Source organism: Microbacterium horticulturae (genome assembly GCF_029094505.1).
Lineage (GTDB): Bacteria > Actinomycetota > Actinomycetes > Actinomycetales > Microbacteriaceae > Microbacterium > Microbacterium horticulturae.
This window is the reverse complement of record NZ_CP119108.1, coordinates 1,654,758-1,881,505: the sequence shown is the minus strand read 5'-3', so window position 1 is coordinate 1,881,505 and position 226,748 is coordinate 1,654,758. Positions and strand designations below refer to the sequence as shown.

Sequence of the window (226,748 nt, the reverse complement as noted above, 5' to 3'; positions counted from 1 at the left end):
ATCGAGGATGCCGGGCGCCCCGGCCATGCGGCGCTGGGCGTTTCAGCATCCGGCGCGGCGGACCGCGTGGCACTGCGCGACGCGAACCGCGCCGTCGGCAATCCGTTCGGTGCGGCCGCTTTGGAGATCGTCGGCGCGGCCATCCTCCGCTTCGGCGGCGACGGGGTCGCCGCGGTCACCGGCGCGTACGGCGACCTCGCACTGGTGGACGCAGACGGGTTCGAGCGGCCGGCCGCGCACAGCGCGCCGTTCGCCACCTTCGACGGCGACGAGCTGCACCTCGGGCATCCGACCGCCGGGCTGCGCCGGGTCGTGGCGGTCCGGGGCGGGATCGATGTCGCACCCACCCTGGGCAGCCGCTCGACCGACACGCTCGCCGGGCTCGGGCCCGACCCGCTCCGTGCGGGATCGATCGTCGGCGTGGGGGATGGGTCACGCGGCGCGGTCGACCCGTACCCCGCCTCTCGCGTCCTCCCTGCGCCCGGCGCACTCGTCGAACTCGCGGTCGTGCTCGGCCCGCGCGACGACTGGTTCACGGCATCCGCCCTCTCCGTTCTCGCCGGTCAGGAGTGGGAGGTCACATCGCAGTCCGATCGAGTGGGGATCCGCCTGCACGGCGAGCTCCCTCTCGAGCGGGTGATCGTTCGAGAACTGCCCAGCGAGGGCGCCGTCACCGGCGCCGTTCAGGTACCACCCGACGGGCAGCCGGTGATCTTCCTCCCCGACCACCCGCTCACCGCCGGTTACCCGATCATCGCCGCGCTCACCGACGACGCTCTGAGCCTCGCCGCGCAGACGCCCCCAGGTTGCCGCATCCGCTTCCGCATCATCGAAACGAGATCGAGCGGCATTCTGCGGTGACGACGGCCGGGGGGCCGCCGGAGACAGCGTCAGACCGGATCATCCGGCGCAGACGTCTCGTCGCGACGCACGGTCTCGCCGCTGCGCGGATCCACAGACGTCCGGCTCGTGGCCACAGTGCGGCGGCGCCGGAGCATGAAGACCAGCCCGATGATGAAAACGATGACGCCCGCACCCATGAGGATGTAGCCGACAAGGTCGAGATCGACCCATCCCACATCGATGTTCAGGGCGAATGCGAGGATCGCACCGATCACGAACAGCACGATACCGAGGCCCATGCTCATGTCTCCTCCTGACTTCGTCGGACTCGACCAGGATGGGCCGGAATCGGCGGCCGGCACAGGTGGTTGAACGCACGCGGCAGGAGTGCTAGCCGATGCTGAGCTCTTCGACGAGGCGAACAAGAGCATCCATCGCCGCACCGGTGGGCACCAGGGTGTCAGAGCGATCTTCGAGCATGTTGTTGAAGTACAGACCGTCGGAGACGAGCAGCACGAGATCCAGAGCGGCGTCGTCGCGCACGTGCGGGCGGACCGCCTCCGCCCAGCGTTGGCGCATCTCTTTGAGGGCAGTGCTCGCGGGGGCGCTTCCGCCCTGGGCGAGGCGCGAGACCGCGAGCATGGCACGGTCGAGCGGGTCCCCGACGAGGACGGAGGTGCGCAGGTAGTGGGCGACAGCGCCTTCTTCCGCGGTCGTGATCGCCACGACGTCCTCGTCGACGAGATCGTTCAACCGACCGATGAGGCCGGCCTCGAGGGCTTCCTTCGACGCGAAGTGATAGAGCAGGCCGCCTTTCGACACGCCCGCAGCACGGGCCGCGGCATCCATCGTCGCCGCACGCTCGCCGCCGGCGATCAGGATCTCTTCGTAGGCGTCGAGGACGAGGTCTCGGGCACGCGGAGGTCGGCTCATCCCACCCATGATACTATACCGGCTGGCTGGTACAGTTATAGCTCGGCCGGAGGAAGAGATGACGACTCGGCACATCACCGCGCCCGCACACGATGAGCGCTCGGCGCGTGTGGGCTGGCGCGGGTGGGCTGCGCTCATGGTGCTGACGCTGCCGGTGCTGCTGGTGTCGGTCGACAACACCGTGCTCAGTTTCGCGCTGCCCGAGATAGCGCTCGACCTCGAGCCCACCGGCATCCAGCAGCTGTGGATCATCGACGCGTATCCGCTCGTCCTGGCGGCGCTCCTGGTGACGATGGGCACCCTCGGCGACCGTTTCGGACGGCGGCGGATGCTGCTGATCGGCGCCACCGGGTTCGCCGTCGTCTCAGCGGTGTCGTCGTTCGCGCCGTCGGCCGGCTGGCTCATCGCCGGTCGCGCGAGCATGGCGGTGTTCGGCGCGATGCTGATGCCCTCGACGCTCTCGCTGCTTCGCAGCATCTTCACCGACCGTGACCAGCGCCGGCTCGCGATCGCGGTGTGGGCGGCGATGTTCTCTGCTGGAGCGGCCCTCGGCCCGATCGTGGGCGGCCTCCTCCTCGAGCACTTCGCCTGGGGATCGGTTTTCCTCATGGCGGTGCCGGTGCTGATTCCGCTGCTGATCCTTGCGCCGCTGCTGGTGCCCGAGAGCCGCGACCCGAAACCGGGACGCGTCGACCCGGTGAGCATTCTTCTCTCGGTCGGGATGATGCTGCCCACTGTGTACGCGATCAAGGAGATGGCGGTCGCCGGTCTCGGCGGTGCCGTCGTGCCGCTGCTGATCGCCGGCGGCGTGTTCGGCGTGCTCTTCGTGAGACGGCAGCTGAACGCCGATGAACCCATGCTCGACATGGGTCTCTTCCGGCGGACCGCGTTCACCGGTGCGCTGCTCGTCAACCTGCTCAGCGTGCTCGCCCTTGTCGGATTCCTCTTCTTCGTCGCCCAGCACCTGCAGCTGATCGTAGGGCTGTCGCCGATGGAGGCGGGTCTGGCTCTCGTGCCCTCGCTGGCGGCCATGATCATCGCAGGGCTGCTCGTGGTGCCCGTGGCGTCCCGCGTCTCACCACGGGTCGTGATCCCGGTGGCGCTGGCGTTCTCGGCCGCCGGGTACATCGGCATCGCCCTGACCACCGGACCCGACACGCTGCTGCCGACGATTCTGGCCTCGGTGAGCCTGGGCATCGGTGTGGGTGCCGCCGAGACCGTCTCGAATGAACTCATCCTCTCGGCGGCACCGGCAGACAAGGCGGGTGCCGCCAGCGCCGTGTCGGAGACGGCGTACGAGGCGGGCACCGTTTTGGGCACGTCGATCATCGGCGGTCTGCTCACGGCGGTGTACCGCACGTCGATCGATCTGCCGGCCTCCCTGGCGCCCGCGCTGGCCGATGCTGCGCGCGAGACCCTCGCCGGGGCGATGGCCGTCGCCGGTCAGGTGGGCGGCGCCGTCGGCGATACTGTGCGCGCCGCGGCGGCTGTCGCGTTCGACCAGGGTATGTCGATCGCCGCGGCGATCGGCGCCGTGCTCGTGGTGGCAGCCGCGGTGATCGCCGCGACCATGCTGGGCCGGTCGCGCGGCGACACGCAGTGAAAGCACCCGCCGTGCGCTGGATAGGCTGGGGGAGGCGCACCGCGGCACTGTGACGCGGCGTCGGAAGGAGTGCCATGCCACGTGTCGTGAAGCTCGCCGTCATCCCCGGTGACGGCATCGGTCCCGAGGTGATCGCCGAGGCCGAGAGGGTGTTGGATGCCGCGACCGCCGGCACCGACGTGACCTTCGACAAGACGCGCTTCGCCCTCGGCGCGGCCCGCTACCTCGAGACCGGCGACACACTGACCGACGAGGACCTGGCCGCCATCACATCGCATGACGCGATCCTGCTCGGCGCCGTCGGCGGCATCCCCGGTGACGTGCGCCTGAAGGACGCGAACATCGAGCGCGGGCTGCTGCTGAAGCTCCGGTTCGAGCTCGACCACTACGTGAACCTGCGGCCGTCGAAGCTGTACGAGGGCGCGCCGGGCCCTCTGGCGAGCCCCGGCGACGTCGACTTCGTCGTGGTCCGCGAGGGCACCGAGGGTCCTTACGTCGGCAACGGAGGTGCGATCCGGCGCGGCACGCCGCACGAGGTCGCCAATGAGACGAGCGTGAACACGGCGTTCGGTGTCGAGCGCGTCGTGCGGTACGCGTTCGAACTCGCCGAGCGCCGCAGCAAGCGACTCACCCTCGTGCACAAGACGAACGTGCTGGTCAACGCCGGGTCCCTGTGGAAGCGGATCGTCGACACCGTGGCGGTCGAGCACCCCGGCGTTGACGTAGACTACCTGCACGTCGATGCAGCGACCATCTTCCTGGTCACGAACCCCGGTCGCTTCGACGTGATCGTCACCGACAACCTCTTCGGCGACATCCTCACTGACCTGGCCGGCGCCGTCACCGGTGGCATCGGCCTCGCTGCTTCGGGCAACATCAATCCCGACGGCGTCTTCCCGTCGATGTTCGAGCCCGTGCACGGTTCGGCTCCCGACATCGCGGGTCAGCAGAAGGCCGATCCCACCGCCGCGATCCTGTCGATCGCTCTCATGCTCGACCACCTCGGGCTGAGCGCAGAGTCCGCCCGTGTGGCGCAGGCGGTCGAACAGGACATCGCGGGCCGGGGCACGGCATCCCGCACCACGACGCAGATCGGCGACGACATCGTCGCCCGCGTCCAGGCGTAATCTGAGGGCGGCAGCGTCGCCCGCGCATCGAAGACTGGAATGGACATGACCACTGACACCGCACTCGCCCCGCTCGAGTTCGCCGTGACCCGCAACCCCGCCGCGAAGACCGCAGCAGAGCGCGCCGCACTGCTGGCCGATCCCGTCTTCGGTACGGTCTTCACCGACCACATGGTCCAATTGACCTGGACGGCCGGCGAAGGGTGGCACGACGCGGTGGTGCGTCCCTACGGTGCGCTGTCGCTCGAGCCTGCCGCGGCGGTGCTGCACTACGGCCAGGAGATCTTCGAGGGCATCAAGGCATATCGGCACGCCGACGGCTCGATCCACACCTTCCGCCCCGACCAGAACGGGCACCGTCTGCAGCGCAGCGCGCACCGTCTGGCCCTGCCGCAGCTGCCGGTCGAGCACTTCATCCAGTCGCTGCGCGAGCTCATCGAGGTCGACGGTGCCTGGGTCCCCGGAGGTGACGACCGGAGCCTGTATCTGCGTCCGTTCATGTTCGCGTCCGAGCCGTTCCTCGGGGTACGGCCGGCGAATCAGGTCGAGTTCCTCGTCATCGCCAGCCCCGTGGGCGCCTACTTCAAGGGTGGCGCCAAACCGGTCTCGATCTGGCTGAGCGAAGACTATGCGCGCGCCGGCAAGGGCGGCACAGGTGCGGCCAAGACCGGCGGCAACTACGCGGCCAGCCTCCTGCCGCAGGCCGAGGCCTACGAGCAGGGTTGCGACCAGGTGGTCTTCCTCGATGCGGACGGCAACGTCGAAGAGCTGGGGGGCATGAACATCGTGTTCGTCCGCAAGGACGGCACGCTGGTCACGCCGGACTCCGACTCGATCCTCGAGGGCATCACGCGGCTGTCGCTGCTGCAGCTGGCCAAGGACCGCGGCCACGCCGTCGAGCAGCGCCCGGTGACGCTCGCGGAGTGGCGCGAAGGCGTGGCCTCGGGCGACATCGTCGAGGCGTTCGCCTGCGGCACCGCGGCGGTAGTCGCACCTATCGGCACGCTCAAGGGCCACGACTTCACCGACGCGCAGCCGCTCGGCGAACTCGCGCTGTCGCTGCGCGAAGAACTGACCGACATCCAGTACGGTCGTCGTGAAGACAAGCACGGCTGGCTGGTCCGTCTCGACGCATGAGGCCGAGCGCCCGTAGGCTGGTGCGGTGAGGATCGCACGCTTCAGCCACCGAGACGCCATCCGCTACGGCATCGTCGACGAGACCGACCTGGTCGTACTCGCCGGTGACCCTCTGTTCGCCGGATTCGACACGACGGGCGACCGCGTACCGCTCGCCGACGCCGCGCTGCTGGCCCCCGTGATCCCGCGGTCGAAGGTCGTCGCGATCGCGCGCAACTACCGCGACCACGCGGCCGAGCTGGGCAACGAGGTGAGCGCAGAGCCCATGCTCTTCCTCAAGCCCAACACGTCGGTGATCGGCCCGGGCGACGCCATCGTGCTGCCACCGCAATCGCAGCGCGTCGAGCACGAGGGCGAGCTGGCTGCCGTGATCGGCACTATCGCCAAGAACGTGCCTGCCGAGCGCGCCCTGGAGTACGTGTTCGGCTACACGATCGCCGACGATGTGACCGCACGCGATCTGCAGCGCAGCGACGGCCAGTGGTCGCGGGCCAAGGGCTTTGACACCTTCTGCCCGCTGGGGCCGGCGATCGAGACCGATTTCGACCCGAACGGCGACGCCGTGATCACCACGCGCGTGGACGGCGAGGTACGTCAGCGCGGCTCGATCAGCGACATGGTGCACTCGGTCGCCGAGATCATCGCGTACGCGTCGGTCGCGTTCACACTCCTGCCCGGAGATGTCATCCTCACCGGCACCCCCGCGGGCGTCGGGCCGATCGTGGCGGGTCAAACCGTCGAGGTCGAGATCAGCGGGCTCGGCATGCTGCGCAACACCGTGCGCGCCGCGTGAGCGCTTTGTCGTCGCCGCCGCTGCCCGACGCCACGCGGTTGCGCGCCGTGCAACGGCGCACGATCTGGATCCTCTCGCTCGGTCAGATCCTCGGCGGGCTGGCGTTCGGTGCCACCGTGTCGCTCGGCGCGGTGCTGGCGGCCGACATCTCGGGCGATGAGGCATTCTCCGGCTGGGCGACGGCGTCGGTGACGCTCGGCACGGCGCTGACGGCGGTTCCGCTGGCTGCTCTCGCACGTCGCGGCGGCAGGCGGCCGTCTCTGGCGAGCGGGATGCTGGTGGCCATTGTCGGCGTGCTTCTCGTCGTCGTGGCCACCGGTGCGCGGAGCTTTCCGCTCCTCATCATCGGGTTCGTGCTCGTCGGCGCGGGGCAGGCGGCCAACCTGCAGTCGCGGTTCGCCGCAGCCGACCTCGCCACCGATGCGTCGCGCGGCCGAGATCTGTCGATCGTGGTCTGGGCGACGACGATCGGCGCCGTGCTCGGACCGAATCTCGTCGGCCCGGGCGAGGTGATCGGTGATGCGCTCGGAATGCCGGCGCTGACGGGGCCATATCTGTTCACCATCGTCACCCAGGCGCTCGGCATCGTCCTCTACCTGACGCTGCTGCGACCCGACCCCCTTCTGCTCGCGCTGCGGATCACCGCGCATCACAGCGCGGCCGGGACCCGCGTCGCCCACGCGGACCGGCCTGGCGCCGCTCGCTATGCGATGCTGGCGATCGCCGGCGCGCACGGGGTGATGGTGTCGGTCATGGCGATGACCCCCGTGCACCTCATCCACGCTGGCGCGACCCTCGAGATCATCGGGCTCACCATCAGTCTGCACATCGCCGGAATGTATGCGCTGTCGCCCGTCTTCGGCATCCTGGCCGACCGGATCGGCCGGGTGGCGACGATCCTCATCGGGCAGGCGGTGCTCGTGGCATCCCTTGTCACCGCCGCCCTCGGCCAGCATTCGACCCCCGCCGTCACCGTGGCATTGATCTTGCTGGGGCTGGGCTGGAGCGCGACGACCGTCTCGGGCGCCGCTCTGCTGACCGAGGCGTCGGCGGAAGACCGTCGGACACGCCGACAGGGGCGCAACGACTTCCTGATGAGCATGGTCGGCGCAGTCGGTGCTGTCGTCGCGGGCCTTGTGCTCGCCGGGGTCGGGTACGGCGGTCTCGCGCTGTGCGCGCTCGTGATCGTGGTCGTGGTGGTGGCGCTCGCGCCGCTGGGGCGTGTGCGGGCGCAGGCCGCGGGAGAGCAGCAGTCGGCGTCATAGACTGGAGGGCGTGCCTGCAACGCCCCACCCCTTGACCACGACCGCCTCCGGCTCCGACGTGCGCGTCCGCTTCTGCCCGTCGCCGACCGGCCTGCCGCACGTCGGCATGGTGCGCACGGCGCTGTACAACTGGGCCTACGCGCGGCACACCGGCGGCAAGCTCGTGTTCCGCATCGAAGACACCGACGCCGCGCGCGACAGCGAAGAGAGCTACCAGCAGCTCGTCGACGCGTTGACCTGGCTGCGGATCGACTGGGACGAGGGCGTCGAGAAGGGCGGTCCGCACGGTCCGTACCGCCAGTCGCAGCGCACCGAGATCTACGCCGAGGTGCTGGCCAAGCTCATGGACGCGGGGCTGGTGTACGAGAGCTACTCGACCGCCGAAGAGATCGATGCCCGCAACGAGGCCAACGGCCGCGCGAAGCAGCTCGGGTACGACAACTTCGACCGCGACCTGACCGACGAGCAGAAGACGGCGTTCCGAGCCGAGGGCCGCGAGCCTGCATGGCGCCTTCGCGTGCCGGACGCGGACCTGACCTACGTCGATCTGATTCGCGGAGAGGTCACGTTCCCGGCAGGGTCGTTCCCCGACTTCGTGCTCGTGCGCGCCGGTGGCAAGGCGCTCTACCCTTTCACGAACCCGGTCGACGATGCGCTCATGGGCATCACCCACGTGATCCGCGGTGAAGATCTCATGCCGTCGACGGCGCGTCAGCTCGTGCTCTACGACGCTCTCATCAAGGCGGGCGTGACGACGTTCATGCCGCGGTTCGGCCACATGCCGCTTGTGCTGGGAGAGACCGGCAACAAGAAGCTGTCGAAGCGCGACCCGAAGGCCGACCTCTTCCTGCAGCGTGAGAAGGGATTCATCCACGAAGGCCTGCTCAACTACCTGGCACTGCTGGGCTGGTCGATCGGGCCCGACCGCGACGTGTTCAGCCTCGAGGAGTTCACCGCGGCGTTCGACATCAAGGACGTGAACCCGAACCCGGCCCGCTTCGACCAGAAGAAGGCCGAGGCCATCAACGCGGACCACATCCGGATTCTGGACGGCAAGGACTTCGCCGAGCGGATGATGCCGTACCTGGCTGCCGCCGGGGTGTTCGGCGACGGTGAGCCCACGCACGAGCAGATAGTGCTGGCGTTCCGTGCGGCCCCGCTCGTGCAGGAGCGCGTGCAGTTGCTGGGTGAGGTGCCCGGGATGCTGGGCTTCCTGTTCGTGGACCAGGTCGAGTACTCCGAAGACGGGCTGAAGAGCCTGCCCGAGAACGCGGCCGAGGTGCTGGTCGCCTCCGTGGCGGTGCTCGAAGACGTGCCCGAGGCCGAGTTCACTCCCGACGCCGTACAGGACGCGCTGAAGGCTGCGCTCGTCGAGGGTCTTCAGCTGAAGCCCCGGGTCGCCTACGGTCCGCTGCGGGTCGCGGTGACCGGCCGGCGGGTGTCGCCGCCGCTGTTCGAGTCGATGGAGCTGCTCGGCAAGGCCGAGACCGTGCGTCGCCTCGGCGCGCTGGTGACACACCTCAGCGACTGATCCGCAAGGGGGATGTCGGCGGCGGGCGCCTTCGGTAGCGTGACGGGCCAACAAGGAGGCCCCCATGACAGATGTGCAGGACGTGGACCATCTCGATCTCGCGCGGTACCTGGGGTTGTGGTTCGAGGTGGGGAGGCTTCCCCTCCGCTTCGAAGACGATGAAGCTCGGGACGTCACGGCCGAGTACTCGTTGAACGACGATGGAACGGTGCAGGTCGACAACCGGTGTCTGAATGCCCAGGATGAGCCGACTCAGGCGCTGGGGGAGGCGAAGGCCGACCCCGACCGCCCTGCGCGCCTGGAGGTGTCGTTCCTTCCGAGCGCGTTGCGCTGGATCCCCTTCACACGGGCCGATTATTGGGTGCTCAAGATCGATCCGGAGTACCAGCGGGCGCTCGTCGGAACGCCGGATCACAAGCACTTGTGGCTTCTGTCTCGTGAGCCGCACATCAGCGCCGAGCTCGAAGCCGCGTACCTCGCCGAAGCCGAGCGACAGGGCTTCACTCTCACCGAGTGGATCCGTCCCGCCCAGTCCGGTCGGCGTGTCGAGATCTGACACGCGCGGCGCGCAGTCGTTTTGCCGCATGTCGCGTCTTCGTCTAGACTTGGTGACTGTTGCGGCTTCGGCCGAAATGCCTTGGGGTATGGTGTAATTGGCAACACGGCTGATTCTGGTTCAGTTGTTCTTGGTTCGAGTCCAGGTACCCCAGCAAAAAAGAACCCCCGCTCATGCGGGGGTTTTTGTATTCTGCCGGCATGGTCACAGTCGCTCCTTCAAACGCCGGGCGTCGATGACGGCGTTCCCCGCCTGATCATTGTCGAAGTAGACGAGCACCTCGTGCCGCTCGGTTCTCCAGCGGTCGATGTGCTCGGCCCACTCGTCCAGTTCGGCGTCGGAGTAGCTTCCGACGTAGAGCTGGTCGGGGTCGGGGCCGTGGAGACGCACGTAGACGAGTGGGGCGACGGTACGCAGGCTCAGCGGAAAGCCGGCGCCGTGTGTGATGCACAGCGCCGCGCCGTGCCGCTCCAGCAGCGCGAACACCTCGTCGTCCAGCCACGACTCGTGTCGCACCTCCACGGCGACGGCGCACTCGCGGGGAATGACATCCAACACGCGATCGAGCCGCGCGTCGTCGCGTACGCGGCCGGTGGGTAGCTGCAGAAGGAGCGGCCCGGCGACCGGCCCGAGGGCGGCGAGTGCGGAGCGGATGCGGTCGGTCCACGCGGTGGGATCAGAGCGCGTGCTGTGGCTGAGGCCGCGAGGAGCCTTGACGGCCATGACGAAGTCATCGGCCAGATGCGCGCGCCATGCGGCGAAACGATCCGCACTCGGCCAGTGGTAGAAGCTCGCATCGAGTTCGACCGTGTCGAACTCGGACGCGTAGACCTCCAACCGCCGTCCCGACGATCCAGGGCCGTAGAGCACGCCGCGCCAGTGATCGTAGCTCCAACCCGAGGTGCCGATACGCACGGTGCCGAGTTGCGGCGGGCGCGAAATCACTGGTCGTCGATCAGCTCGAGCAGCGACTTGAGCGCGTCCCGGATCTCGGCGTGGTCGTACTGGCCGGCACGGCTCTCCCCGGAGATCACACCCGACCGCCGCACTGTGCGGAAATCACCGTACGGAAAGCTGTAGGCCTGCTTCGTCTCGCGATTCTCCGACTTGTCGACCCCCAGATGCCAGTGGGCGAACTCCGTCCACCCCTCGCGTTCGATGAAGGAGTTCTCCTCATCGGCCGTCGGCGCAGCCTCGGACCAGTCGTCCCGTTCGTCGCGCGTGACCTTGCCGTCGCGCACGAGGGCGCGTGCCTGGCGCAGCGCAGGTTCGTTCAGTTCGATCGTCATGAACTGCACGATACGACCGTTCCGTGCAGCCGCTGAGGGGCTTGACGTGTCACACCTGCGCCCCCTGTCTCGTCGTACGGGTATGGGAAAGAATCAGATCCTGGTCCTGGGCGGCGGCTACACGGGCATCGTGACCGCCGCACGGCTCGCGCGCATGGTGCGCGCCGACGACGCTTCGGTCACGCTCGTGACCGAGCATGCGACACGCGACGAACGGATGCGCTGGCATCAGCTGGCAGCCGGCGAGGCCTATCCGTTGCTGGAGATCGAGCAGGCGGTGACGGGTACCGGAGTGTCCCTGAAGGTCGCGCACATCGAGCGCATCGACCTCGGCGCCCGCACCGTCGACACCTCCGGCGGCGAGCGGCTTGCATACGATGCGCTGGTCATCGCTCTGGGCAGCGTCATCGATTTCGGCAACGTGCCCGGTGCGCGCGAGAACGCGCAGGGGCTCACCGACGTCACCTCGATCGCAGACACCGCGAAGCGGGTGGATGCTGCGCCCGACGTCGCCCGCATCACCGTGGTGGGCGGCGGCTTAACCGGCATCGAGCTGGCCACCGAGCTCGCCGAGACGCACCCGCGGCTGAGCGTCGCGATGGTCAGCTCGCGCGATCCCGGCGACTGGCTGAGTGAGCCCGCCCGCAGGCACCTCGCGAAGACGTTCGACCGACTTCGGATCGAACGGATCGCAGGACGCGTCGCCCGCATCGACGATGACGCCGTCGCGCTGGCCGATGGCCGCAGCATCCCGTCGTCCGTCACCTTCTGGGCCGGCGGCTTCCGCGCCAACCCGCTCGTCGAGGCCGCCGGGCTCGAGATCGACGAGATCGGCCGCGCCTGGGTCGACGGCGCGTTTCGGGCGGTGTCGCATCCCGAGGTGTGGGTTCTCGGTGACGCCGCACGGGTCGCCGGCCGCGACGGCGAGCCGCTCAAGATGGGCTGTCGCACGGGCGCGTTCATGTCGTTCAGCGCTCCGCAGAAGATAGCTCGCGGGCTGGCCGGCGCGACGTCAACCCCATACGTCGGACGATACTTCGCCGAGTGCATCAGCCTCGGCCGCCGAGACGCCCTCGTACAGTGGCTCACGCCGGAGGGAGCGCCCACCCGCCGCATCACGACCGGCCGCGCCGCGGTTGCGATCAAGGAGTTCATCCACCGTGGCAACCAGCTCGTGCCGCGGCATCCCGGTCCGTACCTTCCGGCGCGGCGCGCGCACGTTCGCGCCACGGCCGGCGGGCAGCGCGAGAAGATCGAGGCATGACCGAGATCGATCCGGCGCTGCGCAGCGTGGCCTTCCGCGCCGCGTATCGCATGCTGGGCTCGATCGCCGACGCCGAAGACGTGGCACAGACGGCGATCGAGCGGATGCTGCGGCTCGGCGCCGACGCCCAGCCCCGCAACGCGCAGGCCTGGCTCACGACCGTGGCCACGCGACTGGCCGTCGACCAGCTGCGCTCGGCGCGCGCACGGCGCGAACAGTATGTGGGCGACTGGCTGCCCGAGCCGCTGGTCGGCAGCACGCTCGAGCCGCCGGACGCCTCGGAGCACGCCGAACTGGCCGAAGAGCTCTCGTTCGCCTTCCTCGTACTCCTGGAGACGCTGACGCCGAGCGAGCGCGCGGCATTCCTGCTGCACGACGTGCTCGACTATCCCTACGAGGAGGTCGCGTCGATTCTCGATCGGCCGACGTCGGGCGCGGTGCGGCAGCTCGTCTCGCGCGCACGGACGCGCGTGGCCGGGCGGGAGCCGCGGTACACGGCATCCTCTTCAGAACAGCAGCAGCTTGTGACACGATTCATGGCTGCGATCGAGTCGGGCGAGGTCGAAGGCTTCGTCGGCCTGCTGACGGAGGATGTCGCCATGGTCGGCGACGGCGGGGGACAGGTGCCTCCCGGCTTCGCCATCAGCCGCTCGGTGCGGGGTGCCGAAGCGGTGGCGAAACTGCTCGCTTCGTTCGGGCGTCGAGCCGTCTTCCCCGCGCACATGGAGCCGTGCACGGTCAACGGCGGACCGGGTGTCGTCGTCATCGCCGATCTGCCGGTGGGTGGCGGGGTGATCGCCGTCATGTCGCTCGACGTGCAGTCCGGACGGATCGCCGCTGTGCACGGCGTGGTCAATCCCGACAAGCTGCGGCACCTGGTGCCCGTGTTCGGGCCGATCGCCAACCTGGAGGTCGTCCGCGACGCGGAGCGCGCGTACGCGAAGGGCCCGCACGGCACCCGGTGACGGTCGTGCCGCCGGTCACAGACCTGCTCGGCTGACGCGGAGTGTGGATGCCGCAGCTGAACGCGTGGTGCGCATAGGCTGAGAGCATGATGAGCGGCCGCATCCGTCCGATTGAAACCCGCGAGGTCACCCTGCAGGCGCCGACCATCGATGAGACGCGCGAGCAGGCGCGCGGCGAGGTGCCGGAGGGCTGGGACCTGACGGATGCCGCGGCCACGATGCCGAAGGCCTCGACGATGATCACGCTCAACGCCAAGATGGCCCGCCGCGACGGCGTTCAGGAGATCGAGGCGGACGATATCGCGTCGCTGCGCGCGAAGGTCCCCGAGGGATGGCAGTTGCTGAACGTCCGTGAGGTGTGAGAGTCACGCGCCGCAGCGATACAGGCCCGACAACGCCGCCTCGTCGCTCGATACTTCCGCACAGTTCGCGGTGACCCACTCCCGGATCTGCGACGACGTCGTCACTGTCGCGCTCGAGCCGAAGAACCCTCCGCGGCCGGTGCCGGACGCAAGCACGTAGGGGATGTCTCCCGCTTCCACCATCGCGGTGAAGGCATCGAGCGTCGGTACGGGGTCGCTGCCGTTGAATCCGCCCACGGGAAGGATCGATCCGCCGTCCGAGGCGATGATGAGTCCGGCTGCGGTCTGCGCGCCGAACACCGCGACGAGGTAGCGAGAGCCCGAAGCGTTCTTCTCGACGTAGTCAAGCAGAGCCGCGTCGTCTGACCCGCCGCCGAAACCGGCCAGAGGGCCGCCGGTTCCGCCCCCGGAGCGTCCCGCACCGCCTCCCGGGCCCGGGAACGATCGTCCCGGTGTCGCGCTGCCGCGGTTCGGACGTCCGCCTGCTCCATCACGCACCCCCACCGTGCCGCCCGGCACCGCGTGGGCGCCACCCAGCGGCTGCTGCCTGCCCGATGCCTGGGCGAACAGACCCGCGCTGCCTCTGCCTGACGAGTCGCTCACACCCCCGGCCACAGGGTTCACGCTGCTCGGGTGGGCGATAGTGACGACCGCCCACGACGTCGGCGTGAGAAGGAGCGCGACCACCGCCAGCGCCGACACGAGTCGGCGTGACGGCTTCGGGTGCCGCCTCTCCCAGACGATGCCGCCCACGGTCATTGCGGCAACGGCGAGCTGCACGATCGCGATCGGAACCGAGTACCCGCCGTACGCCACGGCGATCGAAACCGCGGTGAGGGATGCCACCGACACGAGTGCGATCGGCGGCCACAGCATCCCTCGCCGTCGTGAGAGACCGAAGGCGATGCCGATCAGAAGTCCCATCGGGACCGACAGCGCCGCCGTGTAGAACTGGTGCATTCCCGCGACCGCCGAGAACATGACGAGGAATGTGACGAGCCATCCGCCGACGAACACCCAGACGCGGGCCGGCACGCGCAGTGCGATGAGGATCGCGGCGGCGAGGAGTGCCGCCGGGATCATCCAGCCGACCTGTCCGGCCAGCTGGATGTTGAACAGTCGGAACAGTCCGGCGTTCCCCGAGTACGGGGGAGTGAAGGAGTTGTACGCACTGCTGTCAGCGGTGGTGGCGCCGAAGCGGCCCAGCCCGTTGTAGCCGAACACCATCTCCCACGGGCTGTTGTGCAGAGTGCTGCCGATGTACGGGCGTGCGTCGGCCGGCACCAGCGCGACGACCGCGATCCAGGCCACGGACAGTGCGGCGCTGGTGAGCCCGGCGATCGCGAGATGTGCGATGCGTCGCCGGAGCGGGATGCGCACGCACAGGTATGCCGCGGCCAGCGCCGGCCACACGGCCCAGGCCTCGAGCATGTAGCCCTGGAACCCGAGGGCGATGAAGGCCCCGGCGAGGACAAGCCAGCCGAGGCTCGCGCGCTCGAGCGCTTTGATCGAGGCCCACGCGACGAAGGCGAGAGCGAGGACGAAGAAGGTCTCGGGCTGGTTCGAGCGTGCGACTGCCACGAGAATCGGCGTTGTCGCGGTGACGGCACCGGCCACCACGCCGGCGACGGGGCCGCCGACGCGCTTGGCCGTCACGGCCACGAGGAGAACAGCGGCGACCGCGGCGAGTGCGTTGGGGAGGACGACGGAGAGCGTCGAGAAGCCGAACAGCTTCACGAAGAGAGCGGGCACCCAGAAGGAGCCGGGGATCTTGTCGAGCGTCACGGTGCCGGCCGGGTCCAGCGCTCCGAAGAAGAAGTTCGACCAGCTCTTGCTCATCGACAGGGCGATGGCGGCGTAGTAATCCGAGCGCGACCCGGCCCATGATCCCCACACGGTCAGCACCGCGGTGCCGAGCCCGAGCACGGTCAGCGCCCCGTGCCAGGGTGTCGGCCGGCGGGCGGCGGCTGCGGTGCGCACCGAGAGCGGAGCGGTGGCGAGGACCATGCCGCCCACGCTAAGACGCGCGGGCGAATGTGCTCTCTGCGCGGGGTATGAACTCTCTGTGCCCAGGGATCAGATGTCAGCCGTGTCGCCGGGGTCGAGTTCGAGGAACTCGCCGCCGCCTTGCGCTGTCGCCCAGGTGAGGCGGTCACGACCGTTGCGCAGACCCAGCGCCGAGACCGTCATGTCGTGGGTGCCGAACGCACGACGCGGTGCGACTGCGAGCACGAAGTCCATCGCCTCGCCGATCTTCAGCCAGGGCGCCCCGATGGGCGCTGCCAGTAGTGCGACGTCGTGCCCCTCGGGGACGGCGTACGAGTCGCCGGGGTAGTAGAACTGGTCGTCGACGAGCACTCCGACGTTGTCGACCACCGGAATGGACTCGTGGATGATCGCGTGCCTGCCGCCGAAGAACTCGAGGGTGAAGGGATCGACGGTGATCCGGTCACCCGGTTCGACGACCGTGACGTCGTAGTCGGATACCGCGACGGCGACGCCCGCGGGGCCGTAGATGGGCAGCGGGCCGGTCTGCTTGAGGATGCGGTCGAGATGCTGGGGCGTCCAGTGGTCGGCGTGCTCGTGGGTGATGACGATCGCGACGATGTCGTGCAGATCCGTGAACGGATTCGAGTATGCGCCCGGGTCGATGATGAGACCCTTGCCGTTGGACTCGACCAGGAGAGCGGCGTGTTCGTGCTTGGTGACTCGCATGTGAGCAGTCAACCCCGACGGGCGGAATCGGGCAAGTCGCGGCGTCCCGCCGTCGATTTGGCGACCCTCGCGACGTCATGGCATACTTGAACGGTTGCCTTCGGGGTTCCGGAGGAGAAGGCCCCATCGTATAGCGGCCTAGTACGCCGCCCTCTCACGGCGGTAACGCGGGTTCGAATCCCGCTGGGGTCACCACTGAGAAGAAGCCGGTCCGAAAGGGCCGGCTTCTTTTCGTTTGCGAACGTGGCAGGTGCGGCCGAATCCCGCTGGCGTCACGAACGAGAAGGAGCCGGCCCGAAAGGGCCCGCCCTTTGCTCCTCCTGAGATCAGGTGTTCTCGCGAGATCAGGAGCGTCGGGGGCCGAATTGACCTGATCTGGCGAAAGTGGCTATCCATGTTGGTGCCGTGATTATGCGGCTTGTCGCCAGGGGCGGTCGCGGGGTGTTTCGGTCAGCCCGGTCGGCAGGGTCCGAGCGACCGCTGGTGGCTGTGGACGGTTGCGGGGCTTCGGCTCGGCGACGAGGTCTCGGTAGCGGGTGGGCTGGCTGGCGACCGCGCCTTCCAGGAGCCGTAGGAACAGGAGCCCGCGCTCTCGTGCCGTTCGCCGGTTGAACCGGAACACGAACTCGTCGAGATATGCCTGCAGGTGCGTGACCTGGACCCCGTCTTGCAGGGTCCCTTCCAGCACGCGCTTACTCAGCGAGAACACCCGGTGCACCCCGGGCAGCAGCTCATGCGCGGCAGCGGCAGAACCGGTCACGGCATGCGGTTCATGCGCCAGATGCGCGGCACGGGCCACGGCCGGGTAGGCCACCCACCCGTCGGTGACCAGCACCGATCCGGGAGCGAGCGTCGCCTGAACGAACGCGGCGAGATCCCGTGCGGACGCTGAGGGCAGGAGCCGCATCCGTGCCCGCCCGAGCCGGCGACCGTGGCGTTCTATTGCCGCGGCCACGAGTATCTTTCCGCCCGGCGCACGTCCCCGCTTCCCCGGCGAGAAACCGCCATAGAGTGCTTCGTCGACCTCGACGCGGCCGGTCAGCAGGTCGCGTCCTTCCTGCGACATCGTGGTGCGCAGCTTGTGCAGCATGGCCCACGCGGTCTGATAGCTGCCCAGCCCGGTCACCCGCTGCAGTTCCAGAGCTGACACTCCTTGTTTGGAGGTCATCATCAGCCACGCTGCTTCGAACCACACCGACAACGGTGTCCGAGTGTTGTGGAACACCGTTCCCGACGTCGCCGTGACCCGCCGCCCACAATCACCGCAGCGGTGACCGGCGGTCTGCGGCATCCATTCGGTCACTCCCGCACACCACGGGCAGCAGAACCCGTCTGGCCAGCGCAGCCAGTCCAGATAGTCGGCACAGGTCGCCTCCGACGCGAACCAGCGCCGCATCTCCGGCAAGGAGCCCGGATAATGAACTCCCTCAACAGGACGCTCAATCATGCCGCGAAACTACCCGCCAGCCCCGACATCACGGCAACAACATGGATAGCCACTCTGGCGAAATCACCTGATTTCGAGCGGGCGGCGAGCCCCGAGCGAGCGGTCGGCCCCGCGCCTGCGTTTCCGTGCGGTTGTGGGCTGCTTCCCGAAGGCGGGAGTGAGGCGGGATGCTGTCGGCACAGTGGTCGCGTCGGCTATGCTTGACGCCGCGAGAGGGAGTATCCCGTCCATCGCGTGTTCGTCATCACGGAGTCCGTCGGAGGGCTTCCGGGCACGCACCGCAACAGCGGGGGAGAGACTTTCGACGGAACGTCGACCCCTCGGAAGGGCCCCATGGATTTCGTCATCCCCGCATGGTTCGAGATCACTGCGATGGCCGTGCTCGTCGCGATCTTGGCAGCCGACCTGCTGCTCATTCTGAAGCGGCCGCACATCCCCTCGATGAAAGAGGCGACTCTGTGGGTCGTCTTCTACGTGTGCCTGGCGCTCGTGTTCGCGGTGCTGCTTCTGTGGGCCACCGGCAGCGGAGACGCCGCCGGTGAGTTCGTCGCCGGCTGGCTGACCGAGTACAGCCTGTCCATCGACAATCTCTTCGTCTTCGTGCTGCTGATGACACAGTTCTCGGTTCCTCGCCGCTATCAGCAGGAAGTGCTGATGGTCGGCATCATCATCGCGCTGGTGCTCCGCGGTCTGTTCATCCTGCTGGGCGCCGCCCTCATCGAGAACTTCAGCTGGATCTTCTTCATCTTCGGCGCGTTCCTCGTCTACACGGCGTGGAAGCAGGCCTTCCCGGGCAAGCAGGAGGACGACGCCCACACCGAGACGGCCGTCGTCCGGCTCCTGCGCCGGTTCATCGACATCAGCGACCAGTACGACGGACGCAAGCTTCGCACCGTGGTCAACGGCAAGAAGGTCTTGACGCCGATGCTGCTCGTGTTCGTGGCCATCGGATTCACCGATCTGATCTTCGCCATCGACTCGATCCCCGCGATCTTCGGGATCACGCAGAACGCATTCATCGTGTTTGCGACGAACGTCTTCGCCCTCATGGGGCTGCGCCAGCTGTACTTCCTGCTGGGCGGGCTGCTCGACCGGCTGCGGTACCTGCATTACGGCATCGCGTTCATCCTCGCGTTCATCGGCGTCAAGCTCTTCTTCCACGCGCTGGCCGTCAACGAGCTTCCGTTCATCAACGGTGGTCACCCGGTCGAGTGGGCGCCGGACATCTCGACCTGGGTCTCGCTCGTCGTGATCATCGCGTCGATGGTGGTGGCCGCCGGTGCGAGCGCGATCGCGGCGGCCCGCGAGAAGCGGGCGGTCGCGGCATCCACCGACGATCCGGAGTGACGATCCGTCACACGGCCGGAGGCGGTGTTCGTCGGTGGTAATCTGGCGACGTGCGGATCGCGTGGCTTCTCCTTACGTGCCGCGGCGGGTTCTGATATCAGCCCAGGCTCGTCGCGGAGTTCGTCGTGGGCACACCCCGGTAACTGTGGAGAACGAACAGCAATGAGCCCATCTGTGATTCCTGATCACCCCCGTACCCTGGCCGAGAAGGTCTGGGACGACCACCTGGTGGTCAAAGGCGAGGGCGGCCAGCCCGACCTCATCTACATCGACCTGCACCTGGTGCACGAGGTCACGAGCCCACAGGCCTTCGACGGCCTGCGTGCCGAGGGGCGTCCGGTGCGCCGGCTCGACCTCACCATCGCCACCGAAGACCACAACACGCCCACGCTCGACATCGACAAGCCGATCGCCGACCTCACCAGCCGCACCCAGATCGAGACCCTCCGGCACAACGCCGAAGAGTTCGGCGTGCGCCTGCACTCGCTGGGCGACAAAGAGCAGGGCATCGTCCACGTGGTGGGCCCGCAGCTCGGGCTGACGATGCCGGGCATCACCGTCGTGTGCGGCGACAGCCACACGTCCACGCACGGCGCGTTCGGCGCCATGGCGTTCGGCATCGGCACCAGCGAGGTCGAGCACGTGCTGGCCACGCAGACGCTGTCGCTGAAGCCGTTCAAGACGATGGCGATCACGGTGGAGGGCGCGTTGAAGCCCGGCGTGACCGCGAAAGACGTCATCCTCGCGGTCATCGCGAAGATCGGCACCAACGGCGGCCAGGGTTACGTCCTGGAGTACCGCGGCAGCGCCATCCGGTCGCTGTCGATGGAAGGCCGCATGACGATGTGCAACATGTCGATCGAGGCCGGGGCGCGCGCAGGAATGGTCGCGCCCGACGAGACGACGTTCGCCTATCTGAAGGGCCGTCCCCACGCACCGCAGGGGCAGGACTGGGACGACGCGGTCGACTACTGGCGCACACTCCCGTCCGACGAGGGAGCGGTCTACGACGCCGAGGTGTTCATCGATGCGGCCGAGCTCGAGCCGTTCGTGACCTGGGGCACGAACCCGGGCCAGGGAGTCTCGCTGTCGGGCGCGGTGCCGTCGCCCGACGAGTACACCGACCCGAACGCGAAGGCTGCGGCAGAGCGCGCACTGGCCTACATGGATCTGGCGGCCGGCACCCGCATGAAAGACATTCCGGTGGATGCCGTCTTCATGGGTTCGTGCACGAACAGCCGGATCGAAGACCTGCGTCAATTCGCTTCGATCGTCAAGGGCCGCAAGAAGGCCGACGGTGTGCGCGTTATGGTCGTCCCCGGCTCAGCGCGGGTCCGGCTGGAGGCGGAGGCCGAGGGCCTCGACAAGGTCTTCGAAGACTTCGGCGCCGAGTGGCGGTTCGCCGGGTGCTCCATGTGCCTGGGCATGAACCCCGACCAGCTCGCGCCGGGCGAGCGATGTGCGTCGACGAGCAACCGCAACTTCGAGGGTCGGCAGGGCAAGGGCGGGCGCACCCATCTGGTGTCGCCGCTTGTCGCCGCGGCCACGGCGGTCCGTGGCACGCTCTCGAGCCCGAGCGATCTCGAAGGCGATGACGTCTCGGCTCGCTTCGCTCGCTCAACGGCCGACGTGAAGGGCGCCTGACATGGAGAAGTTCACCACGCACACCGGTGTGGCCGCGCCTCTGCAGCGTTCGGCGGTCGACACCGACCAGATCATTCCCGCCGTCTACCTGAAGCGGGTCACCAAGACCGGATTCGAAGATGCCCTGTTCGCGAATTGGCGCCAAGACCCCGACTTCATCCTGAACCAGGAACCGTACCGGCGCGCATCCGTGCTGGTGGCCGGCCCTGACTTCGGAACGGGATCGAGCCGCGAACACGCCGTGTGGGCGCTGCGCGACTACGGCTTCAAAGCGGTGCTCAGCCCCAAGTTCGCTGACATCTTCCGCGGCAACGCGGGCAAGCAGGGCCTGGTCACGGGTGTGATCTCCGAGGCCGATGCGGAACGCCTGTGGGCGGCGATCGCAGCGTCGCCGGGGGTCGAGATGACCGTCGACCTGCAGACGCGCACAGCGACTCTGGGTGATATCCAGGTGACCTTCGAGATCGACGATTACACTGGGTGGCGGCTTCTGGAGGGTCTCGACGACATCGGGCTGACCCTCCGCAATGAAGACAGAATCGCCGCCTACGAGGCGCGTCGAGCACGCTGGAAGCCGCGCACCCTGCCGGTGCCGTCCCCAGCAGACTGACTGATTCCGACACCTGTGAGGCAGACTGCATGACACTCCTGAACGGCTTGGCATCCACCGACGGTCGCACGGGAGGGTCCGGTGAAGCGCTGGCCATCCGCGGCGGACAGCCGCTGAGCGGTCGCGTCGACGTCAAGGGCGCCAAGAACCTGGTGACCAAAGCGATGGTTGCCGCGATCCTGGGCGAGACGCCCAGCACGCTGCGGGACGTCCCCGACATCAGCGATGTCTCGGTCGTGCGATCGCTCCTCGAGGTGCACGGTGTGCGCGTCACTCCCGGCGATGAAGACGGCTCGTTCGTGTTCGACCCCGCCGACGTCGCCTCGGCCCACATGGAGGAGATCGACGCGCACGCCGGTGCCAGCCGCATCCCGATCCTGTTCTGCGGTCCGCTGCTGCACCAGCTCGGCCAGGCGTTCATCCCCGACCTCGGCGGGTGCCGTATCGGCGACAGACCGATCGACTTCCACCTTGACGCGCTGCGCAAATTCGGCGCCGTCGTGGAGAAGCTGCCCAGCGGCATCCGTCTGTCGGCACCCAACGGCCTGCGCGGCGCGAACATCCATCTGCCTTACCCGAGTGTGGGCGCCACCGAGCAGGTGCTGCTGACGGCGGTGCGCTCCAGCGGCATCACCGAGCTGCGCAACGCAGCCATCGAACCCGAGATCATGGACCTGATCGCGGTGCTGCAGAAGATGGGCGCGATCATCTCCTACGAGCCGAACCGCGTCATCCTCATCGAGGGCGTCGACCGGCTCTCGGGGTACGACCACCGCGCGATCTTCGACCGCAACGAGGCCGCGAGCTGGGCCAGTGCTGCACTCGCCACCGACGGCGAGATCTTCGTCGCCGGGGCCCGGCAGCAGGAGATGCTGACCTTCCTGAACGTGGTGCGCAAGGTCGGGGGCGACTTCAACATCCGCGAGGACGGCATCCTGTTCCGGCGAGCCGGCGACCTGCGTGCCGTGACGGTCGAGACCGACGTGCACCCGGGCTTCATGACCGACTGGCAGCAGCCGCTCATCGTCGCTCTGACCCAGGCCACCGGCACCTCCATCGTGCACGAGACCGTGTATGAGAACCGCTTCGGCTTCACCCAGGCGCTGGTGAAGATGGGGGCCGAGATCGCTGTGCACCCGCACGGGCTGCAGCAGGGGCCGCGGCGAGTTCCGCGTCGAAATCTCGAGCAGGCCGCCGTGATCACCGGGCCGACGCCGCTCACCGGTGCCGACATCACCGTGCCCGACCTGCGCGGCGGCTACAGCCACGTGATCGCGGCGCTGACGGCGACCGGCGAGTCGACCGTGCACAACGTCGGCATCATCAGCCGTGGCTACGAGAAGCTGTACGACAAGCTCGCCGCGCTCGGCGCCGACTTCGACGTTCTGGGGTGACCCGATGAGTGACCGTCGTCGACGGGCCTCGACGGAGAAGACACGACCGAGCGTCTTCTGGCTGCTCGCTGCCATCGTGGTGCCGGTGCTGGGCCTTTTCGCCAAGATCGAGATCAAGGGTGCCGACAAGCTGCCGCAGACCGGAGCTTACGTGCTCGCCGCGAACCACCACAGCGAGATCGACCCCGTGATCGTCGCAGCGGCGGTCTGGCGTCTGGGACGCGCGCCGCGGTTCATGGCGAAGGAGAGCCTGTTCCACGTGCCGATCCTGGGCTGGGCGTTACGCAAAACCGGCATGGTGCCGGTGGCGCGCACAGCGTCTGCAACCGGAGCACGGCAGACGATCGAGACGTCGCGGGACCTGGTCCGGCACGGTCGTGGTGTGATCGTCTACCCGGAGGGAACCCTGACGCGCGACCCCGAGCTGTGGCCCATGCGCGGCAAGTCGGGCGCGGTCCGACTCGCAGCCGCGGGCGATCTGCCCGTCGTCCCGATGGCGCAGTGGGGCGCACAGCAGTTGCTCCCTCGTTACGGCAAGCTGCGCCTGTGGCCGCTACGGCGCCGGATGACGGTGGTCATCGGCGATCCGATCGACCTCGACGACGTGCGGCATGAGCACGCCTCCCCGGCAGAGTTGAACGCTGCGACGACCCGGGTGATGGACCGCATCGCCGAGTTGCTCGGTGAGATCCGCGGCCTGCCGGCGCCCGCGAAACGTTGGAACCCGGCCGAACACGGACAGAAGGAGACCGGCCGCCTTGACTCCTAGACATGAGCCCGCCTCACGCGTGACCGTCATCGGCGCCGGCAGCTGGGGCACGACCTTCGGCAAGATCCTCGCCGACGGCGGAGCGCACGTCACAATGTGGGCGCGCCGCGCGGAATTGGCCCACGAGATCAGCGAGGCCAAGCGCAACAGCCGGTATCTGCCCGGGGTCAACCTACCGCGCACCGTGAACGCCACCACTGATCTCGCCGCTGCCGTCGACGGCGCCGAGCAGATCTACATCTGCGTTCCCAGCCAGACCGCCCGCGAGAACCTCAAGGCGGTGCGACCCCTCGTGGCGCGCACGAGCGTTCCGATCGTGTCGTTGATGAAGGGCATCGAGCGCAAGTCCGGCCTGCGGATGAGCCAGGTGCTCGAGGAGGTTCTGGAGTGCGACCCGGCCCGCATCGCCGTGGCCTCGGGGCCGAACCTCGCTCTGGAGATCGCCCGCGAGCAGCCGACGGCGGCGGTCGTGGCATCCACCAACGAAGCGACGGCCGACGCTGTCGCCCGACGGGCACGCAACAGCTACTTCCGGACGTTCGTGAACACCGATGTCATCGGCACCGAGTTCGGCGGCGTGCTCAAGAACCTCATCGCCGTCGCCATCGGCATCGTCGACGGGGTGGGCTATGGCGAGAACACCAAAGCCTCGATCATCACGCGCGGCCTTGTCGAGATGACCGATTTCGCCGTGGCGCATGGCGCGCAATTCGAGACGCTGCAGGGGCTGGCGGGCCTGGGCGATCTGATCGCCACTTGCCAGTCGCCGCTGAGCCGCAACAACACGGCAGGCCGACTGCTCGGCCAGGGATACAGCTTCCAAGACGTGGTCAAGCAGATGGAGCAGACAGCCGAGGGCCTGGCCTCGGTGACCCCGGTGCTGCAGTTGGCGCGGACCGCGAAGGTCGACATGCCGATCGTCGAGCAGGTCAAGCGCGTGCTCGATGGCACCATGGATCCGCGGCGCATCGCACCGCACCTGACCACCGACGACGAAGCCCCGAAGGGGGAGAGGACGCAGCATGGACAAGGTCGCAGTGGCGGTGCTGTTCGGCGGACGATCAAGCGAGCATTCGATCAGCTCCGCCACGGCCGGGGGAGTGCTGGCGGCGATTGACCGCGAGCGCTTCCGCGTGATTCCGGTCGGGATCACCCGCGACGGCGCCTTCGTCCTGGAGGACGACGATCCCACCAAGTTCGCGCTGGATCCGGCACGCCTTCCCGAGGTGGTCGACAACGGCACCCGCGTGCTCTGGCCCGATTCAGCCCGCAGCCGCGAGCTGCGCGTGGTGGATGCTGCTGGCACCCGCTCGCTCGGCGACGTCGACGTCGTGCTGCCGATCCTGCACGGGCGGTTCGGCGAGGACGGCACGATCCAGGGCTTCCTCGAGCTCCTCGACATCCCCTACGCGGGCGCGGGGCTGCTCATGTCGGCGATCGGCATGGACAAGGACACGACCAAGAACGTGCTGCGCGCGGCCGGTGTGCCGGTCGTGCCGTGGGTGAGCGTGACGCGCCCGGGCCTCGAGCGTGACCGCGAGATGTGGGAGCGTCGTATTCGTGGTCTCGGCCTGCCGGTGTTCGTGAAGCCGGCGCGTGCCGGCTCGAGTGTGGGTGTCTCGCGCGTGGACGCGTGGGAGGAGTTGGATGCCGCGCTGGAGACCGCCTTCGCAGAAGACGGCACGGTGCTGGTCGAACAGGCGGTGAGCGGCCGCGAGCTCGAGTGCGGTGTGCTCGAGGCGCGCGACGGGGGCCTGCCCCGTGTGAGCGTGGCCGGCGAAGTCGTGCTCTCGGGGCGGGAGTTCTATGACTTCGCGGCGAAGTACCTCGGCGCAGACGGTATCGACCTGGTGTGCCCGGCGCCGCTGCGCGACGGCGAGCTCGCCGAGTTGCAGCGGGTCGCCGCCCGCGCGTTCGAGGCGATCGGCGGCCAGGGGCTCTCTCGCGTCGACTGCTTCTTCACCGGCGCCGAGTTCTTCGTGAACGAGGTGAACACGATGCCCGGGTTCACCCCGATATCGATGTTCCCGAAGTGCTGGGTCGCCAGCGGCATGAGCTATCCGGAATTGATCACCGAAGTGATCGACACGGCGTTGACCCGCAGCTGACGCCGGTCATCAGCCGGTGATCGTGTCGGGGTTGGAGCAGGCAGCCGTCTTCGTGGTGTGTGCGCTGACTAGCCGCCCCAGCGTGCTGAGGACGGTGTTCGGGTCGACGCTGGTCGTGTCGCCGTCGATGTACACCTGCACGGCGGGCGTGCGTCCGTAGCTGGTGATGCGGAAGTTGGGCTGCTCCGACTCGTCGACGAGCCAGTCCACGCCGCCCAACGACACGCATTTGAGGGTGCTGGGGCCAGGCGGCGTCATGCCGCAGGCCATGATGACGCGCGTCGGCGACCCCCAGGCCGCAGTCGACTGCGCGTCGGTCCACACTCGCTCCTGCCCGCTGATGTCTTTGGGCAGGCGCACCATGATCTCCGCGCACTTCGGGTTGTTCGCATCCGTGGGCTGGTCCAGCGGAATCGTGGTCGAACAGCCGGTCAGCGCGATCCCTGCGGCGACGAGACAGACAGCGAGGGATCGACGGAGGCGGGTCACGCCTCAAGGCTAACCCGCCGCTACCGTGGAGGGATGACGAACCACGACCAGACCGTCGGCGCACGGGGAGAGGCCGCCGTGCTGGCCGCGATCCTCGAACGGCTGGCGCCGTCGTCGCGCGCGATCATCGGACCCGGTGACGACGCCGCGGTGCTGGATGCGCCGTCGGGGCGCGTCGTGGCGACCGTCGACACCCTGGTGCACGGACCCGACTTCCGCCTGGCATGGAGCAATGGCTACGACCTGGGGTGGAAGTCCGCCGCCGTGAACCTCGCCGACGTGGCGGCGATGGGCGCTCGGCCCATCGCTCTGCTTGTCGCCCTTACCGTGCCGGAGGAGACCCCGCTGAGGCTGCTCACCGACATGGCGGAAGGACTGCGCGACGCCTGCGCCGCGCTCGCCCCCGGGTGCGCGGTGGAAGGCGGCGACCTCGCCGTGTCGCCGACGCTGACGATCGCGGTCACCGCGCTGGGCGTCCTCGATGGGGCGCAACCGGTGCTGCGCAGCGGTGCGCGCCCCGGGGACGTACTCGCCCTGGCCGGCGACGCCGGTCGCGCCGCGGCCGGGTTGCGTGTGCTGTTCGACAGCTTCCGGGATGCCACGGGCACGCCCATCGCGATCGATGAATCCTCGCTCGCGCCCGAGGAACGCTGGGCGCTGGGGGCCCAACTGCGACCCGAGCCGCCCATCTCTCTCGGCGCTGCGGCCGCCCGGGCCGGCGCGACCGCGATGATGGACGTCTCCGACGGCCTGGCCCTGGACGCCTCGCGCATGGCGACCGCGTCGGCGGTCACGCTCGACATCTCGGCGTCCGCACTCGGCGGCGATCCCGCCACGGCGCTGGCCGGAGGCGAGGACCACGCACTGCTGGCGGCTTTCCCCTCCGGCGGCACCCTGCCTGACGGATTCCGCCGCATCGGCACGGTCCGCGAGCGCGGTGAGGTCGCGGTGCTGGTCGACGGGGCGCCGTACACGGGGCGTGGCGGCTGGGATCCGTATCGGGAGTGGGACGCGACTCAGGGCTGAGCGACGACGTCCGCCGTCACCCACCACAGGGCGGTGTCGCCGTACTTCTTGACGCGGTCCACCGTGAGTGCGTCGGGCAGCGGCGGCGCGGGCGAGCGCGCCGCGCGCTCGATCACCACGATGGCATTCTCCGCGAGGTGCGGGAGCAGAGCCGTCAGCACATCGCCGGTCGCGGCATCCGTCACGTCGTACGGCGGGTCGGCGAAGACGAGGTCGTACTGCTCGGCGCCGCGTGCGAGGAACGTGCCCACATCGGCGCGGTGCACGTGGACGGTGGATGCCGCGAGCTCGGCCGCCTTCGCCACCCGGGCGGCGTTCGCCTTCGCTATCTGCGCCGCCTGACCGGCTTTCTCGACGAGGGTCGCCGTCGCCGCGCCGCGGCTGAGCGCCTCGAGGCCGAGGGCGCCCGAGCCTGCGTAGAGGTCGAGCACGCGGGCCCCGCGGAGTGCGTCCGCCGACTCGAGAGAGCCGAACAGCGATTCACGCACCCGATCGCTCGTGGGGCGGGTGCCCGAGCCGGGCACGTCGAGCCGGATGCCGCGGGCGGCCCCTGCGATGATGCGCGTCACCCCTTCAGCCTACAAACCGGTGTCGCAGGTTCTGCCTAGACTCGAATGCATGTCGGATGTCACGCTCGCCTCGCGGCTCGACGCGGCGTTGGGCGGCCGGACAGCCGGCTCGCTTCAGCGTGCCTTCGGCATGCGGACGGTGGGCGACTTGCTTGCGCACTACCCCCGCCGTTACGCGCGTCGCGGCGAGCTCACGCCCATCGACTCGCTCGAGGTCGGCGACCAGGTCACGATCGTCGCCGAGGTCCTCGGTGCGAGCGAACGCAAGATGCGTCAACGGCGCGGGTCGATCGTCGAGGTGATCATCACCGACGGTCACGGCCAGATGAGCCTGACGTTCTTCAACCAGGCCTGGCGTTTGGCGAAGCTGCAGCGAGGCGTGCAAGGCATCTTCTCGGGCAAGGTCGGTGAGTACCGAGACGGCAAGCAGCTCACCCATCCCGACTACGTCCTCTTCGACGACATCGATGCGGCGCGCATGAACGCCGAGGCCTACGCTAACGCGCCGATCCCTATCTACCCGGCGACGGCCAGCGTGCCGAGCTTCACGATCCAGAAGTCCGTGGACTACCTTCTCGACGGCCTCGGCCCCGTCGACGATCCGCTGCCCGAAGACCTCCGCCAGCGGCAGGGACTGCTGTCGGCGCGCGAGGCGCTCGAGCGTATCCATCGGCCCGACTTCGAAGATCAGGTGCCCCCCGCGGTGCGTACGCTGCGCATGCACGAGGCACTCGTGCTGCAGACGGCCCTCTTGCAGCAGCGGCAGTTCGTACGGGCGTTGTCGGCGACCTCGCGCCCCGCGGGATCGCTGCTGACCACGTTCGATGCCGCGCTGCCGTTCCCGCGCACACCCGATCAGGTGGCCGTCGGCGACCAGATCGGCGCCGATCTCGTGGGTGGCTGGCCCATGAACCGGCTCGTGCAGGGCGAGGTCGGGTCGGGAAAGACCCTCGTCGCGCTGCGGGCGATGCTCCAGGTCGCCGAGAGCGGCGGCCAGTCCGCACTCATCGCCCCCACCGAGGTGCTGGCCGCGCAGCACCTGCGGTCGATCACGCGGATGCTGGGGCCCGAGCTGGCTCCGCGGTTGATGCCCACGCTGCTGACCGGGCAGCTCACTGCCGCCGAGCGACGACGCGCGGCGCTGCGCGTCGCGTCGGGGCAGGCACTGATCGTGGTGGGAACGCACGCGCTTCTCAGCGACAGCACGAGCTTCGCCGATCTCGGGCTTGTCGTCGTCGACGAACAGCACCGCTTCGGCGTCGAACAGCGCGAGACCCTGCGCGCGAAGGGCACCAGCCCGCACGCGCTCGTGTTGACGGCCACGCCGATCCCGCGCACGGTCGCGATGACCGTGTTCGGCGATCTCGACGTCTCCACCATCCGGACGATGCCCACCGGGCGCGCGGGCGTGCAGACCTTCGTCGCGCCGGTCGCTGAGAAGCCGGGCTGGTTCGGGCGCGTGTGGGAGCGGGTCGCCGAAGAGGTGGCCGGCGGGCATCAGGCGTTCGTCGTCTGTCCGGCCATCGACGCCGAAGCGACCACCGCCAAGGGCCTGGACGACGCTGACGCTCTCGTCGAGGAGGGCACGTCGACGCGTGTGCGGTGGGGCGTCGTGCAGGCCGAGCAGCTCCTGGCGCAGCATCCCTCGTTCTCGTCCATCCGCGTCGCGACGCTGCACGGGCGGATGCCCGGGGAGGAGAAGGATGCGATCATGCGGGCGTACGCCGCGGGCGAGATCGACGTGCTGGTGGCGACCACGGTGATCGAGGTCGGCGTGGACGTGCCCAATGCCTCGGCGATGATCATCCTCGAGGCCGACCGGTTCGGCGTCTCACAGCTGCACCAGCTGCGCGGGCGCGTGGGCCGTGGCAGCGTTCCCGGCGTCTGCCTGCTCGTGACCGAAGCTGCCCCGGGAACGCCGGCGCGCGAACGCGTGGATGCGGTGGCGGCGACCTCCGACGGGTTCGAGCTGGCAGAGGAAGACCTGCGGCTCCGCGGTGAGGGCGACGTTCTCGGCGACGCGCAGTCCGGTGTGCGCAGTTCGCTGCGCCTGCTGCGCGTCGTGAAGGACGCCGACGTGATCGCGCTCGCGCGTCAGGAGGGCGAGGCGATCCTCGACGAGGATCCCGCGTTGCTGCGGCATCCGGGCCTTGCCGCAGCGATCGAACGGCGCCTCGACACCGTCGAGCGGGCGGCGCTGGCCAAGAACTGAGGCGGCGTTCAGAAAGCTCAAAGTTTCGCCGATAGGCTTGAGGGGTGAGCAACCGGATCGCCGTCGTCCCGGGGTCATTCGACCCACCCACCCTCGGTCATTTGGATGTCATCGAACGTGCGGCCCGGCTGTACGACACGATCCACGTGCTCGTCGTGCACAACCCTGACAAGCAGGCGATGTTGCCGATCGCTCAGCGGCTCTCACTGATCGAGCAGTCGATCGCCGAGGCGGGCATCGAAGGCGACATCGTCGTGGCGTCGTGGAGCATGGGCCTCCTCGTCGACTACGCCACCGACGTCAAGGCCGGCGTGCTCGTCAAGGGCATCCGCTCGCAGGTCGACGTCGCGTACGAGACCCCGATGGCCATCGTGAACCGCCACCTCGCCGACATCGAGACGGTGTTCCTGCTGCCAGACCCCGCGCACGCGCTGGTCTCCAGCTCCCTCGTCCGCCAGGTCGCCGGTCTCGGCGGCGACGTGGCACCGTATGTGCCGGCCCCGGTCGCCCGGTTCCTGGACACGGGCGCCCGCGGCATCTGAACGGTAGAATCATCGGATGAGAACTCCGCGTCCCGGCGCCTTCAGCGTGCTCGTCCGTGACATCGTGCGCCGTCCTGGCGAGATGCGCGAGACGGAGCTGGACGTCCCCCTGCCCGAACGATGGGGCGAAGGTCTGGTCTCGCTCGACGCCGGCGAACACGTGCAGGTCGACGTGCGCCTCGAGTCCGTGCACGAGGGCATTCTGGCCTCCGGAACCGCCTTCTCGAACTACTCGGGGGAGTGCGGGCGATGCCTGCGCCCCGTCGAGGCGCCTGTCGAAGTCGAGTTCCAGGAGCTTTTCGCGTATCCTGGAGACGAAGCGAACGACTTCGAGGTTCAAGACGACCACGTGGATCTTGAAACTCTGGTCAGGGACGCCCTCGTCCTCTCGCTTCCGTTTCAGCCGGTGTGCCGGCCGGACTGCCCGGGGCTCGACCCCGATACAGGTGAACGTCTGGCTGACCTGCCGGACGAAGAATCCAGACAGAGTATCGACCCGAGGTGGGCCGCCCTGGCGCGGTTCTCGTCCGAGCCGGCAGAGGGCACCGATGATGTGTCCGGATCCCAGACGTAGGAAGCAAAGGAAGAACAGCCATGGCAGGTAACCCCCCGAAGCGGAAGGTCTCCCGCTCCAACACCCGTTCGCGTCGCGCGCAGTGGAAGGCCTCGGTCCCCACGCTTGTGAAGACCGTCGAGAACGGCAAGGTCGTCTACAGCCGTCCTCACCAGGCCAAGGTCGTCACCGACTCGCAGGGCACCGAGTTGTTCCTCGAGTACAAGGGCCGCAAGGTCGCCGACGTCTGATTCGCGTCCCATGACGCTCACAGCGGGTACGTCCCAGCTGACCGACAAGCTCGGGGTCGATATCGACCCCGAGCTTCTGTCGCTCGCGCTGACGCATCGCTCGTACGCCTATGAGCACGGTCATCTGCCGCACAACGAGCGCCTCGAGTTTCTCGGTGACTCCGTGCTGGGCCAGGCCGTGACAGTACTGCTGTACACGCGGCATCCCGAGCTCGAAGAGGGATCGCTGGCCAAGCGCCGTGCATCCGTCGTATCGACGGTGGCCCTCGCCGAGGTCGCGCGCGGCATCGGGCTGGGAGAGTACCTCAAGCTCGGCCGCGGCGAAGACCAGACCGGCGGTCGCGACAAGGACTCGATCTTGGCCGACACGATGGAAGCCGTCATCGGCGCCACGTATCTGTCCGCTGGTCCGGATGCCGCAACCGGCCTCGTACATCGGCTCGTGGAGCCGCTGCTGGCCGACCCCGACCGCTACGGGGCGGCGGTCGACCCGAAGACGAGCCTGCAAGAGCTCGCCGCGCGCCTGGGCATGACGCCGCCGGTTTACAGCGTGACGGCATCCGGCCCCGATCACGACCGGCTGTTCACGGCAACCGTGACCGTCGGCGATTCGTCGGCCACGGGTACCGGAACGAGCAAGAAGCACTCCGAGATGGCCGCGGCGCTCCAGCTGTGGCACGCGCTGTCTGAGCGCGACTGAGGTGCCCGAGCTTCCCGAGGTCGAAGTCGTGCGGCAGGGCCTTCAGCCTGCGGTCGCCGGCGCGCACGTCGTCGCGGTCACCGTGCGCGACGAGCGGTCGCTCACGCGGCACCGTGGCGGGGCCACCGACTTCGAAGAGCGACTGACCGGGCAGGCGCTGCGCTCTGCAGTGCGTCGAGGCAAGTTCCTCTGGCTGCCGATCGTCGGCTCCGCCGAGGCGGTGGTGGGACATCTCGGCATGAGCGGGCAGCTGCTGCTCCGCGAGTCAGCGGCCCCTGCCGAGCGCTTCGAGCGCGTCCGGCTCGACCTCCAGCATCCCGTCCACGGCGAACTCGCGGTCGTGTTCGCCGACCAGCGGACCTTCGGCTCACTCGCGATCGACTCGCTGGTGCCCACGCCCGACGGCGCCGCGGGTGGACGAGGGGATGCCGTACCCCTCGTGCCCGTGCAGGTGGCACATATCGCACGCGACGTGCTCGATCCGGCGTTCGACGACGCGCTGTTCCGGTCGCGCCTGACGCGCAAGGACTCGGCGATCAAGCGCGTGCTGCTCGACCAGACCGTGGCCAGCGGCATCGGCAACATCTATGCGGACGAGGCCCTGTGGGCCGCGCGCATCCACCCCGAGACCCCGGCCAAGGCCTTGTCGACGCGCGCGGTGAATCGGCTGCTCGCTGAGGTGCGCGGCGTGCTGGAGAAGGCACTGGCAGAGGGCGGCACGAGCTTCGATGCGCAGTACGTGAATGTCAACGGTGAGGCCGGCTACTTCGCCCACTCGCTCAACGCTTATGGGCGTACTGGCCAACCGTGCCCGCGCTGCGGGCGGCCGATCGTGCGGGTCTCGTTCATGAATCGTTCGAGCCACTTCTGCGCGTCTTGCCAGCGACAGCGCGGGTGACGTTCTGGTGCCCGGGGGCATCAGCCTGATTTGGGGGATACCCCCGACATACGTCGCGGGCGGCCATCGGGCTGATACGTCTGGCGTGTTATGGAGAGCTGCAGCCCTCTGGCGGGTGTATGGGGCCATCTTGGCCGTTGGCCTGGAAGGATGGGCGCATGGGTGTGGATGCGTGTGTGTTCTGTGGGCTGTTGAACGGCAACGACGCTGTGACTTGGGTGGCGAGACGCGAGGACGCATCGGCGTTTCTCCCGCTGAGCGAGGGGCGGCTATCACCCACACACGTTGGTCATCCCTAACGAGCACGTGGTCGGCGTCCAGGATGCGTCACCTCATGCCCTCAAGGCAGTCGTCCTCCTTGCTCAAGAGGTTGCCCGCGCGATGGCGGTCTCCATCGGAGCTCGAGGCGTGAACATCCTCAACGCCAGCGGACCCGAGTCTGATCAGTCTGTGTCGCATCTGCACCTGCATGTGGTTCCTCGATGGGGTGGGGATGGTCTCGATACGTGGCCGTCCACGGTGTCCTCACATGCCCTCGAAGATGACTGGTTGACGTCGGTTCGAGCTGCGCTGGACGTGTGACACATGGCCCAGGCGATCTGCTTGCCTTCCATTTGTGCGGGAAAGAGCAACGCCCGCGTTGCGGGTGGCCGATTGTGCGTGCATCGTTCATGAGCGGCTCCCGACGCTTCTGTCCGCGCCACCGGTGGCGCGGACGGGCGCTGTCGACAGATGTGGCTTAGTGCCCAGTCACGGTTGGATAGAGTCAGCCGGTTTGTGGGTAGAACTTAGAAGGTCTAAACTGGTCACGTGTGGGAAGTCGATCTTGAGCTGATCGAGGAATGGTTGCTGTCTCTCGACGACGCATCGTATGACCAGGTGGTCGCAGCGGTCGAGCTGCTCGAGGAACACGGACCGCATTTGGGACGTCCGCTCGTCGACGCTGTGAGGGCGTCCCGTCATAAGAACATGAAGGAGTTGCGGCCCGGCTCGTCGGGACGATCTGAGTTGCGTGTCCTGTTCGCCTTTGATCCGGACAGGCAAGCGATCCTGTTGGTGGCCGGCGACAAGGCGGGGAATTGGAAGAACTGGTACAAGAAGAACATCCCGGTGGCTGATGATCTCTTCGATGTTCACCTTCGGGATCAGAAGCGGACCAAAGGAGAGTGATGACGATGACTTTGACGCGTGAACAGCTTGTTGCGAAGCGCCCCGTCAACCGTGAGCGCGTCCAAGCACATAAGGAGCGGATGCTCGGCGAGGTCCGCGCGTACCGTCTGCGTGAGCTGCGCGAGGCTCTTGGACTGACACAAGAGGAGCTCGCCGAGCGAATCGGGGTTGGACAACGACAGGTGTCGAAGATCGAGAACGGCGATCTTGACAGTGCGAGGGTGGGCACCATCCGCAAATATCTTGAGGCCGTCGGCGGTGATCTCGTGGTCGAGTACGTTTCCGGCGACCGTCGGCTCCAGGTCGCCTGAGTCCTCGCGCAAACGCAGCATCTCTTCGATCATGGTGACGGTCTCTCGCAATACACTCACGATCGACGGCGACGACCTCGTCATCGTGCCGCGCGGTCTCGACAAACTCTGGGGGTTTCGGCGGCGGATCGTCGTCCCGCTGTCACGCATCGTCGAAGTCCGTGTCGAAGAGCGCCCGCATCACGTGCCGAAGGGATGGCGCGGCCCGGGGCTCGACACGGGGTGGAAGCTGTCGGGGACCTTTCATCCGCATGGCGAACGCCACTACTGGAATTTCTCCGGTATCGGCCCCGCATTGAATATCAAGCTCGACGGCAGCGGTCGCTTTTCGCAGCTCTACCTGTCGGTCGGCGACGCGGAACAGACGCACAAGTGGCTCGCCGGAGCCGCCGCGGCCCATAGAGGGCCTCGCCGTGCCCAGCGCAGAGCGTGATGGCAGACTGAATCGGTGACCGCGATCCTCTTCGACCTCGACGGAACACTCATCGATCAGGAGTCGGCGTCGGCCTCGGCCGTGCGCGCGTGGGGCGCGGAACTGGGGCTGTCGCTCGACGGTATCGCCCAGCGGTGGGCGGCCTCGTCTTCGCGTCACTACGCCCGATATCAGACGCGCGAGATCACCTTCTCGGGACAACGGCGCGAACGCGTGCGTGACCTGGTCGGACGTGACCTCAGCGATGCCGAGGCCGACGAGCTCTTCGCCGGCTATTTGCGTCGGTACGAGTCGGGATGGGCGCTGTTCCCCGACACCGTGCGGTGTCTTGAGCGGCTGCGGGACGCGGGGGTGCCCCTGGGTGTCCTCACGAACGGCGACCGCACGCAGCAGCTGCAGAAGGTCGACCGGTTCGACCTGGCCGGCTACTTCGACGCGATCGTCTGCTCGTCCGACCTTCCCCACGGCAAGCCGTACCCGATCGCGTACACGTCGGCAGTGCGCGCGCTCGGGCAGGAGGCCATGGACGTCATCATGGTCGGCGACAGCCTGGAGCACGATGTGCAGGGGGCACTCGCAGCGGGCCTGCGGGCGGTTCTCCTGGACCGTGCGGGGGAGCACCGAGACGACGACGTCGTGACGATCTCCCGCCTCGATGACCTCGTGGCGGCGACGGCAGAGCTCAGGCTGTGAGCACCTTCTTCCATGCGCCGTTGTACGACACAGGAACAAAGCCGATCGCCTCGTTGATGTCGAGCATCGGCCGGTTCTCTTCCGCGTTGTAGGTGACCACGCGCGGTGACTCCGGCGCGAAGTCGCGCCAATCGTGCAGCGCGCTGCACTTGACGAGCATGCCGAGGCGGTGGCCGCGATGATCGGCGCGCACCAGGGTGTCTTCTTGATGCGTGGTCTCCGTGCGGTCGGCGCCGATGACCAGCTCGTTGAAGGCCACGAGCTCGCCGGACTCGACGTGCTGCGCCGCGGTGACGTGGAGGGTACGACGCGATGCAAGGTAGGGCTTCTCGTGGTCTGCGATGCGAGCGGCATCCCACACCTCCTCGTCGAACTCGATACCGGCGGCCGGTGCGTCGGTGATCATGCGCTCCTTCATCAGCCCGTAGCCGTCGATGTGCTCGGCGGGCGTGGGCGCCGTCCACTGCACGATGCGATAGCCGACGGCTGCTCGCTGAGCCTGAGCGAGCAGCTCGTCGACGCGGGCGTGCGTCTGCGCGTTCAGTTCGAGGGCGCTCTTGCGCTCGATCTGTTCGAGCCGGTAGCCACGCCGTTGCAGAAACCGCGCGGTGTGGTCGAGCGGCACGGTGCCGAAGCCGGTGGGCGGGGTGAGGCGGTCGCCCTCCTCGCCCGTGTGCATGGCCCACGCTTGGAGAACGGTGCGACCGGCATCGGCGGCCGCCTGCTCGAGCAGCGCCGCCGCAGCGGAACCGACGCCGTGGCCCCAGGCATCCCGCATCATCTCGATGTTCACGAACGCGACGCGGGAGCCCTCCTCACCGGGGAGCGTCAAAATGGCGCGGCCGACCACCATGCCATCGCGTAGCAGCAGCCAGAGCAGGTTCTGCTCGTACTTCTGGTCCTGATAGTTGGGCAGGATCTCGTCGGGCGTGTTGGCGTCGTCGTCGTTGCCGTTGATCTCTCGGTAGACGGCATTGCGCACGCGCACCATCTCGACGAAGTCGGCCGCGTCGGCGGCATCCAGCGTCTGCGGGATGACCAGCCGACGCAGCTCGACTCCGTCGGGAACGCGAATCTGGGGCGGCGTGATGGTGTCGGTCATGAGTCGTCTTCCTTCGTCGATGGGTGGATGCCGCGGCTCAGCGGTACTGCATGGTGACGGCGGCGCGCACCAGTGCGCTCTCGCGCTCTGCGGCGGCCCGCAGGCCGCGGTCGAGGGCGCGGCGCACGTGTTCGTCGCGGTCGGGCAGCCGTTGCGCCCGCCGCTCGGCGCGCAGCAGCAGCCACAGTCCGAGCCGGAGCGAGAGCCGGTCGAGTGCCGACACGCGAGTGTCGCGCGTCAGCTCGGTGAGCGTCTCGAGACGATCCTGGTCGTCGGGACGCGTCAGGGACAGCAAGGTGTTCATGAGGGCTCTTTCGGAGTCGTCAGATGATCCCGGGCATGAGAACCCGGCGGTGCCGCACAGCAGGCGGCGAAGAGGTCGCGCGGAGGCGACGGTGAGCCGATACGAGATCGGTGAGGTCGTTCGAAGACGACGCAGAGCGGGCGGCGAAGCGGGGCGCTTCTGACCTGTCAGCCGGCCGCGGCCAGAGTCATCCCGAAGGAGAGAACGACCGCCGGACGGACGACAGCTGCGAACGCAGTGCCTACGCGACGCGACGAGTGTGGCGTGGTGAGAATCATCGGCGGGCCTCCTTTCAGGAATCGAAACGCGAGTTGTGACGTTAGCGCGATCTCTGGGCTCTCGTCAAGCATTTCCCCAGAAATGGCGTTCGACGGGCGTGTCGCGGTGCTGATTGCAGGCCCGGCGGCCGGTCGCAGGGCCGCCGAGCGCAGCATCCGATAGCGTGTTTCGGTGATCGTACGGGGCGGAGGGGCCGTGACATGCACCTGAAGAGCGTGACGCTCAAGGGGTTCAAGTCGTTCGCCCAGCCCACGACCTTCGTCCTCGAGCCCGGCGTGACGGCCATTGTCGGTCCGAACGGCTCGGGCAAGTCGAATGTCGTCGACGCTCTCGCGTGGGTCATGGGCGAGCAGGGGGCCAAGACCCTTCGCGGCGGCAAGATGGAGGACGTCATCTTCGCCGGCACCTCGACCCGCGGCCCGCTGGGGCGTGCGGAGGTGCAGCTCACCATCGACAACGCCGACGGCGCGCTGCCGATCGAATACGCCGAGGTGACGATCAGTCGAACCCTCTTCCGCAACGGTGCCAGCGAGTATGCGATCAACGGCCAGAGCTGCCGGCTGCTCGACGTGCAGGAGCTGCTGAGCGACTCGGGCCTTGGCCGTGAGATGCACGTGATTGTCGGTCAGGGCCGACTCGACACGGTGCTGCAGGCCAGCCCCGAAGACCGTCGCGGCTTCATCGAAGAAGCCGCCGGCATCCTCAAGCACCGGCGCCGCAAAGAGAAGACCGTCCGCAAGCTGCAGGCGATGGAAGCGAATCTCACTCGACTCAACGACCTCGCCGGTGAACTGCGTCGACAGCTCAAGCCACTGGGCCGGCAGGCGGAGATCGCCCGCGAGGCGGCGACGATAGCGGCGGTCGTCCGCGACGCGAAGGCTCGGCTGTTCGCCGATGAACTGGTCGGTCTGCGCACCGAGCTCGCGGCCGCGGCCGCGAGCGAGCAGGAGCGGCATTCGGAGCGTCTCGTGCTGCAAGACCGTGCGGAGACCCTGCACGCCGGCATAGAGCAACGCGAGGCGGACCAGCGCTCCGAGGCCGTGGATCGCGCGCGCAGCGTCGTCTACGCACTCGAGCAGGTGCAGGAGCGCCTGCGCGGGCTCTACACGCTCGCCGGTCAGCGCCTTTCGCTGCTGGCCGAGGACGACGAGGCTCTCGGTCCTCAGCAGACGGTGAGCCAGGCCTCGATCGACGAGGTGCGCGCGGGAATCGACGAGATCGCATCGGGGCTGGATGCCGCGCAGGATGCCGCGGCCGACGCGGCACGCGCGGTGGTGCGGGCGCGCGGAGAGCTGGATGCGCTCGATGCGGACATCGCCGCGCAGAGCGCTCTCGTGTCGGAGCACGACATGAAGATCACGAGCCTGCGCGGCACTGCCGAGGCTGCGGCATCCGCCCTCGCCGCCGTCGAGCAGGCGGTCGCCCGCCAGCAGAACGCGTTGGATGCCGCGCAGACACGGCGCGCCGACACGCAGCGCGCTCTAGACGAGATCGATCCCGAGTCGGTCTCGGACGCCGCCTCGGCCGAGCATGCCGGCGCGTACGAGCGTGCACAGCGCGACGCCACCGACGCGGAGACGGCCGTGGGAGAGCTGCGCGAGAAGCTGCATGCCGCCGAGCGCGAGAAGGAGTCACTGACCGCGCAGACGAGGGCGCTCTCGCGTGCGCTGGACGTGCGCGGCGGTGCCGCGGAGATCGTCGCGCGCGGCGATGCCGGAGTGCGGGGTCTCGTCTCGGACGCGGTCGAGGTCTCCGGCGGATGGGAAGCCGCGATCGCTTCGGTGCTCGGACCGATCGCAGAGGGCGTGCTCGTCGACGACGCGGGTGTGGCGCTCGAGGTCGCCCGGAGCGTGGGAGAGGGCGACGTGGGGGTCGTCGACATCGCCATCGCAGACGGGGCGCGCCTCACAGACACGGCGGCGATCGCGGGTCTCACACCGGCCGCCGAGGTGGTCACAGCACCGGACGGCGTGCGGGGCCTGCTGGCCGGCGTGTACCTCGCTGAGGATCTGGACGCGGCGCGAACGGCTGTGGACGCAGCTGAGAGCCCGATCACCGCCGTCACGCGCTCCGGCGAGCTGGTGACGCCGTTCCGCCTGCGGGCCGGTTCGGGCGAGGGCCGCTCGCGCATCGAACTGCGTGCCGAGCGGGACGCCGCCGCCGACCGGCTCGACGAGGTGACCGTGGTCGTCGACTCACTGCGTGAAGCGCTCGGCGCGGTGCAGGCGCAGCAGGAAGACGCGCGCCGCAAGGCGAAGGCGACGCTGCAGGCTCTGCGCCAGCATGACGCGGACCTTGCCGCCCATGCCGAGAAGGCCAACCGTGCGATGGTCCGCAACGAGGCCGCCGTGGCGGAGTGTGAACGACTGGAGGCGTCACTGCGTCAGGCGGAGGCGGCGGTTGAAGAAGCACGTGTCTCGGCGCGGACCGCGCAGGAGCAGCTGGATACCGCGCTCGAAGCGCCACGGCCGATCCTCGACGCGTCGGCGCGCGACGGTATGCTCGCCGAACTCGAGGCGACCCGCGAGGCAGAGATGACCGCGCGCCTGGAGGTCGAGACGCTCAAGGAGCGCATCCGCGCCGAAGAGATGCGCGCAGACGGTCTTGAGCGCCAGCGCGAGCGGGAGAAAGCGGCAGCGGCCGCGGCCGCGCGGCGCGCCGTGCTCCGTCGTGCACAGCGCGAGGTGGCGGCGGGGGTGGCCGACAGGCTCCCGCCTCTGCTCGACTCGGTGGACCGCTCCGTGAGCGAGGCGCGCGTCGAGCTGGCAGCGGCTGAGTCGGCTCGCACCGCGCTCACGGCGGAGCTGTCGCAGCTGCGTACCGATGAGGCATCCGTCCGCGAGCGGCTGGCGGGACTCACCGAGAACGTCCACGGCCTCGAGCTGCAGATCCACGAGAAGAAGCTCCACGTCACCAGTCTGTTGGAGCGCGTGCGGTCGGAACTCGGGCTTGAAGAAGACATTCTCGTTTCGGAATATGGACCGGACCAGCCCGTTCCCGCGGCTCTGGACGAAGACGAACCGGTCCCGTTCGAGCGGAAGGCGCAAGCGAAGCGCCTGCAGGACGCCGAGCGCAAGCTCGCGCAGCTGGGGCGTGTGAACCCGCTTGCACTGGAAGAGTTCGAGGCGCTTGAGCAGCGGCACAAGTTCCTCACAGAGCAGCTGGGCGACCTGACGCAGACCCGCAAGGACCTGCTCACGATCATCGAGGAACTCGACGAGCGCATGCAGTCGATCTTCCTCGCGGCGTTCGAGGACACCCGGCAGGCGTTCACGGAGGTGTTCCCGATCCTCTTCCCAGGCGGCACCGGCAGCATCTCGCTCACGAACCCCGACGATCCCCTCACGACGGGGATCGAGGTCGCGGTGCGGCCGGTCGGCAAGAAGATCGAGCGGCTCTCGCTGCTCTCCGGCGGCGAGAGGTCGCTGGCGGCGGTCGCCCTCCTGACCGCGATCTTCAAAGCGCGGCCGAGCCCGTTCTACATCCTCGACGAGGTGGAGGCCGCGCTCGACGACGCCAACCTGGGTCGCCTGCTCGGCGTGTTCGAGCAGTTGCGCGCCTCGAGCCAGCTCATCGTCATCACCCATCAGAAGCGCACGATGGAGATCGCCGATGCGCTGTACGGCGTCTCGATGCGTCAGGACGGCGTCTCGGCCGTCGTCGGGCAGCGCGTGGGCGACCGCAAGGTGCGCGAGCAGGAACCCGCCACCGTCTGAGGGTGCGGCTGGCGCGTTGCCGTCCGTTCACCTCCGCGCAGGCTCGCCCGCCGTGCAGAAGGCGCACTCAGGGTGTTGACGTCGCCGCGCGATATCGTCGGGCGCGTGTCCTTCCGCCGTGCTGCTCTGCTTCTGTCCGCCTCACTCGGTGCTCTCGCGCTGTCAGGCTGCAGTGTCATCGCGACCACCGAGCCGACGCCGGGCGCAGCATCCACTGCCACTTCGGCGCCGCCCGTCGTCGTGACCGACGACTATCCGTTCGATGCGGCGTCGGGTCTCGACTCTTCGTCGTCGATCCGCTGGATCGACGCCATGGGCGCCGCCGATGGTTTCACTGTGGCCGTGGCCGATGACGGCGACGGCCGGTGGTCCTACCAGCAGACCTCATCGCAGTGCATCATCGGGTTCTGGCAGGCCGACGTCCGTGACCTCGATCTGACCCAGGATGAGCGCACCCTGTCCGACACCATGCTCGCTGAGGAATACGGGACCACCGACGTGGCGAGTGTGACGAAGTACGCCTACGACGATGCGCTGCCGACGCAGACAACGGGGACGGGCACCGTTCGGGTGCGCAGCGTGGTCAGCACCAACTCGAAGAACGGCGCGTCATCGATCGTGTCGGCGCGCGTGTTCCGGACGGCGAAGGTCGGACTGCTCACCTCGGTCGACTGTCCGGACGGTTTCTCAGCCGCGACCGTGCGCGATGAGTTGGCGCCAAACGGCATTCGCATGGTCATCCGCCCCGGGTCCTGACGAGACGCGGGCCGGAGCCGGAACCGACGCTGGCGAGGAACGCCGTCGCGATCGCCTCGAATGCCGGGAGGTCTTGAGCACGATGTCCGGCGCCGCTGAGCACCCGATGCTCAGCGCCCTCCTCGACGAGCCTTCGTGCAATCGTCTCGTATTCCTCGTTCCATTCGCCGGTGACCACGAGAGTCGGGATGCCGCGCAGCGCGTCGCGGCGGATGCCATGTCCCCAGGGCAGCTCCGCGCGCGCCCACTGCGCGGCGAAGGACTCTTCGGCGCCCCATTTCTCCTCGGCGAAGGGACCGCCGAACATCACGGGACGCACGATCGCCCAGAAGGAACGCAGGTCTCCCTGCTCGGCCTGCGCGCGTGCTTCGGCATGGATGGCGATGTGGCGTTCGATGGCGGACTCGCCGCGGGCGATGTCGTACAGGGCGGGCTCCACGAGGACCAACGCGCGGATGTCGAGGATGCCGCCGTGCGCCGCCAGTGCGACCGGCACCGCACCGATCGAGTGCGCGAAGACCACTACCGGCCTGCCTGCGTGTTCGGCCTGGAGGGTGGCGACGCGCTCCTCGATGGGCGTGTCTTTGTCGAAGGCCACAAAGACCCCGGCGGCATGATCCTGCGCCGGCCACGCGGCCGTTCCGGAGCGGCCGCTGCCATGGACGAACACGCGGAGGGGTCCGTGCGCATCTGCAACCATGAGCCGACGCTATCGCGTTGTCGAGCGAGGTCCGGCTCGTCCGGCGTCGGCGTCGGCGCCCGCGGCGCGCCGCGCGCCTGCCCCCACACGCGCCCCGCACACGAGACGAGGAGATCTCATGGAACGAGGACCGAAGGCGCGTGAAACGTACTCATCTCGTGAGATCTCCTCGTTCCATGAGGGGGCGGTCCGGGTGTGACAGCCGCCGAGCCCCGTAGGCTGGTGGCATGGCGGAGAAGTGGTCACTGGGACGCGCATTGCGCGGCATGTTCGTCAAGCCGACGATCGATGAGACGACGTGGGAAGACCTCGAGACCGCGCTGCTGATAGCCGACTTCGGCCCCGACATCACCGAGCGCATCGTCGACGAGCTGCGCGAGAAGGTCGACCGGTTCCACACGACCGACCCGCGTGATCTGCAGCGGATGCTGAAGGAGACCCTCGAGGAGCACTTCGCCAAGTTCGACACGACACTGAAGCTCACCGAGCGCCCTGCCGTGGTGCTCGTGGTGGGCGTGAACGGTGTCGGCAAGACGACCACGATCGGCAAGTTCGCGAAGTTCCTGCAGCGGTACAACCGCTCGGTCGTGGTCGGCGCCGCCGACACGTTCCGGGCCGCCGCCGTCGACCAGCTCGCGACCTGGGCGGAACGCTCGGGTGCGGCGATCGTGCGCCCGCAGCAGGAGGGGCAGGACCCGGCATCCGTCGCCTTCCAGACCATCGAGTACGCGAATCGCACCGGCACGGAGATCGTGATCGTCGACACGGCCGGCCGCCTGCACACCAAGGGCGGCCTGATGGACGAGCTGACGAAGATCCGGCGTGTGATCGAGAAGCAGGCGCCGATCAGCGAAGTGCTGCTGGTGCTGGATGCCACGACCGGGCAGAACGGCGTGATGCAGGCCGAAGCGTTCCTCGAGCACGCGGGAGTGACGGGTCTGGTCCTGACCAAGCTCGACGGCTCGGCGAAGGGCGGCTTCGTGCTCGCCGTGCAGGAGCGCACGGGGATCCCGGTGAAGCTGCTCGGCCAGGGCGAGGGGATCGGCGATCTCACCGGCTTCACTCCGCACGTGTTCGCCGCGTCGCTGGTCGAATGATGCGCCGGGCTACCGGATCGGCCGCCAGGCTGGTTTCATAAAGGCATGGCGATCGAACACGACTATTTCGGACTTCTCGAATCCGGCCCGGACGGTTCGATCTTCTGGTCCGAGACCATCGAGCTGGGCGATCAGGCGGTGTCGGTGGATCTCACCGCGCCCGACGAGGACGATGTCTCCGCCGCCGCGCTCGACGTCGCCGCGGCGATGATCACGTCGCTGGAAGATGTCGACCGTTCCGCCCGCAGCGCGATGCTGTCAGAGCTCGACGATCGGACCAGCGAGGTCATCGAGTTCATCCTTCAGCAGCAGGAGCAGCTCGGCGACGACCTCGAGGACTTCCTCGTCGATATCTCCGGCGACACGCACGTCGACATCATCCGCTCGCTGCGGTTGATGAGCATGACGATCCTCGCGGACGAGCACGGCGGGACGGACCCGTTCGCCGTGCTCGAGTACGCGCTGGACCCCGACGCCACCGACGACGTGCTGCTGGTCAACCTCAACACCGACGGCGACGTGCAGTCGGTCACCAGCGCCGACTGACTCAGACGGCCTGCGCGAACCCGCGCTCGACGTGCACGTCGGCGGCGATGTGCGCGAGATGCTCGGGGATCTCGCGCCCTTTGGAGATCATCGACTGAGCCCAGAGGCGGCCGGCGCGGTACGACGAGCGCACGAGCGGGCCGGCGAGCACACCCAAGAAGCCGATCCGCTCGGCCTCCTGCTTGTACTCGATGAACTCGTCGGGCTTGACCCACCGGTCGATGGGGTGGTGCCGCGGCGTGGGCCGCAGGTATTGCGTGATGGTGAGGATGTCGCAACCTGCGTCGTGCAGATCCTGCATGGCCTCGACGACCTCGGCGGGCTCTTCGCCCATGCCGAGGATGAGGTTCGATTTGGTGATGAGCCCTGCCTCGCGGCTCTGCGTGAGCACGTTCAGCGACCTCTCGTAGCGGAACGCCGGGCGGATGAGCTTGAACAGCCGCGGGACGGTCTCGAGGTTGTGCGCGAACACCTCGGGTCGTGCATCGAAGATCTGCCCGAGGAACGCGGGGTCGGCGTTGTGCTCGTTGGCCAAGATCTCGACGCCGGTGTGCGGGTTCTTCTCGTGGATCTGCCGGACCGTCTCTGCGTTCAGCCATGCTCCTGTGTCGGGCAGGTCGTCGCGGGCGACGCTGGTGACCGTGGCGTAGCGCAGTCCCATCCGGTTGACGCTCTCGGCCACGCGTCGCGGCTCGTCCACGTCGAACGCGGCCGGCTTGCCGGTGTCGATCTGACAGAACGCGCAACGGCGGGTGCACTGCGAACCGCCGATGAGGAAGGTGGCCTCGCGGTCCTCCCAGCACTCGTAGATGTTCGGACATCCCGCTTCCTGGCAGACCGTGTGCAGGTCTTCGCTGCGCACGAGCTGCTGCAGCTCGGAGTACTGCGGACCCATCTTCGCGCGGGTCTTGATCCACTCCGGCTTGCGCTCGATGGGAGTCTGGGCATTGCGGACCTCGAGGCGCAGCATGCGGCGCCCGTCAGGTGCGGCGCTCATACGGGCACCTCGGCGTACTCGTCGAGGAACACACCGGTCACGGTGTCGAGGATGTCGGCGGGCGCGACATCCCTCCCCACCACCTCACTGACCGTGGTGACACCGGCATCGCTGATGCCGCACGGAATGATGTTGCGGAACCCGGCCAGCGAGTTGTCGCAGTTGATCGCGAAGCCGTGCATCGTCACACCCTTCTCGACGCGCACGCCGATCGCCGCGATCTTGTCCTCGGACAGGGGACGCCGCACCCAGACGCCGCTGCGACCGGCGACCTGGTAGCCGTCGACGCCGTGCTCGGCCAGCGCCGCGATGAGCAGCCGCTCGATGCGGCGCACGTGCGCCACGACGTCGATGGGCTCGACCAGCCGCACGATCGGATAGCCGACCAGCTGCCCTGGACCGTGCCAGGTGATCTTGCCGCCGCGATCGACGTCGATGACCTCGGTACCGTCCTGGGGGCGCTCGTGCATCTCGGTGCGTTTGCCCGCCGTGTACACCGCCTCGTGCTCGAGCACGATCATGGTGTCGGGCCGTGTGCCCGCCGCCACCTCCGCGTGGATGCGGCGTTGCAATGCCCACCCGTCGCGGTATGGCACGTACTCGGGTGCAAGCCCGGCATGGTGGATTTCAAGCACGACATCTCCTCGTGGGTGATATTGGATGCGGTCCAACAATACGCCGTCCCCGAGCAGCACCCGTACGCTGGAGAGCGTGTCCCATCCGTCCACCCGTCCCGGCCGCCCGAAGGCGTCGTCGCACGAGACCCTGGCCGAAGCCGCATGCGAACTGTTCCTCGAGCAGGGGTTCGCGGCGACGTCCGTGGCCGACATCACGCGGCGCGCCGGGGTCAGTCGGTCGAGCTTCTTCAATTACTTCTCCTCGAAGAGCGACATCCTCTGGGCGGCGTTCGATGAGCGGGTGGATGCCGCGGCCCGGGCGCTCTCGCGCGGAGTCGATGTGCGCACAGCGCTCAGTTCGATCGCCGATGGCTTCGCCCCCGACGCCCTCGCGCTGGCGATCGTCAACGCCGAGCAGATGGGCATCGCCGAAGAACTGGAGCGCGAGGCAGCGGTGCGCCGGGCACGCATCGGCGAGCACGTGGCCCGACGGGCCGTGAGCGACGGCATGGACCCGTTGGGCGCCGACGTCGTCGGCGCCGCATGCGGGGGCGCCGTCTGGGCCGCGGTGCGCGCGTGGGCGCATGACGGAGCCGGCCGCGCGCCGCTGTCTCCGGCGATGGATCGGGCGCTCGCGATCGCGCTCATCCTGCTCCCGTAGAATCGGGGGATCATGGCTACCTTCGGCACTCTCTCCGATCGGCTCACCGAGACCTTCCGCAACCTGCGAACCAAGGGCAAGCTCACGCCCGCCGACGTCGACGGCACGGTCCGCGAGATCCGGCGCGCGCTGCTCGACGCGGATGTCGCGCTGACGGTCGTCAAGGATTTCACCGCGAAGGTGCGCGAACGGGCGCTCTCCGACGAGGTCAATCGTGCGCTGAACCCCGCGCAGCAGGTCGTCCAGATCGTCAATGAGGAACTCATCGCGATCCTCGGCGGCGAGCAGCGCCGACTGCAGTTCGCCAAGAACCCGCCGACGGTCATCATGCTCGCCGGCCTCCAGGGATCGGGTAAGACGACCTTCGCGGGCAAGCTCGCCAAGCAGCTGGAGAAGGACGGTCACACACCGCTGCTGATCGCCGCGGACCTGCAGCGGCCGAACGCCGTGAACCAGCTGCAGGTGGTCGCCGAGCAGGCGGGAGCCGCGATCTACGCGCCCGAGCCTGGCAACGGCGTCGGCGACCCGGTGCGCGTCGCGCGCGACGGCGTCGAGCACGCCCGTCGCGCCCAGCACGACACCGTCATCATCGACACGGCCGGTCGCCTGGGTGTCGACGCCGAGCTCATGAAGCAGGCCGCCGACATCCGCACGGCGACCGACCCCGATGAGGTGTTGTTCGTCATCGACGCGATGATCGGCCAGGATGCCGTCAACACCGCGAAGGCGTTCCAAGACGGCGTCGACTTCACCGGCGTCGTGCTGTCGAAGCTCGACGGCGATGCCCGCGGCGGGGCGGCGCTCTCGGTGGCATCCGTCACCGGGCGCCCGATCATCTTCGCGTCGACGGGGGAGGGGCTCGATGACCTCGAGCCGTTCCACCCCGACCGCATGGCCAGCCGCATCCTCGACCTCGGCGACATCCTCACCCTCATCGAACAGGCGCAGCAGGCGTTCGACGAGGATGAAGCCCGGAAGGTCGCTGAGAAGCTCGCGACTGAGCAGTTCACGCTCGAGGACTTCCTCGAGCAGATGCAGCAGATGCGCAAGATGGGCTCGATGAAGAAGATGCTCGGCATGCTGCCGGGCATGGGCCAGATGAAGCAGCAGCTCGACGACTTCGACGAGCGCGAGATCGACCGCACCGAGGCGATCATCCGCTCGATGACCCCCGCGGAGCGACGCAACACCAAGCTGCTGAACGGATCGCGGCGCCTGCGCATCGCGAACGGTGCAGGCATGACCGTCACCGATGTGAACCAGCTCGTGCAGCGGTTCGAGCAGGCGGCGAAGATGATGAAGACGGTCGCCCGCGGAGGCGTTCCCAACATTCCGGGCATGGGCTCGATGGGAAAGCCCGGGGCCACCAGCAAGCGCGGTAAGCAGCAGAAGAAGAAGGGCTCGCGCTCGGGCAACCCCGCCAAGCGCGCCGCCGAGAACGCCGGGCTGGCTACCGAGCCGGCCGAGCAGACCGGCTCGGGCTTCGGGCTCAGCGGCAAGAAGACGCCCACCGCCGACGACATCGCCGAGCTGCAGAAGATGCTCGGCAACCACTGAGGCGCGGCGCGTCGGGTCGTGGCGCCCTGCGTCGGGTCGCGGCATCCCGCGTCGGGTCGTGGCGCGCCTCGTCGGGTCGCGGCATCCCGCGTGTGGTGCGCTCTCCTCCCGAGGTGAGACCCTGTGTGAAATCAGGTGTTCTCGCGAGATCAGGCGATTTCTGCCCTGAATCGTCCTGATCTCGCGAGAACGCCTGATCTGGTCACGGGCAGTCGCGGCAACGCGACGCCGCAGGCTCCATCCGTGGCGATCATCGATTCCTCCACAGAAGCGCGTCCTGACGGCTTTCGAGCAATTTCTCCACAGGACGCCGCGACCGGTGCCGGCTACCGTGCGCGGGACGCGATGCTGACAGGTTATGGAGACTGAACTCGCGCGTCGTCACGACAAGCGGCGCATCGAACTGAACACCTGGCTGGATAGAAAGCACGGCGTCGCCCACACATCCGAGGCTCGCGGCGCCGGCTTCACCACGCACGAGATCGCGGACCTTGTGACCCATGGACTGCCCCTCGGGTCCGGCGCTCCTGGCTGGTGACACCTCAGTGCGACCCCGGTCGCGTGACCGCCGCGGCGCTCGGCGGCCGGGTCACGTGCGTCACCGCGGCGCGGCGGATGGGGTTGATCGTGCCGGAGAACACGGGTACGCACGTGGCGGTGGCGTCGAACGCGTCGCGTCTTCATGCCGAGGGTGTGGTCTTGCATTGGGCACACGGGCCCGCACCGGTGGGGCGGCACCACATCGACGATCCCGTGCTGAACGTGCTGTTCCAGACCGCGCGGTGTCTGGACCGCGCAGATGCACTTGCGCTGTGGGAGTCGGCGCTCCGCAAGGGCAAGGCTGAGGCAGTACTCCTCCGGCGGGTGGGCTGGGGAAGCACCCGGGCGCAGGAACTCGCGTCGGTGGCATCCGACCTATCCGACTCAGGGTTGGAGACGCGATTCTCCGACGGGATGCGCAGCGAGGGCATCGCTGTCAGAAGGCAGGCATGCTTAGACGGCCGCAACGTCGACGGGCTCATCGGCCGATCTCTCGTGATCCAACTCGACGGCTTCGCTTTCCACAGCGACCCCACTGCCCGACGTCGCGACATCGCGGCGGACGCGCGCTTGGTCCTGCGCGGCTACACCGTGTTCCGGTTCGACTTCGTGCAGATCTACTTCCAGTGGGAGACAGTCGTCGAGACGATTCGTGCCGCCGTTGCCCAGCGACTGCACCTGAATGAGATCAGGTAGTTTCGCCAGATCAGGAGGAATTGGACGCGAAGCGGCCTGATTTCGTGAGAACACCTGATTTGGCACCGGGGAGGGGGAGCGGGACGGCTCGGAGACTTGGAACACCGCGGAGGCCGGGCGCACCGCTGGGCACACCGGGGAGACTGGGTACACCGCGGAGGCCGGGCGCACCGCGGTGACTGGGTGCGCCGCGGAGACTAGGCGCACCGGCGGAGACTGCGCGCACCGCGGAGGCGCGGCGCGCCGCGTCGGTTCGCGGCATCGGCCGCGATCTGGCAGAATTGAACGTCGGAGCGACGCCCGACCCTCTATCCGGCGTGCGTCTCCACCTTCGAGCTTCCGCCGGGTGTGCACCCCACGCTCCAGGCGACTGGTTCACCGTTTTCACACACATTCAGGAGAATCGTGGCTGTCAAGATCCGTCTCAAGCGGCTCGGCAAGATCCGTGCCCCGTACTACCGCATCGTCGTTGCCGACTCGCGCACCAAGCGCGACGGTCGTGTCATCGAGGAGATCGGCAAGTACCACCCCACCGAGGAGCCCTCGTTCATCGAGGTCGACTCCGAGCGTGCGCAGTACTGGCTGGGCGTCGGCGCACAGCCGACCGAGCAGGTGCGGGCCATCCTCAAGCTGACCGGCGACTGGGGCAAGTTCAAGGGCGACAAGGACGCTGTCTCGACCGTCAAGGTCAAGGAGCCCAAGCCCGCCTTCGAGGTCGACGCCTCGAAGAAGTCGGTCATCAAGCCCAAGGCCGAGAAGAAGGCTGCGGCCGAAGCGCCCGCCGCCGAGGCCCCCGCGGCCGACGCGGAGTAATCGCAGTGCTGGCCGCCGCGCTCGAGCACGTCGTCAAGGGGATCGTGGATCACCCCGACGACGTGCGTATCGCCGAATCCACGTCCTCCCGGGGCGAAGTGCTCGAAGTGCACGTGCACCCCGAAGATCGCGGTCGTGTCATCGGGCGCGGTGGTCGCACGGCCAAAGCCCTGCGCACCCTCATCTCGGCGCTGGCCGACGGGCGTCGCGTGCGCGTCGACGTCGCGGACGACTGAGATGGACTCAGACTCCGACAAGAAGTCCGGCAGAGAGCATTCGCCCAAGCCTGCCGGCACGCAGCTGCGCGTCGCGCGGCTGCTGAAAGCACATGGCCTCAAGGGCGCGCTCAAACTCGAGCTCTACACCGACGACCCCGACGGGCGGTTCGTGTCCGGGGCGGTGTTCACCCTGCAGGTGCCCGAGTCGTCGCCGTGGCACGGCAAATCAGTCACGGTGCGCGAGTTCAAGTGGATGAACTCCCACCCGGTCGTCTTCCTCGAGGGCATCGAGGACCGCACGGCCGCCGAAGAGCTCGTCAAGGCCATCCTCTGGGTCGAGGCCGATGCCTCGAGCACCCCGGAAGAGGACGCTTGGTACGACCACCAGCTTGTCGGCCTCGATGTCGTCCGTGATGATCAGGTCATCGGCCGCATCGCGCGCGTCGACCATCTTCCGGCTCACGACCTGCTCGTCGTCCCGCAGGGCGACCGCGAGGTGCTGGTGCCGTTCGTGAAGGCACTCGTGCCGGAGGTGGATGTCGCGGCTCGACGCGTGGTCGTGACCCCGCCGGCGGGGCTCTTCGAGGAGCTTCCCGCCGACGACGAGGCCGAAGAGCCGGCGGCGACCGCCGTCGAGGCCACCGAGGACTGAGTCACCGGATCCGCTCGAGCGCGCTCAGGACCAGTCGGGGAAGGACGTCGTCCGTGTTCATGGGCTGCACGACAGGGAGACCGGTTTTCGGCGGTGTGTGATCCATGTTTCGTCTTCGTGACGACCTGGCCACTCCCATTACCCGGGCGATACGCGTCCGTCACATCCGCCCTGGTCGGTGTGTGAGAGACGGCCCTGACTAGGCTCATGACGTGCGTATCGACATCGTGACGATCTTCCCGGACTTCTTCGACGTGCTCGAGGTCTCTCTGCTGGGAAAGGCCCGCAGCAGCGGCCTGCTCGACGTACGCGTGCACGACCTGCGTGACTGGACCCATGACCGGCACCGCACGGTCGACGACACGCCGTACGGCGGGGGAGCGGGCATGGTCATGAAGCCGGAGCCATGGGGCGAGGCCCTCGACGAGATCGCCCGGGATGCGGCATCCCGCCCCACCATCGTCTTCCCGTCACCGGCGGGCGCAGTGTTCACCCAGGCGACAGCGCGCGAATTCAGCGGTCTTGAGCACATCGTGTTCGGCTGCGGACGCTACGAGGGGATCGACGAGCGTGTCTTCGACTACGCGGGCACCTTGGGCGACGTGCGCCTGGTGAGCCTGGGGGACTACGTCTTGAACGGGGGAGAGGTCGCCGTCATGGCCATGGTGGAGGCAGCGGGCCGCTTGATCCCCGGTGTCGTCGGCAACCCCGACAGCCTGGTCGAAGAATCGCACGAAGACGGCCTGCTGGAGTACCCGAGCTTCACGAAGCCGTCGGTCTGGCGCGAGAGGGAGGTCCCCCCGGTGCTCCTCAGCGGAAACCATGGCGCCGTGGCCGCGTGGCGCCGCGAGCAGCAGATCGAACGGACGCGTGCGCGCCGCCCCGACCTCCTCAGCGACCAGGAGGGCCGCGCATGACAGAGCACCACGTCCTGGCGCGCTCGTTCGAGCGCACGGGGCAGGAGTACGACCGCTACCGCCCCTCCTTTCCGCAGGCGGCCGTGGACGTGTTGGTACCGGACCGGGTGACGGCGCTCCTCGATCTGGGCGCCGGCACCGGCAAGCTCACCGAGCTCGTGCATGCCCGCGCCGAGCATGTGTTCGCCGTCGACCCCTCCGAGCGGATGCTCGCCGTCCTGCACGGCAAGCTGCCCGACGTGACGGTACTGACCGGCACGGCAGAGCGCCTCCCGCTGCCCGATCAGAGCGTGGACGCGGTCGTGGTCGCGCAGGCGTTCCACTGGTTCGATCGGGATGCCGCGACCGCCGAGATCGCGCGGGTACTGCGGCCCGGCGGCACGCTGGGGCTCGTCTGGAACAGATCCACGCCGGAGTGCGCCTGGGACTGGGCATGCGGTCGGGTGGCGCACGAGCGCGTGCCCGTTGCAGCCACGCCCGACGCAGACGTGGACCGAGCGTCCGAGCGGCTGCCAGGATTTCACCTGGTCGAAGAACGGCAGATCTCCTGGACCGAGAAGATCCGGCGAATCGACTACATCCGTCGTTGGCACACGGTCAGCGCGTTTCTGACCGCGGAGCCCGTCCGGCACGCGGAGATGACCGCGCGCATCGAAGCTATCCTCGATGCCGATCCCGACACCGCCGGTGAGAGCGTGCTCACGCTGACCAGCGTCTGTGACGTCTTCCTCTACCGGTGCTATCTCGTGTGACCATCAGGGCACGAGCGCGAGCTTGCCGCCGGGGTGGCCCTGCTGCAGGAAGCGTAGAGCCTCCTTCGCGTCCTCCAGTGCAAAGGTGCGCGCAACGGGCACGGTGAGCTCGCCCGCGCCGGCGCGGGCGAGCAGTTCGGCCCGGACGTCATCACGGAAGGCCTTGCTGGCGGGCATCGCACCACCGATCGCGACGAAGCCCGCGGCATCCGTCGCAGCCCCCCGCACGATCGTCACGGCACGCACGGGACTGCGACGGACGGCGAGCGAGACCTGCACCGCCTCGTCCGTTCCCGCGGCGTCGAGGACCGCATCGATCCCGTCGGGCGCGAGATCCCGGACGCGCTGTTCCAGCCCCGGCCCGTATTCGACGGCGATGCCGCCGAACGAGCGCACGCGGTCCGTCCCGGCGTGAGACGCGGTGCCGATGACTCGGGCACCCCGCCACCGCGCCTGCTGGACGGCGCTGATGCCGACCGCACCCGAGGCGGCGTGGATCAGCACGACATCGTGCTGATCGACGGCGGTGACCTCGAGCATCTCTGCCGCGGTCGTGGCGGCGAGCAGCAGATTGGCCGCCTCGGGAAACGAGAGGCCGTCAGGCATCGCGAACACGTCGCGGGCGGGAACAGTCAGCTCGTCGGTGTATCCGCCCTGCACGCGGAAGGCGGCGACCTGATCTCCCGGATGACACGGCCCTGAGGCTATCTGAGTGTCGGGACCCACCGCGGCGAGCACCCCGGCCACCTCGTATCCGATACCGAGCGGGAAGCCGTCGGTCGCCCGTTCGAGATGCTTGTAGTCGGCGGGGTTCATCCCCGCGGCGCGCACCTCGATCGTGACCTCGCCGGGCCCGGGGGCCGGTGTCTCTTCTTCGATGAAATCCAAGACGTCGATGCCGCCGGCATGCGGCGCAATCCACTTTTTCGCCATGTACGCAGTCAACACCCGGCCGGCCGGCGTGGCACCCGTCTTCTGCGGCGCTAGACGGCTCCCAGGAAGGACCGGTCGGTCAAGACGATGGGACCGTCGGCGGTGATGGCGATCGTGTGCTCCGAATGCGCGCCGCGCGAGCCGTCGGCACTGCGGAGCGTCCAGCCGTCGTCAGGATCGGTGATGAGCTCGTCGGTGGTCGCCAGGAACCACGGTTCAATGGCGATGACCAGCCCATCTCGGAGGGGATAGCCGCGACCTGCGCGTCCGTCGTTGGGGATGTGCGGGTCGCCGTGCATGATGCGGCCCACGCCGTGCCCGCCGAAGTCCGTATTGATCGAGTACCCGTCGGCGTGCGCCACCGCGGCGATCGCCGCGGAGATGTCGCCGATCCGGTGGTCGACCGTGGCGGCCGCGATCGCGGCATCCAACGCCCGCTCGGTGGTGTCGATGAGGGCGAGGTCCTCCGCCCGGGGGGTGCCCACCACGAACGAGACGGCCGAGTCGGCGACCCAGCCGTCCAGGGCGACGGCGAAGTCGAGCGAAACCAGATCGCCGTCGCGCAGCACATAATCGTGCGGCATCCCGTGCAGCACGGCGTCGTTCACCGAGGTGCAGATCACCTTGCCGAACGGACCGCTGCCGAACGAGGGCTCGTAGTCGATGTAACACGACTGCGCACCCGCCTTGTGGATCATCTGGTGGGCGCGCTCGTCGATCTGCAGCAGGTTCGTGCCGATCTTCGTCTCTTCCCGCAGCGTCGCCAGGACCTCGGCGACGAAGCGACCGGCCGGTCGCATCTGCTCGATCTCGGCTGGGGTGCGCAGTTCGATCATCGTGTTCCTCTCGTCACCGTTCCATTCTCGTGGATGATGCGCGGTGTTCGCTCTGCGGATGCACAGGGGAAAAGCGCCGCGCGCCGTAGGGCAGCGCGTAGTATCGCCTCATGTGGCTCCGACGCGGCTTCTTCCAGTGGCTCTTCCCGGCCGCCATCGTTCTTCCCGCCTGGTTGCTGATCGGCTGGGCCATCTTCAATGCGAGCGGATGGGCGTTCCTGGGCATCCTCTTCATCGCGGCGCCCGCGGTGCTCGTCGGTGAACTCGTCCTCGCTCTCCTGATCCGAGCTCGCCCGGCGGTACGGGCACAGCGCGCCGTCTCGTGGTGGGACGTTCTCGGGCTGACGGTGTGGCAGGCCCTCGTGGTCCTGTTCGGCTGTTTCATCCAACCGGTGTCGTTCGCCGTGCTCACGGCGGCGATCATCGTCTTCTTGGCGGTCTTCTGGTCGTCGCTTGCTCAGTTGTGGAACGGCGCGCGCGGGTCGCTGCGGCGCATGGCGCCGGGCACTGGCCCCGCCGACCTGCCGTCCGACAATGAGGACATCCGCGAGCGCGCCCGCCAGCATGCCGAGGTCATCGTGGTCCAAGAGGTCGGGCGTCCGGGCGACGGGCGCAACATCCACTAGCCGTTTTGGCCAGGATGGCGCATCCATGGCAGAATTGATCATTGTGCCCGCGCACCGACTCTGCCTCAGGGGAGTCCGCGCGTCATCCTGACAGCGCAGCGTGCACCGACTCACGTATTCCATCCCATTTTCGCGACCGACCTGTGGCGGTCGCAGAGAGACACGATCATGCAGATCCTCGACGCCGTCGATGCGGCATCGCTCCGCTCCGACATCCCCGACTTCCACCCCGGTGACACCGTCAAGGTGCACGTGAACATCACCGAGGGCAGCCGCAGCCGTATCCAGATCTTCCAGGGCGTCGTCATCGGGCGCTCCGGCGACAGCGTGCGCGAGACCTTCACCGTCCGCAAGATCAGCTTCCAGGTGGGCGTCGAGCGCACCTTCCCGGTGCACAGCCCCGTGATCGACCGCATCGAGGTCGTCACCCGCGGTGACGTGCGTCGCGCCAAGCTCTACTACCTGCGCAACCTGCGCGGCAAGAAGGCCAAGATCAAGGAGAAGCGCGACAACTGACGCGCTCTGTTCGACGCCCCGAGGCATCCGCCCCGGGGCGTCGTCGTCTTATCTGCAGAGAATGTGCGACGCTGTAGTGTGCGATCGTCGAAGGGTGTGAATGACTGAGAACTCCGCGGCGGCCGCAGTCGGCAAGCGTTCGTCGAAGCGCCGGGGCGCGCTCACGTTCCTGCGCGACGTCATCGTCATCATCATCGTCGCGCTGCTCGTCTCGTTCCTTGTCAAGACCTTCCTGGTGCGGTCGTTCTACATCCCCTCAGGGTCGATGGAGAACACACTGCAGATCAACGACCGGATCCTCGTCGACGAGATCACGCCGCGGTTCACCGGCTATCACCGAGGCGATGTGGTGGTCTTCCGCGATCCCGGCGGATGGCTGACGGGAGAATCCGCCGCCCAAGCGCCACGTCCATGGATCGTCGAGGCCTTCGACTGGGTGCTCTCGCTCGTGGGTGTGTCGGCGCCCGACAGCGACGATCACCTCATCAAACGCGTCATCGGCCTGCCCGGCGACCATGTGGTCTGCTGCAACGCGATCGGGCAGATCACGGTCAACGGGCAGCCCATCAATGAGAAGCCGTATCTCAAGCTGGCCGCCGGAGAGAGTGAGCCCGAGGTGGTGCCGTTCGACGTGACGGTGCCGGCGGACAAGCTCTGGGTGCTCGGGGACAACCGTGACCGATCTCGCGACTCCCGCTACAACCAAGACCAGCCCGGCAAGGGATTCGTGCCGATGGAGAACGTCGTGGGCCGTGCGTTCGTGATCACCTGGCCGTTCGACCGCTTCGGGCTCATCGACACTCATCACGCGGTCTTCGCGGGGGTGCCGACCCCGACGCCTTCTGGGACCTCGCCGTGACCGTCATCGAGCCGACCCTGACCGTGGAGCGGCGTCTGCTGCGTGAGCGCAGCGTGCTGATCGCCTGCGACGAGGTCGGACGGGGCGCACTCGCAGGACCTGTCGCCGTCGGAGCGGTGGCGATCGACGCACGCGCGTCGCGGCGCCGGGTGCCGGACGGGCTGCGGGACTCGAAGCTCGTTGCCCCGGCACGCCGCCCGGCCGTCGCCGAGCGCGCCGCTTCATGGGTGTGTGCGGACGCCGTCGGCTGGGCCTCGGCTGCCGAGATCGACGAGCACGGGATCATGTGGGCCCTGGGCATGGCGGCCGTGCGCGCGATCGTCGGTCTGCGCGATGCCGGCGTGCTGGTCGACGAGGCGGTGGTCCTGCTCGATGGCAATCACGACTACATCGCTCCCGTCGCGGATTTCACCCCGGAGGTGCGGGTGCAGATCAAGGCCGACCGTGATTGCGCGAGTGCGGCCGCGGCATCCGTCATCGCCAAGGTCGCGCGCGACACGCATATGGTCACGCTGCACGATGAGCATCCGGCGTACGAGTGGGCGCACAACAAGGGGTATGCCAGCGCGGTCCACCGTGCGGCGATCCGCGACCACGGACTGAGTCCTCACCATCGCGCATCGTGGGCGATCGCGGACGCCCCCACCCTCTTCTGACGGCGTGCGAAGGCGTGGCGGCCGACGCCTAGGATGGAGGCATCATGGACGACGACTTCGATGACTACGACCGCGAGCTCGAGCTGGCGCTGTACAAGGAGTACCGAGACGTCGTCTCGCAGTTCGCCTACGTGATCGAGACCGAGCGACGCTTCTACCTCGCGAACGACGTCGATGTGGTCCGGCGCGACACCGAACACGACTTCTATTTCGAGATCACGATGACGGACGTGTGGGTGTGGGACATCTACCGCGCCGATCGCTTCGTGAAGTCCGTGCGGGTGCTCACCTTCAAGGATGTCAACGTCGAAGAGCTGCAGCGGCGGGATCTTCACCTGCCCGAAGAGCTCTCGCTCGACTCCTAGCGTCGCCGCTTCCTCCACAGAAGCGGGTTTTCGGGCGCTCCCGCCCATCGCTCCACAGATCGTCGAATCGTCCCTCGGCGTCGCGCGTGTTCGCGGGAGCATGCCGTTATGGCTGCCAAGGACGAACTGGGACGCGCGGGTGAAAACCGCGCCGTCGCACATCTGACCGCCCGGGGCTTCGACGTTCTCGACCGCAACTGGCGCGCGTCAGACGGTGAAGTCGATGTCGTGGCGCGCGCGGGCCGCGAGCTGGTCTTCGTCGAGGTCAAGACCCGCCGAACGGACCTGTTCGGCGACCCCCTCGAGGCGGTCGGCGCACGCAAGCGCGCCCGCATCTGGCGGCTCGCGCACGCCTGGTCGGCGGCGCATCCCGAGGCGGCGCACGGGTGTCGATGGCGCCTCGACGTCATCGGCATCACCGGTGGCGATCCGGCGAGCGCGCGCCTGGAGCATCTGGAGGACGTGCCATGGGCGTGACCCGCACCTGGGCCGTGGCCCTCTCCGGCCTGGAGGGCACTCTCATCGAGGTGGAGGCGGATCAGACGAAGCAGATCCCCGAGTTCCGGATCATCGGTCTGGGCGACCGGGCGCTCGGCGAAGCGGTGCAGCGCGTCCGTAACGCGAGCGAGAACAGCCGACTCGACCTGCCCAAGCGCCGGTTGACGGTGAACCTCTCACCGGCGAGCCTGCCCAAGCACGGATCGGGTTTCGACGTGGCCATCGCCATCGCCGCGCTGGCCACCGATGGGGGAATGGATGCCGCATCCATCGCCCGCACCGTCCACATCGGCGAACTGGGTCTCGACGGTCGGCTCCGCCCGGTGCCCGGTGTGCTGCCGGCCGTCCGGGCGGCCGTCCGCGGCGGCGTGCATCGTGTCGTCGTGCCGTGGGCGAACAAGGCGGAGGCCCGCCTGGTACCCGGCGCCGAGGTGGTGGGCGCGGCGACGCTGGCAGAGGTCGCGCGGCTGCACGGGGCCGACGTCGATGTGCCGGTGGACGTGGCACCCGTCGCCTCCGCCGAAAATGAGACGACGCAGGGTGAACCACTTGATCTGGGCGATGTGATCGGGCAGGACGATGCCGTCGAGGCTCTGGTGGTCGCAGCTGCCGGCGGGCACCACATGCTCATGGTGGGTCCGCCGGGGGCCGGCAAGACGATGCTCGCGCGCCGCCTGCCCGGCATCCTGCCGGCGCTGGATGACGAGGCCGCGCTGGTGGCGGCATCCATCCGCTCCCTGTCGGGGACGGTCGTGAACACCCTCGACCGCACACCGCCTTTCGAGGCGCCTCATCACAGCGCGAGTATCGCGGCGCTCGTGGGAGGGGGATCGCGGGCGGTTCGGCCGGGGGCGATCGCACGCGCGAGCGAAGGGGTGCTCTTCCTCGATGAAGCGGGAGAGCACGCGACCGGCGTTCTGGACGCCCTGCGCCAGCCTCTGGAGACCGGGCGGATCGACATCCACCGCGCAGGTTTCACCGCTTCCTTCCCCGCGCGCTTCCAACTCGTGATGGCCACCAACCCGTGTCCGTGCGGCAACTATGGCGTGCGCGGCGCGAGCTGCTCGTGCCCCCCGGCCGCTATACGTCGCTACCGCGGCCGGCTGACCGGGCCGCTCCTCGACCGCATCGACATCGAAGTGCAGCTCGCACGCGTACGCGTCGCTGATGCGCCGCGAGTGCGGGCTGCGACCAGCACGGCTGAGGCGCGGGACCAGGTGGCGGCAGCGCGAGCGCGCGCCGCGAAGCGACTGAGCGAGACCCCATGGCACACGAACTCGGAAGTCTCCGGCGTCTGGCTCCGGCAAGGTCCGCTCGCTCCGGCACCGGTTATTCGCCGGCCGCTCGATGCCGCGCTGGATCGCGGCACACTCACGCTCCGCTCCTTCGACCGCATTCTGCGGGTCGCGTGGACGATCTGCGACTTGGCTGCACGGGAGCGATTGACGACCGAAGACATCGGCCGCGCCCTGTACCTGAAGAAGGGAATCCGCTCATGACCGCGTTCCACTGGGATGAGACCGCTGCGCACATCGTTGCCCCCCTGGCTGTGTCGGCCGAGCCTGGAGCCGATCGGCTCGCGCGCCTGTATGCGACCGCCGTCTGGAGCTGTCTGGTCGAGCCGGGCGACGGCGTCGCGGGAGCTCTGGTGGCAGCTCTCGGCCCGGACGTCGCCTTGCAGGAGGTGCTCGCCGGAGCGCGCGGCGGGATCGCGGCCGACGCAGCGGGACTGACCGCAGCGCAGGTGCGCGCGGGCGTCTCCCGGTGGAAGCCGCGCATGCGTGCGGAGGAGATCGGCTTCGCCCTCTCGCAGGCACGCGAGGTCGGAGCACAGCTGGTCACGCCCGACGACGACTGCTGGGCGCCGGCACTCAACGACCTCGGCGTGCACGCGCCGCTGTGCCTCTGGGTGCGGGGAGATCCACGTCACCTCGCTCAGCTCGACCCGGCGGTCGCCATCGTCGGCGCCCGTGCCGCGACAGGGTACGGCGAGCATCTGGCGGGGGAGTTCGCTGCGGAACTGGCGGGCAGGGGGATCGCGGTGATCTCCGGAGGAGCGTACGGCATCGACGGCGCCGCCCACCGCGGCGCGCTCGGCGCGGACGGCCTGACGGCGGCGCTTGTCGCGGGTGGCGTCGACAAGCCCTATCCGGCAGGCCATGCCGATCTGCTCCGACGGATCGGGATGACGGGCGTCGTCGCGAGCGAGGTGCCCTGCGGGACGGTGCCGTCCAAATGGAGGTTCCTCCAGCGGAACCGTCTCATCGCCGCACTCGGCGGCGCCACGGTGGTCGTCGAGGCAGGCTGGCGCAGCGGCTCGCTGAACACCGCGTCGCATGCGTCCGATCTCGGGCGTCCGCTGGGGGCGGTGCCAGGTCCGGTCACCAGCGGCTCCTCGGCCGGATGCCACCGGCTGCTGCGCGAGTTCGACGCACACTGTGTGACGACGGCGGATGAGGTGTGCGAGCTGATCGGACGATCGAACGCGGCGCCGATCGAGGCGGAAACGGGCAAGCACACGGATGACCGGACGCGCGTCGTAGATGCGCTGAGCAGTCGTTCGTGGCGTGCTGTCGACGATGTCGCGCGCCGAAGCGGAATGGCCCCCGCCGATGTACGCACGCATCTGGGGTTGCTCGCGCTGGAAGGCACGGCAGAGTCGGGCGGGGCCGGGTGGCGGCGCGTCGCCGCCACCCGGCGGGGCTGACGGGCATCCTGGAACGGTGAGGCTCTCCCGTGCCGTCGACGACTATCTGCGCCATCTGAGCGACGTACGCCGTCTCTCGCCGGCGACCGTGCGTGCGTATCGCTCGGATCTCGCAGATCTCGTGACGGTGCTCGGCGACCCGTTGGTGGACGAGGTGACGCTCGAGCACCTTCGCGAGTGGCTGTGGGCAGCGACGCAGCAGGGCCGCGCGCGCGCCACCCTGGCCCGTCGTACTGCGTCGGTGCGCGGGCTGTTCGCCTGGGCACTCGACGCCGACCTCGTCTCGGCCGACCCGAGCGCGCGGGTCATGGCTCCCAAACGCGGGAGGACGCTCCCGACGGTGGCCACCTCCGCGGGGCTGACACAGGTGCTCGACGCCGCGGGAACGGCGGCCGACTCGGGCGACCCCGTCGCGCTGCGCGACGACGCGGTCCTTGAACTGCTGTATGCATCGGCGATGCGTGTCTCGGAACTGTGCGGACTCGCCGTCGACGACCTCGATCACGGTCGACGCACTGTTCGTGTGCTCGGGAAGGGATCCAAAGAGCGGGTGGTGCCATATGGGTTGCCGGCGGCCCGCGCGGTGGATGCCTATCTCGTCCGAGCGCGGCCGGTGCTCGCTGCGCGTGCGCAGCAGCCGACGCCCGCGCTCTTCTTGGGGGCGCGCGGCGGCCGGCTCGGACCGAGATCGGTCTACTCCCTGGTCTCCCGGACGCTGGGACCGGCGGTGGGCAGCGAGTCGATCGGGCCGCATGCGCTCCGCCATTCGGCCGCTACGCACCTCCTCGACGGCGGAGCCGACCTGCGCAGCGTGCAGGAACTGCTCGGCCACGCGAGTCTGGGCACGACGCAGATCTATACCCATGTCTCCAGTGAGAGGCTGCTGGCCACCTACCGGCTCGCACACCCCCGCGCCGAGCATTGATCTCAACTGCAGCAGGGGAGCAGCACCGCGCGCGGCAGTGCTCCGAGCAGGAGGAGCGGGTTCAGGTATTCGCCGTCCAGCCGGACACCGAAGTGGACGGTGCCCGCCTCGGCGTGGCCGCCCGCCGCGATGGCTCCGACGATCTCGCCCTGCTCGACCGGCGTGCCCGCCGCCACGTCGGACGTGACCGGTTCGAGCGTCGTCACATATCCGTCGCCGTGATCGATGGTCAGGATGCCGCGATCCGCTATCCGTCCCGAGAACGCGACGATCCCCGCTCTGGGGGCGCGCACCGACGTGTCACCGTGGGGGCGCAGGTCGAGCCCGCGATGGCCGGCACCGTATTCGTGAGCCGGGGCCTGAAAGGCGCGTACGACCTGTGGGCCAGCGACCGGCCAGAGCCATGGCGCGGCTGCGGGGGCGTCCACGTCGGCGCGCAGAGCGAATCTCTGCGCACCGGCGGCTGGTGCCGGTGCGAGGAGCGAGATCAGAACCAGCAGGAGTCCGGCGGCCGCACACGCCCACCGGCGGCCGCCGGCGGAGCCGCGGCGAGTGCTAGGGTGCGTGGCCATGGTCCCATCCTGACGATCGCGAGGGCACGCCGACGGCTCGACGCCGCAAAATGTGGAGAACCGCCACAGAGGAGCTGCTGACCGGCATCTGTGGAGGAGTCGGGGGCTGATACACTGGAGAAGCACCTCGTGATACGGGGTGACTACGCGTGCCCAGAGCCTGCGAGATCTCGCGGGTGGCATTCACTCCCACCGGTCCCCGAAACGGGGCGGGAGGTGTGTCGGGCACCAGGACTCGGCGGGCGACCGTCTGCCGATACAACCGAAAGCGGCGCTCAGCGCCGAGAACAGGAGAACGGCCGTGGCCGTCGTCACCATCCGCCAGCTGCTCGATGCCGGCGTTCATTTCGGACACCAGACGCGTCGGTGGAACCCGAAGGTGAAGCGCTTCATCCTCACCGAACGCAGTGGCATCCACATCATCGACCTGCAGCAGTCGCTCGCCTACATCGACCGCGCCTACGAGTTCGTCAAGGAGACGGTCGCCCACGGCGGCACGATCCTCTTCGTCGGCACGAAGAAGCAGGCACAGGAGGTGCTCGCCGAGCAGGCGACCCGTGTCGGCCAGCCCTACGTGAACCAGCGCTGGCTGGGCGGTCTGCTGACCAACTTCAGCACCGTCAGCAAGCGTCTGCAGCGTATGAAGGAGCTCGAAGAGCTCGATTACGAGAACCCGTCCGAGAGCGGCTTCACCAAGAAGGAGCTGCTGCTCAAGAAGCGCGAGCTCGACAAGCTGCACAAGTCGCTGGGCGGTATCCGCAATCTGCAGAAGACCCCGTCCGCCCTGTGGGTCGTTGACGCCAAGCGCGAGCACCTCGCCATCGACGAGGCCCGCAAGCTCGGCATTCCCGTGATCGGCATCCTCGACACCAACGCCGACCCCGACGAGATCCAGTACCCGATCCCGGGCAACGACGACGCGATCCGCTCCGTGTCGCTGCTCACTCGCATCGTCGCCGACGCCGCGGCTGAGGGTCTCATCCAGCGCCACCAGCCGGCCGACACCGAGGCTGCCGAGCCTGCCGAGCCGCTGGCCGAGTGGGAGCGCGAACTCCTCGAGCAGGGCACTCCCGAGCAGTCCTCCGCTGAGACCGAGAAGGTCGCAGACGTCGCTGAGGCCAAGGCTGAGGCCGCCGAGATCGCCGAGCAGGTCGCCGAGGGCGAGGCCCCGGTCGCACCGGCCGAGTAACACCTCTTTCTGCTTCGGCCGGTCCGTTTTCCGACGGGCCGGCCGCGGCATCCACGAGACAGAATTTCACCAAGCAAGGAGCCGCCACCCATGGCAAACTTCACCATCGCCGACATCAAGGCGCTGCGCGAGCAGCTGGGCACGGGCATGGTCGACACCAAGAAGGCGCTCGAGGAGGCCGACGGCGACCTCGAGAAGGCCGTCGAGATCCTTCGGCTCAAGGGCGCGAAGGGCAACGCGAAGCGTGCCGACCGTTCCACGACCGAGGGTCTGGTCGTCGCGCGTGAGGGCGAGGGCAAGGTCACGCTCATCGAGCTGGCCTGCGAGACCGACTTCGTCGCCAAGAACGACAAGTTCATCGGCCTGGCCGAGAAGGTCGCGGATGCCGCGGCCGCCGTCGCCGCTGACTCGGTCGAGGCGGCCCTGGCCGCGCCGGCCGGCGACAAGACCGTCGACCAGCTGATCTCCGAAGAGGCCGCCGTGATCGGCGAGAAGGTCGTCCTGCGTCGTGTGCGCACAGTCACCGGCGACAAGTTCGAGGTGTACCTGCACAAGACCAGCAAGGACCTGCCCCCGCAGATCGGCGTCGTCGTCGCCTATACCGGTGACGACGCGGCAACCGCGCGCAGCATCGCCCAGCACATCTCGTTCGCGAACCCGACCTACCTCTCCCGCGAGGACGTTCCGGCGGCGGAGGTCGAGAAGGAGCGCGAGATCGTCACCGAGATCTCCCGCAACGAGGGCAAGCCTGAGGCCGCCCTGCCGAAGATCGTCGAGGGTCGTGTCAACGCGTTCTTCAAGCAGGTCGCCCTGCTCGAACAGGACTACGCGAAAGACAACAAGCAGTCCGTCGCGCAGGTCGCGAAGGACGCCGGCATCACAGTCACCGACTTCGCACGTTTCAAGGTCGGCGCCTGAGTCGCCGCAAGGGCCCGCATCGCACATCGATGCGGGCCCTTGCCATGCCCATTCGCTACAGTGTGATCGCGAGTGATCGCGACGAGAGGAACCCACGTGATCAATGAGGCCACCACGCGACGCCGCGTTCTCTTGAAACTCTCCGGCGAGGCCTTTGGCGGCGGCTCGCTCGGGGTCAACCCGGATGTCGTCAGTCAGATAGCGCGAGAGATCGCGGCGGCCGTCGACAGCGTCGAGATCGCCATCGTGGTCGGTGGTGGCAACTTCTTCCGCGGGGCAGAACTCAGCCAGCGGGGGATGGACCGCGGACGTGCCGACTACATGGGCATGCTCGGCACCGTCATGAACGCCCTGGCGCTGCAGGACTTCCTGGAGCAGGCCGGCGCCGCCACACGCGTGCAGTCGGCGATCCAGATGACGCAGGTCGCCGAGCCTTACATCCCTCTGCGCGCCGAGCGGCACATGCAGAAGGGGCGCGTGGTGATCTTCGGCGCGGGCGCAGGGCTGCCCTACTTCTCGACCGACACCGTCGCCGCGCAGCGTGCACTCGAGATCCGTGCCGACGAGGTGCTGGTCGCCAAGAACGGCGTGGACGGCGTGTACACGGCTGATCCGAAGCGGGATGCCACGGCAACCCGGATCGACCGGATCACCTACCTGGAGGCCTTGCAGAAGGGGCTGAAGGTCGTCGACTCGACCGCGTTCAGCCTGTGCATGGACAACCACATGGACATGCGCGTATTCGGCATGGAGCCTGCGGGCAACGTCACCCGCGCCCTTCTCGGTGAGCAGATCGGCACGCTGGTCACGACTTGACCGTATGCGCCGCGGATGCGCGGTGCGCCACGACTAGACTGGGCGGGTACGCCTGAGTGAATGGAGAGACCGTGATCGCGGACGTGTTGACGGATGCCGGAAATCGAATGGACCGAGCGGTTGAGAGCGCGAAGGAAGACTTCGCGAGCGTTCGGACGGGACGCGCGAACCCGCAGCTCTTCCAGAAGGTGCTGGTCGACTACTACGGCACGCCGACGCCCCTCGCTCAGCTCGCTTCGCTGAATGCCCCGGAGGCCCGCTCGCTCATCGTGACGCCGTACGACAAGTCGGCGCTGAAGGCTATCGAGCACGCGATCCGCGAGATGCCGAACCTCGGCGCGAACCCGACGAACGATGGCAACATCGTGCGGATCACCATGCCGGAGCTGACGGAAGAGCGTCGCAAGGAGTACGTCAAGCTCGTGCGCTCACAGGGCGAGGATGCCAAGGTGCGCGTGCGGGGTGTCCGCCGTAAGGCGAAGGACGACCTCGACGCCCTCAAGAGCGACATCGGCGAGGACGAGCTCGCCCGCGCCGAGAAGGATCTCGACGCGATCACCCGCGCGCATGTGGATGCCATCGACGATGCTCTCAAGCGCAAAGAGGCAGAACTCCTCGAGGTCTGAGTCCCCGCATGACCGACGCGTCCGAACAGCCGCCCGACGGTAGAGGTCGCCGCCGGGGTCGTCGGTCGCGCGCGCGTGCGGAGATCGACCGCGCCCGTGCCGACTTTGACCACGCGAACGAGCGCATCAAGCAGCGCACCGGCCGTGACCTCATCGGGGCGATCGTGATCGGCCTCGTCATCGGGATCGCGCTGCTGCTGTCCCTGCTCATCTGGAAGCCCGTCTTCATCCTTTTCGTCCTCGCCGCAGCGGGTACCGGGATCTTCGAATTCGGGCGCGCGCTGCAGGCCGGCGGTCGACGAATCGACCTCGCCCCGCAGCTGGTGGGGATGCTCGCGATGGTTGCCTCGGCCTGGTTCCTCCCGTTGTGGGAGCACTGGGTCGTCGTCTGCGCGGCGGTGGTGCTGGTCGTCGTGTGGCGACTGGTTGCAGCGGCCGCCGGGCGACGCAGGACCGCCGGGGGCTCGCTCTGGCAGGACGTCCTGGCCGGCGTGCTGGTGCAGCTGTATGTACCGTTCACCGGGAGCCTGGCGATCATCCTCCTCCGCCAGGCCTCCGGCGAGCTGTGGGTGCTCGCCTTCATCGTGCTTGCCATCGTCGCCGACACGTCCGCATACGCGACGGGACTCACCCTGGGCAAGCACCCGATGGCGCCGAGAGTCAGCCCGAAGAAGACCTGGGAGGGGTTCGCGGGCGCGGTCGTGGGGGCGGTGATCGCCGGCATCCTGCTGTCCTTCTTCATGCTGGGGCTGCCATGGGCCACGGGCATCATCTTCGGGCTCGTCATCTTGTTCACGGCGACCATCGGTGACCTCGGCGAGTCGATGATCAAGCGCGACCTCGGTATCAAGGACATGAGTTCCTGGCTGCCGGGGCACGGGGGAGTGCTCGACCGACTCGACTCGATCCTCCCGTCCGCCGGAGCCGCTCTGGCGCTGTACTACCTGCTGACCCCCCTGGTGACACAATGACGACATCCCCGACCGACACCCGCACGGTTGCGCAGTCCACGTTCCCGCGCACCTCTGGCCGTGTACGCGGCTATGCACCCAAAGACGTCGACGCGTTCCTGGAACGTGCGCGGCTCGCGTTCGAGAATCCTCAGGCAGACACGGGGTTTCGGGCGGCCGACATCCGGACCGCGGCGTTCCCGCTCGTCAAACGCGGCTATCAGCCGGACGCCGTCGACGCGGCGCTGAGCCGGGTCGAAGACGCGTTCGCAGCCCGGGAGCGCAAACAGGCACTCTCCGCCTCCGGCGCCGGTGCGTGGATCGACCAGACACGCGCGCAAGCGCAGGAGATCCTGGAACGCCTCACCCGCGAGCCGAAGCGTCGCTTTTCGCGCGCGCGAGGACTGGGCTACGGCTACCGGATCGACGAGGTCGATCTGGTAGCCGACAAGATCGCGGCGTACCTTTCGGATGGGCGGCCGGTGACCGTCGAGCAGGTGCGCACGGTGGCGTTCCGCATGCAGCGGCGCGGTTATCGCGAAGAGCAGGTGGATGCGCTGCTCGATGCCGTCGTCGACGTGATGCTCGCCGTCGGCTGATGCGAACGGCACGTCGTCGTGGCGAATTCCCCGAGGGCTCTGTAGACTCGGGCACACTGTGACTTCCGGCACCACGACGACACCCGAGACATCTCGCGCAGCGCTGCGCCGCGATCTGAAGAATGCGACCGTGCTGAGACCAGTCGCCCCCGGACGCACGGCCCGACGACGTCGAACGATCCCATCCGTCGCCAAGGCCGGCCTCGCGGCGATGGCCGTGCTCGGTCTCGCGGTGGCGTGTCTGAGCCCACTGGGAGCCGTTCTGACACCCGCGGCCAGTGCCTCCGAGTCTGCGCCCATCACGCTGTACACGAGTGCTCTGGGCGATGCCCAGTCGGTCGAGATCGCTTCTCAGACGACGAAGGCCGCGGCGATCGACCGCGACAGCTATGCGGCCTCGGTCAAGCCGAAGCCGGTTCAGAAGACCGAGAGCCCCGCGCGCCGTTCGGTCGCGGCCTCGGTCGCCTCGACCTTCGTGGCCCCGTCGGCCGGAACGGCGCAGGCCATCGCGTACGACATGGTGAAGGCCCGCGGCTGGGGCGACGGCGAATTCTCCTGCTTGGTGGCACTGTGGAACCGCGAATCCGGGTGGCGGGTGAACGCCGCCAACGCGAGCGGCGCGTACGGCATTCCGCAGGCGCTGCCCGGCAGCAAGATGGCATCGGCCGGCGCTGACTGGGCGACGAACCCCGCGACGCAGATCACCTGGGGCCTCGGCTACATCACTTCACGGTACGGCACGCCCTGCGGCGCCTGGGGGCACTCGCAGTCCAGCGGCTGGTACTGATCCGATGGCGCGGTCGAGCCGCCGGCAACCATCCGGTGGGGACTCCTTCGCTGCCTTCCTCGCGGGCTTCAAGCGCTCGGAGTTCCGCCGTGGCGCGGAGTGGACGGTGCAGCCGGTGTCGGCGGCGCAGGCGCAGAAGCCGTACACGTGCCCCGGGTGCGGCGGTCCGATTGCGGTGGGCATCGCGCATGTCGTCGTGTGGCGCGCCGACGGAATCCTCGGAGACGCCGCCGATCTGGCGGCCCGCCGACACTGGCATACGCACTGCTGGAAGGTGTACTGAATGGAGATCCGCGGCGCGGTGCAGCTCCCCGCTCGGCGCGAGGACATCGAACTCCACACCGACGACGGGCTGACGCTTGTCGGTGAGCTCGCCCTGCCCGCCGAGCATGACCCTGTGGCGACTCTCGTGACATTGCATCCGCTGCCCACGGCCGGCGGCTTCATGGACTCTCATCTTCTGCGCAAGGCGGCCGGGCGCCTGCCGGACCTCGCGCACATCGCCGTGCTCCGCTTCAACACGCGCGGCACGTCCTCCCCGCGCGGGACCAGCGATGGCAGCTTCGGCGAGGGCGAGGAGGAGCGGCACGACCTCGCGGCGGCGATGAGCTTCGTCGCCGAGCGCGGGCTGCCGCATCCCTGGCTCCTCGGCTGGTCGTTCGGCACCGAAGTGGCCCTCAAACACGGACGCGGCTTCCCTGTGGAAGGCCTTATCCTGCTGTCGCCGCCGCTGCATCGCACGTCGCCGGACGAGCTCAGCGCCTGGGCAAGAGACCCGCGGCCCGTGATCGCCCTGGTTCCGGAGCACGATGACTACCTGCGCCCTGCAGAGGCGGAGCCTCGCTTCGCCTCGCTTCCCAACGCGCGCATGATCGCGGTCGAGGGGGCACGGCATCTCTGGGTGGGGGAGAACCAGACCAGACGCGTTCTGAACGAGATCGTGGAGATCGTCAACCCCTCGGCGGCACCGCTGCCCACGGAATGGGACGGCACGGCGGCGGGCTGATTCAGCGCTCGTTCTGGCGCGGAATCACCACCTGACGGTAGATGATGAGCACGGCCGCCGCGACGGGAATCGCGATCAGAGCGCCGAGCAGGCCGAGCAGCGAGCCGCCGGCCAGCGCCGCGACCACGACGACCCCGCCGGGAACGGAGACGGCACGACTCATGATCCGCGGCGAGATCACGTAGGCCTCGAGCTGCATGTAGATCAGGTAGTAGATCGCGGCGATCAGTGCGGTGGTCGGCGTGCCCAGCCCCGGGATCAGGCAGGTGAGCACGATGATCACCGACCCGGTGAGCGTGCCGACCAGGGGGATGAGCGAGAAGAAGAACGCGACGACCGCGAGGACCGCGGGGAACGGCGCGTGGATGATCGACAGGAAGATAGAGCTCAGGATGCCGTTGATCACGCCGAGCGTGACTTGGCCCATGACGTAGTGGCCGACGGAGTCGCTGATCTGCTCCGAGAGGTCGATGAAGCGTGCGCGGCGCGACGCCGGCACGAGCTGGTAGACCGCCGACTTGAGCGAGGGAATGGACGCCGTGAAGTAGATCGTCAGGATCAGCACGATGAACGCACCGGTCATACCGGTGAGGAACGCGATGCCGACCTTCAGCACGCCTTGCCCGATCGAGCCGCTGATGCTTCCCAGATTCTTCAGGACCCAGTCCTGCACGGTTTCGAAGACCGTGTCGACCTGTAGCCCGGGGAAGGCGTGCTCGACCCACGTCTTGAAGTTGCCCAGTGTGTCGGGGTCCTGCACGATCGTGGTCACCGATGCGACCAGCTGGGAGATCTGGTCGACGATCGTCGGGACGACCAGCAACACGACACCGGCGAACAGCGCCAGAACCAGCACGATCGTAACGAGCACGGCCGCCCAGCGCGGCAGCCTGCGACGTACCAGGAATGCCACGACGGGCTCGAGCCCGAGCGAGAGGAAGAGCGCCGTGCCCAGGTAGAGCAGGATCGTCGACAGCGTCTGGATGCTGCCGATCAGCAGGAGCCCGAGGCCGACCCCGAGCGTCGCGACCAGCGCCACACGGAATGGGTTCTGGATCTTCACGGCTCTCCTTCATCGTCGACGATGTGTGCCAGACTACTGGGCGGTCTGCCAGGCGACGCCAGCGACCCTCCCGGGGCGCACACAGGTCGTTTTCGCTAGTCTGGAACGTCGAGTCATCGGCTGGGCGCACGCCCTGGCCGGGGAGGAACTATTCGTGCGATTCGTGTGGGCTGTTGCCGCGTTCGTGCTGGCCGCCGTGATGATCGCGAGCGGCGTGGCGCAGCGGACCATCTTCCAGGGACCCAAGACGGAGACGTCCGCGATCAATGTGTCCGACACCGCGTCGTACACGCTCATCGACGGCGCGGTCCTCGACAGGCTGCCCGGATCGCAGACGCTGCGTGCGGCCGCCGACGGCACCGTGTTCGCCGCATACGGGCCGACTGCGGACCTGAAGGCGTGGCTGAGCGACACCGAGTACAACGCGGTGACCCTCGCCGGTGACAAGTCGGTCAAGACTGCTGTGGTCCCGCCCGTCGCCGACGAGAACGGCGATGTTCCCAAGGCCGCACACCGCGACCCTGCCGGGGCGGATCTGTGGCTCGACGAGTTCCAGCAGGATGACATCCTCATCGAGCATCTGCAACTGCCCGACACCATGAGCGTGCTGGTCGCGACCAATGGCACCGACCCGGCGCCCGCAGACGTGTCGGTCACTTGGGCGGTGCACCGGTCGACGCCGTGGGCGGGGCCGCTGATCGTGGGTGGCGGCATTCTGATGCTCGTCGGCGTCTTCCTCTACATCCTCGGCATCCGCAAGATGCGTCGCTCGCGGGGCCCCCGGCGCAAGGCTCTGCCGCCGCTGCCCGAGACGGAGCCGATCGATCTGTCGATCGAGGCGGAAGACAAGGGCGTCATCAGCGCGGGGGAGCCCGCGAAGGCTCCGACCCGGCGCCGACGCGCGTTCATCGCATTGCCGGTTGTCGTCATCTCGAGCCTCGCCTTCACCGGCTGCACGGCCGACGCGTGGCCGCAGCTGGGTGGATCTCCGTCTCCCACACCGACCGCGACGGTCGTCGACGCCGATGACGCCCAGGCGCCTGCGGTGACGGAGACGCAGGCAGACCGCATCCTGAACCGCATCTCGACGGCGGTGAGCAAGGCCGATGAGAAGAAGGATGCGAAGCTCGCCGCCACACGACTGACCGGCGCCCCGCTGGCCGAGCGGAAGACGAACTACACGTTGCGCAAGAAGATCTCCGACCAGGCGGCACTCGACGCGCTGCCGGCGAGCGGACTGAAGGTCGTGCTGCCGCAGGCGTACAACGGCTGGCCCCGCACGGTGCTCCTCGTCGCCGACGAGAAGAGCGGCAAGGACGACGCGGTCGACTCGACCATGATGATGATCACCCAGGCCGACCCGTGGTCGGCGTACAAGGTGGCTTACAGCGGTCATCTCGAAGCTGACGCCCTGCCCGACGTCGCGCCCGCCTACCTCGGCGCCGCAGCCGTGCAGCCGGACTCGTCGTTCCTCGTGATGCCGCCCAACCAGATCGCCGCCGCCTACGCCGATGTGATCGACAACGGTGACAAGAGCAAGTACGCGGCGCAGTTCGCGACCGACGACGACCCGTTCCTCAAGGGCGTCACGGAGAGCCGGAAGAAGCAGCTCGCCGAATTCGAGAAGACGGCGAAAGACAAGGATTCGGGCAAGAAGACCGGCAAGATGTCGTTCTCGTCTGAGGCGGGGGCAGAAGACCCTCTTGCTCTGGCGACGCTGGAGAGCGGCGCAATCGTCGCGGTGAACGTGGACGAGGTGGAGACCGTCACGCCCACGAGCAAGGACTCCGTGATCAAACTGACGCAGAACGACACGGTCAAGGCGCTCACGGGTGTGAAGGAGTCGCAGTCCGGCTTCAACACGACGTACAGTGATCAGTTGTTCTTCTACGTGCCGGGCGTGGGATCCACCGACGCCCAGATCCGTCTGCTCGGCTATTCGTCCAACATCCTCGGAGCCAAGGTGATCAGCAAATGAGCCAGCCCAACCCGGGTGCCGTCCTGCGCGGCGCCGTCGACCTCTCCTCGCTGCGCAACCGTCCCGCAGCACCCGCGCCCTCGGCGGACGTCCCCGAGGCCGGTGACGGGGCGTCCACCTCGAACGTCATCATCGACGTCACCGACGCCACGTTCGCGCAGGCCGCGGAGCTGTCGAAGACGGTCCCCGTCGTCTTCGACCTGTGGGCCGAGTGGTGCGGTCCGTGCAAGCAGCTGAGCCCGGTCCTTGAGAAGGTCGTCACGGAGTTCGCGGGGCGGATAGTGCTGGCCAAGGTGGATGTCGACGCGAACCCGCAGCTCGCGCAGGCGTTCCGCGCCCAGTCCATCCCGATGGTGGTCGCCGTGCTCGCCGGGCAGGCCGTGCCGCTGTTCACGGGTGCCGTTCCCGAAGAGCAGGTACGCGAGGTCTTCACCCAGCTCCTGCAGGTCGCTGCGCAGAACGGCGTCACCGGCACGGTGCCCACGACGTCGCAGGAGGCCCCGGACGACGAACCCGCCGAACCGCCTATGCCCCCGCTGCACGCCGAGGCGTTCGCCGCGATCGAAGCGGGCGACTATGCCCGGGCAGCCACCGCCTGCAAGCAGGCGCTGGCGGAGAACCCGGCCGACGCCGACGCGAAGGCGGGGCTCGCACAGGTGCTGCTTCTGCAGCGCGTGCAGAGCGCGAATGCGGACGCCGTACGCACGGCCGCCGCAGCCGACCCGACTGACGTCGACGCGCAGCTGGCCGTGGCGGACCTCGACATCGCCGGCGGGCATGTCGAAGACGCGTTCTCGCGGCTTCTCGACGTGTTCGCGCAGTTGTCGGGCGATGACCGCACTCCGGTGCGGGAACGCCTGCTGGAGCTCTTCGAGCTCATCGGCGAGGCAGACCCCCGGGTGGGGGCGGCGCGTCGCCGCCTCACCGCGCTGCTCTTCTAGTCGGGCACGAGCCAGAGCACACCGAGCGGCGGCACCGTCAGCCGTGCGCGGCCGTCGCTGTCAGCGTGAATGCGCCCCAGGTTGCCGACTCCCGAGCCGCCATAGGCGGCGGCGTCGGAGTTGAGGACCTCCCGCCACGCGCCGGGACGCGGCAGATCGAGCGTCATGCCGTCGACGGGGTTCCCGCCGAAGTTGCATACCGACACCAGCATCCCGCCGTCGCCGTCTTCACGGCAGAAGGCCAGCACATCGGGGTTCCACTCCGGTGCACCCAGGCGCCGGAACGCGTCGGCATCCCCGTCTCTCGCCCACAGTGCGGGGTGATCGCCGTACGTGCGGCCGAGTGCGCCGACGAAGTCCTGCAGCTGGCGGTGACTGGGCTGATCGAGCAGCCACCAGTCGAGCCCGCGTGACTCGGACCACTCCGAGAGCTGTCCGAACTCCTGGCCCATGAACAGAAGCTGCTTGCCGGGATGCGACCACATGTAGGCGAGGTACGCCCGCGTGTTGGCCAGCTTGCGCCAATGGTCGCCGGGCATCTTCGACAGCAGGCTGCCCTTTCCATGGACGACCTCGTCGTGGCTGATGGGGAGGATGAAGTTCTCACTGAACGCGTACACGAACGAGAACGAGAGCTCACCTGCATGGTGCGCGCGGTACATCGGATCCCGTTCGATGTAGACGAGCGAGTCGTTCATCCAGCCCATGTTCCATTTGAATCCGAAGCCGAGCCCGCCCTCCGAGGTCGGCGCTGTCACGCCGGGGAAGCTCGTGGACTCCTCGGCGATCATCGCGACGCCGGGGTGCAGCCGGTACGCTGTCGCGTTCGTCTCCTGAAGGAAGCGGATGGCTTCGAGATTCTCGCGCCCGCCGTGGACGTTCGGCTCCCACTCGCCGTCTTCGCGCGAGTAGTCGAGGTAGAGCATCGAGGCGACGGCATCCACGCGCAGTCCGTCGACGTGGAACTCATCGAGCCAGTACAGCGCGTTGGCGACGAGGAAGTTGCGCACCTCGTTGCGGCCGTAGTCGAAGATGTACGTGCCCCAGTCCTTGTGCTCACCGCGTCGTGGATCGGGATGCTCGTACACGGGCCGTCCGTCGAACCGGCCGAGGGCGAACCCGTCCTTGGGGAAGTGGCCCGGCACCCAGTCGAGGATCACGCCGATGCCGGCCTGGTGCAGCTCGTCGATGAGGTAGCGAAGATCGTCGGGCCGGCCATACCGACTGGTCGGTGCGTAGTAGCCGCTGACCTGATAGCCCCACGAACCGCCGAAGGGGTGCTCTGCGAGCGGGAGGAACTCGACGTGCGTGAAGCCGAGCTCGTGCATGTGCGCGATGAGCGGCTCTGCGAGCTCGCGATAGCCGAGGCCGGGCCGCCACGAGCCGACATGCATCTCGTACACCGACATGGGTCGGTTCGCGGGCTGCGCAACGCCACGGTCCGTCATCCACCCGCCATCGCCCCAGATGTACGACGACGACGTCACGACCGATCCGGTGGACGGGGGAGTCTCTGCGAGCCGGGCAAGCGGGTCGGCCTTGAGTATCCATTCCCCGTCCGGCGTGAGGATCTCGTACTTGTACACGGCACCCACATCGACGGCGGGGACGAACAGCTCCCAGATGCCGCTCGATCCGAGAGAGCGCATGGCGTGCCCCGCGCCGTCCCACGCGTTGAAGTCGCCGACCACGCGCACGGCCTGGGCGTCGGGCGCCCACACCGCGAACGCCGTTCCGCGCGTCCCGTCGTCCTCGCGCACGCGCGCTCCCAGCACCTCCCACAGGCGCTCGTGGCGTCCCTCCCCGATGAGGTGCAGGTCGAACTCGCCGACCGTCGGAAGATGGCGATAAGGGTCGTCGGCGGTGTAGCCCGAGTCGTCGGCGTACGACGTCTCCAGCTCGTACGCCTCCGGGCGCCCGGAGCGCCGTCCCTCCCAGATCCCGGCACGCACGTGGGCCAGCGGAACCGTCTCGCCGTCGGCGAACACCGCCGTGACCGTCTGTGCCAATGGCCGTCGGGCACGCACCCACCAGAAGGACCGGCCGGCGGCATCCCGTCCCTCATGCAGTCCGAGCACGTCATGGGGCGCGTGATACGCGCCGGCGGCGACACGGTCGAGCAGCTCTTCGGCGATCATGACCGGCCCTTCACATGCACGATATGGACGGGCTCGGCGAACGCGTCGAGCCGCACGAAGTTGTGGTCGGTCCAGGTCCAGGCGGCGCCGGTGACCAGGTCCTGCACCGCGTATTGCTCACCGGGTTCGATGCCGAACAGCCGCGTGTCGAGGTGGATCATCGTCTGCCTTACCGAGTGCGGATCGAGGTTGGCCACGACGATGATCGTGTCGTCCTCACCGGTGCCGGTCAGCGCGCCGTCGGCGCGCTTCACGAACACGAGCACGGCGTCGTCGTCGCTGTACTGCACTGTCAGGTTGCGCAACTGCCGGAGCGCCGGATGCGCCGCGCGGATCTCATTGAGCCGGCGCAGATAGGGGGCGAGGGAGTCGCCGGATGCTTCGGCCGCCGCCCAGTCGCGGAACTTGTACTCGTACTTCTCGTTGTCGATGTTCTCTTCGGAACCGGGACGCGCGACGTTCTCATACAGCTCGTACCCCGCGTACACGCCGTACAGGGGAGCGGCCGTCGCGGCGATGGCGGCGCGAATGCGGTATGCCGGGCGACCGCCGAACTGCAGATACTCGGTGAGGATGTCGGGGGTGTTCACGAACAGGTTCGGACGGAAGACGTCGGCCGTGTGGTGGCTGACGCCGGTCAGGAACTCCTCGAGCTCGGCCTTCGTGTTGCGCCAGGTGAAGTACGAGTAGCTCTGCTGGAAGCCCACGCGAGCCAGCGCCTGCATCGGGTTCGGCCGTGTGAACGCCTCGGCGAGGAACACGACATCGGGATGCCGCGCGGTGACCTCGCGGATCAGCCACTCCCAGAACCACAGCGGCTTGGTATGCGGATTGTCGACGCGGAAGATGCGCACGCCCTGGGCGATCCAGTGCAGGACGATGCGCAGCACCTCCGCGCTCAACCCCTCCGGATCGTTGTCGAAGTTGATCGGGTAGATGTCCTGGTACTTCTTCGGCGGATTCTCGGCAAACGCGATGGAGCCGTCCGGCAGCGTCGTGAACCACTCCGGGTGGGCCGTCACCCAGGGATGATCGGGCGAGGCCTGGAGGGCGAGGTCGAGCGCGATCTCGAGCCCCTCCGACCGCGCGTCGGCGACGAAGCCGCGGAAGTCGGCGAGGGTGCCCAGGTCGGGGTGCACGGCATCATGACCGCCGGTGGCGGCGCCGATCGCCCACGGGGATCCAGGATCGCCCGGACCCGCCGTGAGCGTGTTGTTCGGGCCCTTGCGGTTGGTCACGCCGATCGGGTGGATCGGCGGCAGGTACACGACCTGGAAGCCCATCCGTGCCACCTCGGGCAGCCGCCCGGCTGCGGTCGCGAAGGTGCCACTGCGCACGGTGCCATCACTCTCGCGCACCGCGCCCTCCGACCGGGGGAAGAACTCGTACCAGGCGCCCACGCCTGCCCGCTCTCGTTCGACTCTCAGCGGGAGGGTCTCGCCCGCGGTGGCCAGCGACATGAGCGGACGGTCGCGGAAGACGGCGGCGAGGTTCTCGTCGCGCACGATCTCGAGCGCGGCCGCAGGGTCGTCGATCGCGGCGCGCAGCGCCTTCGCCCACCGGCGCAGCGCGGTTCGCTGGGTGGCGGGTCGGTCGGTCTCAGCGGCGGCACGCGTGCAGAGCTGTTCGCCGAGCATGGCCATCACCGCGACATCCACCCCCGCGGCGATCTTCAGCGCGGCGGCGTGCTGCCACGTCGCGTAGTCGTCGGCGAAGGCCTCGAAACGGAACGTCCAGTCACCCTGGGCGAGGACGGCGAGCTCGCAGCTCCAACGGTCGAAGCCGTCGTCGAGCGGTGCGAGCCGGTGCACGGACTCCTGGCCGGACGGCGTGAACAGGCGCAGCTGCACGCCGATGAGATCGTGCCCCTCGCGAAAGGCCGTGACGCCGAACGGCAGGATCTCGCCGCAGAAGGCGGTGGGGTGCAGCATCCCGAATCCCGGCAGAGCGGGGTGCGGATCCACCAACGGGATGCGCCCGGTCGACGTGCCCGCGCCGCTGACCCACGGCTGCAGAGCCCGGACGGGAATCGCCGACCGGCTGCGCCAGGCGGGTGCGGGCTTCGTACGAGAGCGGGATGCCACGCCTCGAACCTATCGCGCAGGCGCCGGCGGATCGAGCACCCGATCGTTACGGGAGACTGAGAGGGCGGGATGCGGGAGAGGACGACACGGAATGGCGATCACGCGCGACCGATTCGACGAGGTCCGCCGGCGGTATGGGGACGTCGGCAGCTGGGCGGTATGGGCGGATGCACGACCTGGCCACGGTGTGAAAGACGGCGTGGGAGACCTGTCGGTGCTTGATGCCGATCGCGACGACGAAGTGCTCGAGACCCTGCGCGCCGACGTCGTGATGCTCGGCATCAACGGCTCGGGGGCACCCACACCCGCGTCGTTCAGCAACTTCCACGACCCGTCGTCCCGGGCGAACCACTTCAAGCTGCGGCACGCGTACCGGGGGACACCGTTCTGGGGCGCTTACCTCACCGACGCGTTCAAAGGCATCGAGAGCTACGGTGCGAAGCGGACGATCGCGTTCCTCCGCGCACATCCGCCCCTCGTGCGAGAGCAGCTGGCACGGCTCGACGACGAGCTCGCGACGGTCGGGTGCGATGACCCGCTCGTCATTGTCTTCGGCGCCGACGTGTTCGGTCTACTGCGCGAGCACTGGCATGAGGGAGCCCGGATGGTGAGGGTGCCGCACTACGCTCATTACCTCAGCAAGGAGGACTACCGTGCGCAGGCGCTGCGAGCGATCGATGAGTACCTCGTCGCTGGTCCCTCCGCGTGAGAGGCGGCGCCGGATCGCCCCCGTCGACGCAGCGCGCCGTGCCACTCGTCGCTGTTTCAGATCAGGTGTCTTCGCGAAAGCAGGACGATCAGGTGCAGAAACCGCCTGATCTCGCGAGAACACCTGATTTCAACGGGGGAGGAGCGAACCGCTTGGCTGTCCGCGCCGGCCCTGATGCCTCGCGCCGGACCCTGCCGACAAAAGGAAAAGGGCCCCTGATGGGACCCTTTTCGATTTGTGCGCGAGGGGGGACTTGAACCCCCACGCCCTAATACGGGCACTAGCACCTCAAGCTAGCGCGTCTACCTATTCCGCCACCCGCGCAGGTGGTTTTCGGTTTCGCAACCGAGGAACGACATTATCACGTTCTGCGCCGCTGATCGAACCGCCGCACACCCCGGGCGCGCCGTCGCGAGCCGTGGCACCCGGTAGCCTGGACCTCATGCCCGACACCAGCGATGCGCACGAACTGAGCGAGGTCGCCCGCATCGCCCGGGACCTCATCCGCATCGACACCACCAACCACGGCGGCGGACGCGCGGTGGGCGAACGCGAAGCCGCGGAATACGTCGCCGCCTACCTGGAAGGTCTCGGGCTGACCGCTGAGTTCTACGAGCCCGTGGAGCGGCGCACGAACCTCTCGGTGCGTATTCCCGGCCGCGATGGCGATCGGCCCGCGCTCGTGCTGCACGGCCATCTCGACGTCGTGCCGGCGATCGCCGAAGACTGGAGCGTCGACCCGTTTGCGGGCGAGATCCGCGACGGCATGCTCTGGGGGCGTGGTGCCGTGGACATGAAGAACATGGATGCCATGATGCTCACGGCCATGGCGGACCTTCTGCGCGCGGGTGAGCAGCCCGCGCGCGACGTCGTGCTGACGTTCTTCGCGGACGAGGAGAACGGTGGTGTCCTCGGCTCGTCGCTCGTGGTGCGTGACAGGCCCGAGTGGTTCGCCGGCGCCACCGAGGCCATCAGCGAGGTGGGCGGGTACTCGATCACGGTGGCCGGCACTCGTGCCTATCTGCTGCAGGTGGGGGAGAAGGGGCTGCTCTGGCTGCGCCTCCGGGCGCGGGGACGGGCGGGCCATGGCAGCGGCTTCCACCCCGAGAACGCCGTCACTCGTCTGGCCGAGGCCGTCGCCGCCGTCGGTCGCACACAATGGCCGGTGCGCCTGACCGACACCACGCGGGCGCTGCTCGAAGACCTCGCGGCGCTGTCCGGGGAGTCGGTGGAAGATCCGGACGCGCTGGCGGATCTGACCGGGCCGGCAGCCGGGTTCCTCCGGTCGACGCTGCGGACGACATCCAACCCCACCGGTGTGGAGGCCGGCTACAAGCACAACGTGATCCCTGATGTGGCGTCTGCGACGATCGATGTCCGCGTGCTTCCCGGCACAGAGGACGCGGTGCTCGCCGACATCCGCCGCATCGTCGGCGACGACATCGAGGTGGAGATCGTAACGCGCGACATCGGGCTGGAGACCGCCTTCGGCGGCCCGCTCGTCGAGGCGATGCTCGCCGCGCTGGAGCGTCACGACCCGGGTGCGCCGGTGATGCCGTATCTCATGGGTGGGGGCACCGACAACAAGGCGCTCTCACGTCTCGGCATAGCAGGATACGGCTTCGCGCCGCTGCGATTGCCCGCCGGGTTCGACTTCACGGGTCTGTTCCACGGAGTCGACGAGCGCGTTCCCTTGGACGCGCTCGAGTTCGGACGCGCGGTCCTCGCCGACCTGCTGCGCACCTGCTGATCCCTCCTCGTCCGCTTCTTCACCCCTTCTGACCGAAAGGCGCCCATGCACCTGATCGAGGCGATCTTCCTCGGGCTCGTCCAGGGACTCACGGAGTTCCTCCCGATCTCATCCAGCGCGCATCTGCGCATCGTCGGCGCATTCCTGCCCGACGCGGGCGACCCCGGCGCCGCTTTCACCGCGATCACCCAGATCGGCACCGAGACAGCCGTCATCGTCTTCTTCTGGCGTGACATCGTCCGCATCATCGGGCACTGGTTCCGCGCGCTGTTCGGCAAGATCCCGCGCAACGATCCCGACGCGAAGATGGGCTGGCTGATCATCATCGGCACCATCCCGATCGTCGTGCTCGGGCTTCTGTTCCAGGACGCGATCGAGACGACTCTGCGATCGCTGTGGATCGTGGCGGTGAGCCTCATCGTCTTCGGCGTGATCCTCGGCATCGCCGACATGTACGCCAAGCAGCGACGCTCGCTCGAGGACCTGACCGTGGGGCACGGTGTGATCTACGGCTTCGCGCAGGCCCTCGCGCTGATCCCGGGAGTCTCACGGTCGGGCGGCACCATCACCGCGGGCCTGCTGCTCGGGTACACGCGCGAAGCTGCCGCCCGCTACGCCTTCCTCCTGGCGATCCCCGCGGTGTTCGGCAGTGGCCTCTACGAACTGGTCAAAACCGTGAAGTCGCCGACGCAGGAGGTCTTCACGATGGGGGAGACCGCGGCCGCGACCGTCGTCGCCTTCGTGGTGGGGCTGGCCGTGATCGCGTTCTTCATGAAGTGGATCACGAAGCACAGCTTCCTGCCGTTCGTCGTCTACCGGGTGGCGATCGGTGCGACGATCATCGTGCTGTTGAGCATGGGTGTGATCGAGCCCTAACGGCGCGGGTCGTCGCCGCGGCCGTGCTTGCCTTCACCGCCGCGGCGCAGGTACCGCTCGAACTCGCGGGCGATGGCATCGCCCGAGGCCTCGGGGGAGTCCCAGGTGTCGCGAGCCTGTTCGAGCTGATGGATGTACTCGGTCATCTCATCGTCTTCGGCGGCCGCGGCATCGATTGTGGCCTCCCAGCTCGCGGCCTGGGTGGCCAGGTCTCCGCGAGGGACGGCGGTGCCGGTGAGCTCTTCGAGCTTCTCCAGAAGCGCGAGCGTCGCCTTCGGCGAGGGGGTGTGGCCGGCGACGTAATGCGGCACACTCGCCCACAGCCCGATCGTCGGGATGCCGGCCTCTTCGGCTGCGACGGAGAGGGCGCTGAGGATGCCCACCGGCCCCTCATAAGAGGGCTTCTCGAGATCGAGATGCGCGCGCAGTCGTTCGTTGTCGCTCCCGGCGAAGATGGAGATCGGGCGCGTGTGCGGTACGTCTGACATCATCGAGCCCAACGCGACGAGACCGGTGATGTCCTCCCGGAGCATGACGTCGACGAGCTCGGCGCAGAACGCCTGCCAGGCGCGCGCCGGCTCGACTCCGGTCAACAGCCACAGCTGTGTGCCCCGGGGGTTACCGGCCGGGCGTCGCACCGTTGCATCCGGCCACTGCAGTGTGCGCCGTCCGTCGGACTCCGCGTGCATCTCCGGACGCGTGTACTGATAGTCGAAGTAGAGCTCGGGATCGACGGCGAACACGGGCTCGTACGCGCCCGTGTCTTTCAGCAGCGTCGTCGCCGACGTCGCCGCCTCGCCTGCGTCGTTCCAGCCGTCGAAGGCGACGACGAGAACACGTCGACCCAGTCCGTCCACTCGTGCCCTCCCACGATCGTTCGTCTTTCCAGGATAGGCGCCGTGACGTCGTCGTTCGCCCGGCCCGCCGCCGGCGGCTCGATACGATGGAGGGATGACTTCCCGCCTGCCCGCAGCCGTCCTCTGGGACATGGACGGGACCCTCGTCGACACCGAACCGTACTGGATGGCCGCGGAATCACCGCTCGTCGAGTCGTTCGGAGGCACCTGGACGAAAGAGCAGGCGCTGCAGATGGTCGGTCTCGGACTCGAGGACGCGGCTCGCCTGCTCCAAGGCGAGGGTGTGCGGATGGATGTCACGGCCATCGTGCAGCACCTCACCGACGAGGTCCTCGGTTCGCTGGCCCGGGACGGCGTGCCGTTCCGCCCCGGGGCGCGAGCGCTCCTCCGGGGACTGAAGAACGCCGGCGTCAAGACCGCGCTCGTCACGATGTCGATGCGCCGGATGGCGCAGACCGTCGTCGACCTCATCGACTTCGACGCGTTCGACGTCATCGTCGCCGGTGACGACGTGACCCGGCCCAAGCCGTACCCTGACCCGTATCTGCAGGCGAGCGAGCTGCTCGGTGTCGCCCCCCGCGAGGTCGTGGCGATCGAAGACTCGCCGAACGGCCTCCGTTCGGCCGTCGCCTCCGGTGCCGTGACCTTGGGGGTTCCGCTCATGGTCTCCCTGACCGGCACCGGCGCGCACGCGCTGTGGCCCACGCTCGACGGGCGCGGCGTCGCCGACCTCGCCGACCTGTACACCGCCCACCGTCCCGAAGGCTCCGCATGACCGACTTTCCCCGCCCGAGTGGCCCGTTCCGCTACGGCGACCGCGTGCAGCTGACCGGCCCCAAGGGCAAGCTGCACACCATCACGCTGCGCGAAGGCGGCGAACTGCATACGCACCGCGGCGTCCTGCCGCACAGCGCACTGGTCGGGCTTCCCGACGGTTCGGTGGTGAGTAACAGCTCCGACACCGAGTACCTTGCGCTGCGTCCCCTGCTGCGCGACTTCGTCATGTCGATGCCGCGCGGCGCCGCCATCGTCTATCCGAAGGATGCCGCGCAGATCCTCGCGCAGGCCGACATCTTCCCGGGGGCCACGGTGGTCGAAGCGGGCGTCGGATCCGGGGCGCTCTCGCTGTGGATGCTGCGTGCCATCGGTCCGACAGGGCGGCTGGTCTCGTTCGAACGGCGTGAAGAATTCGCCGAGGTCGCACGTGCCAACGCGACGACGTTCCTCGGCGAGCTGCCGGCCAACTGGGAGATCGTGATCGGCGATCTGAGTGCGGCGCTGCCCGCCGAATTCGGTCCGGGCACGGCCGATCGCGTCGTGCTCGACATGCTCGCGCCCTGGGAGTGCGTTCCGGCCGTGGCTGAAGCGCTCGTACCGGGCGGTGTCGTGCTCTGCTATGTCGCCACGGCCACGCAGCTGAGCCGTGTGGCGGAGTTCATCCGGGGGACCGGACTGTTCACCGAACCCGAATCGAGCGAGACGATGATCCGCGGCTGGCACGTCGACGGACTGGCCGTACGTCCCGACCATCGGATGGTCGCGCACACCGGCTTCCTGCTGACGGCGCGGCGGCTGGCACCGGGGGCCATTCCTCCCGATGTGCGGCGGCGTGCCGTGCGCAAGACGGCCTACGGAGACGAGGACGTCGAGGTGTGGACGCCGGGGGCCGTGGGCGACCGACAGATCACCGACAAGAACCTGCGAAAGCGGGTCCGTGACGCCGAACGTGCAGCCGAGGGTGCCCTGCGCGCGGCCGGCGACCGGCGCATCGCGGACGAGACACAGAACGAGACCGCCTAGACTGTTCCGGTGCGCAAGATCCCCGCTGCCCTCGCCGTCCTGTCTCTGACGGCCGTCGCTCTCGTCGGCTGTGCGTCCAGCAACGATCCCTCGGCCTCGTGCCCGCGAGCCACCGACGCCGGATCCTCGACGATGAATCTCATCTCGGTGACGGGTTCGCAGGACTCCGCCCCGAAGGTCGAGGTCGACACGCCACTGCACGCGAAGACCACGCAGTTCACGGACGTCGTCGCCGGGCACGGAAACGTGCCCATCACGAGCGACGCGCAGATGATCGTGCTCGACGTGGCGCTCATCAGCGCCACGACCGGTAAGACGATCGTGACGACGGCGTACGACGGCGATCAGAGCACGGTCTACCCGGTGTCGCAGTGGGTGCAGTCGTTCCCCGCCTTCGAGAAGGCGCTCCACTGTGCGACGGCCGGGACCCGCACGGCCGTCGCCATCGCGCCCGGCGGCGTCCCCGAGGCATCCCTGACGAGCCTGGGTATGAGCTCGGACGACTCGCTGGTGGCTGTTCTCGATGTGCGCAAGGTCTATCTGGCCGCAGCGAACGGCCGCAGCGTCTACAACGACGGGTTCGGCCTACCGGCCGTCGTACGTGCGCCCGGCGGGCGTCCGGGCGTCATCGTTCCCGCCGGCACTGCTCCGAAGGAGCTGAAGATCCAGCTGCTCAAGCGCGGCGATGGCGCGAAGGTGTCTGCCGATCGGCCCGCACTGCTGCAATACACGATCGTCAACTGGTCCGATAAGTCGGTCGCCTCCACCACCTGGGATTCGCAGGCGGAGTTCGTGACGCTGTCGACGAAGTCGAAGGGCTTCCAGAAGGCGGTCGAGGGGCAGACGGTCGGCTCGCAGGTGCTTGCGGTGATTCCGCCGGCCGATGGTGAGTCCGGTGTGAAGGACACGCAGATCGCCGTCATCGACATCCTCGGCATCGGGCCCGACACCAGCACGAGCGCCCAGTAGTCGCGCCTGCTCTCTTCGAGCGCGCGGCGACCCTAGGATGGGTGGATGTCCGCCGATGATCTGCCTGCGTCCGCTGCCGCGCGCAATGCGCCGGAGGAACGTCTGCTGAACCTCGTGGTCGCCCTGATGGCCACCGACCAGGGGCTGACCAAGGACACGATCCTGGGATCGGTGTCGGGATATCGCGAGCAGGCGGAAGCCGGCGCGTCGAAAGACGCGCTCGAGAAGATGTTCGAGCGCGACAAGGAAAATCTGCGCGCATTAGGCGTGCCGATCGAGACGATCGGCGACCGTCTCGAGCCCGACGATCTGCGACAGGCGCGGTATCGGGTGCCCACCAGCGAGTACGCGCTGCCCGAGGAGATCACCTTCGCCCCCGAAGAGATCGCCGTGCTCAACCTCGCGGCAGGGGTGTGGGGCGAGGCATCGCTGTCGGTCGACGCTCGCAGTGGCCTGCGCAAACTCGGGTCGCTCGGCATCGCGGTAGACGAGCCCATCATCGGATATTCGCCGCGTATCAGCCTGCACGAGGCGGCCTTCGCGCCGTTGCAGCGCGCGATCGAGCAGTGTCGTGTGGTGACGTTTCCCTATCTGAAGCCGGGGGAGGAGCACCCGCGCACGCGCCGGATCCGCCCCCTCGCGCTGCTGGAGTACGAAGGGCGCTGGCATGTCTACGGAATCGACGTCGAGATCGAGCGGGAGCGGACTTTCTTGCTCTCCCGCATCGTCGGCGCGGTGAAGGCGATGCGTCAGGGCTTCGACGAGTCTCTTCGCGAAAGAGCGGGCGAGCGCGCTCTGCAAGGGCTGGAAGACCTCGCCCGTCGTCAGACCGCGCTCCTCGAGGTGCACCCCGGCACGGAAGCGGCGCTCCGCCTGCACCGTCGCGGCACACCGGAGATACAGGGCGTACGCGTTCCGTTCGTCGACGTGCACATCTTCGCCGATGAACTCGCCTCGTACGGCCCGGAGGTGCGCGTGGTCGATCCGCCGTCGCTTCGTGACGAGGTGCGGCGGCGCCTGCAGGCGGCGCTCGAGGTGAACGGAGCCGCACGATGACCGCCCGACCCGTGCTCGCGACCGACCGCGCCGCTCTCATGCTGCAGCTCGTGCCCTACCTCATCCGCAAGGGCGAGGTGTCGGTGGCCGAGGCGGCAACCGACTTCGATGTGACGCCGGCGCAGATGCGCTCGATGGTCGAGAAGCTCACGGTGATCGGTCGCCCGGGCGACAACGGCTACTGGCAGATGGCGAACGACCTGTTCGACATCGACTGGGATCTGCTCGACGAGCATGACCGCATCTCGCTCACCAACGCGGTGGGCCTGGAACATGCGCCGCGTCTCACCGCCCGCGAGGCGGCGGCGCTGCTCGCGGGACTGCAGCTGGCACGGTCGCTGCCCGGCGTCGGTGACAGCGGCGTGGTCGCCGGGCTGCTGGCCAAGCTCGCCGGTGGCGCATCGAGCACGCCGGCCGATCTGATCGTCGCACCCGAACCGGTCGATGACGTCCGTGGGAGCGTCGATGAGGCTCTGCGACACGGAGTCGCCGTCTCTTTCACCTACAAGGCACCCGACGCGCCGGCGACAACCCGTACGGTCGATCCGGTCAAGGTACACATCGCAGAGGGGCAGTGGTACCTGCAGGGCTGGTGCCATCTGCGCCAAGCGATGCGGACCTTCCACCTCGACCGCGTCAGCGATCTCGTCCTCACCGACATCGCCATCACGCACGGCGAAGAGCAGCCCCCCGCGCTGTTCGACATGGGCGAGACCGGCAACCTCGTGCACATCCGCTTTCCCGCAGCAGTGGCATCGCTGCTGCGCGGGTACCTGGACAGAGCGCAAGCGGTCACAACGAGCGGCGAGCTGACACAGGCCACGATCAGGGTCGCCGATCCGACCAGCCTCAAGCGACTGGCGGCGGGACGCGGCGGAGACGTCGAGATCCTCGAGCCGGCGGGAGCGCGCGAGGCCGCGGCCGAATGGGCGCGGTCGGCCCTCGAGCAGTACACGGGCGATGACAGCCAGGGGCGTGCCGTCAGCGACTCTGCCCACCCAGAGGGTTAGACTGGACCGACGGCTCACGACAAGGAGACATCATGGGCGCATTCGGGTGGCCGCACCTGCTGATCATCCTCGCGGTGATCCTGCTGCTGTTCGGCGCTGCGAAGCTGCCGGCGCTGGCCAAGAGTCTCGGGCAGTCCGCTCGCGTGTTCAAGGGCGAGATGAAGGCGATGAAGGACGACGACACGGCGTCGTCCGCACCGAGCGAGCCGAAGGCGGATGCCCCGGCCGACGCTCCCGCCACGCACCCCGCGGGTGACACCAAACCGTAGCCGGACGTGACGCAGACAGGACCACCGCAGGTCGAGGAGCCCGAACAGCCCTCACACGACAAGCGGATGTCGCTCGGGCAGCACCTTCGGGAGTTGCGCAAGCGGTTGTTCATCGCCGCCGGCGGCCTCGTCGCCGGGATGATCATCGGGTTCATCATCAGCCAGCCGGTGATCGCGCTGTTGACCGAGCCGATCGCGAACATCGCGGCATCCAACGGCGACAACTACACGGCACTCAACTTCAACACCGTTGCCAGCGGGTTCGACCTGCGCATGCGCATAGCATTCTCGATCGGGCTGATCATCTCTGCGCCCGTCTGGCTGTGGCAGATCTGGGCGTTCATCATGCCGGGCCTGACCCGCAAAGAGGTGCGGTACACGATCGGGTTCCTGTCGGCGGCGATCCCCTTGTTCGTCGGCGGTCTCTATGTGGGCTGGCTCATCATGCCGCACATGGTCGAGATCATGGCGATGTTCGTCCCAAGCGGCCGGGGCGTCGCGCAGTTCTACGACTACTCCACCTACTACGACTTCGTCTTCAAGCTGCTGCTGGTGGTGGGCATCTCCTTCATCACCCCGGTCTTCCTCGTCGCGCTGAACCTCTCCGGCATCATGACAGGGCGCACGATTCTGAAAGGCTGGCGCGTCGCGATCATCGTGATCGTCGTCTTCGCGGCCACAGCGACCCCCGCGGCCGATGTCACGTCCATGCTGCTGCTGGCCGGCATCCTCTGCGTGCTGTACTTCGCCGCGGCACTGCTGTCGCTGCTGTTCGACCGACGCAAAGCCAAGCGCGCAACGGTGCAGCCGTGACAGACCCGAGTCCCGCGGAGCGCTACGCGAGCGCACGCGCCGACCGCCGGCATCCCCTCACCGCCGATTTCGCCGCCCGGCAGCGATTCGAGCTCGATGAGTTCCAGGTCGCCGCCTGTCACGCCCTCGAGGACGGGAGCGGCGTGCTGGTCGCAGCGCCCACTGGTGCGGGCAAGACGATCGTCGGCGAGTTCGCGGTCGACCTGGCCATGCGCGAGGCCGGGAGCAAAGCGTTCTACACGACGCCGATCAAGGCGCTGTCGAATCAGAAGTTCCGCGAGCTCGTCGACGTGTACGGCCCCGACGACGTCGGGCTGCTCACGGGCGACGTCAGCATCAACGGCGACGCGCGGGTCGTCGTGATGACCACCGAAGTGCTCCGCAACATGCTGTACGCCGACTCAGGGGCTCTGCGCGGGCTGAAGTTCGTGGTGATGGATGAGGTGCACTACCTCGCCGACCGCTTCCGTGGCCCGGTGTGGGAAGAGGTCATCATCCACTTGCCGCGCAGCGTGCGGCTGGTGTGCCTGTCGGCGACGGTGTCGAATGCCGAAGAGTTCGGCGACTGGCTCGACACCGTCCGCGGTGACACCGAGGTGATCGTATCGGAGACCCGCCCGGTGCCCCTCGAGCAGCATGTGCTGGTGCGCGGCGACCTCCTGCCGCTCTTCGACGACCGCGCGGGCGTGGCGACGGCACAGGTGAACCAGGAGCTCCTGCGCATCCGCTCCGTCAAGGGGTCGAGCCACGACAGCAGCCGGCGGTCGCAGTCGTTCCGCAGCGGCGGCTACGAGGCGAGCCACCGGCGTCCCTCGCGTGGCGGGCGCCGTCCCGTACGGTCGGCCACTGTGCACCGGATCGAGCGCATGGATCGTCCTGACGTCGTCAGGCTTCTCGACCGCGACCGGCTGCTGCCGGCGATCTTCTTCATCTTCAGCCGCGTCGGCTGTGAGGCGGCCGTCCAGCAGGTGCGCCGCGCCGGCGTGCGGCTGACCTCACGCGAAGAGCGCGACCAGATCCGTGCGCTCGTCGATGAGCGCACGCGCACGCTCGAGGATGAAGACCTGGGGGTACTCGGCTTCTGGGAGTGGAAAGACAACCTCGAGCGGGGCGTGGCGGCCCACCATGCGGGGCTCCTCCCGGTGTTCAAAGAGGTCGTCGAAGAGCTCTTTCAGCGCAAGCTCGTCAAGGCCGTGTTCGCGACCGAGACCCTCGCGCTCGGTATCAACATGCCGGCGCGCACGGTCGTGCTCGAGAAGCTTGAGAAGTTCAACGGCGAGGCCCGCGTCGCCATCACGTCGGGGGAGTACACCCAGCTCACCGGCCGTGCCGGTCGTCGCGGCATCGATGTCGAGGGACACGCGGTCATCCAGTGGACCGAAGGCATGGACCCGCAGTCGGTGGCGGCCCTCGCATCGCGGCGCACGTATCCGCTCAACTCCAGCTTCCGGCCCACGTACAACATGGCCGTGAACCTCATCGACCAGTTCGGCCGCTCGCGCGCTCGGGAGATCCTGGAGAGCTCGTTCGCGCAGTTCCAGGCGGACCGCTCCGTCGTAGGACTGGCCCGGCGCGTGCACGAGCAGGAGGAGTCGCTGGCCGGGTATGCCAAGTCCATGACCTGCGACCGCGGCGACTTCGTGGAGTACTCCGGCATCCGCCGGCAGCTCAGCGACCTCGAGAAGCTCAACCGCAAAGACGGGTCGGCGACCCACGCGGCGCGGCAAAAGCGGCAGCGCGAGATCCAGGGGCTGCGGCGACGCATGCAGCGGCATCCCTGCCATTCGTGCCCAGATCGTGAGAGCCATGCGCGCTGGGCCGAGAGGTACTGGAAGCTCCAGCGCTCGACGGACAAGATCCGGCGGCAGATCGAGACACGGACCGGCACCGTCGCGCGGCAGTTCGATCGTGTCGTGGACGTGCTCGCCGCGCTTCATTACGTCACCGTGGCTGACGACGGTGCAGCGGCCCTCACCGACGCGGGCCAGACGCTGCGGCGGATCTACGGCGAGCGGGACCTGCTCGTCTCGGAGGCTCTGCGCACGGGAATCTGGAAGGATCTGGATGCCGCGGGCCTGGCGGCTCTCGTCTGCAGCCTCGTGTACGAGCCCCGGCGCGACGAGGCATCGGCGGGGGAGCGGGCACTGCCCCGTGGCCCGTTCCGGGCGGCTTTGACGGCCACGCAGCGACTCTGGGCACAGTTGGACGATGTGGAGCAGGACCACCACCTGCCGGGCACATCCGAGGTGGCCGCGGGGCTCGCGCAGGCGATGCATGGCTGGGCGCGTGGTGCGCCGCTGGAGCGTGTGCTCGCCGACGCCGACATGGCCGCGGGCGACTTCGTGCGGTGGGCGAAGCAGACGATCGACCTGCTCGATCAGCTGACCCTCATCGGCGACCGCAAGGTGGCCGCCGTCGCGCGCACTGCGCTCGAGGCCGTCCGCCACGGGATCGTCGCGTATTCGTCTGTCTGAGCGGTGACCTACCCTGGAAGGGTGCCCGATGCCCGCGCTCTTGTGCGCCCTGTTCTGCCCCTCGGCATCGCCACCTTCACGGCTGTCGTCGCCGGCGCGCTGCTGACGACGGCCTTTCCTGCGCTCAGCTGGTGGCCGATGGTGTTCGTGGCCGTCCCGCTGACATTGCTGACCCTCATCGGGCGACGTGCCTGGGCGGCGTTTCTGGTGGGCTTCGCGTTCGGAATCGCGTTCTTCCTCATCAACGTGTCGTTCACCGGCCGGTACCTCGGCCCGGTGCCGTGGGTGGCGCTGTCGGTCCTCGAGGCACTGCTGACGGCCGCGGGTGCTGTGCCGATCGCATGGGCGTACCGGTGGATGCCGCGGCTGCTGCCCGCCCGCTGGGCGCGTGTGACCCTACTGCCGGCACTGGTCGCAGGACTCTGGACGATGCGTGAGCTGCTGCTGGGCTCGTTCCCGTACGGCGGGTTCCCGTGGGGCCGCATCGGGATCACGCAGGTGAACGGCCCGCTCGCCCAGGCCGCATCCTGGGTGGGGGTGAACGGGCTGACGTTCCTCGCCGTCTTCGTGTGCGCTGCCGTCATCGAATACGCGCGCGTTCGGCGTCCGCGCGATCTGCGCCTGCTCATCGCGCCGGTGCTTGTCGCCGTCGTGACTGTGGCGGTTCCGCAGTTCCCGACGACGGCAGCGGGCACGCTGCGGGTGGGCGCCGTGCAGGGCAACGGCCCGACGGGCTACTTCGATCGCAGGGGCCCGAACGACGTGCTGCAGGCGCAGCTGGACGCCACGGCACCGCTGCTGGGCAAGCATCTGGACGTGCTGCTGTGGCCCGAGGGCAGCATGGACACCGATCCGACGCAGGACAGCGCCACGGCCGCCGTCCTGGACGGCCTCTCGCGCGAGCTCGACGCCCCGCTGATCGTCGCCGCCGTCACGCAACGCGGTGACGCGTACTTCAACTCGTCTCTGTTGTGGAAGGCGGGCGCCCAGAACCCGGTGCAGACGTACGACAAGCGGCATCCCGTGCCGTTCGGCGAGTACGTTCCGGACCGGTGGCTCTATCGCCTGTTCGCGCCCGACCTGATCGATCTCATCCAACGGGAGTACACGCCCGGAACGAGCACGCCCGTCTTCGACCTGGGCGACGTCAGGGTCGGGCTCGCGATCTGCTTCGACGTGATCTACGACGACGTGATCATCGATGGCGCGAACGGGGGAGCGGAGGTGTTCATGTTCCAGACGAACAACGCCGACTTCCGCGGCACCGACGAGAACCTGCAGCAGCTCGCCTTCGCCCGCATGCGCGCGATCGAGACCGGACGGGCGGTCGTGAACATCTCCACCGTCGGCACCAGCCAGATGATCGCGCCCGACGGCTCGGAGATCGCGGGACTCACGAAAGACAAGGCGGGTTCCCTGCTCGAGGACGTGCCGTTGCGCACCGGACTCACGTCCGCGGTGGTCATCGGCCCCGCGCTGTCGGTCGTTCTGGGCTGGGGGAGCCTCCTGGCGCTCGTCATGTGTGGCGTTCTCGCCCGCCTGCGGCGCCCGAAGACGACGGATGCCGGCCCCGATGGGACCGGCATCCGTGAGAAGGAGTGATCAGGCGCTGAGCTTGGAGGTGTTGCCTTCGCCGCGGCGCGCGCGCACGAAAGCAAGGCGCTCTTCCAGCAGTTCCTCGAGCTCCGGGATCGTGCGACGCTCCAGGAGCATGTCCCAGTGCGTACGGGCCACTTTGTCGTCGCTGTGGTCGACGGTGACGGTGCTCTCGCCGACGCGGAGCACGGCCTCTTCGCCGCAGGTGCGGCACTCCCACGTGTCGGGGAATTCGGCATCGGCCGCGAACGTCAGCGTCGTCTCACGCTCGCAGACGGTGCACACGTACGTCTTCTGCACGCGGTCATGGAATACGACGCCCTCTTCGCTCTGTAGGCTCTGGGCGCCGAGTCGGATGCCGCGCAAGCTGCGGTCTGCCATTGTGTGGTCCTCTCGTCGCTACTCAGGTATAACGTGACGACCTGTGCGGATCATCCGAGATGACCCAGCCGCACCTGCTATTCACAGAGGAATCCCAGCGCATCAGGCACCGAGCACACCGAACGCGACATCGGCGCGGTCGGTGACGATGCCGTCGACTCCGAATGCCACCAAGCGTCGCATATCGTCGGCCTCGTTGATCGTCCACACATGAACCTCCACCCCGTTGCGATGCGCGGCCTCGATCAGTCCGCGGGTCAGAACCGTCACGGGGCCCTGTCGCTGGGGTACTTGAAGGGCATCGACACTGCGCAGGACGCGGTCGGCGAGGGCCCGCTGCCCGAGCCGGACTGCGGCGAGCGTGCGGACGATGGTGCCGCGACCTCCCGAGGTCGCCGGCGTCCCGCCGGTGGTGGAGGCCGCAGCCAGTGCGGTGCGCCGACGAGCATCGGAGAAGCTCGTCACGAGCACCCGGTCGGCGTAAGGGCCGATGATCTCGCCGGCGCGCCGTGCGGCGGCATCCACCTTCACGTCGATGTTGAAGCGCAGAGTGGGAAAGGCCTCGAGCGCCTGTGCCAGCGTGATGAGTCCGCCTCGGTCGCCCATGAGGTCCGCGAGCTCGCGCTCGGTGACCTCCGCGAGGGTGCGCGGGTCGCCGGTCACGCGCTTCAAGTCGCTGTCGTGGAACAGAACGACGACGCCATCGGCGGTGAGATGACAGTCCGACTCGACATAGCTCGCACCGGCCGCGTGTGCGGCGGCGACGGCCGCGAACGAGTTCTCGACGACGCCGTCGGCAGCGTCGTCGGGCGTGACCAGTCCGCGATGTGCCAGCACCCGGGGGGTGTCACCGGCGACGAACCAGGGATGTGTCACGGGGTCGGCGGCGTCAGCGGGGGCTCCTGCCCGCTCTCGGCCGCACGGGCTGCCGCGGCAGCCTCCGCGATCTTGCCGCCGAAGGCACCGGTGAGGCCCTTCATCGCATCGGTGAACTCGCTCGGGATGATCCAGAGTTTGCTCGAGGCACTGTCCGCGATCTTCGGCAAGGTCAGCAGGTACTGGTAGGCCAGCAGCTTGTCGTCGGGGTTGCCCTTGTGGATCGAATCGAAGACCGCCTGGATGGCCTGCGCCTCGCCCTCGGCGCGCAGCACCTGAGCCTGCTTGTCGCCCTCCGCGGTCAGGATCGCGGACTGCCGCGCACCCTCTGCCTTCAGGATCTCGGACTGCTTCGTGCCCTCGGCGGTGAGGATGGCCGCACGGCGGTCTCGCTCGGCGCGCATCTGCTTCTCCATCGAGTCCTGGATCGACAGCGGCGGGTCGATGGCCTTCAGCTCCACGCGCGCGACGCGGATGCCCCATTTACCGGTGGCCTCGTCGAGCACCGCGCGAAGACGCTGGTTGATCTCATCACGGCTGGTGAGCGCCTCTTCGAGGTTCAGCCCGCCGACGACGTTGCGCAGAGTGGTGATCGTGAGCTGTTCGACGGCACTCAGGTAGTTGGCGATCTCGTACGTGGCCGCGCGGGCGTCGTTCACCTGGAAGTACACAACCGTGTCGATCGAGACGGTCAGGTTGTCTTCGGTGATCACCGGCTGCGGCGGGAACGTCACGACCTGCTCGCGCATGTCCAGAAGCGGCCGCACACGGTCGATGAAGGGGACCAGAATGTTCAGACCCGGCATCAGCGTCTTGTGATAGCGGCCGAGCCGTTCGACGACGCCGGCCGTCGACTGCGGGATGATGCGGATCGCCCGGACGATCGCGACGATCACGAAGATCGCGATCGCGATCGCCAGCACCCACCCGACGATGGTGGGGATGTACTGCGCCGGTGTCATACCTGGCCCTCCTGTGGGAAGTCGGCGTCGGTGTGCACGTAGGCCGTGGCGCCCTCGATGCGGTCGACGCGCACGTGCGTATCGGGTGGGAAGGATGCCGTGTCATCAGCGGTGCGGGCGGTCCACGTCTCACCGTTGTCGAGCTTGACGAGACCACCCAGCCGCGTCACGGTCGACAGCACGAGCCCAGGCATTCCGATGAGGGCTGCGACGTTGGACGGCGTCGGGTCTTCGCCGCGGCGCAAGCGGTTCAGCAGCGGTGGCCGCACGAGGAAGATGAGCAGCACCGCCGCAAGGGCTGCGATGAGGACCTGGAGCCACAGTTCGGCGCCGAACAGGTCGGCGATGAGCCCGGCGAGGCTGCCGATGCCCAGCATGAGGAACGTGAAGTCCAGGGTGAGCATCTCGATCACGAGGAAGATCGCGATCAAGGCGATCCATGCGATCCAGGCGAACTGTTCGATCCCCGTGATGACGTCCACGCCACCTCCCCTTCGTGCTCCGAACCTAGCACGGAGCACAGGCGCGGCGACCGCATTGGTAAGGTCGAAACGCCGGTTCGTGGCGCGGTCCGTGCGGCTGCGGCATCCCTCTCACCACAGGAGTTCTCGTGACCCAGATCCTTCCGCCCGAATCCCTCGCGGGAAAGACCGCACTGGTCACTGGTTCATCGCGCGGCATAGGCGCCGACACCGTGCGCTACCTGGCCGAGGCCGGCGCGAACGTCATCATCAACTACCGCAACAAAGCGCCTCGCGCCGAGCGGCTGGCGACCCAGCTCAGCGAGCTCGGGGTACAGGCGCTGACCGTGGCCGCCGATCTCACCGACCAGGCGTCGGTCGACGAGATGTTCGCGAAGGTCGCCTCGACGTTCGGCGGTCTGGACGTGCTCGTGCTCAATGCCTCGGGCGGCATGGAATCAGGCATGGCCGAGGACTACGCGCTGCAGCTCAACCGCGACGCCCAGGTGCGCGTGCTCCAAGCGGCGCTGCCGCTGATGTCGGCCGGTTCGCGCGTCGTGTTCGTGACGAGCCATCAGGCGCACTTCATCCGTACCACTGAGACCATGCCCGAGTACGAGGCCGTCGCGCTCTCGAAGCGCGCGGGCGAGGACGCGCTGCGCGAGCGGATTCCGCAGTTGACCGAGAAGGGGGTCGAGTTCGTCGTCGTCTCGGGCGACATGATCGAGGGCACGATCACCGCAACGCTGCTGAACCGTATGAACCCCGACGCCATCGCCTCCCGTCGTGAGGCGGCGGGCAAGCTCTACAACGTGGCCGAGTTCGCGGCCGAGGTCGCACAGGCGGCGATCGACCCGATCCCCGCCGACAACATCCGTCTCGTGGGCGACACCAGCTCGTTCACCGCGGAGTGAGCCGACGACGAAGGCCCCGGGAGAAGATCTCCCGGGGCCTTCGTCAGGTCGTGATCAGAGCGACTTCGGGCTGAACGTGAAGGCGCGCACGATCTGGAGGATGCCCAGCACCACCAGCGAGATGCCCAGCAGCCACCACAGCACGATCGCGCCCCACAGCGGCGACATCAGCAGGATGATGCCGGCGATGATGCTCAAGATCGCGAAGAAGACCGTGAGGCCCTTCGACGCCGCGCCGCCCAGGGTCGTCAGAGCGACAACGCCCTCGACGATCCACATGATGCCGACCAGGATGCCGAGGAAGACGGCGAGCCACACCGCGGTGTGCTGCAGGTTCGTGAAGGCGATGATGCCGGCGACGATGTAGAGCAGTCCGAGGACGAGGTGGCCGACGCGGGCCCAGCCGCCCATCGTTCGCGAGAAGATGCCGAGCCCGAGGTAGACGAGACCGCCCACGATCGCATAGATCGCGATGATCGCGGTGACGACGACGGCGGTTTTGGCCGGCCAGACCAGGACCAGGATGCCGACGATGAGCGCGACGAGGCCGGAGAGACCGAGGAACGTGCGGATGCCGTTGACCGCGGACTTGGCGGCCGGCGAGGTATCTGTGGACATGGGGGAGTGCCTTTCTGAGATTTACCTGTGAGGCCTTTCCTGGCCCACCCTAGTGGCGCCTCATCCTGGCCCGCCGCCGACACGCTGCCGTACGCTGTGGCTCATGCATGCCGCCGACGCACACGACATGATCACGGTTCGCGGGGCCCGAGAGCACAATCTCAAGGGCATCGACATCGAGATCCCGAAGCGCAGGCTGACCGTGTTCACGGGGGTTTCGGGCTCGGGCAAGAGCTCGCTGGTCTTCGGCACGATCGCCGCCGAGTCGCAACGCATGATCAATGAGACCTACAGCGCGTTCGTGCAGGGGTTCATGCCCCGGCTCGCGCGCCCCGAGGTCGACGTGCTCGAGGGGCTGACGACCGCGATCGTCGTCGATCAGGAGCGGCTGGGCGCCAATCCGCGCTCGACTGTGGGCACCGTCACCGACGCGAACGCCATGCTGCGCATCCTGTTCTCACGGCTGGGGGAGCCGCACATCGGCGGGCCTACCGCGTTCTCGTTCAATATCCCGACGCAGAAGGCCAGCGGGATCATGACCTCTGCGAAGGGCGAGAAGAAGGTCGTGCGCAACGCGGTGTACCTCGGCGGCATGTGCCCACGCTGCGAGGGACGGGGTCAGGTGTCGGACATCGACCTCGCCGCCGTGGTCGACGAGTCGCGGTCGCTTCTGGACGGCGCGATCCTCGTGCCGGGCTACACCGCCGACGGGTGGATGGTGCGCGGTTTCGCCGAGTCGGGGTTCTATCCGGCGGACAAGCCCATCTCGACGTTCACCGAGAAGCAGCGGCAGGCCTTCCTGTACAGCGAGCCGACGAAGGTGAAGATCAACGGCATCAACGTGACCTACGAAGGGCTCATCCCGAAGATCACGAAGTCGATGCTCTCCAAAGACATCGACGCGCTGCAGCCGCACGTGCGCCGCTTCGTCGAGAGCGCCGCCACGTTCGCGACCTGCCCGGAGTGCGACGGCACACGTCTGACCGAGGGGGCGCGCTCGTCGGTGATCGACGGCGTGAGCATCGCCGATGCGTGCCGGATGCAGGTGACCGACCTGGCGGCGTGGGTGCGGGCGCTCGACCGGCCCGAGGTCGGTCCTCTGTTGGATGCCCTGAGCGCGAACCTCGACGCGTTCGTGACACTGGGGCTGGGCTATCTGAGTCTCGAGCGACCTTCCGGCACCCTGAGCGGGGGCGAGTCGCAGCGCATCAAGCTGCTGCGGCATCTCGGCTCTTCGCTGACCGATGTGACCTATGTGTTCGACGAGCCGACGATCGGCCTGCACCCGCACGACATCCAGCGGATGAACACGCTGCTGCTGCAGCTGCGCGACAAGGGCAACACCGTGCTCGTCGTCGAGCACAAGCCCGAGACCATCGCGATCGCCGATCACGTCGTTGACCTCGGCCCGGGTGCCGGCACTGCCGGGGGAGAGGTCTGCTTCGAAGGCGGTGTGGACGGCCTGCGGTCGAGCGACACGGTCACGGGCCGTCATTTCGACGACCGTGCGTCAGTGAAGACGGCTGTGCGCGCAGCATCCACTGTTCTTCCGATCCGCGGCGCGAAAGCGCATAACCTGCAGGACGTGGATGTGGATGTTCCGCTGGGTGTACTCACGGTGATCACCGGTGTCGCCGGCTCGGGCAAGAGTTCGCTGATCGAGGGCTCTGTCGTCGGGCGCGAGGGCGTCGTCAGCGTCGATCAGGGAGCGATCAAGGGGTCGCGCCGCAGCAATCCGGCGACCTACACAGGGATGCTCGAGCCCATCCGCAAGGCGTTCGCGAAGGCCAACGGCGTCAAGCCCGCGCTTTTCAGCGCGAATTCTGAGGGTGCCTGCCCGACGTGCAAGGGGTCGGGCGTGATCGTCACCGAGCTCGGGTTCATGGACACGGTGGAGACCCCGTGCGAAGACTGCGGTGGCAAACGCTTCCAACCGGCGGTGCTCGAGTACACGCTGGGCGGCCGCGACATCACGGAAGTGCTCGGGATGCCGGTGGCCGAGGCTCTCGACTTCTTCGGTGAGGGGGAGGCGAAGGTCCCGGCGGTGACGAAGATCCTCGGGCGTCTGGTGGACGTCGGACTCGGCTACCTCACGCTGGGCCAGCCGCTGTCGACACTGTCGGGCGGCGAGCGCCAGCGCATCAAGCTCGCGACGCAGATGGCCGACGGGGGAGACGTGTACGTGCTCGACGAGCCGACCAGCGGCCTGCACCTCGCCGATGTGGAGAACCTGCTCGGGTTGCTGGATCGGATGGTGGATGCCGGTAAGAGCGTCATCGTCATCGAGCACCACCAGGCGGTGATGGCTCACGCCGACTGGATCATCGACCTGGGCCCCGGCGCAGGCCACGACGGCGGACGGGTGGTGTTCGAAGGGACGCCGACCCAGCTGGTCGCGGACCGCTCGACGCTGACGGGGCAGTATCTGGCAGAGTACGTCGGTGCCTGAACGCCGTCTCTTGGACCGGTCCGCCCCAGCCGCCGTCGGCGTCTCCTCTCGCGCGGTCGGTGCGCTGCTGGACCGACTCGAGCAGCTAGGCGTCGAATGCCACTCGGTGATGGTGGTGCGGCACGGGAGCGTCGCCGCCGAGGGCTGGTGGGCGCCGTACACGGCCGACCAGCCGCACCTGCTGTATTCGCTCACGAAGTCGTTCACCTCGATCGCGGTCGGCATGGTGATCGCCGACGGCCTGCTCTCGCTCGACGACCGCGTGGTCGACGTGCTGCCTGAGCACGTGCCCGATGATGTGTCCCCCCAGGGCGCTGCGGTGACCGTGCATCACCTGCTCGCGATGAGTGCCGGGCATGCGGTGGACAGCCTCGAAGAGGCATGGCGGCTGGAGCCGGGCGACCTCATCAAGGGGTTCCTGCGCGTGCCGTTCACGGAGGGCCTGGGGCAGGCGCACACCTATGACAACGCGACGACCTTCGTCCTGGCACGCATGGTGGAGAAGGTCACCGGCCGAGGTCTTGCCGAGTATCTGGAGGAGCGGCTGTTCCGCCCCATGGGCATCAAGGAGGCGGAGTGGGACCGGGTCGCCAGCGGTCGTGCTTTCGGCTTTCACGGACTGCACCTGACGACCGAGTCGGTGGCCGCCTTCGGCGAGCTTCTGCTGCGCGGAGGTCGCTGGGGTGACCAGCAGCTGATACCGCGCGACTACGTGGAGCGTGCGACCCGGTCGCACATCGCCGGCCGGCGCTCCGAGGAAGGTTCGGACGGCCCCGACTTCCTCAGTGGATACGGCTATCAGTTCTGGATGTCGCGCCACGGCTTCCACGGTTTCGGCGCCTTCGGGCAATACTGCGTCGTTGTTCCCTCATGCGATCTCGTGGTCGTCGTCACCTCGGCTCAGCGGGAAGTGCGGGAGGCGCAAGACGCGCTCGACGCCGTCTGGGAGTGCCTGCTTCCGGGGATGGATGTGCTCGACGGCGCGGCCGATGATGACGCCCTCGCAGAGCGCCTGCTTGCTCTGGCATTGACGATGCCCGAGGGCGCACCAGGGCCTCTCCTGCCCGTCGGAGCGACGCTGGAGATATCTGGCCTGGGCGACGCGCTCCCCGGAGGAACGGGGCTGCTCCTCGAGCCGATCGACGGCGGCTGGCGGGCGCGATTCGACGAATTGCTCGACATCGAGCTCGGTCATGGGTGCTGGGCCGAGAGCTCGCCGCTCGGCCGTCCCGTTCGCGCGGCCGGCGCGTGGCAGGGTGATCTCTTCGTCGCCGATCTCTACGTCATCGCGAGCCCGCATCGCGTGCGGCTCACGGTCCATGCCGTCACCGGCGTCGCGCGCGCACGCTGGACGACGGTCCCGCTGACGGGCCCGGACCTTCTGCTGCATCTGCGCGCGCCCCTGATGACCAGGCCGGACGTGGCATAGGGCTCCACGCTGATCAGTAATCCATGGACATCGCGGCCCGCACCTCGGTGAGCGTCTGTGCCGCCACGGCTTCGGCACGCGCGTTGCCGGTGCGCAGGACACCCTGCAAGAACCCTCTGTCTCGGGAGAGTTCGAGGCGCCGTCTGCGATGCTCGCGTAGACCCTCGTTCACGGCTTCGATGACCAACGCTTTGAGACCTCTGCCGCCGGAAGCGCCCAGACCGGTTGCGAGTTCCTCAGGGGAAGAACCGGTGAACCCCGCAGCGATCGTGAGCAGATTGGCAACCTCCGGACGGCGCTCCGGCTCATAGGTGACGAGCTGCTCGGCGTCGGTGCGAGCACGCGTGATCAGATTCGCGGTCTCATCGGCGCTCGCCGCCAGCGTGATGGCGTTGCCGCGGCTCTTGGACATCTTCTCGCCGTCGACGCCGAGGATGAGCTGCTGGTCATTGATGAGTGCCGACGGCTCGGGGAACACCGGCTTCTCGTCTGCATAGGCGGCGTTGAACCGACGCGCAATGACACGAGTCTGTTCGAGGTGGGGGAGCTGGTCGCGCCCGACCGGGACGACATCGGCTTTGCAGAAGAGGATGTCGGCGGCCTGATGCACCGGATAGGTCAGCAGCAGACCGGACAGGGGGCGTCGGCTGGCACGGAGTTCGTCTTTGACTGTCGGGTTGCGCTGCAGTTCGGCGAGGGCGACGAGGCTCAGGAACGGCAGCATCAGTTGGTTCAGCGCCGGCAGTGCCGAGTGGGTGAAGACGGTGGAGAGCGCGGGATCGATACCGGCCGCCAGATAGTCGACGAGCAGCGAGAACGTGCTGTCTTTGATGCTTCCGACACCGTCATGATCGGTGATGACCTGGTAATCGGCGATCAGCACGTACGAGTCGACACCGCGGTTCTGCAAGTCGACCCGCGTGCGCAGGCTGCTCAGGTAATGCCCGATGTGCAGATCGCCCGTGGGGCGGTCGCCGGTGAGCATGGGGTGCGCTTCGGGGCGGGAGGCGATGGATGCCGCGAGTTCGGCACTTCGGGCCGTCGCCGCATCGACGGTGCGTGAGGTCATGATGTGCTCCTGGTTCTGCCCATCGACGGGTCTGGAGCACGTTCCGCAACGAACTCAAGCCGCCCAAGGGCGGCTTGATGTGGATGTGAGAAGTCGGTGGCCGCCTACGAGGTCGGCCACCACCACTGCTGGGTGCGGATCGTCACCCTGCCATCGTATCTCGGGTCGCGGCATCCCATCGGTTCTCGTTTGTGGCTACAATCGTGGCATAAAAGTGGCTATCAGTCGGAGGAGTGCGATGAACGTCGGCATTCGGGAGTTGCGCGATGGTCTCAGCCGCTATGTCGCCGTCGCGCGGGATGGGGGAGAGGTGGTTGTCACGGATCACGGTCGCGCGGTCGCGCGCCTCGTTCCATACGGTGCTCCGAGTGCGCTGGAAGCGTTGGCGGCACGTGGCCTTGTGACGCTCGCCGAGCGAGCGAAGTCTGTGCTTGAGCCGCCGATTCATACCGATGGCGCGGTGAGCGATCTGATCACCGAGCAGCGTCGTTGATCGCGTACTTCGACACGTCGGCGATCGTCCCGCTCGTCGTTGGCGAGCCGACCTCACCGCTGTGCACGCATGTATGGACGGTCGCAGACCAGGTGGCCACGAGCCGGCTCTCGTACGTGGAAGCCGCGGCGGCGCTTGCGTCCGCCGAGCGTATGGGCCGTCTGATGCGAGAGTCATACGACGAGGCTCGCCGTCGCCTCGGCACCCTGTGGCAGATGGTGCAGATCGTCGAGGTGGATGCGTTGCTGATGGAAGACGCCGCCGATGCTGCCAAGAACCAGGGTCTGCGCGGCTACGACGCGGTGCAGTTCGCGAGTGCAATGCGCATCGCGTCCGCGGACTCGATTGCGGTGGCGGGAGATCACAACTTGCTCGCCGCCTGGCGGCGCTCAGGGCTGGCGACGGTGGATACCAATCAGCGCCTTTCGTGACGATCCGCGTGGCAGATTGCGGTCGCGGCATGCTGAATGATGGAAGGCATGCCTGTCGACCGCTCATACATCCGTGTCAAGGCGATGCTCGTCGCGCCGCATCCCGATGGCACACGCCATCTCGTCAGCGTCAACGAGCCGACTGGCGAGAATCCTCGCGGGTATCACCGTCTCATCGGCGGCAGCGTTGAGCTCGGGGAGACGTTCGAACAGGCGGTCATCCGCGAGGTGGACGAAGAGCTTGGCGCGCGCATCCACGATCTTGTTCACATGGGTACGGTCGAGAATATCTTTCGCTACAACGGCGAACTCGGTCACGAAATCGTCGCGCTGTACTCCGGCACCGTGGAACCGGCGCCGTCTGACGACGGCGGGACTCTCACCGAGTCGGACGGCGCGGTCGTTCCTGTCGTGTGGCGGCCGTTCGACGATTCCGATCTTGACGTACCGCTCTATCCCGCGGCAGCGAAGGACTGGATTCGTAGCCTCGCTCAGCTCGTTGAGACCGAAGTGGTTGCAACGATCGCCGACTGACTCCACAGCGACGCGGCGGTAGCCTCGGTGACGTGGCCGATGACCCCGACGTCGAGACTCTTCTTGCGCTGACAGACTCCGATGGGTCCATGCTCAAACGTCTGCTCAGTCAATTGTCTGCGTCAGCAACATATGACCGGGCGCGGATCGAGCTCATGCTCAGCCATGATGCGACCGAACTGCTCGTTGCACGCCGGAACGGACAGATCGTGGGCATGGCGACGCTGGTGTCGTTTCCGTTGCCCACAGGGCTACGGGGCTTTGTCGAGGATGTCGTGACAGACGAATCGGTGCGAGGACAAGGTATTGGGCGGGTCTTGCTGACAGCGATGATCGACATCGCCGTGGCGCGCGGCTTTCGCTCGCTGGAGCTGACATCACGTCCGTCCCGCGAGTCTGCGCTGCGACTGTATGAGTCGGTGGGATTCGTCCGCAGGGACACCAACGTATTGCGCTTCACGCCCTGAGAATCCCCGCTGCCTTACGAGCTTTCGCAGGAGCTGCGATCCGCGGATGGTATAGCCGATAATGCACATTATGTCAGGTTGCCAATCATCACCAGTGGGGACTGAGACCCTCCCTCGCCCTCACCGCGGTGGCGAGCGTACCCATCTCAGGACCCGAGAACCGTCTGATGGGCGTGAATGCCTCGCGATCCAGATGCGCTGCGGCGGCTGGCGTCCAGATCAGCGAATCAAGCGCCGTGTGTGCGCGTCGTGAGCACATCCACGATCCTTTCGGCAGTCGCGCCGGGCGTGAGTTGTGTGGTGTCGATGACCTCGGCGGCGCTGTGCAACCACATTTTGGCAGCCTCCGCATAGGGCTCCAGGTACCGAAGTCGGAAGGGTGAGTCAGGGCCAAGCACAACGTCACCAGCGATGCGCCCGCGGAGAGTCTCTTGGTCAGCATGCAGCACGAAGTGACGTACCTCAATGCCGTGCTCAGCGAGACCCGTGCTGATCTCGCGCCAATACTCCTCCACCAGGACGGTCATCGGCATCACGAGTATGCCGCCGGTGTATTCAAGGATGCGTCGAGCTGTTTCGACGACAAGTGTCCTCCACGGCGGCCAGTGCTGGAAATTGTCGGTCGCGGGCAGACCAGGGCGAATATCCATGAGAGTTTCGCCGACCTTCTCGGCGTCGAAGACCCGCGAGTCCGGGATCAACTCCTGCACGAGGGTGTTGACGGTCGTCTTGCCTGCACCGTGGGTGCCGTTTATCCAGACGATCACGCCTCTAGACTATCCAGCGCCTGCACTCCCCTTGCGAACGTGTGCGCGCTCGCGCTCACACGACTCCCTCCCGCCGCTCGTCAGTTCCTCACCCGCCGCTCGGCCCGCCATACACTCCGGCGTGTAGTTCATTCCGGACTTCCGCGGCAGAACGCACGGCGTAGCGGATGCGCTTCTCGCGGGCATCTTTCTGTGGGCGGGGCCCCGCTCGTCGCAGACCCGCCTCTACGTGCATGAAGACGCGGAACCCGCACGCCGCTTCTATGCTCGCTTTCGTTTCGTAGCGACAGGCCGCACTCGCTCGCACCCCATACGCCGTCGGCGCACAGATCGAGCTCGCCCGACCACTCCCCTGACGGGAGCGCCGGCGCATTCGCTCTATGCTGAGTGCGAGTGATGAGTTGCCGCAAATGGTGGGTGCCGCAGCATCCACACCCGCCATTTCGGGCAAGTCATGTCGTTTCGGCCGAGACCGGGTGGCGCTGGCAGCATCCACGCACGTGATCGACGTCAACGGGTCCAGAAATCCTCCGCTCTTCTCCCGGGCGTGAAGCCGAAGTGCTCAGCCATCATCGTCGCCTCCGGGAAGTTCGCTGCGACGTCCTGTGCCCGGTGCGCATCGCTGCCGAAGGTGATCGCGCGTCCTCCCTCTTCGGCCCACCACTGCGGAACCCACGGCCAGAGACGCCGAGTGTTCAGCTCCAGTGCCCGGCCGGACTGGGCGAGAGCCCGCATCGCGGTGCGGAAGCCTTCTTCGAACCGTCTGGGATCGAAGGGGCCGGCTTCCTCCGTCGGCCACGAGCGGGCGGCGAAGTCGATGTGGGTGAAGACCTCGAACGAATCGCTCCCCGCGACCATCCGCGGGATCTCTTCGAGGTACGCCCACATCACCTCTTCGGCGGGTCGGGAGTGATAGAGGCTCATCGGCTCAGTACGCGTCGACCCCTCGTACGACAGCATATGCAGTGAGCCGTTGACGCGCTCGATCACGCCGCTATTCAGCAGCTCGGCTGCTTCGCCGTCCCAGAGATGAGGCTGACCGAACTCCACCCCGGTGAGGATTCGCAGCTCCGGGTAGGCATGTCGGCAGCGCTCGATGGCCTCGAGATATCCCTCCACATCGAATGGCGGCAGCCGAACACACCCCCGCTCATCCACGTAACGCTGGGCGGTGGTCCCGATATCGGCTGCCTCCTCTACGACCCAAGCAGGATCGAGGTCGAGGTGCTCCGTGAAGATGACGGCTGGCAGACCCATGCGCACGGCACGCGCGCAGGCTCGCTCCATCGTCCCCGCCGATGCCGGATCCGATCCCGCATCCCACGACCATTCACTGTGGACATGCGCATCGGCGGGCAGGCTCGTCATGCCCGGTAACGCTACTCCGCTGTATGTGACCATGGTGCACTCCGATGCGCCCGATACCCTGGGCATATGCGGGACGACGCCGGCGAGGGGCAGGCTGTGTCTCCCCCGCGCGAGATCCTGCGACATCCCGCCTTCGCGTACTTCTGGAGTGCGACGACCATCCGAGCTTTCGGCGGCGCAATCGCCGGTGTCGCGTTTCAGGTGGTCATCGTCAACGTCCTCGACGCCACGCCTGTGCAGATCAGCGTCCTGAGCTCGCTCGGCGTGGTTCCGTACCTGTTCCTCGGGCTGATCGTCGGCGCGTTCATGGATCGTTGGCGACGGCAGCGGACGCTCGTTGCAACCACCGTGGGCCGCGCCATCCTGCTTGCAGGAGTGCCGGTTCTTCTCCTGACCAGTACGTTGAGCTTCTGGACGCTCGGGGCAGTGATCCTCGCTCTGGGCGTGCTCACCCTGTTCGCCGAGTCGGCTGCCCAGCCGTTGCTGCCACGCATCGTTCCCCGTGCCTCACTCGTCTCAGCGAACGCCCGCCTCGGCCAGAGCGGCACCGTGGCGAGCACGGCAGGCCCGGCTCTGGGCGGCGCGCTCCTCAAACTCGTGGGACCATCGTTGCTGTTCATCATCGAGGCCGTGATCAACGCGATCGCCGCGGTGCTGCAGGCGCGCATTCGCATCACCGAGCCGAAGGCCGAGCCCCGTCAACCAGGTCGCCACGTCGGACACGACATCGTCGAGGGCACGCGGTACGTCTATCGGCACCCGACTCTTCGGCCCCTTGCGCTCTCCGTGCACGCGTGGTTTCTCGGAAACAGCATCGTCGTGACGGTCTTCGCCGTCTATGTGCTGCGGTCGTTGAGCCTTTCGGAGTGGGCATACGGTCTCGCCCTTGCCGCGGGCGGTATAGGAGGATTCGCCGGCGCTGTCATCGCCCCGCGCATCGGTGCATGGCTGGGAGCAGGCGGAGGAATATTGCTCGGTCGCGTCTTCGCCATCGTCCCGTGGGTCGTCCTCGCGGTCGTCCCGCTTAGCGATCGCAGCGAGACCGCTCTTACTCTCTCCATCGTGGCCTCGGCGCAGTTCATCTACGGGCTGGCGATGGGCATCGAAGACACGAATGACATCTCCTATCGGCAGGCCATCGCGCACGATGAGATCCAGGGACGGATGAATGCGACGATCCGTACCGTGAATCGGGTCGTCTTCTTCTTCGGTGCGTTGCTCACCGGCGTGCTGATGACGCTGCTCGGCTACCGATGGACACTCGCGGCCGCCGCTGTCGCGTTCTCCGTCGCCGCGCTCGTCATCTTGTCGCCACTGCGCTCGGCTCGGCACGAGGACGTCGCGGACTGACCGTCGATACCACTCCCCTGCGGAACGGGAACGACGTCCCCGGCTTGACAGAACTTTCTGGTGTGGAAGGTTCGTACTCATGAGTGACTACCAAGTCGTCGACATCGGAGCTCTTGACCACTGGCGCGACTATTACGGCGGATTCGACGCCGCGCGCTCACGCGACGGACGCAGAGTCGTGGATCACGAACTCACGATGCAGTACATCGGCATGACCGCGAACGCCCTCGAGCCGGGTGAGGAAGCCGGTTACTGGCACGCGCATGCGCGCATCGAGGAGCTCTACGTCTTTCTGGCAGGCACGGGCCAGATGGGACTCGACGACGATGTCATCGAGGTCGGCCCCGGCACGGTCGTCAGAGTCGGGCAGGACGTCTGGCGCACCTGGCGCGCTCGGCCCGACAGCACAGAGCAGCTGAGCTGGCTGTGCATCCGCTCGGGCGGTGAACGACTGCCCAAGCTTCCCGACGACAGTCAGCGCGACCCGGAGCGTCCTTTGCCGTGGTGAGCCGCAGCATCCGTCGTCTCCTCATCGTTTGCGCGTTGATCGGCGGATTCGGTCTCCTGTGGTGGGCCACGTTCACGACGGCCGCTTGGCTGACGTGGCTCGCGTGGGGTTTCTACGGGTTACTGGCAGTAGGACTCATCGTCCGATGGTGGCGCATGCGCCGTTGGCCACCGCGCTCGCGGTCGGCCGAGATACTGACCGGCCAGGAGCCGGTGCAGTCGATCTACTCGGGGCAGACTCCCCCGACGTACTACTCCCCCTCCGCAGACGCGACGTCACAGATCACTGGCCCGCCCGATGTGGACCTATTGAGGCTCGATGGGACAAGCGACTCGCCTGATCCGGCCCCGCCGCGCTGCTAGCGTCAGAGCGTGGCTACGAACCCCGACGGCAGCGCGGGTGACGCCGACTACGGCGTCATCGGCGACGGATACACGCGATACCGCCGCCCCGACCCGCGCATCTACGCAGCGATACGAGAGGCCCTGGGCGACAGCCGCACTCTCATCAACGTGGGCGCCGGGGCCGGCTCCTATGAGCCCACAGGCCGCGGGGTCACCCCGATCGAACCGAGTGCAGCCATGCGCGCGCAACGACCGGCCCATCTGGCCACGGCCATCGACGCGAGGGCTGAGGCACTTCCCTTCCCCGACGACGCCTTCGACGCCGCGCTCGCATCGTTCACCGTGCATCAGTGGCGCGACCTGGCCGCGGGGCTCGGCGAACTGCGGCGGGTGACACGCGGGCCCGTCGTCGTGCTGACCTGCGACCCCACCGCCCTCAACCGCTTCTGGCTCAGCGAGTACGCGCCCGAGGTCATCGAGACCGAGGCGGACCGATATCCAAGCATCGAGCGCATCGCCGACGCACTCGGGAGCGCCATCGAGGTCGACGAAGTTCCCATCCCCCTCGACTGCACGGACGGCTTCGGTGAGGCGTACTACGGTCGCCCCGAGGCGCTGCTCGACCCCGGTGCCCGCCGAGCGAACTCCGCATGGAGCTTCGTCTCACCCGAGATCAGCGAACGATTCGAGAACACCCTGCGCTCGGACCTCGAGGATGGGACGTGGGATGCCCGGCACGGCCGGCTTCGGACGGCACAGACTTTCGACGGGTCGCTGCGCCTGATCGTGTCGCGTCCGTAACCCTCTCAGCTCGCGTGGCACTCCCCCACGAGCCGCTCGTGGCGACGAGCACGCCGGGCGAGATCTCCCGCAGCTGCGGCATCCCGGTTCTCCCTCACCTGCGGTGTTCAGCCGACGCGGCCCATCGGAATGCCAAGCTGCGCGAGGGCTCGATCGGCCCCTCTGGCCTTCAACCGCCACCCGGGTCGGACGAATGAGTCTTTCGCGAGACGCACCCGCAGCTCGTCGACGGGCTCCCCCGGCCGCGGCGAAACGCGTGTGGTGCCATTGGGCGTGTATCCGAGTTTGCGAGAGACCGCGAGGGATGCCGCGTTCCAGTCCGCGGCGCTCGACTCGGCCCACTCCGCTCCCAGCGTGTCGAAGGCGAACAGCAGCAGCGCGGCCCGCATCTCCGTGCCGATGCCTTTCCCCTGTGCACTCTGCGTGAGCCAGGAACCGGACTGCACCGTCCGTCTGTTCGCGAAGTCGTGTGCGGAGAGATCCTGACACCCCACGATCCGTCCGTCGACGTGGACGCCGAAAGGCACGACCCATGACTGCGGGCTCACCCGCTCGCGGAGCGACCACTGGAAGGTCGCGAGATTGCGCACGAGGTCTTCGGGCGGGGCGTCGGTCCACGGAACACCGAACGGTGTGCGGCCCGGGTCGTGCACACCATCGAGTGCGGCCTGCGCGAGCCCCGGCAGATCCTCGTCACGAACCGGGCGCATGAGCACCCGCGGCGTCTCAAGCTCGAGCGCGAAAAGCGGCCAGACATCAGCGAGGTCCATGCGTCGAGGCTACTGAGCACTCCCTGCTCGCCCAACCAGATTTCTACCGATGCACCTGCAGCTCGTGTCGGACCCCGGCGATCGTGATCGCTCCGACGAACGCGACGCCACCGACGACGATCAGCGTCTTGATCCACTCGGTGAGCGCCGTGGCAGTGGCCACGTCGTAGCCGAGGTCATCAGTGACCGGAGAGTGCACCAGCCAGAGCATGAAGGAGACCAACCAGGCGAGTCCTCCCACGGTGACGAGTGCGGTGGCCCAGGGATTCAACCCGACACCGGTCGACACGATCTCCGTCGTTGCAGGTGTCTTAGCCGTTGTACTCATGAGCGCAGTGTGGCATCTCAAACGCGAAAGGACAATCGCTCCAGCGGCGCGCTCGAGCGACGTCGCTGCCCTCACCCCGCCGCTAACCTTTCCGTATGACAGCCGCCGACACACATCTCGACACCGGCCGCGACGCCGAGGGCACCTGGACGCGACTCGCTGCCGATTATGAGCGCGCCCGCGGGCGGCAGGACTCCCTCGATCGGCTCGTCGAATGGCCCGCGCAGCGCGAGATGCTCGGCGATGTCACCGGTCTCTCGGTGCTCGACCTCGGCTGCGGCAACGGCACCAAGCTCGCGGAGCTCATGGCCGACGGCGCGGCCGCCGGCGTCGGTGTCGACATCAGCGGTGACTTCGTCGCGGCATCCACTCCGCACCTGCGGCTCGTGCAGGGTGACCTTTCACGGCCCATCGACATCTCAGAGGTAGCGGGCCGTACGTTCGACCGGATCCTCCTTCTGCAATCGTTCGGCTACGCGACCGATCCAATCGAGACGCTGCGCCAGGCGCGCGAGCTGCTGGCCAAGGACGGGTTCATCCTCCTCACGCGCACGCAGCCCATCCGCTACGCGGTCGAGCGCACCGAAGCGAACGGCACATCGCTCGGCGAAGAGTACTTCGCGACATCGCCGCACACGTACCGCAGTGGCTGGAACGACGACATAACGCTCACCAAGCGCACTTACACGATCTCTGACCTGCTCAACACCTTCAGCGCCGCCGGCCTCTGGGTGGAGAAGGCGATCGAACCGCAGCTCTCAGAAGCCGACGCGCGACGGTTTCCCCACAAGCAGGAGTGGATGAATCGCTACCTCGGGATCCTGGTGTTCAGGCTCCGCCCACTCCCCCGGGCGTAGACTCGCGGCCGTGTCTTGTTCGATGAATCGTCCGCAGGGACGTCTGGAGGTCGTCGGCGCGCTCTGCGCCGGCACGAGATGACCACGCTCCGCATTGCTCTCGTTCACGCGATGAGCGCCGCGACTCGTACCTCCACACCATCGACAGAAAGACCTTCCTCATGCATACCCTCACCGAGAAGGACCTCCGTGCGTCCTTCGTCAACGCCTCGCAACGCGAGCGCAACAGCCTGACCCTGCCTGACGACTTCGGACAGCTCGATTGGGAAGAACTCGACTTCCTCGGGTGGCGCGACGCGAAGTACGCCCTGCAGGGATACGTCGTCGTCCCCGTCGACGGGGCGCCCGTCGGCATCCTGCTCCGCGAATCCGAACAGCGCGCCCGTACCCGTCCGCAATGCTCGTGGTGCGAAGACGTCACACTCCCCAACGACGTCGTCTTCTTCAGCGCGAAGCGCGCCGGCCGAGCCGGCCGCAACGGCGACACGGTCGGTACGCTCGTGTGCGCCCGCTTCGAGTGCCAACGCAACGTGCGCAAGCTGCCGCCGCTCGCCTACCCCGGATTCGATCGGGATGCCGCGCGGCAGCGTCGCATCGAGGCGCTGCACGACAACGTCCTGAACTTCGCGCGAGACATCCGCGACAACGCCTGACACGCGCGGTGCCATGCTGGACAGATGGCCGAACGTACTGTGCGCGCGCAGACCCGTCTGGGCGGTCTTCTCGTCTCGGAGGAGGCCGTCTACGGGCTGATCCTCGTGGCGGGCATGATCATCGTCGGATCGGAGAACAGCGACGAGGCCTGGGACACCATGCTCACCGTGCTAGTGACGGTGCTCGTCTTCTTCGCCGCACACGTGTACGCGGGAACGCTGTCGCGGCTGGCCGATGGCCGGAGCTCGACGATTCCCCGGTCGCTCTGGGGTGCCGCGCGGCACTCTGTCGGGTTGCTCGTCGTCGCGGTGCCTCCGCTTGCCGTCCTGATGCTCGGTGCGACCGGCATCGTCGAGCCCGAGACCGCTGTGTGGTTCGCCCTCGGCATCACGGCTCTTCTGCTGATCATCGACGGCTGGCTGATGGCGGCCGCGCATTCCGCCTCGTTCTGGACACGCGTGCTCGGCGCCGCCATCAGCGGCGCCTTCGGCATCGTGCTCATCCTGCTCAAGGTGCTCATCCACCACTGACGTTCGGCGGTCGCGGCGCGAGCTACCCTTGAATCCGTGACGTCGCCGCTTGCTCCTGCATCGCTCTGGCGCGCGTGGATGATCTGGGGCGTCGCCGTCGCCGCCTATGTGCTGTCGGTGATGAACCGCACCTCGCTGGGGGCGGTGGGAGTGGATGCTGCGCACCGATTCCATGCGGACGCTTCGACGCTCTCGATGTTCGCCGTACTGCAGCTCGCGGTCTACGGGGCGATGCAGCTGCCGATCGGACTTCTGCTGGATCGCTGGGGCACCCGGCCTATCATCGTGAGCGGCATGGTTCTGATGGCCGGCGGGCAACTGGTCATGGCGCTCTCCCCCAACGTGGGCATCGCCATCGGTGCTCGAATGCTCATCGGCGCCGGCGACGCCGCGATCTTCCCGAGTGTGCTGCGCGTGGTGGCCACCTGGTTCCCCGCCCAACGCAGCTCGCTCATGGTGCAGCTCACCGGAATCGTCGGCCTGACCGGACAGTTCCTCTCGATCGCCCCGCTCGCGGCTCTTCTGCACGCCAGCACGTGGGAGATCACGTTCGCCTCGATCGCGGCGCTCTGCGTCCTGTTCGCGATCCTCTTGCTGCTCGTCGTGCGCAACCACCCGCCGACGGTGACGACGGATGTCACGGTGAACACCGACACCGGAGCGATCCAGGTCGTGACGTCGGCGGCCGACACGCGGGTGGGCGTGCGTGCGGCACTTTCGCACCCGGGCACGCGCCTCGCGTTCTGGTCGCACTTCACCACGCCGTTCTCGGGCACGGCGTTCATCATGCTGTGGGGCATCCCGTTCCTCACCGCCGGCGAGGGGCGCACCCCCGCCGAAGCGGCCGTGATCACGACGGTGTACATCGCGGTCGGCATGGCGCTGGGACCCGTGATGGGACTGCTGTCGGGGCGCCTGCCGAACCACCGCTCACGCGCACTCGTTCTGCCGACCGTCGCGTTTCAGATGGTGGCCTGGCTGGCTGTGATCGCATGGCCGGGACCGGCTCCGCTGTGGCTGCTGTTCGTCTTGGCGGTCGCGATGGGCACCGGGGGTCCGGCATCCATGATCGCGTTCGACCATGCGCGTACGCACAATCCCAGCCACCGGCTCAGCACCGCGACCGGCATCACGAACACCGGTGGCTTCGTCGCAGGGCTCGTCGCGATCTTCCTCATCGGGGCCGCCCTCGACCTGCAGGGTGCGGGAACGCCGGCGACCTACAGTCTCGACGCCTTCCGCATCGCGTTCCTCACGCAGGTGCCGCTCTGGGCCCTCGGCGCGTTCTTCATCGTCTACGAGCGCAAGCGGACCCGCATTCTGCTCGGCATGGACGAGCCCCGACGCAGGCGCGGGAGCACAGGAGTAGCCTGACGGCGTGAACCGCGCACGGCCGCTCGGAGACTATGGAGTCGACGCCCCCTGGGTGTCGTGGATGCTGGTTGGCTTCGGCGTGATCTACCTCGTGCTCTCTGGATGCGCGTTCTGGCTGTGGAACTCGCCGTGGTTCGGCATCATCATCGGCGTGGTCGGGATACTCATGCTCGTCGGTGCATGGCTGTTCTGGCACACCACTCGCCGCGGCAAGTTCACGGTATGGCGCGAAGTCCTCGGCGAGATCCCGGCAGCGGCGCGTGTCCTCGACATGGGCTGTGGCCGTGGTGCGGTCAGCATCATGGCTGCCCAGCAGTTTCCGCGCGCACAGGTCACCGGTCTCGACCTGTGGCGTTCAGTCGACCAATCGGGAAACAGCCCCGAGGCGGCCGAGAGCAACGCGCGCCTGAACGACGTCGCCGACCGCATCACCTTTCTCACCGGCGATATGACGCAGCTCCCCTCCCCCGACGCATCCGCCGACCTGGTGACGGCGAGTCTGTCGATCCACAACGTCCCGAGCGCGGCGGGGCGCATGAAGGCCGTGGACGAAGCCTGGCGCGTGCTCGTTCCCGGCGGGCGCCTCGTGGTCGTCGACATCTCCAAAGTCGGCGAGTACCAGCGACGGCTGCGCGAGTTGGGTGCCGCAGACCTGCGGCGTCGCCCGGTCGGCTGGCGCATGTGGTGGAGCGGGCCGTGGATGGCCACCGACATCCTCGAGGCGACGAAGCCGCTAGCCTGAATCGCTGAGTGAGAAGTGGCGCGGCGTCGTGGCGGCGCTACTCAACCCCGATTCACAGGACGCGCGCGTCACTGCGGCGTGATCTCGACCCACTCGCCGTACTTCGCGCTGCGGCCGTCGCCCGACGAGGTGTGAGTGAGCCGCCGCTTGATCCACGGGAGCACGTGCGCCCGGTAGTACGCACCGCCCTTCGGCCCCGCGTCGGACAGCTCCGGAAGCGACCACCAGCCCGCGGGCGGTCGCTGTCCGACGGCCGCGAGCACCCGGGCCGCGACCCGATGGTGTCCGCGCGGGTTCATGTGGAGCCGATCCGCGGACCAGTATCCCGGCGTGCTCAGTTCGCGATCGGGCCAGTTCCATGCGGTGATCACATCGGGGCGAGACGCCAGACGGGCCGCGACCGCAGCCGAGAGCTCATCCCCGCGGCGCTGAATCAGGCGACGCATCGGCAGCTGGCCTGACGGGTTCGCGCCCGATAATGCGATGAGCTTCACTCCCTCCTCATCGCACCTGCGCAGCACGTGCGTGAAGAGGTCGGCAACGTGGTCGATGGAGGTCCGCGGCCGCAGCATGTCGTTGCCGCCGCCGTTGAACGACAGGTGCGTCGGATGCAGCGCGAGCGCCGGCTCGAGCTGCTGCTCGACGATCGGGCCGATCAGCTTGCCGCGGATGGCGAGGTTCGCGTACTCGATCGGCTCACCCGCGGAGTTCGCCCAGCCCTGCGCGACGAGATCGGCCCAGCCGCGGGCGTTGCCGTCAGGCAACTCATCGCCCACACCTTCGGTGAAAGAGTCTCCGATCGCCACGAAACGCACCGCTGCCATTGCTCAAGCCTACGACCGCGCCGCGGGCCTTCCGTACGACGTAGGGTGGCGGCATGGCACTCTTCGCGGACCGTGCCGAGGCGGGGCGTGACCTCGCCGCCCACCTCGAACAGTGGCGCGGCTCACACGCTGTCGTCGCGGGGATCGCACGCGGTGGTGTGGTCGTCGCGGCCTCTGTCGCCGCCGAGCTCGCGCTGTCGCTGACGGCGGTGGCAGTGCGCAAGCTCGGAGTGCCCGGGCACGAGGAGGTCGCTCTCGGGGCCATCGCCGAGGGCGTGCGGGTGATCGACGGGCGCACGGTGCGTCACGCCGCGGTCGATGATGCGGAGCTCGCCCAGATCGAAGAACGCGAACGAGCGGTGCTCTCGCACAGGCAGGGATTGATTCCGGATGCTGCGCCCTTGCTGCACGGGAGGACGGTGCTCCTGATCGACGACGGCATCGCCACCGGCTCGACAGCACGTGCCGCCGTGGCCGGCGTGCGCGCGGCGGCGGCGGGAATCGTGCTCGCGATTCCCGTCGCCCCCGCGGACTGGCGGCCTGACCCCGGCAGCGTCGACGAGTATGTCTGCGCTCATCCGATGGAGCGGCTCTGGGCCGTCGGCGCGTATTACGACGACTTCACCCAGACCTCGGATGAGGAGGTTGTGCGGCTGCTGCGGGGGGACGGTCGCTGAGCGAGCGAGGCTGGGGTCCTTTCGACTCGCTGCGCTGGCTCAACGGCCGTGACTCAGGGACGTTTCGACCCGCTGCGCCCGCTCAACGACCGACGGGCGCGAGCAGCGCCGCGCGCAGCGTGTCGAGGCCGACGCCGCCCAGGTCGAGCGCGCGCTTGTGGAACTGCTTGATCTCGAACGCATCGCCCTGCGCCGCCTGGTAGTCGTCGCGCAGCTGCTCCCAGATGCGTTGGCCGACCTTGTACGACGGAGCCTGCCCGGGCCACCCGAGGTAGCGGTTCACCTCGAACTGCACGAACGCGTCGGACATGTTCACGTTGTGGCGCATGAACTCCAGGGCGAAGCCGGCGTCCCACGTCGGCCCGCCATCACCGAGATGAGCCCACGCCGTCGGTCGCGGCTTGCCAAGGTGCACGCCGATGTCGAGTACGACGCGAGCCGCACGCATGCGCTGGCCGTCCAGCATCCCGAGTCGGTCCGCCGGGTCGTCAAGGTAGCCCAGCTGCTCCATGAGTCGCTCCGCATACAGCGCCCAGCCCTCCGCATGGCCCGAGGTGCCCGCCAGCAGGCGGCGCCAGGCGTTGAGCTCACCGCGGTTGTAGACCGCCTGGGCGATCTGCAGGTGATGACCGGGAACGCCCTCGTGATAGACCGTGGTCAGCTCGCGCCAGGTGTCGAAGTCTTCGACGCCTTCGGGCACCGACCACCACATCCGGCCGGGACGCGAGAAGTCATCGGTCGGGCCGGTGTAGTAGATGCCGCCTTCCTGCGTGGGGGCGATCATGCACTCGATGCGCCGCACCGGCTCGGGGATGTCGAAGTGTGTGGCGCCGAGCTCGGCGATCGCCCGGTCGGCGGTGGACTGCATCCATTCCTGAAGGGCCTGGGTGCCGTGCAGACGGCGGGCAGGATCGGCCTCGAGGAATGCGATGGCCTCCTCGACCGAGGCGCCGGGCTTGATCTCGTTGGCCACCGACTCCTGTTCTGAGATCATGCGGTCGAGCTCTTCCAGACCCCACTCGTAGGTCTCGTCGAGGTCGATCGTGGCGCCCAGGAACTGCCGCGAGAACAGGCTGTACAGCTCGCGCCCCACGCCGTCCTGCTCAGTCGCCGCAGCCGCGAGCTCGCCCCGGAGGAACTCGGCGAGCTTGTCGTAGGCGACGCGTGCGCCGCCCGCAGCGTCGGAGAGGTGCCGTGCGACGGATGCCGGCAGCTGGCCTTCTGCGGGAGCGGCGTCGTCCACGAACGTCGCGAAGAACCCGTCGCCCGCGGTGTATCGCGCGATCTGTGTGGCGACCTCGTTCACCTGACGCCGCGCCGGAACCACACCCGATTCGATGCCGGTGCGCAGCGTCTCGATATACCCGTCGAGGGCCGCGGGCAGCGTGTCCAGGCGCTTGGCGATGACCTCCCAGTCGTCGGCGGTCGCCGTGGGCATCAGGTCGAGGGCGTTGCGCACATCCTGTGCGGGCGACGCGATGACGTTCAGATCGCGCAGGTGCGCCTTGGCCTCGTACGTCTCGATCATGAGCTCGAGCTGCCCGGCCAGGTCCATCTTCGTGACCTCGTCGATCGCGTCTTCAGGCGTGGCCGCGGTGAGCTCGGCGAGCCGCTGCCGAGCTCGCTCGGCGGCGGCGTCGACACCGGCCGGCGACAGGTCGCCGTAGCGGTCGTTGTACTCGTCGCGGCCGATGTAGGTCGCGATCGTCGGGTACAGCTCGGCGAGGTCGTCGACCCATGCTTCGGCGATCGTGTCGACCGGCGTGGGTGTGCGTTCGGATTCCGTCATTGGTGTCATCCTCTTCGTGTGCGGCCTTGTAGGCCCGGTACGGCGCGGCGTCTCCGCAGCCGCGGTTCGGTGGCTCAGTGCCCGGCTTCGTCCCAGTTCGGTCCGCGGCCGATCTGCACGTCCAGCGGAACGGACAGGTCTGCGGCATCCCCCATCCGGTCGCGCACGATCTGCTCGACGACGTCCCACTCCCCCGGCGCGATCTCGACGACGAGTTCGTCGTGGATCTGCAGGAGCACACGGGAAGCGAGCTGCTCGTCGCGCAGCTGGCGATGGATGCGCAACAGCGCGATCTTCATGATGTCGGCCGCACTGCCCTGGATCGGGGCGTTGAGAGCGGCGCGCTCGGCGTTTTCGCGCAGCACACGATTGGGGCTGCCCAGATCGGGGAACGGGCGGCGGCGCCCGAAGATCGTCTCCGTGTAGCCGTCGATACGCGCCTTCTCGACGGAAGCACGCAGGTAGTCGCGCACCGCGCCGAAACGGGCGAAGTACTCGGTCATCAGCTGTTTGGCCTCGGACTGCTCGATGCGCAGCTGCTTCGACAGACCGAAGGCACTCAGCCCGTACACCAACCCGTACGACATCGCCTTCACCTTCGTGCGCATGAACGGCGTGACCTCGGCAGGCTCGACACCGAAGACCCGCGAGCCCACGAACCGGTGCAGGTCTTCGCCGCTGCGGAACGCCTCGACGAGGCCCGGATCACCGGAGAGGTGCGCCATGATGCGCATCTCGATCTGCGAATAGTCGGCGGTGAGCAGTGTTTCGTAGCCCTCGCCGACCTCGAAGGCCGCGCGGATGCGGTGGCTCTCATCGGTGCGGATCGGAATGTTCTGCAGGTTCGGATCGGTGCTCGACAGGCGCCCCGTCTGACTGCCGGTCTGCAGGTAGGTCGTGTGGATGCGATGGTCGGAGCCGATGGCGACATCGAGCGACTCGATGATCTGCCGCAGTTTCGTGGCCTCGCGGTGCTGCAGCAGCAGGTCGAGGAACGGATGCGGGCTGCTCTCCTGCAGCGCCGCCAGCGCACCGGCATCGGTCGAATATCCCGTCTTGGTCTTGCGGGTCTTTGGTAGTCCGAGCTCATCGAAGAGCACCTCTTGCAACTGCTTCGGCGAGCCGAGATTCACCTCGCGTCCGATCGCGGAGAACGCGTTCTGCGCAATCCCGTCGGCGCGCGTGCCCAGCTCGCTCGAGAACGCGCTGAGCTTCTCGTGCGAGACTGCGACGCCCGCGAGCTCCATGTCGGCAAGGGCCACGAGCGTGGGCATCTCGATCTCGCTGAGCACGGCGGCCACCCGCTCGGGCAGCTGCGCTCGCTGGACCTCGGCGACCCGCAGGACGTACCACGACAGCTGCCCGGGCGTGGCGCCCTCGTGCTCGGGCACGAGTTGAGTCGGGTCGGCCTCGGGCAGCTTCTCGTCGAGGAAGCGCTCGACGAGGTTGCCGAGCGTCTTGTCGGGCAGCGCAGGACGCGCGAGCCATCCGGAGATCAGCACGTCGTGGATGATCCCCGCGATCTCAGCGCCCGCACGGCGGAGCGCCTTGAACTGGGGCTTGGCGTCGTACAAGAGCTTGGGCGCGTCAGATGCCAGCCACGCGCCGATGGATGCCGCCACCTCGGGCGACCACGATGCTTCGGCCGCGGCATCCATCGTCGCGAAACCGAGCCGGTGCGGCACACCACCCTCGATCGTGACGGTCACACCGACTTCGCCGTCGGCGTCGGCGAGCCAGGTCGCCAGCGCGCCGGCGTCAAGCTGTGCGGGCTCGGGAGCGGTCGCCGAAGGCAGGTCGGGTTCGTCTTCGACGGTGCCGGTCGCCTCGTACAGCCGGGCAGTGAGCGTGCGGAACTCGAGCCGCGAGAAGATGTCGCGCACCGCCTGGGTGTCGATCGGCTTGACGGCGAGGTCGGCCGGGGTCACCGCAAGCGGCACGTCGCGCAGCAGATGGTTAAGCCGACGGTTGCGTCGCACGTCATCGAGGTGCTCACGCAGGTTGCCGCCGACAACGCCCTTGATCTGATCGGCGCCTTCGAGGATCGCGTCGAGCGAACCGAACTGGTTGAGCCACTTGACCGCGGTCTTCTCTCCCACCTTCGGCACACCCGGCAGGTTGTCGCTGGTCTCGCCCACCAGGGCGGCGATATCGGGATACTGCTCGGGTCGGACGCCGTAGCGCTCCATGACAGTGGTGGGGTCGTAGCGCTTGAGCTGCGAGACGCCCTGCACGCTCGGATACAGCAGAGTCACCTTGTCGGTGACGAGCTGGATGCTGTCGCGATCGCCCGAGCACACCAGCACCTGATAGCCCTCGGCCGACCCTTGCGTCGACAGGGTAGCGAGGATGTCGTCGGCTTCGACTTCTTCTGCCGTCAGCACCGTGATGCCCATGGCGGCCAGGCACTCCTGCAGGAGGGGGATCTGGCCGCGAAACTCCTCAGGCGTCTCAGAGCGGGTGCCCTTGTACTCGGCGTACTCGCGGGTGCGAAACGACACCCGCGAGGTGTCGAACGCGACCGCGATGTGTGTGGGCTGCTCGGCCTTGATCAGGTTGATGAGCATGGACAGGAACCCGTAGATGCCGTTGGTGTGCTGCCCGTCTTTCGTCGAAAAGTTCTCGACCGGCAGGGCATAGAACGCACGGTATGCGAGGGAATGGCCGTCGACGATCAGGAGGGTAGGCTTTGCGGAGTCCGTCACCCTGCAAGCCTAGTCAGGGGTTCCGACGTCCGCCGCCCGAAGGAGTGTCATGCCCGTCGATCCGCCCGCAGCTCCTGCCGCCACCTGGAACGACCGGTCGGCTGACCCGCTGGAATGGGCGCGGTCGCGCGGCAACGGGACCCTCGCCGACAAGATGGGCTTCGAGTGGCTCGAGTTCACGGCGGAGCACTGCATCGCGCGCATGCCCGTTGAGGGCAACACGCAGCCGGTGGGGCTGTTCCACGGAGGTGCGTACGTCGTGCTGGGCGAGTCGCTGGGCTCGATGCACGCGAACTGGCACGCCGGTCCCGGACGCCTGGCGGTGGGCGTGGACATCAACGCCACGCACACCCGGTCGGCGACAGAGGGCTACGTGACCGGCGTGTGCACGCCGATCCACCTCGGACGCAGCGTCATGGTGCACGAGATCGTGCTCAGCGACGATGCCGGACGGCGGTGCTCCACGGTGCGGATCACGAACATGGTGCGCGATCTGCCGTCGCGCTGATCGCGCTACTTCTTCTTGGGCGCGAGCTGCTCGATGATCGCCTTGGCGACATCCTGCATCGTCAGGCGGCGGTCCATAGACGCCTTCTGAATCCAGCGGAAGGCCTCGGGTTCGCTCAGACCCATCTTCTCGTTGAGCAGGCCCTTGGCCCGGTCGACGAGCTTGCGGGTCTCGAAGCGCTCGACCATGTCGGCGACCTCGGCCTCGAGCGTGATGATCTGCTCGTGGCGGGCCAGCGCGATCTCGATGGCCGGCAGCAGGTCGTTCGGGGTGAACGGCTTCACGACGTAGGCGAGGGCACCGGCCTCGCTTGCACGCTCGACGAGTTCCTTCTGGCTGAACGCCGTCAGCAGCACGACAGGGGCGATGTTGCCCTTGCTGAGCTTCTCAGCGGCAGAGATGCCGTCGAGCTGGGGCATCTTGACGTCCATGATCACCAGATCGGGGCGCAGCTCGGTGGCCAGCTGCACGGCGGTCTCGCCGTCGCCTGCCTCTCCGACCACGTCGAAGCCGTTGTCTCGCAGGATCTCGACGATGTCCAGACGGATCAGCGATTCGTCCTCAGCCACCACGACACGACGCGGTGCGGATGCGGACCCGGAGTTCTGTTCCTGCTCAGTCACCCTAAGATCCTACGGTATTGTCAGAGATCGGCGTGCGCAGCACGTCGAGGTGCGCCGATGTGGCGGAATGGCAGACGCGACCGACTCAAACTCGGTTGCCCGCAAGGGCGTGTGGGTTCGACTCCCACCATCGGCACCATGAACGACGTCCCTCGGGACGTCGTTTTGCTCTTCCCTCGCCGCTCGCCGTACCCGATGCACATTCCGGCTCCGCGCGCAAGCCCGTCTTCTCTCTCCATGGTCGACCGCTAGAACGAAAGGCCGACGCCGATCCGGCGACCGGTCGAGAAGAGGAGAGACCATGTCAGATCCGTACGAGCCCACACCGCCGAGCGGAAGTGAGACGCCGCGCACGCCCGGCGCGAACGTTTCGGGCGGCGCCGAGATCGACGCCCCGCTCAGCGCCCAGGTCAGCGCCCAGGTCGATGCTCAGGGAGCGAATCGGTCGGCGGGCGATGAGGCGGCAGCAGTGAAGGATGCCGCGACCGGTGCTGCACAGGATGTCATGCACACCGCGCAGGGCGAAGGCGCCGCCGTCGCACGCGAGGCGAAATCGCAGGTGAAGGACCTCTACGCGCAGACGCGCGACGAGCTGCGAACCCAGGCGGCTCAGCAGCAGGACCGGATCGCCGGAGGCATGCAGTCGGTAGCCGACGAACTCGGTTCCATGGCCCAGCGGTCAGAGGACGGCGGCATGGCCACCGACCTCGTGCAGCGCGCATCCCAGCGTCTCGATCACGCCGCGGGGTGGCTGAGCGCGCGGGAGCCGACTGATGTCATCACCGAGGTCAAGCGCTTCGCGCGCCGCCGGCCCGGCGTGTTCATAGCTGTCGCGGCGGTGGCGGGCATCGTGGCCGGACGGCTCACGCGCGCCCTCGCGCAGTCGGCCGCTGAAGAGAAGGAGGACGCCCATGAGCGATCCGACGCCGTCTGAAGAACGCGCGGCGACCAACTCGCTCGGTGAACTGGTCGGTGAGGTCACACGTGACCTCTCGACGCTCATGCGACAGGAGGTCGCCCTCGCCAAGGCTGAGCTCAAGGAGTCGGCCGTCACCAGTGCGAAAGGCGCAGGAATGCTCGGAGGCGCGGGCTACGCGGCTTTGATGGGCGTGCTGTTCCTCTCGCTCGCGCTCTGGGCAACGCTGACCCCCTTGGTCGGCTGGGCATGGTCGGGGCTCATCGTGGCCGTGATCTGGCTGATCATCGCGGCCGTGCTGTTCGTCGTGGGCCGCACGCGGCTGAAGAAGGTGAAGGGAGCTCCGCAGACGGTGGAGTCGCTGCAGGAGATCCCGCAAACGCTGAGAAGGAATGAGGAGAACCGATGACCGATTCAACCGACGCCCTGCGGGCGGACACCGAGCGCACCCAGCGTGAGCTCGGTCGGGATGTGGACGCACTGGCCGACAAGGTCAATCCGAGCAAGATCATGCACCGGCAGACGGGCCGTCTGCGAGACGCTGTGACCTCGGTCCGTGAACGCGTGATGGGAGTCGCGCACGACGTCGAGGACTCCGTGTCGTCCACGGTCTCGGATGTCGCGCACGGAGCTCGCGACACGACGCGAAAGACGCACGAGGGCAACCCCCTGGCCGTGGGTCTCATCGCCTTCGGGACCGGCCTGCTCGCGGCATCCCTCTTTCCGGCATCCCAGAAGGAGAAGGATGTGGCGCAGACCGCGAAAGAACAGGCGCAACCGCTCATGCACGAGGCAGGCGAGGTCGCCAAGGACGTCGCCACCGACCTGAAGGACCCGGCGCAGGACGCGGCCGCGGCCGTGAAGGATCGTGCCGCTGACGCTGTCGAGAGCGTGAAGTCGGAGGCGTCGGATGCCGCGGGTGACGTGACCGATCGCGCACAGGAGGCGCAGCGCAACACCACGGACCGGTGAGTACCGGGGGCGGGCATGGCGCCCGCCCCTCCCCACCGAAGCCGGCAGCCCACACGCGACGAGGAGGATCATGAACGATACCGAGCACCGTACCGATGAGCACGAGCCGTCCCCGGAGCACCCGGCGAAGCCGGACGCACCGACGCAGTTGCGGAAGAGGTCCTGGAAGTACCTGCTGGGAAGGACCGTCCGCGAGTTCTCCGCCGACCAGTGCATGGACGCCGCGGCCGCGCTGACCTATTACGCCGTCCTGTCGATGTTCCCCGCCATGATCGCGGTCTTCTCACTGCTGGGGGTCGTCGGGCAGCGACAGCAGGCCGTCGACGCGGTGCTCGGCATCGTCGAGGATGTCGCGCCGGGCGAGGCCGCCGCGGCACTGCGAGGCCCCATCGAGCAGCTCGCGCAGGCTCCCGGCGCGGGCTTCGCGCTCGTGACGGGGATCGTCATCGCGCTCTGGTCGGCGTCCGGCTACGTCGGCGCCTTCGGCCGGGCGATGAACCGTGTCTACGAGATCGAAGAGGGCCGTCCGTTCTGGAAGCTGCGGCCGGTCCAGCTCATGGTGACCGTGATCGTGGTGGTCGCCCTGGCCATCGGCGCGGGGGCGCTCGTCGTCTCGGGTGACCTCGTCGGCGCCATCGGCAAAGCCCTCGGGGTGGGTCCGGGCGCGATGCTGGCATGGAAGATCCTGCGCTGGCCGTTGCTCCTGGCCGTCGTGATCCTCCTCGTCGCGGTGCTGTACCACTTCACGCCCAACGCGAGGCAGCCGCGCTTCCGCTGGATCAGCCTCGGCGCTGTTCTCGCCATCGTCGTGCTGGCCGTCGCAAGCCTGCTCTTCGGTGTCTACGTCGCTACGTTCTCGCACTACGACCGCACGTACGGGTCACTCGCCGGCGTCATCGTGTTCCTGCTGTGGCTGTGGATCGCGAACCTCGCTCTGCTCCTGGGCGCCGAGTTCGACGCGGAACTCGAGCGGGCCCGCGAGCTGCAGGGCGGCATCGCCGCCGAACGGGAGATCCGTCTCCCCGCTCGGGATACTCGTCAGAGCGAGAAGCGCGCCGAGCGCGAGAAGAAGACGGTCGAGGAAGGACGCCGCATCCGCAACGAGCACGAGGATGACACGGGCGACGAGCGGTAGCGCACACATGCGCGGCAGAGGCGTCCGGAGCCAGGCAGTGCTCCGGATCACGTTCCCGCTCCGCCACTTCCTCATCTTTCAGCGCCCAGGCGAATCCGCCGCGCGTTCACCGCGTTGAGAACGGCCAGGACGGCGATCACCACCGAGGCCGCCGCGATGACGCCGCTGGCCGTCAGTACCGCCGACAGCGGGAGCAGCGCCCACGGGAGAACGACCCCGGCCGGCCCCCACATCACCACGTGGCGCCACGGTGCGCCGTAACGCAGCGATTCCGCGGCGCTCGCGACGAAGAACAGGCTGATGCCGGCCGACAGGCACACGGCCGCAGAGAACGGCAGCATCTGCGCGGCATCGGCGACCGCCGTTCCGATACCGACCGCGAACAGCGTCACGCCGGCGATCAGCACCAGCGGCAGATACATGACGGTGTCGCGCAGTCCGCTCACGCTCCCCCTGCCCTGGAGGCGGTGAAGTCCGACTTCGACCGCCGCTGGTGCGAAGGTGAAGAAGATCCAGGCGAGCGCGACGATCGCCGCGAAGCCCAGAAAGGCGGCCAGCCACGCAGGCGGCCCCCAGTGCGCATCGAGTTGAGCGATCACACTGAGGATCGACTCGCCGAAGACGATGACCACGAACAGGCTGACGCGCTCCACCAGATGCCCGACGTCGAGAGTGCGCTGCAGCCAACCCATCGCGCGCCCGAGGACTGCCAACAGCACGATCTCGATCGCCACGGCGATGGCCCAGACGACGTACCGCCACGGTGCGGGCACCCCGATCGAGGCGGCCCAGAGCACAGCCGGCACCAGGCAATAGAGCACAGGGCGCCACCAGGCGGTTCCGGTCGTCGCACGCTTCATCCACCAGGGCAGCATCCACACCACCCGGATCACTGCGTTTCCGAGCGCAAACCCGGCCAGGCGCTCGGTCAGCGCGGCCGGCACCGATGCCGCCATGAAGCCGACGGCGATCATGGCGATACCGACCGACACCCAGACCACCGGGGTGACGTGTGCGCCGAAGAGGTTCATCGTGACACTCGCGTTGACCCACGCCCACCATGCGGCGGCCAAGAGCACTGCGAAGACGATGCCGTCGACCGCCGAGGGATCACCGTGCAGTGTGTGCGCAACCTGGCCGATGTACGCCACCATGACCAGATCGAAGAGCAGCTCGAGCCAGTGCACGCGGCGTCCCGGCGTCGCCCCCGGCTGCTCGCTCACGCGCTCAGCATAGAACGAAGCGGGATGCCCCGACCCGGGGCATCCCGCTTCATATCCGCGAAGCTGCGACTACGCCTGGTGGTCGCGGTAGATGGGTGCGTTGCCGTGCACGGCGTCGCCCACCTTGTGGATGCGGATGTCGTTGGTCGAGCCGATGATTCCGGGAGGGGAACCAGAGATCACGACGACCTTGTCTCCCACCTCGGCGAGCTTGTTCCCGAGCAGGTGCTCGTCGACCTGGATGAACATCCGGTCGGTGTGCGGCACGTGCTCGACGAGGGACGACTGGATGCCCCAGGTGATCGCCATGCGGCGGCGGATGGACGGATCGGGGGTGAACGCGAGCATCGGGATGCGCGGACGCAGGCGCGACATGCGACGTGCCGTGTCACCCGACTCGGTGAAGATGCAGAGGTACTTCGCCTCGACGAACTCGGCGACCTCGAGCGCTGCCGCCGTGATCGCACCGCCCTGCGTGCGGGGCGTGGTGCCCAGCGGAAGGATGCGCTCGAGCCCATGGTCTTCCGTGGACGCGATGATGCGCGCCATGGTCTGCACGACGACGACGGGGTACTCCCCCACGCTCGTCTCACCGGAGAGCATGACGGCGTCCGCACCGTCGAGCACGGCGTTGGCGACGTCACTGGTCTCGGCGCGTGTGGGCACGGGGCTGTTGATCATCGTCTCGAGCATCTGCGTCGCGACGATCACCGGCTTGGCCATGCGGCGGCACAGTTCGACCGCGCGCTTCTGCACGATCGGCACAGCCTCGAGGGGCAGTTCGACGCCGAGGTCGCCGCGGGCGACCATGATGCCGTCGAACGCGTCGATGATCTCCTCGAGGTGATCGACGGCCTGCGGCTTCTCGATCTTCGCGATGACGGGAACACGGCGGCCCTCTTCGGCCATGATCTCGTGGACCCGCTCGACGTCTGAGGCATCGCGCACGAACGAGAGGGCGATGATGTCGGCGCCGGTGCGCAGGCCCCACCGCAGGTCGGCCTCGTCCTTGTCGCTCAGCGCCGGCACGTTCACGGCGACGCCGGGCAGGTTGATGCCCTTGTTGTTCGAGACCGGACCGCCCACGATCACCTTGGTCGTGACGACCGTTCCATCCGTCTCCACGACCTGAACCCGGACCTTGCCGTCGTCGATCAGGAGGAAGTCGCCGGGCTTGACGTCCTGCGGCAGGCCCTTGAACGTGGTGCCGACGAGCTCCTTGGTGCCCGGGACGTCTTCGACCGTGATCTTGAAGATGTCGCCCTCGGCGAGCTCGTGCGGGCCGTCGGCGAACCTGCCGAGACGGATTTTCGGCCCCTGCAGGTCGACGAGCACCGCTACAGGGCGCTTCGCGTCCTCGGCCGCCTTCCGCACATTGGCGAAGTTGTTGTCGTGCACGGTGTAGTCACCGTGACTGAGATTGAAGCGGGCGACGTCTACACCGGCGTCGATGATCGCACGGACCATCTCATACGTCGATGTGGCGGGGCCCAGGGTGGCGACGATTTTCGCGCGTCTCATACCGAGCAGTACTCCGGGTTTCTGTCATTTTCCGCGAATGTTTCGCGGAACAAGGGGTTGCGCCCAGCCTACGCGGGCTGTACGCCGATCGCGACATCGGTTGCGAGGACGACGGCGGGCAGGGCGGTCTCACCGACAAGATAGCGGTCCGCCGCCGCGGCCGCCGCACGTCCTTCGGCGATCGCCCACACGATGAGCGACTGCCCGCGCCCGGCATCCCCGGCCACGAAGATGCCCGGCAGGCTCGTCTCGAAGCGCGGGGTGCGATCGACGTTGCCCAGTCGGCTGAACGGCAGCGCCAGCTGCGCGTCCAACGCCTCACGCTCCGCGCCACGGAACCCCATGGCGATCAGGACGAGATCGGCGGGGATCTCTCGCTCGGTGCCGGCCTTGGGCACGCGTCCGCCGTCGACGTATTCGGTCTCGGCGACGCGCAGCGCACGCACGGCGCCGTCGTCGCTGGTCACGAACCCCACGGTCGAGGCCAGATACGCACGCTCACCGCCCTCTTCATGGGAGGACTGCACCTCGAACACGGTCGGATACATCGGCCACGGCTGGTGCTCGGGCCGATCGATCGTCGGTCGCCGTCCGATGGCGAGGTTCGTCACGCTGCGCGCGCCCTGTCGGTGCGCGGTGCCGATGCAGTCCGAACCGGTGTCGCCGCCGCCGACGACGATCACGTGCTTGCCTTCGGCGGTGATCTGGTCGGGCACCGGGTCGCCCGCGGCGACATGGTTGGCCTGCACCAGATAGTCCATGGCGTAGTGGATGCCGCGGGCATCGCGACCCGGGATCGGCAGGTCGCGCGGTACGGTCGAGCCGGTGGCGATGACCACCGCGTCGTACCGGGCACGCAGATCGCTCCACGAGATGTCGCGTCCGATCTCCACACCGGGGCGGAACTTGGTGCCCTCCGCTTCGAGCTGCCTCAGCCGTGCATCCACGACGGCCTTCTCGAGCTTGAAATCGGGGATGCCGTACCGCAGCAGCCCGCCGATGCGGTCGTCCCGCTCGAACACCGCGACGGTGTGGCCGGCACGAGTGAGCTGTTGCGCAGCCGCAAGCCCCGCGGGGCCGGAGCCGACGACGGCCACGGTCTTGCCGGTCAGGCGCCCGGGTGGCTGCGGAGTGATCCACCCGTGTGCGAAGGCCTCGTCGGCGATCGTCTGCTCGATGCGCTTGATGGTGACCGGCGGCTGGTTGATGCCCAGCACGCACGCGCTCTCGCACGGTGCCGGGCACAGCCGCCCGGTGAGTTCAGGGAAGTTGTTCGTCGCGTGCAGGCGCTCGCTGGCCGCGTGCATCTCGTCGCGACGGGTGAGGTCGTTCCACTCCGGGATCAGGTTGCCCAAGGGGCACCCACGGTGGCAGAACGGCACACCGCAGTCCATGCAACGGCTGGCCTGCCGCTGGACCATGGTCAGGTCGGTGGGCTCATAGACCTCTTTCCAGTCCATGAGCCGAATCGGCACGGGGCGACGCGGCGGCAGCTCCCGCTCGGTCACCTTGAGAAAGCCCTTCGGGTCAGCCATGGGTCACCTCCAGAATCCGGTTCCAAACGACATCGCCGTCGGGGTCCAGCCCCTCGTCCAGCGCGCTCTGGCGCGTGCGCAGCACAGCAGCGTAGTCGCGCGGCAGCACACGCACGAAGTGCGCGAGCTCGGCGTCGAAGTCGTCGAGGATCTCGTCCGCGCGCGTCGACCCCGTCTCTGCACGGTGTCGCTCGAGCAGATCGCGCAGGATCGCGGCATCCGCGCTGCCCAACGGCGTCAGCTCGATCTCGCCCGAGGCGAGCGCCTCGGCGTTGACCTTCGTCTCGTCCAGGTCGTACACGTAGGCGGTGCCGCCCGACATGCCTGCGCCGAGGTTGCGTCCGGTGTCGCCGAGGATGACAGCCAATCCGCCCGTCATGTACTCAAGGGCATGGTCGCCGACGCCTTCGACCACGGCGGTCGCACCGGAGTTACGCACGAAGAAGCGCTCACCGACGACGCCGCGCAGGAACAGGCTGCCGCTGGTGGCACCGTAGCCGATCACGTTGCCGGCGATCACGTTCTGCGTCGCGTCGAAGACGGCACCGCGCGGCGGGCGGATCACGACCTGCCCGCCGGAGAGCCCCTTGCCGACATAGTCGTTGGAGTCGCCCTCCAGTCGCAGGCTGATGCCGGCGGGGAGGAAGGCGCCGAACGACTGACCTGCCGAGCCGTGCAGGTTCAGTTCGATCGAGTCGGTCTGCAGACCGTGCTCGCCATGCGCCTTGGTGACGTGGTGGCCGAGCATCGTGCCGATCGCACGGTCGGTGTTGTGCACCGGCAGGTCCAGGCTGATGTGCCCGCCGTGCTCGATCACGTCGCGGGCACGCTCGATGACCGGCACGTCGAAGTGCTCTTCGATGTGGTGCTCCTGCCTGCGCATGTGGCGGCGCGGCTCGCCCGGCCCGAAGGCCGGCCCGTTGAGGATCGGGCTCAGGTCGAGCCCCTCCGTCTTGAAGTGCCGCACGGCGTCGTCGACGTCGAGCACCTCGGTGTGGCCCACCGCCTCGTCGATCGAGCGGAACCCGAGAGAGGCGAGGTGCTCGCGCACCTCTTCGGCGATGAACTGCATGAAGTTGACGACGTGCTCTGCCTTGCCCGTGAAACGGTCGCGCAGAAGCGGGTTCTGCGTGGCGACGCCGACAGGGCAGGTGTCGAGGTGGCACTTGCGCATCATGATGCAGCCCTCCACCACCAGCGCGGTCGTGGCGAAGCCGAACTCTTCCGCACCCAGGAGTGCCGCGATGACCACGTCACGCCCGGTCTTGAGCTGTCCGTCGGCCTGCACGACGACGCGGTCGCGCATGCCGTTGAGCATGAGCGTCTGCTGCGTCTCGGCGAGGCCGAGCTCCCACGGCGTGCCCGCGTGCTTGAGCGAATTGAGCGGGCTCGCGCCCGTTCCGCCGTCGTGACCGGAGACGAGGATGACGTCGGCCAGGGCCTTCGCAGTGCCGGCGGCGACTGCTCCGATGCCCGATTGGCTCACCAGCTTGACGTGTACACGGGCCTCGGGGTTGGCACGCTTCAGATCGAAGATCAGCTGCTTGAGGTCTTCGATCGAGTAGATGTCGTGATGCGGCGGCGGCGAGATGAGTCCCACGCCGGCGGTCGCGTGCCGCGTGCGGGCGATCCACGGGTACACCTTGGCGGGCGGCAGCTGCCCGCCCTCCCCCGGCTTCGCACCCTGCGCGAGCTTGATCTGGATGTCGTCGGCTTTGGTGAGATACAAGCTCGTCACGCCGAAGCGTCCCGACGCTACCTGCTTGATGGCGCTGCGACGACGCGGGTCGAGCAGCCGCTCGACGTCTTCACCGCCCTCACCGGTGTTCGACTTGCCGCCGATCGAGTTCATGGCGATCGCCAGCGTCTCGTGGGCCTCTTGCGAGATCGATCCGTAGCTCATGGCGCCGGTCGAGAAGCGTTTGACGATCTCGGAGACCGGCTCGACCTCGTCGAGCGGAACGGCGGGACGCTCATCCGTACGCAGCCGGAACAGCCCGCGCAGCGTCTTCAGCTCGGCTGCCTGGTCGTCGACCAGCGATGTGTATTCGCGGAAGATGTCGTAGCGCCGGGTGCGGGTGGAGTGCTGCAGCCGGAACACCGTCTCGGGATTGAAGAGGTGCGGCGGGCCCTCGCGACGCCACTCGTACTCGCCGCCGGTCCACAGCCGCTCGTGGGCCCGCGCGGCGTCGTCTTTCGGGTAGGCGAAGTCGTGGCGCACCTGGTTCTCGGCCTCGATGTCTTCGAGGGTGATGCCGCCGACTTTCGACTCGGTGCCGGTGAAGAAGTCCTCGATGAGCTCGCGGCCCAGACCGATCGCCTCGAACACCTGGGCGCCCGTGTACGACGAGACGGTCGAGATGCCCATCTTCGACATGATCTTCAGCACGCCCTTACCGAGCGCATAGATGATGTTCGCGACAGCCTTCTCGGGGGCCAGACCAGTGATGGCTCCCGACCGGACGAGGTATTCGACGGTCTCCATCGCCAGATACGGGTTGACGGCCGAGGCGCCGTACCCGAGGAGCGTTGCGACGTGGTGCACCTCGCGCACGTCGCCGGCCTCCACGACGAGCGCGACCTTCATGCGGTCCTGCTGACGGATGAGGTGGTGGTGCACCGTCGAGACCAGCAGGAGCGACGGGATCGGAACGAGGTCCTTGTCGGAGTCGCGGTCGGAGAGGATGAGGAACTCCACGCCGTCGGCGATAGCGGCATCCACCTCGGAGCAGATCTCGGCGAGGCGTTTGCGCATCGTGCCGGGGCCGGCGTCGAAGTGGTACAGACCGCGGATCGTGACCGCGCGCCGGCCGGGCATCGTCCGTTCGATGTTCTGGATCTTCGCGAGCTCGTCGTTGTCGAGCACCGGGAAGTCGATCGTGATCTGACGCGCGTGGTCGGGGCCCCATGCCAGGAGGTTCCGCTCGGGACCGATGCCGGTGCGCAGGCTCGTGACGACGGCCTCGCGGATCGAGTCCAGCGGGGGGTTGGTCACCTGCGCGAACTGCTGGGTGAAGTAGTCGAAGAGCAACCGGGGCCGCTCACTCAGCACGGCCACGGGTGTGTCGGTGCCCATCGCGCCGATCGGCTCTGCGGCGTTCTGCCCCATCGGGGTCAGCAGGATCCGCACCTCTTCTTCGGTGTAGCCGAACGTGCGCTGACGACGGGTGATCGAGGCGATCGGATGGACCACGTGCTCGCGCTCAGGCAGCTCGCCCAGAGCCAGCTTCTGGCGCAGCCAGAGCTCCCACGGGTGCAGCTGGGCGAGCTCGGTCTTGATCTCCTCGTCTTCGACGATGCGGCGCTGGGCCGTGTCGACGAGGAACATGCGGCCGGGCTGCAGGCGCCCGCGGCGCTGGATGCGCTCGGGCTCGAACTCGAGCACGCCCGTCTCACTGCCGATGACCACAAGCCCGTCGGTCGTCTGCGTCCACCGCCCGGGGCGCAGGCCGTTGCGGTCCAGCGTCGCACCGACGAGCGTGCCGTCGGTGAAGATCATCGCGGCGGGCCCGTCCCACGGCTCCATCTGCAGGGCGTGGTATTCGTAGAACGCGCGCAGGTCGGGCGCGAGATCGGTGCGGTTCTCGTACGCCTCGGGGACCATCATGAGCATCGCGTGCGGCAGGCTGCGGCCGGTGAGCGTGAGCAGCTCGAGGACCTCGTCGAACGACGCGGAATCGCTCGCGCCCTCGGTACAGATCGGCAGCAGCGGCTCGATGTCGCCGACCAGCTCAGAGGCCAGCTGCGACTGCCGGGCGCGCATCCAGTTGCGGTTGCCGCCGACGGTGTTGATCTCGCCGTTGTGGGCGAGCATCCGCAACGGCTGCGCCAGCGGCCACGACGGGAAGGTGTTGGTCGAATACCGCGAGTGGACGACGGCCAGTTCGGAGGCGAACCGCTCATCGTGCAGGTCAGGGTAGAACGGCTCGAGCTGCAGGGTGGTGACCATGCCCTTGTAGCCGAGCGTGCGCGACGACAGGGAAACAAAATACGCGCCCAGTTCATGCTGGGCGCGCTTGCGCAGACGATAGACCTGCCGGTCGAGTTCGAGCCCGGACATCGCCGGCGCACCGCCGATGGCGGGGCGGGAGAGGAAGAGCTGCTCGAACACCGGGCGCGCGTCGTACGCGAGCTTGCCGAGCTGAGCGTCGTCGGTGGGCACCGAACGCCACCCGAGCACGACGAGATCCTCGCTGGCGGCGAGCTGCTCGATCCCGGTCTTCTGCGCGGCGCGTGCTGCGGCGTCCTGCGGCAGGAACACCATGCCGGCGGCGTATTCGCCCACCGACGGCAGCGCAAAATCGACCACGGCGCGCAGGAACGCGTCGGGCATCTGCGTGAGGATGCCCGCCCCGTCGCCGGTACCCGCGTCAGAGCCGATGGCACCACGGTGCTCGAGGTTGCGCAGGGCGGTCAGTGCCAGCTCGATGATGTCGTGCCCCGGCTCGCCACGCAGCGTGGCGACCATGGCAAGACCGCAGGCGTCCTTTTCGAAGGCCGGGTTGTACAGGCCTTGGCGGGGTGGGAACGTGCCACCGGGCGGGGACACACGAGAGGTCGCTGACATGAGCTGCCGTCCTCACTGAACTCGGGATGGGACGACGTCGGCCCAGGGACTGGAAGCGGTAAGGCCGCCCGTGTGCGCGCTGTCAGGCTCGGGCGTTGTCCGCGACGGTTGCGCTCGTGACGGCGGCCGCGGGATCGACGTCCGTGACCGGGTCGCTGACATCGACGTATTCGGGGGTGGTTCCCGATTGTACAGCCCCCGCGGGGTGCCATTCGCGACCAGGTCGGTACACCGACGGCTCGAGCCCCGTGTGGCGCCGCTTCTGGACGATCATGATGACCAGACCCAGGATGACGCCGACGATCGCCGCCCACACGTTCGTTCGCAGGCCGAGGAAGACGTCACTGGGGTCGATGCGGATGGACTCCCAGACGATGCGACCGGCGCTGTACCAGATCAGGTACAGGCCGAACAGGCGGCCCCACTGCAGACGGAGCCGGTGCCCCGCCCAGAGCATCACGGCAGCCCCCAGCAGGTTCCAGATCATCTCGTAGAGGAACGTCGGGTGGAACAGCGTGCCGGCGGCCAGCCCCGCAGGGAACGCCGGGTTGCTCGACTCGATCTCCAGACCCCAGGGGAGGCCGGTGGGCAGACCGAAGAGCTCGTGATTGAAGTAGTTGCCCAGACGCCCCATGGCCTGCGCGATGATCAGGCCCGGCGCCAGGGCGTCGGCGAACGACCAGAAGCGGACGCCCGTCCACTTGCAGCCCAGCCAGGCGCCGACCGCGCCGCCGATCAGCGCGCCGTAGATGGCGATGCCGCCTTCCCAGATGAACAGCGCCGACCACGGGTTCTTGCCCGGGCCGAAGTAGAACGAGAAGTGCGTGAGCACGTGATAGATGCGCGCGCAGATGATCGCCAGCGGCACCGCGATCAGCGCGATGTCGATGACGACCCACGGCTCGCCGCCCCGCTTCGTGAGCCGGTGATTCGTCAGCAGCGTCGCCACGATGATGCCCGCGATGATGCACAGCGCGTAGAAGTGAATCCGCAGCGGCCCGATGTCGAAGTAACTGATCGAAGGGCTCGGGATGCTGGCAAGCACGCCGTTCAGCGCGTTGGCGGGGGCGAACGTCATGGGTACGAGTCTAAACGTTCGCGGAACGTGCCCCGTGCGCGGTGCCGGCGACGAGGGCGCGGGCGGTCTCGGCAAGGCCCTCCACACCGCCGTCGCGCAGCGCCCGCACGAGTGCGGTGCCGGCGATCGCGCCGTCCGCGTAGGTCAGTGTCTCGGCCACCTGCTCGGGCGTCGATATGCCGATGCCCACGCAGCAGCGCTGCGCGCCGTGGGCGCGCAGCCGGCCGACAAGGGTACGGGCCGCGGCATCCACTTCCGCACGTTCCCCGGTGATGCCCATCGTCGAGACCGTGTAGACGAAGCCGGTCGTGTTGCGCACGATCAGCTCAAGCCGCTCGTCGGTCGACGTGGGCGCGGCCAGGAACACGCGGTCCAGGCCGGTCCGGGTGCTCTCGGCGATCCACTCCGCGGCGGCGTCGGGGGCGATGTCGGGCGTGATGAGCCCCGCTCCCCCGGCTGCGGCGAGATCGTCGGCGAACCGGGCCACGCCGTACTGCACGACGAGGTTCCAATAGGTCATGATGACCACCGGCACCCCGGTCCGTTCGGTGATCTCGCGCACGGCCGGGAACAGGTCGCGGATCTTGAATCCCACCTCCAGGGCCGCGTTGGCGGCCTCCTGGATGATCGGCCCATCCATCACGGGGTCGGAGTACGGCGGTCCCAGCTCGATGACGTCGGCGCCCGCCTGTGCGAGAGCGACGGCCGCATCGATGCTCGTGCGCAGATCGGGATACCCGAGCGGCAGGTAGCCGATGAACGCGCCCCGTCCGTCGGCGTGGGCGGCGTCGAGGGCCTCCTCGAGTCGCGAGGTCATCGGGAGTCCTCTCGGTCGTACAACCCGAAGTAGCGGGCGGCGGTGTCCATGTCTTTGTCGCCGCGGCCGGAGAGGCTCACGGCGAGGACGGCGTCGGGGCCCAGCTCGCGCCCGATCCGCAGTGCGCCGGCCAGTGCATGCGCGGACTCGATAGCGGGGATGATCCCCTCGGTCTCGCTGAGCAGCCGCAGCGCCTGCATGGCCTCGTCGTCGGTCGCGGGGATGTACTGCGCGCGACCGATCGAGGCCAGCCACGAGTGCTCCGGGCCGACGCCCGGGTAGTCCAAGCCCGCCGAGATCGAGTGCGACTCGACGGTCTGCCCGTCTTCGTCCTGCAGCACGTACGTGCGCGCGCCGTGCAGGATGCCGGGCCGGCCGCGCTCGATCGAGGCGGCGTGCTCCTGCGTGTCGACGCCCGCGCCGGCCGCCTCGACGCCATAGAGCTTCACGTCGGCGTCGTCGAGGAAGGCATCGAACATGCCGATGGCGTTGGAGCCGCCGCCCACGCACGCGAGGACCGCGTCGGGCAGTCGCCCGATCTCGTCGAGCAGCTGCGCACGCGCCTCGTCGCCGATGATCTTCTGGAAGTCGCGGACCATTGCGGGGAACGGATGTGGACCCGCTGCCGTGCCGAAGATGTAGTTGGTCGTCTCGGCGGTTGCCACCCAGTCGCGGTAGGCCTCGTTGATGGCGTCTTTGAGCGTGCGTGAACCGGTCTTGACCGACACGACCTCGGCGCCCAGCAGACGCATGCGGGCGACGTTGAGCGCCTGGCGCTCGGTGTCGACCTCGCCCATGTAGATCGTGCAGTCGAAGCCGAACAGGGCGGCGGCGGTCGCCGTGGCCACACCGTGCTGACCCGCCCCGGTCTCGGCGATCACCCGTGTCTTGCCCAGGCGCCGGGTCAGCAGCGCCTGGCCGATGACGTTGTTGATCTTGTGCGAGCCGGTGTGGTTGAGATCCTCGCGCTTGAGGAAGACCCGTGCGCCGCCGGCGTGCTCGGCGAAGCGCGGCACCTCGGTGATCGGCGATGGCCGCCCGGCGTAGCTGGTGAGCAGCCGGGTGAACTCCGCCTGAAAGGCCGGATCGACGATCGCCTGCTCGTAGACCTCGGTGAGCTCGTCGATCGCGGCGATGAGCGACTCCGGCATGAACCGACCGCCGAAGTCGCCGTAGAACGGACCGTTGGCGTCGCGCAGGCTCATGCCGTCTCCTCGGTGTGGTTCAGAAAGTCGTGCAGCGTGGCCACCGGGTCACCGGTCACGAGCGCTTCGCCGATGAGCACGACGTCTGCACCCGCCGTCCGATAGTGGGCGACGTCGTCGGGTGCCTTCACTGCCGATTCGGCGACCTTCACGACGTCGTCGGGAATGGATGCTGCGAGCCGGCCGAACAGATCACGGTCAAGCTCGAAGGTGGTCAGGTCACGGGCGTTCACACCGATCACCTGTGCTCCGATGTCGACCGCACGTGCCACCTCGTCGGCGGAGTGCGCCTCGACGAGCGCGGTCATGCCGAGCTCGGTGACGAGCCGGTAGAGCTCACGAAGCGTCGGCTGGTCGAGGGCCGCGACGATGAGGAGCACGAGATCGGCCCCGGCGGCGCGCGCCTCGAACACCTGGTAGCGGGTTGCGATGAAGTCCTTGCGCAGCACCGGAAGCGACACGGCGGCCTTCACCGCGCTGAGGTCGGCGAGGCTGCCCTTGAACCGGCGTTGCTCGGTGAGCACCGATATCGCGCTGGCGCCCCCCTGCTCGTACAGCCCCGCCTGGTGCGCGGGATCGGGGATGGCCGCAAGATCGCCGCGCGACGGGCTGGCTCTCTTCACCTCCGCGATGACCTTGATCCGCCCGGCGGGTGCGAGCGCCGCGCGGGCGTCACGCGCGGGCGACTGGGCTGCGGCGTGCTGCTCGACGACGTGCAGCGGGAGCGTCTCTTCGCGCGAACGCGCGTCCTCGACGGCGCCGGCCGTGAGGTCGGCGAGCATGCTCAATGCTCTTTGGGGGTGTACTTCGGACCGTTGACGCCGTAACCCACCTTGGACAGGATGAAGCCGACGATCAGCCCGATGGCGATCAGGACCACACACGACCACACGAGCCAGGGCACATTCAGGAAGAATGCACCGGTGCCGATCGCGATGCCCACCAGCATGATGATGACGGCGGTCCAAGCGGCCGGGGAGTGTCCGTGGCCGGGGTCGGCAATGGGATTGCTCATGGGGCTCCTTCGTCGAACGGGCGCGGATATCCGCGCGATTTCAGTCTAGCGGCGGTCGTCGCCGGCAGTGGGATCGTCACCACGGGACAGGTCGTCCCACGAATCGACGGCGTCGAGCGTCCCCGTCGTCGGTGCCGCGCCGACGACGTCGGTCCGGTATCTGCGCCCGCTCGTGGTCCAGGTGTGCGCGGTGAGCAGAATGAACACGCCCGTCACGAGCAGCACGATCATGCCCGCGAGCATGACGAAGGGCCACGCGGTGACCGACATCGACGCGATCAGATGTGCGACCGGGTCGTCGCCGGTGATCCCGGTCGCGTCCGTGACCGTGCGGGCGACCGCCGAGACGGGTCGCGTCGCCACGACCACCGCGGTCAGGTATCCGAGCACGGCGGCGATGACGACCGCGATGCCCCCGAACACGTAGCGCAGCACTCGGCCGACGATCGACAGCGCGACGCCGAGGGCCAGCACGGCCAGGCACAGCGGCGTGGCCACGGCCAGTGCGGCGGTGCCGCTGACAGCCAGATCGTCGGAGGCGGCCCCGGCCAGCGAGACGTGCAGCCACGTCTGCGTCGCCGACAGCACTCCCACGGCGCCGCAGAGCACCGTGAGGACGACGGCCAGTGTGCGGGCGCGACGTGTCATGGCCGGCCGCCCACGACCGGCTCGAGGTCGTCGGCGTCGAAGCACGTGCGATCGCCCGTGTGGCACGCCGCCCCGACCTGTTGCACGGAGATCAGCACCGTGTCGCCGTCGCAGTCCAGGCGCGCACCGCGCACCAGCTGGATGTGCCCCGACGTGTCGCCCTTTCGCCAATACTCCTGCCGTGAGCGCGACCAGAACGTCACACGCCCTTCGGTCAGCGTGCGACGCAGCGCCTCAGCGTCCATCCAGCCCAGCATGAGCACCTCGCGGGTGTCCCATTCCTGGATGATCGCGGGCACGAGTCCCTGCTCGTTGAAGCTCACCCGGGCCACGCGTTCGTCGAACGCCTCGGTCATGCGCTGTCCCCCGTTCTTCGAGTCGGGATGCCGGCGTCGGCCAGCGCCGTCTTCACATCGGCGATGGACAGCTGGCGGGAGTGGAAGACGGATGCTGCCAGGAGCGCATCAGCGCCGGCGTGCACCGCGGGCGGGAAGTCCGCCGCAGCGCCTGCGCCGCCGGAGGCGATGACGGGGACGGACGACACCTCCCGCATCAGCGCGATCAGCTCCAGGTCGAAGCCCTCCTTCGTGCCGTCGGCGTCGATGGAGTTGACCAGCAATTCACCGGCACCGCGCTCGATCGCTTCGCGCGCCCACTCCAGGGCGTCGAGCGCCGTCTTGACGCGGCCGCCGTGGGTGGTCACGACGAAGCCCGAGGTCGCGGCATCCGACCGCTTCACATCAAGTGAGAGGACCAGCACCTGCGCACCGAAGCGGTCCGCGATCTCATCGAGCAGGTCGGGGCGCGCGATGGCCGCCGAATTGACGCCGATCTTGTCGGCGCCGACGCCCAGCAGGCGCGCCACGTCATCCACGGAGCGCACGCCGCCCCCGACCGTCAGCGGAATGAAGACCTGCTCGGCGGTGCGCCGCACGACGTCATAGGTCGTCGCGCGTTCGTCGACGGTGGCGGTGACGTCGAGGAACGTCAGCTCGTCGGCGCCCTGGTCGAAGTACAGCCGAGCGAGCTCGACGGGGTCGCCCATGTCGCGCAGGTTCTGGAAGTTGACGCCCTTCACGACGCGGCCCGCGGCCACATCCAGGCACGGGATCACACGCGTGGCAAGGGTCATCAGAGCCTCGCGGCGTGGATGGCGGTCACGAGGATCGCGCGCGCGCCCAGTCCGTACAGGGTGTCCATGACCTGGTTGACGGTCTTGCGCGGGCTCATGACGCGAACCGCGACCCACTCGGGATCGCGCAGGGGCGAGATGGTCGGCGACTCCATCCCGGGCACGGCCGCGACCGCCTGCTCCACGAGCTTCGCCGGCAGGTCGTAGTCGATGAGCACGTATCGGCGGGCGACCATCACGCCGTGCAGACGGCGCACCAGGGTCTCGGTGCCGTCGGCGTCCTCCGGACCGGCGACGAGCACGGCCTCCGAACGGAGGATCTCCGGGCCGAAGACCTCGAGCCCCGCCTGACGCAGCGTCGTACCGGTCTCGACGACGTCGGCGATGGCGTCGGCGACGCCCAGCTCGACGGCGGACTCGACGGCGCCGTCCAGCGGGACCAGGTCGACGGCGATGCCGCGTTCGTCGAGGAACGCGTCCACCAGCCCCGGGTACGACGTCGCAACGCGCGCACCGTCGAGGGCGGCGACATCGGCGAAGCGCCCCGGAGGGGCGGCGAACCGGAACGTCGAGTTCGCGAAGCCCAGAGCTTCGATCTCGCGCGCACCCGGCATCCGTGCGTCACACAGCAGGTCTCGCCCGGTGATGCCGACATGCAGGGCACCGGAGCCGACGTAGGTGGCGATGTCCTTCGGGCGCAGGTAGAAGAACTCGACCTCGTTCTCGGGGTCGATCAGGTGCAGTTCTTTGCTGTCGCGACGGCCGGCGTATCCGGCCTCGGCGAGCATCTCGGCAGCGGTTTCGGCGAGCGAACCCTTGTTGGGAACGGCGATTCGCAGCATGTATGTCTTTCGTCGGAGGCGTACGGGAAGGGTGGCGACATCACAGATGTCGGTACACGTCCTCGAGCGTGAGCCCCTTCGCGATCATCATGACCTGCACGTGGTAGAGCAGCTGCGAGATCTCTTCAGCCGCGGCATCCGTCGTCTCGTACTCGGCGGCCATCCAGACTTCGGCGGCCTCTTCGACGACCTTCTTGCCGATGGCGTGCACTCCCGCGTCCAGCTCAGCGACGGTGCCGGAGCCCGCGGGTCGGTCGGTCGCCTTCGCGGTCAGTTCCGCGAACAGGGAGTCGAACGTCTTCACCTGTCCAGGGTATCGAACCGAAGACGGGTCTCGGACCGCATGACGTTCAGTGCGTGTGCGCCGCAGCGTCCGAGCGCAGCGCGGCGATCGCCTGCTCGGGGTCGTCGGCACCGAACACCGCCGAGCCCGCGACGAAGGTGTCGGCGCCCGATTCCGCCGCCTGGACGATGGTGGATGCCGCGATCCCGCCGTCCACCTGCAGCCACACTTGCGACCCGCGCCGACGCGCCTCGTCGCGCAGCCGACGCAGTTTGGGCATGGTCTCGGGCATGAACGACTGTCCGCCGAAGCCGGGCTCGACGGTCATCACGAGGATCTGATCGAAGTCATCGAGGATGTCGAACAGCTGCTCGACAGGCGTCATCGGCTTCACGGCCACGCCGGCACGCGCACCGATAGCCCGCAGCCGCCGGGCGAGTGCCACCGGCTCATTCGCCGCCTCGAGGTGGAACGTCACCGACGCGGCGCCGATCTCGGCGTAGCCCGGCGCCCAGCGGTCGGGATCGTCGATCATCAGGTGCACATCGAGGGGCACCGGGCTCGTTGCCTGGATCCGCTCGACCATCTGCGGACCGAAGGTCAGATTCGGCACGAAGTGGTTGTCCATGACGTCGACGTGCACGAAGTCGGCGGTCGCGATGCGGGAGAGCTCTGCCTGCATATTCACGAAGTCGGCGGCGAGGATGCTGGGGTTGATGCGCACGTCGGAGGCCACGTCCCCATTATGGCGGGCCGCTGCGGCTCGTGCAGGGGTCAGCCGCGGCGCAGCAGAGCGATGAACATCGCGTCCGTCCCGTGGCGATGCGGCCACAGCTGGGCGCGCCCGGAGCCGTCCTCCGGTGCCGCCAGATCCATCGGCGCCCGGCTGACCGACTGCAGCACGGCACGGGCGTCGAGCTGCTCGACATCGGAGCGGCTGCGTCGAATCTCGGCGAGCACGCCCGAGGTCTCGGCCAGGTGTGGCGAGCAGGTCACATACGCGACGATCCCGCCCGGCCGCAGCGCGCCGATCGCGGCATCGAGCAGCTCGGCCTGCAGGCCGGTCAGCTCGGGGACGTCGGCGGGGCTCTTGCGCCAGCGCGCCTCGGGCCGGCGGCGGAGCGCGCCCAGGCCCGTGCACGGCGCGTCGACGAGGATGCGGTCATAGGCGTCGGCGCCGTCGGCGGCCCGCGTACGGCCGTCCTCCTCTGTGACGGAGAAGCGTCTGGGGATCGCCGCGAGCGCCTGTCGCACGAGGCCGGCGCGCGCGGGAACGAGTTCGTTCGCCTCCAGTCGCGCATCGTGCGCGATCGCCTCCGCCGCCAGGATCGCGGTCTTTCCGCCGGGCCCCGCGCACAGATCGAGCCAGCGCTCGCCCTCGCGGACGGGAGCAGCGCGGGTCAGGGCGAGGGCGGCGAGCTGCGAACCCTCGTCTTGCACGCGCAGGCGCCCGCGTGACCGGCGCACGACCGGCTCGGGGTCGCCCCCTCCGAGCCGGAAGCCCAGCGGCGAGTACGGGGTGCGCGGATGGCCCTCCGGAATGTCGGCGAGCCCCGGGAGTGCCGCCATGGTCACCTGGGGTGCCTGGTTGTCGGCTCCCAGCAGCTCCTCCAGCTCGGCGGCGCGCCCTTCGGCTGCGAGAGCACGCCGCAGCGCGCGGATGACCCAGACCGGGTGCGCGGTACGCAGCGCGAGCCGCTCATCGTCGGAACGGGCGGACTGCTCGATGCGTGCCATCCACTCCCCCGGCGTGTCGCGCGAGATACGTCGCAGCACCGCGTTGGCGAAGCCCGAGGCGGGGGCGCCGGCCGCGCGCCGCACGAGCTGTACCGTCTCATACACCGCCGCGTGGGAGGCGATACGCGTCGACATGATCTGATGCACGCCGAGTCGGAGCGCATCGAGCACCGCGGGATCGATCCTGTCGACGGCGCGGTCGGCGGCCGAGGCGATGACGGCGTCATACGTGCCGCGTCGGCGCAGCGTGCCATAGGTCAGCTCGGTCGTCAGGCGCGCATCCGCCTCGGAGAGACCGGCGCGTTCGATCAGGCGGGGCAGCAGGAGGTTCGCGTAGGCATCGTCGGCGTCGACGGCGCGGAGCGTCTCGTAGGCGACGCCGCGTGCGCCGCCGCTCACGCGCCGGCCACCGGGTCGTCGATCCGCAGGCCGCGCCACCAGGCCGCGGCATCCATCGCTCCCTTTCCGGCCGGCTGCACCCGCTCGACGGCGATGGGCGCGGTGGCGGTGCCGAACAGCACCCCGTCGTCGCCCTGTGCGATGCGGCCCGGAGCCAGGCCATCGGCCCGATCGGCGGGGCGCGCGCTGAGGATCTTCAGCCGAGAGCCGCCGACAGTGGTGTGTGCGCCCGGTTCGGGGGTGACCCCGCGGAAGCGCGCCAGGACGCGCTCGGCCGGCTCGTCGAAGTCGAGGCGCCCGTCATCGATCGTGAGCTTCGGTGCGTGCGTGGGCCCGCCCTCCTGCGGTGTCGCGTGTGCGGTGCCTGCCGCCAGCGCATCGACGACGTCGGCGACAAGATACGCGCCGCGATGTGCGAGTGCATCGAGGACGTCACCGGCCGTGGCCATGGCAGGCGGTTCATAGTCGAGCCGCGCATACACGTCGCCGGCGTCCAGGGCCGGCACGAGGGAGAACACGCAGGCGCCGAGCGTCTCGTCGCCGGCGATCAGCGCGCGCTGCACCGGTGCCGCTCCGCGCCAGCGCGGCAGGTCGGAGAAGTGCAGGTTGATCCACCCGTGCTCAGGGGCCGAAAGAAGAGGCTCGCGGACGAGCCCGCCGTATGCGACGACGACGCCGAGATCGGGATGCTGCGCGGTCACCGCGGCGGTGGCCTCGTCGTCGAGCCGCGCGGCTTTGATGACCGTGAGCCCGAGCTCGCTCGCTGCGGCAGCGACCGGAGACGGCGTCAGCACCCGTTTGCGCCCTTGCGGAGCATCGGTGCGGGTCACGACCGCGACGACCTCGTGGGGTCCGTCGACGAGCCGTCGCAGAGTGGGGACGGCGGCCTCAGGGGTGCCGGCGAACACGACGCGCATTCTCTCCTCGCTTCCTGTCACAGCTCGGGATCGAGCACATCGACGCGCACCTTGAGTGTATTGCGCGGGCCGGGCGGACGCCCCTTCGCCGGGCGTCTGGTGCGCAGCGCCGCGGTGACGACCGCACCGCGCAGCGCCGCGGTCACCACCCGGCCCTGCGCATACGCGAAGCGCACGAGGGCACGGACGGTGTGCGTCTCTTCGACCGGAACCGGGCCGAGCACATCATCCACCGCCAGATCGGTCACCGCCGAGCGCACGGCCGTCAGCGCGGCATCCACCTCCGCCGCGGTGCCCTCCAGCGCCGCGATCCGCACCGTCGGCGGCATCTTCAACGGCGCACGCTCGGCCAGCTCGCTGCGCGCATAGGCCGGCTGCGACCAGGTGGCCAGGGCTCGTGCGACCGGCCCGGTGACGCCCACCAGATGCACGGGAGCGCCCGGCGCTGCCAGCGCCGCGGCGTTCGACCACCAGCGCAGACACGATTCCCCGATCCGCAGATCGTCGGACTGCAGCATCCGGTCGCCGTCCAGCAGCAGCACCGCGCGGTACCCGTCGTCGGCGATCGGCTCGGCGCCGCGCGTGGCGACCACGAGGGCGGGGCGGGCTTCGACCCGGGTCAGCGGGTGCGCGCCGTCTGAGATGATGATCCGGGTTCCGGGGAACGCACGACCGAGCTCGTCCGCGGTGCGCTCGCTGCCCGAGGATGCCATCCGCACGCGGTCGGAGCCGCATGAGGCGCAGGTCCATCCATGGGCGGCGCGTCCGCACCACGCGCACTCCGGCACCGCGCCCCGGCGATGAGCGCGCAGAGGGCCGCCGCAGTGCCGGCACCGGGCCGGCGAGCGGCATTCGGCACACACCAGCGTGGGGGCGAAGCCCGGGCGTGCGACCTGGACGAGCACCGGCCCGGTCTGCAGGGCTTCGCGCGCGGCGGCGAACGCGGCCGACGGGACGCGGGAGCCTCGCGACTCCCCCTCGCGCGTCGCGGAGAGGATCACCCGTGGCGAGACGCGCCGTGCCGCGGCCAGATCGCGCACCCAGCCCGCCTCGACCAGCCGTTGCACGTCGGTGGTGCGCGTGTGGCCGGCGAACAGGAGCGCGGTCCCTTCCAGCTCTTGGCGGACGAGAGCGGCATCACGGGCGTGCACACCCGGGCTCAGCGGCTCGGACAGGAGCGTGTCGCCGTCGTCCCAGAGTGCCACCAGGCCGACCCGGTGCGCCGGCGCGTAGACCGCCGAGCGGCTGCCGACGACGACGCACGGGGCCTTCGCGAGGATGCGCAGGTACCCGCCATAGCGTTCGGGGCCGGATTGCCGCGCGTCCACCCGCACCACGGCATCGCCGATGTCGAACGATGCGAGCGCTGCGAGCACCTGCTCCTGGTCTCGATAGTCGGGCACCACGATCACGGCGCTTCGCCCCTCGGTCAGTGACGCCACGGCACCCGCAGCCAGCACGATCGCCCACTCGCCCACGACGGGGCCGTCCGCCAGGTGCGCCGTGCGCGGCGGCGCGTCCAGCGCCAGCCGCGCATCGGTCGTGATGCCCTCCTCCAGACCGGGATACGCGGCCAGGACGGCCTGCGCCCGGGCGCGCGCCGCGTCGGACACCACGGGTGCGAGCGGCGGATCCGCGGCGAGCCATGCCTTCTCGGCGCGCACCATGCGCTTGGGCACGGCGAGGCGCAGGATGTCGCCGGCCCCGCCGGCGGCACGGTCGGCGACCGCGCGCGCCAGCCGGTAGAGCCGTTCCGGGAGCACGCACACCGGTGAGACGACGACCTCGACATCGGACAGCGGGCGGTCTGCGGGGTCGTCGACGCCCATTTCGACGAGGTATCCCTCGACGACCCGTCCGGCGCTGCGCAGCGGCACCTTCACGCGCACGCCGGGCACCGCTTCGGCTGCGAGCTGGTCGGGGATCGCATAGTCGAACAGGCGATCCAGCTGAGGCAGCGGCGAGTCCACGAGGATGCGGGCCACGCGGCGCGCCGGCACGTCAGACTCCGGCGGCGCGGCGCAGTTCGTCGACGCGGGAGGTCTGCTCCCAAGTGAACTCGGGCAGCTCGCGTCCGAAGTGGCCGTAGGCCGCAGTGCGTGCGTAGATCGGGCGCAGCAGGTCGAGTTGCTCGATGATTGCCCGCGGACGCAGATCGAACACCTCGCGGATCGCCGCCGTGATCCGTTCGTCGGGAAGTGTGCCGGTGCCGAAGGTCTCGACGTACAGCCCGACCGGGCTCGCCTTGCCGATGGCGTACGCCACCTGCAGCTCGAGACGTTCGGCGAAACCGGCCGCCACCGCGTTCTTGGCGACCCAGCGCATCGCATACGCGCCGGAGCGGTCGACCTTCGAGGGGTCCTTGCCGCTGAACGCGCCCCCGCCGTGGCGTGCTGCGCCGCCGTAGGTGTCGATGATGATCTTGCGACCCGTCAGGCCTGCGTCGCCCTTCGGGCCGCCGATGACGAACGGGCCCGCCGGGTTGATGAAGAAGTCGGCGTGCGAGGCATCCAATCCCGTCGTCTCGAGGATCGGGTCGATCACCTCGGCGCGCACGGCCGCGCGCAGAGCCGGCATGGAGATGTCGGGGTGATGCTGCGTGGACAGCACCACGGTCTCGATCGTCCGGGGGACGTCGCCCTCGAATCCGACCGTGACCTGGGTCTTGCCGTCGGGACGCAAGAACGGCAGGGCGCCCGAACGGCGCGCCTGGCTGAGACGCTCGGCCAGGCGGTGAGCCGTCCATGCCGTGATCGGCATGAGCTGGGGGGTCTCGGTGGTCGCGTAGCCGAACATGATGCCCTGGTCGCCGGCGCCGAGCTCGTCGATCGGATCGGTCGAGCCGTTGTCGCGGTGCTCGAGGGCGTGATCAACGCCATGCGCGATGTCACTGGACTGCTCGCCGATCGACACACTCACGCCGCACGAGTCGCCGTCGAATCCGGTCTCGCTGGAGGTGTAGCCGATGCGATTGACGACATCACGGACGGTGCCGGGGACGTCCGCCCACGCCTCGGTGCGCACCTCGCCCGCGACATGCACGAGCCCCGTCGTGACCATCGTCTCCACGGCGACCCTGCTGCCCGGGTCTTTCGCAAGGAGCTGATCGAGGATGCTGTCGGAGATCTGGTCACAGATCTTGTCGGGGTGCCCCTCGGTGACGGACTCGGACGTGAACAAGCGCAGCTGCGTCATTGTGCTCCCCAGAGATGAAGGCGGATGGGCACCAGTATGCCCCCGGCATCCGACATGGCCGGCGCCGGGGGCTCTGGATGACGATGGATGACTACTCGGCCTGACGGAGGCGGAGCTTGTCTTCGTGGATCTCGTGCAGCGCGATGGTCAGCGGCTTGTCTTCGACGGTCGAGTCGACGAGCGGCCCGACGTTGTCGAAGAGGTTGCCCTCGTGCAGGTCGGAGTAGTAGTCGTTGATCTGACGCGCCCGCTTGGATGCGTAGATGACGAGCTGGTACTTCGAGTCGACCTTCTCGAGGAGACTGTCGATGGGGGGCTCGATGATGCCCTGGTTCGTTCCGGCCATGGGAAACCTCCTGATTGAGCACGGATGCCGCACCGTCGGGTGCGCAAGTCGAAGCGCGCGGGCGCGCGGTCTCCCAGTCTACCCGGTGACGCCGGCACGGAGGATCAGCGCGCGAGCGCGGCGACCTCTGCGGCGGCGCGGGTGACCTCGTCGTTGACGATGTGGTAGTCGAACTCACCTTGTGCGGCCAGCTCGCCCTTCGCCGTGCGCAAGCGCCGACTGCGCTCCTCCGCGTCTTCGGTGCCGCGTCCCACGAGCCGGCTCACCAGCTCATCCCAGCTCGGTGGCAGCAAGAAGATCAGCGTCGCAGACGGCTCGGCGTCACGCACCTGGCGCGCACCCTGCAGATCGATCTCGAGCAGCACGGTGCGACCCTGTGTGAGCGCGCGCTCGATGGGCATGCGGGGCGTGCCGTAACGGTATTTGTTGTGCACGGTGGCGTGCTCGAGCAGCTCGCCGCGCTCGACCATCCGGTCGAACGCCGCGTCGTCGACGAAGTAGTAGTGCTCGCCATCGACCTCGCCGGGCCGTGGCGGCCGCGTCGTCGCCGACACCGAGAGCAGAATCTCGGGGTGATTCTCCCGCACGGCCGCCGCGACGGTGCCCTTGCCGACGGCGGTGGGCCCCGCCAGCACCAGGAGGCGACTGCGACCGCTGCGCGGCCCGGGCTGTGGGAACCGCCCGTCGAGCCACACCCCGAGCGCTCGGCGCTGCCGGATCCCGAGGCCGCCCAGGCGCTTGACCGGGGAGATCTCGAGCTGCGCGAGGATCCGGTCGCGCTTGCCCTCGCCGATCGCGGGCAGCGCTGTGAGGAAGTCGGTGATCCGCAGCGTCCCCGCCGCCGACGTCGGGTCTTCGATCGCCCGTGCGACCACCGTCTGCGGGGCGATCACCCGCATGGTCAGGTCGCGTTTCAGACTCGCCCGCGCACGGCGGGCCGCGATCGCCTTCTGCGATGCGGCCACCCGGTCGACCTCGGGGGGATGCTTGGCGTCAGCCACGGATCAGGCCTCCAACTCGCTCACATGGTTATCGATGGCTTGCGCCAGTCCCGCAGGACCGGCGGAGAGGATGCTGCGGCTCGCACTCGCGAGCACATGCGGTGCGAGAGCACCGAACAGTCCGGCCGCGTCGGCCAGCCGGGCGCCCTGCGCGCCGAAGCCGGGAGCGAGCACCGGAACGTCGCGCAGCAGGTCGTCGGTCAGGCCGAAGTCGGCACGGGCCACGGTCGCACCGATGACGACGCCGAACGCGTGCCAGCCGGGAGCTGCCGCATCCCAGTCTCGCACCCGCGCGGCGATGTCGGCCGCCAGCGGCACGCCGGATGCGATCGTCGACCGCTGAACGGCGGCGCCCTCCGGGTTGCTGGTGGCAGCGAGCACGAACAGGCCCTTGCCGTGCCGGGCGGCCAGCTGCGCCGTGGCGGCAAGGCCGGCGGCACCCAGGTACGGGCTCACCGTGAGCGCGTCGGCCTCGAGCGGCGACCCAGGTGTGAGCCACGCCTCGGCATACGCACGCATGGTCGACCCGATGTCACCGCGCTTGGCATCGGCGATCACCAGGAGACCGGCGTCTCGTGCCGCCCGCATCACGTCCTCCAGCGCGGAGAACCCGGCCGCGCCGTGTCGTTCGAAGAACGCCACCTGCGGCTTGACCACCGCGACCCGGCCGGCCGCGGCCTCGACCGCCCGCAGCCCGAGCTCGCGGGCGCCGGCGGCGGTGGCATCCAGCCCCCACGCCTCCAGGAGCTCGGCGTGCGGATCGATGCCGACGCACAGCCGTCCGCGGCTGGCGACTGCAGTCTGCAGCCGTTCGCCGAAGCTCGTCACGCCAGCACCTCCGCGCGATCTGTCGCGTATTGCTGCAGACTGCGCACCTCGAAGCCGTCGCCGGTCGCGTCGAGCGCGCTGACCGCTGCGCCCAGCGTCGCGATCGTGGTGAACAGCGCCTTGTCGGCGGCGACCGCCGCGGCGCGGATCTCGTAGCCGTCGGCGCGCGCCGACATGCCGCTCGGGGTGTTCACGACGATGTCGATCTCGCCGGCGTTGATCAGATCGACGACGTTGCGGTCGCCCGATTCCAGCGTCTGGCTGTACTTGTTGACCACGGTCACATCGATGCCGTTGCGCGCGAGGATCTCGCCGGTGCCCTCGGTGGCCACCAGTGTGTACCCCAGCTGGCGCAACCGGTGCGCGGGCAGGATCACCGCCCGCTTGTCATCGTCGGCCACCGAGATGAACACGGTGCCCGAACGCGGGATCCCGCCGTATGCGGCCGCCTGGCTCTTGGCGAACGCGGTCGGGAAGTCGCGGTCGAAGCCCATGACCTCGCCTGTCGAGCGCATCTCGGGGCCGAGCACGGAGTCGACGGTCTTACCCTCAGCGGTGCGGAACCGCTTGAAGGGCAGTACGGCCTCCTTCACGGCGACCGGTGCCTGCAGCGGAACGGTCGAACCGTCACCGGATGCCGGCAGCAGGCCTTCTTCGCGCAGCTCGGCGATCGACGTGCCGGCCATGATGCGCGCGGCGGCCTTCGCCAGCGGGGTGCCCAGCGCCTTCGAGACGAACGGCACCGTGCGACTCGCGCGCGGGTTGGCCTCGATCACGTAGAGGACCCCGGCGCTCACGGCGAACTGCACGTTGAGCAGACCGCGCACGCCCACGCCCGCAGCGATGCCGCGGGTCGCCTCGCGCACCCGGTCGATCTCGGTGCGTCCAAGGCTCATCGGGGGCAGTGCGCAGCTGGAGTCGCCGGAGTGGATGCCGGCCTCCTCGAGGTGCTCCATGATGCCGCCGATGAACAGATCGGTGCCGTCGTAGAGCGCGTCGACGTCGATTTCGATCGCGTCGTCCAAGAACCGGTCGACCAGCAGCGGCTTGCCCTCGCCGATGATCGCCGCCTCGCCGATGCGCACGAAGTAGTCGCGCAGGCTCGGGGTGTCGTAGACGATCTCCATGCCACGGCCACCGAGCACGAAGCTCGGGCGCACGAGCACGGGGTAGCCGATGTCTTCGGCGACGCGAACCGCGCCCTCGACGTCGATGGCGGTGCCGTGGCGGGGGGCGACGAGGCCGGCGTCGTCGAGGATGCCGCTGAACAGACCGCGCTCCTCGGCGAGGTCGATGGCCGCGGGCTGGGTGCCGAGGATGGTGTACCCGGCGTCTTCGATGCCCTTGGCCAGTCCCAGCGGGGTCTGTCCGCCGAGCTGGCAGATGACGCCCAGGATGCTGCCCGACTGCTCCTCGGCGTGCAGCACCTCGAGCACGTCCTCGAGGGTCAGCGGCTCGAAGTACAGGCGGTCGCTCGTGTCGTAGTCGGTCGAGACCGTCTCCGGGTTGCAGTTGACCATGATCGTCTCGAAGCCGGCGTCGGCGAGGGCGAACGACGCATGCACGCACGAGTAGTCGAACTCGACGCCCTGCCCGATGCGGTTCGGTCCAGAGCCGATGATGACGACCTTGGTGCGGTCGGACGGGGTGACCTCGGTCTCGGCGTCGTAGCTGGAGTAGTGGTACGGCGTGAGCGCCGGGAACTCCCCCGCGCAGGTGTCCACGGTCTTGTACACCGGACGCACGCCGAGCCCGTGGCGGATGCCGCGGACCTCTGTCTCGGAAAGGCCCCGCAGCTGCGCGAGCTGGGCGTCGCTGAAGCCGTGGTCCTTCGCCAGGCGCAGCGTGTCGGCATCCAACTCCTCCGCGGCGTGCACCGCCTCGGCGACCTCGTTGATGAGCACTATCTGGTCGAGGAACCACGGGTCCATCGCCGTCGCGTCGAACAGCTGCTCGGCCGTGGCGCCCTTGCGCAGCGCCTGCTGGATGAGCACGATGCGACCGTCGGTGGGCCGCTTCGACAACTCGACGAGCTCGTCGACCGTGCGGGGCTCGTCGCCCCAGTGGAAGCTCGACCCGCGCTTCTCGAGCGACCGCAGCGCCTTCTGCAGTGCGGTGGTGTAGTTGCGGCCGATCGCCATCGCCTCACCGACCGACTTCATGGTCGTCGTGAGCGTCGTGTCGGCAGCCGGGAACTTCTCGAAGTTGAAGCGCGGCACCTTGACGACGACGTAATCGAGGGTCGGCTCGAAGCTGGCCGGCGTCACCTTCGTGATGTCGTTGGGGATCTCGTCGAGCCGGTACCCGATAGCCAGTTTCGCTGCGATCTTCGCGATCGGGAAGCCGGTGGCCTTCGACGCCAACGCCGAGGAGCGCGACACGCGCGGGTTCATCTCGATGACGATGATGCGGCCGGTGGCCGGGTCGACGGCGAACTGGATGTTGCAGCCGCCGGTGTCGACACCCACACGCCGGATGATCTCGATGCCGATGTCACGCAGACTCTGGTACTCGCGGTCGGTGAGCGTCAGTGCCGGAGCGACCGTGATCGAGTCGCCGGTGTGCACACCGACCGGGTCGACGTTCTCGATCGAGCAGACCACGACCGTGTTGTCGGCCGCGTCGCGCATGAGCTCGAGCTCGTACTCCTTCCAGCCGAGGATCGACTCCTCGAGCAGCACCTCGTGCGTGGGCGAGTCGTGCAGCCCTGCGCCGCCGATGCGACGCAGGTCTTCCTCGTCGTACGCGAAGCCGGAGCCGAGGCCGCCCATCGTGAAGCTCGGGCGCACCACCAGCGGGTAGCCGAGCTTCTCGGCCCCCTCGATGAGCTCGTCCATCGTGTGGCAGATGACGCTGGCGGCGACATCCGCTCCCGCTTCCAGAACGAGCTCCTTGAAGATCTGCCGGTTCTCGCCCTTCTCGATGGCGTCGGGCTTGGCGCCGATCAGCTCGACATCGTACTTCGCGAGGATGCCCCGCTCGTACAGCGCCATTGCGGCGTTCAGCGCCGTCTGGCCGCCCAGCGTCGGCAGGATCGCGTCGGGCTTCTCCTTCGCGATGATCGTCTCGATCACTTCAGGAGTGATCGGCTCGATGTAGGTCGCGTCGGCGAAGTCGGGGTCGGTCATGATCGTCGCCGGATTGGAGTTGACGAGGATGACGCGCACGCCCTCGGCGCGCAGCACGCGGCACGCCTGGGTGCCGGAGTAGTCGAACTCGCAGGCCTGGCCGATGACGATCGGGCCGGACCCGATGACCAGGACGGAGGTGATGTCGTCGCGCTTGGGCATCAGTTGCCTGCCTTCTGGGAGTCGATGTGCGCGATGACCATGTCGCGGAAGCGGTCGAAGAGGTAGTTGGCGTCGTGTGGTCCGCCGGCGGCCTCGGGGTGGTACTGCACCGAGAAGGCCGGGATGTCGAGGGCACGCAGGCCCTCCACGACGTTGTCGTTGAGGTCGACGTGACTGACCTCGACGCGGCCGTAGCCGGCCGGGCTCTCGACGGCGCCGTCTGTGGGCGCGTCGACGGCGAACCCGTGGTTGTGCGCGGTGATCTCGACACGACCGGTCTGCTTGTCGAGCACCGGCTGGTTGATGCCGCGGTGGCCGAACGGCAGCTTGTAGGTGCCGAAGCCGAGTGCGCGACCGAGCAGCTGGTTGCCGAAGCAGATGCCGAAGAACGGCGTGCGATCGTCGAGCACGCGGCGCAGCAGGGTCACCTGCTCGTCGGCCGTGGCCGGGTCGCCGGGGCCGTTCGAGTAGAACACCGCGTCGACGCCGGAGTCGCGGACCTGCTCGTAGGTGGCGTCGTGCGGCAGCACATGCACGTCGAACCCGCGGTTCGCGAGGTTCTCGATGCTCGCCTGCTTGATGCCCAGGTCGATGAGCGCGACGCTGCCGATGCGCTCGCCGCGCGCGGGCACGACGGTCACGGCATCCACCGACACCTGCGCCGAGAGGTTCTGGCCGGCCATCTGCGGGGCTTCGCGGACGATGCGCAGCTGCTCATCGGCATCGAGCGATGCGGCATCACCCGAGAAGATGCCGCCGCGCATGCTGCCGGCGGAGCGGATGTGGCGGGTGACGGCGCGCGTGTCGACGCCGCTGATGCCGATGATGCCCTCCTGGTCGAGAGCGGCGTCCAGCGAGGTGTTCGCGCGCCAGTTCGACACGACGCGAGAGGGGTCGCGCACGATGTAGCCGGCCACCCAGATGCGGCGCGACTCGGGGTCTTCGTCGTTCATGCCGGTGTTGCCGATGTGCGGTGCGGTCTGCAGCACGATCTGGCCGGCGTACGACGGGTCGGTGAGGGTCTCCTGGTAGCCGGTCATGCCGGTGGAGAAGACGACTTCGCCGAGGGTGGTGCCGCGGGCGCCGTAGGCGCGGCCGCGGTGGCGGGTGCCGTCTTCGAGAACGAGGACGGCGGGGTCGGTGGTGAGGGTCATGCGGCGGATCCTGTCCGGGAATCGTGGATGAGCGGGCGGATGCTGTCGACCAGTGCGGCGGACGAGGCATCGCGAGCCCGAAGATAGGTGTCGACGGTCGTGCCCGGGTCGGTGCGCCAGCTGACGCAGACGAGCCCGTCCTTCTCGACGACGCGGTCGATGGCGACCGTCGCGAGGGCGACGGCCGTGATGCGCTCGGCAGGAATGACCAGACGCTGCTGCCCCGGGATGTCGAGGGCGATGCCGGCGGTGGCGATCGTGATGTCGGCGCGAGAGCGGAAACCGAGCCCGGGGGCGGCGATCCGCTCGAGCGGCTCGCCGTGCCGGGTGGTCGCGACGTAGAGGCCGTCGTAGCCCGCGATCACGGACGTGCCCGCAGGCAGGTCGCGGACGGCGGTCAGCGGCTCCGCGTCGCGCTTCGTTCGTCGGTACCAGCCCCACGCCATGAGCCCGAGCAGCACGACTGCTATCGCGATCATGATGAGCAGGGCGCCCTCACGGGTCATGCCGGTACCTCCTCGTTCACTGCGCCGTCGGCGACGGTGAGCCGTCCCGCGTGCACGGTCCAGCGCACCGAACCGGGCAATTCACGGCCCAGGTACGGGGAGTTCACGCTGCGGCCCCGCAGATCGGAGCGTTCGAACACCGAACCCGCCGCCACGTCGTAGAACGTGAGCTCGGCAGGCTCGCCTGCGGCGATCGGGCGACCGTGACCGGCCAGCCGGCCGATCTGCGCCGGAGTGCGCGACATCACGCGTGCGACATCGGCCCAGCCCAGCATCCCGGTCTGAACCATCGCCGCGTGCACGACGCGCAGCGCCGACTCGAGGCCCACCATGCCGTTGGCTGCGGCCTGCCACTCGCACGACTTCGCCTCGGCGGGGTGCGGGGCATGATCGGTGGCGACGATGTCGATCGTGCCGTCGGCGAGGCCCTCGCGGACCGCCTGCACGTCTTCGTCGCGCCGTAGCGGCGGGTTGACCTTGAAGCGCGCGTCGTAGCCGCGTACGAGGTCCTCGGTCAGCAGCAGGTGATGCGGGGTGACCTCGGCCGTCACGTCGACGCCGCGCTTCTTCGCCCACCGGATGAGGTCGACCGATCCGGCCGTCGACAGGTGGCACACGTGCAGGCGCGAGCCGACGTGCTCGGCCAGCAGCACATCGCGGGCGATGATCGACTCCTCGGCCATCGCGGGCCAGCCGGCAAGGCCGAGCTCTGCTGAGACGGTCCCCTCGTTCATCTGGGCGCCCTCGGTCAGGCGGGGATCCTGCGCGTGCTGCGCGATGACGCCGTCGAACGCCTTCACGTACTCGAGCGCGCGGCGCATGATGAGCGGGTCCCAGACGCAGAAGCCGTCGTCGCTGAACACCCGCACACGAGCGCGGGAGGCCGCCATGGCGCCGATCTCGGCGAGCCGCTCGCCCTTCTGCCCGACGGTGACCGCGCCGATCGGCTGCACGCTGACCAGGCCCGCGGCCTCGCCGAGCGCGAGCTCCTGTTCGACGACGCCCGCGGTGTCGGCGACCGGCGAGGTGTTGGGCATCGCGAACACCGCGGTGTACCCGCCGGCCGCGGCGGCACGCGAGCCGGTGAGGACGGTTTCGGATGCCTCGTACCCGGGCTCGCGCAGGTGGGTGTGCAGATCGACCAGGCCGGGCAGGGCGATGAGCCCTGCGGCGTCGATGACGCGCGCCCCGGCATCGCTCAGCCCGGTGCCGACCTCGGCGATCCGACCGTCTGCGACGAGGATGTCGGCGGTCTCGCGACCTTCCAGCGTCGCTCCACGGAACAGGAGGCTCTCGGTCATCGTGCGTCCTCCTTCTTCGCGTCGCTGTCATGGTCCACAGGCGCGGGCCGCTCCCCCGCCAGCAGCAGGTAGAGCGCCGCCATGCGCACGGACACCCCGTTGGTCACCTGATCGAGTACGGTCGACCGGGGCGAGTCCGCCGCTTCCGCGCAGATCTCCAAGCCCCGGTTCATCGGACCGGGATGCATGACCATCGTACTCCGCGGCAGCGCGGCGAAGCGCTCAGGGTCGAGTCCCCAGCACCGCGAATACTCCCGTTCGGTGGGGAAATACGACGCGTTCATGCGCTCAGCCTGGATCCGCAGCATCATCAGCGCGTCGGGAGCGTCGGCGATGGCCTCGTCGAGGTCGTAACCGACGCGGGCAGGCCACGCCGTGACATCCTGCGGGATCAGCGTCGGCGGAGCCACGAGCGTGACCTGGGCGCCCAGGGTGTGCAGCAGCCAGACGTTCGAGCGGGCGACCCGCGAGTGCAGGATGTCACCGACGATCGTGACGCGCAGCCCTTCGAGGTCGCGCCCTCTACTGTCGGCGCCGTAGCGGCGCTTGCGCATCGTGAAGGCATCCAGCAGCGCCTGAGTGGGGTGCTCGTGCGTGCCGTCGCCGGCGTTGACCACACCGGCGCTGATCCATCCGCTGGTGGCGAGCGTCCGCGGGGCACCCGACGCGCTGTGCCGGATGACGACGGCATCGGCGGCCATGGCCTGCAGAGTCTGCGCGGTGTCTTGCAGCGACTCGCCCTTGGAGACCGACGAGCCCTTCGCCGAGAAGTTGATGACGTCGGCCGACAGGCGCTTGGCGGCGGCCTCGAACGAGATGCGGGTACGCGTCGAGTCCTCGAAGAAGAGATTCACCACGGTCTTGCCGCGCAAAGTGGGCAGCTTCTTGACCTCGCGGCGCTGGGTGTCGCCCATGTCTTCGGCGACGTCGAGGATCTGCAGGGCGTCCTCGCGCGAGAGCGTCTTGGTGTCGAGCAGATGCCTCATGATTCGATGGTCACCTCGTCGGTGCCGTCGACCTCGGCCACGTGCACGTTGACGCGCTCGTCGCTGGCGCTCGGCAGGTTCTTGCCGACGAAGTCGGGGCGGATCGGCAATTCTCGGTGGCCGCGGTCCACGAGGATCGCCAGCCGCACCGCGGCGGGCCGGCCGATGTCTTGCAGGGCGTCGAGTGCGGCGCGAATGCTGCGGCCCGAGAACAGCACGTCGTCGACGAGGACGACGGTCTTGCCGTCGATACCGCCGGGCGGAATCTGCGTGGGCTGCGGAGTGCGGGTGGGATGCCGGTGCAGATCGTCACGGTACATCGTGACGTCGAGCGCGCCGACGGGCACCTCGGTACCGCTCACCTGGGTGACGAGCGCGGCAAGGCGCTGTGCCAGATTCACGCCGCGGGTCGGGATGCCGAGGATGACCAGGTCATCCGCGCCCCTGTTGGATTCGAGGATCTCGTGCGAGATCCTTCGCAGTGCGCGTTGGATATCAGCGCTCTGTAAGACGACGCGTGGCAGCTCGGTGCGCGTGCTCATCGTCGCTCCCTTCTCCGCCTCACAGGACGGTGTTAAAGGTTGCTTGCTCTGACCAGTGTATCGGGTGGCCGTCACACACCCTGGACAGCGACATCATGTGCTCGCGCCGCCGCGGCCAGCTTCTCGTCGAAGGTCGCCAGTGTGGCGTCGAGTTCGATCGCCGTGGCGAGCACGTACACATCCGGGAGCTTCAGCCGTGTCGTCGCCCGCAGCCGGGCGGCACGCAGCGGTTCGTCGAGGGTCACGCGATGTCTCTCGACACCGAGCCGTGCGATGTCTGCCAGAGCGTCATCCACGATGTTCGCCCGAGTGGGGCCCACGAGCGTCTCGGCCAGCGTCACAGGATGCAGGACGAGCTCCTCTTCGGTGTCAAGGATTTCGCCCGCCATCTCCGTGTGTGCGTCGCCAGCGCCCCAATAGGAAACGAGTACATTCGCATCGAGGACGATCACTCTGGCCAGTCCTCACGAAGCTCTTCCAGATAGCCGGGCGGGTACACACTCGCATACTTGCCTCTGGTCTCGTCGAGCACCTTTCGGCGCTGGGCACGACGCTCGGCACGACGTGCCGCCAGAGTCTCGGTGCCGGCCTCGGCCAGTCGCGCGACGAGCTCAGACCGGGATGCCCCCGGCCACTCCTTCGCCGCGAGTTCGAGCCCCGCAGCCAGCTCAGGCGTCTGCGTCACCTGAATGCGTGGAAGTGTGGTCGCCATGTCGTCAGAGTACCACCACAGCTGCAAGTGGTACAGGCAGGAGATCAGCCGGCGGGACGCAGCGCCTCTTCGGTCACCGGGCACTGCTCAGCCCGGATCGGGTGCCCCTGGGTCGTGAGGCAACGCCCGGTGGCGAGGTCCCATTTCCAGTCGTGCATGCTGCAGGTGAGCACGCCGTCCTCGATCTTGCCCGTCTTCGACAGGTCCGCGCGCAGGTGCGGACAGCGGCGCTGCACCATCCAGTCCTCGAGCTGCACGTCCTCGCTGGTGTCGGCCTGCTCCGAGTACCAGTTCTCCACGTACTCGATGCGGTCAGCCGACAGGCACTTGAAGAACGTGTAGATGAACTCGTTGAACTTGCCCTTGCGTCCCGCGCTGAACTGCAGCGACAGGAAGATGGAGTTCGACCAGTCGATCTCGTGGTCGCGGATGTTCGTCGAGACGAGGTCGGCGGGGATCGTGTACCAGAACTCGCAGTCCTCCCCCGCATACTCGCGCACCTTCGCCTTCGGGAAGTCGACGACGAGGTCGAGATCGCCGATCGTCATGCGCACCGGTCCCCCGACGCCCAACCGGATCGTGCGCGACTTGCGCAGCATCGGCTCCCACCAGGCCTTCAGTTCCACGAGCATCTCGGCGGGCGGCAAGACAGCGGCGCGCGAGGCCTCTTCATCGCGCAGCTCCTGCTGACGCGACGCGCGCTGCTCCTCCAGATAGTTCCACTTGTCGCCGAAGACGCGGTCGATCTCCTCATCGGTGTACAGCGTCTGCGAGATCTCGATCTCACCGTGGTTCAGGTCGACCTGTGTGCCCGGCACGAACAGGTATCCCTTCTGCTCCGGCCGCTGCTCGGCCATGTGCTCGAGGAACTGCGCCTGATCGGTGAAGATCGAGTCATCCTCTTCGCCCCACCCGTTGAACCGGAAAAGGTCGTCGCGAAGGAACATCGGCGGCCCGGCCATCGGGAAGACGTGCTCGGCGTCGACCTTCTCGATGTAGTACATCGCGCGCTTGTTCTGCGCGTCGCGCTTGAGCCGCGCGAAGTTCTGCTTCGCGTCCTGCGGCAGGTCGTAGACCATCGGCCACCAGATGGCGCCGGAGGTCTGGGTGAAGTAGGCGTCGGGCTTCGAGAAGCTCAGCAGCTTCTCCAGGTCGAGCGGGTGCGAGTCGTTCTGGTTCAGGATGCTGGCGGTGCCGTCGTCCACGGACAGCGACGAGTCGCCGATCGGTCCATCGCTGGGCGCGCGCAGCGGCGTGACCATGAGCTTCAGGTCGCCGAACTCGAGCGGCACCCCGGCCTCGGTGTAGATGATGTTCGTGTAGCCGAGCTTGCGGATGTCGTCTTCGAGGTCATCGGTGGCGTACTCGGGCAGGAGCACCCGGATGTCTTTGCGGATGTACCGTTCCATGAGCCGCGGGTCGAAGTGGTCACGGTGCCGGTGCGAGATGTACAGGAAGTCGGCCTTGCCGAAGCGCTCCCAGTCGAGGCCGCGGTTGTCGGGGAACGGGAACCACGCTCCGTAGAAGCTCGGACCGATGACCGGGTCGCAGATGATGCTGCCGCCGGCGGTCTCGATGAACATCCCGGCGTGGCCGAGCCCGGTGATCCGCATGGAACTCCTCCTGATCGATGGCTCCCCGATTCTACGCGGCGCCTCCTGTGCCCGACCCTGGCAACGCCGGGAGTATCAGTCCTCGAACAGGCCGCGGATGTCGTCTGCCGACAGCGCCTTCGCGAACAGATCGTCGTCGTCCATGACGGAGCGGAAAAGGCGCGCCTTGCGCTGCTGCAGCGCCAGAACCTTCTCCTCGATCGTGCCGGTCGCGATCATCCGGTACACGAACACGCTGCGGGTCTGCCCGATGCGGTGCGTGCGGTCGACGGCCTGAGCCTCGGCTGCCGGGTTCCACCATGGATCGAGGAGGAAGACGTAGTCGGCCTCGGTGAGGGTGAGGCCGAACCCGCCCGCCTTCAGGCTGATGAGGAACACGGGCGCCTCGCCCTGGCGGAAGGCGTCGATCACGTCGGCGCGGCGGCGCGTCGAGCCGTCGAGGTACTCGGTCGCGATGCCCGCGGCATCCAACCTCTCCGCCGCCAGCTGCAGGAACGACGTGAACTGACTGAACACGAGGCACCGATGCCCCTCGGCCGCCAGCTCGGCTATCTGCTCGACCAGGTCGTCGAGCTTGGCGGACGGGATGCGCGCGTGCGCGGGGTCGACGAGCACCGGCGCGAGCGCGAGCATGCGCAGAAGCGTCAGCGAACGGAACACGATGAACCGGTTGCGGTCGAGATCCTCGAGCAGGCCCAGCACCTTCTGGCGCTCGCGCTGCAGCACGGTGTCGTACAGCGCGCGATGCGCGGGGGCGAGCTCGACCCACAGCTGCTGCTCCTGCTTGGCGGGCAGGTCAGCGGCCACGAGCTCCTTGGTGCGCCGCAGCATGAGCGGCCGGATACGGTGCCGCAGCCGCTTCAGCCGCGCCGCGCGGTAGGGGCCGCCCTCCTGGTTCTCGGGCACCTTGCCCTTCTCGATCGGCCCGACATACTCCTCTCGAAACCGCCGTGCCGACGGGAACAGCCCCGGCGCCGTCAGCGACAGCAGCGCCCACAGTTCGGCCAGCGTGTTCTCCATCGGGGTTCCGGTCAGGGCGAACACCGCGTCGGCGCGCAGGCTCTTCACGGCCTTATGCAGCTTGGTGGCGGGGTTCTTCACGAACTGCGCCTCGTCGAGAACGACGAGCGCCCAGTCGCGCGCTGCGAACTCGTCTTCGTCGAGCCGCAGCAGCGTGTACGAGGTGATGACGACGTCGAGGTCGTCGGGCAACGCACCGCGGCGCGACCGTGTGGCGTCGACGACCGCGACGTTCAGGTCGGGAGCGAAACGGGATGCCTCATCCCGCCAGGTCGCCAGAACCGAGGTGGGCGCCACCACGAGCACCGGCCGCTGCTCGCCTGCCTCACGCGTGTGGGCGATGAGCGCGAGCGTCTGGAGCGTCTTGCCCAGGCCCATGTCGTCGGCGAGGATGCCACCGAGCCGATGCCGCCACAGGAACGCCAGCCAGTCGTATCCGGCCTTCTGGTAGGGCCGCAGTTCTGCGTGCAGAGCTGTCGGCAGGGTGGTCTGTTCGACCTGGGCGACATCGCGCAGCCCCTCGGCCGTCGCGCGCCATGACACCGCCGGCTCCGAGACGTCGGCGAGGTCTTCGAAATCGGCCCAGAGCGCCGTCTGATATCGGTTGATGCGCGGCGCGGTCTCCCACTCATTGAGTTCCGCCGACTCTTCGATGAGCTCGCGCAGCCGGTCGAGCGCGGGGTGCTTCAGTGAGAAGTAGCCGCCGTCTGACAGCAGCAGTTTGCCCTGGCGACGCGCAAGCGCGCTGAACAAGGGCTGGAACGGGATATGACGGCCGTCGATCGTCACCATCACGCCGAGGTCGAACCAGTCGGGGTCGGTGCTCTCCACCGTCGACACGGCGATTTCGGGGTCGCCCTCGAGCTCCCGGTACGTGCGCTGTTTGCCCTTCGTGACGACCTGCAGGTGGTCGATCTCGCGAAGGCGCGGCAGCACCGTGGCGATGAACTCGGCGGCCTCGATGTCGAGGAGGGTGCCGGATGCCGCGGCCTCGGACCACGCGTCGGTCACCGCCGCGCGCAGCGGCCTCTCGCCGTCGGCGTCGCGCTCGGGTGCGTCATCCCACCCGTACGGGTACTGCACCCCGCCGGGGTAGATCCACTCCAGCACGTAATCGATCGTGTCGCGCGGGCGGAACCGCACCATGAGTTCGAGCCGGGTCGGCTCGGGTTCGGGCAGAGCCACGTCCTCGGTCATCACAGGCGCGTGGCGCACAAGCTTCGGGTACCCCTCGCGAAGAAACTGCTCTCTCTCGGCGGCCGGTACCACAATGCCTTCACGGGTCTGCAGGAGCGCGCGCACGGAGTCGCTCAGCGCCGCCGGAGCCAGCGTGATCTCCACCTGCGATCGGTGTGACGCGTAGGCATATACGCCGGTGTCGCCGATCGCACGGACGCCATCGGGTTCGACGACGGCGCCGTCGATCGAGAGCTGTGTCGTCAGGGTCAGCGCGGCTGCGACGGGCGCGATCCGCACCGTCACCTCGCCAGAGGCCGCAAGTCGCACCGTCTGCGACTTCACTGTCGGCACCAGCTCGATCTCGTGAGCGGCTGCGCCGGCGAGATGAGGCCAGAGCAGGCTCGAGGTCACCTCGTCGAGAGTGATCCAGTCGCCCGTGTTGGCGTACCCGCCGAACGACCACGGCGCCCGCGCGATGCTGTGCAGCTCGCGCAGCCAGGCGACCTGTCGTGCGTCGTAGCCGACGCCCGTGCGGCGCAACGCGTCCCACGACATCTGCCCCTTGATCCAGCGGCCCGTCGATGCGCTGCGCTCGAGCGGCCGCAGGCTGAGCGAGAGCTCTTCCGGCCCGACGGGGGCGGTGGCGAGGCTTCGCGCCGTAGCCGTGACCCATCGCGCCGGGGCCCAGCGACTGTGGCCGCGCGCGGCGCGCTGCCGCAGCTCGACGCCGAGCGCGAGCGATCGCGTGCCGTGCAGCCGAGGGGCCGGGGCGAGGATGCTGCGCCAGGTCGGCTCGCGTGCGGAGTTTCGTGGCGACGGCACCGGGCCGGTCTCCACCGGCGGAATGACGATCGGCACGGGTGCGGGCGGCGCAGAGGCCGGCGGCAGAGTCGCTCCCATCGTCTGCGCGTTCCAGGCGAGGAGGGTCGCCACGACGTGCTTGCACCCGGCCTGCATGGGGCACGAGCAGGCGGTGGACACTATCGGGCTGCCCGGACGCGCGAAGTCCAGCTGGACCCGCGTGCGATATGTGGCAGAGCGGCTGCCGTCGACGATGCCCGTCAGGACTCCGGCATCCTCCTCCCACGACACGTGCCGGACGGCCCCGGTGCGGAAGTACGTGACGCCCCGCTCGAACCCGTACCCCTCAGCCCGCCGACGGATGTCGTCGGGATCGAGGTGCAGGGCGGGCATGGCCTCCATCTTCGCAGGGGCGTCCGACACCGCGGCTCAGATCAGGACGAGCGACCGATACGTGCGAGCACGCCGTGGATAAACGAGCCCGACTCGTCGGTCGAGAACTCCTTCGCAAGCTCCACGGCCTCGTCGATCGCGACAGCGGTGGGCACCTCGTCGTTGAAAAGGATCTCCCAGGCACCGATGCGCAGCAGGGCGCGATCGACCGCCGGCATCCGCTCCAGTGACCAGTCCTTCGCGAACGTCGTGATCTGCTCGTCGATCTCGCCCTGATTGTCGATCACGCCGTCGACGATCTCGCGTGCATACAGCCACGAGGCCTCACGGGCGGGCTCGGTGGCGGCGCGTTTGGCCTCGGCGGCCAGGATCGTCGCGAGCTGCTCACCGCGGACGTCGGATTGGAAGAGGATGTCCATCGCGCGGCGGCGCGCCTTGCTGCGTGCGCTCATCGTGTGCGGGGTGCCCGGCTCAGTTCACGCGGCCGAGGTAGTCACCCGTGCGGGTGTCGACCTTGACCTTGGTGCCGGTCTCGAGGAACAGCGGCACCTGGATCTCGTATCCGGTCTCGACGGTGGCGGGCTTGGTGCCGGCCGACGAGCGGTCGCCCTGCAGACCGGGCTCGGTGTACGTGATCTCGAGGATGACCGATGCCGGCATCTCGACGTACAGCGGGTTGCCGTTGTGCAGCGCGATGGTCACGGCCTGGTTCTCGAGCATGAAGTTCTTGGCGTCGCCGACGACCGCGTCAGACACGGTGAGCTGGTCGTAGTCGGCGGTGTCCATGAACACGAAGCTGTCGCCGTCGTTGTACAGGTAGGTGAAGTCGCGTCGGTCGACGTTCTCGATCTCGACCTTCGAGCCGGCGTTGAAGGTCTTGTCGTTGGTCTTGCCGGTCACGACGTTCTTCAGCTTGGTGCGCACGAATGCGCCGCCCTTGCCGGGCTTGACGTGCTGGAACTCCACGACGCTCCAGAGCTGGCCGTCGAGGTTGAGGACGACGCCGTTGCGGATGTCTGCGGTGGATGCCATGTGCGATGTTCCGTTTCGTGAGTTCGTAGGGGCCGTGTCGAGACCCGACGTCCGATTCTACGGGATGTCGCGGCTCGCGCCGCGGTCGACCATGACGAGCGGCAGGAACACCTCGTCCACGATGGCGACGATCGCGTCGTCGGGAAGCGGCGCCGCGGTCATGAGCAGGTCGTGGCGGAAGAGGTCTGCGGCCACCGTGCGCACCCGAGGAGTGAGGCGCGCGGGGTCGACCTCGCCGCGGGCTATCGCGCGCTCCAGGATCGTATCGACACTCGTTCCCGTCCGCTCACCGAATGCCCGCTGTCGCACGTCGGCGAAAGTGCGGCCGGAGTCGGCGAAATACGCGCCCATGAAGACGCTCATGAGCGGAGCGATCGCACTGCGCGCGGCGTTGGAGGTGCGCATCATCGCGAGCATGTCGCCGCGCAGACTGCCCGTCTCGGGCGTCTCCACTCTCCCGAGGTTCAGCCCGTACGAGAGCGTCGCTTCCAGCAGGGCGTCCCGGTCGGACCAGCGTCGGTAGATCACCGAGCGGCTTGTCTGCGCACGGTCGGCGACGGCGTCGATCGTGAACCCCTGGTAGCCGCCCTCAAGCAGCTGCTCCCACGCAGCCTGCAGAAGCGCCTGTTCCAGCTCTTCGCCCCGGCGACGGCGGAGCGGTGCTGCATCCCGTTCAAGATCCATTTGTGTATCTTATCCGACCGGCGTACACTCACCACTCAGAGATACAGCCGTGTATCTTATGGAGGAGTTCTCATGTCCACACCCTCGAGCGCGCCGGCGATCCCCCGGACTGCGGTCGTCACGGCCCTCGCCCTCGTCGTCGGCGGCCTCGCCGTCATCTTCGACAGCACGATCGTGAGCATCGCGCTGAAGACGCTGGCGACCGACCTCGACGTCTCGGTCGGCACCATCCAGTGGGTCAGCACGGCTTACCTGCTTGCGCTCGGCGTCACCATTCCGGTCGTCGGCTGGGCGCAGTCACGCATCGGTGGCAAACGCTTGTGGATGATCGCGCTGACGGTCTTCCTCGCGGCATCCATCGCCTGTTCACTCGCTTGGGACGCGCCGAGTCTCATCGCCTTCCGCGTCCTGCAGGGCGTCGGTGGCGGTCTGATGATGCCGCTTATGGCCACGCTGGCGATCCAGCAGGTGCCGCGCGGTGCCTCGTTCGGTCGGCTGATGGCCCTGGTCAGCCTGCCCGCAGCGCTCGGACCCATCCTCGGGCCGACGATCGGTGGCGTGATCCTCAACTGGTTGGACTGGCACTGGCTGTTCTGGGTGAACGTCCCGTTCTGCGCGATCGGGCTGCTGCTGGCGTGGAAGTTCGTACCGCACGACGAACCCTCGGGCCGCGCTCGCCTCGATCTCGTCGGTCTGCTGCTCGCCTCCCCCGGAGTGGTCGGTGTGCTGTACGGGATGTCGCGGGTCAGCGAACCCGGAGGGTTCGGCCGCCTGGATGTGTGGCTCCCGGCGCTGGTCGGTCTGGTGCTGCTCGGGCTGTTCGCGTGGCGGTCGTCGCGCCGCCCCGCAACGGCGCTCATCGACGTCGGTCTGCTGCGGCTGCGCCCCGTCGCCTCGTCATCGGCCGTGCTGTTCCTCTCGGGAGCAGCGTTGTATGGATCGATGCTGCTCCTGCCGCTGTTCTTCCAGCTGCTGCACGGCGTGGACGTGCTCACGGCCGGTCTGCTGATGATCCCGCAGGGCGTCGGCGCGCTGCTCAGCCGCACGCTCGCCGGCAAGCTCACCGACACGATCGGCGCCCGCGCCGTCGCGATCGGCGGATTCGTCGTCATGGGTCTTGCGACCATCCCGTTCGCTCTGGCCGATGCGACGACGAACCTCTGGTGGCTGATGGCGGTGCTGCTGGTGCGCGGTCTCGGCACCGGGGCCGTCATGATCCCGGTGATGGCCGTCGCCTACGTCGGGCTGGAGCGGGAGCAGGTTCCGCACGCGAGTCTCATCACCCGCCTGGCGCAGCAACTCGGCGGCGCGTTCGGCACGGCGCTGCTGGCCGTGATTCTGCAGTGGGCGGTGGGGTCGAGCACATCGCTGGGCGCACTCGCCGACGGATTCGACGTCGCCTTCTGGTGGGCGGTGGGCTTCACCGTCGTCGCTATCGGCGTATGCCTGACGCTGCCGGCGCGACCGCGACAGCCGGCCGACGCCCCGGCGGGTGCGGCGGGTGCTGCAGGCGCGGCGGTGAAGGCCTGAGCTCAGCCCTCGGCGCGGCCCGCGATCACATCGACGAGCAGATCCACGGCCGTCGCATAACCGGCGACGCCCTCGCCGACGACGTGCACCGCGGCGACGTCGGCGACGTAGGAGAAGTGGCGGAAGTCCTCGCGCTGCGACACGTCCGAGATGTGCACTTCGGCGACAGGGAGAGCGACGCCGGACAACGCGTCGCGCAGGACCACCGAGGTGTGCGTGAGGCCGCCGGGATTGATCACGATCCCGGCGCAGTCGGTGCGTGCGTCGTGAATAGCGTCGATCAGGACGCCCTCGTGGTTGCTCTGCACGGCGCGCACCTCGAAGCCGTGCCGGGATGCGGCATCCGTCGCGGTCCGCACCACGTCGTCGAGGGTATCGGTGCCGTAGATGTCGGGCTCGCGCACGCCCAGCAGATTCAGGTTGGGCCCGTTCAGGAGGAGCAGTCTGCGGGGTACTGTCACGGCACCACCCTACCGCCGTGCTCGAGCGACGCTGCTCGTGAGCTGCTCGCTCGTCACGTCGAGACCGCGCTTGCGCCGCAGCCTGTCGCGTTCTTCGCGGAGGTGATGACAGACCCCGCCCGGAGGCACCGGATCTGCGGCACGCAGCAACATCTTCATGGTGGGCTTCTCAGGACGCGCATGCACGTCGAGGTGTGCCGGCCGGCGCCCGCCCGCGCGATCGTGGAAGACGTCATCGGGCATCGACGCGCCCGGTTGCCCATCGACGTCGACGACGGCGAGTCGCAGCCCGGCCGTGGAGATGTCGAACGTCCCCGTGCCGTGCGCGTCTGCCGAGGCGTCACGCTCGACCGTCGCGTTTCTGATGATGTGACGACATACGCATACTCTGCCTGCCACCACCGACACGCACCGAGCCACCGCCCCAGACGCCGAAATTCGTGTCCCCGACATACTCCGCCAGCCCCTCACCGGTTGATGTTCCTGAGTCATCAAGTGGTGAGTCACGGAGTGCTACAGGAACCTCACCAGTTGATGTTCCTCAGTCATCAAGTGGTGAGGCATTCCAGAGGGGATGCGACCTGCAGATTTCGCGTCGCAACCGGACGGGCGCGGGCCAGTGGCTACTCACCGATCTCTTGGAACGCGGCGAACAGCAGCGACTCGTCGGGCGCCTGCATCACCGTCGGCCGCGCGATGTCGTCGAGAACGATGAAGCGCAGCATGTCGCCGCGCGCCTTCTTGTCGCGGCGCATCGTCGACAGGAGCGTCTTCCACGCGTTCGCACGGTACGTCGTCGGCAGTCCGAGTGACGAGAGGATGTCGCGGTGTCGATCCACGACGTCGTCGGAGAGCCGTCCTGCCAGCCGCGACAGCTCGGCGGCGTACATCATGCCGACGCTGATCGCCGCGCCATGCCGCCACTGGTATCTCTCGACGTACTCGACCGCGTGACCGAGCGTGTGACCGTAGTTGAGCACTTCGCGCAGACCTGCTTCGCGCAGGTCTTGGCCGACGACCTCGGCCTTCATGCGGACCGCCAGCTCGACGCACCGCGCGAATGCGTCCGACTGGGGATCGAGAGCCGCCGACCTGTCCTTCTCGACCAGATCGAGAATCTCCGGGTACCAGATGAACCCGGCCTTGATCACCTCGGCGAACCCGGCGATGCGCTCGTTGTCGGAGAGCGAGTCCAGGAGCTCGAAATCGCACACGACGGCGCGTGGCGGCCAGAAGGCCCCCACGAGGTTCTTGCCCTCGTTGGTGTTGATGCCGGTCTTGCCGCCGATCCCCGCGTCGACCATCGCCAGGACCGACGTCGGCAACTGCACCACCTCGACGCCGCGCAGCCACGTGGCCGCCACGAAGCCGGCGAGGTCGGTGACGGCTCCCCCGCCGAACCCGACCACCGCGTCGGTGCGCGTGAAGTCGGCCTGGCCCATGATCTGCCAGCAGAACGCCGCGACCTCGACGCGTTTTCCGGCTTCGGCATCCGGGATTTCGGCAAGCAGCACCTGGCGCTCACTCGACGACAGCGCATCGCGCAGCTGACCCGCCGCCGTCGCGAGTGCGGGTTGGTGCACGACCAGGATCTTTCGCGCGGCGGGCGGCAGCGTCCCCTCGATAGTGTCGAGCAGGATGCCGCGGCCGAGCGTCACATCGTAGGGCCGGTCTCCGGCAACCGTGATCGTCGTCTGGGTCATTTCGATCCTTCCCGGGCGTCACGCGCCCATTGCTCCTGCACCCACGTCGCAACCCGGTCGACGATGTCGCGGATGTGCCCGGTGGAGGTGTCGATCGTGACGTCGGCGAGTTCCGCGTAGATCTGCTCGCGCTCGGCCATCACCCGTCGCCAGTTCTCGAGCGCGTCTTCGCCCTGGAGCAGGGGACGGCTCGTTCCCTGCAGCCGCCCGGCCACCGTGCGTGGATCGACCGTCAGCAGGACGACGGGGTGCGCCGCGAGTTGCGCCCTGGTCTCGGGGTGCAGGACCGCCCCGCCCCCGAGGGCGACGATTCCCTCCGACGAGAGCGCCTCACGCACCGCGTCACGCTCGAGCTCACGAAAGCGCGGCTCGCCCTGTGACGCGAAGATCTCGGGGATCGGCCCATGCTCTCGAGCGACCGAGATGTCGGTGTCGGTGAACGACACCTGCAGTGCCTTGGCCGTCTTTCGCCCGATCGAGGTCTTGCCCGCGCCCATCGGCCCGATGAGGGCGACCGCGCGGCCGCTCATCGCTCGAGGAGCGTCGGATCGCTCGATGCCGTCGTGTGCAGCGTCTCGGGGATGCCTGCCAGGTACGCGTCGAGGTTGCGACGCACCTCGGCCACGCTGTCGCCGCCGAACTTCTCCAGCACCGCGCCCGCGAGCACGATAGCGACCATCGCCTCGGCCACGACGCCGGCGGCGGGAACCGCGCACACATCCGACCGCTGGTGGTGCGCGCCGGCGGCCTCGCCACTGGTGACATCGACCGTGCGCAACGAGTGCGGCACCGTTGCGATCGGCTTCATACCGGCCCGCACACGCAGCACCGTGCCGGTGGACATGCCGCCTTCGGTGCCCCCGGCGCGGTCGCTTGCTCGGGCGATGCCGCCATCGGTGGCGAAAAGTTCATCGTGTGCGGCGGAGCCGCGACGCCGCGTGGTCTCGAAGCCGTCGCCGATCTCGACGCCCTTGATGGCCTGGATGCTCATCAGCGCCTGTGCGAGCCGGCCGTCCAGCTTCCGGTCCCACTGCACGTGCGACCCGAGCCCCGGCGGCAGACCGTAGGCGAGCACCTCGACGATGCCGCCGAGCGTGTCGCCGTCCTTGCGCGCGGCATCCACCTCTGCGACCATCCGCTCGCTCGTGGCGGCGTCGAAGCAGCGCAGCGGATCGGCGTCCAGCGTCGCCACGTCATCGGGCGTCGGCAGCGCGGCGCTCTCCGGCACCTGGACGGGACCGATCGACAGCGTGTGGCTGACCAGGCCGACCTCCAGCTCGGCGAGGAAGGCCCGGGCGATCGCACCCAGCGCGACGCGCGCCGCCGTCTCGCGCGCGCTCGCGCGCTCGAGGATCGGTCGCGCCTCGTCGAAGCCGTACTTCTGCATACCCACGAGGTCGGCGTGCCCGGGCCGCGGGCGCGTGAGCGGCGCGCCCCGTCCACGGGATCGCTCGGTGAGCTCCACCGGCTCGGTGCTCATCACCTCGGTCCACTTGGGCCACTCGGTGTTGCCGATGCGCACCGCGATGGGACTGCCCATGCTCAGCCCGAACCGGACGCCCGCCGAGATCGTGAGCTCATCCTCCTCGAACTTCATGCGCGAGCCACGGCCATAGCCGAGCTTGCGGCGCGCAAGATCCGCCTGGATCGCGGCACGCGAGACGGGGACGCCGGCGGGCAGTCCCTCCATGAGGGCGACGAGTTCGGGGCCGTGCGATTCGCCGGCCGTGAGCACGCGGAGCATTCCTCCAGTCTCCCACGCCCGCCGCAGGGCTCAGACCTCCGTGACGGCGGCGCGCATTGCGGCGAGCACCGCGGGCTCGTCCGGCAGAGGTCTCTCATCCGATCCTGTGGCGAAGACGCGTACCTGGCGCAGCGCCTGCTGCACCAGCATCCCGATCCCGGCGACTGCACGGCCGCCGTGACGCTCCCACGCCCGGGCGAGCTCGGTCGGCCAATGCCCGTACACGACGTCGTACAGCAGTCCCCCTTCGCGCGCGAGCGCGTCCGCCACGTCGGGGGCGAGCGGGGCGCCGCCGGGGAGCGTCGCTATCGTCAGCGGCACCGCATCACGGGCGCGGGCGTCGAGCCCGACGTCGTCGACGGTGACGCCGATCTCCTTACCCAAGCGAGCCAGCCGCGCAACCGCCTCGGGTCGCCGTGCTGCCACTTCGACCCGGGAGACACCCAACGACTCCAGCGCCAGCAGGGCCGACGTCGCCGTTGCACCCGAACCGACGATGCGCGCCCGCTCCACCGGCGCGGCCAGGTGCGCGGCGACATCGGCGGCGAGCCCCGCCACGTCGGTGTTGAAGCCGTGTGGGCCGTCGTCGGCCAGCAGCAGGGTGTTCACCGCGCCCGTCAGTTCGGCGTGACGGTTGCGGCTCACCGCGCCGTCGAACGCCGCGCCCTTCAGCGGCATCGTCAGCGACAGGCCGCGGAATTCCCGCCCCAGCGACGCGAGCTCTCCCGCGAACGACGCCGCGCCCACCCGCCGCCGGCCGTACGCCCAGTCCAGTCCGAGCGTTCGGTACGCAGCCGCGTGCAGGAGCGGCGACAGGCTGTGCGCTATCGGGTCGCCCCAGACCTCCAGCCGGTCACCCGTGGTCAGCATCCCGAGTCCGGATGAGCGGCGCACCAGGTCTGCATCTGCTTCACGGCCTTGCTGTGCTCGGCGTTCGTGGTGCTGAAGACGGTCTCACCCGTATCCATGTTCACGGTGACGAAATACAGCCACGGCCCCTTCGCCGGGTGCATCGCCGCGTCGATCGCGAGGTCACCGGGATTCGCGATCGGGCCGATGGGCAATCCGGCATGCAGGTAGGTGTTCCACGGGTTGTCGTCGTCGAGCGCGGCCTGCGACGAACTCGCGGTGCCGTCGTGCAGCTCGCCGTAGCCGTACTGCGCCGTCGAGTCCATCTGCAGCTTGCCGAAGGTCTCGGTGTTCGACGGAGACAGTCTGTTCTCGATGACGCGCGAGACCTTGTAGAAGTCCTTCTCCTCGCGCGCCTCCCGCTGGATGATCGACGCGATGATGAGGATGCGCTGACGATCGGCCTCCGGCACGGCGGCCTCGTCGAGCGAGCTGACCGTGCGCTCGACCATCGTCTTGATGACGTCCTTCGCAGTCACATCGGGGTTGAAATCGTACATCGCGGGGAACAGCCAGCCCTCGAGACTGTCGGCATCGACGCCGTAGTCGCTCGGGTCCTTGACGGCCGCGGTGAAGTCCTTCCGCGGGATGTCCAGTGAGTCCGACAGCCGATCGAGCGTCTGATCTTCAGTGAGGCCCTCCGGCAGGAGTGCGGCGTTCTCCAGCTTGCTCGCCGGGTCCAGCAGCGCCTTCAGCGCGGCCTGCGACGTCATCTGCTTCTGCAGCTTGTACACGCCGGGGTAGAACGTCGGGTTGGCCCCCGACGAGACGAGCATGCTGTAGAAGGCGCCCGAGGTCTTGGTGACTCCCGCATCCGCAAGCGTCTTCGAGATGGTGGCGCCGTTGTCACCCTTCTTGATCGTGACCATGGCCTCACCGTGGGCGAGACCGGGCTCGTAGTCCTTGGGCTCTTCCCAGCCCATGATGCTGCGGATCTGCGGCTCGTACGTGTGCCATACGTACAGTCCGCCGGCCCCGATGCCTCCGAGCACGACGATCACGATGAGGAAGCCGATCAGGCAGCCCTTGCGCTTCTGTCGCTTCGACTTCTTCGGCGGCACGGCCCCCACGCTATCGGTGGTCGTCTCCCCGGTGAAGAGATCATCGAGCGCCGGCATGGCGTGACGGTGTGGATCTTCGCGCGAAGGACGAGGGGATGCCGCAGCCACTGCGGGCGGAGCAGCGGGCGCGGCCGCAGCCGCATGGCTCGGCTCGGGTGCACGCGCAGCCGTGGCGTCCGCATCTGAGCGGGCGGCTCGTTCACGTGCCTGTCGGCGTGTCAAAGGCACGCCGGCGGCGGGTTCACCGTCGGGGGGACGGACTTCGGGCATGTCAGGCGGGCTCCTGCGCTGGGGGTACGAGATCGCCGGCGGGCTGCCCTGTCCGCTTCTCGATGTCGAGTGCATGCTGCAGGAACACGACCGCGGCGACTTGATCCACCATGCTACGAGATGAACGCTGGGATCGCCCCGATTCCCGTAGGGCGTGGTGCGCCGTCACAGTGCTCAGGCGCTCGTCGATCATCCGGACGGGGGCGGTGGATGCCGCAGCCAGCCGCGCCGCGAACTCTCGCGCATCGGCGGTGGACGGTGTGTCGTGTCCGTGCAGGTTCAGCGGAAGCCCGACGAAGATCTCGATCGCCTCGTACTCGTCGGCGATCGCCGCGATCCGATCGATCGGCGTCCCTTTGCGGGCCACCGTCTCCACCGGGACCGCCAGCAGCCCGTCGGGGTCGCTGCGGGCGACTCCGACGCGGGCCTTGCCGACATCGACGGCCAGACGCACGCCACGCAGGGCGTCGGTCACACGGTCTCCAGAGCCGCGCGCACCGCGTGAAGCGCCTGCGGCAGGGCTGCGGCATCCGTCCCGCCGCCCTGGGCGACGTCGTCACGACCGCCTCCGCCTCCGCCGAGCACACCGGCTGCCGTCTTGGCAAGGACACCCGCCTTCGCGCCCGCTGCGCGCGCGGCCTCGTTCGTGGCGACCACGACAACGGGGCGTCCCTTGACGTCGGCGCCCAGCGCCACGACAGCGCCCTCGGAGCCGAGCCGATCACGCACCTGCAGTGCCAGCGAGCGGACGTCGTCGCTGGATGCCGCGGTGCCCAGGGACGCCGCCACAACACGCTGCGGCCCCACGCGCACGGCGCCCTCGGCCAGCGCCGGCACGCGGTCGGCCAGCGCACGGGCCTCAAATGCGGCGATCTTCTTCTCTGCGGCCTTGAGGTTTGCGCTCAGCTCGGCGACGCGCTCGGCGAGCTGGTCGCGCGGGGTCTTCAGCGCGCTCGTCAACTGCGACACGAGTGCCCGCTCGGCGGTGAGCTCGCGGAAGGCATCTTGGCCGACGAGAGCCTCGACCCGTCGGTTCGACGCACCGACGGATGATTCGCCGATCAGGCTGATGAGCCCGATCTGCCCGGAGGTCGCCACGTGTGTGCCACCGCACAGCTCGCGCGACCACGGTCCGCCGATGTCGACCATGCGTACGGTGTCGCCGTACTTCTCGCCGAACAGCGCCATCGCGCCGAGATCCTTGGCCTCCGCCAGCGGCAGCACGCGGGTGGACACCTGCAGATCATCACGCACGGCGTTGTTCGCGATCTCTTCGATCTCGCTCTTGGTCGCGTCGGAGAGCGCCTGGCCCCAGGAGAAGTCGAACCGCAGGTACCCGGCACGATTGAGCGACCCGGCCTGCGTCGCGGTCTTGCCCAGCGTGTCGCGGAGCGCCGCGTGGACGAGGTGGGTCGCGGAGTGCGCCTGCGTGGCGGCACGCCGGTTCGCGGCATCCACCACCGTCGTCGCCGGCTGCCCGACGCCGACCTCGCCGTGTGTCACTTCGACCGTGTGGCTGACCAGCCCCGGTACCGGACGCTGCACGTCGAGCACCTCGAGCTCGAATCCGGGGCCCACGATCATGCCCTTGTCGGCCACCTGTCCACCGCTCTCGGCGTACAGCGTCGTCTCGGCGAGGATGACCTCGGCGATCTGCCCCTGCACCGCCTGTTGTGCGGGCAGCCCGTCGACGAGGAGGCCGAGTACCGACGAGGAGGTCTCCAGCTCGGTGTACCCCGAGAAGACCGTCTCGCCCTGCGCGCGGAGGTCGCGGTAGACGCTCTGGTCGGCGATCGCGCGCTTGCGCGAGCGGGCGTCGGCCTTGGCGCGTGACTTCTGCTCGTGCATCAGCGTGTCGAACGCGGATCGGTCCACGTCGAGCCCCGCCTCCTGCGCGACCTCGAGGGTGAGGTCGATCGGGAAGCCGTAGGTGTCATGCAGCAGGAAGGCCTCGGGACCGCTGATGGCGCTCTTGCCGGCCTTCTTCGTCTCATCGATCGCCACATCGAGGATCGTCGAGCCGGAGGCCAGGGTGCGCAGGAACGTCTCCTCCTCGGCGAAGGCATACTGCGAGATGCGCGTCCAGTCGTCCGCGACGACCGGATACGCCGTCTTCATCGCATCGCGCGAGGCGGTGAACAGCTCGGGGAAGGTCGGCTCGTCGACGCCCAGCAGACGCATGGCTCGAACGGTGCGCCGCATGAGACGACGCAAGATGTACCCGCGGCCCTCGTTCGAGGGCGTGACACCGTCGGACAGCAGCATCAGCGACGAGCGCACATGGTCGGCCACCACGCGGAAGCGCACGTCGTCGCCGTGCTCGGCGCCGTAGCGGCGACCGGACAGGTCGACAGCGCGGTCGAGCACCGGGCGCACCTGGTCGATCTCGTACATGTTCTCAACGCCCTGCTTGATGAAGGCGACGCGTTCCAGCCCCATGCCGGTGTCGATGTTCTTCTTCGGCAGAGGGCCGGTGACGTCGAACTCCGTCTTCGAGCGCACGTTGGTGATCTGCTCCTGCATGAACACGAGGTTCCAGATCTCGGTGAACCGGTTGTCATCCACGGCCGGCCCGCCGTCACGACCATACGCGGGCCCGCGGTCGAAGTAGATCTCCGAGCACGGGCCGCCGGGCCCGGGCTGGCCGGTGTGCCAGTAGTTGTCTTCTTTGCCCATGCGCTGGATGCGCTCGGCGGGCAGTCCCGCGATGCGGTGCCAGAGATCAGCGGCTTCGTCGTCGTCTTCGTAGACGGTGACCCAGAGGTCCTTCTCGTCGAAGCCCAGGCCGCCGTCGGACTCCGCGGAGGTGAGGAGCTCCCACGCGTAGCCGATGGCGCCTACCTTGAAGTAGTCGCCGAACGACCAGTTGCCCAGCATCTGGAAGAACGTGCCGTGTCGTGCGGTGTGCCCGACCTCTTCGATGTCGAGCGTGCGGATGCACTTCTGCACGTCGGCGGCGCGCGTGTAGGGCGCCGGCACGAGGCCGCTCAGGTACGGGATGAACGGCACCATGCCCGCGATCGTGAAGAGGATCGACGGGTCGTTGCTCACGAGCGACGCCGACGGGACGATGACGTGGTCGTTCTTCTCGAAGTAGTCGAGGTAGCGCTGGGCGATCTCAGCGGTCTTCATGCGCTTCTTTCTCAGGGAGAGGTGCCGGCGACGTCGCTGCGCAGCCGGCGGGGTTCGGGATGCCGCGGGTCAGGCTGCGGGCTCTTCGCCTGCCGGAGCACCGGCCAGCCGGGCCTCCTCTTGACGGTAGGCGTCGCCCATTCGGTCGGTGAACTCGGTGATGCGCGCGTCGACGGCGGCAAGCACCTCGTGCCCGCGCGGGTCCTTGTTCATGACGTGGGCGAGGACGAAGCCACAGGCGGTACCGAACGCGAACAACACCAGACTCTTCATGTCTCCACTCCTCGACCGCGGACGCGGCATCCCCCTATCGTAATCGGCACGGCCGACGCGTCCAGGCGGGAACGACGGAGGGCGCCGGGAGTGTCCCGACGCCCTCGCGTTCGCTTGTCGCGCGTCGTGTCAGCGCGCGGCGTAGTACTCGACGACCAGCTGGACGTCACACGTGACGGGAACCTCGGCACGCTTCGGGCGACGCACCAGGCGCGCCTGCAGCTTCTCGAGGTCGACCTCGAGGTAGCCGGGAACCGGGGGCAGAACCTCGGCGTTGCCACCGGCGGCGGCGACCTGGAACGGCTCGGTGCCCTCGCTGCGCTCCTTGACGTGGATGAGCTGGCCCGGCTTCACACGGAACGACGGACGGTCAACGAGCTGTCCGTCCACCATGATGTGACGGTGCACGACGAACTGGCGGGCCTGCGCCGTGGTGCGGGCGATGCCCGAACGCAGCACGAGGGCGTCCAGACGCATCTCGAGCAGCTCGACCAGGTTCTCACCGGTCAGGCCGTCCTTGCGACGGGCCTCGTTGAACGCGATGCGCAGCTGCTTCTCGCGGATGCCGTACTGCTCGCGCAGACGCTGCTTCTCGCGCAGACGGACGGCGTAGTCGCTGTCCTGCTTGCGCTTGGTGCGGCCGTGCTCGCCGGGGCCGTAGGGGCGCTTCTCGAGGTAGCGCGCGGCCTTGGGCGTCAGGGCGACGCCGAGAGCACGGGAGAGGCGGACCTTGCGGCGGTCCTGGGACTTCGTGACCACGAAGTTTTCCTTCCGATGACGCGGCCGTGTCTTTCACGGCTCGCGGACGTATCTCCCGCTCCTCGCCCTTCGGGACTGCACGCCGGGGCATGCCGGAAGGTCTTGGTCAGAGGAGGGGGATGCCCGAAAACACGGTCTCGAGCCGATCCATGCTATCAGACGGCGCCTTAGCACTATCAGACGGCGCCTGAGCGCACCCCGGCCGCGGCATCCCCTCCCCTTCGCAACCTCACCACCCCTCGCCCCGCCTCAAATCAGGTGTTCTCGCCAAATCAGGCAGATCTCCGGCTCAGACGACCTGATCTCGCGAAAACACCTGATCTCGAACCCGGGGCACGGGCCCCGGGGGCCCCGGGGGTCCCGGCGCCCCCGACCGCGGCATCCACCCCCTTCGCAACCTGACCACCGCCTCGCCCGTCTCAAATCAGGTGTTCTCGCCAAATCAGGCAAATCTCCGGCTCAAACGACCTGATCTCGCGAAAACACCTGATTTCGAACCCGGGGCACGGGCCCCGGGGAGCGGGCGCCGGGACTCGCCGGCGTCCCCCGGGGGACCCGCGCCCGCTCGCACTCGTCGTCCTGGAGTCACCGGACGGGGTGCTGTTCGGTCTGAACCGTTGGCGCCGCGAATGGGAACTGCCCGGCGGAATGATCGAAGACGGCGCAACCGCCCGCCAGGCCGCCGCCCGTGAACTCGAGGAGGAGACAGGGATCGCCATCCCCGCCTCAAAGCTCGGGTTCCTCGGAACAGTCTGGTTCGAACTCGTCGGCCCCGATCGGCGAGAACGCGCTGCTGTGTTCGGCAAGCGGGTGGCGACGATGGATGCCGCATCCAGCCGCGAACTCGTCGAGGTGGCGTGGGTGCAGCCCGATCACGAGGCCCACAACCCGCTCGACGCGGCGATCGCGCGATGGGCCCGGGCCCTGCTGCCGTAGCGGGCTACTCCCCCAGGATCCGCCGGATCTTCTCCAGACGCGCCTGCACATCTCGCTCCGCGCCGAGGGCCTTCGGCTCGTAATAGCGACGCCCGCGCAGCTCGTCGGGCAGGTACTGCTGGGTCGCGACGCCCGCGTCGATGTCGTGCGGGTAGACGTACCCCTTGCCGTGCCCGAGGCGCTTGGCGCCGGGGTAATGCGCATCGCGCAGATGGGCCGGCACCCGACCGAACCCGCCGGCCTTGACGTCGGCGATGGCCTTGTCGATCGCCAGGTAGGCGGCATTCGACTTCGCTGTCGTGGCCAGGTACGCCGTGGCCTCGGCGAGGGGGATGCGTCCTTCGGGCATGCCGATGAAGGCGACGGCGTCGGCGGCGGCGACGGCGATCTGCAGCGCTTGCGGATCGGCGAGCCCGATGTCTTCGGCGGCAGAGATGACCAGGCGCCGAGCGATGAACCGCGGGTCTTCGCCCGCTTCGATCATGCGCGCGAGGTAGTGCATCGCGGCGTCGACGTCAGAGCCGCGGATCGACTTGATGAACGCGCTGATCACGTCGTAGTGCTCGTCGCCCTGCCTGTCATAGCGCAGCAGTGCCTTGTCGACGGCCTGTGACACGTTCTCGGCGCTGATCGCCGGCGTCTCGTCGCCCTCCTCGGCCGGAGATGCCAACGATGCCGCGGCCTCCAACGACGTCAGTGCCCGCCGCGCGTCGCCGGACGCCAGCCGGATGAGCGCGGCGCGGGCCTCGTCGTCGAGGGTGTAGGCCCCGGCGAGCCCACGGGCATCGGTCACCGCGCGGTCAATCAGCACAGCGAGGTCGTCGTCACTGAGCGGCTGCAGCGTCAGCAGCAGTGATCTGCTCAGCAGCGGCGAGATGATCGAGAACGACGGGTTCTCGGTCGTCGCGGCGATGAGCACGACCCAGCCGTTCTCGACACCGGGCAGCAGGGCGTCTTGCTGGGCCTTTGTGAAGCGGTGGATCTCATCGAGGAAGAGGATCGTCGACTGTCCGTAGAGATCGCGCTGGTTCAGCGCGTCTTGCATGACCTCGCGCACGTCTCGCACCCCAGCCGTCACGGCCGACAGTTCGACGAAGCGCCGCCCTGACGAGCGGGCGATCGCCTGCGCGAGGGTCGTCTTGCCGGTGCCGGGCGGCCCCCAGAGGATGACCGAGACGGATGACGCGGTCGAGGCATCCCCATCGGCCAGTGCCACCAGCGGCGAACCCGGCCGCAGCAGGTGCTTCTGCCCCGCGACCTCGTCGAGCGAGGTGGGGCGCATCCGCACGGCCAGCGGCGTATGGCCGGCGAACAGGGCGGATGCGGTCGTCATCCTCCCAGGCTAACCGTCACCGGTGACATCGCCCTTTGTCGAGCCATAGACACCTTGCGTAGGATCGTCCCGGCCCGGAAAGTGCCGGGAACCGCAGTGTTGAGGAGGCCCCGTGGCGCCCCGTGCCAACGACAAAGACGCGCGCGTCCAGCGCGACCGTGCCCGTGCCTATCGAGCACGCGTCGAACTGAACGCGGGACGAGAGCGCCGCCGCACCCGTGACAACGTCATCGGCGGCATCGTCGGCGCAGTCCTGCTGATCGGCATCCTGGTCGCGCAGATCGCCTATTACACGGAGGGCCCCGGCAAGCCCGTGCCCGAGCCGACACCCACGGCGACCACCACCGTCACGCCCACCCCCGCAGCGACGGATGCCACGACCCCGGCACCGACGATGACTCCGTGACCGGAGCGCCGGACGTACTAGGCTGGGAGTTCCCTTCAACCCCCGCCGACGGCGCCAGCCGTGATGAGGTGCTCCCGTGACTGCCGACGCAGAGAACACTCCCCGTACTCCCCCGGTGCCCGCGCGCCCGACCGTGGCACTGCGCAAGGTACAATCCGCACCGGCCGTCGACGTCGAGACGTCGGCCCCCGGCGACTGGGGCCGGGTCGACGACAACGGCGTGGTCTCGGTCCGCGAAGGCGAGCAGTGGCGTGTCGTCGGCGAGTACCCCGACGGCACCCCCGCCGAAGCCCTCGCCTATTTCGAGCGCAAGTACGCCGACCTCGCAGGCGAGGTAGCACTTCTCGAGGCACGTCACCGCGGCGGCGGCGCTCCGGCCGCCGACCTGCGCAGCACGGCCGCAACGATCCGCGAGAAGACGGTCGGCGCCGCCGCCGTCGGCGACCTGCAGAGCCTGGTCACGCGGTTGGACGCCCTCACCGCCGAGCTCGAAGAGGCAGCCGTCGCCGAGTCGGCCGCAGCCCGCGAAGCGGTGGATGCCGCGATCGCTGAGCGCACCGCCCTCGTCGAACGCGTCGAGGCCCTCGCCGCCCGCGACCTCGGATCGGTGCAGTGGAAGCAGACCACCGCAGAGCTCAACGACCTGTTCGCGCAGTGGCAGGAGCAGCAGCAGAACGGACCGCGCCTGCCCAAGTCGGTCGCGCAGAAGCTCTGGAAGCGGTTCCGCGACGCCCGCGCGACGCTTGACCGCGCACGCCGCGAGTTCTACGCCGAGTTGGATGACGTGCACAAGGCCGCTCGCGCGCGCAAGACGACGCTCATCGAGCGCGCTGAGGCGCTGGCACCGCGCGGCGAGGACGGCATCGGCACGTACCGCGACCTGCTCGACGCGTGGAAGAACGCCGGACGCGCCGGCAAGAAGGCCGACGACGCCCTGTGGGCACGTTTCAAAGCCGCCGGCGACGTGCTCTACGGCGCGCGCGCCGACCGCGAGTCCGCCGAGGTCGAGGCCTCGCGCGAGAAGATCGAGGCACGCCAGGCCCTCCTCGAGGAGGCCCGGCCGATCGTCGACGAGCACGACATCGCGAAGGCGCGCCAGGCCCTCACCGCCATCCAGCGTCGCTGGGATGAGATCGGGCGCATCTTCCCGCGCGACAAGGAACGGGCTCTCGACGACGAGCTGCGCAAGATCGAGCAGAATGTGCGCGGTCGTGAAGACGTCGATTGGAAGCGCAACAATCCCGAGACCAAGGCGCGCGCGAACGACATGTCTCGGCAGCTCAACGACGCGATCGCGAAGCTCGAGCAGGAGCTCGCCGACGCTGAGGCGTCCGGCGACGCCCGTGCCATCGCCCAAGCGGCCGAGGCGCTCGAGGCCCGCAAGGCGTGGCTGAAGGTCGTCGGCGGCTGACGCCGCGCATCGGTACGCACTCCGCCGCGGTTATCCACAGCCGCAGCATCCCCCCTGCCCCGCGGCCGCCCGCTCGGGCACACTGCCGGTATGGGATCCGCGCATCTGTACTTCCCCGGTGATCGTCTCTCTTCGGCCGAGCTGAGCGCGGCATGCCTCGACGGACACCTCATCTCCGTCGGCGACGCCTATATGCCCGCGGACGCGGTGGAGACCGCTGCACTCCGCGCCGGATCGATAGCACCGCTGCTCGGTGAGGGTCTCGCGGCCACCGGGCTGAGCGCCGCGTGGATCCACGGTGCGACCGCCGGGCCGCCCGCACGGCACAGCGTGCAGCGCATCGGCGCACGACGCCGGCATCACGTGATCGACCTGCGCCTCGACTACCACGACACACCTCTGGATCAGTGCGACATTCTGCTCCTCGGGGGCGTGCGGGTGACGACTGTGGCCCGGACTGTCACTGACCTTCTGCGCGCGGATTCGACGGTTGCCACGACGACCGCGCAGCAGCTCCTCGAGATCGGCGCCGTCACCCCTGCAGACGCGCTGCTCTCGCTCGAGCGGTCCGGACCGCTACCCGGAAAGCGCCGTGCCCGTACGACCCTCCGGACGTGGATAGCAGGTGCGGCTCAGCTCGATGTCACGCGGTAGACGTCGTAGACGGCTTCGATCCGGCGCACCGCGTTCAGCACCCGATCCAGGTGAACGGTATCGCCCATCTCGAAGACGAAACGGCTGATCGCCAGGCGGTCGTCGCCCGTGCTGACCGTCGCCGAAAGGATATTGACGTGGTGGTCGCTGAGAACCCGCGTGACATCGCTGAGCAGACCCGACCGGTCCAGGGCCTCCACCTGGATCTGCACCAGGAACACGCTCTTGGATGTCGGCGCCCACTCGACGTCGATGAGCCGCTCGGGGTTGGCCATGAGCGCCTTCACGTTCGTGCAGTCGGCACGGTGTACGGAGACGCCGCTGCCGCGGGTGACGAACCCGACGATCTTGTCACCGGGCACCGGGGTGCAGCACTTGGCGAGCTTGACGAGAATGTCGTCCGCGCCCCGGACGAGGATGCCCGAGTCGCTGCCACCCCGGTGAGAGCGCGGCTTGCCGCCGTGCGGCGGCAGGTCGATCGGGCCCGTCGCGGTCTCGTTCGCCGTGACGAGCGCGGTGACCTTCTCAAGGACCGACTGCGTCGACACGTGGCCCTCGCCGACCGCCGCGTAGAGGGCGGAGACGTCTTCGTACCGCAGTTGCTGCGCGACCTCGGCGAAGGAATCCTGGCTCATCAGCCGCTGGAGGGGAAGGTTCTGCCGGCGCATCGCGCGCGCGATGGCCTCCTTGCCCTGCTCGATGGCCTCCTCGCGGCGCTCTTTCGTGAACCAACCGCGGATCTTGCTGCGCGCGCGCGTGCTCTTGACGAAGCTCAGCCAGTCCTGGCTGGGGCCGGCATCCGGATTCTTCGAGGTGAAGACTTCGACGACATCACCCGAGTGCAGTTCGGACTCGAGCGGGACGAGACGCCCGTTGACCTTCGCCCCCATGGTGCGGTGCCCGACCTCGGTGTGGACCGCATAGGCGAAGTCGACGGGGGTGGCACCGGCAGGGAGGCCGATCACCCGCCCCTTCGGTGTGAAGACGTAGACCTCCTTCGCACCGATCTCGAACCGGAGCGAATCGAGGAACTCCCCCGGGTCGGCCGTCTCGGCCTGCCAATCCGAGATACGAGCCAGCCAGGCCATGTCGGCGTCGACGCGGCCGTCTGACTTGCCGCCGTTCATCCGCTCTTTGTACTTCCAGTGCGCCGCCACACCGTACTCGGCCTGCTGATGCATCTCGTGCGTACGGATCTGGATTTCCACCGTGCGACCACCGGGGCCGATCACTGTGGTGTGCAGCGACTGGTACAGGTTGAACTTCGGCGTCGCGATGTAATCCTTGAAGCGGCCCGGTAACGGTGTCCAGCGCGCGTGGATGGCTCCCAGCACCGCGTAGCAGTCGCGCACGGTGTTCACGAGCACACGGATGCCGATGAGGTCGTAGATGTCGTCGAACTCACGGCCGCGGACGATCATCTTCTGGTACACGGAGTACAGCTGCTTGGGCCGCCCCATCACCTGCCCGCGGATCTTCAGGTCGCGCAGATCGGACTCCACGTCCTTGATGACCGTCTGCACGTACTGCTCGCGCTGCGGGGTGCGCTGCTTGACCAGGCTGTCGATCTCGGCGTACAGCTTGGGCTGCAGGACGGCGAAGGAGAGATCCTCGAGTTCTGCCTTGATGGTCTGGATGCCGAGGCGATGGGCCAGTGGAGCGTAGATCTCCAGCGTCTCGGTTGCTTTGCGCTTGGCCTTCTCCGGGGGAACGAACCCCCAGGTGCGCGCGTTGTGCAGGCGATCGGCGAGTTTGATGATGAGAACCCGGATGTCGCGGGACATCGCCACGATCATCTTGCGGACCGTCTCGGCCTGTGCGCTCTCGCCGTACTTCACCTTGTCGAGTTTGGTGACACCGTCGACGAGCATCGCGACCTCGTCGCCGAAGTCGCGGGTCAGCTCGGCGAGGCTGTAGTCGGTGTCTTCGACGGTGTCGTGCAGCAGCGCCGCCGCGACCGCACGCGGCCCGAGTCCCAGATCTGCAAGAACCTGCGCAACGGCGAGCGGATGCGTGATGTATGGCTCGCCGCTCTGCCGCTTCTGCCCGTCGTGTGCTCTCTCGGCGGTGGCATATGCCCGTTCGAGAATGGAAAGGTCGCCCTTGGGATGATGCGCACGCACGGTGCGAATCAGCTGCTCGACGTCGTCGCGCCGCGCGGAGCGCGAGAAGATCCGTGGCACGAGCCTGCGCAGCGAGGAGCTCTGCGCAGAGGAGACGGTCTCAGCCATGCTCCGCCCCCTCTGCGTTGATTCCGACAATCCTACGCCCGGCGCTCGCGCCGACCGCTTCTCAGACGGTCACCGCCGACTGCGCCCGGGCCTTGCGGACCTTCGCATCGTGGGCCTTGAGAGCGGGCTCGCCCTCGCGGAACAACGAGTAGAGAGGGGATGCCACGAACAGCGTCGAGTATGCCGCCACGATGATGCCCACGAAGATCGCCAGCGAGATGTCGCTGAGGGTCTCCGCGCCCAGCCAGAATGCACCGATGAACAGGATCGCGCCGACCGGCAGCACGGCCACCACGGTCGTGTTGATCGAACGGACCAGCGTCTGGTTGACCGCCAGGTTCACCGATTCTGCAAACGTGCGGTTGGCATGCTCGCCGTCCTCATGCGTGTTCTCGCGGATCTTGTCGAACACGACCGTCACGTCGTACAGCGAATACGCCAGGATCGTGAGGAACCCGATCACCGCCGCCGGCGACACTTCGAAGCCCGCCGCCGCGTAGATGCCGATCGTGATGACGAGCACGTCGACGAGGCCGATGATCGCGGCGGCCGACATCTTCCACGTCCGGAAGTAGAGCGCCAGGATGAGGAAGGTCAGCGCCAGGAAGATGGCCAGGCCCCACAGCGACTGCCGTGTGACATCTGCGCCCCAGCTCGGACCGATGAACGACGCCGTGACCTCCCCGATCTCTACGTCGTACGCCTTCGCCAGCGCTGCACGGACCGCCTGGGTCTCGTCGGCGGTCATCTGGTCGGTCTGCACGCGCACGCTGTCGGTGCCCACCGTCGTCACCTTGGTGGTGGCATCAGGTACCACCGACACCACGGCAGCTGACGCGACCGTCTGGTCGGGATCGCTCACGCCCGACACGGTGAACTGCGAGCCCCCGGTGAACTCGATGGAGAACTCCACCGGTCGCACGAAGGGGACCAGCACCGACAGCACGACGAGCGCGCCGGCGATGATGAACCACAGTCGCCGCTTGGGAACGAAGGGGAAGGAGACCTTGCCCGAGTAGAGGTTGTTGCCGAACCGGCTCATGGCGCCCATCAGCGATCAGCCCCCTTCTTGACGGTCGTGGATTGACTCTCCTTCGCCGAACGTTCCTCCGCGAGCTTGCGTTCGGCGATGGTCTGCCGACGTTCGGCCTCCTTGCGGGAGCGGCCGGTGCGCCGCGCAGCGGCACCCTTACCCTCGATGGCCGGCGCCACGAACTGCGCGCGGCCACGGTAGACGGCGCCCAGGGCGTCCGGGTCCATCCCGGAGAGCTTGTGCCCCTGGCCGAAGAATCGCGTTCGCGCCGCGAGCTGCATGACCGGGTGCGTGAACAGGATGAAGATCAGGATGTCGATGGCCGTGGTGAGCCCGAGAGTGAAGGCGAAGCCCTTCACCGTGGCATCCGCCAGGATGTACAGCACCACAGCGGCGAGGATGTTCACGGCCTTCGCGATGTAGATCGTGCGCTTCGCGCTGGCCCAGCCGTCTTCGACGGCGCCGGTGATGGACTTGCCGTCGCGCAGCTCGTCGCGTATTCGCTCGAAGTAGACGATGAACGAGTCTGCCGTGAACGCGATCGTCACGATGAGACCCGCGACGCTGGCCAGCGAGAGGCGGAAGCCCATGCGCCAGGCGAGGATGCACAGCATCAGGTACGTGATCACGCCCATCACCGCCAGCGAGGCGATGATCACGAAGCCCAGGGCCCGGTAACTGATCAGCGAGTACAGCGCCACCAGTGCCAGACCGATGAGGCCCGCGATCAGGCCGATCTGCAGCTGCTGCGAACCGAGCGTCGCCGAAATGGTGTCAGAGCTGACCACGGTGAAGCTCAACGGCAGTGCGCCGTACTTGAGCTGGTCGGCAAGAGTCTTCGCCGTCTGCTCGTTGAAGTTTCCCGTGATGGACGGGTTGCCGTCGGTGATGACGCCGTTCATCGACGGTGCGGAGATGACCTTGCCGTCGAGCACGAAGGCGAACTGGTCGCGTGGCGACTCGCTCTTCAGCCCGTACAGGCGCACGCTGACCTCGGAGAAGATCTTCGTGCCGTTGGCGTCGAACTTCAGATCCACCTGCCACTCGCCGGTCTGCGAGTTGGTGCCGTAGCTGGCGGTCTTGATGCGTGAGCCGTCCAGGTAGACGGTCTTACCATCGATCACCTGGCTCTCGACAGGACCGAGGATGTACTTCGCCGACCCATCGGCCTCGCACGTGATCAGCGGCTCGTCCTTGGGTGCGTCCGCCGGGTCATTGTCCGGATTGTCACAGTCATACGCGAGGAACTGGGCCTGCAGCTTCGGAGTGATCCAGCTCGGGTCGCTCGCGTTCGACGGCGACGCGGTCGGCGTCGCCTCCAACGTCGGAGCCGGCGTGGGGTACGGCGTCTCCTTGTTGTCCTCACCGACGTAACTGGTGGCCGGGGCACCCGAATACAGCACCGCCCGGAGCTGCATCTGCGCGGAGGCCTCGATGCGCTTGCGGGTCTCGTCGTCCGCCTTGCCGGGGATCTGCACGACGATCTGATTGCCGGCCTGCGTCTGGATGTCGGACTCACCGACGCCTGACGCGTCGACGCGCTGGCGAATGATCGTCGCCGCCTGTGCCATCTCGTCCGTGGTCGGCTTCGAGCCGTCGGGAGTCTTCGCCTGCAGGATGATCTGGGTGCCGCCGCGCAGGTCGAGGGCGAGTTCGGGCGCCCACGAGGCACCCTTGAACACGTAGACGCCCAGGGCATTGATGCCGGCCAGGACGGCGACGACGATGACGAGGCCCAGAAGGGCGCGCCAAGCGTGCTTGACGGGGGTGGATGCGGCCACGGAGGGTCAGCTTTCTCGCGGGGCGGCCCGATCAGGCCTCGGGCGTGTCCTTCTTGTCGTTCTTCTCGGCGTTGAGCCGTTCGGCCGTCTCCTCCGCCGTCTCGATCTGCGGGGCAGTCGACTCGTCGTCGAAGGCCTCGTCCGCGGGCGCTTCGTCGGTCGGCGTCACGACGCGCAGGATCGCCTGGCTGTGGACCTTGATGTCGACCCCGGGCGCGAGCTCGACGATCGCCGGCTGGTCGAGGTTGTCGGGGTCGTACGACACGATCGTCCCGTAGAGACCGCCCTGCAGCAGCACCTGGGCGCCCGGCACGGTCTGGCGGGCCTTGGCCTCCTGCTCCGTCTTCTGCTTGGCCATCCGGCGACGCGAGCTCCAGAACATGAAGACCAGGAGCAGGACCAGAAGGATGATCAGGCCGTACTGGGAGAAGAACGTGGCGATGCCGCCGGAACTCGCCGTGTCGGCGGCTGCGGCTGTCGTCTGCGCAAAGATCATGCGGGGGGTAACACCTTTCGAAGTCGGCATGCCGCGGCGGCACTGCCGGAGGGGGATCGGGGAAGCCTTCAGCGATTATAGGTCATCGAGGTTCAGGGCTCCGTCCGCATGCGGAATCCCTAGGTGCTGATAGGCCTCCGGTGTCGCCACGCGACCGCGCGGAGTACGGGCCATGAAGCCGATCCGCACGAGGTAGGGCTCGACCACCGATTCGATGGTCTCCGCCTCCTCACCGACCGTGACCGCGAGCGTGTTCAGCCCCACCGGCCCTCCGCGGAATCGGCGGATCAAGCCGTCGAGCACGGCGCGGTCGAGCCGGTCCAGACCTATCGCATCGACGTCGTACAGATCGAGCGCGGCATCGACGATCGCCGGGTCCACAGTGCCCGCGGCACCCGACCCGTACACGATCACGTAGTCACGCACCCTGCGCAGGAGGCGGTTCGCGATGCGCGGAGTGCCGCGCGAGCGACGTGCGATCTCCGCTCGCGCCGGCTGAGGAAGCGCAACGTCGAGCATGGCGGCCGAGCGGGCGATGACCTGCTCGAGTTCGTCGGGCTCGTAGTACTCCAGATGGGCGGTGAAGCCGAAGCGGTCGCGCAGCGGATTGGGCAGCAGCCCGGATCGCGTGGTGGCGCCGACAAGGGTGAAGGGTGCGAGGTCGAGCGGGATGCTGGTGGCGCCGGCGCCCTTGCCGACCATGATGTCGATGCGGAAGTCTTCCATGGCGAGGTAGAGCATCTCTTCGGCCGAGCGCGCCATGCGGTGCACCTCGTCGATGAAGAGGACCTCGCCGGGCGTCAGGCTCGACAGCAGTGCGGCGAGATCGCCGGCGTGCTGGATGGCGGGACCACTCGACATGCGCAGCGCGCGGCCGCTCTCGTGGGCCACGATCATCGCCAACGTGGTCTTGCCCAGTCCCGGTGGGCCCGCCAGCAGAATGTGATCGGCGGGCCGCTGCTGGATGCGGGCGGCGTCGAGCAGGAGTTGCAGCTGACCACGGACCTTCTGCTGCCCGATGAACTCGGCGAGCGAGGACGGGCGCAGCGCGCCCTCGATAGCGAGCTCGGACTCGTCTTGGATCTCGGGGTCGAGCTCATCCACGGGCGGCCTCCCGTGCCGGGCCGAGGTGCGCCAGCGCCAGCCGCAGCATCGCCGGCACGTTCGTGCGGTCGGACTCCCCCGCGTCGGCCGCCACGACCTCGACGGCCTCGGCCGCGACGCGCTCACTCCAGCCCAGACCCACCAGTGCGATCACCACCTGACCGGCGATCGCCGAGCCTGCTGCCGGCGCACCAGCGGGGGCTGCAGCCGGCGGCGCCAGCTTGCCCGCCAGTTGCACGACGATGAGCTTCGCCGTCTTCGGCCCGATGCCGGAGACACGCCGGAACGGCGCGTCGTCATCATCAGACACCGCCTGCGCGATCTGATCGACCGACATCGCCGAGAGCACGCCCAGCGCGGATTTGGGACCGACGCCGGTCACTCCCAGAAGGATCTGGAACAGCGAGCACTCGGCCCGCTCGGCGAACCCGTAGAGCGAGAGCGCGTCTTCGCGCACGATGAGATTCGTGTGCAGATGCAGGGTCTCGCCGACGCGCGCCGAGCGCGCGACCTCCGGCGTCACGGCAACGGTGAAGCCCACTCCCCCGACGACGACCTCGACGACGTCGGACCCGGCGTGCAGGACGGTGCCGTGCAGAGAAGAGATCATGTCGACAGCCTAGGACGAATCTCGGACGTTTGTTCGAGCGACACACGTCTCACCGGCGCGAGGCACGTTCGGCATCCGCCCACGCCCGCTGTGCCGGGGTCAGCGGTCCCTGCGCCCCGGACGATGCGAGCCCACTCCCGCGCCACGCGTGGCAGAGGGCGAGCGCGAGCGCATCGGCGGCATCCGCGGGCTTCGGCAGGGCATCCAACCGCAGGATTCGCGCGACCATGGTCTGCACCTGCAGCTTGTCCGCAGCGCCATAGCCGGTGATGGCGGCCTTCACCTCGGTGGGCGTGTGCGTGGCGGCCGGGATGCCATGCTCGGCGGCGAGCAGCAGTGCTATGCCGCTCGCCTGGGCGGTGCCCATCACCGTGTTGCGGTTCTGCTGTGCGAACACGCGCTCCACGGCCAGCACGTCGGGCCGATGCGCGGCCAGCACCTCGCGGATGCCGGCGGCGATCGTCGCCAGCCGTGACTCGATGCGTGCGTCGGCGGGCGAACGCACGACGCCGACGTAGACAAGCCGTGCCGAACGGTCGGGGGCGACATCCACCACCCCCACGCCGCATCGCGTGAGTCCGGGGTCGACCCCGAGCACCCGCATGCTTCGCCCGCTCACGCCGTCCACCCTAGGCCGGTGTCCGGGACGGGCCGGGGCGGCGCGCCCGCGGGCTCAGTCGTCGTCGTTCTCGAGCTCGGCCTGCACCTCGGCCGACAGGTCGAAGTTACTGTAGACGTTCTGCACGTCGTCGCTGTCTTCGAGCGCGTCGATGATGCGGAACACCTTGCGCGCCGTCTCGGCGTCGACCTCGACCTTCAATGACGGCACGAATTCGACGTCCGCAGACTCGTAGTCGATGCCGGCCTCCTGGATGGCGGAGCGCACCGTGACCAGATCGGACGCCTCGGTGACGACCTCGAAGCCGTCCGCGTGCGACCCCACATCCTCGGCACCGGCTTCGAGGGCGGCCATCATCAGGTCGTCCTCCGTGGTGCCGTCGCCGCCGACGACGATCACGCCCTTACGCGTGAAGTTGTACGACACGCTGCCGGGGTCGGCCAGCGTCGCACCGTTGCGCGTGAGCGCGGTGCGCACCTCGGCGGCCGCGCGGTTCTTGTTGTCGGTGAGGCACTCGATCAGCAGCGCGACGCCGTTGGGACCGTACCCCTCGTACATGATCGTCTGGTAGTCGACGGACTCACCGGATACCCCGGCGCCACGCTTGATGGCACGGTCGATGTTGTCGTTGGGTACCGACGTCTTCTTCGCCTTCTGCACGGCGTCGTACAGCGTCGGGTTGCCTGCGAGGTCGGCGCCGCCGATCTTGGCGGCGACTTCGATGTTCTTGATGAGCTTGGCGAATGACTTGGCACGACGCGCGTCGATGACGGCCTTCTTGTGCTTGGTCGTCGCCCACTTGGAGTGGCCGGACATGACTTCCAGTGTACGGACTCTCGGCCGGTCCTCTTTCGCACCGTCAAGATCGTCGCGGGTCAGCCCTCGCCGCTGACCCGCCCCGACCGCCGACGTGCGGCGCGTACCTCTTCGGAATCCGGCAGGCGCACGGGCACGTCCAGCTCGGGCGAGGGCGTCCACCGGCCCCAATCCTCGTCAAGCGGCCACCCTCCGGGTGCGACGAGATCGCGGCCCGCCAGATCGGCGAGGCACCGGATGGCCTCTGCCTGCTCGGCCGTGTAACGGCCCTGCGCAACGGTGGCTTCGAGCTCATCGGCATCTTTGAGCCACACGTCCTCACTCCCGGCGTGTCCGGCATCCACCCACAGATCCATCACGAGATCGCGCGAGTAGACCCCTCCCGCATCTCGTCGGTGCGGGAGCTCCAGGTTCACGTACGCACCGGTCGGAGTGCCGTCGTCACGGCGGAAGAACCACACCGACCACGGCTTGCCGGTCGGCGCGACGCGCACCAGACCGGGCCCGGTCCAGTGCGCCGCACGGATCACCCACGGAACGCTGAACCGCTCGGCCATCGGCACGTCCCGGGTGCGGCGCCCATCAGCGGGAACGGATTCCAGCCGCTCTGACCCCGGCGGAATCCAGACCACCAGTCCCCGATCGTCGTCCCGCACGACCCGCACCGCTTCGAGATGACGTCCGTACCGCCACAGGATGTCTTGGCCGGGGGTGAAGCGGCACCCTTCCGCCGACGGCACGGAGGCCGCGAATCCCGGTGCGACGCGTCCGGTCGCGAATTCCGCACCGACCCGATCCAGCGCCTCTTCGGGACTCAGCTCTCGTGTCGCGATGCGCGGCCACGGCTCGCCACGCCTGCCCAGCAGCACCGCCGTTCCGCCGCTGGCACTGACATCGACGCTTCCCAAGGGCAGACGCATTCCGTCACGCTATCGCGTGATCAGCCGAGCAGCTTCCGCACCGTCCGCAGGTTGCGTGTCGTCGTGCTCGCCTTGAATCGCGTCTTCGCCAGGACCCGGGCGAACGCGGTGTCGACGGAGCGGCCCTTCTCGGGGTTCCAGAAGATCACGCCGACCCCGGGGGCGACCGGATCATCGGTCGCGTCGAGGGATGCCGCGGCCGCCAGCAGCTCGTCACGCATCGCTTCGTCGGAGCAGAAGATCACGTAGGGCTGTCGGGCGGTATCCGTCGCATCGAAGGGGAACGCGTCGGCGGCATCCGCCAGCTCCTGCGCCGTCACGAGCACGATCCACGCGTCGTAGCCGAAGCGGTCCCGCAGCGCCCGCTCGATCCGACCCTTGAGCTCCTCGCGCGCGTCGGGTGCGGCATCCATCTCGAAGACCACGTTCCCGCTCGCGAGCACCGTCCGGACGCCGTCCAGGCCCAACGACCGAAAGAGCTCCGCCAGCTCAGTGCTGCGGATCGTGACGCCGCCGACGTTGACCCCGCGCAGCAGCGCCACCCATGCCGTCATGAGGCCACGATATCGAGGAACCTCCGGTGGAACCGGTCTTCGCCGCTCATCTCCGGATGGAACGACGTGGCCATCAGCGCGCCCTGCGCCACGGCGACGACGCGCCCGTCTGGCAGGGTCGCCAACGGCTCGGCCGCCGGCCCCACCTCCTCGACGATCGGCGCACGGATGAACACGGAGTGCACGGGAGGCTCGCCCAGCACCGGCACCGCCAGTTCGGTCTCGAACGACTCGAGCTGGCCACCGAACGCGTTGCGGCGCACGGTCACATCAATGCCGCCGAAGGTCTGCTGTCCCTCGATGCCGTCGACGATCCGATCGGCCAGCAGGATCATCCCCGCGCACGTGCCGTACACCGGCAGCCCGGCGGCGATCGCCTTGCGCAACGGGTCACGCAGCCCGAAGATGCGTGACAGCTTGTCGATCACGCTCGACTCGCCGCCGGGCAGCACGATGCCGGCGACCCGGTCCAGTTCTTCGGGACGGCGCACCGGCACGACCTCGGCGCCCAGCCCGGTCAGCACGCGCACGTGCTCGCGCACGTCGCCCTGCAGCGCGAGGACGCCGACCCGAGGGCTACCAGCCACGGTCGGCGAGGCGGTGCGGTGCCGCCAGGTCGGCGACGTTGATGCCGACCATGGCCTCACCGAGGCCGCGCGAGACCTCTGCGACGACCTTCGCATCGTCGAAGAACGTGGTCGCCTTCACGATGGCCGCCGCGCGCGCCGCGGGGTCGCCCGACTTGAAGATGCCCGAGCCGACGAAGACGCCGTCCGCGCCCAGCTGCATCATCATCGCGGCATCTGCCGGCGTCGCGACGCCACCGGCGACGAAGAGCACGACCGGCAGCGTGCCGGTTTCGGCGACCTCGGCGACCAGCTCGTACGGTGCCTGCAGCTCCTTGGCGGCGACGTACAGTTCATCCTTCGTCTTCGAGCGCAGGGCGTTGATCTCCCCCGTGATCTGACGGATGTGCTTGGTGGCCTCCGACACGTCGCCCGTGCCTGCCTCGCCCTTGGAACGGATCATGGCCGCACCCTCGGTGATGCGGCGCAGCGCCTCGCCCAGGTTCGTCGCACCGCAGACGAAGGGCACCGTGAAGCCCCACTTGTCGATGTGGTTCACGTAGTCGGCCGGCGAGAGCACCTCCGACTCGTCGATGTAGTCGACGCCGAGCTCTTGCAGCACCTGCGCCTCGACGAAGTGGCCGATGCGGGCCTTGGCCATGACGGGGATCGACACGGCGTCGATGATCTGGTCGATGAGGTCGGGGTCGCTCATGCGTGCCACACCGCCCTGCGCACGGATGTCGGCCGGCACCCGCTCCAGTGCCATGACGGCGACCGCACCGGCATCCTCTGCGATCTTCGCCTGATCGGCGGTGACCACATCCATGATCACGCCGCCCTTGAGCATCTCGGCCAGGCCGCGCTTGACGCGCGCGCCCCCGGTGGTTCCGTCCGACACGATGGCTTCCTCACGTTCATCCGGCCAATGCCGATCATTGGCCTAGGCCAAAAACTAGCACGTTCGCGTACAGTCGTCGAAGGAGGTGACATGGAGCCCCGCATCACCGGATCGACGGCCGTCGAGATCGCCGAGAGCATCCGTGAGCTGCACGACCACGGCCGCATCGCGGCAGGAGATCCCCTGCCGCCGGTGCGCACGCTGGCCGAGCGGCTGACCGTCAACCGCAACACCGTCGTCTCCGCCTATCGGCAGCTCGTGCAGGCCGGTATCGCTCAGACGCACGGCCGCGGCGGAACCCGCATCGTCGACCACACGCGCACGCCGCAGGAGGGCTTCGCCGCCGACAGCGTGCTGCGCGACGTGGGCACCGGCAACCCCGATCCGCGCCTCATCCCCGACCCGTCCGCGGCGCTGACCGCGGTCGTGGGGCGTCCGGTGCTGTACGGCGAACCGGTCATCGACGAGGCGCTCGAAGAGTGGGCGCGTGACTGGACCTCACGAGATCTGCCCGCGCACGACCTGCGGCTCACCGTCACAAGCGGCGCCGTCGACGCCGTCGAACGCCTGCTCGCCCAGGCACTCACCCGCGACGACGCGGTCGCGCTGGAAGACCCCTGCTGGCTCGCGGGCATCCAGACCGCGCGCCTGGGCGGATACCGCACGATTCCGGTCCCGGTCGATGAGCACGGCATGACCGTGGAGGGCCTGCAGGAGGCGATGGATGCCGGGGCCCGGGCCGTCATCTGCACGCCACGTGCGCAGAACCCGACGGGCGCCAGCCTGTCGACCGAGCGCGCCGCGGCGCTGCGCGACGTTCTGCGCGCTCACCCCTATGCGCTCGTGATCGAGGACGATCATTTCTCACTGCTCTCCCAGCAGCGCTTCCACAGCATCGTGCCGCCGGACCATCGCCGATTCGCCCTCGTCCGCTCCGTGTCGAAGTTCCTCGGACCTGACATGTGCCTGGCGGTCGTGGCGTCCGATCCCACGACCGCAGAGCGCCTGTCGCTGCGGCTGAGCCCCGGCACCACGTGGGTCAGCCATCTGCTGCAGCGACTGGCAGCCGCGCTCCTGGCCGACCCCGACGTGCGGGCACAGATCGACGCCGCCGGCCGGCACTACGCGCAGCGCAACGCTGCGTTCCTCGACCGGCTCGCCGCGCACGGTCACGACGCGCCGGCGCCGGTCGCGGCATCCAGCGACGGACTCAACGTGTGGATCCGCACCCCCGCGCCCGCGCGCGACGTGGGCGAGCAGCTCATGCGGCGCGGCTGGCTCGCGCGACTCGGAGACGACTTCGCCCTGACGGACGCGGCATCCCATCATCTCCGGCTGACGGTGCACGACCTCGACGATGCCGATGCCGATCAGCTGGCCGCCGATCTGAGCGCCGCCGTCACGGCCGCCGTTTCGAAGGTGGGATGATCGACCGGTGAACATCCTCTCCATCCAGTCCGCCGTCGCCTACGGTCACGTCGGCAACTCGGCCGCCGTCTTCCCGCTCCAGCGGATCGGCGTCGAGGTGCTGCCTGTCTACACCGTGAACTTCTCGAACCACACCGGCTACGGCGCCTGGCGCGGCCCGATGATCAGCCCCGACGACGTGCGCGACGTCATCACGGGCGTCGAAGAGCGCGGAGTGCTCGACGAGATCGACGTGGTGCTCAGCGGCTACCAGGGCGGCGAGGGCATCGCCGACGTGATCCTCGATGCCGTCGCTCGCGTGAAGGCCGCGAACCCGAACGCTGTGTACGCCTGCGATCCGGTGATGGGCAACGCCAGGTCGGGCTGCTTCGTCGCCCCGGCCATTCCCGACCTGCTGCGCGACCGCGTCGTGCCCGCCGCCGACATCATCACGCCGAACCAGTTCGAGCTCGGCTACCTCACCCGTACCGAGCCGGCCGATCTCGAGTCCACGCTCGCCTCTGTCGACGCGGCCCGCGCGATCGGTCCCCGCACCGTGCTGGTCACCAGCGTCGAGCGTCCCGACAGGCCTGAGGGCACCATCGAGATGCTGGCCGTCGACGACGCCGGTGCCTGGATCGTGCAGACGCCGCTCCTGCCGTTGAAGGCGAACGGCTCAGGAGACGTGACCGCCGCCCTGTTCACGGCCCACTACCGTGCCACGGGCAGCGCCGCCGAGGCCCTGGCCCGCACGACGTCGAGCGTCTGGGACCTACTGCGTCTCACCCACGAGTCGGGCAAGCGCGAGCTGCAGCTCGTCGAGGCACAGGAGTTCTACGCCCACCCGGCCTTGCAGTTCGAGGTCACGCAGGTGCGCTGAGCCCGACGTAAGCCGTGTCGTCGACATGCTGGATCGCATGCCCTGGCTCGGATGACGCCCGAAAACACCGATCCAGCATGTTGAGCGAACGCCGGTCGCTCACCACGCGTCGGCGACAGCCTGCCGCACTTCGCCCAGAAGCTGCGGCAGCGCCTTCGTCCGCGCGATGATCGGGAAGAAGTTCGCGTCGGTCTCCCACCGCGGCACGATGTGCTGGTGCAGATGCTCGTCGACGCCGGCCCCTGCCACCCGCCCCTGGTTCATGCCGATGTTGAAGCCGTCGCACTTCGACACTCCCCGCAGCACAGCCATCGCGTGCTGCGTGATAGCGCCGATCTCGGCGACCTCTTCGTCGGTCGCCTGGTCGTATGTGGCGATGTGACGGTACGGGCACACGAGCAGATGGCCCGAGTTGTAGGGAAAGAGGTTCAACAGCGCGTAGGCGTGCTCACCGCGATGCACGATGAGCCCCTGCTCATCAGACCTCTCGGGCGCCGCGCAGAACGGGCACGCGGCGCGCATAGCGTCGGCGCCGGCCTGGATGTAGGCCATCCGGTGCGGCGTCCACAGCCGCTGGAACTCGTCGGGCACACCGGGCAGCTCGCTCGCGGCGACGAGATCCGGGATGCCGCCGGCCGTGGCATCCCCGTCGGTCATGCCAGGTCCTCGTCGGTGTCGACCAGCGCCTTCGTGTCGATCGCCTGGCGGATGAGGCGCACCGCCTCGTCGACCGGAACGCCGTTGCGCTGCGAGCCGTCGCGGAAGCGGAACGACACAGCGCCCGCGGCGCGGTCCTGCTCGCCGGCGATGAGCTGGAGCGGGACCTTCTGCGTCGTGTGCGTGCGGATCTTCTTCTGCATGCGGTCGTCGCTGTGGTCGACCTCGGCGCGCACGCCGTCGGCTTTCAGCCGCGCGACGATCTCGTCGAGGTAGTCGGCGTACTCTTCGGCGACCGGGATGCCGACGACCTGCACGGGCGCGAGCCACACGGGGAACGCCCCCGCGTAGTGCTCGAGCAGGATCGCGAAGAAGCGCTCGATCGAACCGAACAGCGCCCGGTGGATCATCACCGGGCGGTGCTTCTCGCCGTCGGGGCCGGTGTACTCGAGCTCGAAGCGCTCGGGCAGGTTGAAGTCGAGCTGCACCGTGGCCAGCTGCCAGGTGCGGCCGAGGGCATCCTTCGTCTTCAGGTCGATCTTCGGCCCGTAGAAGGCCGCCTCGCCGGGTACCTCGGTGAGTTTGAGACCGGACGCCTGCGCAACACGCCGCAGCGCGTCGGTGGCCATCGCCCAGTGCTCTTCGTCGCCGATCCACTTCGACTTCTCGTCGTCGCGCATCGAAAGCTCCAGCTCGAACTCGGTCAGGCCGAAGTCGCGCAGCATCGAGAGCACGAACTCGAGCACGTTGGTCGCTTCGTCTTCGAGCTGGTCAGGAGTGACGAACAGGTGCGAGTCATCCTGGGTGAAGCCGCGTACACGGGTCAGCCCGTGCAGCGCACCCGAGAGCTCGTACCGGTACACGGTGCCGTTCTCATACAGCCGCATCGGCAGGTCGCGGTAGCTGCGCGCGCGCTCGCGGTAGATGAGGATGTGCATCGGGCAGTTCATCGGCTTCAGGTAGTAGTCGATGCCGGCCTTGGTGATCTCACCGTTCTCGTCGCGCTCCTCGTCGAGGCGGATCGGCGGGAACATGCCTTCCTTGTACGTGACGAGGTGGTTCGACTCGAGGAAGAGGTCCTTCTTCGTGATGTGCGGCGTGTACACGTAGGTGTACCCGGCCTCGCGGTGGCGACGCAGCGCGTGCTGCTCCATCTCCTGGCGGATGACGCCGCCGCGCGGGTGCCACACCGACAGGCCCGAGCCGATCTCGTCGGGGAACGAGAACAGGTCGAGTTCCTTGCCGAGCTTGCGGTGGTCGCGCTTGGCGGCCTCTTCGAGGCGCTGCTTGTAGGCGCGCAGCTCATCCTTCGTCGGCCAGGCGGTGCCGTAGATGCGCTGCAGCTGCGGGTTCTTCTCGCTGCCGCGCCAGTACGCGCCGGCGACACGCTGCAGCGCCCAGCCGTTGCCGATGAGGCGGGTGTTCGGCAGGTGCGGGCCGCGGCAGAGGTCCTTCCAGACCGTCTCGCCGTCGCGGTTGACGTTGTCGTAGATCGTCAGCTCGCCCGCGCCGATCTCGACCGACGCGCCCTCGGCTGCGTGCGCACCCGATCCCGGTCCGCCGGCCAGGCCGATGAGCTCGAGCTTGAACGGCTCGTGCGCGAGCTCGGCCCGCGCATCCTCTTCCGTCACGACCCGGCGCACGAAGCGCTGTCCCTCACGGATGATGCGCTGCATCTCCTTGTCGATGGCTTTGAGATCGTCGGGGGTGAACGGCTCGGGAGTGCCGAAGTCGTAGTAGAACCCGTCGGTGACAGGCGGGCCGATGCCGAGGTTGGTCTGCGGTTTGATCCGCTGCACGGCCTGTGCGAGCACGTGCGCGGCCGAGTGCCGCAGGATGTTCAGCCCGTCGGCGCTGTCGATCGTGACCGGCTCGACGGTGTCCGTCTCGGTGACCTGTGTCGCGAGGTCCTTCAGGTCGCCATTGACACGCATGGCGACGACGGAGCGGTCGGGGAAAAGAGCGAAGCCGTCGGATGGAGTGGTCACCACCCGAGTCTATCGGCGACGGGCGTCGCGCTCAGTCGAGGGTGAGGTCGACCTGGATCTCGCCCGCCAGCTGCTCGAGCTCGGCGACGGCGTCGGTGACCGCATCGCCGGCGCGCGCACGGGCGCTCACCGTCGCCTCGAACAGTTCACCGCCCGACATGGGGGCATCCACCGTTCTGCTCGTGAAGCGATCGATGGTCAGTCCGCCGCCGACGAGCACCTGCGTGATGTCGCGCACGATGCCCGGCCGGTCGTTACCCAGCACGGTGAAGGTGACATGGTCACCTGGCGGCGGCACCGCCGGTTCGCTGCCCGTGTACGGAGTGATGTGCAACAGCTGATCAAGCCCCTGAAGCCCCTCGACGAGGGCCGCACGGTGGTCGTCGGGCACCTCGACGAGCACGATCCCCGCAAACGCTCCGGCGAGCTCGGCGAGTTCGCTGCGTTCCCAGTTGCCGCCGTGCGCGGCGATCACATCGGCGAGCGACTGCACGAGACCGGCGCGGTCATCTCCGACCACGGTGAGCACGAGGTGGGCCATGGGCCGAGCCTACTGCGTCACCGGTGGAGGGATGCCGCGGCCTCACATGCGGATAAGCTCACGCTCGCGCTCGGGAACCACGGCCGGCGGATTCTCGACCATGACGGTCTTCTTCTCGCGGGCGCGTTCGCGCACGCCGCGCGAAAGCTTGTGCGCGGGTCGCTCCACCACCCGCCAGAAGAGCCAGGCCGCTACGAGGGCGAGCGGCACCGCCGTCAGAAGCGTCCAGCGCGACGCCCCGGTCGCACTGGCCATCAGGAGCACGAACGGCTCATGGACGAGGTACAGGCTGAACGAGATAGTTCCCAGCCACCCGATCGGCCGCCACGAGAGCAAGCTCGACAGCGGCGCCCACTGCGCCGCCATCACCACCAGCAGCGCGGCGCCCAGCACGATCGGCGCCTGCGCGGCCGCGACGAGCACGGAATGGTCGAGCGACGGCGGCAGCAGCCACCGCATGCTGAGCAGGACGACGGCGAGCGGCAGCATCCCGCCCCACAACACAGTGCGGCCCCAGCGCGACAGTCCGCCGATCAGTCGTTCGATGCGCCCCCACTCCCCTTCGAGCGCCACACCGACCCCGAAGATCGGCAGGTACTGCATCGCTGCGCTCTCCTGCCCGGCACCCACCGCCGACAGGACGATGCACAGCACGCCGAACAGCCACGCGGGGATCACCCGTGCCGCGTAGGCGATGACCGGCAGCAGCAGCGAGAAGATCACTTCCCAGCGCAGGGACCACAGCGGCGAGACGACGCCGCTCGTGCCGCCGACGAGCGTCAGATCCTGCAGCATGCTCCCGAGGTCGTAGTCCGAGGCATCGCGCTGCAGCCACGGGCTGTCAGGACCGCCCGCATGCGGCACCAGCAGGAGGACGAACCCGAGGACCACGGCACCGGCGACCGGCACATACAGCCGCAGCACGCGCGACGGAAAGTACGCGAACCAGTCGAACGACGACGACCGGATGCCGCGGGCCAGCACGAAGCCCGAGAGCACGAAGAAGACGACCACAGCCTCGGCGCCGCCCCACAGCAGGTGCAGCGGGCTGTAGATCAATGCCAGGCGCAACGGCGAGTCACCGGTCTCGCCGCCGTAGTAGGCCGCGGCGAACGCGGGCGAGACCAGGAAGCAGTGGTGAACCACCACGATGAGCGCCGCAGCGCCGCGCAGTCCGTCCAGCGAGGAAAGTCGTGAGGAACCTGACATCTCTTCGACGTTACAAAGTCGTTATGTAAGCCGGCTGAGGATCGGCGCGGTCTGAGAGGACTCTCATCTGTGGGGACGAGCCTCCGCGCAGACGCACCCGTTGCCGGGCCCGCTGGAGTGTGGGATCCTGAAGACAACGGCGATGGAGTCCGCCGGGGCATCTGCCCGAACCGCAAGAGCGCTGATGGCACCTGTGACGAGAGGAGTCACGGGTGCCTGTCATTTCCCCCGGTGCTTCGCGCACCGACACGGTCTTTCGAAGCGTTCTCACGCCCGGCGATCGACGGCTTGCCCGAGAGCGCCGCACGTCTGACGCTGCGCTTCACGACCTCGCCCTTGACCAGGTGCTTGACCGGCTGATCAAGCGTGCTCCTGCTGCCGCAGATGCATTCCGCACCCTCTGCGCGGACGAGGCGGAAGTCTCTTATCGGCAGGAGGTCTTCGCGGCGCTCGATGACGATCCTCTTCGGAATGGCGTGAAGGCGTTCCTGCAGGAGATGGACCGTTCTGATGTGGCCGATGCCGGCGCGGCGCATGCCCACTACCCGTTCGAAGGCGAGTTGTGGCGGCTGGAGGCGGTGCGGCGCTACGTGGGTGCCGTCACCGGCCTCGTCGACTGCCTGTCCGGGAGCGCGTCAGCGGCCGGCTCGGTGGCGTTGACGGGACTGGCCGACCATCTTGCCGCTTACCGCGCCTCGGCGGAGTTCGCCCAGCTGGAGCGGGAGGCGCAGGGATGCCGCGATGAGCTCGACGCGCTGGACTACAACGTGCTGATCCGCGGCGGCAAGGTGATCGTCGCCCCCACCGACGGTGAGGACGATCTCCGCGAGGCAGTGCTCGACACGTTCGCGCGGTTCCGCTCGGGCGACCCCGAGTTCGCCGCTGAGACGTTCCGCGACCCGGGGCTGGATCACGTACAGGCGTGGGTGCTGGAGAAGGCCGCCCTCGTGCATCCGGGCCCGTTCGAACGGCTGCGGCGGTTCACGGCGAGCACGGAGAGCTACCGGGACGAGATCGTGCAGCAGTTCGCCGCCGAAGTCTGGTTCTACCTGGCCTGGCTCGAGCACATCGCTCCGCTGCAGGCGGCCGGTCTTCCGTTCTGCTCCCCCACGGTCTCGGCCGGAACCAAGGAGCTGGATGCCCGCGACACCTTCGACGTCGCCCTGGCCACGCGTCTGGCCGCCGACGGCGAGCCGGTGGTGCGCAACGACATCCGCCTGACTGCCGGCGAGCGGGTCATCATCGTCTCCGGTCCGAATCAGGGCGGCAAGTCGACGACCGCCCGGGCGTTCGGACAGCTTCACCATCTGGCCGGAATCGGGTGCCCCGTCCCGGGACGGCAGGTGCGGGTGTTCCTGTGCGACCGTGTGCTCACCGCATTCGAACGCGAGGAGCAGCTGGACGAGTTGGAGGGACGCCTGGGCGCTGAAATCCAGCGAATGCATGAGCTCCTCACACAGGCAACCGGGAACTGTGTACTGGTGCTGAACGAGGTGTTCTCCTCGACCGCGCTGCAGGATGCCCGCATCCTCACCCGCGACGTGCTGCACCGCATCCTCGATGTGGACGCTATCGCGATCTGCGTCACATTCATCGACGAACTGTCCCGGCTAGACGAGCGCACGGTTTCGATGGTCAGCACCGTCGACCCGCACGACGCAGCCGTCCGCACCTTCCGTGTCGAACGGCGAGAAGCCGACGGCCGCGCATACGCGCGCGCCCTGGCAGCCCGGCACGGGTTGACCGGCCCGCAGATCACCGAACGGATGAGCGCGCGGAAGGGGCAGGAGCGATGAAGGTCAGGCTGCTCGACCCAGATTGGGACTTCGACCCTGACGCCGAGGAACCCGACACGGGGGATGACCTGCGCCGCGACCTCGAACTCGACTTCCTCTGGGACGCGATGGGCGCCGGCGATGGATTCCTGCGCGCGGTGGCACGCGCCGCGACCCTGCGACCGGCGACCAGCCCCGAAACAGTCGCGTACCGGCAGGATGCCCTGCGCGACGTTCTCCAGAACCCGGATGCCGTCGCCGGCCTGTACGCGGTGGCGATGGACGCGCTGGCGGTGCGCCGCGGCATCCTGATGATGCCCGTGCGCGGGCGCCCGGAGATCACGCTCTCCCACTCCGTGCGGATGCTCGTCCAGCTCGCCGACCGCCTCGACACGCTCCGCACCCTGTGCGCCGAGGTCACCGACGCGTTCCGATCCGCAGCATTCCGGGAACTTTTCGCGATCGTCGCCCGCGAACTCGACGACGCCTATATGCAGCGGATGCGGGGTCAGCTCACAGAGCTCGAGTTCGGCCCAGGCATGCTCATGAGCGCCCGTGTCGGAGGTGACGGTCAGGTGACCCGGCAGATCCTTCGGCGCGGCAAACGCGCCAATCAGGGGTTCTTCGACCGCACTCCCCTGCGCAAGCCCCGGTTCGCGTTCACGATCCCCGAACGCGACGAAGCCGGCTTCAACGCCCTCGCCGACCTGCGCGCCCGCAGCGTCGCCGATGTCTCCGCCGCCGTGCACGAATCCACCGAGCATGTGCTCGACTTCTTCCGCCAGCTGCGCATCGAGCTCGCCTTCTACCAGGGCGTCGCCAACCTGCGCGCCGCACTCGAAGACCTCGGCGTGCCCGCCTGCATCCCCGAGGTCACCGACCAACCCGGCTGCGCCGCGACCGCGCTGTGCGACCCCTGTCTCGCCCTGCGCGCGGGCACCGCCCCGGTCGGAAACGACCTCTCCCTCAACGACGGAGGGCTGCTCGTCATCACCGGCGCCAACCACGGCGGCAAATCCACGTTCCTCCGGGCGCTGGGCACCGCACAGCTGATGGCGCAATCGGGAGGGATCGTCGCGGCATCCCACTTCTCATGCCCGACTGCCGGTCAGGTGCTCACCCACGGGACCCGTGAGGAGGACACCGAACTGCGACACGGAAAGCTCGACGAAGAACTCGATCGGATGAGCGGGCTCATCGACCGCATCCGACCCGGCGATCTGCTCCTGTGCAATGAATCCTTCGCGTCCACCAACGAGGCCGAAGGATCCCAGATCGCCCTCGACGTGACATCCGCCCTCGTCAAGGCCGGCGTGCGCGTGCGGTACGTCACCCACATGTACGACTTCGCCCACGCCGTCCAGGGCGCCGGACTCGGCGCCGAGTTCCTGCGTGCCCCGCGCGACGCCACGGGGACCCGCAGCTACCGGCTCGAGGCGGGCGCCCCGCTCGCCACGAGCTACGGCGTCGACCTGTACGACCGCGTCTTCGGCACGAGGCTCGCGCAGGCCGGCGACGGAGGCGGACGCGACGATCCCCACACAGAAGGAGACACCAATGCCCGATGACAGCAAGGTGACGGTCAGTGCCGTCGCCGCGCGCCACATCCTCGACTCGCGCGGATACCCCACGGTCGCCGTGCGCCTGACACTCGGCGACGGGACGACCGTGGACGCGTCTGCGCCGGCCGGGGCCTCGACCGGTGAGTTCGAAGCGGTGGAGCTCCGTGACGGCGGGGACGCATTCTCCGGACGCGGCGTGCACAAAGCCGTGGCATCCGTCACCGGAGAACTCGCTGAAGTGCTGACTTCGCGCCCTTGGGCCACTCTGCACGACCTCGACGCGGCAATGATCGATCTGGACGGCACCGAGAATCTTGCGCGGCTGGGCGCGAACGCCGTCGTCGCCGTCTCGATCGCCGCCACACGGGCCTTCGCCCACGTTGCCGGCACGAGCGTGCACGCGTGGCTGTCCCGACTGACCGGCAGCGCCGAGCGACTGCCGGTCCCCCACTTCAACGTGCTCAACGGCGGCGCGCATGCGGCGAACCCGCTGGACTTCCAGGAGTTCATGGTCGCTCCGGTCGGGGCCGCCAGCGAAGACGAGGCGGTGCGCATGGGCGCCGAGATCTACCACGCCCTCGCCGCCCGTGTGAAGCAGAGCTTCGGCACCGCGGGACTCGGCGACGAGGGCGGCTTCGCTCCCGACCTGGCAAACCCGCACGAGGCCCTCGATCTGCTCGTCGCAGCCATCGGCGACACGGGGCTGACCGCGGCCGTCGATCAGGTGGCGATCGCCATCGACCCCGCCGCGAACGGCTTCTCCCAGGGCGAAGGCCGATATCGCATCGACGGCACTGTGCTCGACCGCGGGCAGCTGGTCGAGTACTACGAGAGACTGCTCGATGCCTACCCCTTGCGCAGCGTCGAAGACGGGTTCGCGGAGGATGACTATGAAGGGTGGCGGCTCATGTTCGATGCGACCTGCCACCGCGTACAGCTCGTCGGCGACGACCTGTACGTCACCGACGCGCGCCGCATCGAAGAGGGCGCGCTTCGTGGCTGGTCCAACGCGGTGCTCATCAAGCCGAACCAGATCGGAACCGTCACGGGTACGCTCGACGCCATTGCCGTCGCCCGCGAACGCAACATGCGATGCATGGTGTCGCACCGTTCGGGAGAGACCACCGATGATTTCATCGCCGACCTGGCCGTGGGCACCGGCGTCGGCCAGATCAAGTCCGGCGCCCCCGCGCGTGGTGAGCGCGTGGCGAAGTACAACCGCCTCACCGAGATCGAAGCCGACTGCCCCGGCATCCCGTACGGACTCACGGAAGGAACAGCACGATGACCGCCACGGTGTACCTCGTCCGGCACGGACGGACCACGCTGAACGCCCAGGACCGGCTGCGCGGACTGTCCGACCCTCCGCTGGACGATGTGGGCGTCGCGCAGGCCGAAGCAGTGGCCGCGGTGCTCGCTACGGCCGACGTCGCGACGGTCTACTCGAGTCCCCTGCAGCGGGCCGTGCGCACCGCACAGACGATAGCCGCACGGTTCGATCTCTCCGCCCGTCCGGACCCGCGGTTCAACGACCGCGATTACGGACCGTGGACCGGCCACGAGCGCCGTGCCGTGATCGAGGAGTTCGGATCTGTGGATGCCGCACCGGGCGTCGAGGCCACGGCGGACGTGGTCGCGCGCGTCCGTCCCGCACTTGACTCCGTGCTCCAGGATGATCGCGCAGTCGTCATCGTGTCCCACGACGCGGTCATCAAGCCTCTCATCGCCGGCTTCACCGATGGTGAGGAACCCGTCATCCCCACCGGATCATGGTCCGAGTTGCACTGGGACCACGGCGGTTGGCGCGTCATCGTCGCAGGCCGCGTCCCCATGCCCATCGCACCATGAGCCGGGCGCGTTGATGGCCGGCGGAGGTCTCAACCCGGGCGGGCCGGCCGGCCTTCGCGGCGGGCTGACGTCCGCGGAAGTCATACGCAGGCGTGCCCAGCACGGCTTCAACGAGGTCCCGGAGAAGCGCACGGGTCCGGTGCTCGGCACGCTGAAGCGGATGTGGGACCCGGTGTCGTGGTTGCTCGAAGCGGCGATCATCTTCGAGCTGGTACTGGGCAAGACCCTCCAAGCGGTCTTCGTGCTCGCATTGCTCGTGTTCTCCGCCGTCACCGGGCAGGTGCAGGCGACCCGGGCGGCACAGGCGATCGGCTACCTGCACAAGCACCTGCAGGTCTCTGCCCGCACCTGTCGGGACGGAGTCTGGGCGGTCCTGCCCGCCCGCGAGCTGGTACCCGGCGATGTCGTCTACGTGGGCGCAGGCGACATCGTTCCCGCGGACGTGCACATCGACGAGGGCGCGGTCAGCGTGAACGAATCCGCACTGACCGGCGAGTCGGCCGACGTCACCAAGGGCGTCGACGACGCGCTGTCACAGGCGGCGACGATCAGCCACGGGGCCGCGATCGGCACTGTGACCGCGACAGGTGCATCCAGTTCGTACGGGAAAACCGCCGAGCTCGTACGCCGGGCCGAGCCTCCCGGCCGGCTGCAGAAGCTGCTGTTCACGATCGTGCGCTACCTCGCGCTGCTGGACGTCGCGCTCGCGATCATCCTCCTCATCGCAGCCATGATCCGGGGTGAGTCGTGGCTGGACCTCTTGCCGTTCCTGGTGATCCTTTTCATCGCCACGATTCCCATCTCCATGCCGTCCAGCTTCACCGTCGCGAACTCGCTCGAGGCCCGCACGCTCGCCGGCCGGGGCGCGCTGGTGGTGGGGCTGTCCGGCATTCAGGAGGCGGCTGCGATGGACGTGCTCCTGATCGACAAGACCGGCACCCTCACCCGCAACCGACCCGAAATCTCCCGGCTGGCAGGGTTCGACGACGCGACCGAAGCCGACGTGCTGCGCCTGGCCATCGCGGCCACCGACGCGGACGCGCCCGACGCGATCAGCGCCGCCATCACCCGCACCGCCGGGCAGGACGCCGCTCTCCGGCCGCTGGACCGGCTCTCGTTCACCGGCTTCGATCCGGTGGCGAAGCTGTCGAGAGCAACCATCACCGGCGACGACGGTGCACAGGCGGCTGTAGCACTGGGCTCTCCAGCCGTCCTCGCCGGCCTGGCCACCACGCCGGCAGATTTCGCCGGGCAGGCCGACGCACTGGCCGCGACCGGCGCACGGGTCCTCGCGGTCGCTACCGGCCCGACGGAGGATGCGTTGCGCGCGCGGGGGCTGATCGCCCTGGCCGACTCGCCGCGCGCAGACGCCGCCGGAGTGCTGAGGCAGGTGCGCGAGCGCGGTGTGCGGGTGATCATGATCACCGGCGACAGCGTGCGCACTGCGCAAGCGATCGCCGCCGACGTCGGCATGGGCGAACGGATCGGGACCCGGCAGGACGCCCTCACCCGCCCGAGCGACTTCGATGTGCTGGCCGAGCTCTACCCGGATGACAAGCACGCCGTCGTCGTGGCGCTGCAGACCGCTGGGCACGTCGTCGGGATGACCGGCGACGGAATCAATGACGCCCCGGCTCTGAAACAAGCAGACGTCGGGATCGCGGTCGCGGAGGCGACAGACGTCGCCAAGGCGGCGGCCCGCATCGTGCTCACCAGCGAGGGCCTGGGCGGCGTACCAGACGTCATCGACAGCGGGCACCGTGTCTATCGGCGGATGATGACGTGGACGATCACCAAGCTCGCCCGGACTGCCGAACTGGCCGCGCTGCTGACGTTCGGCTTCATCTTGGCCGGGTTCTTCCCTGTCTCCCTCGGCCTCATCGTTCTCATAGTGATCCTCAACGACCTGGTGACCCTCACCCTGGGCACGGATCGGGCCGGAGCCTCGAGCAGCCCAGAGCGGTGGGACATGCCCCGGCTGACCCGCGCTGCGGCGATCTTCGCCGTCGGCTGGGTCGTCGTCGGGCTCGCCCTGCTCTGGTACTTCCAGGCTGCGCAAGACCTCGACCCCGGTCAGATCAGCTCGCTGATGTTCGCGTACCTGATCTACTCGGCCATGGTCACGATCCTGATGACCCGCACTCGCAATACCTTCTGGTGGTCCGCGCCGAGCCGGTGGGTCGGCGGCGTCATTGCCGGCAACATCCTCGTGACGACGCTGTTGGTGCTCTTCGGGGTACTCACCGCCCCCGTCTCCTGGCTCTCATTGCTTCTCGTGGCACTTGTCACGCTCGCGGTGATGCTCATCCTCGACAGGATCAAGGTGCTCGTCTACCGCCGGAGCGGCCTCCTTGACGCTCAGTAGTCCACCGGACGGACTCCCTTCGGGCAGCCAGCGGCCCAAGACCGCCGCCGGACACAAAAAACCCTCCCGCTCACACTGTGAGCAAGGAGGGAATGCCGTACACTTCTATACACTTTCCCGCTTTTACCGGGACTTTGTGCGCGATACTGGGATCGAACCAGTGACCTCTTCCGTGTCAGGGAAGCGCGCTACCGCTGCGCCAATCGCGCCTGTACAGGCTTTTCACTTGTTCGGTCGAAGACCGAGAGTGGAGGTGGCGACGGGATTCGAACCCGTGTAAACGGCTTTGCAGGCCGGTGCCTAGCCTCTCGGCCACGCCACCGCGTGGTTCGAACCCCACGGCGTGATCCTCCGAAGAGGTTTCCCGCACTCGAGCGGATGACGAGACTCGAACTCGCGACCCTCACCTTGGCAAGGTGATGCGCTACCAACTGCGCTACATCCGCATTTCGCTCCCGGATCTTTCCGGCAACAGATATGACTTTAGCCGATCCGAGCCGATGCGCAAAACGGACCCGCCTCCCGCGCGTGTCCCGCCGTTCGGTTCGAAGTGGCGTCCAAGATCCGCTACGATCGAGAGGTCGCCGACACGGCGACAGGGGCGATTGGCGCAGCTGGTAGCGCGCTTCCTTCACACGGAAGAGGTCGTCGGTTCGAGTCCGGCATCGCCCACCACACTCGGGTCGCCGCGCCGCGACACCCGCTCCTCCGAGCACCGCGGCGCGCGCGTGTTCAGACTCTCGCGCCCTGCTTGACCTCATCGATGATGATCGACTGGGTTTCAGAAAATTCCTTCTGCACCTCGCGGTCGTCGGCGCTGCCCGCCTTGTGGGTGGCCCGGCTGACGACGTAAGCCAGGAGGGGGTTGATGAGGAAGCCCGGAATGATCTCATAGAGGTCGAAGATGCCGCCCGACAGGTATTGTCCCCACACCCACGCCGTCGCCGCACCCGCGACCATGCCGACGATCGCTCCGACGTTGGTGAGCTTCCGCCAGAAGAGCGAGAGCAGGATCAACGGACCGAACGCGGACCCGAAGCCCGCCCAGGCGAATCCGACCAGCTCGAGCACACTCGCGTTCGAGTCCAACGCGATGAGAATCGCGATGACCGCGACGACGAGCACGCCGCTGCGACCGAGCCAGACCAGCGCCTTCTCGCTGACGGTCTTCTTGAACACGAGCCGCGCGATGTCTTCGACGAGCGCCGACGAAGACACGATGAGCTGACTTGAGATCGTCGACATGATCGCCGCGAGCACGGCCGCGAGCACGAGACCGGCGACGAACGGGTGCATCAGGTTCTGCGCCATCACGAGCATGACGGTCTCGGGATCGGGAAGCTCGAGCCCGTTGATGTCGAACCACGCGATACCGATCAGACCGGTCAGCACGGCACCCATCAGCGAGAGGATCATCCAGCCCATCCCGATCCGGCGCGCGACCTTGGCGTCGCCCGCGCGGCGCAGCGCCATGAAGCGCACGATGATGTGCGGCTGACCGAAGTAGCCGAGTCCCCACGCGAGCGACGACAGGATCGCGATGATCGTCGCGCCGGACATCCCGCTGCCGAACCAGTTGAGGTTCTCGGGTGCGACGGTGGTGATGCCTTCGGCGATCTCGCTGAGGTCGCCGATCGATACGATCGCGAGCACGGGCACGATCAGCAGCGCGGCGAATATCATGAGACCTTGCACGAAGTCGGTGTACGTCGCTCCGAGAAATCCGCCGAAGAGCGTGTACGCGAGCGTCACACCGGCGACCAGAAGCATGCCGACGGTGTAGTCGCCGCCGAAGGAACTCTGGAAGAACTTGCCGCCCGCGACCATGCCGCTGGAGACGTAGAGCGTGAAGAACACGAGGATGACGAGCCCCGCGACGATGCGGAGCACGTGGGAATTGTCCCTCGTGCGATTCTCCAGGAAGCTCGGGACTGTGATCGAGTTCTTCGACACCTCGGTGTACGCACGCAGACGCGGCGCGACGAAGAGCCAGTTCAGGTAGGCGCCGATCGTCAGCCCGATGGCGAGCCACGCCTCGATCAGGCCGGTGGCGTAGAGGGCTCCGGGCAGGCCCATCACGAGCCAACCCGACATGTCGCTGGCGCCCGCGCTGAGCGCTGCGACCGCCGGCGGCAGGCTCCTGCCACCGAGCATGTAGTCTTCGTGGTTCTTCGTTCGCAGCGTTGCGAAGACACCGATGGCGATCATCGCGGCAAAGTAGGCGATCAGGGCAAAGATGAAGTACGTCTGCGGACTCATCCCCGTACGGTACCGGCTCGGCGGCCCCGCGTCGATATGATGCGGCGCGAGCCGCGAGGATGCCGTGTGCCCGCTTCACGGCTCGAGAGCGCGCCGGAGCATCCCGATGAAGTCGTGCACGACCCCACAATCCGGCCGCACGACGTCGCGCCGAGTGAGGTACCACGCGTCCATGGCCTGCATCATCGCACCCGCGACCGCGCAGAGCAGCTCGACGGGCACGTCCACACGCACCGCACCGAGCTGTTGCCCGCGCTGGATCGCCCGCTCCACCCACGGCCGGGTCGCCGAGTCGAACTCCTCTTGTCCACGTCGCAGCACCGCGGCCCCACTCCCCCCGGCGGCGTCGCGCAGCACGGCGGCGACCTCGGGCAGCGTGGACAGCGTCGTCAAGGCAGCGAGGGCATCCACGGCCAACGCCGACCAGAAGCCGGCGGCGCTCGTCGCACGGAAGAGGGTGAAGCCTCCCGGCTCGCCGGTAAGACGGCCCAGCTGCGTTCCGACGATGTGCAGGTACAGATCGGCCTTGTCATCGAAGTAGTAGTACATCGCGCCCTTTGACAGGCCGGCTGCGACGATGATGCGGTTCAACGAAGCATCCGCGTAGCCATGCGCGGCGAACTCGCGAAGGGCGGCGGTCAGGATGGCGTCCTGCTGGTCGGGAGCGAGGCGATCGAATCGGGGCCGCGGCACGATTACTCCCCTGGCCAGGCAGGCACTTCGATGGGGTCGCGCAGGCTGCGGCCCATGACAAGATCGGCGACCGGCCGCATGCCCATCAGCCGGAACAAGGTGTTGCGCAGCCTGAGTTTGCCCCGCGTGCGCGGAGCAAACGCCGTGCCCAGGCCGCGGGCGCCGTTCTGCTTCGCCACCACCATGGGCATCAAACCTCGCTGCGCGGCCTCGAACGCCGCCGTATGGTCGCCCGCGTTGTGTACCAGTTCCACAGCGAGCATGTACGCCTCGACCATGGCCAGTGCGGCGCCCTGCCCTGCCAGCAGCGAGGGGCACGCCGCCGCATCGCCCAGCAGAGCGACCCGGCCCCGACTCCATGACGGCATTCGGATCTGGCTCGCGCGGTCGAGATACAACGTCCGGGCGTGCGGAAGCTCCGCGAGGATCCGCGGGGTATCCGCGCCGGAGTGCGCCATCGCGACGCGCACCAGCTGCCGCTGCGCTTCGATGTCATCGGGGAGCGGACCGTCATGGCGGAACGTCAGCAGAAACAGGGTCACGTCGTCGCGCAGCGCGACCCGCACGGTCTGCGAACCGACGGCGGCGTGCATGACCGCGGTGAGTTCGTCGCGCGGCCGATAGCCGGGCACATCAAAGGCCGCGACGGCGATGCCGAGTTCGTGTTCGAATTGCCGCTCGGGCCCGAACGCGAGTTCGCGTACCCGCGAATGCAGGCCGTCAGCACCGAACACCAGGTCGAACCGACCCGGCGCGCTGTGCGTGAACTCGACGTCGACATGCGTGCCACGGTCAGCCATCGCAGCCACCGTGTCGCCGAGAATCAGCTCGACGCCGTCGTCCAGGCTCTCGTAAAGGGCGCGAGCGAGAGCGCTGCGGACGATGCTGATGTACCGTCCGCCCACGAAACCCGCCAGACGCGTGGGGTCGACCGTCGCACGAACACGCCCCTCGTCATCCACGTCGCGCGCTTCGGAGAGGACATATCCCTCGTCGAGCAGGCGCGGAGCGAGACCCATCGCGTCGGCGATCTCGAACCCCGCGCCCCAGAAGTCGATGAGGTAGCCGCCGCTGCGCAACTCCGGCGCCTTCTCGACGAGCGTGACCTCGTGACCGGCACGACGCAGCCAGTAGGCAAGAGCGGGACCCGCGATGCCGGCACCGACGATCAGCGTTTTCATGACGACCTCCAGACCACTGGTCGGACTTGTGGTCTCAGCATAGGACGCCGCGGTTGACAGCGCAGCGGTTCTCGCGCCGCCGACCTCGCTGGGTCCGTCTCAGCCCAGCTCCCACCCGTAGCGCTTGTGCAGCTGTGCCGCCACACGCGCGAACCGCTCGCCGTCGAGCGCGGCGGCCTCGCGGCGCATCCCGTCTCGGTGCACGAGATACACCTGATCGACATCTATCCACGAAGGGCGCCCCTGGCCGTCCCACGGGCCGGGCCCGATCGGCAGGAAGTCGCGATCGCCGTCATGCGACTTGCTGGTCAGCTTCACGGCGTACACGGTGTCGACGTCGCGCCGGCCGATCACGAGCACCGGGCGATCTTTGCCGCGCCCGTCGTGCTCCGCGTAGGGCACCCACGTCCCTCGCCGGCGTCCGGGTCTCCGTCGATCTGCGGAGAGTACGTGATGCGCAGCCCGTCCGCCCGCGGCGGGGTGATCTCGACCGTCGCCGCCGCGCCGAGCCTCCCTGGCGAAAGCTCCGACGCGTCGACGCCGTCCGACCCGGGCGGGGTCGGACGGCGTCGGTCCGTGGAAGGTGCGGAAGGGCGCAGCAGCCCGAGGAAGCGGGAGAGGATGCCGGGTTCAGAGCACACCCGGTCACCCTATCCATCGGTCAGCTGAGCACCTTCTCCGGTTCCGGCTCGGCCACGGGGATCAGTACCGGCACGGGACCGGTGCTGACGCCCTCCTCGGGGAATTCGTAGCCGCTCTCGCCGTGCACGACCGTGTCGACCCCGGCGAGCTCGTCTTCGCTCCGAATCCGGAAGCCCATCGTCTTCTGGATGCCCCAGCCGATGATCAGCGCCACGACGAAGGAGTAGACCAGAACCGAGACCGCCGCGATCGCCTGAACGATCAGCTGATCGGCGTTGCCGCCGGTGAACAGCCCCGTCCCGGTTGCGAAGAAGCCGAGGTAGAGCGTGCCGATGAGACCGCCCACGAGGTGTACACCGACGACGTCGAGCGAGTCGTCGAAGCCCAGGCGCCATTTCAGCTCCACGGCGATGGCACAGACCGCTCCGGCGACCAGACCCAGGACGATCGCCCACCCGGGCGCGAGATTGGCACAGCTCGGAGTGATGGCGACCAGACCCGCGACCGCACCAGACGCCGCGCCCACCGAGGTCGCCTTGCCGGTCTTGAGCTTCTCTGCCACGAGCCAGCCGAGGATCGCCGCGGCTGTCGCCCCCAGCGTGTTCAGGATGATGAGACCGACCTGCGACCCCTCACCTGCGATGCCGTCCCCGAGCGCGGCCGCTCCCCCGTTGAACCCGAACCAGCCGAACCAGAGCAGCGCGGCGCCGATCAGCACGAGCGGCACGTTGTGCGGGCGGTTGAGCTGCTTGCCGAAGCCGACACGCTTGCCCAGCACGATCGACAGCGCCAGGGCGGCGGCACCCGCATTGATGTGCACGGCCGTGCCGCCCGCGTAGTCGATGACGTTGGCCGAGAGCCCCAGGTTCGTACCGAGGTTCATGATCCAGCCGTCGGCGCCCCAGACCCAGCCCGCGACGAGAAAGTAGTCCAGGGTCGCGAACAGTGCGACGAACAGCATCCACGCCCCGAATTTGGCGCGATCGGCAATCGCGCCCGAGATCAGTGCAACCGTGATGATCGCGAACGTCGCGCCGTAGGCGACGCCCGCCAGCTGATCATTCGCGTCCGCCGCGTTGATCGTGTCAGCCAGGGCGAAGTTCGTGAACGGGTTGCCGGCCATGCCGATCCACCCGGTGGAGACGTTCTGCAGATTGAACCCGTAACAGATCCACAGCACCCCGACCAGGCCCATGGCGCCGAAGCTGAGCATCATCATGCTCACGACGCTCTTGGCGCGCACGAGGCCGCCGTAGAAGAAGGCGACGCCGGGTGTCATCACGAGCACCAGGGCCGTCGCGGTGAGATACCACGCAAGGTTTCCGCTGTCCATGGCGGACAGTCTCCGCGCGGCAGGTTACCGCCGTCTCCGCAGAACGTTTCCTCGGTGTTACGGGATCGTGCGTCGTGTGAACAACACGTTTCGGCCGGCTCAGGAGGTCGTCAGAGCGATCAGCCGTGACACCGCGCGCAGGTACTTCTTGCGGTAGCCGCCGGCGAGCATCTCTCCACTGAACACATCGCTGAGAGCATGGCCGGTCGCCCGGATCGGGATCTGCGCGTCGTACGCCCGGTCCACGAACGCCACGAAGCGCAACGCTGCCGACTGATCGTCCAGTTGCACGACGTCGCGGAGCCCGATGACGTCCACGCCGTCGATGAGCCGGATGTACCGCGACGGGTGCACGCGCGCCAGATGCGCGACCAGACCCGTGAAGTCGTCGTCCGACGCCGTGCCGGCGGTTGCGGCATCCACCATCATCCGCTCGTACTCGGCTTCGCCCAGCGCCGGGGCGGTGCCGTCGACCGCGCGTTGCCGGTAGTCGGTGCCATCGATGCGCACGGTCTGGAAGCTGTCGGACATCGCCTGGATCTCGCGCAGGAAGTCCTGCGCGGCGAACCGCCCCTCCCCGAGCGCGTTGGGCGGGGTGTTGGATGTCGCCGCCAGCTTCGTTCCGGAGGTGACGAGCTCGCCGAGCAGCCGGGTCATGACCATCGTGTCACCGGGATCGTCGAGCTCGAACTCGTCGATGCACAGCAGTTGCGATCCGCGGAACAGCTCGACCGTCTTCTGATAGCCCAGCGCGCCCACCAGTGCCGTGTACTCGATGAACGATCCGAAGTACTTGCGTCGGGCCGGCATGGCGTGGAACACGGCAGCGAGCAGGTGCGTCTTGCCGACGCCGAAGCCCCCGTCGAGGTAGACCCCCGGCTTGACCGGCGGTGCCTTCTTCGCGCGGCGGAAGAGACCGCCCTTGACCACCGGCGCGCCCGGTGTGCTGAACGCCTGCAGCAGCTCCTTGGCACCCTGCTGCGACGGATACGCGGCATCGGGACGATAGGTGTCGAACGTGGCGCTCTCGAACTGGGGCGGCGGCACGAGCGCGGCGACCATCTCGGCCCCCGTCATCTCAGGGACGCGATCGGCCAAGTGCACGATGGTCATGGGTGTCTCCCGGCCGTCGATCGTGTCGGATTGCGACCGAACATGACGGAGTGTGAACGAAAGGATGCGGCGCCGGTATGGACGGCTAATGTCGAAAACGACGGCTTCAAGACTACGCCGTCGCACCCGACCGCCTTCATCTGAGGAGCCACCATGGCCGTCGAATTCGACACGTCATCCGAGAAGTTCACCGAGTACGCCGACCCGTCGCGACTTGTCACGCCGGACTGGCTGCAGGAGCACCTGGGCGAACCTGGGCTGGTCGTGGTGGAATCCGACGAAGACGTGCTCCTCTACGAGACCGGCCACATTCCCGGCGCGGTCAAGGTCGACTGGCACACCGAGCTGAACGACGAGGTCGTCCGCGATTACCTCGACGGCGAGGGCTTTGCGAAGCTGCTCAGCCGCAAGGGCATCAGCCGCGACGACACGATCGTCGTCTACGGCGACAAGAACAACTGGTGGGCCGCCTATGCCCTCTGGGTGTTCTCGCTGTTCGGCCACGAGGACGTGCGTCTGCTCGACGGTGGCCGTGATCTGTGGATCGCGCAGGGTCGCGAAATCACCACCGAGGTGCGCCAGCGTGCCCAGACCGAGTACCCGGTCGTCGAACGCGACGACAGCGTGCTGCGCGCATTCCGCGAGGACGTCCTCGTGCACCTGGGCAAGCCGCTGATCGACGTGCGCTCCCCCGAGGAGTACTCAGGCGAGCGCACCCACATGCCCGAGTACCCGCAGGAGAGCTCGCTGCGCGGTGGCCACATCCCGACCGCCAAGAGCGTGCCGTGGAAGCGCGCCGTGGCCGATGACGGCACGTTCAAGTCGCGTGCGGAGCTCGACGCCATCTATCGCGACGAGATCGGACTGTCCGAGGGCGACGAGGTCATCGCATACTGCCGCATCGGTGAGCGCTCGAGCCACACCTGGTTCGTCCTGCAGCACCTGCTGGGCTTCCAGGACGTGCGCAACTACGACGGCTCGTGGACGGAGTGGGGCTCGTCGGTCCGGGTGCCGATCGTCGCCGGCTCCGAGCCGGGTGACGTCCCGGCCACGCGCTGAGCGAGCGTGGGAGAATGGCGGGGATGACCGTACTTCACACGCCGGACACTCTCGCCGAGATCCGCGACGAATTCCTCGAGCTCGACGAACACGAGCGACTGCAGCTGCTGCTGGAGTTCTCCCGTGAGCTGCCGCCGGTGCCCGACGACTTCGCCGCGAACCCCGACCAGTACGAGCGAGTCGCCGAGTGCCAGTCGCCGGTGTTCATCGCCGCAGAGGTGGCCGACGACAAGACCGTGGTCCTGCACGCCACCGCGCCCGAAGAAGCCCCCACGACACGGGGCTTCGCGAGCATCCTCGTGCAGGGCATCAACGGTCTGACGGCCGACGAGGTGCTGGCGATCCCGAGCGACTACCCGCAGAGCCTCGGCATCACCCGCGCCGTCTCGCCGCTGCGCATCGCCGGAATGACCGGCATGCTGGTGCGCGCGCAGCGCCAGGTGCGCGCGCTCACCGCCGTCTGAGTCCGGCCTCGACGCCGAATCAGTGCTGACCCGCCGCGACCAGGTCGTGGCGGGTCAGCCATTCCCGGATGGCGCTCGACCAGCGCTCGGGGTCGTAGTTCCACAGCTTCGTGTGCCGGGCGACCTGGAACACGTGCAGCTCGACCAGGTCGGGGCGCGCATCGGCCAGCGCATGCGATGCGTCGGAGGGGACGAACCCGTCATCGTCGCTGTGCAGGATCAGGATGGGATGCCGCAGCTCCCCCGCCCGCGCGACGATGTCGAGTGAGTCCAGCGAGATGCCTCCGGCGTGCGTCATCGGCCGTCCCCACCCTGTCTGCAGCGCGCCCAGCGCCAGCTCGGTGACCGGGTATGGGAGATGCAGCTGGCCCGCCTGGAAGCCGAGCACCACCCGCCAGTCGACGACCGGCGATTCGAGGATCAGACCGCAGATAGCGTCGGCGTGGGCGGAGTTCAGGGCGGTCTGGAGAACGACCGCTCCCCCCATCGACCAGCCCATCAGGAGCACGCGCTCGGCGCCGCGGCGGCGCGCGAACGCGATGGCCGCCTCCACATCGCGCCATTCCGTCGTGCCCAGTGCATAGGTGCCGCCGCCGGTGCGCGGGGCGTCGCCGTCGTTGCGGTAGGAGACGACGAGCACCGACAGACCGAGGGCATGCAGCAGTGGGACCGCACGAAGGCATTCCGCCCGGGTCGTACCGCGTCCGTGCACCTGGATGACCCAGGTCGTGGCATCCACCGCCTCGAAGAGCCAAGCCGGGCAGGGCCCCACCGCCGAGCCGATGAGCTCACTGGTGAAGGGCAGGTGCAGCTGCTCGGGCTTGTCGTAGTACCACCCGCTGAAGGCGCCCACCGCAGACAGCGTGCTGTCGGGACCGATCTCGGTCAGCAGCTTGCGCTTGACGGTCGACGCATCGGCGCTGAGCACGGTGCCGAGCTTCACGTACGGCTCGGAGCCGCTGGTGAACAGGCCGTACCGCCCGGGCAGCTCGGTGTCGGGCGTGCGCTGCAGCGTGATGGTCTGTGCGGCCAGGTCGACGCCGACGATCTTCGTGTCGGGGATGCGCCGGGACGGCGGGGTGACGATGCGGCGCACGACCTGCAGCGATACGAGCGCCCACACGGCGGACACGGCGGCCAGCGCACCCGCCAATGCGGCGACGGCGGCCCGCAGGCCGATCCGGGTGCTCGGTGTTGCCGCACGCGGTACGGCGCGCCTGGAGTGCTTCATCGAAGGTTCACTCTAGTCTGTCCGCGTGGCTGACCCCGGACCCTCCAGGCCTTTCGAGCGGGCTGCCGCCGAGGTGCGCGCACTGGCTTTCCGAAGCGATCTCGTCGTTCGCGAGATCGCCGCACCCGGTGGGCTGGCGCCGCATGCGCTCGCACTGTCGGCCGACGTGCGTCCCGAGGACGGTGAAGAAGGCGAATCGCGCTACGGCACCGGACGCTTCGTGCTCTTGCATGATCCCGACGCGCCCGAGGCGTGGGGCGGTCCATGGCGTATCGTGAGTTTTGCACAGGCTCCCCTGGAGCCCGAGATCGGCAGCGATCCGCTGCTGGCCGACGTCGCCTGGTCATGGCTGCTCGATGCGCTCGCGTCACACGACGCGGCGTACCACGCCGAGGCCGGGACGGCGACGAAGACGCTGTCCCGCGGATTCGGCTCGCTGGCCGCCGAAGGCGATGGATCGCAGATCGAGTTGCGGGCGTCGTGGTCGCCGGAGGGATCTCCGAGCGGTCACGTGCAGGCATGGGCCGAACTCGTGTGCATGCTCGCCGGGCTTCCGCCGGGGTCGGAGGGCATCGAAGTCTTCACGGCGCGGAGGATGACGCGTGACTGATTACGAGGTGCTCTCTGATGCGAAGGCGCTGCGAGAGGCCTCCGACGCCCTCGCGGCCGGCACCGGTCCGGTCGGCGTGGATGTCGAACGGGCGTCCGGCTATCGCTACTCGCAGCGCGCCTACCTCGTGCAGGTCTTCCGCCGAGATGCCGGCGTGTTCCTCTTCGATCCGCCGGCCATCGGCGACCTGCATCCTCTGCAGGCGGCGATCGGCGGCGAAGAGTGGGTGCTGCACGCCGCCAGCCAGGACCTGCCCTCGCTCCGAGAGCTCGAGCTCGTCCCCCCGGTGATCTTCGACACCGAGCTGGCCGCCCGTCTGCTCGGCCACGCGCACGTCGGACTCGGCGCCGTCGTGGAAGACACCCTCGGCATCACCCTTGCCAAGGAGCACTCGGCCGCCGACTGGTCGACCCGGCCGCTGCCCCAGCCCTGGCTCGAATATGCGGCGCTCGACGTCGAATACCTCATCGACGCGCGCGACGCCCTCGAGAAGGAGCTCGCAGACGCGGGCAAGACCGACATCGCTCAGCAGGAGTTCGCCGCCGAACTCGCCCGCCCGCCCAAGCCGACGCGCGAGGACCCGTGGCGACGCCTCAGCGGCTTGCACACCGTCCGCGGGCGCCGCGCCTTCGCCATCGCGCGTGAGCTGTGGACCGCGCGTGAGGACTTCGCGCGTGAAAAGGACGTCTCCCCCGGCCGCCTCGTGCCCGACCGCTCTCTCGTCGCCGCCCTCCGCGCCGATCCGCGCTCGAAGGGCGAGCTGGCCGCGCTCAAGGACTTCACCGGTCGCGCCAGTCGCACCGAGCTGGACCGCTGGTGGCAGGCGATCGAACGCGGCCGCGCGGCATCCGATCTCCCCCTGGAACGCGTTCCCGGCGACGGTCTGCCGCCCGTGCGCGCCTGGAAGGACCGCAACCCCGAGGCGGCACGTCGCATCGCGCACGCGCGCCCCGCGGTGGCCGCCCGCGCGGAAGAGCTCAACATGCCGACGGAGAACCTGCTCACGCCCGAATTGCTGCGGCGCATCAGCTGGCAGCCGCCCACGCCGGCCACCGCACAGACGATCGGTGAGACCCTCGCCGAGCTGGGTGCGCGCCCCTGGCAGCTTGCAGAGACGACACAGATCATCGCTGATGCCTTTGTGGCCTCCCTGCAAGACGAGCAGGAGCCCTCGCAAGCCGCTTCGTAGATTGCGCACACCGGGTTCGGCGGCATCCGAACCGCTCCGTAGGCTGGGCGCATACCCAACCTTTGGAGGCAGAGTGGCCGAGCTTTCGGACGTCTTCTTCGTCGATGGAATGCGCACCCCCTTCGGGCGCGCCGGCGAAAAGGGCATGTACTGGAACACCCGCGCCGATGACCTCGCCGTGAAGGCGACCATCGGACTCATGGAGCGCAACGGGCAGCTGCCCGCCGACCGCGTCGACGACATCGCCATCGCCGCGACCAGCCAGACCGGCGACCAGGGCCTCACCCTCGGCCGCAGCGTCGGCATCCTCGCCGGGCTCCCGCAGTCGGTGCCGGGCTTCGCGATCGACCGGATGTGCGCCGGTGCGATGACCAGTGTCGCCATGATGTCGGCATCCATCGCATCCGGCATGTACGACGTCGCCCTCGCCGGCGGCGTCGAGCACATGGGACACCACCCGATCGGGGCGAACGCCGACCCCAACCCGCGGTTCGTCGCCGAGCGCATGGTCGATCCGAACGCCCTGAACATGGGCGTGACGGCTGAGCGCATCCACGACCGCTTCCCCCACCTGACCAAGGAGCGCGCCGACCGCTACGGCATGCTCAGCCAGCATAAGGCGCAGGCGGCATACGACGCGGGCAAGTTCCAGAACGATCTGGTGCCCGTCGCGATCAAGGGCGCAGACGGCGCGTGGGGCCTGGCCACGGCCGACGAGGGTCGCCGTCCCGAGACCACGATGGAGGGTCTGGCGACGCTCAAGACGCCGTTCCGTCCGCACGGACGCGTCACGGCCGGAACGTCGTCGCCCCTCACCGACGGCGCGACGATGTCGCTGCTGGCGGGCGGCGACGCCGTCAAGGAGTTCGGCCTGGCGCCGAAGATGAAGCTGGTCTCGTTCGCCTTCGCGGGCGTGCAGCCCGAGATCATGGGCATCGGCCCGATCCCGTCGACCGAGAAGGCGCTGCGCAAGGCAGGTCTGAAGATCGATGACATCGGCCTGTTCGAGCTCAACGAGGCCTTCGCCATCCAGGTCATCTCGCTGCTCGACCACTTCGGCATCGCCGACGATGACCCGCGCGTGAACCAGTGGGGCGGCGCGATCGCTCTGGGCCACCCGCTGGCCGCCACCGGCGTGCGCCTCATGATCCAGCTCGCCGCGCAGTTCGCCGAACGCCCCGACGTCCGCTACGGCCTGACCGCGATGTGCGTGGGCCTCGGTCAGGGCGGCTCGGTCATCTGGGAGAACCCGAACTACAACGGAAAGAAGAAGTGACGCCGATGGCCACCCCCATCACGGATCAGTACGCCTCCGTCGACTTCTCGCCGCTTGACGCGTTCAGCGCCGACGAGGTCGTCACGCATTCCCCGGTGCGTGACGTGCGCCTGCCTTCGGGCAAGACCCTCGCGCTCATCACGCTCGACAACGGGCTGGACCACCGCCGCCCGAACACCCTGGGACCGGCGACCCTCAAGGAGCTGTACACCACGCTCACAGGTCTGAAGGAACGCGCCGCCGCCGGAGAGATCGATGCCGTCGGCATCACGGGCAAGCAGTACATCCTCGCCGCGGGCGCCGACTTGTCGGGCATCTCGAAGCTCGACTCGAAGGCGACGGCGAAGCTCATCGCGCAGCGCGGGCACCAGGTGCTCGGCATGCTCGGCGAGCTCGGCGTGCCGTCGTTCGCGTTCGTGAACGGCCTGGCTCTGGGCGGCGGCGTCGAGATCGCGCTGAACTCGACGTACCGGACAGTGGATGCCTCGGCCGCTGCCATCGCGCTGCCCGAGGTGTTCCTCGGCATCATCCCCGGCTGGGGCGGCTCCACGCTGCTGCCGAACCTCATCGGCATCGAGAACGCGCTCGAGGTCGTCATCTCGAACCCGCTGAAGCAGAACCGCACGCTGCGGCCTCAGAAGGCCTTCGAGTACGGCATGTTCGACGCCATCTTCCCGGCGGCGAACTACCTCGAGGACTCACTGCTGTGGGCCGACGGCGTGCTGGGCGGCAGCGTCAGGGTCGAGCGCAAGAACCAGCCCGGAAAGATCGAGCGGACGGTCAAGTGGCCGGTCGCGATCAAGATGGCGCGGGGCATGCTCGAGTCGAAGATCGGCACCGTACCGCGGTCGCCGTATGCGGCCCTCGCCCTGCTCGAAGCCGCTCGCAGCGGTTCGATCGCCGAGGGCTTCGCCCGTGAGGACGAGACACTGTCGGAGCTCGTGACCGGCGACCAGTTCGCGGCATCCATGTACGGATTCGATCTTGTGCAGAAGCGTGCGAAGCGTCCTGTCGGCGCCCCCGACAAGGGCCTCGCGCGCAAGGTCACGAAGGTGGGTGTCATCGGCGCCGGGCTCATGGCGAGCCAGTTCGCGCTGCTTTTCGTGCGCAAGCTGCAGGTTCCCGTGCTCATCACCGACCTCGACCAGGCGCGCGTCGACAAGGGACTCGCGTACATCCACGACGAGATCGGCAAGCTCGAGGCGAAGGGCCGGCTCGACGGCGACACCGCCAACAGGCTGCGCGGGCTCGTGCATGGCACCACCGACAAGAGCGAGTACGCGGATTGCGACTTCGTCATCGAGGCCGTCTTCGAAGAGGTCGGGGTCAAACAGCAGGTCTTCGGCGAGATCGAGCAGATCATCTCCGAGGACGCGATCCTGGCGACGAACACCTCGTCGCTGTCGGTCGAGGAGATCGGCTCGAAGCTGGCCCATCCCGAGCGGCTCGTCGGCTTCCACTTCTTCAACCCGGTCGCGGTCATGCCGCTGATCGAGATCGTGAGGACGCCGCACACGACCGATGCCGCGCTGTCGACCGCGTTCGTGGTGGCACGCGGCCTCGGCAAGAACGCGGTGCTGACCGCCGACGCGCCCGGCTTCGTGGTCAACCGGCTGCTGGCGAAGGTCATGGGAGAGGCAGCGCGCGCGGTTTACGAGGGCACTCCCGTCGACAAGGTCGAGAAGGCGTTCGCGCCGCTCGGGCTTCCGATGGGCCCGTTCCAACTCATCGACCTCGTCGGCTGGAAGGTCGCGGCGCACGTCCAAGACACAATGGCGCACGCCTTCCCCGACCGGTTCTACGCGAACGAGAACTTCCATGCGCTTGCGGAGCTGCCCGAGATCGTCGAGAAGGACAAGGGCGGCCGCGTCACCGGCTGGACGAAGCAGGCCGAGAAGCTGCTCAAGCCCGCGGTCGGCAAGACGCCTGTGGACGACGCGACGATCCTGCGCCGTGTGCAGGACGGCCTGGCACAGGAGATCCGTCTCATGCTCGATGAGAAGGTCGTGCCCGAGGTCGAAGACATCGACCTGTGCCTGATCTTCGGTGCCGGCTGGCCGCTCATCGACGGAGGGGCCTCGGTCTACCTCGACCAGCAGGGCGCGTCCGAGCGCGCCACCGGCTCGACGTTCCACACCCCGGTGATCCGGGGCGTGGCGGACTGAGCACCGCCCTCGGCCGAGCCGAGGGGATCTGCCGAGGCGAGGGCGTTTTTCACGGAAGGCGCCCTCGCCTCGGCCTTTCTCCTCGGCCGGGGCGAGGGCGCCTCAGAGTTCGTCCTCTTCGATGCGCGGCGCGTCCGCCCGGCCGAGTGCGTCGCCGCGCGCCAGGAACAGCGCGACGAATGCGAACACGATCATGATGATGCCGATGGGGTTCGCGAACCCGATCGCCATCCCCCGCGCCGGCTCTGAGGTGCCCGAGACGATCGTCTGCAGGCCCGCGGGGGTGATGTCGGGGATCAGCAGCCCCAGCACGACGGCGCAGCCCCACGACGCAGCGAGCGTGCCGTAGGTGGCTCCGCGATGCCGGAAGCCGCCGCGCGCCGTTCGTGCGAAGGCGTCGGCGATGAAGATGTGCAGCACGACGACCACGATGCCGAGCGTCAGCGCGTACACGATCGCGAGAGTGCCGGACAAGCCGAACAGGGCCCGACCGAACGCGATCCATGCGGCGAGCACGAGCCCTACGAGACCGATCACCACGCCCCACACGGGCGAACGAGACTGCATGCCTCCACGCTAGCCGAGCTCCGTCGGCAATGGCCCCGCGCTGCACCGCGCGCGCCGCACGACGCCCACGAGCTGAGGTCGTCTACGCGCCGTCGCGCGCGGCCCGCGCCCACTCCGGAAGCTCGGCGTCGTCCACCGTCGGACGCGCCGTCGGGACCCGGGTGCCCAGCACCTGCGCGACGACGTCCTGGGCGATCTTCGGCGCGGTGAGACCGGCGTCGCGAAGGATCTCGTCGCGCGACGCGTGCGGGATGAACTCGTCCGGCAGACCCAGCTCGTCCACCGCGGTGTCGACGCCGGCTTCGCGCAGGACCTGGCGCACGCGCGTGCCCACGCCGCCGACACGGATGCCGTCCTCGATCGTGATGACCAGACGGTGGGATGCTGCGAGAGTGACGATCGACGGTGGCACCGGCACCGGCCAGCGCGGATCCACGACCGTTGCTCCGATCCCCTGTGCGCGCAGTCGCGACGCGACGTCGACGGCCACATGCGCCATCGGTCCGATACCGACCAGGAGGACGTCATCGGAATCGCCGCGGGCCAGCACGTCAACTCCGTCGTCGAGCCGCTCGATCGCGGACAGGTCGGCCGCAGCCGTGCCCTTCGGGTACCGGATCACCGTGGGCGCGTCATCCACCGCAACGGCCTCCCGCAGCTCCTCGCGCAGCCGCCGCGCGTCTCGGGGCGCCGCGATGCGGATGTGCGGCACGACCTGCAGGGTCGCAAGATCCCAGATTCCGTGGTGGCTCGGTCCGTCGGGGCCGGTGACGCCGGCACGATCGAGCACGAAGGTCACGCCGGCACGGTGCAGGCCGACATCCATCAGCACCTGATCGAACGCCCGCCCGATGAAGGTCGCGTAGAGCGCCACCACCGGATGCAGGCCGCCGTAGGCGAGGCCGGCGGCCGATGCGACCGCGTGCTGCTCGGCGATTCCCACGTCGTGCACGCGGTCGGGGAAGCGCTGCGCGAACGGCAGCAGCCCCGTGGGCCGCAGCATCGCCGCGGTCACGGCCATCACATCGGGCCGGTCGTCGCCGATCGCGGCGAGCTCGGCCGCGAAGGCGTCGGTCCACGACATCCCAGACGACTCCCCCAGCGATGCTCCCGTGCGCGGGTCGATCCGTCCCACGGCGTGGAACTGATCGGCCTCGTCGTGCCGCGCCGGTTCGTAGCCGCGGCCCTTCTCGGTGATCGCGTGGACGATGACCGGTGCGCCATAGCGTTTGGCCAGCTGCAGGGTCTCGATAAGGGTGGGCAGGTCATGCCCGTCCACGGGGCCCAGGTACTTGATGTCCAGGTTCGAGTACAGCGCCTCGTTGCCGGTGAAGCGCGACAGGAATCCCCGGGTGCCGCCGCGCAGGCCGCGGTGGAGCGCACGACCAGGGCGTCCGAACCGGCGGAACAGGTCTTCGGACCTCTCGTCGAGGCTGCGGTATGTCTGTCCAGTCCGGATGCGGTTCAGGTACCGCGCCATGCCGCCGATCGTCGGGGCATAGGAGCGGCCGTTGTCATTGACGACGATCACGAGATTGCGCTCGTTGTCGTCGGAGATGTTGTTGAGAGCTTCCCAGGTCATCCCCCCGGTCAACGCTCCGTCTCCCACCACGGCCACGACATGGCGGTCGCGACGCCCCGTGCGCGCGAAGGCACGGGAGATCCCGTCGGCCCAGCTCAGCGAGCTCGACGCGTGAGAGGACTCCACCACGTCGTGCACGCTCTCGGTGCGTTGCGGATACCCCGCCAGCCCGCCACGCTGGCGCAGGTGGGAGAAGTCCTGTCGGCCCGTCAACAGCTTGTGCACGTACGACTGGTGCCCGGTGTCGAAAACGATCGGGTCGTTCGGTGAATCGAACACACGGTGCAGGGCGATCGTCAGCTCGACCATGCCCAGGTTCGGTCCGAGATGACCGCCGGTGCGCGCCACGTTCTCGATGAGGAATGCGCGGATCTCACTCGCCAGTGCGCGCAGCTGCCCGTCATCAAGGGCATCCAGATCGCGGGGTCCAGAGATCGTCGGCAGGATCGCCATCGCACTCCCTCCCACGCCGAACGGCGGATGCGCGGTCCAGTCTAGACCGCGCATCCGCCGTTCTGAGCCGATCAGACGAGCGAACGCAGCACGTACTGCAGGATGCCCCCGTTGCGGTAGTAGTCCGCCTCACCGGGCGTGTCGATGCGCACCACAGCGTCGAACTCGACGGGCGCCTTGCCGGCCTCCGAGTCGTCTGTGGGGGTCGCCACGACGTGCACCGTCTTGGGCGTGGAGCCCTCGTTGAGCGCCTCGATGCCCGTGAACGAGAAGGACTCGGTGCCGTCCAGGCCCAGCGACTCGGCAGTCTCACCGGCGGGGAACTGCAGCGGGATCACGCCCATGCCGATGAGGTTCGAGCGGTGGATGCGCTCGAAGCTCTCCGCGATGACCGCCTGCACGCCCAGGAGCGTGGTGCCCTTGGCGGCCCAGTCACGCGACGAGCCCGAGCCGTACTCCTTGCCCGCCAGGACGACGAGCGGGATGCCGGCGGCTTGATAGTTCTGCGACGCGTCGTAGATGAACGACTGCGGGCCGCCGGCCTGGGTGAAGTCGCGGGTGTACCCGCCCTCCACGCCGTCCAGCAGCTGGTTGCGCAGACGGATGTTCGCGAACGTGCCGCGGATCATCACCTCGTGGTTGCCGCGGCGCGAGCCGTAGGAGTTGAAGTCCTTGCGCTCGATGCCATGCTCGGCGAGGTAACGGCCCGCCGGGCTGTCAGCCTTGATGGCACCGGCCGGCGAGATGTGGTCGGTGGTCACCGAGTCGCCGAGCTTGGCGAGCACACGGGCGCCGGTGATGTCGGCGACCGGCTCCGGATCCTTCGGCATGCCGTCGAAGTACGGGGCCTTGCGCACATAGGTGGATGCGTCGTCCCACTCGAAGACCGCGCCCGTGGGCGTCGGAAGCGAGCGCCACCGGTCGTCGCCCTCGAAGACGGACGAGTATTCGCGGTCGAACATGTCGGTCGAGATCGACGAGCCGATCGTCGCCTCGACTTCTGCCGCGTCCGGCCAGATGTCCTTGAGGAACACCTCGCTGCCGTCGGTGCCGACGCCCAGCGCATCGCTGTCGAAGTCGAAGTTCATCGACCCGGCCAGCGCGTATGCGATGACCAGCGGGGGCGACGCGAGGTAGTTCATCTTCACGTCGGGGTTGATCCGGCCCTCGAAGTTCCGGTTTCCGGAGAGCACCGCGGTGACGGCCAGGTCGTTCTCATTGATGGCCGCCGAGACCTCTTCGATGAGCGGTCCGGAGTTGCCGATGCAGGTCGTGCAGCCATAGCCGACCGTGTAGAAGCCGAGCTTCTCGAGGTCTTCGTTCAGGCCGGCCTTCTCGTAGTACTCCGTGACGACCTTCGAGCCGGGGGCGAGCGTGGTCTTGACCCACGGCTTGACCTTCAGGCCCTTGTTCGCGGCGTTGCGTGCCAGGAGACCCGCAGCGAGCATGACCGACGGGTTCGAGGTGTTCGTGCAGGACGTGATGGCGGCGATCGTGACGGCGCCGTGGTCGAGCACGAACTCCTCACCGCCGGCGAGAGCGACCTCGGTGGGCTTGGACGCGGCCTGGGGCGCGTGCGAGCGGTGCGTGTGACGGTGGGTGCTGCCCTCGTCCTCCGGCGTGTTCTCCGGCGGGTCGGACGCAGGGAACGACTCCGCGACCTCGAGATCGACGAGATCGTGCTCGACGTCCGCGTAGTTAAGGAGGTCCTCCTCGAACTTCTGCTTCGACTCGCTGAGCAGGATGCGGTCCTGCGGGCGCTTCGGGCCGGCGATCGACGGCACGACCGTCGACAGGTCGAGCTCGAGGTACTCGCTGAAGGACGGCTCGCTGGCGGTGTCGTGCCAGAGGTGCTGCTCCTTCGAATACGCCTCGACGAGTGCGACCTGCTCCTCGCTGCGGCCGGTCAGGCGCAGGTAGTCGAGCGTGACGTCGTCGATCGGGAAGATTGCAGCGGTGGAGCCGAACTCGGGGCTCATATTGCCGATCGTCGCGCGGTTGGCCAGCGGCACCGACGCGACGCCCTCGCCGTAGAACTCGACGAACTTGCCGACGACGCCGTGGCTCCGCAGCATCTCGGTGATGGTCAGCACCACGTCGGTGGCAGTCACGCCCGCGGGGATCTCGCCGTTCAGCTTGAAGCCGACGACGCGCGGGATGAGCATCGAGACCGGCTGACCGAGCATGGCGGCCTCGGCTTCGATTCCGCCGACGCCCCAGCCCAGCACGCCCAGGCCGTTGACCATGGTGGTGTGCGAGTCGGTGCCCACCAGCGTGTCGGGATACGCGCGCACCACGCCGTCGACCTCACGGGTGAAGGTCACACGGGCCAGGTACTCGATGTTGACCTGGTGCACGATGCCGGTCCCCGGGGGAACGACCTTGAAGTCGTCGAAGGCGGTCTGGCCCCAGCGGAGGAACTGGTAGCGCTCACCGTTGCGCTGGTACTCGATCTCGACGTTGCGCTCGAACGAGTCGGGCGTGCCGAAGAGCTCAGCGATGACGGAGTGGTCGATGACCATCTCCGCCGGCGAGAGCGGGTTGATCTTCGTCGGGTCGCCCCCGAGGTCGGCCATGGCCTCACGCATGGTCGCGAGATCGACGATGCACGGGACGCCGGTGAAGTCCTGCATGACCACGCGCGCCGGCGTGAACTGGATCTCGGTGTCGGGCTCGGCGGCCGGGTTCCACGAACCCAGGGCCTTGATCTGCTCCTTGGTGACGTTCGCGCCGTCTTCGGTGCGCAGGAGGTTCTCCAGCAGCACCTTGAGGCTGAACGGGAGCTTCTCGAAGCCTTCGACGGCATCGATGCGGAAGATCTCGTAGTCGGTGCTGCCGACCGTCAGGGTGCTCTTCGCACCGAAGCTGTCAACCGTGGACACGTCTCGTCTCCTTCGTCGGCGGCGGAAGCGCGGACGATCGTCCGCATTCCCATCTTTCCCGCCTGCGCGAGGCATGACCAGTCAGGGTCGCCTAACCTGCGGCGGGACGAATTTATCTTGATATCAAGATAAATATATCACTCGCCGTCGAGCGACGAAGACTCCGACACGGGCTCCGCGCTCTTCGGATACAGACCGCGGACGGCCAGCCAGGTCACCGCGACCATGGGGGCGAACAACGGCAGCCCCATGATCAGCTTGAAGGTGCCCAGCGCCGTCACCTGATCGGCCAGGAACAGCGGCAGCTCGACCGCGAGTCGCGCCGCGAACAGTGCCGCCCACGCGATCGTGAGCCAGAAGAACGCACGCCTCTTGCGCTTGTCGGCCCGCCAGGCGGTGCCGTCGTTCATCAGCCAGCCGACGGCCAGGCCGATCAGCGGCCACCCGATCAACGCCGAGACGAGCAGCACACTGCCGTACGCCCCATTGGTGATCAGGCCCAGCACGAAGTTGGCCGCGGCGCGGCCCGTCCACAGGGCCAGTGCCGCTGCGGCGGCGGTGGCCACCAGACCGCCGATGGCGGCGGAAGCGGGCGAGCGGGCGATCAGCCGTACGAGGGTGAACACGACGGCCAGACCGACCGACAAGCCGACGGCGAGCCACAGGTTGCCCTGGTGCGAATGAGGGTCGACCGTGACGGTCCAGGTGATGACGAAGACGAGCGTCGGAAGAACGGATTCGAGGATGCCGCGCCAGCCGCCCATCGCATGCCACACGATGTGTCCGGTGCTGCCGGACTGTGCGGGATCGAGCCCGGCGCGCCGCGCAGCGCCGCCCAGTGCCGCCCCGAGGATGTCGGATGCCGCGGGCTCCCCCGCATCGTTCCGCTTTTCGTCGGTCACGCCGCTCCCGGAGCGGTGGGCATCTTCAACGTGATGAGGTCACGCGGCGGCATGGGCGAGCCGCCCCGCACCACGACGATCGAGCGGAAGAGGTCTTCCACTTTCGCGGCAGCGTCCACATCGCCGGTGGCAGCGCCCCCGATGACGCCTCGCAAGAACCACCGCGGCCCGTCGACGCCGATGAAGCGGGCGAGCCGCCGTGCAGGCTGGCCGTCGGGACCGGCCACCGGCACCTCCGCGAGAAGCTCGGCGCCCAGCGGCCCCTCGCGCTCCTCGACACGACCGCCCTGCTGCTTGACCTGGTCGCGGATCTGCGCGCGGGTCTCGTCCCACAGTCC

At 68.3% G+C, this 226,748-nt stretch carries 225 protein-coding genes, 8 tRNA genes and 1 riboswitch (2 of these 234 cut by a window edge); of the genes, 119 read left to right on the top strand and 114 right to left on the bottom strand.

Annotation, left to right across the window (positions count from 1 at the left end; genetic code table 11):
* A protein-coding gene (locus tag PU630_RS09055; protein ID WP_275276756.1) for a 5-oxoprolinase subunit B/C family protein crosses the window boundary here: on the top strand, nt 1–861 show its 3' portion. The gene continues 702 nt to the left of window position 1, outside the view; only the last 861 of its 1,563 coding nucleotides appear in the window; its start codon lies off the left edge, out of view; its stop codon occupies nt 859–861.
* 29 nt (nt 862–890) lie between these two features.
* Here PU630_RS09055 and PU630_RS09050 read toward each other — a convergent pair whose 3' ends face one another.
* Together PU630_RS09050 and PU630_RS09045 are read right to left on the bottom strand one after the other, a co-directional pair.
* A complete protein-coding gene (locus PU630_RS09050) occupies nt 891–1,148 on the bottom strand; it encodes a DUF6458 family protein (RefSeq protein ID WP_275276755.1) in 258 nt (85 codons plus the stop codon).
* 85 nt (nt 1,149–1,233) lie between these two features.
* Entirely contained in the window at nt 1,234–1,776 is a 543-nt protein-coding gene (locus PU630_RS09045) for a TetR/AcrR family transcriptional regulator (RefSeq protein WP_275276754.1), read from the bottom strand.
* A 58-nt stretch (nt 1,777–1,834) separates the two neighbouring features.
* On the opposite strand from PU630_RS09045, the gene PU630_RS09040 reads away from it, so the two are divergent.
* The 8 genes from PU630_RS09040 to PU630_RS09005 all read left to right on the top strand — a co-directional run bounded on the left by PU630_RS09040 (nt 1,835) and on the right by PU630_RS09005 (nt 9,942).
* Nucleotides 1,835–3,379, top strand: coding sequence for an MFS transporter (locus PU630_RS09040; RefSeq protein ID WP_275276753.1), 1,545 nt, complete (start codon nt 1,835–1,837; stop codon nt 3,377–3,379).
* Nucleotides 3,380–3,453: 74 nt separating this feature from the next.
* Nucleotides 3,454–4,506 (top strand): 3-isopropylmalate dehydrogenase, encoded by a 1,053-nt coding sequence (locus tag PU630_RS09035; RefSeq protein WP_275276752.1) that lies wholly within the window; start codon nt 3,454–3,456, stop codon nt 4,504–4,506.
* A gap of 45 nt (nt 4,507–4,551) precedes the next feature.
* Entirely contained in the window at nt 4,552–5,643 is a 1,092-nt protein-coding gene (locus PU630_RS09030; protein ID WP_428981945.1) for a branched-chain amino acid aminotransferase, read from the top strand.
* A gap of 25 nt (nt 5,644–5,668) precedes the next feature.
* Nucleotides 5,669–6,436, top strand: coding sequence for a fumarylacetoacetate hydrolase family protein (locus PU630_RS09025; protein ID WP_275276750.1), 768 nt, complete (start codon nt 5,669–5,671; stop codon nt 6,434–6,436).
* A complete protein-coding gene (locus PU630_RS09020) occupies nt 6,433–7,701 on the top strand; it encodes an MFS transporter (protein WP_275276749.1) in 1,269 nt (422 codons plus the stop codon). Before PU630_RS09025 ends, PU630_RS09020 begins: the two co-directional genes overlap by 4 nt.
* A 10-nt stretch (nt 7,702–7,711) precedes the next feature.
* Complete coding sequence (gene gltX / locus PU630_RS09015) at nt 7,712–9,232, top strand: glutamate--tRNA ligase (RefSeq protein ID WP_275276748.1); 1,521 nt, start codon at nt 7,712–7,714, stop codon at nt 9,230–9,232.
* 64 nt (nt 9,233–9,296) lie between these two features.
* A complete protein-coding gene (locus PU630_RS09010) occupies nt 9,297–9,788 on the top strand; it encodes a lipocalin family protein (protein WP_275276747.1) in 492 nt (163 codons plus the stop codon).
* Nucleotides 9,789–9,870: 82 nt separating this feature from the next.
* A tRNA-Gln gene (locus PU630_RS09005) sits at nt 9,871–9,942 on the top strand.
* A gap of 50 nt (nt 9,943–9,992) precedes the next feature.
* On the opposite strand, the gene PU630_RS09000 is transcribed toward PU630_RS09005, so the two are convergent.
* Nucleotides 9,993–10,703 (bottom strand): DUF72 domain-containing protein, encoded by a 711-nt coding sequence (locus PU630_RS09000; RefSeq protein WP_275276746.1) that lies wholly within the window; start codon nt 10,701–10,703, stop codon nt 9,993–9,995.
* 26 nt (nt 10,704–10,729) lie between these two features.
* Complete coding sequence (locus PU630_RS08995; RefSeq protein WP_275276745.1) at nt 10,730–11,077, bottom strand: hypothetical protein; 348 nt, start codon at nt 11,075–11,077, stop codon at nt 10,730–10,732.
* Between the two features lie 82 nt (nt 11,078–11,159).
* Between PU630_RS08995 and PU630_RS08990 the strand changes: the two genes are divergently transcribed.
* The 3 genes from PU630_RS08990 (at nt 11,160) to PU630_RS08980 (ending at nt 13,668) form a co-directional block, all read left to right on the top strand.
* Nucleotides 11,160–12,341 carry an NAD(P)/FAD-dependent oxidoreductase gene (locus tag PU630_RS08990; RefSeq protein ID WP_275276744.1) on the top strand — a complete coding sequence of 394 codons (1,182 nt, stop codon included), beginning with the start codon at nt 11,160–11,162 and terminating at the stop codon, nt 12,339–12,341.
* Entirely contained in the window at nt 12,338–13,306 is a 969-nt protein-coding gene (sigJ, locus tag PU630_RS08985; RefSeq protein WP_275276743.1) for an RNA polymerase sigma factor SigJ, read from the top strand. Before PU630_RS08990 ends, sigJ begins: the two co-directional genes overlap by 4 nt.
* Before the next feature lie 86 nt (nt 13,307–13,392).
* Nucleotides 13,393–13,668: a hypothetical protein gene (locus PU630_RS08980; protein ID WP_275276742.1), complete on the top strand. Its 276-nt coding sequence runs from the start codon at nt 13,393–13,395 to the stop codon at nt 13,666–13,668.
* Between the two features lie 3 nt (nt 13,669–13,671).
* Here the strand turns inward: PU630_RS08980 and PU630_RS08975 are convergent, their stop codons facing one another.
* Both PU630_RS08975 and PU630_RS08970 read right to left on the bottom strand, forming a co-directional pair.
* Nucleotides 13,672–15,675 (bottom strand): ArnT family glycosyltransferase, encoded by a 2,004-nt coding sequence (locus tag PU630_RS08975; protein WP_275276741.1) that lies wholly within the window; start codon nt 15,673–15,675, stop codon nt 13,672–13,674.
* A 69-nt stretch (nt 15,676–15,744) separates the two neighbouring features.
* Nucleotides 15,745–16,383, bottom strand: coding sequence for an MBL fold metallo-hydrolase (locus PU630_RS08970; protein ID WP_275276740.1), 639 nt, complete (start codon nt 16,381–16,383; stop codon nt 15,745–15,747).
* A gap of 119 nt (nt 16,384–16,502) precedes the next feature.
* Between PU630_RS08970 and PU630_RS08965 the strand changes: the two genes are divergently transcribed.
* A tRNA-Glu gene (locus PU630_RS08965) sits at nt 16,503–16,578 on the top strand.
* Nucleotides 16,579–16,792: 214 nt separating this feature from the next.
* Here the strand turns inward: PU630_RS08965 and PU630_RS08960 are convergent.
* Nucleotides 16,793–17,830 (bottom strand): IS1595 family transposase, encoded by a 1,038-nt coding sequence (locus tag PU630_RS08960; protein ID WP_428981944.1) that lies wholly within the window; start codon nt 17,828–17,830, stop codon nt 16,793–16,795.
* A 333-nt stretch (nt 17,831–18,163) separates the two neighbouring features.
* On the opposite strand from PU630_RS08960, the gene PU630_RS08955 reads away from it, so the two are divergent.
* The 7 genes from PU630_RS08955 to PU630_RS08925 all read left to right on the top strand — a co-directional run bounded on the left by PU630_RS08955 (nt 18,164) and on the right by PU630_RS08925 (nt 25,702).
* Nucleotides 18,164–19,177: a TerC/Alx family metal homeostasis membrane protein gene (locus PU630_RS08955; RefSeq protein WP_275276739.1), complete on the top strand. Its 1,014-nt coding sequence runs from the start codon at nt 18,164–18,166 to the stop codon at nt 19,175–19,177.
* 162 nt (nt 19,178–19,339) lie between these two features.
* Nucleotides 19,340–20,821 (top strand): 3-isopropylmalate dehydratase large subunit, encoded by a 1,482-nt coding sequence (gene leuC / locus PU630_RS08950; RefSeq protein ID WP_275276738.1) that lies wholly within the window; start codon nt 19,340–19,342, stop codon nt 20,819–20,821.
* A gap of 1 nt (nt 20,822) precedes the next feature.
* On the top strand, nt 20,823–21,431 hold the full coding sequence (gene leuD, locus PU630_RS08945) for a 3-isopropylmalate dehydratase small subunit (protein WP_275276737.1): 609 nt from the start codon (nt 20,823–20,825) through the stop codon (nt 21,429–21,431).
* 29 nt (nt 21,432–21,460) lie between these two features.
* A complete protein-coding gene (murA, locus tag PU630_RS08940) occupies nt 21,461–22,825 on the top strand; it encodes a UDP-N-acetylglucosamine 1-carboxyvinyltransferase (RefSeq protein WP_275276736.1) in 1,365 nt (454 codons plus the stop codon).
* Between the two features lie 4 nt (nt 22,826–22,829).
* A complete protein-coding gene (locus PU630_RS08935) occupies nt 22,830–23,594 on the top strand; it encodes a lysophospholipid acyltransferase family protein (RefSeq protein ID WP_275276735.1) in 765 nt (254 codons plus the stop codon).
* 19 nt (nt 23,595–23,613) lie between these two features.
* A complete protein-coding gene (locus PU630_RS08930; protein ID WP_275276734.1) occupies nt 23,614–24,711 on the top strand; it encodes an NAD(P)H-dependent glycerol-3-phosphate dehydrogenase in 1,098 nt (365 codons plus the stop codon).
* Nucleotides 24,617–25,702 (top strand): D-alanine--D-alanine ligase family protein, encoded by a 1,086-nt coding sequence (locus PU630_RS08925; RefSeq protein WP_275276733.1) that lies wholly within the window; start codon nt 24,617–24,619, stop codon nt 25,700–25,702. The genes PU630_RS08930 and PU630_RS08925 overlap by 95 nt, the downstream gene beginning before the upstream one ends.
* A 9-nt stretch (nt 25,703–25,711) precedes the next feature.
* On the opposite strand, the gene PU630_RS08920 is transcribed toward PU630_RS08925, so the two are convergent.
* Nucleotides 25,712–26,191 (bottom strand): DUF3515 family protein, encoded by a 480-nt coding sequence (locus PU630_RS08920; RefSeq protein WP_275276732.1) that lies wholly within the window; start codon nt 26,189–26,191, stop codon nt 25,712–25,714.
* A gap of 33 nt (nt 26,192–26,224) precedes the next feature.
* On the opposite strand from PU630_RS08920, the gene thiL reads away from it, so the two are divergent.
* The gene (gene thiL, locus PU630_RS08915; RefSeq protein ID WP_275276731.1) at nt 26,225–27,217 is read left to right on the top strand and encodes a thiamine-phosphate kinase; all 993 of its coding nucleotides are present in this window, start codon (nt 26,225–26,227) and stop codon (nt 27,215–27,217) included.
* Here thiL and rsmD read toward each other — a convergent pair.
* Complete coding sequence (gene rsmD / locus PU630_RS08910) at nt 27,208–27,786, bottom strand: 16S rRNA (guanine(966)-N(2))-methyltransferase RsmD (RefSeq protein WP_275276730.1); 579 nt, start codon at nt 27,784–27,786, stop codon at nt 27,208–27,210. The genes thiL and rsmD overlap by 10 nt on opposite strands.
* 49 nt (nt 27,787–27,835) lie before the next feature.
* On the opposite strand from rsmD, the gene PU630_RS08905 reads away from it, so the two are divergent.
* From PU630_RS08905 to PU630_RS08860, 11 genes are all read left to right on the top strand, one after another.
* Nucleotides 27,836–29,998 (top strand): ATP-dependent DNA helicase RecG, encoded by a 2,163-nt coding sequence (locus PU630_RS08905; RefSeq protein WP_275276729.1) that lies wholly within the window; start codon nt 27,836–27,838, stop codon nt 29,996–29,998.
* Nucleotides 29,999–30,042: 44 nt separating this feature from the next.
* The gene (gene coaD / locus PU630_RS08900) at nt 30,043–30,540 is read left to right on the top strand and encodes a pantetheine-phosphate adenylyltransferase (protein WP_275276728.1); all 498 of its coding nucleotides are present in this window, start codon (nt 30,043–30,045) and stop codon (nt 30,538–30,540) included.
* Between the two features lie 16 nt (nt 30,541–30,556).
* A complete protein-coding gene (locus PU630_RS08895; protein WP_275276727.1) occupies nt 30,557–31,114 on the top strand; it encodes a YceD family protein in 558 nt (185 codons plus the stop codon).
* A 20-nt stretch (nt 31,115–31,134) separates the two neighbouring features.
* Nucleotides 31,135–31,344, top strand: a complete 210-nt coding sequence (gene rpmF, locus PU630_RS08890; RefSeq protein ID WP_275276726.1) for a 50S ribosomal protein L32 — start codon at nt 31,135–31,137, stop codon at nt 31,342–31,344.
* 10 nt (nt 31,345–31,354) lie between these two features.
* The gene (rnc, locus tag PU630_RS08885; protein ID WP_275276725.1) at nt 31,355–32,044 is read left to right on the top strand and encodes a ribonuclease III; all 690 of its coding nucleotides are present in this window, start codon (nt 31,355–31,357) and stop codon (nt 32,042–32,044) included.
* 1 nt (nt 32,045) lies between these two features.
* Nucleotides 32,046–32,942 carry a bifunctional DNA-formamidopyrimidine glycosylase/DNA-(apurinic or apyrimidinic site) lyase gene (gene mutM, locus PU630_RS08880; RefSeq protein WP_275276724.1) on the top strand — a complete coding sequence of 299 codons (897 nt, stop codon included), beginning with the start codon at nt 32,046–32,048 and terminating at the stop codon, nt 32,940–32,942.
* A 306-nt stretch (nt 32,943–33,248) separates the two neighbouring features.
* A complete protein-coding gene (locus PU630_RS17410; protein ID WP_428982003.1) occupies nt 33,249–33,524 on the top strand; it encodes an HIT family protein in 276 nt (91 codons plus the stop codon).
* A gap of 228 nt (nt 33,525–33,752) precedes the next feature.
* Nucleotides 33,753–34,112 (top strand): type II toxin-antitoxin system RelE/ParE family toxin, encoded by a 360-nt coding sequence (locus PU630_RS08875; protein WP_275276723.1) that lies wholly within the window; start codon nt 33,753–33,755, stop codon nt 34,110–34,112.
* Entirely contained in the window at nt 34,112–34,423 is a 312-nt protein-coding gene (locus PU630_RS08870) for a helix-turn-helix domain-containing protein (RefSeq protein ID WP_343075860.1), read from the top strand. The genes PU630_RS08875 and PU630_RS08870 overlap by 1 nt, the downstream gene beginning before the upstream one ends.
* Nucleotides 34,424–34,454: 31 nt before the next feature.
* On the top strand, nt 34,455–34,856 hold the full coding sequence (locus PU630_RS08865) for a hypothetical protein (protein WP_275276722.1): 402 nt from the start codon (nt 34,455–34,457) through the stop codon (nt 34,854–34,856).
* Nucleotides 34,857–34,871: 15 nt separating this feature from the next.
* Complete coding sequence (locus PU630_RS08860; protein ID WP_275276721.1) at nt 34,872–35,549, top strand: HAD family hydrolase; 678 nt, start codon at nt 34,872–34,874, stop codon at nt 35,547–35,549.
* Here the strand turns inward: PU630_RS08860 and PU630_RS08855 are convergent.
* Entirely contained in the window at nt 35,539–36,651 is a 1,113-nt protein-coding gene (locus PU630_RS08855) for a GNAT family N-acetyltransferase (protein WP_275276720.1), read from the bottom strand. The two genes, PU630_RS08860 and PU630_RS08855, sit on opposite strands and share 11 nt — an antisense overlap.
* Nucleotides 36,652–36,688: 37 nt before the next feature.
* Nucleotides 36,689–36,955: a hypothetical protein gene (locus tag PU630_RS08850; protein ID WP_275276719.1), complete on the bottom strand. Its 267-nt coding sequence runs from the start codon at nt 36,953–36,955 to the stop codon at nt 36,689–36,691.
* A 479-nt stretch (nt 36,956–37,434) separates the two neighbouring features.
* Between PU630_RS08850 and smc the strand changes: the two genes are divergently transcribed.
* Nucleotides 37,435–40,950, top strand: a complete 3,516-nt coding sequence (smc, locus tag PU630_RS08845; RefSeq protein ID WP_275276718.1) for a chromosome segregation protein SMC — start codon at nt 37,435–37,437, stop codon at nt 40,948–40,950.
* Nucleotides 40,951–41,055: 105 nt separating this feature from the next.
* Entirely contained in the window at nt 41,056–41,706 is a 651-nt protein-coding gene (locus tag PU630_RS08840; protein ID WP_275276717.1) for a hypothetical protein, read from the top strand.
* Here the strand turns inward: PU630_RS08840 and PU630_RS08835 are convergent.
* Entirely contained in the window at nt 41,687–42,406 is a 720-nt protein-coding gene (locus tag PU630_RS08835) for an alpha/beta fold hydrolase (protein ID WP_275276716.1), read from the bottom strand. The two genes, PU630_RS08840 and PU630_RS08835, sit on opposite strands and share 20 nt — an antisense overlap.
* A 227-nt stretch (nt 42,407–42,633) precedes the next feature.
* On the opposite strand from PU630_RS08835, the gene ftsY reads away from it, so the two are divergent.
* Both ftsY and PU630_RS08825 read left to right on the top strand, forming a co-directional pair.
* Complete coding sequence (gene ftsY, locus PU630_RS08830) at nt 42,634–43,503, top strand: signal recognition particle-docking protein FtsY (RefSeq protein WP_275276715.1); 870 nt, start codon at nt 42,634–42,636, stop codon at nt 43,501–43,503.
* Between the two features lie 45 nt (nt 43,504–43,548).
* Entirely contained in the window at nt 43,549–44,049 is a 501-nt protein-coding gene (locus PU630_RS08825) for a DUF2004 domain-containing protein (RefSeq protein ID WP_275276714.1), read from the top strand.
* Nucleotide 44,050: 1 nt separating this feature from the next.
* Here the strand turns inward: PU630_RS08825 and lipA are convergent, their stop codons facing one another.
* Nucleotides 44,051–45,046 (bottom strand): lipoyl synthase, encoded by a 996-nt coding sequence (gene lipA / locus PU630_RS08820; protein ID WP_275276713.1) that lies wholly within the window; start codon nt 45,044–45,046, stop codon nt 44,051–44,053.
* Nucleotides 45,043–45,681, bottom strand: a complete 639-nt coding sequence (gene lipB / locus PU630_RS08815) for a lipoyl(octanoyl) transferase LipB (RefSeq protein WP_275276712.1) — start codon at nt 45,679–45,681, stop codon at nt 45,043–45,045. The genes lipA and lipB overlap by 4 nt, the downstream gene beginning before the upstream one ends.
* A 76-nt stretch (nt 45,682–45,757) precedes the next feature.
* Here lipB and PU630_RS08810 point away from each other — a divergent pair, with 76 nt between their 5' ends.
* The 10 genes from PU630_RS08810 (at nt 45,758) to PU630_RS08765 (ending at nt 52,469) form a co-directional block, all read left to right on the top strand.
* Nucleotides 45,758–46,324, top strand: a complete 567-nt coding sequence (locus PU630_RS08810) for a TetR/AcrR family transcriptional regulator (protein WP_275276711.1) — start codon at nt 45,758–45,760, stop codon at nt 46,322–46,324.
* A gap of 12 nt (nt 46,325–46,336) precedes the next feature.
* On the top strand, nt 46,337–47,881 hold the full coding sequence (gene ffh, locus PU630_RS08805; RefSeq protein ID WP_275276710.1) for a signal recognition particle protein: 1,545 nt from the start codon (nt 46,337–46,339) through the stop codon (nt 47,879–47,881).
* A 243-nt stretch (nt 47,882–48,124) separates the two neighbouring features.
* Nucleotides 48,125–48,250, top strand: a complete 126-nt coding sequence (locus tag PU630_RS08800; RefSeq protein ID WP_275276709.1) for a hypothetical protein — start codon at nt 48,125–48,127, stop codon at nt 48,248–48,250.
* Nucleotides 48,240–48,419 (top strand): hypothetical protein, encoded by a 180-nt coding sequence (locus PU630_RS08795; RefSeq protein WP_275276708.1) that lies wholly within the window; start codon nt 48,240–48,242, stop codon nt 48,417–48,419. The genes PU630_RS08800 and PU630_RS08795 overlap by 11 nt, the downstream gene beginning before the upstream one ends.
* A 23-nt stretch (nt 48,420–48,442) precedes the next feature.
* Nucleotides 48,443–49,117, top strand: a complete 675-nt coding sequence (locus PU630_RS08790; protein WP_275276707.1) for an endonuclease domain-containing protein — start codon at nt 48,443–48,445, stop codon at nt 49,115–49,117.
* Between the two features lie 405 nt (nt 49,118–49,522).
* Nucleotides 49,523–49,930: a 30S ribosomal protein S16 gene (rpsP, locus tag PU630_RS08785; RefSeq protein WP_275276706.1), complete on the top strand. Its 408-nt coding sequence runs from the start codon at nt 49,523–49,525 to the stop codon at nt 49,928–49,930.
* 5 nt (nt 49,931–49,935) lie between these two features.
* On the top strand, nt 49,936–50,166 hold the full coding sequence (locus PU630_RS08780; protein ID WP_275276705.1) for an RNA-binding protein: 231 nt from the start codon (nt 49,936–49,938) through the stop codon (nt 50,164–50,166).
* 1 nt (nt 50,167) lies between these two features.
* Nucleotides 50,168–50,800 (top strand): ribosome maturation factor RimM, encoded by a 633-nt coding sequence (gene rimM, locus PU630_RS08775; RefSeq protein WP_275276704.1) that lies wholly within the window; start codon nt 50,168–50,170, stop codon nt 50,798–50,800.
* Between the two features lie 212 nt (nt 50,801–51,012).
* Nucleotides 51,013–51,717: a tRNA (guanosine(37)-N1)-methyltransferase TrmD gene (trmD, locus tag PU630_RS08770; protein WP_275276703.1), complete on the top strand. Its 705-nt coding sequence runs from the start codon at nt 51,013–51,015 to the stop codon at nt 51,715–51,717.
* The gene (locus PU630_RS08765) at nt 51,714–52,469 is read left to right on the top strand and encodes a class I SAM-dependent methyltransferase (protein WP_275276702.1); all 756 of its coding nucleotides are present in this window, start codon (nt 51,714–51,716) and stop codon (nt 52,467–52,469) included. Before trmD ends, PU630_RS08765 begins: the two co-directional genes overlap by 4 nt.
* Nucleotides 52,470–52,472: 3 nt before the next feature.
* Here PU630_RS08765 and PU630_RS08760 read toward each other — a convergent pair whose 3' ends face one another.
* Nucleotides 52,473–53,402, bottom strand: a complete 930-nt coding sequence (locus tag PU630_RS08760; RefSeq protein WP_275276701.1) for an NADP-dependent oxidoreductase — start codon at nt 53,400–53,402, stop codon at nt 52,473–52,475.
* 50 nt (nt 53,403–53,452) lie between these two features.
* The gene (map, locus tag PU630_RS08755) at nt 53,453–54,238 is read right to left on the bottom strand and encodes a type I methionyl aminopeptidase (RefSeq protein WP_275276700.1); all 786 of its coding nucleotides are present in this window, start codon (nt 54,236–54,238) and stop codon (nt 53,453–53,455) included.
* Between the two features lie 110 nt (nt 54,239–54,348).
* Here map and PU630_RS08750 point away from each other — a divergent pair, with 110 nt between their 5' ends.
* From PU630_RS08750 to PU630_RS08710, 9 genes are all read left to right on the top strand, one after another.
* Nucleotides 54,349–54,864, top strand: a complete 516-nt coding sequence (locus PU630_RS08750; RefSeq protein WP_275276699.1) for an MFS transporter permease — start codon at nt 54,349–54,351, stop codon at nt 54,862–54,864.
* A 168-nt stretch (nt 54,865–55,032) separates the two neighbouring features.
* Nucleotides 55,033–55,380, top strand: coding sequence for a 50S ribosomal protein L19 (gene rplS, locus PU630_RS08745; protein WP_275276698.1), 348 nt, complete (start codon nt 55,033–55,035; stop codon nt 55,378–55,380).
* A 100-nt stretch (nt 55,381–55,480) separates the two neighbouring features.
* On the top strand, nt 55,481–56,239 hold the full coding sequence (gene lepB / locus PU630_RS08740; protein ID WP_275276697.1) for a signal peptidase I: 759 nt from the start codon (nt 55,481–55,483) through the stop codon (nt 56,237–56,239).
* Entirely contained in the window at nt 56,236–56,895 is a 660-nt protein-coding gene (gene rnhB, locus PU630_RS08735) for a ribonuclease HII (protein WP_275276696.1), read from the top strand. The genes lepB and rnhB overlap by 4 nt, the downstream gene beginning before the upstream one ends.
* 44 nt (nt 56,896–56,939) lie before the next feature.
* Nucleotides 56,940–57,260 carry a DUF2469 family protein gene (locus tag PU630_RS08730; RefSeq protein ID WP_275276695.1) on the top strand — a complete coding sequence of 107 codons (321 nt, stop codon included), beginning with the start codon at nt 56,940–56,942 and terminating at the stop codon, nt 57,258–57,260.
* 108 nt (nt 57,261–57,368) lie between these two features.
* Nucleotides 57,369–57,737, top strand: coding sequence for a YraN family protein (locus PU630_RS08725; protein ID WP_275276694.1), 369 nt, complete (start codon nt 57,369–57,371; stop codon nt 57,735–57,737).
* A complete protein-coding gene (locus tag PU630_RS08720; protein WP_275280000.1) occupies nt 57,728–59,257 on the top strand; it encodes a YifB family Mg chelatase-like AAA ATPase in 1,530 nt (509 codons plus the stop codon). Before PU630_RS08725 ends, PU630_RS08720 begins: the two co-directional genes overlap by 10 nt.
* Entirely contained in the window at nt 59,254–60,465 is a 1,212-nt protein-coding gene (gene dprA / locus PU630_RS08715) for a DNA-processing protein DprA (RefSeq protein WP_275279998.1), read from the top strand. Before PU630_RS08720 ends, dprA begins: the two co-directional genes overlap by 4 nt.
* Before the next feature lie 16 nt (nt 60,466–60,481).
* Nucleotides 60,482–61,390, top strand: coding sequence for a tyrosine recombinase XerC (locus PU630_RS08710; protein WP_275279996.1), 909 nt, complete (start codon nt 60,482–60,484; stop codon nt 61,388–61,390).
* Between the two features lie 2 nt (nt 61,391–61,392).
* On the opposite strand, the gene PU630_RS08705 is transcribed toward PU630_RS08710, so the two are convergent.
* Entirely contained in the window at nt 61,393–61,962 is a 570-nt protein-coding gene (locus PU630_RS08705) for a murein hydrolase activator EnvC family protein (protein WP_275279994.1), read from the bottom strand.
* 301 nt (nt 61,963–62,263) lie between these two features.
* On the opposite strand from PU630_RS08705, the gene rpsB reads away from it, so the two are divergent.
* The 9 genes from rpsB to PU630_RS08660 all read left to right on the top strand — a co-directional run bounded on the left by rpsB (nt 62,264) and on the right by PU630_RS08660 (nt 68,853).
* Nucleotides 62,264–63,151 (top strand): 30S ribosomal protein S2, encoded by an 888-nt coding sequence (gene rpsB / locus PU630_RS08700; RefSeq protein ID WP_275279992.1) that lies wholly within the window; start codon nt 62,264–62,266, stop codon nt 63,149–63,151.
* A gap of 90 nt (nt 63,152–63,241) precedes the next feature.
* A complete protein-coding gene (tsf, locus tag PU630_RS08695) occupies nt 63,242–64,069 on the top strand; it encodes a translation elongation factor Ts (protein WP_275279990.1) in 828 nt (275 codons plus the stop codon).
* 96 nt (nt 64,070–64,165) lie between these two features.
* Nucleotides 64,166–64,885, top strand: coding sequence for a UMP kinase (pyrH, locus tag PU630_RS08690; protein WP_275279988.1), 720 nt, complete (start codon nt 64,166–64,168; stop codon nt 64,883–64,885).
* Between the two features lie 71 nt (nt 64,886–64,956).
* Nucleotides 64,957–65,511, top strand: a complete 555-nt coding sequence (gene frr / locus PU630_RS08685) for a ribosome recycling factor (RefSeq protein ID WP_275279986.1) — start codon at nt 64,957–64,959, stop codon at nt 65,509–65,511.
* An 8-nt stretch (nt 65,512–65,519) separates the two neighbouring features.
* A complete protein-coding gene (locus tag PU630_RS08680; protein ID WP_275279984.1) occupies nt 65,520–66,482 on the top strand; it encodes a phosphatidate cytidylyltransferase in 963 nt (320 codons plus the stop codon).
* Nucleotides 66,479–67,060: a DivIVA domain-containing protein gene (locus PU630_RS08675; RefSeq protein ID WP_275279983.1), complete on the top strand. Its 582-nt coding sequence runs from the start codon at nt 66,479–66,481 to the stop codon at nt 67,058–67,060. The genes PU630_RS08680 and PU630_RS08675 overlap by 4 nt, the downstream gene beginning before the upstream one ends.
* 58 nt (nt 67,061–67,118) lie before the next feature.
* Complete coding sequence (locus PU630_RS08670; RefSeq protein WP_275279982.1) at nt 67,119–67,847, top strand: aggregation-promoting factor C-terminal-like domain-containing protein; 729 nt, start codon at nt 67,119–67,121, stop codon at nt 67,845–67,847.
* A gap of 4 nt (nt 67,848–67,851) precedes the next feature.
* Nucleotides 67,852–68,130: a hypothetical protein gene (locus PU630_RS08665; RefSeq protein WP_275279980.1), complete on the top strand. Its 279-nt coding sequence runs from the start codon at nt 67,852–67,854 to the stop codon at nt 68,128–68,130.
* Nucleotides 68,131–68,853 carry an alpha/beta hydrolase gene (locus tag PU630_RS08660; RefSeq protein WP_275279979.1) on the top strand — a complete coding sequence of 241 codons (723 nt, stop codon included), beginning with the start codon at nt 68,131–68,133 and terminating at the stop codon, nt 68,851–68,853.
* Nucleotide 68,854: 1 nt separating this feature from the next.
* On the opposite strand, the gene PU630_RS08655 is transcribed toward PU630_RS08660, so the two are convergent.
* Entirely contained in the window at nt 68,855–69,916 is a 1,062-nt protein-coding gene (locus tag PU630_RS08655) for an AI-2E family transporter (RefSeq protein WP_275279977.1), read from the bottom strand.
* A 154-nt stretch (nt 69,917–70,070) separates the two neighbouring features.
* Between PU630_RS08655 and PU630_RS08650 the strand changes: the two genes are divergently transcribed.
* Both PU630_RS08650 and PU630_RS08645 read left to right on the top strand, forming a co-directional pair.
* A complete protein-coding gene (locus PU630_RS08650; protein WP_275279975.1) occupies nt 70,071–71,894 on the top strand; it encodes a DUF8094 domain-containing protein in 1,824 nt (607 codons plus the stop codon).
* The gene (locus PU630_RS08645; RefSeq protein WP_275279973.1) at nt 71,891–72,835 is read left to right on the top strand and encodes a tetratricopeptide repeat protein; all 945 of its coding nucleotides are present in this window, start codon (nt 71,891–71,893) and stop codon (nt 72,833–72,835) included. The genes PU630_RS08650 and PU630_RS08645 overlap by 4 nt, the downstream gene beginning before the upstream one ends.
* Here the strand turns inward: PU630_RS08645 and glgB are convergent.
* Both glgB and PU630_RS08635 read right to left on the bottom strand, forming a co-directional pair.
* Nucleotides 72,832–74,973, bottom strand: coding sequence for a 1,4-alpha-glucan branching protein GlgB (gene glgB / locus PU630_RS08640; protein WP_275279971.1), 2,142 nt, complete (start codon nt 74,971–74,973; stop codon nt 72,832–72,834). The genes PU630_RS08645 and glgB overlap by 4 nt on opposite strands.
* Nucleotides 74,970–76,904, bottom strand: coding sequence for an alpha-1,4-glucan--maltose-1-phosphate maltosyltransferase (locus PU630_RS08635; protein WP_275280060.1), 1,935 nt, complete (start codon nt 76,902–76,904; stop codon nt 74,970–74,972). The genes glgB and PU630_RS08635 overlap by 4 nt, the downstream gene beginning before the upstream one ends.
* A gap of 244 nt (nt 76,905–77,148) precedes the next feature.
* Between PU630_RS08635 and PU630_RS08630 the strand changes: the two genes are divergently transcribed.
* Nucleotides 77,149–77,766 (top strand): hypothetical protein, encoded by a 618-nt coding sequence (locus tag PU630_RS08630; protein WP_275279970.1) that lies wholly within the window; start codon nt 77,149–77,151, stop codon nt 77,764–77,766.
* A gap of 238 nt (nt 77,767–78,004) precedes the next feature.
* Here the strand turns inward: PU630_RS08630 and PU630_RS08625 are convergent.
* A tRNA-Leu gene (locus tag PU630_RS08625) sits at nt 78,005–78,090 on the bottom strand.
* 118 nt (nt 78,091–78,208) lie between these two features.
* On the opposite strand from PU630_RS08625, the gene PU630_RS08620 reads away from it, so the two are divergent.
* Nucleotides 78,209–79,516 (top strand): M20/M25/M40 family metallo-hydrolase, encoded by a 1,308-nt coding sequence (locus PU630_RS08620; protein WP_275279968.1) that lies wholly within the window; start codon nt 78,209–78,211, stop codon nt 79,514–79,516.
* A 45-nt stretch (nt 79,517–79,561) separates the two neighbouring features.
* Complete coding sequence (locus PU630_RS08615; protein ID WP_275279967.1) at nt 79,562–80,392, top strand: undecaprenyl-diphosphate phosphatase; 831 nt, start codon at nt 79,562–79,564, stop codon at nt 80,390–80,392.
* On the opposite strand, the gene PU630_RS08610 is transcribed toward PU630_RS08615, so the two are convergent.
* Nucleotides 80,389–81,249: a proteasome assembly chaperone family protein gene (locus tag PU630_RS08610; protein WP_275279966.1), complete on the bottom strand. Its 861-nt coding sequence runs from the start codon at nt 81,247–81,249 to the stop codon at nt 80,389–80,391. The genes PU630_RS08615 and PU630_RS08610 overlap by 4 nt on opposite strands.
* A gap of 94 nt (nt 81,250–81,343) precedes the next feature.
* On the opposite strand from PU630_RS08610, the gene PU630_RS08605 reads away from it, so the two are divergent.
* The 9 genes from PU630_RS08605 to lnt all read left to right on the top strand — a co-directional run bounded on the left by PU630_RS08605 (nt 81,344) and on the right by lnt (nt 91,242).
* Nucleotides 81,344–82,024, top strand: coding sequence for an HAD family hydrolase (locus PU630_RS08605; protein ID WP_275279964.1), 681 nt, complete (start codon nt 81,344–81,346; stop codon nt 82,022–82,024).
* The gene (locus PU630_RS08600; protein ID WP_275279963.1) at nt 82,021–83,049 is read left to right on the top strand and encodes a tRNA (adenine-N1)-methyltransferase; all 1,029 of its coding nucleotides are present in this window, start codon (nt 82,021–82,023) and stop codon (nt 83,047–83,049) included. Before PU630_RS08605 ends, PU630_RS08600 begins: the two co-directional genes overlap by 4 nt.
* A 9-nt stretch (nt 83,050–83,058) precedes the next feature.
* Nucleotides 83,059–84,018 carry an FKBP-type peptidyl-prolyl cis-trans isomerase gene (locus PU630_RS08595; protein ID WP_275279961.1) on the top strand — a complete coding sequence of 320 codons (960 nt, stop codon included), beginning with the start codon at nt 83,059–83,061 and terminating at the stop codon, nt 84,016–84,018.
* A gap of 45 nt (nt 84,019–84,063) precedes the next feature.
* Nucleotides 84,064–85,074, top strand: coding sequence for a helix-turn-helix transcriptional regulator (locus PU630_RS08590; protein ID WP_275279960.1), 1,011 nt, complete (start codon nt 84,064–84,066; stop codon nt 85,072–85,074).
* On the top strand, nt 85,071–86,084 hold the full coding sequence (locus PU630_RS08585) for a helix-turn-helix transcriptional regulator (protein WP_275279959.1): 1,014 nt from the start codon (nt 85,071–85,073) through the stop codon (nt 86,082–86,084). The genes PU630_RS08590 and PU630_RS08585 overlap by 4 nt, the downstream gene beginning before the upstream one ends.
* A 32-nt stretch (nt 86,085–86,116) precedes the next feature.
* The gene (gene tatA / locus PU630_RS08580) at nt 86,117–86,353 is read left to right on the top strand and encodes a Sec-independent protein translocase subunit TatA (protein ID WP_275279958.1); all 237 of its coding nucleotides are present in this window, start codon (nt 86,117–86,119) and stop codon (nt 86,351–86,353) included.
* A 66-nt stretch (nt 86,354–86,419) separates the two neighbouring features.
* Nucleotides 86,420–87,166 carry a twin-arginine translocase subunit TatC gene (gene tatC, locus PU630_RS08575; RefSeq protein WP_275280059.1) on the top strand — a complete coding sequence of 249 codons (747 nt, stop codon included), beginning with the start codon at nt 86,420–86,422 and terminating at the stop codon, nt 87,164–87,166.
* Nucleotides 87,163–89,640 carry a DEAD/DEAH box helicase gene (locus tag PU630_RS08570; RefSeq protein WP_275279957.1) on the top strand — a complete coding sequence of 826 codons (2,478 nt, stop codon included), beginning with the start codon at nt 87,163–87,165 and terminating at the stop codon, nt 89,638–89,640. Before tatC ends, PU630_RS08570 begins: the two co-directional genes overlap by 4 nt.
* Before the next feature lie 21 nt (nt 89,641–89,661).
* Nucleotides 89,662–91,242 carry an apolipoprotein N-acyltransferase gene (lnt, locus tag PU630_RS08565; RefSeq protein ID WP_275279956.1) on the top strand — a complete coding sequence of 527 codons (1,581 nt, stop codon included), beginning with the start codon at nt 89,662–89,664 and terminating at the stop codon, nt 91,240–91,242.
* Here the strand turns inward: lnt and PU630_RS08560 are convergent, their stop codons facing one another.
* The 4 genes from PU630_RS08560 to PU630_RS08545 form a co-directional block, all read right to left on the bottom strand.
* Nucleotides 91,243–91,617, bottom strand: coding sequence for an RNA polymerase-binding protein RbpA (locus tag PU630_RS08560; protein WP_275279955.1), 375 nt, complete (start codon nt 91,615–91,617; stop codon nt 91,243–91,245).
* A gap of 102 nt (nt 91,618–91,719) precedes the next feature.
* Nucleotides 91,720–92,493 carry a glycerophosphodiester phosphodiesterase family protein gene (locus PU630_RS08555; RefSeq protein ID WP_275279954.1) on the bottom strand — a complete coding sequence of 258 codons (774 nt, stop codon included), beginning with the start codon at nt 92,491–92,493 and terminating at the stop codon, nt 91,720–91,722.
* Nucleotides 92,490–93,455 carry an SPFH domain-containing protein gene (locus tag PU630_RS08550; protein ID WP_275279953.1) on the bottom strand — a complete coding sequence of 322 codons (966 nt, stop codon included), beginning with the start codon at nt 93,453–93,455 and terminating at the stop codon, nt 92,490–92,492. The genes PU630_RS08555 and PU630_RS08550 overlap by 4 nt, the downstream gene beginning before the upstream one ends.
* Complete coding sequence (locus PU630_RS08545) at nt 93,452–93,937, bottom strand: NfeD family protein (protein ID WP_275279951.1); 486 nt, start codon at nt 93,935–93,937, stop codon at nt 93,452–93,454. The genes PU630_RS08550 and PU630_RS08545 overlap by 4 nt, the downstream gene beginning before the upstream one ends.
* A 128-nt stretch (nt 93,938–94,065) precedes the next feature.
* On the opposite strand from PU630_RS08545, the gene PU630_RS08540 reads away from it, so the two are divergent.
* Nucleotides 94,066–94,830, top strand: coding sequence for an SDR family oxidoreductase (locus PU630_RS08540; RefSeq protein ID WP_275279950.1), 765 nt, complete (start codon nt 94,066–94,068; stop codon nt 94,828–94,830).
* A gap of 54 nt (nt 94,831–94,884) precedes the next feature.
* Here the strand turns inward: PU630_RS08540 and PU630_RS08535 are convergent, their stop codons facing one another.
* On the bottom strand, nt 94,885–95,448 hold the full coding sequence (locus PU630_RS08535) for an HdeD family acid-resistance protein (RefSeq protein WP_275279949.1): 564 nt from the start codon (nt 95,446–95,448) through the stop codon (nt 94,885–94,887).
* A gap of 103 nt (nt 95,449–95,551) precedes the next feature.
* On the opposite strand from PU630_RS08535, the gene PU630_RS08530 reads away from it, so the two are divergent.
* Both PU630_RS08530 and PU630_RS08525 read left to right on the top strand, forming a co-directional pair.
* A complete protein-coding gene (locus PU630_RS08530; RefSeq protein ID WP_275279948.1) occupies nt 95,552–97,897 on the top strand; it encodes an excinuclease ABC subunit UvrA in 2,346 nt (781 codons plus the stop codon).
* Nucleotides 97,890–99,326, top strand: a complete 1,437-nt coding sequence (locus tag PU630_RS08525; protein WP_275279947.1) for a serine hydrolase domain-containing protein — start codon at nt 97,890–97,892, stop codon at nt 99,324–99,326. The genes PU630_RS08530 and PU630_RS08525 overlap by 8 nt, the downstream gene beginning before the upstream one ends.
* A 13-nt stretch (nt 99,327–99,339) precedes the next feature.
* Here PU630_RS08525 and trpS read toward each other — a convergent pair whose 3' ends face one another.
* Nucleotides 99,340–100,395: a tryptophan--tRNA ligase gene (gene trpS / locus PU630_RS08520; protein WP_275279946.1), complete on the bottom strand. Its 1,056-nt coding sequence runs from the start codon at nt 100,393–100,395 to the stop codon at nt 99,340–99,342.
* Between the two features lie 238 nt (nt 100,396–100,633).
* Here trpS and PU630_RS08515 point away from each other — a divergent pair, with 238 nt between their 5' ends.
* The 4 genes from PU630_RS08515 to PU630_RS08500 are packed head-to-tail and all read left to right on the top strand — an operon-like array spanning nt 100,634 to nt 102,320.
* Nucleotides 100,634–100,888, top strand: a complete 255-nt coding sequence (locus PU630_RS08515; protein WP_275279945.1) for a type II toxin-antitoxin system Phd/YefM family antitoxin — start codon at nt 100,634–100,636, stop codon at nt 100,886–100,888.
* The gene (locus tag PU630_RS08510; RefSeq protein WP_275279943.1) at nt 100,885–101,319 is read left to right on the top strand and encodes a type II toxin-antitoxin system VapC family toxin; all 435 of its coding nucleotides are present in this window, start codon (nt 100,885–100,887) and stop codon (nt 101,317–101,319) included. Before PU630_RS08515 ends, PU630_RS08510 begins: the two co-directional genes overlap by 4 nt.
* Nucleotides 101,320–101,367: 48 nt before the next feature.
* Entirely contained in the window at nt 101,368–101,853 is a 486-nt protein-coding gene (locus tag PU630_RS08505; protein WP_275279941.1) for an NUDIX domain-containing protein, read from the top strand.
* A 32-nt stretch (nt 101,854–101,885) separates the two neighbouring features.
* Complete coding sequence (locus PU630_RS08500; RefSeq protein WP_275279940.1) at nt 101,886–102,320, top strand: GNAT family N-acetyltransferase; 435 nt, start codon at nt 101,886–101,888, stop codon at nt 102,318–102,320.
* 227 nt (nt 102,321–102,547) lie between these two features.
* Here the strand turns inward: PU630_RS08500 and PU630_RS08495 are convergent, their stop codons facing one another.
* Nucleotides 102,548–103,087: a P-loop nucleotide/nucleoside kinase family protein gene (locus PU630_RS08495; RefSeq protein ID WP_275279938.1), complete on the bottom strand. Its 540-nt coding sequence runs from the start codon at nt 103,085–103,087 to the stop codon at nt 102,548–102,550.
* 510 nt (nt 103,088–103,597) lie between these two features.
* Nucleotides 103,598–104,455, bottom strand: a complete 858-nt coding sequence (locus tag PU630_RS08490; protein ID WP_275279937.1) for a PHP domain-containing protein — start codon at nt 104,453–104,455, stop codon at nt 103,598–103,600.
* Between the two features lie 66 nt (nt 104,456–104,521).
* Here PU630_RS08490 and PU630_RS08485 point away from each other — a divergent pair, with 66 nt between their 5' ends.
* From PU630_RS08485 to PU630_RS08475, 3 genes are all read left to right on the top strand, one after another.
* Nucleotides 104,522–105,805 (top strand): MFS transporter, encoded by a 1,284-nt coding sequence (locus tag PU630_RS08485; RefSeq protein WP_275279936.1) that lies wholly within the window; start codon nt 104,522–104,524, stop codon nt 105,803–105,805.
* A gap of 79 nt (nt 105,806–105,884) precedes the next feature.
* Nucleotides 105,885–106,313, top strand: coding sequence for a cupin domain-containing protein (locus tag PU630_RS08480; RefSeq protein WP_275279935.1), 429 nt, complete (start codon nt 105,885–105,887; stop codon nt 106,311–106,313).
* Between the two features lie 371 nt (nt 106,314–106,684).
* On the top strand, nt 106,685–107,458 hold the full coding sequence (locus tag PU630_RS08475; protein WP_275279934.1) for a class I SAM-dependent methyltransferase: 774 nt from the start codon (nt 106,685–106,687) through the stop codon (nt 107,456–107,458).
* A gap of 107 nt (nt 107,459–107,565) precedes the next feature.
* On the opposite strand, the gene PU630_RS08470 is transcribed toward PU630_RS08475, so the two are convergent.
* The gene (locus tag PU630_RS08470) at nt 107,566–108,228 is read right to left on the bottom strand and encodes a GNAT family N-acetyltransferase (protein WP_275279933.1); all 663 of its coding nucleotides are present in this window, start codon (nt 108,226–108,228) and stop codon (nt 107,566–107,568) included.
* 43 nt (nt 108,229–108,271) lie between these two features.
* Complete coding sequence (locus PU630_RS08465; RefSeq protein WP_275279931.1) at nt 108,272–108,556, bottom strand: hypothetical protein; 285 nt, start codon at nt 108,554–108,556, stop codon at nt 108,272–108,274.
* 95 nt (nt 108,557–108,651) lie between these two features.
* Between PU630_RS08465 and PU630_RS08460 the strand changes: the two genes are divergently transcribed.
* The 5 genes from PU630_RS08460 (at nt 108,652) to PU630_RS08440 (ending at nt 112,713) form a co-directional block, all read left to right on the top strand.
* Nucleotides 108,652–109,413, top strand: a complete 762-nt coding sequence (locus PU630_RS08460) for a class I SAM-dependent methyltransferase (protein ID WP_275279930.1) — start codon at nt 108,652–108,654, stop codon at nt 109,411–109,413.
* A gap of 161 nt (nt 109,414–109,574) precedes the next feature.
* A complete protein-coding gene (locus tag PU630_RS08455) occupies nt 109,575–110,066 on the top strand; it encodes an FBP domain-containing protein (protein WP_275279928.1) in 492 nt (163 codons plus the stop codon).
* A gap of 24 nt (nt 110,067–110,090) precedes the next feature.
* The gene (locus PU630_RS08450; RefSeq protein ID WP_275279927.1) at nt 110,091–110,597 is read left to right on the top strand and encodes a hypothetical protein; all 507 of its coding nucleotides are present in this window, start codon (nt 110,091–110,093) and stop codon (nt 110,595–110,597) included.
* Between the two features lie 78 nt (nt 110,598–110,675).
* Nucleotides 110,676–111,971, top strand: a complete 1,296-nt coding sequence (locus tag PU630_RS08445) for an MFS transporter (RefSeq protein WP_275280058.1) — start codon at nt 110,676–110,678, stop codon at nt 111,969–111,971.
* 4 nt (nt 111,972–111,975) lie between these two features.
* Nucleotides 111,976–112,713, top strand: coding sequence for a class I SAM-dependent methyltransferase (locus tag PU630_RS08440; RefSeq protein WP_275279926.1), 738 nt, complete (start codon nt 111,976–111,978; stop codon nt 112,711–112,713).
* A gap of 68 nt (nt 112,714–112,781) precedes the next feature.
* Here the strand turns inward: PU630_RS08440 and PU630_RS08435 are convergent, their stop codons facing one another.
* Entirely contained in the window at nt 112,782–113,537 is a 756-nt protein-coding gene (locus PU630_RS08435; RefSeq protein ID WP_275279925.1) for an SGNH/GDSL hydrolase family protein, read from the bottom strand.
* Nucleotides 113,538–113,590: 53 nt separating this feature from the next.
* Here PU630_RS08435 and PU630_RS08430 point away from each other — a divergent pair, with 53 nt between their 5' ends.
* Complete coding sequence (locus tag PU630_RS08430) at nt 113,591–114,214, top strand: phosphoribosyltransferase (RefSeq protein ID WP_275279924.1); 624 nt, start codon at nt 113,591–113,593, stop codon at nt 114,212–114,214.
* An 82-nt stretch (nt 114,215–114,296) separates the two neighbouring features.
* Here PU630_RS08430 and PU630_RS08425 read toward each other — a convergent pair whose 3' ends face one another.
* Nucleotides 114,297–116,003 carry a DUF885 domain-containing protein gene (locus tag PU630_RS08425; RefSeq protein WP_275279922.1) on the bottom strand — a complete coding sequence of 569 codons (1,707 nt, stop codon included), beginning with the start codon at nt 116,001–116,003 and terminating at the stop codon, nt 114,297–114,299.
* Between the two features lie 74 nt (nt 116,004–116,077).
* Nucleotides 116,078–118,708 (bottom strand): DNA polymerase I, encoded by a 2,631-nt coding sequence (gene polA, locus PU630_RS08420; RefSeq protein ID WP_275279920.1) that lies wholly within the window; start codon nt 118,706–118,708, stop codon nt 116,078–116,080.
* 49 nt (nt 118,709–118,757) lie between these two features.
* Between polA and PU630_RS08415 the strand changes: the two genes are divergently transcribed.
* The gene (locus tag PU630_RS08415; protein ID WP_275279919.1) at nt 118,758–119,216 is read left to right on the top strand and encodes a PaaI family thioesterase; all 459 of its coding nucleotides are present in this window, start codon (nt 118,758–118,760) and stop codon (nt 119,214–119,216) included.
* A gap of 5 nt (nt 119,217–119,221) precedes the next feature.
* On the opposite strand, the gene PU630_RS08410 is transcribed toward PU630_RS08415, so the two are convergent.
* Complete coding sequence (locus PU630_RS08410) at nt 119,222–119,839, bottom strand: ANTAR domain-containing response regulator (RefSeq protein WP_129392231.1); 618 nt, start codon at nt 119,837–119,839, stop codon at nt 119,222–119,224.
* A 53-nt stretch (nt 119,840–119,892) separates the two neighbouring features.
* On the opposite strand from PU630_RS08410, the gene PU630_RS08405 reads away from it, so the two are divergent.
* The 5 genes from PU630_RS08405 to PU630_RS08385 all read left to right on the top strand — a co-directional run bounded on the left by PU630_RS08405 (nt 119,893) and on the right by PU630_RS08385 (nt 122,862).
* Nucleotides 119,893–119,978, top strand: a tRNA-Leu gene (locus tag PU630_RS08405).
* A 162-nt stretch (nt 119,979–120,140) separates the two neighbouring features.
* On the top strand, nt 120,141–120,773 hold the full coding sequence (locus tag PU630_RS08400; protein WP_275279918.1) for a hypothetical protein: 633 nt from the start codon (nt 120,141–120,143) through the stop codon (nt 120,771–120,773).
* Entirely contained in the window at nt 120,751–121,164 is a 414-nt protein-coding gene (locus PU630_RS08395; RefSeq protein ID WP_275279917.1) for a phage holin family protein, read from the top strand. The genes PU630_RS08400 and PU630_RS08395 overlap by 23 nt, the downstream gene beginning before the upstream one ends.
* On the top strand, nt 121,161–121,727 hold the full coding sequence (locus PU630_RS08390; protein WP_275279916.1) for a DUF3618 domain-containing protein: 567 nt from the start codon (nt 121,161–121,163) through the stop codon (nt 121,725–121,727). The genes PU630_RS08395 and PU630_RS08390 overlap by 4 nt, the downstream gene beginning before the upstream one ends.
* Before the next feature lie 70 nt (nt 121,728–121,797).
* The gene (locus PU630_RS08385) at nt 121,798–122,862 is read left to right on the top strand and encodes a YihY/virulence factor BrkB family protein (RefSeq protein ID WP_275279915.1); all 1,065 of its coding nucleotides are present in this window, start codon (nt 121,798–121,800) and stop codon (nt 122,860–122,862) included.
* A 71-nt stretch (nt 122,863–122,933) separates the two neighbouring features.
* Here the strand turns inward: PU630_RS08385 and PU630_RS08380 are convergent, their stop codons facing one another.
* From PU630_RS08380 to PU630_RS08210, 35 genes are all read right to left on the bottom strand, one after another.
* Nucleotides 122,934–124,085, bottom strand: coding sequence for a low temperature requirement protein A (locus tag PU630_RS08380; protein ID WP_275279914.1), 1,152 nt, complete (start codon nt 124,083–124,085; stop codon nt 122,934–122,936).
* Between the two features lie 69 nt (nt 124,086–124,154).
* A complete protein-coding gene (gene pyk / locus PU630_RS08375; RefSeq protein ID WP_275279913.1) occupies nt 124,155–125,606 on the bottom strand; it encodes a pyruvate kinase in 1,452 nt (483 codons plus the stop codon).
* A 68-nt stretch (nt 125,607–125,674) separates the two neighbouring features.
* A complete protein-coding gene (locus tag PU630_RS08370) occupies nt 125,675–127,141 on the bottom strand; it encodes a glutamate synthase subunit beta (RefSeq protein WP_275279912.1) in 1,467 nt (488 codons plus the stop codon).
* Entirely contained in the window at nt 127,134–131,708 is a 4,575-nt protein-coding gene (gene gltB / locus PU630_RS08365) for a glutamate synthase large subunit (protein WP_275279911.1), read from the bottom strand. The genes PU630_RS08370 and gltB overlap by 8 nt, the downstream gene beginning before the upstream one ends.
* Before the next feature lie 82 nt (nt 131,709–131,790).
* Nucleotides 131,791–132,786 (bottom strand): prolipoprotein diacylglyceryl transferase, encoded by a 996-nt coding sequence (gene lgt, locus PU630_RS08360; RefSeq protein WP_275279910.1) that lies wholly within the window; start codon nt 132,784–132,786, stop codon nt 131,791–131,793.
* 10 nt (nt 132,787–132,796) lie between these two features.
* Nucleotides 132,797–133,603: a tryptophan synthase subunit alpha gene (gene trpA, locus PU630_RS08355; RefSeq protein ID WP_275279909.1), complete on the bottom strand. Its 807-nt coding sequence runs from the start codon at nt 133,601–133,603 to the stop codon at nt 132,797–132,799.
* Nucleotides 133,600–134,808 carry a tryptophan synthase subunit beta gene (trpB, locus tag PU630_RS08350; protein ID WP_275279908.1) on the bottom strand — a complete coding sequence of 403 codons (1,209 nt, stop codon included), beginning with the start codon at nt 134,806–134,808 and terminating at the stop codon, nt 133,600–133,602. The genes trpA and trpB overlap by 4 nt, the downstream gene beginning before the upstream one ends.
* Complete coding sequence (gene trpC / locus PU630_RS08345) at nt 134,805–135,590, bottom strand: indole-3-glycerol phosphate synthase TrpC (RefSeq protein WP_275279907.1); 786 nt, start codon at nt 135,588–135,590, stop codon at nt 134,805–134,807. The genes trpB and trpC overlap by 4 nt, the downstream gene beginning before the upstream one ends.
* A 2-nt stretch (nt 135,591–135,592) precedes the next feature.
* The gene (locus PU630_RS08340) at nt 135,593–135,823 is read right to left on the bottom strand and encodes a DUF6704 family protein (RefSeq protein ID WP_275279906.1); all 231 of its coding nucleotides are present in this window, start codon (nt 135,821–135,823) and stop codon (nt 135,593–135,595) included.
* A gap of 45 nt (nt 135,824–135,868) precedes the next feature.
* Complete coding sequence (locus PU630_RS08335; RefSeq protein ID WP_275279905.1) at nt 135,869–136,471, bottom strand: Trp biosynthesis-associated membrane protein; 603 nt, start codon at nt 136,469–136,471, stop codon at nt 135,869–135,871.
* Nucleotides 136,468–136,827, bottom strand: coding sequence for a phosphoribosyl-AMP cyclohydrolase (gene hisI / locus PU630_RS08330; protein ID WP_275279904.1), 360 nt, complete (start codon nt 136,825–136,827; stop codon nt 136,468–136,470). The genes PU630_RS08335 and hisI overlap by 4 nt, the downstream gene beginning before the upstream one ends.
* Nucleotides 136,824–137,603, bottom strand: a complete 780-nt coding sequence (gene hisF / locus PU630_RS08325) for an imidazole glycerol phosphate synthase subunit HisF (RefSeq protein ID WP_275279902.1) — start codon at nt 137,601–137,603, stop codon at nt 136,824–136,826. The genes hisI and hisF overlap by 4 nt, the downstream gene beginning before the upstream one ends.
* Entirely contained in the window at nt 137,603–138,445 is an 843-nt protein-coding gene (hisG, locus tag PU630_RS08320) for an ATP phosphoribosyltransferase (RefSeq protein ID WP_275279901.1), read from the bottom strand. Before hisG ends, hisF begins: the two co-directional genes overlap by 1 nt.
* Nucleotides 138,446–138,485: 40 nt before the next feature.
* Nucleotides 138,486–138,749 (bottom strand): phosphoribosyl-ATP diphosphatase, encoded by a 264-nt coding sequence (locus tag PU630_RS08315; protein WP_275279900.1) that lies wholly within the window; start codon nt 138,747–138,749, stop codon nt 138,486–138,488.
* Nucleotides 138,750–138,795: 46 nt separating this feature from the next.
* Nucleotides 138,796–139,410, bottom strand: a complete 615-nt coding sequence (gene rpe / locus PU630_RS08310) for a ribulose-phosphate 3-epimerase (RefSeq protein ID WP_275280057.1) — start codon at nt 139,408–139,410, stop codon at nt 138,796–138,798.
* 92 nt (nt 139,411–139,502) lie between these two features.
* The gene (locus tag PU630_RS08305; protein WP_275279898.1) at nt 139,503–140,864 is read right to left on the bottom strand and encodes an RsmB/NOP family class I SAM-dependent RNA methyltransferase; all 1,362 of its coding nucleotides are present in this window, start codon (nt 140,862–140,864) and stop codon (nt 139,503–139,505) included.
* Nucleotides 140,861–141,781, bottom strand: a complete 921-nt coding sequence (gene fmt / locus PU630_RS08300) for a methionyl-tRNA formyltransferase (protein ID WP_275279897.1) — start codon at nt 141,779–141,781, stop codon at nt 140,861–140,863. The genes PU630_RS08305 and fmt overlap by 4 nt, the downstream gene beginning before the upstream one ends.
* Nucleotides 141,782–141,798: 17 nt before the next feature.
* A complete protein-coding gene (locus PU630_RS08295; RefSeq protein WP_275279896.1) occupies nt 141,799–143,781 on the bottom strand; it encodes a primosomal protein N' family DNA-binding protein in 1,983 nt (660 codons plus the stop codon).
* Between the two features lies 1 nt (nt 143,782).
* A complete protein-coding gene (gene metK / locus PU630_RS08290; protein WP_275279895.1) occupies nt 143,783–144,976 on the bottom strand; it encodes a methionine adenosyltransferase in 1,194 nt (397 codons plus the stop codon).
* Between the two features lie 91 nt (nt 144,977–145,067).
* Nucleotides 145,068–145,322, bottom strand: a complete 255-nt coding sequence (rpoZ, locus tag PU630_RS08285; protein WP_275279894.1) for a DNA-directed RNA polymerase subunit omega — start codon at nt 145,320–145,322, stop codon at nt 145,068–145,070.
* Nucleotides 145,323–145,426: 104 nt separating this feature from the next.
* Nucleotides 145,427–146,323, bottom strand: a complete 897-nt coding sequence (gene gmk / locus PU630_RS08280; protein WP_275279893.1) for a guanylate kinase — start codon at nt 146,321–146,323, stop codon at nt 145,427–145,429.
* Nucleotides 146,324–146,326: 3 nt separating this feature from the next.
* The gene (gene pyrF / locus PU630_RS08275) at nt 146,327–147,151 is read right to left on the bottom strand and encodes an orotidine-5'-phosphate decarboxylase (protein ID WP_275279892.1); all 825 of its coding nucleotides are present in this window, start codon (nt 147,149–147,151) and stop codon (nt 146,327–146,329) included.
* Nucleotides 147,148–150,441, bottom strand: a complete 3,294-nt coding sequence (gene carB, locus PU630_RS08270; protein ID WP_275279890.1) for a carbamoyl-phosphate synthase large subunit — start codon at nt 150,439–150,441, stop codon at nt 147,148–147,150. The genes pyrF and carB overlap by 4 nt, the downstream gene beginning before the upstream one ends.
* Nucleotides 150,441–151,595 carry a glutamine-hydrolyzing carbamoyl-phosphate synthase small subunit gene (carA, locus tag PU630_RS08265; protein ID WP_275279889.1) on the bottom strand — a complete coding sequence of 385 codons (1,155 nt, stop codon included), beginning with the start codon at nt 151,593–151,595 and terminating at the stop codon, nt 150,441–150,443. The genes carB and carA overlap by 1 nt, the downstream gene beginning before the upstream one ends.
* Nucleotides 151,592–152,101 carry a PH-like domain-containing protein gene (locus PU630_RS08260; RefSeq protein ID WP_275279888.1) on the bottom strand — a complete coding sequence of 170 codons (510 nt, stop codon included), beginning with the start codon at nt 152,099–152,101 and terminating at the stop codon, nt 151,592–151,594. The genes carA and PU630_RS08260 overlap by 4 nt, the downstream gene beginning before the upstream one ends.
* Entirely contained in the window at nt 152,098–153,402 is a 1,305-nt protein-coding gene (locus PU630_RS08255) for a dihydroorotase (RefSeq protein WP_275279887.1), read from the bottom strand. Before PU630_RS08255 ends, PU630_RS08260 begins: the two co-directional genes overlap by 4 nt.
* Nucleotides 153,399–154,388 carry an aspartate carbamoyltransferase catalytic subunit gene (locus PU630_RS08250; RefSeq protein WP_275279886.1) on the bottom strand — a complete coding sequence of 330 codons (990 nt, stop codon included), beginning with the start codon at nt 154,386–154,388 and terminating at the stop codon, nt 153,399–153,401. The genes PU630_RS08255 and PU630_RS08250 overlap by 4 nt, the downstream gene beginning before the upstream one ends.
* Complete coding sequence (gene pyrR / locus PU630_RS08245; protein WP_275279885.1) at nt 154,385–154,930, bottom strand: bifunctional pyr operon transcriptional regulator/uracil phosphoribosyltransferase PyrR; 546 nt, start codon at nt 154,928–154,930, stop codon at nt 154,385–154,387. The genes PU630_RS08250 and pyrR overlap by 4 nt, the downstream gene beginning before the upstream one ends.
* Before the next feature lie 71 nt (nt 154,931–155,001).
* Nucleotides 155,002–155,319 carry a type II toxin-antitoxin system VapC family toxin gene (locus PU630_RS08240; protein ID WP_275279884.1) on the bottom strand — a complete coding sequence of 106 codons (318 nt, stop codon included), beginning with the start codon at nt 155,317–155,319 and terminating at the stop codon, nt 155,002–155,004.
* Between the two features lie 59 nt (nt 155,320–155,378).
* Nucleotides 155,379–155,642: a hypothetical protein gene (locus PU630_RS08235; protein WP_275279883.1), complete on the bottom strand. Its 264-nt coding sequence runs from the start codon at nt 155,640–155,642 to the stop codon at nt 155,379–155,381.
* Between the two features lie 44 nt (nt 155,643–155,686).
* Complete coding sequence (locus tag PU630_RS08230) at nt 155,687–157,255, bottom strand: Rieske 2Fe-2S domain-containing protein (RefSeq protein ID WP_275279882.1); 1,569 nt, start codon at nt 157,253–157,255, stop codon at nt 155,687–155,689.
* 75 nt (nt 157,256–157,330) lie between these two features.
* Nucleotides 157,331–160,648 (bottom strand): DEAD/DEAH box helicase, encoded by a 3,318-nt coding sequence (locus PU630_RS08225; RefSeq protein WP_275279881.1) that lies wholly within the window; start codon nt 160,646–160,648, stop codon nt 157,331–157,333.
* A gap of 41 nt (nt 160,649–160,689) precedes the next feature.
* Nucleotides 160,690–161,100, bottom strand: a complete 411-nt coding sequence (gene nusB, locus PU630_RS08220) for a transcription antitermination factor NusB (protein ID WP_275279880.1) — start codon at nt 161,098–161,100, stop codon at nt 160,690–160,692.
* 19 nt (nt 161,101–161,119) lie between these two features.
* Nucleotides 161,120–161,680 (bottom strand): elongation factor P, encoded by a 561-nt coding sequence (gene efp, locus PU630_RS08215; protein WP_275279879.1) that lies wholly within the window; start codon nt 161,678–161,680, stop codon nt 161,120–161,122.
* A gap of 57 nt (nt 161,681–161,737) precedes the next feature.
* A complete protein-coding gene (locus PU630_RS08210; protein ID WP_275279878.1) occupies nt 161,738–162,364 on the bottom strand; it encodes a TetR/AcrR family transcriptional regulator in 627 nt (208 codons plus the stop codon).
* A 72-nt stretch (nt 162,365–162,436) separates the two neighbouring features.
* Between PU630_RS08210 and PU630_RS08205 the strand changes: the two genes are divergently transcribed.
* On the top strand, nt 162,437–163,894 hold the full coding sequence (locus PU630_RS08205) for an MDR family MFS transporter (protein WP_275279877.1): 1,458 nt from the start codon (nt 162,437–162,439) through the stop codon (nt 163,892–163,894).
* Between the two features lie 2 nt (nt 163,895–163,896).
* Here PU630_RS08205 and aroQ read toward each other — a convergent pair whose 3' ends face one another.
* The 11 genes from aroQ to rpsD all read right to left on the bottom strand — a co-directional run bounded on the left by aroQ (nt 163,897) and on the right by rpsD (nt 174,206).
* The gene (aroQ, locus tag PU630_RS08200; RefSeq protein WP_275279876.1) at nt 163,897–164,355 is read right to left on the bottom strand and encodes a type II 3-dehydroquinate dehydratase; all 459 of its coding nucleotides are present in this window, start codon (nt 164,353–164,355) and stop codon (nt 163,897–163,899) included.
* Between the two features lie 9 nt (nt 164,356–164,364).
* Nucleotides 164,365–164,757: a hypothetical protein gene (locus tag PU630_RS08195; protein WP_275279875.1), complete on the bottom strand. Its 393-nt coding sequence runs from the start codon at nt 164,755–164,757 to the stop codon at nt 164,365–164,367.
* 221 nt (nt 164,758–164,978) lie between these two features.
* A complete protein-coding gene (aroB, locus tag PU630_RS08190) occupies nt 164,979–166,058 on the bottom strand; it encodes a 3-dehydroquinate synthase (protein ID WP_275279873.1) in 1,080 nt (359 codons plus the stop codon).
* The gene (locus PU630_RS08185) at nt 166,055–166,588 is read right to left on the bottom strand and encodes a shikimate kinase (RefSeq protein ID WP_275279872.1); all 534 of its coding nucleotides are present in this window, start codon (nt 166,586–166,588) and stop codon (nt 166,055–166,057) included. Before PU630_RS08185 ends, aroB begins: the two co-directional genes overlap by 4 nt.
* On the bottom strand, nt 166,585–167,802 hold the full coding sequence (gene aroC, locus PU630_RS08180; protein WP_275279871.1) for a chorismate synthase: 1,218 nt from the start codon (nt 167,800–167,802) through the stop codon (nt 166,585–166,587). Before aroC ends, PU630_RS08185 begins: the two co-directional genes overlap by 4 nt.
* 30 nt (nt 167,803–167,832) lie before the next feature.
* Nucleotides 167,833–168,672: a shikimate dehydrogenase gene (locus tag PU630_RS08175; RefSeq protein WP_275280056.1), complete on the bottom strand. Its 840-nt coding sequence runs from the start codon at nt 168,670–168,672 to the stop codon at nt 167,833–167,835.
* Entirely contained in the window at nt 168,666–169,829 is a 1,164-nt protein-coding gene (gene mltG, locus PU630_RS08170) for an endolytic transglycosylase MltG (RefSeq protein WP_275279870.1), read from the bottom strand. Before mltG ends, PU630_RS08175 begins: the two co-directional genes overlap by 7 nt.
* Nucleotides 169,830–170,043: 214 nt before the next feature.
* Nucleotides 170,044–170,517: a Holliday junction resolvase RuvX gene (ruvX, locus tag PU630_RS08165; protein ID WP_275279869.1), complete on the bottom strand. Its 474-nt coding sequence runs from the start codon at nt 170,515–170,517 to the stop codon at nt 170,044–170,046.
* Nucleotides 170,514–173,174 (bottom strand): alanine--tRNA ligase, encoded by a 2,661-nt coding sequence (alaS, locus tag PU630_RS08160; RefSeq protein ID WP_275279868.1) that lies wholly within the window; start codon nt 173,172–173,174, stop codon nt 170,514–170,516. The genes ruvX and alaS overlap by 4 nt, the downstream gene beginning before the upstream one ends.
* Nucleotides 173,175–173,243: 69 nt before the next feature.
* Nucleotides 173,244–173,447, bottom strand: a complete 204-nt coding sequence (locus PU630_RS08155) for a hypothetical protein (RefSeq protein WP_275279867.1) — start codon at nt 173,445–173,447, stop codon at nt 173,244–173,246.
* Between the two features lie 129 nt (nt 173,448–173,576).
* Nucleotides 173,577–174,206: a 30S ribosomal protein S4 gene (rpsD, locus tag PU630_RS08150; protein WP_275279866.1), complete on the bottom strand. Its 630-nt coding sequence runs from the start codon at nt 174,204–174,206 to the stop codon at nt 173,577–173,579.
* Between the two features lie 597 nt (nt 174,207–174,803).
* On the opposite strand from rpsD, the gene PU630_RS08145 reads away from it, so the two are divergent.
* The gene (locus tag PU630_RS08145; RefSeq protein WP_275279865.1) at nt 174,804–175,142 is read left to right on the top strand and encodes an NUDIX hydrolase; all 339 of its coding nucleotides are present in this window, start codon (nt 174,804–174,806) and stop codon (nt 175,140–175,142) included.
* Nucleotides 175,143–175,146: 4 nt separating this feature from the next.
* Here the strand turns inward: PU630_RS08145 and PU630_RS08140 are convergent, their stop codons facing one another.
* Entirely contained in the window at nt 175,147–176,475 is a 1,329-nt protein-coding gene (locus tag PU630_RS08140; RefSeq protein ID WP_275279864.1) for a replication-associated recombination protein A, read from the bottom strand.
* 112 nt (nt 176,476–176,587) lie between these two features.
* On the opposite strand from PU630_RS08140, the gene PU630_RS08135 reads away from it, so the two are divergent.
* From PU630_RS08135 to PU630_RS08125, 3 genes are all read left to right on the top strand, one after another.
* Nucleotides 176,588–176,881, top strand: coding sequence for a dioxygenase (locus tag PU630_RS08135; protein ID WP_275279863.1), 294 nt, complete (start codon nt 176,588–176,590; stop codon nt 176,879–176,881).
* A gap of 76 nt (nt 176,882–176,957) precedes the next feature.
* The gene (locus tag PU630_RS08130; protein WP_275279861.1) at nt 176,958–178,292 is read left to right on the top strand and encodes a DUF349 domain-containing protein; all 1,335 of its coding nucleotides are present in this window, start codon (nt 176,958–176,960) and stop codon (nt 178,290–178,292) included.
* A 90-nt stretch (nt 178,293–178,382) separates the two neighbouring features.
* The gene (locus tag PU630_RS08125; protein ID WP_275279860.1) at nt 178,383–178,946 is read left to right on the top strand and encodes a hypothetical protein; all 564 of its coding nucleotides are present in this window, start codon (nt 178,383–178,385) and stop codon (nt 178,944–178,946) included.
* Here the strand turns inward: PU630_RS08125 and PU630_RS08120 are convergent.
* The 12 genes from PU630_RS08120 to pdxS all read right to left on the bottom strand — a co-directional run bounded on the left by PU630_RS08120 (nt 178,925) and on the right by pdxS (nt 190,526).
* Nucleotides 178,925–181,177 (bottom strand): RelA/SpoT family protein, encoded by a 2,253-nt coding sequence (locus tag PU630_RS08120; RefSeq protein WP_275279859.1) that lies wholly within the window; start codon nt 181,175–181,177, stop codon nt 178,925–178,927. The genes PU630_RS08125 and PU630_RS08120 overlap by 22 nt on opposite strands.
* A 61-nt stretch (nt 181,178–181,238) precedes the next feature.
* A complete protein-coding gene (gene secF / locus PU630_RS08115) occupies nt 181,239–182,228 on the bottom strand; it encodes a protein translocase subunit SecF (protein ID WP_275279858.1) in 990 nt (329 codons plus the stop codon).
* Complete coding sequence (gene secD / locus PU630_RS08110; RefSeq protein WP_275279857.1) at nt 182,228–183,991, bottom strand: protein translocase subunit SecD; 1,764 nt, start codon at nt 183,989–183,991, stop codon at nt 182,228–182,230. The genes secF and secD overlap by 1 nt, the downstream gene beginning before the upstream one ends.
* Nucleotides 183,992–184,022: 31 nt before the next feature.
* Entirely contained in the window at nt 184,023–184,487 is a 465-nt protein-coding gene (locus PU630_RS08105; protein ID WP_275279855.1) for a preprotein translocase subunit YajC, read from the bottom strand.
* 75 nt (nt 184,488–184,562) lie between these two features.
* On the bottom strand, nt 184,563–185,591 hold the full coding sequence (gene ruvB, locus PU630_RS08100; protein ID WP_275279854.1) for a Holliday junction branch migration DNA helicase RuvB: 1,029 nt from the start codon (nt 185,589–185,591) through the stop codon (nt 184,563–184,565).
* Nucleotides 185,584–186,201 (bottom strand): Holliday junction branch migration protein RuvA, encoded by a 618-nt coding sequence (ruvA, locus tag PU630_RS08095; protein WP_275279853.1) that lies wholly within the window; start codon nt 186,199–186,201, stop codon nt 185,584–185,586. The genes ruvB and ruvA overlap by 8 nt, the downstream gene beginning before the upstream one ends.
* 49 nt (nt 186,202–186,250) lie before the next feature.
* The gene (gene ruvC, locus PU630_RS08090) at nt 186,251–186,805 is read right to left on the bottom strand and encodes a crossover junction endodeoxyribonuclease RuvC (protein WP_275280055.1); all 555 of its coding nucleotides are present in this window, start codon (nt 186,803–186,805) and stop codon (nt 186,251–186,253) included.
* A gap of 69 nt (nt 186,806–186,874) precedes the next feature.
* Complete coding sequence (locus PU630_RS08085) at nt 186,875–187,636, bottom strand: YebC/PmpR family DNA-binding transcriptional regulator (protein ID WP_275279852.1); 762 nt, start codon at nt 187,634–187,636, stop codon at nt 186,875–186,877.
* A 59-nt stretch (nt 187,637–187,695) separates the two neighbouring features.
* A complete protein-coding gene (locus PU630_RS08080; protein WP_275279851.1) occupies nt 187,696–188,556 on the bottom strand; it encodes a ribonuclease FAU-1 family protein in 861 nt (286 codons plus the stop codon).
* A gap of 20 nt (nt 188,557–188,576) precedes the next feature.
* The gene (locus PU630_RS08075; RefSeq protein WP_275279850.1) at nt 188,577–189,110 is read right to left on the bottom strand and encodes a DUF1697 domain-containing protein; all 534 of its coding nucleotides are present in this window, start codon (nt 189,108–189,110) and stop codon (nt 188,577–188,579) included.
* Nucleotides 189,107–189,697, bottom strand: coding sequence for a pyridoxal 5'-phosphate synthase glutaminase subunit PdxT (gene pdxT / locus PU630_RS08070; RefSeq protein ID WP_275279849.1), 591 nt, complete (start codon nt 189,695–189,697; stop codon nt 189,107–189,109). The genes PU630_RS08075 and pdxT overlap by 4 nt, the downstream gene beginning before the upstream one ends.
* Nucleotides 189,687–190,526, bottom strand: coding sequence for a pyridoxal 5'-phosphate synthase lyase subunit PdxS (pdxS, locus tag PU630_RS08065; RefSeq protein WP_428982002.1), 840 nt, complete (start codon nt 190,524–190,526; stop codon nt 189,687–189,689). The genes pdxT and pdxS overlap by 11 nt, the downstream gene beginning before the upstream one ends.
* Before the next feature lie 141 nt (nt 190,527–190,667).
* Here pdxS and PU630_RS08060 point away from each other — a divergent pair, with 141 nt between their 5' ends.
* Both PU630_RS08060 and pdxY read left to right on the top strand, forming a co-directional pair.
* Entirely contained in the window at nt 190,668–192,005 is a 1,338-nt protein-coding gene (locus PU630_RS08060; RefSeq protein WP_275279847.1) for an aminotransferase class I/II-fold pyridoxal phosphate-dependent enzyme, read from the top strand.
* Nucleotides 192,006–192,012: 7 nt separating this feature from the next.
* Nucleotides 192,013–192,864 carry a pyridoxal kinase PdxY gene (gene pdxY, locus PU630_RS08055; protein WP_275279846.1) on the top strand — a complete coding sequence of 284 codons (852 nt, stop codon included), beginning with the start codon at nt 192,013–192,015 and terminating at the stop codon, nt 192,862–192,864.
* Between the two features lie 99 nt (nt 192,865–192,963).
* Here the strand turns inward: pdxY and PU630_RS08050 are convergent, their stop codons facing one another.
* From PU630_RS08050 to PU630_RS08035, 4 genes are all read right to left on the bottom strand, one after another.
* Nucleotides 192,964–193,521, bottom strand: a complete 558-nt coding sequence (locus PU630_RS08050) for an HIT family protein (RefSeq protein ID WP_275279845.1) — start codon at nt 193,519–193,521, stop codon at nt 192,964–192,966.
* Complete coding sequence (gene thrS, locus PU630_RS08045) at nt 193,518–195,455, bottom strand: threonine--tRNA ligase (protein ID WP_275280054.1); 1,938 nt, start codon at nt 195,453–195,455, stop codon at nt 193,518–193,520. The genes PU630_RS08050 and thrS overlap by 4 nt, the downstream gene beginning before the upstream one ends.
* Nucleotides 195,456–195,540: 85 nt before the next feature.
* On the bottom strand, nt 195,541–196,050 hold the full coding sequence (locus tag PU630_RS08040; RefSeq protein WP_275279844.1) for a glycine cleavage system transcriptional repressor: 510 nt from the start codon (nt 196,048–196,050) through the stop codon (nt 195,541–195,543).
* Between the two features lie 42 nt (nt 196,051–196,092).
* Nucleotides 196,093–197,259 (bottom strand): acyltransferase family protein, encoded by a 1,167-nt coding sequence (locus tag PU630_RS08035; RefSeq protein ID WP_275279843.1) that lies wholly within the window; start codon nt 197,257–197,259, stop codon nt 196,093–196,095.
* A gap of 129 nt (nt 197,260–197,388) precedes the next feature.
* Nucleotides 197,389–197,460: riboswitch (Fluoride riboswitch) on the top strand.
* Between the two features lie 11 nt (nt 197,461–197,471).
* Between PU630_RS08035 and PU630_RS08030 the strand changes: the two genes are divergently transcribed.
* The 5 genes from PU630_RS08030 to PU630_RS08010 are packed head-to-tail and all read left to right on the top strand — an operon-like array spanning nt 197,472 to nt 204,809.
* Nucleotides 197,472–199,055: a MutS-related protein gene (locus PU630_RS08030; RefSeq protein WP_275279841.1), complete on the top strand. Its 1,584-nt coding sequence runs from the start codon at nt 197,472–197,474 to the stop codon at nt 199,053–199,055.
* Nucleotides 199,052–200,602 (top strand): MutS-related protein, encoded by a 1,551-nt coding sequence (locus tag PU630_RS08025; RefSeq protein ID WP_275279840.1) that lies wholly within the window; start codon nt 199,052–199,054, stop codon nt 200,600–200,602. The genes PU630_RS08030 and PU630_RS08025 overlap by 4 nt, the downstream gene beginning before the upstream one ends.
* A complete protein-coding gene (gene eno / locus PU630_RS08020) occupies nt 200,592–201,884 on the top strand; it encodes a phosphopyruvate hydratase (RefSeq protein ID WP_275279839.1) in 1,293 nt (430 codons plus the stop codon). Before PU630_RS08025 ends, eno begins: the two co-directional genes overlap by 11 nt.
* Nucleotides 201,881–202,444 carry a histidine phosphatase family protein gene (locus tag PU630_RS08015; protein ID WP_275279838.1) on the top strand — a complete coding sequence of 188 codons (564 nt, stop codon included), beginning with the start codon at nt 201,881–201,883 and terminating at the stop codon, nt 202,442–202,444. Before eno ends, PU630_RS08015 begins: the two co-directional genes overlap by 4 nt.
* A 13-nt stretch (nt 202,445–202,457) precedes the next feature.
* Nucleotides 202,458–204,809 (top strand): HAD-IC family P-type ATPase, encoded by a 2,352-nt coding sequence (locus PU630_RS08010; protein ID WP_275279837.1) that lies wholly within the window; start codon nt 202,458–202,460, stop codon nt 204,807–204,809.
* A gap of 137 nt (nt 204,810–204,946) precedes the next feature.
* Here PU630_RS08010 and PU630_RS08005 read toward each other — a convergent pair.
* The 3 genes from PU630_RS08005 to PU630_RS07995 form a co-directional block, all read right to left on the bottom strand.
* Nucleotides 204,947–205,018: transfer RNA gene (locus tag PU630_RS08005), tRNA-Val, on the bottom strand.
* 39 nt (nt 205,019–205,057) lie between these two features.
* Nucleotides 205,058–205,131 (bottom strand) — tRNA-Cys (locus tag PU630_RS08000).
* Between the two features lie 51 nt (nt 205,132–205,182).
* A tRNA-Gly gene (locus tag PU630_RS07995) sits at nt 205,183–205,255 on the bottom strand.
* Between the two features lie 153 nt (nt 205,256–205,408).
* On the opposite strand from PU630_RS07995, the gene PU630_RS07990 reads away from it, so the two are divergent.
* Nucleotides 205,409–205,484, top strand: a tRNA-Val gene (locus PU630_RS07990).
* Nucleotides 205,485–205,541: 57 nt separating this feature from the next.
* On the opposite strand, the gene putP is transcribed toward PU630_RS07990, so the two are convergent.
* From putP to zapE, 6 genes are all read right to left on the bottom strand, one after another.
* Nucleotides 205,542–207,068, bottom strand: a complete 1,527-nt coding sequence (gene putP / locus PU630_RS07985) for a sodium/proline symporter PutP (protein WP_275279836.1) — start codon at nt 207,066–207,068, stop codon at nt 205,542–205,544.
* A gap of 75 nt (nt 207,069–207,143) precedes the next feature.
* Nucleotides 207,144–207,761, bottom strand: a complete 618-nt coding sequence (locus PU630_RS07980) for a TetR/AcrR family transcriptional regulator (RefSeq protein WP_275279835.1) — start codon at nt 207,759–207,761, stop codon at nt 207,144–207,146.
* A 2-nt stretch (nt 207,762–207,763) separates the two neighbouring features.
* The gene (locus PU630_RS07975; RefSeq protein WP_275279834.1) at nt 207,764–208,942 is read right to left on the bottom strand and encodes an FAD-binding domain; all 1,179 of its coding nucleotides are present in this window, start codon (nt 208,940–208,942) and stop codon (nt 207,764–207,766) included.
* A 99-nt stretch (nt 208,943–209,041) separates the two neighbouring features.
* Nucleotides 209,042–209,344 carry a type II toxin-antitoxin system PemK/MazF family toxin gene (locus PU630_RS17390; protein ID WP_343075858.1) on the bottom strand — a complete coding sequence of 101 codons (303 nt, stop codon included), beginning with the start codon at nt 209,342–209,344 and terminating at the stop codon, nt 209,042–209,044.
* Nucleotides 209,345–209,603: 259 nt separating this feature from the next.
* Nucleotides 209,604–210,917 (bottom strand): ammonium transporter, encoded by a 1,314-nt coding sequence (locus tag PU630_RS07965; RefSeq protein ID WP_275279833.1) that lies wholly within the window; start codon nt 210,915–210,917, stop codon nt 209,604–209,606.
* A 99-nt stretch (nt 210,918–211,016) separates the two neighbouring features.
* Nucleotides 211,017–212,030, bottom strand: a complete 1,014-nt coding sequence (gene zapE / locus PU630_RS07960) for a cell division protein ZapE (protein WP_275279832.1) — start codon at nt 212,028–212,030, stop codon at nt 211,017–211,019.
* A 153-nt stretch (nt 212,031–212,183) separates the two neighbouring features.
* On the opposite strand from zapE, the gene PU630_RS07955 reads away from it, so the two are divergent.
* Entirely contained in the window at nt 212,184–213,089 is a 906-nt protein-coding gene (locus tag PU630_RS07955; RefSeq protein WP_275279830.1) for a sulfurtransferase, read from the top strand.
* Between the two features lie 23 nt (nt 213,090–213,112).
* The gene (locus PU630_RS07950) at nt 213,113–213,553 is read left to right on the top strand and encodes a SufE family protein (protein ID WP_275279829.1); all 441 of its coding nucleotides are present in this window, start codon (nt 213,113–213,115) and stop codon (nt 213,551–213,553) included.
* Nucleotides 213,554–213,572: 19 nt separating this feature from the next.
* Here the strand turns inward: PU630_RS07950 and PU630_RS07945 are convergent, their stop codons facing one another.
* The gene (locus tag PU630_RS07945; RefSeq protein ID WP_275279828.1) at nt 213,573–214,784 is read right to left on the bottom strand and encodes an alpha/beta hydrolase family protein; all 1,212 of its coding nucleotides are present in this window, start codon (nt 214,782–214,784) and stop codon (nt 213,573–213,575) included.
* 25 nt (nt 214,785–214,809) lie between these two features.
* Between PU630_RS07945 and PU630_RS07940 the strand changes: the two genes are divergently transcribed.
* The 4 genes from PU630_RS07940 (at nt 214,810) to PU630_RS07925 (ending at nt 220,024) form a co-directional block, all read left to right on the top strand.
* Nucleotides 214,810–215,394, top strand: a complete 585-nt coding sequence (locus PU630_RS07940) for a DUF3000 domain-containing protein (RefSeq protein WP_275279827.1) — start codon at nt 214,810–214,812, stop codon at nt 215,392–215,394.
* Complete coding sequence (locus PU630_RS07935) at nt 215,387–216,583, top strand: HRDC domain-containing protein (protein ID WP_275279826.1); 1,197 nt, start codon at nt 215,387–215,389, stop codon at nt 216,581–216,583. The genes PU630_RS07940 and PU630_RS07935 overlap by 8 nt, the downstream gene beginning before the upstream one ends.
* Before the next feature lie 73 nt (nt 216,584–216,656).
* Complete coding sequence (locus tag PU630_RS07930) at nt 216,657–217,859, top strand: thiolase family protein (RefSeq protein WP_275279825.1); 1,203 nt, start codon at nt 216,657–216,659, stop codon at nt 217,857–217,859.
* A 5-nt stretch (nt 217,860–217,864) separates the two neighbouring features.
* Nucleotides 217,865–220,024 (top strand): 3-hydroxyacyl-CoA dehydrogenase NAD-binding domain-containing protein, encoded by a 2,160-nt coding sequence (locus PU630_RS07925; protein ID WP_275279824.1) that lies wholly within the window; start codon nt 217,865–217,867, stop codon nt 220,022–220,024.
* A gap of 102 nt (nt 220,025–220,126) precedes the next feature.
* On the opposite strand, the gene PU630_RS07920 is transcribed toward PU630_RS07925, so the two are convergent.
* The 5 genes from PU630_RS07920 to PU630_RS07900 form a co-directional block, all read right to left on the bottom strand.
* Nucleotides 220,127–220,591 (bottom strand): hypothetical protein, encoded by a 465-nt coding sequence (locus tag PU630_RS07920; protein ID WP_275279823.1) that lies wholly within the window; start codon nt 220,589–220,591, stop codon nt 220,127–220,129.
* 82 nt (nt 220,592–220,673) lie between these two features.
* Nucleotides 220,674–222,626 carry a 1-deoxy-D-xylulose-5-phosphate synthase gene (dxs, locus tag PU630_RS07915; protein ID WP_275279821.1) on the bottom strand — a complete coding sequence of 651 codons (1,953 nt, stop codon included), beginning with the start codon at nt 222,624–222,626 and terminating at the stop codon, nt 220,674–220,676.
* A 71-nt stretch (nt 222,627–222,697) separates the two neighbouring features.
* Complete coding sequence (acnA, locus tag PU630_RS07910; protein ID WP_275279820.1) at nt 222,698–225,508, bottom strand: aconitate hydratase AcnA; 2,811 nt, start codon at nt 225,506–225,508, stop codon at nt 222,698–222,700.
* A gap of 137 nt (nt 225,509–225,645) precedes the next feature.
* The gene (locus PU630_RS07905; protein WP_275279819.1) at nt 225,646–226,410 is read right to left on the bottom strand and encodes a DUF3159 domain-containing protein; all 765 of its coding nucleotides are present in this window, start codon (nt 226,408–226,410) and stop codon (nt 225,646–225,648) included.
* Nucleotides 226,407–226,748, bottom strand: the 3' portion of a protein-coding gene (locus PU630_RS07900; protein WP_275279818.1) for a DUF3710 domain-containing protein. 255 nt of this gene lie beyond the right edge of the window; only the last 342 of its 597 coding nucleotides appear in the window; its start codon lies off the right edge, out of view; its stop codon occupies nt 226,407–226,409. Before PU630_RS07900 ends, PU630_RS07905 begins: the two co-directional genes overlap by 4 nt.

Excerpts from the sequence above, each read along its gene's own strand:
- PU630_RS09050 (WP_275276755.1), bottom strand. The coding sequence starts at position 1,148 with ATGAGCATGGGCCTCGGTATCGTGCTGTTCGTGATCGGTGCGATCCTC.
- PU630_RS09045 (WP_275276754.1), bottom strand. The coding sequence starts at position 1,776 with ATGAGCCGACCTCCGCGTGCCCGAGACCTCGTCCTCGACGCCTACGAA.
- PU630_RS09040 (WP_275276753.1), top strand. The coding sequence starts at position 1,835 with ATGACGACTCGGCACATCACCGCGCCCGCACACGATGAGCGCTCGGCG.
- PU630_RS09035 (WP_275276752.1), top strand. The coding sequence starts at position 3,454 with ATGCCACGTGTCGTGAAGCTCGCCGTCATCCCCGGTGACGGCATCGGT.
- PU630_RS09030 (WP_428981945.1), top strand. The coding sequence starts at position 4,552 with ATGACCACTGACACCGCACTCGCCCCGCTCGAGTTCGCCGTGACCCGC.
- PU630_RS09010 (WP_275276747.1), top strand. The coding sequence starts at position 9,297 with ATGACAGATGTGCAGGACGTGGACCATCTCGATCTCGCGCGGTACCTG.
- PU630_RS08995 (WP_275276745.1), bottom strand. The coding sequence starts at position 11,077 with ATGACGATCGAACTGAACGAACCTGCGCTGCGCCAGGCACGCGCCCTC.
- PU630_RS08990 (WP_275276744.1), top strand. The coding sequence starts at position 11,160 with ATGGGAAAGAATCAGATCCTGGTCCTGGGCGGCGGCTACACGGGCATC.
- sigJ (WP_275276743.1), top strand. The coding sequence starts at position 12,338 with ATGACCGAGATCGATCCGGCGCTGCGCAGCGTGGCCTTCCGCGCCGCG.
- PU630_RS08980 (WP_275276742.1), top strand. The coding sequence starts at position 13,393 with ATGATGAGCGGCCGCATCCGTCCGATTGAAACCCGCGAGGTCACCCTG.
- PU630_RS08975 (WP_275276741.1), bottom strand. The coding sequence starts at position 15,675 with ATGGTCCTCGCCACCGCTCCGCTCTCGGTGCGCACCGCAGCCGCCGCC.
- PU630_RS08970 (WP_275276740.1), bottom strand. The coding sequence starts at position 16,383 with ATGCGAGTCACCAAGCACGAACACGCCGCTCTCCTGGTCGAGTCCAAC.
- PU630_RS08960 (WP_428981944.1), bottom strand. The coding sequence starts at position 17,830 with ATGATTGAGCGTCCTGTTGAGGGAGTTCATTATCCGGGCTCCTTGCCG.
- PU630_RS08955 (WP_275276739.1), top strand. The coding sequence starts at position 18,164 with ATGGATTTCGTCATCCCCGCATGGTTCGAGATCACTGCGATGGCCGTG.
- leuC (WP_275276738.1), top strand. The coding sequence starts at position 19,340 with ATGAGCCCATCTGTGATTCCTGATCACCCCCGTACCCTGGCCGAGAAG.
- leuD (WP_275276737.1), top strand. The coding sequence starts at position 20,823 with ATGGAGAAGTTCACCACGCACACCGGTGTGGCCGCGCCTCTGCAGCGT.
- murA (WP_275276736.1), top strand. The coding sequence starts at position 21,461 with ATGACACTCCTGAACGGCTTGGCATCCACCGACGGTCGCACGGGAGGG.
- PU630_RS08935 (WP_275276735.1), top strand. The coding sequence starts at position 22,830 with ATGAGTGACCGTCGTCGACGGGCCTCGACGGAGAAGACACGACCGAGC.
- PU630_RS08925 (WP_275276733.1), top strand. The coding sequence starts at position 24,617 with ATGGACAAGGTCGCAGTGGCGGTGCTGTTCGGCGGACGATCAAGCGAG.
- thiL (WP_275276731.1), top strand. The coding sequence starts at position 26,225 with ATGACGAACCACGACCAGACCGTCGGCGCACGGGGAGAGGCCGCCGTG.
- PU630_RS08905 (WP_275276729.1), top strand. The coding sequence starts at position 27,836 with ATGTCGGATGTCACGCTCGCCTCGCGGCTCGACGCGGCGTTGGGCGGC.
- PU630_RS08895 (WP_275276727.1), top strand. The coding sequence starts at position 30,557 with ATGAGAACTCCGCGTCCCGGCGCCTTCAGCGTGCTCGTCCGTGACATC.
- rpmF (WP_275276726.1), top strand. The coding sequence starts at position 31,135 with ATGGCAGGTAACCCCCCGAAGCGGAAGGTCTCCCGCTCCAACACCCGT.
- rnc (WP_275276725.1), top strand. The coding sequence starts at position 31,355 with ATGACGCTCACAGCGGGTACGTCCCAGCTGACCGACAAGCTCGGGGTC.
- PU630_RS08870 (WP_343075860.1), top strand. The coding sequence starts at position 34,112 with ATGACGATGACTTTGACGCGTGAACAGCTTGTTGCGAAGCGCCCCGTC.
- PU630_RS08865 (WP_275276722.1), top strand. The coding sequence starts at position 34,455 with ATGGTGACGGTCTCTCGCAATACACTCACGATCGACGGCGACGACCTC.
- PU630_RS08855 (WP_275276720.1), bottom strand. The coding sequence starts at position 36,651 with ATGACCGACACCATCACGCCGCCCCAGATTCGCGTTCCCGACGGAGTC.
- PU630_RS08850 (WP_275276719.1), bottom strand. The coding sequence starts at position 36,955 with ATGAACACCTTGCTGTCCCTGACGCGTCCCGACGACCAGGATCGTCTC.
- smc (WP_275276718.1), top strand. The coding sequence starts at position 37,435 with ATGCACCTGAAGAGCGTGACGCTCAAGGGGTTCAAGTCGTTCGCCCAG.
- PU630_RS08835 (WP_275276716.1), bottom strand. The coding sequence starts at position 42,406 with ATGGTTGCAGATGCGCACGGACCCCTCCGCGTGTTCGTCCATGGCAGC.
- ftsY (WP_275276715.1), top strand. The coding sequence starts at position 42,634 with ATGGCGGAGAAGTGGTCACTGGGACGCGCATTGCGCGGCATGTTCGTC.
- PU630_RS08825 (WP_275276714.1), top strand. The coding sequence starts at position 43,549 with ATGGCGATCGAACACGACTATTTCGGACTTCTCGAATCCGGCCCGGAC.
- lipA (WP_275276713.1), bottom strand. The coding sequence starts at position 45,046 with ATGAGCGCCGCACCTGACGGGCGCCGCATGCTGCGCCTCGAGGTCCGC.
- ffh (WP_275276710.1), top strand. The coding sequence starts at position 46,337 with ATGGCTACCTTCGGCACTCTCTCCGATCGGCTCACCGAGACCTTCCGC.
- PU630_RS08795 (WP_275276708.1), top strand. The coding sequence starts at position 48,240 with ATGGAGACTGAACTCGCGCGTCGTCACGACAAGCGGCGCATCGAACTG.
- rimM (WP_275276704.1), top strand. The coding sequence starts at position 50,168 with ATGGACTCAGACTCCGACAAGAAGTCCGGCAGAGAGCATTCGCCCAAG.
- PU630_RS08765 (WP_275276702.1), top strand. The coding sequence starts at position 51,714 with ATGACAGAGCACCACGTCCTGGCGCGCTCGTTCGAGCGCACGGGGCAG.
- PU630_RS08760 (WP_275276701.1), bottom strand. The coding sequence starts at position 53,402 with ATGGCGAAAAAGTGGATTGCGCCGCATGCCGGCGGCATCGACGTCTTG.
- map (WP_275276700.1), bottom strand. The coding sequence starts at position 54,238 with ATGATCGAACTGCGCACCCCAGCCGAGATCGAGCAGATGCGACCGGCC.
- PU630_RS08750 (WP_275276699.1), top strand. The coding sequence starts at position 54,349 with ATGTGGCTCCGACGCGGCTTCTTCCAGTGGCTCTTCCCGGCCGCCATC.
- rplS (WP_275276698.1), top strand. The coding sequence starts at position 55,033 with ATGCAGATCCTCGACGCCGTCGATGCGGCATCGCTCCGCTCCGACATC.
- lepB (WP_275276697.1), top strand. The coding sequence starts at position 55,481 with ATGACTGAGAACTCCGCGGCGGCCGCAGTCGGCAAGCGTTCGTCGAAG.
- PU630_RS08730 (WP_275276695.1), top strand. The coding sequence starts at position 56,940 with ATGGACGACGACTTCGATGACTACGACCGCGAGCTCGAGCTGGCGCTG.
- PU630_RS08725 (WP_275276694.1), top strand. The coding sequence starts at position 57,369 with ATGGCTGCCAAGGACGAACTGGGACGCGCGGGTGAAAACCGCGCCGTC.
- PU630_RS08720 (WP_275280000.1), top strand. The coding sequence starts at position 57,728 with ATGGGCGTGACCCGCACCTGGGCCGTGGCCCTCTCCGGCCTGGAGGGC.
- dprA (WP_275279998.1), top strand. The coding sequence starts at position 59,254 with ATGACCGCGTTCCACTGGGATGAGACCGCTGCGCACATCGTTGCCCCC.
- PU630_RS08705 (WP_275279994.1), bottom strand. The coding sequence starts at position 61,962 with ATGGCCACGCACCCTAGCACTCGCCGCGGCTCCGCCGGCGGCCGCCGG.
- tsf (WP_275279990.1), top strand. The coding sequence starts at position 63,242 with ATGGCAAACTTCACCATCGCCGACATCAAGGCGCTGCGCGAGCAGCTG.
- PU630_RS08680 (WP_275279984.1), top strand. The coding sequence starts at position 65,520 with ATGACCGACGCGTCCGAACAGCCGCCCGACGGTAGAGGTCGCCGCCGG.
- PU630_RS08675 (WP_275279983.1), top strand. The coding sequence starts at position 66,479 with ATGACGACATCCCCGACCGACACCCGCACGGTTGCGCAGTCCACGTTC.
- PU630_RS08665 (WP_275279980.1), top strand. The coding sequence starts at position 67,852 with ATGGCGCGGTCGAGCCGCCGGCAACCATCCGGTGGGGACTCCTTCGCT.
- PU630_RS08660 (WP_275279979.1), top strand. The coding sequence starts at position 68,131 with ATGGAGATCCGCGGCGCGGTGCAGCTCCCCGCTCGGCGCGAGGACATC.
- PU630_RS08645 (WP_275279973.1), top strand. The coding sequence starts at position 71,891 with ATGAGCCAGCCCAACCCGGGTGCCGTCCTGCGCGGCGCCGTCGACCTC.
- glgB (WP_275279971.1), bottom strand. The coding sequence starts at position 74,973 with ATGATCGCCGAAGAGCTGCTCGACCGTGTCGCCGCCGGCGCGTATCAC.
- PU630_RS08635 (WP_275280060.1), bottom strand. The coding sequence starts at position 76,904 with ATGCTGCACCCCACCGCCTTCTGCGGCGAGATCCTGCCGTTCGGCGTC.
- PU630_RS08630 (WP_275279970.1), top strand. The coding sequence starts at position 77,149 with ATGGCGATCACGCGCGACCGATTCGACGAGGTCCGCCGGCGGTATGGG.
- PU630_RS08620 (WP_275279968.1), top strand. The coding sequence starts at position 78,209 with ATGCCCGACACCAGCGATGCGCACGAACTGAGCGAGGTCGCCCGCATC.
- PU630_RS08615 (WP_275279967.1), top strand. The coding sequence starts at position 79,562 with ATGCACCTGATCGAGGCGATCTTCCTCGGGCTCGTCCAGGGACTCACG.
- PU630_RS08605 (WP_275279964.1), top strand. The coding sequence starts at position 81,344 with ATGACTTCCCGCCTGCCCGCAGCCGTCCTCTGGGACATGGACGGGACC.
- PU630_RS08600 (WP_275279963.1), top strand. The coding sequence starts at position 82,021 with ATGACCGACTTTCCCCGCCCGAGTGGCCCGTTCCGCTACGGCGACCGC.
- PU630_RS08590 (WP_275279960.1), top strand. The coding sequence starts at position 84,064 with ATGTCCGCCGATGATCTGCCTGCGTCCGCTGCCGCGCGCAATGCGCCG.
- PU630_RS08585 (WP_275279959.1), top strand. The coding sequence starts at position 85,071 with ATGACCGCCCGACCCGTGCTCGCGACCGACCGCGCCGCTCTCATGCTG.
- tatA (WP_275279958.1), top strand. The coding sequence starts at position 86,117 with ATGGGCGCATTCGGGTGGCCGCACCTGCTGATCATCCTCGCGGTGATC.
- tatC (WP_275280059.1), top strand. The coding sequence starts at position 86,420 with ATGTCGCTCGGGCAGCACCTTCGGGAGTTGCGCAAGCGGTTGTTCATC.
- PU630_RS08560 (WP_275279955.1), bottom strand. The coding sequence starts at position 91,617 with ATGGCAGACCGCAGCTTGCGCGGCATCCGACTCGGCGCCCAGAGCCTA.
- PU630_RS08550 (WP_275279953.1), bottom strand. The coding sequence starts at position 93,455 with ATGACACCGGCGCAGTACATCCCCACCATCGTCGGGTGGGTGCTGGCG.
- PU630_RS08535 (WP_275279949.1), bottom strand. The coding sequence starts at position 95,448 with ATGTCCACAGATACCTCGCCGGCCGCCAAGTCCGCGGTCAACGGCATC.
- PU630_RS08530 (WP_275279948.1), top strand. The coding sequence starts at position 95,552 with ATGCATGCCGCCGACGCACACGACATGATCACGGTTCGCGGGGCCCGA.
- trpS (WP_275279946.1), bottom strand. The coding sequence starts at position 100,395 with ATGACCTCACGCACCGTCGATGCGGCGACGGCCCGAAGTGCCGAACTC.
- PU630_RS08515 (WP_275279945.1), top strand. The coding sequence starts at position 100,634 with ATGAACGTCGGCATTCGGGAGTTGCGCGATGGTCTCAGCCGCTATGTC.
- PU630_RS08505 (WP_275279941.1), top strand. The coding sequence starts at position 101,368 with ATGCCTGTCGACCGCTCATACATCCGTGTCAAGGCGATGCTCGTCGCG.
- PU630_RS08490 (WP_275279937.1), bottom strand. The coding sequence starts at position 104,455 with ATGACGAGCCTGCCCGCCGATGCGCATGTCCACAGTGAATGGTCGTGG.
- PU630_RS08485 (WP_275279936.1), top strand. The coding sequence starts at position 104,522 with ATGCGGGACGACGCCGGCGAGGGGCAGGCTGTGTCTCCCCCGCGCGAG.
- PU630_RS08480 (WP_275279935.1), top strand. The coding sequence starts at position 105,885 with ATGAGTGACTACCAAGTCGTCGACATCGGAGCTCTTGACCACTGGCGC.
- PU630_RS08470 (WP_275279933.1), bottom strand. The coding sequence starts at position 108,228 with ATGGACCTCGCTGATGTCTGGCCGCTTTTCGCGCTCGAGCTTGAGACG.
- PU630_RS08465 (WP_275279931.1), bottom strand. The coding sequence starts at position 108,556 with ATGAGTACAACGGCTAAGACACCTGCAACGACGGAGATCGTGTCGACC.
- PU630_RS08460 (WP_275279930.1), top strand. The coding sequence starts at position 108,652 with ATGACAGCCGCCGACACACATCTCGACACCGGCCGCGACGCCGAGGGC.
- PU630_RS08455 (WP_275279928.1), top strand. The coding sequence starts at position 109,575 with ATGCATACCCTCACCGAGAAGGACCTCCGTGCGTCCTTCGTCAACGCC.
- PU630_RS08450 (WP_275279927.1), top strand. The coding sequence starts at position 110,091 with ATGGCCGAACGTACTGTGCGCGCGCAGACCCGTCTGGGCGGTCTTCTC.
- PU630_RS08445 (WP_275280058.1), top strand. The coding sequence starts at position 110,676 with ATGATCTGGGGCGTCGCCGTCGCCGCCTATGTGCTGTCGGTGATGAAC.
- PU630_RS08435 (WP_275279925.1), bottom strand. The coding sequence starts at position 113,537 with ATGGCAGCGGTGCGTTTCGTGGCGATCGGAGACTCTTTCACCGAAGGT.
- PU630_RS08430 (WP_275279924.1), top strand. The coding sequence starts at position 113,591 with ATGGCACTCTTCGCGGACCGTGCCGAGGCGGGGCGTGACCTCGCCGCC.
- PU630_RS08425 (WP_275279922.1), bottom strand. The coding sequence starts at position 116,003 with ATGACGGAATCCGAACGCACACCCACGCCGGTCGACACGATCGCCGAA.
- PU630_RS08415 (WP_275279919.1), top strand. The coding sequence starts at position 118,758 with ATGCCCGTCGATCCGCCCGCAGCTCCTGCCGCCACCTGGAACGACCGG.
- PU630_RS08400 (WP_275279918.1), top strand. The coding sequence starts at position 120,141 with ATGTCAGATCCGTACGAGCCCACACCGCCGAGCGGAAGTGAGACGCCG.
- PU630_RS08395 (WP_275279917.1), top strand. The coding sequence starts at position 120,751 with ATGAGCGATCCGACGCCGTCTGAAGAACGCGCGGCGACCAACTCGCTC.
- PU630_RS08390 (WP_275279916.1), top strand. The coding sequence starts at position 121,161 with ATGACCGATTCAACCGACGCCCTGCGGGCGGACACCGAGCGCACCCAG.
- PU630_RS08385 (WP_275279915.1), top strand. The coding sequence starts at position 121,798 with ATGAACGATACCGAGCACCGTACCGATGAGCACGAGCCGTCCCCGGAG.
- pyk (WP_275279913.1), bottom strand. The coding sequence starts at position 125,606 with ATGAGACGCGCGAAAATCGTCGCCACCCTGGGCCCCGCCACATCGACG.
- PU630_RS08370 (WP_275279912.1), bottom strand. The coding sequence starts at position 127,141 with ATGGCTGACCCGAAGGGCTTTCTCAAGGTGACCGAGCGGGAGCTGCCG.
- gltB (WP_275279911.1), bottom strand. The coding sequence starts at position 131,708 with ATGTCAGCGACCTCTCGTGTGTCCCCGCCCGGTGGCACGTTCCCACCC.
- lgt (WP_275279910.1), bottom strand. The coding sequence starts at position 132,786 with ATGACGTTCGCCCCCGCCAACGCGCTGAACGGCGTGCTTGCCAGCATC.
- trpA (WP_275279909.1), bottom strand. The coding sequence starts at position 133,603 with ATGACCTCGCGACTCGAGGAGGCCCTCGACGCCGCCCACGCCGACGGA.
- trpB (WP_275279908.1), bottom strand. The coding sequence starts at position 134,808 with ATGAGCCTGCGCGACGCCAACGGTCCGTTCTACGGCGACTTCGGCGGT.
- trpC (WP_275279907.1), bottom strand. The coding sequence starts at position 135,590 with ATGCTCGCCGACCTCACGGCCGGCGCCGTCGAGGACGCGCGTTCGCGC.
- PU630_RS08340 (WP_275279906.1), bottom strand. The coding sequence starts at position 135,823 with ATGAGCAATCCCATTGCCGACCCCGGCCACGGACACTCCCCGGCCGCT.
- PU630_RS08335 (WP_275279905.1), bottom strand. The coding sequence starts at position 136,471 with ATGACACGTCGCGCCCGCACACTGGCCGTCGTCCTCACGGTGCTCTGC.
- hisI (WP_275279904.1), bottom strand. The coding sequence starts at position 136,827 with ATGACCGAGGCGTTCGACGAACGCGTGGCCCGGGTGAGCTTCAACGAG.
- hisF (WP_275279902.1), bottom strand. The coding sequence starts at position 137,603 with ATGACCCTTGCCACGCGTGTGATCCCGTGCCTGGATGTGGCCGCGGGC.
- hisG (WP_275279901.1), bottom strand. The coding sequence starts at position 138,445 with ATGCTGCGAATCGCCGTTCCCAACAAGGGTTCGCTCGCCGAAACCGCT.
- rpe (WP_275280057.1), bottom strand. The coding sequence starts at position 139,410 with ATGCAGGCAGAGCTCTCCCGCATCGCGACCGCCGACTTCGTGCACGTC.
- fmt (WP_275279897.1), bottom strand. The coding sequence starts at position 141,781 with ATGCGCGTCGTGTTCGCCGGCACCCCTGAGGCCGCCGTCCCCACTCTG.
- metK (WP_275279895.1), bottom strand. The coding sequence starts at position 144,976 with ATGACGCAGCTGCGCTTGTTCACGTCCGAGTCCGTCACCGAGGGGCAC.
- rpoZ (WP_275279894.1), bottom strand. The coding sequence starts at position 145,322 with ATGGCCGGAACGAACCAGGGCATCATCGAGCCCCCCATCGACAGTCTC.
- carB (WP_275279890.1), bottom strand. The coding sequence starts at position 150,441 with ATGCCCAAGCGCGACGACATCACCTCCGTCCTGGTCATCGGGTCCGGC.
- carA (WP_275279889.1), bottom strand. The coding sequence starts at position 151,595 with ATGACCCTCACCACCGACCCCGCCGTCCTCGTTCTCGAAGACGGCACC.
- PU630_RS08260 (WP_275279888.1), bottom strand. The coding sequence starts at position 152,101 with ATGACCCGTGAGGGCGCCCTGCTCATCATGATCGCGATAGCAGTCGTG.
- PU630_RS08255 (WP_275279887.1), bottom strand. The coding sequence starts at position 153,402 with ATGACCGAGAGCCTCCTGTTCCGTGGAGCGACGCTGGAAGGTCGCGAG.
- PU630_RS08250 (WP_275279886.1), bottom strand. The coding sequence starts at position 154,388 with ATGAGGCATCTGCTCGACACCAAGACGCTCTCGCGCGAGGACGCCCTG.
- pyrR (WP_275279885.1), bottom strand. The coding sequence starts at position 154,930 with ATGAGCACGCGCACCGAGCTGCCACGCGTCGTCTTACAGAGCGCTGAT.
- PU630_RS08240 (WP_275279884.1), bottom strand. The coding sequence starts at position 155,319 with ATGGCGGGCGAAATCCTTGACACCGAAGAGGAGCTCGTCCTGCATCCT.
- PU630_RS08235 (WP_275279883.1), bottom strand. The coding sequence starts at position 155,642 with ATGGCGACCACACTTCCACGCATTCAGGTGACGCAGACGCCTGAGCTG.
- PU630_RS08230 (WP_275279882.1), bottom strand. The coding sequence starts at position 157,255 with ATGCGGATCACCGGGCTCGGCCACGCCGGGATGTTCATCGAGACCGCC.
- PU630_RS08225 (WP_275279881.1), bottom strand. The coding sequence starts at position 160,648 with ATGCCCGCCCTGCACCTCGATCCCGACGACATCCGTCGGCGGGCTGAG.
- nusB (WP_275279880.1), bottom strand. The coding sequence starts at position 161,100 with ATGAGCGCACGCAGCAAGGCGCGCCGCCGCGCGATGGACATCCTCTTC.
- efp (WP_275279879.1), bottom strand. The coding sequence starts at position 161,680 with ATGGCATCCACCGCAGACATCCGCAACGGCGTCGTCCTCAACCTCGAC.
- PU630_RS08210 (WP_275279878.1), bottom strand. The coding sequence starts at position 162,364 with ATGGATCTTGAACGGGATGCAGCACCGCTCCGCCGTCGCCGGGGCGAA.
- PU630_RS08205 (WP_275279877.1), top strand. The coding sequence starts at position 162,437 with ATGTCCACACCCTCGAGCGCGCCGGCGATCCCCCGGACTGCGGTCGTC.
- aroB (WP_275279873.1), bottom strand. The coding sequence starts at position 166,058 with ATGACCCAGACGACGATCACGGTTGCCGGAGACCGGCCCTACGATGTG.
- PU630_RS08185 (WP_275279872.1), bottom strand. The coding sequence starts at position 166,588 with ATGAGCGGCCGCGCGGTCGCCCTCATCGGGCCGATGGGCGCGGGCAAG.
- aroC (WP_275279871.1), bottom strand. The coding sequence starts at position 167,802 with ATGCTCCGCGTGCTCACGGCCGGCGAATCGCACGGCCCCGAACTCGTC.
- PU630_RS08175 (WP_275280056.1), bottom strand. The coding sequence starts at position 168,672 with ATGCTGACCACGGGTGACCGGCTGGAGGTCTGGGGCGACCCGATAGCG.
- mltG (WP_275279870.1), bottom strand. The coding sequence starts at position 169,829 with ATGCCGGCGCTCGATGATCTCTTCACCGGGGAGACGACCACCGATAGC.
- alaS (WP_275279868.1), bottom strand. The coding sequence starts at position 173,174 with ATGAAGACCGCTGAGATCGCCCAGCGCTACCTCGACTACTTCGAGAAG.
- PU630_RS08155 (WP_275279867.1), bottom strand. The coding sequence starts at position 173,447 with ATGAAGAGTCTGGTGTTGTTCGCGTTCGGTACCGCCTGTGGCTTCGTC.
- PU630_RS08140 (WP_275279864.1), bottom strand. The coding sequence starts at position 176,475 with ATGACGACCGCATCCGCCCTGTTCGCCGGCCATACGCCGCTGGCCGTG.
- PU630_RS08125 (WP_275279860.1), top strand. The coding sequence starts at position 178,383 with ATGGGATCCGCGCATCTGTACTTCCCCGGTGATCGTCTCTCTTCGGCC.
- PU630_RS08120 (WP_275279859.1), bottom strand. The coding sequence starts at position 181,177 with ATGGCTGAGACCGTCTCCTCTGCGCAGAGCTCCTCGCTGCGCAGGCTC.
- secF (WP_275279858.1), bottom strand. The coding sequence starts at position 182,228 with ATGGGCGCCATGAGCCGGTTCGGCAACAACCTCTACTCGGGCAAGGTC.
- PU630_RS08105 (WP_275279855.1), bottom strand. The coding sequence starts at position 184,487 with ATGATCTTTGCGCAGACGACAGCCGCAGCCGCCGACACGGCGAGTTCC.
- ruvA (WP_275279853.1), bottom strand. The coding sequence starts at position 186,201 with ATGATCTCTTCTCTGCACGGCACCGTCCTGCACGCCGGGTCCGACGTC.
- ruvC (WP_275280055.1), bottom strand. The coding sequence starts at position 186,805 with ATGCGGGTGCTCGGGGTCGACCCCGGACTCACGCGATGCGGCGTGGGG.
- PU630_RS08085 (WP_275279852.1), bottom strand. The coding sequence starts at position 187,636 with ATGTCCGGCCACTCCAAGTGGGCGACGACCAAGCACAAGAAGGCCGTC.
- PU630_RS08080 (WP_275279851.1), bottom strand. The coding sequence starts at position 188,556 with ATGCGTCTGCCCTTGGGAAGCGTCGATGTCAGTGCCAGCGGCGGAACG.
- PU630_RS08075 (WP_275279850.1), bottom strand. The coding sequence starts at position 189,110 with ATGACGGCATGGGTGGCGCTGCTGCGCGGGGTCAACGTCGGCGGCGTC.
- pdxS (WP_428982002.1), bottom strand. The coding sequence starts at position 190,526 with ATGCTCAAGGGCGGCGTGATCATGGATGTGGTCACCGCCGATCAGGCG.
- PU630_RS08060 (WP_275279847.1), top strand. The coding sequence starts at position 190,668 with ATGGAGCCCCGCATCACCGGATCGACGGCCGTCGAGATCGCCGAGAGC.
- PU630_RS08050 (WP_275279845.1), bottom strand. The coding sequence starts at position 193,521 with ATGACCGACGGGGATGCCACGGCCGGCGGCATCCCGGATCTCGTCGCC.
- thrS (WP_275280054.1), bottom strand. The coding sequence starts at position 195,455 with ATGCGTGTCAATGGCGACCTGAAGGACCTCGCGACACAGGTCACCGAG.
- PU630_RS08040 (WP_275279844.1), bottom strand. The coding sequence starts at position 196,050 with ATGGCCCACCTCGTGCTCACCGTGGTCGGAGATGACCGCGCCGGTCTC.
- PU630_RS08035 (WP_275279843.1), bottom strand. The coding sequence starts at position 197,259 with ATGTCAGGTTCCTCACGACTTTCCTCGCTGGACGGACTGCGCGGCGCT.
- PU630_RS08025 (WP_275279840.1), top strand. The coding sequence starts at position 199,052 with ATGAAGGTCAGGCTGCTCGACCCAGATTGGGACTTCGACCCTGACGCC.
- eno (WP_275279839.1), top strand. The coding sequence starts at position 200,592 with ATGCCCGATGACAGCAAGGTGACGGTCAGTGCCGTCGCCGCGCGCCAC.
- PU630_RS08015 (WP_275279838.1), top strand. The coding sequence starts at position 201,881 with ATGACCGCCACGGTGTACCTCGTCCGGCACGGACGGACCACGCTGAAC.
- PU630_RS08010 (WP_275279837.1), top strand. The coding sequence starts at position 202,458 with ATGGCCGGCGGAGGTCTCAACCCGGGCGGGCCGGCCGGCCTTCGCGGC.
- putP (WP_275279836.1), bottom strand. The coding sequence starts at position 207,068 with ATGAGTCCGCAGACGTACTTCATCTTTGCCCTGATCGCCTACTTTGCC.
- PU630_RS07975 (WP_275279834.1), bottom strand. The coding sequence starts at position 208,942 with ATGAAAACGCTGATCGTCGGTGCCGGCATCGCGGGTCCCGCTCTTGCC.
- PU630_RS07965 (WP_275279833.1), bottom strand. The coding sequence starts at position 210,917 with ATGGACAGCGGAAACCTTGCGTGGTATCTCACCGCGACGGCCCTGGTG.
- zapE (WP_275279832.1), bottom strand. The coding sequence starts at position 212,030 with ATGACCATCGTGCACTTGGCCGATCGCGTCCCTGAGATGACGGGGGCC.
- PU630_RS07955 (WP_275279830.1), top strand. The coding sequence starts at position 212,184 with ATGGCCGTCGAATTCGACACGTCATCCGAGAAGTTCACCGAGTACGCC.
- PU630_RS07950 (WP_275279829.1), top strand. The coding sequence starts at position 213,113 with ATGACCGTACTTCACACGCCGGACACTCTCGCCGAGATCCGCGACGAA.
- PU630_RS07945 (WP_275279828.1), bottom strand. The coding sequence starts at position 214,784 with ATGAAGCACTCCAGGCGCGCCGTACCGCGTGCGGCAACACCGAGCACC.
- PU630_RS07925 (WP_275279824.1), top strand. The coding sequence starts at position 217,865 with ATGGCCACCCCCATCACGGATCAGTACGCCTCCGTCGACTTCTCGCCG.
- PU630_RS07920 (WP_275279823.1), bottom strand. The coding sequence starts at position 220,591 with ATGCAGTCTCGTTCGCCCGTGTGGGGCGTGGTGATCGGTCTCGTAGGG.
- dxs (WP_275279821.1), bottom strand. The coding sequence starts at position 222,626 with ATGGCGATCCTGCCGACGATCTCTGGACCCCGCGATCTGGATGCCCTT.